Below are 228,926 nucleotides of genomic sequence, written 5' to 3' on the forward strand. Positions count from 1 at the left end.
GACGCTCTGCGTCCGCTGCAGAGGTGACGCAGAGCGTCACAGGATGCATTCCCACGCGGGAGCGTGGGAACGATCAAGTAGCAACGCGCACAAAAAAGCCCGACTCAATGGTCGGGCTTTTTCTTTCCTGCAAAAACTGCGCTTATTTAGCGCGGCCTTTGTAAGAACCGCCTTCGCGGGTATCGATCTCGATTCTGTCACCGATTTCGATGAAGTCAGCAACTTGCAGCTCAGTACCGTTGCTCAGCTTGGCAGGCTTCATGACCTTGCCGGAAGTGTCGCCACGAGCGGAACCTTCGGTGTAGTCGACTACACGCACGATAGTGGTCGGCAGCTCTACGGAAACCAGACGCTCTTCGAAGAAGATCGCTTCACAAACATCGGTCATGCCTTCTTCGACGAATGGCAGAACAGCTTCGATGTCTTCGGCGTTCAGCTCGTACATGGTGTAGTCAGTGGTGTCCATGAACGTGTAGGTGTCGCCGCTGATGAACGACAGAGTCGCTTCTTTGCGGTCGAGGATTACGTCGTCCAGTTTGTCATCGGCGCTGTAAACGATCTCGGTCTTGTAACCGGTCAGCAGGTTTTTCAGCTTGGTCTTCATGATCGCGCTGTTACGACCGGACTTGGTGAATTCAGCTTTCTGAACCAGCCAAGGGTCGTTTTCGAGACGGATCACCGTACCGGGTTTCAGTTCTTTACCAGTTTTCATTACGAATATCCGAATTTGGATGGGATTTACAAAAATCTAGGCCGCGTATCATATCCAATTTAGGTAAAACTGCACCAGCGCCGCAGCAAGATCCGCTTGCAAGGCCTGTTCCAGACACCATTTTTCGGAATGACTGGCCACTTCCGGCCAGTGCTCAAGCAGGTTTTTCCAGCTTTCGGCCATTTCCGCTCCTGCGTTCCAGGCCTGCCACAGATCATTCACGGCGGCCTTGGCGGCCGGCGACAGGCCTAGTGTATACAGCTCGAGGAAGGCGTCGAGCTTGTCCAGATGAATGTCTTCTTCCTGCCGATAAATGTGCCAGAGCATTGGCCGCCCAGCCCACTGGGCGCGCACGAAAGAGTCCTCGCCGCGTACGGCATTGAAATCACAGCACCACAACAGGCGGTCGTATTCTTCCTGCCGGACGAACGGCAGCACCTGCACCGTCAAGCAATCGCGTACTTGTACCGCGCCAGCCGACAACCCCTCGACACCCAGCCACCGCTCAACGTCACCGAGAATCCGCCCCTCGGGCACCAGCAGATGAGTCGGTTGTGAGTCAGCAGCCATGACGTCGAGCCAACTGGCCAGTCCCGCATTTTCATAGGCGAACAACGAGATCAGCCGCGCGCCCGCTACCGGAGCAACGCCGAGCGCCTGCAAGAAATCTCGCTGGGCCTGAGCACTTTTCTGAAACTGGCGACGCTGCTCGAGCAACCCGGCCTCACGCAGCAAGCCGCCCGTACCGGCCTGAAACCCCGGAAAGAAGAAATACTTCTGCACATGCTTGTACTTCACCGATGGCAAGCCATGACAACCGACAATCCAGTCCTCGGCACTCAAGTAGTCAAGGTTGATCCACAGCGGGGTTTTCTCCCGCGCAGTCATTGCGTCCATGTATGCAGTCGGCAATTGACAGGCAAATGCGGCGATCACCACATCGGCGGCGGCCGTCGATTGCCATACGGCGGACCACTGGCACACCTGGACACCCTGCTGCCACTGCTGAGGGGCATTGATGTCGAGTTGCGGACAAATGCGCTCGAAAGCCCGCAGATCATCGACCCACAGCCGCACCGAGCATTGATGCTCAGCCACTAATTGCCGGGCCAGGCGCCACGTCACGCCGATGTCGCCGTAGTTATCGACGACACTGCAGAAAATATCCCAGGTGACTTTCATTCCGGGCTCCGTTTGGCAAAAGCGCCGATTGTCCGCATAAATCGTTCCGCGCAGAAGGGGTGCAGCCGATTAATCTTCCAGGGCCTGTTGACGCTTGATGGCGGCTCGCCACCAACCGTCAACAGGCTCTGGGGGTGTGCGACAATCATCCCCCCTGCCCGATCAACAGCGCCTGCCAGGAAGCCGCCATGCCCTATCGTCCACGTCCGCATCGTCCAATGCACGTCAGCATTAATCCACTGCAGCTGACCGGCAGCATTGCCTTGGGTCTGTGGCTGGGTTTCATGGCTATCGCATTGACCTGCTGGCTGGCTTCACGCTTTGTGTTCAGTCAGCAACTTGCGCCTGTAGCCGAGGCCGTTCAGCACCTCGCCAAACCACCCGTTACCGAACCGGCGGAGCCGAATCGAATGTTCGAGCAATACCAGGACAACCTGAGCAAGAACGAACAACAACAAGGCCTGGACAATGCCCGCAGCAACCTGCGCATTCAGTCCAACCCTAAATGCCAGTTCTGGTTGCAACAAGACCAGACGGCCCCCAGCGACAAGAGCCGGGCGAACGTCCTGCAATTCTGTGATTGACCATGAATAAACACGCCGTCCACAGCCTGATCCTCGAAAAGCTCAAGGTCGATCTCGATATCGCCCAACGCGCCGCGCAAACTGCCTATGAAACCGCGACCCACGAAGAAAACATCGCCGAAAACAAATACGACACGCTAGGCCTGGAAGCCTCCTATCTGGCTGCCGGTCAGGCCAGGCGTGTGGAAGAAATCAGGCAGGCACTGGTGCTTTGCCAAAACCTGATCCTGCGTCCCTATGACGAGCAACACGGCATCCAGATTGGCACGCTGCTGGGTCTTGAAGACGACAACGGTAATCAGCAATGGCTGTTTTTGGGACCAGATGCGGCCGGATTGAAGGTTTATCTGGTGGGGCAACTGATTACCGTCATCACCCCGCGCTCGCCACTGGGCAAAAGCCTACTGGGAAAATTCGAGGGTGACGAGGTCGAAATCAACGTGGCGGGAACCCGGCAACAGTTTGCTGTTACCGAGGTGAAATGAGTCGCCTTAGTGAACCGGTAGCTCGACGCCGTCGAACAGTTCTTCCAGTTCCTGCTTGTTGTGGCACTGGATGGCCTTGGCCATGACTTCGCGCGTCAGGTGCGGGGCGAACTTCTCGATGAAGTCGCACATGAAACCACGCAGAAACGTGCCACGGCGGAAACCGATCTTGGTCACGCTGGACTCGAACAGTTCGCTGGCATCGAGCACGACCAGGTCGTTGTCGAGCTTGGTGTCGACCGCCATTTTGGCGACGATACCCACGCCCAGACCGAGGCGCACATAAGTCTTGATCACGTCGGCATCGGCTGCGGTGAATACCACTTTCGGGGTCAGGCCGCGATGGCTGAAGGCTTCGTCGAGTTTGGAACGACCGGTGAAACCGAACACGTAGGTCACGATCGGGTATTCAGCCAGGGTTTCCAGGGTCAGCTTCGGCAGCTTGGTCAGCGGGTGCCCCTGGGGAACAACCACGCAACGGTTCCAGCGATAGCACGGCATCATCACCAGATCACCGAACAGCTCCAGTGCTTCGGTGGCGATGGCGAAATCCACAGTGCCGTCGGCAGCCATTTCGGCGATCTGCATCGGCGAGCCCTGATGCATGTGCAAGGCGACATCCGGGTATTGCTTGATGAAGCCGCTGATGACCGGCGGCAACGCATAACGTGCCTGGGTGTGAGTGGTAGCAATCGACAGGGTGCCTTTCTTCTCATTGGAGAACTCCTGAGCGATTTGCTTGATGCTCTCGACCTTGCGCAGGATCTCGCCAGCCGTGGTGATGATTCGCTCACCGGCCGGGGTGACTCGCGTCAAGTGCTTGCCACTGCGTGCGAAAACCTCGACGCCCAACTCGTCCTCGAGCAGACGGATCTGCTTGCTGATACCCGGTTGTGAGGTGTAGAGACTTTGGGCTGTAGCGGAAACGTTGAGGTCGTGGTGCGCCACTTCCCAGATGTAGCGCAATTGTTGAAGCTTCATATGTATCCCTCAAAGCAGTTAGACGCCACGGGCATCAGCGACGGTATATAACTATATTAATGGTTTGAAGAATAAATCTAGAACTTTTTATCAAAACTGCTAATCCGGCCTCAGACGTCCCCATGCCGCCGACGCTGTAACAGCGGCACCAGATACACCGGTACCTGAGCCAATTGCAGAACCCGCGCGGCGGTCCTCCCCAAAGACGCTTCCCCTCCGGCGCCATGGCTGTGACTACCTACGATCAGCAAATCCACCGAGAGTTTCGAAGCCTGATCGAGAATGACCTGTGACGGGTCACCCTGAAACACTCTGACCGATTGAATCAGCGCCAGGTCCTGCTGCCCTTCCCCTAACTCTTCGCGAAAGCTATCGAGCACCCGTCGTTCGATGTTGGCCATTACGGTAGTCAAACCCTGACTGTGCAGCTCGTTCAAGGCCTGCTCATCGAGATAACTCTGCAGTACCGATTCGGCGAATAATCCCATGGGTTCAACCGCGTGAACGACATACAAGTCAGCATTGAATGTTCGAGCCAGCTCCAGGGCATGCTGCATCACATAAGGTGCGTACAGACCGAGGTCAGTGGCATACAGCATCGAACGAATCATATGACCTCCTCGATTGCCAACATGGCGGAGATTGATTCAGCTTAGCAGTGCCTTGGCGAGTACGACATCCGGCGCAAAACCCTGAACATTTGGCTTAAACCTTTTGCTCATTGCTGATGCCGTGGGGGACGTGACCGGTGGCGACAACCTCACGGGCCAACTCGCAATGACCGGCCTGATCGTCGAAAAATACGTCAGCGGCGAAAGCTTCAAGAAACGCGGATTTCGCCAGACCGCCAAGGAACAAGGACTCATCCAGACGAATGTCCCACTCGCGCAATGTGCGGATCACCCGCTCATGAGCCGGTGCCGAGCGCGCGGTCACCAATGCCGTGCGAATCGGGCAGGCATCGTCGGGAAACTCTCGCTGCAACAGATTGAGTGCCGCCAGGAAGCCTTTGAACGGCCCCCCGCGCAATGGCTCACGAGCCGACTCACGCTCGCTGGCCTGAAACGCTTCCAGGCCACCCGATTGATATACGCGCTCGGACTCATCGGAAAACAGCACCGCGTCGCCGTCGAAGGCGATACGCAGCTCAGCACTGGCCGCTCGACGAGCGCCGCCGGAGAGAATCGTCGCGGCGGCGAAGCCCGCATCCAGCGCACTGCGAACATCCTCGGCGTGGGTCGACAGAAACAGATCGCAGCCGAACGCCGCCAGATAGGGATACGGACTACGCCCGCCGACGAAAGCCGCACGGGAAATATCCAGACCGTAATGCTGGATCGAGTTGAACACCCGCAAACCGGTGTCGGCACTGTTGCGTGAAACCAGTACCACTTCGACCCGGGCCCGGCCGAGACTGACATTGAGACTCAGGAGTTTTTTCACCAGTGGAAACGCATCCCCCGGCTCGAGGAACTCTTCCTCATGCTCGATCTGATACTGGCGATAAGCTTCGACGCCGTGCGCCAGGTAGACCTTATGACTCTCACTTAAATCGAACAGCGCCCGCGAGGAAATTGCCACCACCAGCTTGTCGCCCATTCCCTTCACCATATTGCGTCTCCTGACTGACAGACTCAGCTGTTACGCCGATCGACAAAACTCAATGCCTGGTACAAGGCTTCGATTTTTGGCAGCTCACAACCTGCGGCCTTGGCGGCAGCCAGAGGTCTGGCATAGATCGCCGACAATTCCAGCGCACGTTTATAAAGATAATCGTGGTACATGCTCGGCCAATAATCCGGCATTTTTTCCGTCACTTTGAACAGTTGCTCGGCATAACCGGGCGGCATCGTATGACCGCAGGCCAGAGCGCCCTGCACCACCTCGGCCATCAACGCCTGAATCAGCTCGCGACTGCTGACATCGGCCATCAGCGGCGTTGTGCTCGCGCCCAGAAGCACTGACAGACCGTTATACGGTACATTCCAGACCAGTTTTTGCCAGCGTGCCTGCTGCAGATTGGCCATGGCCTGAGAGTCCAGACCGGCCTTGCGAAACAACCCGGCGCCCTCTTCGACGATCGCCTGGCGCGCCTGTTCGTCAACCAGTGCCGGCCCGCTGTGATAACCGATGTTCACCCCACCCAGAGCCTGATGCTCAATTACCCCAGGCGCTGCGCGGTGGACGCAGATAAAGCACAAGCCGCCCAGCAAGTGCAGCGAATCAGGCAACAGTTCGCGCAGGCTGTCTTCGACGTCCAGACCATTCTGCAACAGCAGGACTTTGGCACCAGAAGCCGCAGCCTTGATGATCGCTGGCGCGAGCTCGGCGTTGCTGGTGGTCTTCGTGCCCACCAGCAACCAGTCACAGGGCGGCATGTCTGCTGCCGAGGAATAAGCCTGGGCCGGATTCAGCGTCATCGCGCCATGCACAGCGCTGTTGAGTTTCAGACCATTCCCGGCGACCGCGCAAAATTCGCTGCGCAACAGAAAGTGCACATCAAACCCGGCACGCGCCAGCATCACCCCGTAAAAACCGCCAATCGCCCCGGTCCCGATAATGCCGATACGCGGCGTCTGGACAACTGCCCCCATCATGGCAACTCCTCTGGAATTCGACTCAGCGCCTGACGCAGGCCCTCATTGAGTTCATTACACGTCAACCGCGACTGTAAGGTGCCGTAGTACTCGCCGTCACGCACCACAAACAGCGCCGGCAAATGAAATACCTGATAACGCTCGACTACTCCGCCATTGTTTCCGGCATCGATCCAGCACAGGCGATCGACCGCCAGATCCAACCCGGGCAGTTGCTGTCGGGCCCAACGGCAACTGGCGCAACCGACACTGGTGAATATCACCAACGACACACCGTTCATCGCCAATAAGCGTTGATCGGAATCGAAATCGGTCAGGTCCAATTCGACCACTATACTGGGTGAAACAATGTCAAATAACCGAGACTTGGAGTCCGCGTTCATGAGACGTTTTCTACCTCATCCTGATGATGTTCCCGTCGAGTTAACCTTGCGTAAACACGAATGTATTTCTCGCCAAACGCTGCACACTATCAGCCTCGGCGGCGTGGCTTGCAATTACCACCGCGCCTGGCGACACGGGACGGCGCTGGAAGTGCGCATGCCAACCCTCGGCGAAAGTGCCTGCTACCTGGGCTATGTGGCCTGGTGCCTGAGACGCAAGCGAGGATTCCTGGTCGGGATCGCTTTTATCGACGAACAGACGCTGTTCTGCGCACGCATGGGCGAACAGGTATGCCAAATGGAGCGTTACTGCCGCTTGCACGAACCCCAGACCGAGCAGCAGAGCATCGACGCACTGGCCCTTGAATGGGTCCAGCAACATGCCGACGAATTCTCCCATGACACCGTCCGCCAGGCATTTATGCAGCCGACACAGGATTAAACCCGCGCCTGCCCATTGTCGAGCAACCGCGTAACGCGCTAAGGTTCGGCTCCCCGACGCGCTTAAATCTGCTGTGCTCCGCCGCGCGGGGATCGCTGGCGGCCGGCACCCGTGACCTGACGAGTAACACGATGGCTGATTTACCGATCAATGACCTTAACGTCGCCTCCAACGAGACCCTGATCACTCCCGATCAGCTCAAGCGTGATATTCCTTTGAGCGACGTTGCCCTGCGCACCGTGACCAAAGGCCGCGAGGTGATTCGCAATATTCTCGATGGGACAGACCACCGCCTGTTCGTTGTCATCGGGCCTTGCTCGATCCACGACATCAAGGCTGCGCACGAATATGCCGAGCGCCTCAAGGTGCTCGCCGCCGAAGTGTCCGACACCCTTTATCTGGTGATGCGGGTCTATTTCGAGAAGCCGCGTACCACTGTTGGCTGGAAAGGCTTGATCAACGATCCGTACCTGGATGACTCGTTCAAGATTCAGGACGGACTGCACATCGGTCGTCAGTTGTTGCTGGATCTGGCTGAAATGGGCCTGCCTACCGCAACCGAAGCCCTTGACCCGATCTCGCCGCAGTACTTGCAGGATCTGATCAGCTGGTCGGCAATCGGCGCAAGGACCACCGAATCCCAGACTCACCGTGAAATGGCCTCTGGCCTGTCCTCGGCTGTCGGCTTCAAGAACGGCACCGACGGTGGCCTGACCGTCGCGATCAACGCGCTGCAGTCGGTTTCCAGCCCTCACCGGTTCCTGGGTATCAACCAGGAAGGCGGCGTGTCGATCGTCACCACCAAGGGCAACGCCTACGGGCACGTGGTGCTACGCGGTGGCAATGGCAAGCCGAACTATGATTCGGTCAGCGTAGCGCTATGCGAGCAAGCGCTGAACAAGGCGAAAATCAAACCGAACATCATGGTCGATTGCAGCCACGCCAACTCCAACAAGGATCCGGCGCTGCAACCGCTGGTGATGGAGAACGTCGCCAATCAGATCCTCGAAGGCAACCAGTCGATCATCGGTCTGATGGTCGAAAGCCACCTGAACTGGGGCTGCCAGGCGATTCCGAAAGACCTGGCCGAACTGCAATACGGTGTCTCCATTACCGACGCGTGCATCGACTGGGCCAGTACCGAAAAAACCTTGCGCAGCATGCATGCCAAGCTCAAGGACGTACTGCCCAAACGTGATCGCAGCTGATTACCTGGCGGGCAATTGTGGTGAGGGGGCTTGCCCCCGCAGGAACGCGATCGGTAGCGGCAGGCTTCGCCAGCTGCTACGGATCGCATTCGCCACAGGGTGTGATACTCGCCGCACAATTCCCTAATCATAAAATCCGGAATCTGTTAAAGATTCCGGATTTTTTTATGTCTGGTGAACCAAATCATCAGATAGCCGTTGCCCCGCCATCCACCGCCAAGGCGTGACCGGTGGTGAAGGCCGCGCCGTCGCTGCACAGATAGAGCACGGCACTGGCGATCTCTTCGACGGTGCCGATGCGACCGACCGGGTGCATGGCGGCGGCGAATTCGGCTTTCTTTGGATCAGCCTCATAGGCACGACGGAACATGTCGGTGTCGATCACTGCCGGGCAAACGGCATTCACGCGGATTTTCTTCTTCGCATATTCGATGGCCGCCGACTTGGTCAGGCCAATCACCGCGTGTTTCGACGCAGCATAGATGCTCATTTTCGGCGCAGCACCGAGGCCCGCCACCGAAGCGGTATTGACGATGGCGCCGCCGCCCTGGGCCAGCATCAACGGCAATTGGTATTTCATGCACAGCCAGACACCCTTGACGTTGACTCCCATGATGGCGTCGAACTCATCAAGGGTGCCGTCGGCAAGCTTGCCCTTTTCGATCTCGATCCCGGCATTGTTGAAGGCGTAGTCGACACGACCATAGGCACTCACCACTTGCTCCATCAGCTCCTTCACATCGGCTTCCAGCGTGACATTGCAGCGAACGAAAACCGCGTTGCCACCCGCGGCGCGAATGAGTTCCACCGTACCCTCGCCTCCCGCTACATCCAGGTCTGCGACCACCACCTTCAAGCCTTCAGCGGCGAACGCCCGGGCCGTTGCGCGACCAATACCGGCCGCTGCGCCAGTGACCAAAGCTACCTGGCCGGAAAACGTCATGCTCATTGTTATGTCCTCGATGGAATGCGGGTGATCGCGTTCTCGCAATCTAGCCACAGCCCCATTGGACGCGGCAGCACTATCAGAAGGCCGGTTAAGCACTTATGAGTTGCAGTGATGTCCATGCCCTATCAACTATCACCCGATTGGATTGACGCGTATTCGCTGCATCAGCAAACCTTGCGACATCAGCCGCGAGGGTCTATCAATCATGCTCCATTGATCATTGAGTGCCTGCCATGACTGCCCAGACCAATCGCCAATTCCTGCTCGCCAAACGCCCGGTGGGCGCGGCGACTCGTGAAACCTTCAGCTATCAGCAAGTTTCGGTCGGCGAACCGGCGGCAGGTCAGATCCTGGTCAAAAACGAGTATCTGTCACTGGACCCGGCCATGCGTGGCTGGATGAACGAAGGCAAATCCTATATTGCGCCGGTGGGCATTGGCGAAGTGATGCGTGCGCTGGGTGTTGGCAAGGTCGTGGCCTCGAACAACCCGGGCTTTGCCGTTGGCGACTACGTCAACGGTGCCTTGGGTGTGCAGGATTATTTCCTTGGCGAGCCTCGCGGCTTCTACAAAGTCGATCCGAAACTGGCACCGCTGCCACGCTATTTGTCAGCGTTAGGCATGACCGGGATGACCGCGTACTTCGCCCTCCTGGACGTCGGCGCACCCAAGGCCGGCGACACCGTGGTGCTTTCGGGCGCGGCAGGTGCGGTGGGCAGCATTGCCGGGCAAATTGCCAAAATCAAAGGTTGCCGCGTCATCGGCATCGCCGGTGGTCAGGACAAGTGCAAATTCCTTATCGACGAGCTGGGCTTCGATGGCGCCATCGATTACAAAAACGAAGACGTCATCGCCGGCCTAAAGCGCGAATGTCCAAAAGGTGTCGATGTGTATTTCGATAACGTGGGCGGCGATATTCTCGATGCGGTGCTCAGCTGCCTGAACATGAAGGCCCGCGTGGTGATCTGCGGCGCCATCAGCCAGTACAACAACAAAGAAGCGGTGAAGGGCCCGGCCAACTACCTGTCATTACTGGTCAACCGCGCGCGGATGGAAGGCTTTGTGGTGATGGACTATGCCACTCGGTTCGCCGCCGCAGGACAAGAAATGGCCGGCTGGATGGCCAAGGGGCAACTCAAGAGCAAGGAAGATATCGTCGAAGGACTTGAGACGTTCCCGGAAACGCTGATGAAACTGTTCAGCGGCGAGAATTTTGGCAAGTTGGTGTTGAAGGTGTCTTGAGCCTGATGTGATCGTTCCCACGCTCCAGCGTGGGAATGCAGCCCGTGACGCTCCGCGTCACATCAAGAGCGGACGCAGAGCGTCCAGTGAGGTATTCCCACGCAGAGCGTGGGAACGATCACATCAGGCCAGCTCGGCGACTACCGCCGCCAGCGCCTTGGCCGGATCGGCCGCCTGGCTGATCGGACGACCGATCACCAGGTAGTCGGAACCGGCATCCAGCGCCTGACGCGGCGTGAGGATACGACGCTGATCGTCCAGAGCACTGCCCGCCGGGCGAATCCCCGGGGTCACCAATTGCAGGGACGGATGCGCGGTTTTCAAGGCCCGGGCTTCCAGCGCCGAACAGACCAGACCGTCCATCCCGGCTTTTTCCGCCAATGCCGCCAGACGCAGCACTTGCTCCTGAGGCTCGATATCCAGACCGATTCCTGCCAGGTCCTCGCGTTCCATGCTGGTCAGAACGGTCACGCCGATCAACAGCGGCTTGGGCCCGCTGCGCTGGTCGAGCACCTCGCGGCAGGCGGCCATCATGCGCAAACCGCCGGAGCAATGGACGTTGACCATCCACACGCCCATTTCTGCGGCAGCCTTGACCGCCATGGCGGTGGTGTTCGGGATGTCGTGGAACTTCAAATCCAGGAACACTTCGAAGCCCTTGTCACGCAAGGTCCCGACAATCTCCGAGGCACAGCTGGTGAACAGTTCCTTGCCAACTTTGACCCGGCACAGTTTCGGGTCCAACTGATCGGCCAGCTTCAGTGCGGCGTCACGGGTGGGGAAATCCAGGGCGACGATGATAGGAGTCTGGCAGGCGGACATGAGTGTGCTCTCGGGCAAGTCGAAATCGGCGCGCATTGTAGCGGAACCAGCGCCACAGCGGGACCCGATGATCGCTAAATCATCCTCAACGGTGATGCTTGCCTCAGGATAAACTCCATACAATCCGGCGTAAGCGGCAATTATGTCTAAACAGATACATTCCCGACATCCCTGCAACAATCGCCGAGGCTACCCTCCCCAGCCGCAACATCCCCTTACAGCACTTCCAGCCTCACAGCCGGACGCCTATGCTGAAGCCACAACCTCGCGGCCCATCTTTGTGGTTGGCAGCCTACCTGGCAGACGAACGTACGCATGAATAACCCTGCTCCTTTCAACGACGATCAAAAAGCCGCAACGCCTGGTGACGACAAACGCTGGAACATTCGCGCGCTGATCGTCGACGATGATGTACCGATCCGGGAATTGATGATCGACTATCTGGCACGTTTCAATATTCACGCCAGCGGTGTCACCGATGGCGCCGCGATGCGTCTGGCACTCCAGGCAGAGCATTTCGACCTGGTGGTGCTCGATCTGATGTTGCCGGGTGAGGATGGCCTGTCGCTATGCCGCTGGCTACGTGCCGAGTCAGACATTCCGATTCTGATGCTGACCGCCCGCTGCGAACCTACCGACCGCATTATCGGCCTGGAGCTGGGCGCCGATGACTACATGGCCAAACCCTTCGAACCGCGGGAACTGGTGGCGCGGATCCAGACCATCCTGCGCCGGGTGCGCGATGATCGCAGCGAACAACGGGCCAATATCCGTTTTGACAACTGGCGTCTGAACAGCGTGCTGCGCCAGTTGATTGCCGCCGATGGTCTGGTAGTGCCACTGTCCAACGCCGAGTTCCGTTTGCTCTGGGTGTTCATCGAACGTCCTCGGCGCGTGCTCAGCCGCGAGCAGCTTCTGGATGCGGCCCGTGGTCGCTCCATCGAGGCGTTTGATCGCAGCATCGATTTGCTGGTCTCGCGTCTGCGGCAAAAACTCGGCGATGACCCGAAAGCCCCGCAGCTGATCAAGACCGTTCGCGGTGAAGGTTATCTGTTCGACGCGAGAGACATCGGCTGATGCGTTTGCGCGTCGATACGCTATTCGGCCGTCTGTTTGGCGTACTGCTGATCGCGATCGTGCTCGCTCACCTTTTGGCGTTCTTCTGGTTTCACCATTACGGCCCTCCTCCGCCACCACGACCATCAGCGCCAGGTTCCACTTTCGGCGAGCAGCGCCCGCCCATGCCCGAGCGCTTCGAGCCAAGGCCGCCACGGCCCTGGTTCGGTGGCCCGATCGTGCCGCTGACGTTCCAGTTCATCTCCTTGATAATCGCCGCCTGGTACGGCGCCAAGTTGCTGACCCGACCGATCCAGCGACTGAGCGCCGCTGCGGAACAACTGAGCGAAGACCTCAACAGCCCCCCGCTGGATGAGTCCGGACCGAAGGAAGCTCGTCAGGCGGCCTATACCTTCAACCTGATGCAAAAGCGCATTCGTGAACAGGTGCAGCAGCGGGCACGCATGCTCGGCGCGGTATCCCACGACCTGCGCACGCCTCTATCGCGACTCAAGCTGCGTCTGGAACAGATCGACGACAGCAAGTTGCAAGGACAGATGCGCCAGGATCTCGATGACATGATCAGCATGCTCGACGCCACCCTCAGTTACCTGCACGAGCAGCGCACCAGCGAAGCCCCGCAATGGATGGATGTGCAAGCGCTGGTCGAATCCCTCAGCGAAAACGCTCAGGACCAGGGTGCTGACGTCCAGGCCAGCGGCCATTGCGCACCGCTGCAAGTGCAACCCATGGCCCTGCGCTCATGCCTGAACAACCTGCTGGATAACGCCCTGCGCTACGCCGGGCACGCAGCAATCACGTTGCAGGACAGCCGCGAAGAAGTGCTCATCAAGGTCATCGACCATGGGCCGGGCATTGCTGCGGACAAACGGGAAGCGGTGTTCGAGCCGTTCTATCGCCTGGAAGGTTCTCGCAACCGCAACTCCGGCGGCGTCGGCCTGGGCATGACCATCGCTCGGGAGGCGGCGCAGCGACTGGGTGGTCACCTGGGTCTGGAGGAAACCCCGGGCGGCGGTCTGACCGCCGTGGTGCGCTTGCCTCGGGTCTAGGTACTGCCTTGTATACCTGTCGGTACAAAACTCACATACCCACGACAACTTCCCCCTTGAGGCTGCATAAGCCGGTGCACCCACCGGTTTTATCCATACGCAAGGAGTGAGCCCATGATTGGTAGCGTCAGCAACTATTCGAGCTATACCAGCACCAGCAGCACCACTGCGACGAACAGCGCCCGCAGTCAGCAATTCCAGAAAGAGCTGTTCGCCAAACTCGACAGCAACGGTGACGGCTCGGTCGATAAGGACGAACTGAAAAGTGCCCTCTCGCAGAAAAGCGATAACGGCGTTCTGGTCAGCCTGACCAAAAACTTCAGCAAGCTGGACAGTGACAGCAGCTCCAGCACCTCTAGCGCCTCCAGCAGCACCGACAGCAGCGCGGCGCTGCTCAAAGCACTAGACACTGACAACAGCGGCGGTATCAGCAGCGATGAGCTCAAGACAGCGCTGCAAGCAGGTCGCAGCCAGGACAGCAGCTCTCAGAGTGACAAGGCCAATATCGCTGAAGCCTTGAGCAAGATGATCGCCAACCTGAGCAAACAGTATCAGCTGAACAACGTGGCGACCGTCGGTACAAACCTGAACGTCGCGACGTGAGTCAAAAGCCAGGTAGCGTCGAGCGTCGACCGGCTGCTCCTACATCAGCATCAGCGCTTGTCGTCCACTCGCGCCTGACTGACACTCCAATCCGTCAACAGGCTATAGGCCACAGCCAGCAAGGTCGGGCCGATGAACAGGCCGATAAAACCAAACGCAATCAATCCGCCAAACACCCCGAGCAGCACGATCACCAGCGGCAGCGTGCCGCCGCGGCTGATCAGGTACGGCTTGAGCACGTTGTCCACGCCACTGATGATCAGCGTCCCCCAGATCCCGAGGAACACCGCCATGCCGTACTCGCCTTTCCAGGCCAGCCACGCGGTAGCGGGAATCCACACCAGCGGCGGCCCCATGGGTATCAGGCTGAGCAGGAAGGTCGCAATGCCGAGCACCAATGCACCGGGCACACCGGCAATCAGGAAACCGATCAACGCCAGGATCGCCTGTGCAGCGGCAGTACCGATAACGCCGTTGACCACCCGCTGCACCGTGCCAGCCACCAGTTCGATGTAGTAACCGGCACGATCACCAATCAGCCGTTCCAGCAAGCGATGGACAAACATCGCCAGTCGCGGCCCGTCTCGATAGAAGAAAAACACGAAGACGATGCTCAAGGTCAGCTCAAGAATCCCGCCACCGATCTGCGCGCTGCGTGCCAGCAACCAGTTGCCGACCTGCCCCAGATACGGTTTGACCGCGACTATCATGGCCGCGCCCTGTTGGTCGATACTGTTCCAGATTCCTACCAGCCGGCTGCCGACAAGGGGGACAGCCGCCAGCCAGGTGGGCGCCTGAGGAAGACCATCGACCTGCACATCTTTGATAAACGCCACGACGTCGCGCACATGATCTGCCAGATTGAAGCCGAGCCAGACCAGCGGAACCGCCACCAGCAACATCCAGCCCAAGGTCAAAAGAGCAGCGGCCAGGGATTCGCGGCCATTCAACCAACGGGTTAGCAAGCGCATCAGTGGCCAACTGGCAAACGCCAGTACCGCGCCCCAGAACATTGCCGACCAGAACGGCGCCATCACCCAGAAACTGGCACCGAACAGCACCAGGAGCAGGATCTGCACCAGCAGGCGATCGTTATTGACCATGAAAGATCTCGTGAAAGATGAACGAATAAGAGAGTAGGCGAACAGCCTGGGGCCGTCCGCCTTGCGGGAGCTTAACGCAGTAATTCGACGTGCAGACCTGCCGCTCGCGCGCTGCCGGTCTCCATTCGCGCCGCTCGCACGCCCTGCCCGATCAGCGCCTGCCGCCAGGCCTCGGCGTTAGGGCCGGAAACACTGACCCGCATCGTCGTATCGAGGTTCAGCCCGCGCGACAGCAAGGTCAACCAGACAGGTAACGGCTCACCGTTCAGCTTCGGAAAATCGAGCTCGCCGGTATCCTTGAGCTGACGCAACAAAGTTGCTGAAGTCGGCATCAACTCGCCAAGCGGTGCGCTGGCGTCAAACTGCTCGACATGCAGGTAAGCCCGGCGATTGCCGCGGGTGATGCTGTACAACGCCACCAGCGAGTTGTCCTGAGGCGCCGCCAGACGCAACAGCAGATAAGCCTGCTGATCGTCGGTGCCATACAACTTGGCGTTGCGGAAGACTTCGTTGGCCCACAGGTTGCTTTCCCCGCAATCACGGGCCTGGCACCAGAACAACAACTCGGCGCCCTGCTTCTGCAAGGCCTCACGGGCTACGGTGAAGGCTTCGGTTGAAGAATGCTCGGGCGGCAATTCGTAGGTCACCGAGGTGGCTTGCCCGCGAACGCTGACCTGGCCGTCGTAGCGCAGCTGACCACTGATTTTACGGATCGCTCCCAATGGGTAGATCCGCTCCACGTCTGCCGCTGGCCGGTAGTCGACGATCTGCGCATCGGCCAAACGCGGCACCAACGGCAAATCGTGACTCCCGGGCACATCGGCGGCGAACAACAAAGGACTGAAACAGCACAGACCGAAAATACGGATTAAACGCATGGGTACTTTCATCGAATCAACATGGCCTGGGCGCCCTTGACGACACTGGCGTCGTCGATGCGTGGTGGCACCTGCAAGCCGCGCTGCACCGCAGGACGGGCCTCCATGGTTGCCATCCAGCGCTGCAAGGCCGGCAAGCCGTCTACCGAGACACCGGACCACTCATACCCTCGGACCCACGGATACGTCGCGATATCGGCAATGCTGTAATCACCGGCCAGAAATTCGACGGCGTTCAGGCGGGTGTTGAGCACTTCATACAAACGGCGGGTTTCATGTTGATAACGGTCGATGGCGCCTTGAAGTTTTTCCGGGAAATAGCGGAAAAACACATTGGCCTGACCTTGCATCGGGCCGATGCCCCCCATCTGGAACATCAGCCACTGCATGACCACCGAACGCCCCTTGGGGTCTTTGGGCATGAGTTGCCCGCTCAGTTCGGCCAGATAGACAAGAATCGCACCGGATTCAAACACGACGAAATCGCCATTGGCACGGTCGACAATCGCCGGAATCCGGCCATTGGGATTGATTTTGAGAAAGTCTGGAGCCTTTTGCTCCTTTTTGTCGAAACTCAAGGCATGCACCGTGTAGGGCATGCCGAGTTCCTCGAGCACGATAGAGACCTTGTGGCCATTCGGGGTCGCAGCGGTGTAGAGATCTATCATGGTTGTCTCCCATTTCAACCCGCCCAGCCTCGACAGTTGCCCGCTGCAAGTCAAGGAACGGCGAAAAACCGATTGAAACAGTCTGCAACAAGGGCGGCGCCGGGCTCATCATTCAGGTGCAAATGATGGCCGCCGGGCAGCTGTTCACGGCTAAAGGGTAGACGCTCCAGCAATTCTGGATGTTGGGCCAGCATGCCATCCTCGGCGATCACCAGTTGGGTCGGGCAACTGATGCGCTGTACGAAGGCCATTGCCTGTTCTTCTGTCAGACGTAGCGGCGAAGCCAGGGTCAAACGGCTGTCGCTGCGCCAGGTATAGCCCCCAGGCACGGGCATGAGTCCGCGCTGGGCCAGCAACTCCGCAGCTTCGCGGCTGACGGCGACCAGGCCTTTCATTCGCGCTTCGATGGCGCGATCCAGCGTGCTGTAGACCGGTTTGCGTTTGTCTTGCAGATTCAGTTGAGCCTGTAGGGCCATACCCAGGCGTTCGGCGGCGTTTTCGCCTTTGGCGGTCGGAGGAATGACTCCGTCGATCAGCGCCAACTGCGTCACACGCTCAGGCAGAGCGCCAGCCAGCACCAGCGAAACAATCGCCCCCAGTGAGTGCCCGAGCAAGGCAAAGCGTTTCCAGCCAAGTTGCTCGGCGACTTGCAGCACGTCGTAAACGTAGTCCCACAGCGCGTAACCGGCACCCGGCGGTCGATGTCCGGAATGACCGTGCCCGGCCATATCCAGAGCAACGATGCGCAACCCCTTTAGCTTCGGCGCCAGGCGCGCGAAGCTGTTGGCGTTGTCCAGCCAGCCATGCAAGGCAATCACTGGCGCACCGTCCTCGGGGCCAAACAGATGCGCGGCCAGCTCGATATGCGGCAGGCTCAGACGAACTTCTTCAACAGGAGTTTTCATGCGCAACTCCGCTCACTGCGGCCTTCCCAGCGACTGAACAGACTCTTGAGCAGCGTGGCGGTGTCCTGTGGGCGTTCAAGGGGGAACATATGCCCGCCGGGCATGGTCAGCGACTCGCCGTGAGGCAACCGCCCCACCGAGCTTGCGTGATGGCGCATCACCACACGGCTCTGGCTTCCGCGAACCACCGCCAGCGGCACTTTCAACTGCCGTGCGCGGCCGGGACTGGTATGCGGGACGCCACGGTAGATGCTGATTTCCGTCGCCGGATCGAAACTCAAGCGCAGATGATCACCGACCTTGTGCAGACCATGTTGCAGGTAAGCGTCGAAACATTCCGGATCAAAGCCGCGAAACAGGGTTTTACCGGCGAAGTAGTGCCGCGCGGACTCCATATCAGCGAATTCTTCCCGCCGTCCCAGGGTTCGCCCGGCCGGGGTCAGCCGGTCGATAAAACCGAAGCGCTTGGCTGCGCGTATCACCCACTGATCAGCGCGGGTCAGCACTGGAGAATCAAGCATCACTACGCCGCGATAGAGCTGCGGGCAACGCAAAGCCGCATGCAGATGCAGGACGCCACCGAAGGAATGCCCGACACCCCACACAGGCGCAGGCTGCTGCTCAAGGTGATGAATCAGCTCATCCACCAGATTCTGCCAGTTATCGTCCACCGGGAACCGTGGGTCATGGGCATGCTGCGGCAAATGCGCGACGTCATATTCCGGCGCCAGCGCAGCGAACAACTTGCCGTACGTGGCCGAAGGGAAACCATTGGCGTGAGCAAAAAACACCTGCTGCGACATACCCGCGCATCCATAAACGAAATCAGGTATTGATTGTCCGCAAGACACTGCTCAACAGCAATGACCGTAACTGCCAGGAATGGTGACACTCAGGCCAACGCTATGGGCTTTTCAGCGGGCTGGAGGTGTTTCACCCAGCGGCACCACGGCCATGGTCAGCCGGGAGACGCAACTGGCCTTGCCTTCATCGCTGCTCAGGCGGATGTCCCAGACATGAGTGGTGCGGCCGATATGAATCGCTCGCGCTACCGCTGTCACCCGTCCGCTGCGCAACCCGCGCAAGTGATTGGCGTTGATTTCAAGCCCCACGCAATAGAACTTGCTGGCATCGATACACAGGAAACTGGCCATGGAGCCGACCGTTTCGGCCAGCACCACCGAGGCGCCGCCATGCAGCAAGCCATAGGGTTGATGGGTACGATGGTCGATGACCATGCTTGCAGTCAGGGACTCTTCATCAAAGGATTCGAAACGGATATCCAGTACTTCGCCAATGGTGTTTTTCTGGATCGCGTTCAGTTGTTCAATGTTGGGAGTGGTACGCCATAGACTCATTGCTACATCCTTTATGGGTTTTATATCGTGTCAATCCTGCCACAGCACCGCTTCGCAACGCTCGCTCCACTCCTGGAAGCGCGCGCCATAGGCAGTCTCGATCTCGTTGCGCTTGATTTTCAAGGTTGGAGTCAGGAAACCGTTTTCCACCGCCCAACTGTCTTTTACCACCACCAACCGACGCAAGCGTTCGTGTTGATCAAGCACGCCATTGACCTCTTCAAGCAAGGCTTCCAGGCTGGAATGCAAACCACTGCGAGCCGCACTGGCAGCATCTTGAAGGCCTACCGCCGACAGCACACACAGCCCCAGCGGCGCGCTCAAACCGTCACCAACCACACACACCTGCTCGATTCGTGAATGCACCGCCAGACGATTTTCGATCGGTGCCGGCGCAACATATTTGCCTTTGCTGGTCTTGAAGATTTCCTTGATCCGTCCGGTCAGCCGAAGATTGCCTTCGGCGTCCTCCTCGCCTTTGTCGCCGGTGCGCAGGAAACCATCTTCGGTGATGGTTTCAGCGGTTTTCTGCGGATCCTTGAAGTAACCGAGCATGGTCGCCCCGCTACGCACCAGCACTTCGCCCGACGGATCGATATGCACCTCGACTTCCGGACAAGGTCCACCGATCCAGCCTGGTTTGTGCGAGCCTCCACGACCGACGTGGGAATAGCCGCAATTCTCGGTCATGCCATAGACCTCCAGCACATCCAGACCGAGCCGTTGGTACCACTCAAGCAAGGTCTGTGGCACCGGCGCGGCACCGGACAAGGCAATGCGCAAGGCATCGAGCCCCAACCCGACAAGCACTTTGTGTCCTACCCACCGGCCAATGACCGGCAAGCCCAGCAGGAAATCCAGGCGTTTGGCGGGCATTTTGCTGTACACGCCCATCTGGAACCTGGTCCAGATCCGCGGCACACCGAACAGCGCGGTAGGCCGGGCGCGCTTCAGGTCAGTGAGGAAAGTGTCCAGGCTCTCGGCAAAAAATACCGTTTGCCCTGTGTAGATCGACGCCAGTTCGACAAACATTCGTTCGGCCACATGGCACAGCGGCAAGTACGACAGCAGTCGATCCGACGCCCCCAGACCAAACAGTTGCGTGCCGTGGGTGGTGGCGAAACCGAGATTACCGAAGCTATGCATCACACCCTTGGGCAGACCGGTGGTACCAGAGGTGTAAATGATCGTCGCCAATTGCGAGGCCGTGGGCAGCGGGTCGTCCTGAATGGGTGAACTGCGTTGCAAGTCGGCCCAGCTGAAATCGAACGCCCCTGGCGGACATAGCGGCAGACTGACGGTCGGCAATCCGGGCTTGACCCCGGACGCCATGCCCGGCCAGTCATCCAGCTTGCCGATAAACACCAGCGCCGACTCTGAATGTTCGAGCACCTGGGACACCGAGTCGGCTGTCAGGTTGGGATACAGCGGGACGGACACATGTCCGGCCATCCAGATCGCCAGGTCGGCGACGATCCAGTGCGCGCAGTTTTTTGAAATGATTGCGACGTGACTGCCGGGCGGCAGCTCCCGTGCACGGAGCCAGTGAGCTGCACAGCGGGCCTGATGGCCGACGTCGGACCAGCTCAGGGTTTCGACCTGCCCGCCACCCAGTGGCTGAACCAGAAAACGCTGGCGGGGATGACGAGCTTCACGCTCGTAGAACACTTCCAGCGGCAAACGAAAAGTGCGAGACATACGCCCCCTCCCTTTTTTTTATGTGGAGGCAAGCGTAGTCAACCAAGCAGTTGCTTGGTTGACTATTTCACAGAGAAGTCAGGGAGCAGAAGTCATGAACCTGTGGCGAGCGGGTTCGACTTTATGCTTACGGATGTTTGACACTCTTGAGAGTCATCAAACCCGCCAGCGGCCAGTCACCTTCGAGTTCGGCGAGGCCAGCGGTGCCCACCCGCTGCAGTTCGCGCCAGTGACCGTGTTGCAGATAGGCAATCAGGTTGCTGACCAGCGGGTTATGGCTGACCAGCAGCACGTTGTCCAACGAGTCGAGCTCATCCACCACCGCCGGCGGATCGTTGTCGGGAGTCAGCCACTTCACGGTGTGGACCTCAGGCTCGAAGCCCAGGGCTTCGCGCACCAATTGCGCGGTCTGCTGCGCCCGAGTGTAAGGGCTGGCGTAGATGGCGCTGATCGGTTGGCCGATCAGCTGCGCAGCGCTGCTCAGCACTTCCTTGCGGCCATTCTCGGTCAGGTTGCGCTCGGCATCGCTGCCGGCGTTGGGCTCGGCTTCACCGTGACGCAGCACCCAGAGTTTCATAGCTTCGGCTCCTCATCCCGTGCCGGATGCGGTGCAGGCGGTACGGCATGCGGCGCTTCGCCTTCGGGTGCGCGGGGGGTCGGCCAATCGGCGAACGGCCAGGGTTTCTGGTCACTGTGGAAACTGCCGAAGCGACCGATCTGCGCCAGGAACTGGCTCAGGCTGTCGCCGAAATTCATCAGGCTGGCACTCGGCGCACCGTAGATCAGCCGGTAAATGAGTTGCACCAGCACCACAGCGCCGAGGATGAATTGTGCCACTTGCCAGACCAGCACATACACCAGCATCCACATCACACGCAGCAAAATGGACTCGTATTTGGCTTCGTTCTTTGGATCGTTCATGTCTCGCTCCTTGTCGTGCTCAATTGAAACCACTGGTGGAGATAAAGTCGACATCGGTTTTCGGCTCGCCGCGCATCAACAACTCGATAATCTGGTTGAGCGTGCGCCCTTCGAACAAAATCGCATGCAACCCGGCGACCAACGGCATGTAGACCCCCAACTCCTGAGCCTTGACCTTGAGCACCTTGAGGGTGTTGACGCCCTCGGCGACTTCACCCAAACGGGTCACGGCGTCCTCCAGGCTCAAGCCCTGGCCAAGGGCAAAGCCCACTTGATAATTGCGGCTCTTGGGTGACGAGCACGTGACAATCAAGTCGCCAACCCCGGCCAGGCCAAGAAAGGTCATGGGGTTTGCGCCCTGACTGACCGCGAAACGGGTCATCTCCGCCAATGCCCGAGTGATCAGCATACTCTTGGTGTTTTCACCCATGCCCAATGCTACGGCCATGCCGGCAATGATCGCGTAGACGTTTTTCAGTGCCCCGCCCAACTCCACACCAAATCGGTCGGCGCTGGCGTAAACGCGGAAAGTACGGCCATGCAGCGCCGCCTGGACGCGCTGGCAGAGTTCTTCGTCTTCACTGGCGACCACCGTAGCGGTCAATGCGTGCTCGGCCACTTCCCGGGCCAGGTTCGGCCCGGACAACACGCCGATTCGTGCTTGCGGAGCGATTTCTTCAAGAATCTCGCTCATCAACTTGAAGGTCTGTGCCTCAATGCCTTTGGTCAGGCTGACCAGCAGTTTGCCGCTCAGGCGCTCGGCATGGGGAGCCAACACCGAGCGCAACGCGCTGGATGGTAACGCCACGAAACACAAATCGCAGTCGGTCAGCGTCGCCAGCAGGTCAGTGACCGGCTCCACCGCAGGGTGAACCTTGATGCCCTTGAGGTAGCGCGGATTCTCGCGGTGCACCCGAATGGCCTCGGCCTGTTCAGGGTCACGCATCCATTGGCGCACCTGGTGACCGTTCTCGGCCAGCAAATTGGCCACGGCGGTACCAAAACTTCCGCCTCCCAGGACCGCAATAGGGCGCTGTTCAGTCATATGCAATCCGTTAATCCATACCAGTGGCGATGCCCGCATTATACGGGGCAGCCTTCAGGCGGCCAGCCCCACAATCAATTACCGCTAGATGCCGGGATCTGACTGTCTCGACCTATGAATGGCGGGGGTTATCGACTGGAAAACCCGCCCAGCTCGGTTAACATGCCCGCCTATTACCTGCTATCAAGGCTGTGCCGTGTACCTTGGCCCTTCCAATCCACCCTCATCACTGGTCCTGGCGCTGATGTTCAGCAACCCGCTGTTGGCCGACGATCTGCTTCTTGACAACCGGCCACTGCCGCAAGTGTTGACCGCTACACGCCTGAAACAGTCGCCAGCGGCAGTTCCCGACAGTATGACGATAATCGACAGTGAGCTGATCAAGACCAGCGGCGCCCGGGATATCAGCGAACTGTTGCGCCTGGTGCCCGGGATGATGGTCGGCAGTATCAGCGGCAATCAGGCCACGGTGAACTATCACGGTACCAACGCCAGCGAAGCGCGGCGCATGGAGAATTACACCGCTACACAAGCTCCACGCGGGATGCCGACGGAACGGGCTCTGGCCAATCAGGTCCTGGAGCAATGGAAAGGTGGCGCCAGGCAAACCCTGTGCGGCGATATCGACCAAAGCACCCGTGAATCACGCTACGATCTCGAACTGCAGGACACCCTGAGCCTGTCCGATAGCCTGCGGCTGGTCAGCGGGATGAACAATCGTTATGACAAGGCAGACTCCGAGACCTATTTCAATGGCACCCTCGACGACACCATCTGGCGCTTATTCGATCAGCTTGAGTGGAGAGCAAGCGAGCACTGGCTGCTCCAGGGCGGTGCCATGTTCGAAGACACCCGGTTGACTGGCAGTTCGCTGACTCCGCGGGTGGCGGTCAATTATCTGATCAACCCGCGCCACGGCCTGCGCGCCGTGTATTCAGAAGCCATCCGTTCGCCTGACATGTTCGAGAACAACGTCAACTGGAGTTATCAGGTCACCAACCTGAACCCCAAAGCCTACGGACAATCCAGCGCCCAATACTTTGTCAAGACTCGCGGCCCGGGCGATCCCGAAAAAGAACGCATGCGTTCGCGAGAATTGGGTTACAACGGCTTTTTTGCCGATATCGGGCTGACCGTCGACATGAAGCTGTTCTACGACGAAATAACCGGAATGATCAGCGAACCGCTGCGTAACAACCAATACATCGCCAGCAACTCGAACGCCTCACGTTTCTCAGGCACCGAAACCCAGCTCGACTGGCGGATGAGCGCCACGTTCTCTACTTCAGCGCGGAGTTAGAGTTCTAGCATGGATGAACGTCCGTCACAGGAGACACCAGCCCCTGGCCATCTGCTCAGATCAGTGTGCCTGGCCTTTGTCTGCCTATTCGCAAGCGTTACGGTCCGGGCCGCCGACATTTTGCTGACCGGTGCCGAAGATAGCCCCGGCGTGCAGTCCTTCACTCAAGCCTTGAGCCAACTGCGTCCCAAAGACACGGTGCACTTCAGTTCGCTGACTGAACTGCCTGCGCCGAGCAAACTGCCATCAGGCACACGACTGATCCTGCTCGACCTGCCGAGCCTGGACTGGCGCCTGCAAGACGCCCAGGGACCGGCCACATTGGTACTGCGCATCAGTCGGCTGCAAGCACGGCAACGTCTTGGCAACAGCTTGCCTGCCCGACTCAGTCTGCTGTGGAGCGACCCTCCACTGGACCGGCAACTGCGCCTGGCCCAGAGCATCCTGCCGCAAGCCCGGCGAGTTGGCGTGCTCTATCACAGCCACAGCGAATTTCTCTTGAAAGAACTGCGTCAGGCCGCACAACCGCTGGGGCTGGAAATCGTCGCCGAACGATGGGACAACACCAGTGACAGCCGCCCGCTTCAGGCATTGCTGAAAGACAGCGACGTGCTACTGGGCCTCGACGATTACGACCTGTACAGCCCGAAAACCGCGAAAAATCTGCTACTCAGCAGTTATACCCGGCAACGGGCGCTGATCGGCCCCAATGCCGGCTTCGTCAAGGCCGGTAGCCTGGCCAGCACCTACAGCGATCAAAACGACTGGCTGGCCACTCTCGACACCCTGCTCGACCGCCCGACCGCCAGCTGGCCGCGCGCACTGTATCCGCAACGATTCAAAGTATTGAGCAACCCGCAAGTGGCACGCTCACTGGGCATCGAACCGATTGACGAACAGTCTGTCGCGACCCGGTTGGCCGAAGGAGAAAACCGCCCATGACCTTCCGTCGTCGTTGGGACATCAATACCCGCACCCAGATCATCAGCCTTGGCCCGGCCTTGCTGCTGACATTGCTGCTGATCAGCTTCTTTACCTTCGTGCGGATTCAGGATTTGCGCCAGGAGCTGAACCACACCGGACAACTGATCGCCAACCAACTGGCGCCGGCCACCGAATACGGGGTGATTTCCGGCAACAATGAGGTGCTCGAGAGCTTGTTGAAAGCCACCCTGACGATCTCACATGTGCGTTTTCTGGAAGTACAGGACAGCACCAACAACATACTGGTGTACGTCGAACAGCCCTCGGAAACTGTCAATCGATCGCAACAGGTCGAAGTATTCCAGGCGCCAGTACGCTTGCAACGGATCAAGCTCAACAATGATTTCTTTCAGGACGGCAGTTCACCGGCCATAGCACCTGCCGAGGACTATCTGGGTCGGGTGATCGTTGGTATGTCTAACGATGCCTTCAGTCAGCGCCAGCAGGGAATCCTGCTCAAGGCCGCAATCCTTGCGTTGTTTGCCTTGTTGTTCACCTTCCTGCTCGCCCGCCGCCTGGCCGCACGCCTGTCGCAGCCAATCAGCGCCATGGGTAACGCGGTCAAGGCCATTCAACAGGGCGACTACAGCACCCCGCTGCCGATCGTCGACGATGCCGAACTTGGCAGCCTGTCACGGCATATCAACAACCTCGCCGCCGGTCTCGAGCAAGCCAGCCGCGAACAGCATCAGGCGATGGCCCAACTGATCCAGACCCGCGAAGAAGCGGAAAAGGCCAACAACGCCAAATCCGACTTCCTGGCCATGATGAGCCACGAACTGCGCACGCCAATGAATGGCGTGCTGGGCATGCTGCAATTGCTCGAAACCACCGAGATGACAGAGGAACAGGTCGAATACGCGGCACTTGCCTCAGAGTCCACCGAACACCTGCTCAAGGTGATCAACGACATACTCGACTTCTCGCGCATCGAGCGTGCCGCGCTGGAACTGGAACATATCCCGTTCAACCTTGCCGATCTGATCACCAGTTCCGCCCAGGCATTCCAGCACAGTGCGGTGCAGCGCGGCCTGAGCCTCGAGCTGAGGATCCCGGCCGGCATGGAGTCGCTGCAGGTTCAGGGCGATCCGACGCGAATCCGGCAGATCCTGGTCAACCTGATCGGCAATGCGCTGAAATTCACCGAACAAGGCAGCGTGACAATTGAACCGCAATGGCAATCTCTGGACCATCAGGTGCTGTGGTTTACCTGCAGCGTGCGTGACAGCGGCATCGGTATCCCGGAGCAAAGCCTGGAGCTGATGTTCAATGCGTTTCAACAGGCCGACAGCACGATTTCCCGACGCTATGGCGGCACCGGGCTTGGTCTGCCGATCGCCCGTACACTCGCCGAGCGGATGGGCGGCACTCTGCGCGCCCGGAGCGAGGAGGGACGCGGCTCGGTCTTTACTCTGGAGATACCGTTGGCGCTGTATCAACAAAGCTTGCCGGCACTGACAACGCGGGTACCGTCAGGACATACCCATGGCGAGGGTCGCAATGTGTTGCTGGTCGAGGATAATCCGGTCAACCGGACGGTGATCGAGGCAATGCTGCGCAGTCTGGGCTTTACCGTCAGCGTCGCCACCGACGGCGCACAAGCCATTCGCAGCGCTGAGAGCCTGATATTCGAAGCAATTCTGATGGACTGCCGGCTCCCGCTTATCGACGGCTATGAAGCCACCCGCCAGATCCGCCAACTGCCGGGTTGCGCCGAGCTGCCGATCATCGCCCTGACAGCCAATGCCTTGCAGGGAGACCGTGAAGCCTGTCTTGACGCCGGAATGAATGATTATCTGGCCAAGCCGTTCAAACGTGCTGATTTGCAGCAAATTCTGCAACGCTGGGTGCACTAGGGTCTGTTGACGTTTGGTGACAACCGCGACGGCACCAAACGTCAACAGACCCTGGCACAGAGGTTTCGACGATCTGCGACTGGCGTGAAATGCGAAAGTGCGGCAGTCTTAGGCACCCAAACAGGCCCTGAAACGCGCCTGAATAAAATTTTCAGTGCACAAGTGTACATTCATACCCTTTGTGCTGTGACTTTCACTACAACGCAATAGTCTATGAGTAGGCTGTCGATTCGAGGCATGAACGCTTCGATCGGTCGGGAAGATTTGCCCCACCCTGCCGCATGGGACTATTGAGGAGCTCGCATGACCAAACAAAACGCCTTTACCCGGGAAGATCTGCTGCGCTGCAGTCGCGGTGAGCTATTCGGCCCAGGTAACGCGCAACTGCCCGCCCCGAACATGCTGATGGTGGATCGCATCACCCATATCAGCGCAGAGGGTGGCAAGTACGGCAAAGGTGAATTGGTCGCCGAGCTGGATATCAATCCGGACCTGTGGTTCTTCGCGTGCCACTTCGAAGGCGACCCGGTGATGCCTGGCTGCCTGGGCCTGGATGCCATGTGGCAACTGGTCGGTTTCTTCCTGGGCTGGCAAGACCTGCCAGGCCGTGGTCGCGCATTGGGTTCAGGAGAGGTAAAATTCTTTGGCCAGGTCTTGCCGACTGCCAAGAAAGTTACTTACAACATTCAGATCAAACGCGTCATGCGCGGCAAGCTGAACATGGCCATCGCCGATGGTTCTGTCACCGTCGACGGTCGCGAGATCTACACCGCCGAAGGCCTTCGGGTCGGCGTATTTACTTCCACTGACAACTTCTAAGGGTTATCCGCATGCGCCGCGTCGTTATCACTGGTCTGGGCATCGTTTCGTGCCTGGGCAATGACAAAGAGACCGTCTCCGCTAACCTGCGTGCAAGTCGCCCTGGCATCCGTTTCAATCCGGAATATGCCGAAATGGGTCTGCGTAGCCAGGTTTCCGGCTCCATTGACCTTAACCTCGAAGAGCTGATCGATCGCAAGATCTATCGCTTCGTCGGCCACGCAGCGGCTTACGCTTACCTGGCCATGAAAGATGCCATCGTCGACTCCGGCCTGACCGAGGAGCAAGTCTCCAACCCGCGTACCGGCCTGATCGCCGGTTCCGGCGGCGCGTCGACCCTCAACCAGATGGAAGCGCTGGACATCCTGCGCGAGAAAGGCGTCAAGCGTGTCGGCCCATACCGCGTTACGCGGACCATGAGCAGCACGGTTTCCGCTTGCCTAGCCACACCCTTCAAGATCAAGGGCCTGAACTACTCTATCGCTTCTGCCTGTGCCACCAGTGCTCACTGCATCGGTACTGCCATGGAACAGATCCAGATGGGCAAGCAGGACATCGTTTTTGCCGGCGGCGGTGAAGAAGAACATTGGAGCCAATCGTTCCTGTTCGACGCCATGGGCGCACTGTCCAGCCAGTACAACGACACCCCGGAAAAAGCTTCCCGTGCTTACGATGCCAAGCGTGACGGTTTCGTCATCGCTGGCGGTGGCGGCATGGTCGTGGTTGAAGAGCTGGAACATGCTCTGGCTCGCGGCGCGAAGATCTACGCGGAAATCGTCGGCTACGGCGCGACCTCCGACGGCTACGACATGGTCGCTCCAAGCGGCGAAGGCGCCATCCGCTGCATGCAGATGGCCATGTCCACCGTCGACGCACCGATCGACTACCTGAATACCCACGGCACTTCGACTCCGGTCGGCGACGTCGCGGAAATGAAAGGCGTACGTGAAGTCTTCGGCGACAAGGCTCCAGCCATCAGCTCCACCAAGAGCCTGTCCGGTCACTCCCTGGGCGCCGCTGGCGTTCACGAAGCGATCTACTGCATGCTGATGATGGAAGGCAACTTCATGGCGGGCTCCGCCAACATCGACGAACTGGATCCGGAAGTGGCTGACATGCCAATCCTGACCAAGACTCGCGAAGACGCCACCATCAATACCGTGATGAGCAACAGCTTCGGTTTCGGTGGCACCAACGCCACCTTGGTACTGAAGCGCTGGCAGGGTAAGTAAGCCCTCGCCGTCTCGCCACATAAAAACGCCCCGACTGGTTCGGGGCGTTTTTTATTGGGCGGGTTTTAGCTGTTACTTCAGACTTGACTTATTCCGGCTGCGACGGTCAGGTGCTTGCCAAGGTTTGGTGCACAACCTGGTGCGCTGAACGGAGAATGTGGCGGACGAATCTGTGGACAGAGCGAAAAAAGCTGTTGAGTACAGGAAAAATACGTCTGTGATGCGCAAAAGCGCTTTGAAAAAGTGCAATTCAAAGGGCTGCGTGATTTAAGCGAAGCCAAGATTTTATTTACACTCGGACCGCCGAATGTTGCACCCAAAACGGGGAAGGCATCAACTTTCGCCGGCTAATTCAGACCTTAAAGAATTGTCTCATCCTCCAATGCTATCGAAACGATTAAAAAAACCATAAACAACTCTGACGACAAAAAATAACGTGACCGTCACTACAGCAAAAAACACCGAAACGAATAAGGTTATTCCATTGTAAAGCGCGTCTAATGCGACAGAAGCGAATACAATCATTGGCAAGGTTGCCACAAAAAAATACAACAACGTTTTTGAGTAAAAAGTCGCAGGAAGTAACGCAAACGTAAAAAGGGATGAGTGAATATAGTCCACCGGCAAATCACGCTGGGTAATGAAAGAGAAGGAGTTGAGTGCCAAAAGAAAAGTAACACTGGCAACCACCCCAATCACCAGCGCAAATAAATAAAGCCCAGTGTTAAACACGTTAACAAAAAATGGATGAAAATCAATCCTGTTTGAAATGAGACAGATGACAAACAATAAAAGCATGACCAAAAGGTAATAGACTTGACACCACCTTAACAGTATTAATACAAGCAAATTGATAGGCCGCACCAGCAAAGTATCAATTCTTCCTCGAGTTAGTTGCCGAAAGAAGCCTGTAATTGCCGAGCTAAAAAAATTTACAAGTAAGCTCCCCAACGCATATGACATGAAAAAAATCAGCAGCCAATTGGCATTTTTTTCTTCAGTGACAACAAATGAGCTTATGACCTCGAAAAAGACGAACTGCAGGCTGTAAAGCGTGAGGAGCGCCAAAACTCCGCCGAACAAGTTAGTCTTGTATCTCAGCTCTTCTTTTGCCGAGTTTTTAATCAGGTTGAATATGTGCATTTAACCTCCCGCTCCCGAATACTTGTTGCTGGCAAACTTAAACGTCACCTTACAGACCACTAGCATGATTGAAAACCAAAGAATATAAAGGCATAAAAGCTCCAAACCCAACTCACTACTTGGACGCAATAAAAACTCTGCCGGCCCACTGATTATCAGGCGAAAGGGATTATATTGCATTAAAGGCTGGAGGTAGGCAGGCCAATATGCAATGGGTAAAAGGGTTCCACCAATTACGCTCGCCAGAACAACTTGAAAGCTGAGAGTCATATCAGGTCGAGTCAACCAAAATGTAGACAGCGACATCAAAAAGCCCAGCAAAAAACAAAAGAACAAATTTACCAAGCTCAATACAATGAACCCCAAGGGACCAGACCATCCCGAGCCCAAAAATATAACAAATATAGCGATAATCACTATGGGAATATAATAGAGAATACTTTCACCGAGAAAAAGAAAGAGATTGTATTTAAAATAGCTGATAGGCTTTATAAAAATACCTTCTAATTGTCCTTCATGCACATGGCCGGACACTCGAAGAATAAGATCGTAGGAGTTATTTAAGCGATTGAGCGCTAACACAGCAACATAATAGAGGTATGTTTCTTCCAGGCTGTATTGCGGCAGCGAATCAGTGTTCGCTCCCTCATAGACAAAACTCCAAATTGCAAATTGTATGAAAAAAGGTACACCTGTGGCGATTACAAGATCCGTAATCAACATTGACCTATCTCTATACACCGAGAGCAGACCCGTTTGCACAAGTTTAAAATAAGCTGCACTATTCACGAGTCACTCACCAGACCATGTTTTGAAAAGATTCACGACATTGCTCTCAAAGTCCAGAGGTGAGACCTCTAGATCATAAACACCGCCCTGAAACATATCGAAAACTGAACCTAAATACACCTTGGGGATAAGGTAGGTCGTTTGATTTGACCCATCGTTGAGGATACTTATGTTTTGAAATTCTCTGACGGCCTTTTTGAACACTAGAAGGCCGACCTCGCTCTGGGTTGCATCCTGAGTACTGACGGTTAACTTTACGTTGGCTTTAAAATTTGCGCTTAATTCGCTCATCGAACCATCAAAACGTATTTTGCCTTTATCGATGATAATGGCATCATCACAGCAGGACTCAATATCTCCCAAATCATGACTTGTAAGAAATACGGAAAGGTTGTCTATCTTTCTTTTATAATTTAGATACTTCCGTATCTCGTATTTGGATGTAACATCAAGCCCGACAGTGGGCTCATCCAAAAAAATTAGTTTTGGGGAATGTAAAAGATTCAATGTAAGCTCGCACTTCACGCGCTCACCTAAACTAAGATTACGTACCGGTTTATGAAGGACTTTGCTGAGATTCAACGCCTCAGTGAGTTCCGCGAGACGCTCACGGTAATCGCTATCTTTAACATTGTAAATTTTACTATACGTGTCGAAGCTTTTTATGACTGGCAGATCCCACCACAGCGATGTTTTATGACCAAACACAACACCTATTTTATTGAGAAAGCCTTTCTCACGAAGGCTTGGGTCGTAGCCAAGAACCCTCACGGAGCCTGAGGAAGGCTTTTGTATTCCACACAAGATCTTTATTAAACTAGACTTACCTGCCCCATTAGGTCCAATAAACCCGACAGCGGCGCCTTTTTGAACAGCAAAATCTATCGAGTTAAGTGCCTGGAAAGTCTCATATTCTGGTTTTATTAATTGCTTGCACCACCCCCCAATACCTACTGTCTCCCTGGCCAAAAAATAATTTTTGTTGACTGACGTTACGCTAATCAAACTGTCCATAAGGGGCCTATAGTTTCTTAGTCAAGTATGGTGGCATACACTGCAGATACCATTGCGTATCAAGGAGTGGTTGGGGATATATTGTTACTCTGAGGGGTGACATCTTTAAACATTCCGTTTGCAATCTCATAAAAACGAGTTCCAATATTTTCAATAAATCTAATATCATGAGAAACAACTATCGCTGCTGGATTAAGACGCTGTATTTCGCTTTCCAGCATTTCTTGAGAGCTTATATCCAAATGATTGGTCGGCTCATCTAAAATCAAAAAGTTCGGATTACTTAAGCGCAGTGTCAACATGGCAAGGCGTGCGCGCTCACCGTAGCTAAGCTGCCCAATTTTCTTTTGAGACTCCTGGTAAGAAAAGCCTGAAGAGGCGAGCCTATTAATAGCTTTCTGTTGGTCGAGCTCAAAATTCTCAGTAACAAACTCTAAAATTTTAGCCTCCAGCGGTAATGAAGAAAATTCTTGATCAAGAACACCTATTTTTACAGAAGGGCCAAGTTTGATACTGAGGTTTGTGTTGGAAAAAATTGTTTTGAGCAAAGTACTTTTACCACAACCATTCGCTCCAGAAATAACCAATCGATCACCTCTGTTTACTATCAATGAATTGATAGTAAACAATAAGGCACCCTCAGCTGAATGCAACTTCAACCCGTCGATGTGTATAAGTTTTTTAGCGTTGAATTCTTCAACTTCCAAGGTGATTTCTTTTTTAAGTGACATGTGCTTCTCTGGCACCGCAGCCTCGAGACTTTTAATTCGCCTCTCCATTTGCTTAGCCTTTTGCAACGCCCTATCACTATAGTTATTCACCCCTAACTGACGTTGGAACTGCGCGCTTTTTTTCAATCTGTGAATTTCATTCATGGCTTCAATTCGGGAGTTTGAAGCGGCCTGTTTTTGTTCTAGAAGTAACTTTCTAGCCTGTGTAAATGAGACACTAAAATGAGAAAAGCATCTATCATGGAGAAACAACGTACTTTGGGTTACCGAGTCTAAAAAATCCCGATTGTGACTGATCACCGCAAATGCAGGGATGACATGACTGTCTCTAAGTAGACGAATGATGTTTGCGATATGAGTCTGGTCCAAATGATTTGTGGGTTCGTCTAGTAACAGTAAATCAGGCTCTAGAAGAACCGCCCTGGCAATCATCAGCACTTTTTTCCAGCCACCGCTCAGCTGACTGACAAGCAGAGGCCGAAAGGGCATTGGAAAGTTGAACAACTCAAAGATATATTCCGCTTTCCATTTATCAGTAACAGGGTCAGATAAGCAGTTCTCCAAAATTTCAAAGGCCGTTGATTCATTCCACTGATCGGGAAAGCCCTGCTCTACATACTGACAACGCAGACCTCTTGAGTGGGTAATATTGCCTTCATGATCATCCAACTGCTTTGCAATACAGCGAAGCAATGAGCTTTTTCCTGATCCGTTATCGCCAACAATACCTAAGCTATCGCCACTATTGATGGACAAATTAAGATTCGAAAAAAGCGATTTTCCATTAAAGGACAACGATAGGTTTTCTAGCTTAACCAGTGACATAACTAATTTACTTCCCACTCTCGCACGAGGCTTTTACGTTTATACGATTTTTGCTCGGGCATTATTTCAAGCTCCTGATGCAACAGTGTAATAGAGTAACCAAACAAGTGAGATAACCGATCTCTTAAATGTTGCAATATTTCCGCCATACTTTTATAGGGCATACCAACATAGCACGTGATCAACTCAATTGTTTCCGCGTCTTTTTGTATTAAACGGAACTTTTCTAATGTCTTGTCTGGTGTAATTAAGATATCGTCTACAGCAGCAAGAATAGACGCACTTGGGACAAGTTTATGTTCGCGAGTACGGAAAGCATCATCTCGTCTACCGTTAATCTCATCGAGTGATGTACAGGCGCTGCCACATTCGCAACTTCCTTGAAGCACGGTTTTTCTGGCGATATCACCATGATCAAATCTTATCAACGGCATTAACTCATTATTGAGATCCGTACAAATGACAGTACCAAAATCTTGCTCATCGGCATTTACAATCTCGAGGTACACACCATCTTCAATGACATGGTAATGACCATGGGCGCATTGTATTGCAATGAGCCCAATTTCTTCAGAGCTGTATTCGTCGAATATAGGAATGCCTAAAGCCTTCGAATAATACGACCGTTCAAGCTGCGTGCTGGATTCAGAGTTGGTTAAAATCGCCTCAACGCCACTCAGTTTTAATTCTGTCTTATGCTGAAGTATTAGTGGGAGATAACTGGGTAATATTATGAGCAGTCTGGGGCGCAAAAAAAGCAGATGTTCGCCCAGCGGTGTGTCCGGGAGTAAATCGGGTAATTGAAAGGTTCTATAATCTCCTTGAAGTGACGAAAACGCCAACCCTGAGTGATGAAGTACATAAATCCAGTCGTTTTTTTGCAAGGGGGTTTTCAAGCATGAATTATAAAAACGCATCACCTGAACATGGTCCAGAATGATATCGTCGTCATCGCTGTAAACTGTAAACGGCTTTCCGCTTGAACCGGATGTACGTGATGTATGAGCTTGCTCAAGACGCTCCGGAGCGTTCACTCTGTGGTTTGCGTCAAAACTGTTGAGAAGGGTTTTGTTTATTATGGGGAGTTGCTCAAAGTCCGAGAAGCTTGAGATACCTCCAACTTCGTAACCTGCAGCCCCATAAAGCTCACGGTAAAAAGGAACGTTTCTGTACGCATTATCGATTAGTTTTTTTATTTTCAACAACTGGAATTTTTTTATTTCCATTTCTGACTTGCATAAAAACCCGCTCATCAACTCCGATTTTTTTGACCAAAACTCCAAGGCTTTGCCTTGCAATTTATAACTATCTGTTCGAGGCCTTAACGCTTGTGCTGCCAGTTGCTTTATCAGTGCTATGTTGCCGTCTTCTAGTTGTGAACTATAGATTTTTCCCAAGATTTCAAAATTACTCATTGAAAAGCCTATCTGTATTTAGATTGCGATGATCTATTGTTTGCGACAGTTGACCATATTGAACCAATCGACTGTCGAAACACTTAAAAAGCTCTCGCCTCTGTTTTTAGATGTATCGGAGGATCAGCGCCATCATTAGAGTTAACGTATTCTTTGTAGCTAGCGCGATGTTTCTGGCATGGTATTTTTTCTCAACTTTCCATACGAAAAATTCGAGGAGACATAACTGATCGCTGTAAGGACTCAGAGTCAATAAAGACTGGCCGGTAGCGACTGCTCTCCAGATTTTCTTTCATTTCACTTACTGACAATTTATGAGTGTTAGCGTGCCCGACCAACCACACCCAATCTTGTTCATCGACCTCAAAATAGGTAACATGCTCAAAAACCTCGTTCATTCGCTTCCAGGATTTTTTAAGCGTTTCACATCGCCATAAACATGAGTTTCCTGCTTGCGTAATAAAAGCCCCGGTTGGCGTTAACAAATGTCTTATTTGTGTCCAAAATTCAACCTCATATAGCGCTTGTGTATTAATACCTTCATCGGGTATATCCATTACCACCAGATCGTAGGTGTTGCCTGCATTGATTTCTGACTGAATAAAGCGGTATCCGTCATCAATGATGATCCGGATCGATTCCGTACCCGCGAGATAAAGCTCGACATCTTCCGGCGTATACCCGTAAGGAAGATACTTACTGCAGGCTTTCAGGCAGTCCTCATCGATATCAACATGGATGATCTGTTCGACGCCGGCTTGTTGCAGAATATCAATAGCAACCCCTTCAGAGGAACCTATGACCAGCGCTTTTTTCGGCAATGTCGCCATGCTGAGTAATGCGGGCATTACTTGCCCTTCGTGGTAAGCCAGTTGGCTCAACTCCGAGCTTTGTCTCTCGTTATCACAGAACAGAGTAGCGCCATGGGCAGTATTAACAATTTTCAATGTTTGGAATGCTGTTTTCTGTTCGAAAATGGTTTCATAAATTTCCCATACACGAGATACTCCCTTTGAAATCGGCTCGATATGTAACATAGGTTCGATATTGCTGTTCATGTTATATACTCTCCTCATCTGGCGATGACTCCATGGTGTTCGATAATTTATTTCAACCACGAAACTTATTTAGGACGACTGCGCATTCAGGTGTCTTGGAATAACTCTTATATTGAATTCTTTCGCATTCAGGAATTCACAAATGTATCGAAACGCGCGATCAGGATCACATTGCTCACCGCAGGTGAAGATGTCGAGAAATAGAGACCCGCGCTCAGGATAGGAGTGAAATGAGGCATGGGACTCTTCAAGGAGCAATAGAACGGTTACGCCTTGAGGAATAAACTTCTTTCTGATTTGCCCACAAACGGTTGCTCCCGATTGTTTCACAGCAGTATTGAGTATCTCGGTTAGACGCTCTATATCATCCAGTTGGGAGGGTTCTAGATTGTGTAACTCACCGAGTAAATGTTTTCCAATGATAGTGTCAGCTTTTTTCATCTATAACCTCTAGAAAGATTGATGGCGAAAGCAAATTTACGGACAGCAGGTATATAAATAAAGTCAAAAAAAGATAAAAAATATTTCAGCCATATTTTGATACTAAGAACTCCTGCTCTCTGATTAAACTCGGGGTGAATGTACTCAGTGCAGCGACGATAGCGTGCTAGTTATAATGCTGATTAATTGTAGACTCTCAAGTGCCCGCAAAAAACGAGATGCGTTGTTACCGTAAGTGAACGTTATGATAAGCAGCCCAGATATCACTAATAATCGGGAGCAGGTGCATGCACCTTGTCTTTTAGAAATGAGCGCACCTATGTACACGACTCATGGCTTTATCTCCTCAAGCGCAAACTCACGGACCAACGCCGCTGCCCGAGCAAATATTTTATTGACGGCGTTCTGTTCTTGGGCCGCCAAGTGCGAGGTGACAATCAAACTCTGGGGGGGTAGAGAAAGTAGGCCATGTGGATCATCATGTTGCCCTTTATTATCTACCCATTCATTGTAATAGCCATCAATAAAACAGAACGCCGCTTTGTTGCTCTGGAGATAGTCTTTAAGTGCCGCCGGACAAATTATTTTCGAACTGGACATATTGAAAATCGATAGCGTTGGCGACGCGTTCTTTAGCACAGCCCCGTTAATAAGGTGCCTGGTTTCAGGGCATCCAGTCACATGAATGCATAGCACATCAGCCGTTTTAACAATATCCTTCAGAGAACTGTATCGTAAACCCAGTGACGCCTCCAGATCGACTTTCCGGCTTCTAGACCAGTAATGCATGCTTCTACACCCTCGCATGTGAAGATTGCGAGCCATTTCACTACCAATGGCGCCCATTCCAACAAAACCTATATTCAGGTTCGACAATGAAGGCCTAGGTGTTTGAATCCAGCGGGTACCCTCTTTGACACACTCGACACTTTCAAATACTTTTGCTAAACAGCCAGTGATCATGGCCAGCGTAAACTCTGTCACTGCCTGACAATTCATGTTTGGCGTATTGGCTAATCGAATGCCTTTTTTTGTCGCATGCTCTATGTCCACGAAGCTGGCGATACCGGTTCCCATCACTATTAAGTTCTCTAGCCGAGCGGCGGCGTCAATCAGGCCAGCAGATAAAAACTCCGGTCCCCCCAGAATATAGTCTTGCACGCCAGGTAAGATGTCTAGAATTTGCTGCTCATCAACTGGACATCGAATATGAACGAGTTCGAAGCCGCTTGGAAATTCGTTTTCCCCAATATCAAAATCCCCTGTAACCAGAACCTTTCTCATTCTAGAATCTCCGCTAAACACTCTTTTTTTGAAGCCTTGAACGCCTCAAGATCTGTTAACGCTTGTTTTAAACGCGAAATCGAAAAACCGAATTGCGCATCCGGTTTCATGAGAGCAATCCTGATACGGTTATGCCCAGAGACATGATGGCTGTTCCAGTAAAAGTATCTACCTGGCAAGACAGCCACATCATACTTGGCAAGATAATCAGTCAGTTCGAGATCAGAAAGACCCGTTCTCTCGATGTTGAGCCAGATGACCGTCATTGTGGAGTCTGGCGCCACCGTCTCAATTGTGACCAAGGAGTTTGCGAGCTCTGACTGTGCGATCTCAATATTTTTAATGACGATTGAATGCATGTAAGAAAGCCCACCATTTTTCAGGGTCGCATCAATAAATGCGATGATCACTCTCAATGAAAAATTTGAGCAACACAGGTACACTTCCTCATAAATATTCCGGATATCACGAGCCAAATCTGCACTATATGAAAGTAGGCTGGCCTTGGTATCCAACGTCGGCCATTGCTTGCCCGTATCTTCCAGAATGACAAATGACAAGCCTTTATCATTAAGAATTGCGTACTCGTCTATGCTAGTCTGGTGGCAGAACCGGAAAGAGGTGTCGAGTATCAAGACCACATCGCGCCGATAGCACATATCAATAATATTCGACATCACGACAGCATCAATAACAAACCCCGTTGGATTATTGGGATTAACCATGAACAAGGCGTCGAGCTGCTTATCCTGGACAAACTCTTCCAGTAAAACCAGATCGGTAAATACAACTTCAGGAATGGCCTCGAGCGCTACTTCCCTACGCCGCAACAATTGAGCAAGGTTATCAAATGTCGGTTCAACGAGCCCGACCTTGTAGTTCATTGACCGCGCCCACGCACCGACGATATCTATGCTATTGGACGCGGTGGGACAAACCGAAAAATATTCGTGTCTCCTCAAACCGTCCAGGGCAAAGTATTCTGCAAATTTATTTTTGAAAAGCTTCTCCATTTCCGGGATGGGAATTTCGACTGCGGAATCCCACAACTCAGGTAACTCCAACAATACAGAATTAAAATGCGTCTTCGCCGAAATATAACTATGGCCATCCGCAAGATTGTATTGGGCAGACAAGCCAAAGACTTCAAGCTCGGTCAAATTATTATTCTTGTGATCAGGTAGAGTTTTCATTTAAGATTATAGCTCCGCTCGGCGGCTTATATTTGGGATATGCAACGCTCTTCTTATCAAATCATTATTCGACGGATTGAACACAAACATATAAGGATTAGATATACATAAAAAGAGATTACTGAAAAAAATATTTTCAATTGCTGAACGAATTGTTGAACGCATTCACTCCAAACATTACCCATGGGTTTTTTCCATGCCGTTTGAATTGCTTGAAATCATCGAGGGAAAAAATGCCGTTAAAACAGTCGGTGTGACTCAGGGACGTTAAGATTTCATTATAGTTTTTCGTAGGAGCGTCAGGAAACGCCAGTTTACGGCGCTGCGCTATTTCAGGAGGTAGCACGCTGGTAAAGGCTTGTCTCAAAGGCGCTTTTTCAACCCCGTCAATTATTTTTTCTTTTGCCGATAAACTTATGGCAAGACTTGTGACGCTTCTGTCCAAGAAGGGAAGGCGTACTTCGACGGATGAAGCCATGGACAGTCGATCTTCATGGCAGAGCATAGCTCGGAGGTGATTTTTTATTGAAAATTGTGTAAGTACTTCTAATGGATCTTCATCCGTCGTGTCAGGTAGGTGCTCCTCAATGAGCGTTTTTATTTCTGAATGGGTAAGGATCAGACCCAGTCCCGACTTAATGGCTTTCTCGAAATAATATTCCTGCCATTGATGATTAAGTATCGCGTCGCATTGAGTAGGAAAATCGTAGTGCTGGTTGTAGCCACACCAAAACTCATCTGCCGCCTGACCGTTTAGTGCAACACGCAGCCCCTTTTCTGACACCGTTTTGTAGAGTAAATACTGAGAGATATAAACCTGATCTAAAAGGGGCTCTTCCAAAGAGTAGGTAACTTTAGACAGCAGATTTTTCCCATCATCTTGAGAGACGCAAACTGGCTGTAATGTTGTATTTTTTAGGGTGCTTACCAGTTTTTTTGCACTGGAAAAATCCTCGCTCTCAGTTCCTTGATAATAGGCTGTGAACGCTTTGATGTTGACAGTCTGTTTATCAAGCAGGGTTGTGATTATACTGCTGTCCAATCCACCCGATAAAATCACAGCAGACGGAAATCTAACAGGGATCTGGCTTTTAACCGCGCAAGACAATGCGTTTACAAGGCCCTCGTCGGTATAACAGACCTGAGCAGTGGAATTTATTTTTAAATATTCGACTACTTTCCCGTTCGAATCTACGGCATAAATCATACCGGGCTCAGAATGATGGACATTTTCAAAGTAAGTTTCATCGCGAGGAGCATAAAAACCGAAGATAAAATCTTGCCACACGCGTTTGATATTCGTGTTCAAACAGACACCGGGGATGTGCGAGAGTGCTTTGGACTCCGAACTGACGGCTACCATTCCGCTACTCGTCTGCGTCCAGACCAGTTGCTTTTCTCCATACGGGTCGCGCCCAAATAACAGAATATTCTGTTTGCTGTCGAAAATTACGAATGCATAGCAACCTGTTATTTTACTCAGATAGCTCAGACCAAAATGATATATTGCCTTGATTAGCACTTCACTATCAGAAGTGGTCGCCAGGGTCGCACCCCTTAAAATTAAATCCCGCCTTATCTCTGCTATATTATATACTTCCCCATTATAGGTCATCCTCAAATGCTCAAACTTAATAGGTTGTTGGCTTTTTTGAGGCGTATCAGCAATCGCTAACAGTGTGTGCCCAAGGGCGATTTTTTTATCGTCCGAAATGTAGCTACTATTAAAGTCCGGTCCTCGATGATTTAGCTCTGCAATTGCTTTTTCGATGTAATCGAGTTGTATGTCGGCAGCTGGAGAGTACACAGCGAATATTCCACACATTAGTGTTTTCTCTTTTTAGGGTTTCTCTAGGAGTTGTGCGTATGTAGAATCGTGTTGTGCTCGTCTAGAGACAAGAGTGAAACGAAGCGTCGTTATTCTTCGAATAAAATCAAGATCTCACGACATATCCTGCTGCCTTGCAATATTGTGATTACGTCTAAATATATTGACCGGGTCATATTTCTTCTTTGTCGTGAATAACTTACCTTCATCACTTACAAAAACCAACTTACTATTTCTTTCTTCGCCAGATGTATAGTTCGAATATGAAGAATATCCCCTCCCATATATTATGGAGTCTGCTGCTTCTTTAACCCACCCTATGTACATAGAGTCGTCACTTAAAGACGTCCATCGGGCAGAAAATAGAATGCCATACTCTTTATCCACCAGCGGAAATGCCGACTCTCCGGGTCGTTGCTGCCTCCGAGACGGGTTAAAATGCTCGATAGTTATACTGCAACTTGAACCTGGCATCTTCGCCCCCCATGCCAATAGCAAATGCGATATATCTGCCCCCATGACTTCAGGACATACTGACTTCCAGTACCCTCTCATCGGCGGTAAAAATCGTTCGTCAGACCAAGACTGCCATGACACATAATCATCCGTCATAAACGCATGCTTTATATTTGGACCCAAATGCTCCTCTAACTTTTTTATTTCCAGGAGATCGGCTGAACCACTTAGACAAAAATCAATGGAAAGTCTACGCCCTCCCTTGACTCCCGACTGCTGTAGCACGGGAGCAACAACCAAATTTGGCGGACAATGTTTATCTAGATAAACAATTAGCTTATTAAAAACATCTTTGATATTGCTATCAAACACCTCTATTGTTCCGCAATAGACAGAGGGCAGCCTCGATAAGCTATACCGGAATTCAAGCACTACACCAAAATTCCCTCCCCCACCCCGGAGTGCCCACAACAAATCTTCATGGCCCGGATCTTCAGCTCTGACGATAGCCCCCGTAGCCAAAAGTACATCCGCACCCACTAAGCTTTCACAAGTAAATCCGAGCGTGCCCAGAAGCCATCCAATCCCTCCCCCTAAGGTCAATCCAGCAATTCCTGTATCACTCACCGTGCCGGTAGGTATTACAAATCCTCTATTGCAAAGTGCATGATCCACATCACTTAAACGAGCACCTGGAAATACACTTGCAATACCTTTTGCCTCATCAACCACGACATCTCTGTAAGGTGAAAAATCAAGAAGTATTCCTCCTTGTGTAGTACCAAACCCTGCAATATGATGTCCGCCGCCCCTGATCGCGAGTTCAATATTATTGAATCCCACAAAACTAACAAGCTCTCTCAACGCCGAACGGTTCATGGTTCGAACGATCATCAGTGGATAGAGGTCATGCATTCGATTATAGACCTGCCTCACCTCTTCATAGGCACAGTCGCCAGGAAATAGAATACTGACATCCTTGTACTTGCTCAAAAGAGATTTTCCAAAGTCACAGTTATTCATCGATACGAGGCCACGCACTAAACTTCCAAAACCCGCATGAACTACTCATCATGTAACTCCTATGCAACCAAATTATGCCTACCCCTTGAATCCTAGTAATCCGATACATCGATGTAAAGCTCATCGAGCCCTGTACTGTCCATCTAAATATTTCCAGCCATACTGCCACCATCCAATAGTGACGTCATTACTTCCTTGTAGCTGTAGGATTTCCGCCCTAGGCCAATCATCCATACCCCGCATCAAGCTATTTATTATTTCATCACTTTTCGCGCACAAACAATTTTGCCTTTATGCATAACATAGAGCGTTAGATTACTTTCAAACTATTTCTCCACACCCCCACCCCATCAGCATTTCAAAATCGTCACATTGAAACAACTGAACACAGTTATGTAGCCGAGCACGATACCAATGGCACTTTTTGACAGAGCATCTTTAGCGCAAGATAACTACTTTGTTTCAAAAGAGTTTCGTATAGAACATGGCGGGCGCTCCATAGGAACGGACGGGGTCAACGCGAAAAAGTGGAACGCCTCAAGGAGCAGATGCTCTATAACTGAATACAGCTTCCTGTCGTGCGATCCGCTCTTGGTGCGCGACCTTTCTCACTGCCTATGAGGTTTCCCATGACCGTTACCGTCAATACCGAATCCAGCGAAGGCTTTCGTCACAGCATCCAGATCGACGACCATCAACTTTTCACCGACCTGCCCAAGGCCCAGGGCGGCGAGAGTTCCGCGCCAGAGCCCCACGATTACTTCGACGCCGCGCTGGGTGCCTGTAAAGCCCTGACCCTCAAGTTCTACGCGCAAAAGAAAGGCATCCCGCTGACCGGGGTCACCGTCGAAGTCAAACATGACAACAGCCAGGAACAGAAAGGCAAATACGCCCTGCAGGTCAAACTTACCCTCAAGGGAGTGCTCACCGACGCTCAGCGCGAAGAACTGCATCGTGTGGCTGATCGCTGCCCGGTGCACAAGCTGATGACTACCAGCGAAGTCACCATCGAGACCCTGTTATCGGAAGGCGCTTTCAGCCAGTAGCGGCAGGTGCCGTCGCAGCGGGTTATGCTCTGTCGTATAACCCGCTGAGCCTGGAACGCACCATGAACACACTGATCGTGATCCGCCCGCGTACCGAGGATGTCGAAGGACAACCGATCCTGCGCCCGCTGCCTTCGGCCAAGTGCCGCAGCGTCGGCCCTTTCGTGTTTTTCGACCACATGCTCAAAACCCGCTATCCGGCAGGCAAAGGCATGAACATCCGTCAGCATCCGCATATCGGCCTGTCCACGCTGACCTACCTGTTCGAAGGGGAAATCCAGCACAAGGACAGCCTCGGCTCGGATCAGCGGGTGAAACAGGGTGACGTCAGCTGGATGACTGCCGGCAGCGCCATCGCCCATGTCGAACGCACCCCCGAATCACTCAAGGCCAGCGGCTTCAGCATGCACGGCTTGCAAATCTGGCTGGCCTCCCCGAAAGAACACGAACAAGGTCCGGGCCATTATAGCCATTACCCGGCCGACAGCCTGCCGACCAGCGACAACCTCGGAGTGAAGATCCGGATGATTGCCGGTACAGGCTTTTGCCTGGAATCACCGGTACCGGTGCTCTCCCCTACGCTGTACGCCGAACTGCACCTGCAAACGGCGACAACCTTGTTGATCCCCAACGAACATGAAGAGCGCGCGCTGTATGTGCTCGACGGTGACGCACAATTGAACGGCGAGCCTGTTGAAAAACACTCACTGGTGGTTTTACCGGTCGGAGAAGTCATGACCCTGTTCGCGGAAAGCGATTGTCATGCGGTGCTGTTTGGCGGCGCCCCAATGGACGGGCCCCGCCGGATCAACTGGAACTTCGTTGCCAGTGACCCGGCCCTGATCGACCAGGCCCGCGCACGCTGGGCGGCCGGGGATTGGCCGACGGTGCCGGGTGAGAGTGAGCGGATTGAGCTGCCCGTGGGGCGGAGCAAACCGACTCCGCTCTGACGATGATGATGAAGATGAAGATGAAGATCGTTCCCACGCTCTGCGTGGGAATGCCGCCATGGACGCTCCGCGTCCGCTTCTGAAGCTGTGACGCAGAGCGTCACGGGATGCATTCCCACGCGGAGCGTGGGAACGATCAGCGGTTGCCAGGTCAGCCCTTGAACACTTCATCCAGCAAGTTGTGCATCGATACAAATGCCCGCTTCGCGGTCTTGGCGTCGTACATCATCTTGCCCGGCACATTGGCATGAGGATCAGTGAAGGAATGCACTGCGCCACCGTAGCTGAGCAGTTGCCAGTCGACGCCGGCTGCATTCATCTCATCTTCGAAAGCTGGCAGTTGCTCTTTGGCCACCAATGGATCGCAGGCGCCGTGAAGCACCAGCACCGAACCTTTGATGTTCTTGGCATCCGCCGGATTCGGCGTATCCAGCGTGCCGTGGAACGACACCGCCGCTTTCAACGGCGCGCCTGTGCGGGCCAGTTCCAGCGAGCAGCAACCACCGAAACAGAAACCGAACGCCGCCAATTTCGAGGCATCAACTGCTGCTTCGCCCTGATATTGCAGAGCCTCGAACGCCGCCTGCATACGCTTGCGCAGCAAGGCCCGGTCATTCTTCAACGGCATCATCGCCGCGCCCGCCTCGTCTGCATTTTTTGGACGAACTGACTGACCATAAAGGTCAGCAATCAACACCACATAACCTTTGGCGGCCACAGACTCGGCAATCTTTTCGGCCCCCGTGCTGACGCCCATCCAGTTCGGCGCCATCAACAGGCCCGGGCGTACGCCGTCATGGCTGGTATCGAACACCAGACGGCTTTCATAGGTTTGGCCATCGACCTGATAGACCACGGAACGAATAGTGACTTGGCTCATTTCAGACTCCCGACAGGAACACCCCCAGAATAAAAAAACCCGCTGCGAAGCGGGTTTTTTTTACAACTTTGTTAAACCGACAGCTCAACCAGCAGCTTGTTTAACCGGCGCACATAGGCGGCCGGGTCTTTCAAGCTGTCACCGGCTGCCAGGGCGGCCTGATCGAAGAGGATGTGCGACAGATCGCCGAAACGCTCTTCGCTCTGCTCGTTGTCGAGCTTGCCGATCAACGGGTGAGTCGGGTTGAATTCGAAGATTGGCTTGGAGTCCGGGACTTTCTGGCCGCTGGCTTCGAGAATCTGACGCATCTGCATGCCCAGGTCCTGCTCACCAATGGCCAGGATCGCCGGGGAATCGGTCAGACGATGGGAAACCCGTACTTCGCTGACAGCTTCGCCCAAAGCGGTTTTGATGCGATCGACCAGACCTTCTTTGGTCTTGGCGACTTCTTCGGCAGCCTTCTTGTCCTCCTCCGAGTCCAGGTTGCCCAGGTCCAGATCACCGCGCGCCACGTCGACAAAGCTCTTGCCGTCGAAATCGCTGAGGTAGCTCATCAGCCACTCATCGATACGGTCGGTGAGCAGCAACACTTCGATGCCTTTCTTGCGGAAGACCTCCAGGTGCGGGCTGTTCTTGACGGCTTCGTACTTCTCACCCGTCAGGTAGTAAATCTTGTCCTGACCTTCCTTGGCGCGAGCCAGGTATTCGGTCAGGGCAACCACTTGCTCGCCGCCTTCTTCTTGAGTCGACGCGAAACGCAACAGACCGGCGATTTTCTCTTTGTTGGCGAAGTCTTCAGCCGGGCCTTCTTTCATGACCTGACCGAAGTTCTTCCAGAAGCCTTTGTATTGCTCGGGCTCGTTCTTCGCCAGTTTGTCCAGCATGTCGAGAACGCGCTTGGTCAGCGCCGACTTCATGGAGTCGATGATCGGGTCTTTCTGCAGGATTTCCCGCGACACGTTCAGCGACAGATCGTTGGAGTCGACCACGCCTTTGATGAAGCGCAGGTACAGCGGCAGGAACGACTCAGCCTGATCCATGACGAATACGCGCTGCACATACAGCTTCAGGCCACGTGGCGCCTCACGCTGATACAGGTCGAACGGAGCACGGCCCGGCACATAAAGCAGTGAGCTGTATTCCAGCTTGCCTTCAACCTTGTTGTGGCTCCAGCTCAGCGGGTTCTCGAAATCGTGGGCAACGTGCTTGTAAAACTCCTGGTATTCCGCCTCCGTAACTTCAGTGCGAGGGCGAGTCCACAGAGCACTGGCGCGGTTGACGGTTTCCCATTCAAGCGCTGGCCGCTCTGCACCATCTAGAGTTTCGCCTTCAGCAGCAGCCTGCTCTTTAGGCAGCTCGATCGGCAAGGCAATGTGGTCGGAGTACTTCTTGACGATGTTGCGCAGACGCCAGCCATCAGCGAATTCGTTTTCACCGGATTTCAGGTGCAACACGATGCGGGTACCGCGGTCGGCTTTCTCGAGGGTAGCGACTTCGAATTCGCCTTCGCCCCTGGACGACCAATGCACGCCTTCGCTGGCAGCGAGGCCGGCACGACGGCTGAACACATCGACTTTATCGGCAACGATGAAGGCGGAGTAGAAACCGACGCCGAACTGACCGATCAGGTGCGAGTCTTTCTTCTGATCGCCCGAGAGGTGTTTCATGAAATCGGCAGTGCCCGACTTGGCGATGGTCCCCAGGTGGGTGATCACATCTTCGCGGCTCATACCGATACCGTTGTCTTCGAGGGTGACGGTTTTCGCGTCCTTGTCGAAGCTCACACGGATTTTCAGTTCGGCGCCGCCTTCCAGCAAGTCAGGCCTGGACAGCGCTTCGAAACGTAATTTGTCGACCGCGTCAGAGGCGTTCGAGATCAATTCGCGAAGGAAAATTTCCTTGTTGGAATACAACGAATGGATCATGAGGTGCAGCAGTTGCTTCACCTCGGTCTGGAAGCCCAGGGTTTCCTTTTGAGTTTCCACGCTCATGGTCATCAAACTCCAATTGGATGGCATTGGCCGCGCCCCGGAGGGTTGGCGGCGGGATGTCATCAAAGTTGGGGGCTAAGACGGAGATTTCAAGGGCGCGGGCGCGACAGAGGAAACAACCAACGTCGCGCCCTGACTTTCTTCAATCTTGAAATGCGCCCGCGCCGTAGCGATAGGCTCTGCCTCAGCGCTTTGCCAGGCGGTGATCGCCACGTTGGCCACCCGTCGCCCCTGACGGCAGACCTGGCATTTGGCATAGGTATCGCGAAACTGCCCGGCGCGCAGATAGTCGAGGGAGAAGTCGATAATCTTCGGTACTCCGGGAGACCCGGTGAAGACCAGTAAATGCAACGTCGCGGCCAACTCCATGAAACCGGCAATCACCCCTCCATGAATGGCTGGCAATAACGGGTTACCAATATTGTCTTTGTTGGCCGGCAGGCAAAACAGCAACTCATCGCCCAGGCGCGAGCACTCGACACCGATCAACCTGGCGTAGGGGATCAGCTCCAGCAGCGCGGCGTAATCACCTTGCGCATGAGCCTGCTGCAATTGTGCCTTGAAATTGTCCGTCATACCGCACCGCCACTGATTGCACCGCCAAAGCCTTTTGTTCCTTTGATGCCCTTGCCCATGCGCATAAAGGTCCCCACCACATGGGCAATTGGATGTTCAGGGTCATGCTGATAGGCAAAACCTCGAGCGAATATCACGTCGGTCGTCACTCGATAGCACTGGGCAAAACCATAGACATCCTTATGCGGCTCGGCCGGATGCATATAGTCGATGCGCAGGTCCAGGGTCGGACAGACCTCGAACTCCTGCAACACGCATAAGGTAGCCATGCCACAGGCTGTATCCATCAACGACGTCAATGCCCCGCCGTGAATCACGCCGGTTTGCGGGTTTCCGACAATTTGCGGACTGTAGGGCAATATCAACGTAATGCCGTCCGTCGAGGCGCTGTGAATGCTAAGCCCCAGCACCTGGCAATGACGCAGGGCCGACAGAAAGCGCGTCGCGCGCTCAAAAATGGGGTTTTGCGCCATTCGAATAACTCTCTTGTTAGTGTCGAAACGTTGCAATTAATGAACCACGTAAAAGTTCCATAACAAGGGCGCTTAATATATCTGTGCATTTCAAGGAACTTAATCCGTGGAGATGTGCTCGAAAGGCCAGAAGATATCTTCACTAAGGAGAAACACCCCATGCGTAAGACTTTAGCTATTGCCTTGATGTTGACCGCGACCCTCGGTCTCGCTGCCTGCGGTAAAAAAACCGAGGACAAAGCTCAAGCAACCATCCAACCTGCTGAACAAGCCCAGCAGAAAATGAGCGAAGCTCAGGATAAAGTGAACGAGGCGGCGAAAGAAAACGCCGATGCTGCCAAAAATCAGGCTGATTCCAACAAAGCAGCTACCGACGCGGCCGCTCCAGCAGCGACGCCTAAGACCTACTAATCCGGTTTTAGCGCTTCAAACGTAAAGCCCGCCTGGTGCGGGCTTTACTTTGTCCAAAAAAACTCAAACCAATACAGTGCGAAAGGTCGGACTAAGCATCAATAACAACGAACACACTAACCCGACAAACCAGACCAGACTGCGCTGCCAGGCCTGATCCGCCCAATAGCACAATAAGTAAATGACTCGCGCGATCACAAAGATGATCGCCAACCAGTCGATCAGCCATCCCGCCATCTGCGTGACATGCGCCATCAACACCCCCACCGAAAACAATATGAAGGCTTCAAAACTGTTCTGATGTGCCGCCACTGCGCGTGCACCAAAGCCCGTGAGCTGTGCCTGTTGAGTGCGAGGCAAATGGTTGTTGTAACCGCCCTGCTCTTTCATTGCCCTGGCTACTGGCATACGCGCCACGAAAATCAGCAGCGCACTGATAAACACACACCAGAACGGGATACTCATCAGCTCATCTCCTTGCTCACCTCAGGCAATGGCACCTCTGTAGGGGTATAGACCATGACGTCCAATACGTCGGAATGAAATTCCCGGCGATACAACACCAGCACCACACCGGCACTCATCAACATGAACAGCCAGGGACTGACGAACCAGGCCAGCATGGTCATCCCGAAATAATAAGAACGCAGCCCGAAGTTGAACTGGTTGGCCGCCATGGAAATCACCCGCGCCGCACGCATGGCAAAGGCTTTGCGCTCCAGTTCGGACACATGTCGCTCGCCAATCATCGGCGCCGAGCCGATCAGGATCGCCGCGAAGTTGTACTGACGCATGCACCAGCTGAACGTAAAGAAGGCATAGACAAATACCATCGCCAGGCACAACAGCTTGATCTCCGACATCCCCTGAGAAGCCTGCTGCACCATCGGAATATCCGCCAGCAGCGACAGCGCTCGCTCGGAAGCGCCGAGCACGGTGAGAATGCCGGCCAGGATGATCAATGTGCTGGAGGCAAAGAACGAGGCGTTGCGCTCCAGATTGCCGATCACACTGGCGTCGGCGATGCGGTTGTCGCGCAATAGCATGCGGCGCATCCAGTCTTCCCGGTACAGGTGCAGCACGCTGGCCAGACACGCCGTATCACGGCCCTTCCAGGTCGCGTAACGGGTGTAGCCGCCCCAGCAGATGACGAACCAGAGCGCGGCGAGGATGTGAATCAAATTGGCTTGAACGAACGACATGCAGGTCCTTGTGAGGTATCGGTAGAAACGAAAACGGCAGGAGCGAGCTTGCTCCGGGCGGCGATCCGACGATAGCGGACTTGTCATCAATATCACTATTGATATGTTATGCCCTCATCGCGAGCAAGCCCGCTTGCACACTGCTTCGACGTTAGCTCAAGGAAAAAGACACCGCCCCTCGCCCATAAAAAATGCCCCGTATCGATTGATACAGGGCATTTCCATTTTTTTCAGCGCGCTGCTCAAAGCCCGCTTGTGGCGGGCGCTGGAAACTTAAGCCAAAGCTTCGCTGCGTTTACCCAACAGACGGTCGAAGACCACTGCGGCCACCAGGGTGATCACCGAAGGCACCAGCCACGCCAGACCTTGCTCGCTCAATGGCAGGTGCGACAGCTGGGTTGGCATCCAGTCAGCCAGGCCTGCGCCTTTCAAGGCGTCGATCATGCCGAACAGGAACGACACCAGCATCACCGGGCCAACGATGCGCCCCTGCTCTTGCCAGAAGTCCTTGCAGAAGCTCAGAGCGACCAAGGCAATGCACGGCGGGTAGATCGCCGTCAGCACCGGAATGGAGAACTGGATCAGCTTGGTCAGGCCCAGGTTAGACACCAGCAACGAGAACGCCGCCAGGATAATCACCAGGGCCTTGTAGGACAGTGGCAGCACCCGGCTGAAGTATTCGGCGCAGGCGCAGGTCAGACCAACCGCCGTTACCAGGCACGCCAGGGAGATCAACACCGCGAGGAAGCCGCTGCCCAGGGAGCCGAAGGTGTGCTGCACATAAGCATGCAATACCGCCGCGCCATTGGTTGCGCCAGCGGCGACTTCGTGGCTGCCAGAGCCCAGACGGAACAGGCTGATATACACCAGCGCCAGACCCACACCGGCAATCAGGCCGGCAATGATCGCGTAACGGGTGATCAAGCGTGGCGACTCCACGCCACGGGAGCGAATGGCGTTCACGATGACGATACCGAACACCAGAGCGCCCAAGGTGTCCATGGTCAGGTAACCATTGATGAAGCCTTGAGAGAACGGCGCGGCAACATACTCAGGGGTTGCAGTACCGATGTCACCAGCCGGCAAGGCAAAAGCAGCTATGCCCAGCACGGCCAATGCGATGATCTTCAACGGTGCCAGGAAACGCCCCACGGTATCCAGCAGACGGCCTGGATACAGCGAAATGAAGAACACCAACAGGAAATACACCGAGCTGTAGAGGAACAACCCCAGCGGGCTCTCACCAGTCAGCGGCGCCAGACCCACTTCGAAGGACACGGTTGCGGTGCGCGGCGTGGCGAACAATGGACCGACTGCCAGGTAGCACGCGGCGGCCAACAGACCACCGGCGACTTTACCAATCGGGCTGCTCAAAGCATCCATCGCACCACCGACCTTTGCCAGTGCGACGACGGTGATCACCGGCAAACCGACTGCGGTGATCAGAAAACCCAGCGCTGCCATCCAGACATGAGGCCCGGACTGCAAACCGACGATTGGTGGGAAGATGATATTGCCAGCCCCTACGAACAGGGCAAACGTCATAAAACCAAGTGCCAGGATGTCCTGGCCTTTCAACACTTTCATTAAGGAAATACCACACTACTGAATCGGAATTTAGAGAGGGATTTCCCTATGGATGAGGGAAATGCTGTCGGTCCGTATGAGACTGACCCGTTTGGCGTGCAGCTTCCTTGTGGGACGCAGACGCAAAAATGGCTGCTAGCCTAACGAATTTGCACGACAAACGCACTGTTAGGGGGCGAACTATCCGATCTGCGACATTTTCATGTCGCGTTTTTGCATGTGACTGGTTTGTGCCTGCAAGTAGATCGTTCCCAAGCTCTGCGTGGGAATGCATCCCGTGACGCTCTGCGTCACATTCAAAGGCGGAAGGAGCGTCCCCGGCGTCCCCACGCGGGAGCGTGGGAACGATCAGACATGCCTGGCGCACAACGACAAAGGCCACCCGAAGGTGGCCTTTGTCTGGTGGAGCGTCAGCTAAGCGCGAGGCTTACTTGACAGCCCAGCCAGTCAGCTCGGCCAGGGCCTTGCCGATGTCTGCCAGCGAACGCACGGTTTTAACGCCTGCGTCTTGCAGAGCAGCGAATTTCTCGTCTGCAGTGCCTTTGCCGCCAGAGATGATTGCGCCAGCATGGCCCATGCGCTTGCCCGCAGGAGCAGTCACACCAGCGATGTAGGAAACAACCGGCTTGGTCACGTGTGCCTTGATGTAGGCAGCCGCTTCTTCTTCAGCCGAACCGCCGATCTCACCGATCATGACGATCGCTTCGGTCTTCGGGTCTTCCTGGAACAGCTTCAGGATGTCGATGAAGTTGGAGCCCGGGATCGGGTCACCACCGATGCCGACGCAAGTCGACTGACCGAAACCGGCGTCAGTAGTCTGCTTCACAGCTTCGTAAGTCAGGGTGCCGGAACGCGAAACGATACCGACCTTGCCTGGCAAGTGAATGTGACCTGGCATGATGCCGATCTTGCATTCGCCTGGAGTGATCACGCCTGGGCAGTTAGGACCGATCAGGATCACACCCAGTTCGTCGCACTTGACCTTGGCATCAAGCATGTCGAGGGTCGGGATGCCTTCGGTGATGCAAACGATCAGCTTGATGCCGCCGAACGCTGCTTCAAGGATGGAATCCTTGCAGAAAGGAGCTGGAACGTAGATCACGCTGGCGGTGGCGCCAGTGGCTGCTACAGCGTCTTTCACAGTGTTGAAGACAGGCAGGTCCAGGTGAGTGGTGCCGCCTTTGCCTGGAGTTACGCCGCCAACCATCTTGGTGCCGTACTCGATGGCTTGCTGGGTGTGGAAACTACCTTGCGAACCGGTAATACCCTGGCAGATAACTTTGGTGTCTTTATTGATCAGGACGCTCATTACTTGCCCTCCGCAGCTTTAACAACTTGTTGAGCAGCGTCGGTCAGGCTGGTAGCAGCGATGATGTTCAAACCGCTTTCTGCCAATACTTTAGCGCCCAGCTCAGCGTTGTTGCCTTCAAGGCGAACAACAACCGGGATTTTCACGCCGACTTCTTTCACTGCGCCGATGATGCCTTCGGCAATCATGTCGCAACGAACGATGCCGCCGAAGATGTTGACCAATACTGCAGCGACGTTAGTGTCGGACAGGATGATCTTGAACGCTTCGGTAACGCGTTCTTTGGTAGCACCGCCGCCCACGTCGAGGAAGTTGGCTGGTTTGCCGCCATGCAGGTTGACGATGTCCATGGTGCCCATGGCCAGGCCAGCACCGTTGACCATGCAACCGATGTTACCTTCCAGTGCTACGTAGTTCAGTTCGAACTTGGCAGCGTGCGCTTCGCGCGGATCGTCTTGCGACGGATCGTGGAAAGTCTTCAGCTTAGGCTGACGGTACATTGCGTTGGCGTCGATGTTGATCTTGGCATCGAGGCAGTGCAGGTCGCCGTCAGCCTTGATTACCAGCGGGTTCACTTCCAGCAGAGCCAGGTCGTGATCCTTGAACAGCTTGGCCAGACCAACGAAGATCTTGGCGAACTGAGCAACTTGCTTACCTTCCAGACCCAGCTGGAATGCCAGCTCGCGACCCTGGAATGGCTGAGCGCCAACCAGTGGATCGATAGTGGCCTTGAGAATTTTCTCAGGGGTGTCGTGAGCGATTTTCTCGATGTCCACGCCACCTTCGGTGGAAGCCATGAACACGATGCGACGGCTCGAACGGTCAACGACAGCGCCCAGGTACAGCTCTTTAGCGATATCAGTGCACGATTCAACCAGGATCTTGGTGACTGGCTGACCGTTGGCATCAGTCTGGTAAGTCACCAGACGCTTGCCCAACCACTGTTGAGCGAATGCTTTGGCGTCTTCTTTGCTGCGAACCAGCTTGACGCCGCCCGCTTTACCGCGACCACCAGCGTGAACCTGGGCTTTGACAACCCACTCGGTGCCGCCGATTTTGTCGCAAGCTTCTGCTGCCGCTTCCGGAGTGTCTACTGCGAAACCCTGGGATACTGGCAGGCCGTATTCAGCGAACAGCTGCTTACCCTGATACTCATGAAGATTCATGCTTATTACCGTCTTCGTTAGGTACTGCGCATTCGGTGCTGCACTCGTTCAAGTGCCGCACCACCTGTGACTGCTGCTTGCACAGTCTCGACAAACCCCAACCCCGAACGACACTAATGCCGTGCGGGGCCGGTATTGCTGAAACTACGCAAGACTGCGTCCGACCCAAATTCCGCGGTGAGTCTTGCGCACAAGGCTCACGACGGGCATTGCGCCGTGGTTTCTTATTGTCTTAACGCTTTTTGCGGTTGGCGATGTGAATGGCGCCGCCATTCACTGCCAGCGCTGCTTCGTGCAACGCTTCGGACAGGGTCGGATGGGAGAAAACCATCATGCCCAGGTCCTCGGCACTGGTGCCGAATTCCATGCCGATTGCGCCTTGCTGAACCAGCTCTGCAGCGCTCGGGCCAATCACGTGGACGCCCAATACGCGGTCAGTCTTGGCATCAGCGATGACTTTTACAAAACCGCCGGTATCGTTGGCTGCCATGGCACGACCACTGGCGGCGAACGGGAAGGTGCCGACGTTAACTTCAACGCCTTCAGCTTTCAAGGCCTGCTCGGTTTTACCGACCCACGCGATTTCCGGGTGAGTATAGATAACCGAAGGGATCAGGTCATAGTTCATCTGGGCTTTGTGGCCCTTGATGCGCTCGACAACCATGATGCCTTCTTCCGAAGCCTTGTGCGCCAACATCATGCCGCGAACCACGTCACCGATCGCGTAAACGCCCGGAACGCTGGTAGCGCACTGGTCGTCAACGAAGATGAAGCCACGCTCGTCGATGGTCACGCCGCAATCGGCAGCCAGCAGATCGGTGGTCACTGGACGGCGACCAACGGCTACGATCAGCTTGTCGAAAGTGATGGTCTGTTCGCCGTTGGCGTCGGTGTAAGTCACTACGACTTCTTCGCCGTTGACTTTGGAACCGGTGACGCGAGCGCCCAGCTTGATATCCAGACCTTGTTTGGTCAGGGTTTTCAGAGCTTCTTTGGCAACGGCGGTGTCAGCAGCCATCAGGAACGTGTCCAGGGCTTCCAGGACAGTCACTTGAGCGCCCAGACGGGACCATACCGAACCCAGTTCCAGACCGATCACGCCAGCGCCGATCACGCCCAGACGCTTTGGAACCGATTGGAATTCCAGAGCACCAGTCGAATCGACGATGACTTTCTGGTCAACCGGAGCCGGTGGAATGTCGATCGGACGCGAGCCCGACGCGAGGATCACGTTTTCGGCTTCGATGATTTCGACAGTGCCGTCAGGCTTGGTCAGTTCGACTTTCTTGCCGGCCAGCAGTTTGCCGTGGCCTTGCAGGGAAGTCACACCGTTAGCCTTGAACAGGGTGGCAACACCGGAGGTCAGGCCTTTGACGATGTTGGCCTTGCGGCCGACCATTGCTGGCACGTCCATGGTCACGCCAGCGTGATTGATGCCGTGGATAGCAAAACCATCCTGGGCTTCGTGGAATTTCCAGGAGCTGTCGAGCAGCGCCTTGGAAGGGATGCAGCCGACGTTCAGGCAAGTACCGCCAAGGGCCAGTTTGCCCTCCTGGTCGGTATATTTCTCGATGCAGGCAGTCTTGAGGCCAAGTTGCGCAGCTTTAATGGCTGCTACGTAGCCGCCAGGGCCTGCGCCAATCACTACCACGTCGAATTTCTGAGTCATGTGTCATTCCTTCTCGAATCAAACCGGACGGCCCCTTGCAGGAACCGTCGTGGGACGAAGCTAGGCATTTCAGATGGACCCGCCATCACTGGTGGGCCCAAGCAACGAAATCAGATATCCAGCAGCAGACGAGCCGGATCTTCCAGCAGGTTTTTGATGGTAACCAGGAAAGTCACAGCTTCTTTACCATCGATCAAACGGTGATCGTAGGACAGAGCCAGATACATCATAGGACGGATGACGACCTGACCGTTGATTGCCATCGGGCGCTGCAGGATGTTGTGCATGCCCAGGATAGCCGCTTGCGGCGGGTTGACGATCGGAGTCGACATCATGGAGCCGAAAGTACCACCGTTGGTGATCGTGAACGTACCACCGGTCATCTCGTCCATGGACAGCTTGCCGTCGCGGGCTTTCTTGCCGAAGGTGGCGATGCCGCCTTCGATTTCAGCCAGGCTCATCAGTTCGGCGTTACGCAGAACCGGTACCACCAGACCACGGTCGCTGGATACGGCAACACCGACGTCGGCATAGCCGTGGTAAACGATGTCTGCACCGTCGATCGAGGCGTTGACAGCCGGGAAGCGTTTCAGCGCTTCGGTGGCCGCTTTCACGAAGAACGACATGAAGCCCAGGCGTACGCCGTTGTGGGACTTCTCAAACAGGTCCTTGTACTTCGAACGCAGCGCCATGACTTCGGTCATGTCGACTTCGTTGAACGTAGTCAGCATCGCCATGTTCGACTGGGCTTCTACCAGACGCTTGGCCACGGTGGCCCGCACGCGGGTCATCGGTACGCGCTTCTCGATGCGGTCGCCAGCAGCGAACACAGGAGCAGCGGCAGCCGGAGCAGCGGCCTTGGCAGGTGCGACAGCAGGAGCAGCTTTCTTCGCAGCTACAGCAGCGACCACGTCTTCCTTGGTCACGCGACCGCCTTTACCGGTACCGGCAACACTGGCGATGTTGATGGCGTTTTCTTCTGCCAGCTTGCGGGCAGCTGGAGCTGCGACAGGATCATCTTCGCCAAATGCAGCCGGAGCAGCAGCTTGAGCGGCGGCAGGTGCAGCAGCGGCAGCCGGAGCTGCAGCAGCGCCACCTTCACCGATGGAGCCCAGAACTTCGTCGGACAGAACGGTGTCGCCTTCGTTCTTGACGATAGCGCCCAGCACGCCGTCAGCAGTGGCCAGTACTTCCAGTACGACTTTGTCGGTTTCAATGTCGACGATCAGTTCGTCACGTTTGACGGCGTCGCCCGGTTTTTTGTGCCAGGTGGCAACGGTGCCATCGGCAACCGATTCCGGGAAAGTGGGGGCTTTGATCTCGATAGCCATTATCTGTGGTTCCTTAAATTCGGTTTCAGGTGCGCGAAGGCGTTAAACAGTAAAGGCGTCTTGCAGCAGTTTTTCCTGCTGCTCAGCGTGCATCGATGCGTAACCACAAGCAGGTGCAGCAGAAGCATCGCGGCCCGCGTACTCAAGTACGAGAGACTTGTTGTGATTGCCAACGATGCGACGCATGTGGTGTTGACTGCAGTACCAGGCACCCTGGTTCATCGGCTCTTCCTGACACCAAACGATGTGTTTGAGGTTGGTGTAAGGAGCCAGGACTTCGTTCAAGTCGTCCTCAGGGAATGGGTACAGCTGCTCGATACGCACGACGGCGATGTCGTCACGACCTTCGGCACGGCGTTTTTCCAGCAGGTCGTAGTAGACCTTGCCGCTACACAGAACAATGCGCTCGACCTTTTTCGGGTCTTGAACATCGATTTCCGGGATAACGGTCTGGAACGAACCTTCGGCCAGATCCTCCAGAGTCGAGATGGCCAGCTTGTGACGCAGCAGCGACTTCGGAGTCAGGACTACCAGTGGTTTACGCAGCGGGCGAATCACCTGACGGCGCAGCAAGTGGTAGATCTGAGCTGGCGTCGTCGGCAAGCACACCTGAATGTTGTGCTCGGCGCACAGCTGCAGGTAACGCTCCAGACGAGCCGAGGAGTGCTCCGGCCCCTGACCTTCATAACCGTGCGGCAGCAGCATGGTCAGACCGCATAGACGGCCCCACTTGTGCTCGCCACTGGTGATGAACTGGTCGATAACCACTTGGGCACCGTTGGCGAAGTCGCCGAACTGGGCTTCCCAGATAACCAGGGCATTTGGAGTGGTGGTCGAGTAACCGTACTCGAACGCCAGCACCGCTTCTTCGGACAGGAACGAGTCGTACAGGTCAAAACGTGGCTGACCTTCGTACAGGTTCTGCAGTGGAATGTAGCTGCCAGCGTCTTTCTGGTTGTGCAAGACAGCGTGACGGTGCGAGAACGTACCGCGCCCGATGTCCTGACCCGTCATGCGAATCGGGTGACCTTCGAACGCCAGGGTCGCGTACGCCATGGTTTCGGCGTAACCCCAGTTGATCGGCAGGCCGCCGGCTTGCATCTTCTGACGGTCTTCGTAGATCTTGGCAACCTGGCGCTGCACCACAAAGCCTTCCGGAATTTCCAGCAGCTTGGCGGACAGTTCCTGCAAGGTTTTCAGGTCGAAGCGAGTGTCGTGACGCGCGGTCCAGGCGTGGCCCAGGTACGGACGCCAGTCCACGAACAGCTCTTTGTTCGGCTCTTTGACCAGGCTTTTCACTACGTGCAGACCGTTGTCCAGCGCGTTGCGGTATTCGTCGATTTTCGCCTGAACACGCTCTGCGTCCAGCACACCGCTCTGGGTCAGACGATCGGCATACAGCTCACGGGTAGTGCGCTGCTTGGCGATCTGCTGATACATCAGAGGCTGGGTGCCGCTTGGCTCGTCGGCCTCGTTGTGGCCGCGACGACGGTAGCAGAACATGTCGATCACCACGTCGCGCTTGAACTGCATGCGGTAGTCGATGGCCAGCTGGGTCACGAACAATACGGCTTCCGGATCATCACCATTCACATGGAGGATCGGTGCCTGGATCATTTTCGCAACGTCGGTAGCGTACTCGGTGGAGCGGGCATCCAGCGGATTGCTGATGGTGAAACCGACCTGGTTGTTGATCACCAGATGGACCGTGCCGCCAGTCTTGAAGCCGCGGGTCTGCGACATCTGGAAGGTTTCCATGACCACACCCTGACCTGCGATTGCAGCGTCACCGTGGATGGAAATCGGCAGAACCTTTTCACCGGTAGGGTCGTTACGACGATCCTGACGGGCACGAACCGAACCCTCGACCACCGGAGACACGATTTCCAGGTGGGACGGGTTGAACGCCATCGCCAGGTGAACTTCACCGCCGGTGGTCATGACGTTGGACGAGAAGCCCTGGTGATACTTAACGTCACCGGAACCCAGCTCGACCTTCTTCTTGCCTTCGAACTCGTCGAACAGCTCGCGCGGGTTCTTGCCGAAGGTGTTGACCAGCACGTTCAGACGACCACGGTGGGCCATGCCGATAACGATTTCCTTGGTGCCGTAGGAACCGGAACGCTGGATCAGCTCGTCGAGCAGAGGAATCAGGCTCTCGCCACCTTCCAGACCGAAACGCTTGGTGCCCGGGTATTTCGTGCCCAGGTATTTTTCCAGACCTTCGGCTGCAGTGACACGCTCAAGCAAGTGGCTCTTGATGTCGGCGGAATACGTTGGACGGCCACGCACGCTTTCCAGACGCTGCTGGAACCAGTGACGCTGCTCGGTATCGACGATGTGCGTAAACTCGGCGCCAATGGTGCGGCAATATGTCTGCTGCAACGCTTCGTGAATTTCGCGTAGGCTCGCTTCCTCTTTGCCGATGAACAGGTCGCCGGCACGGAAGGTCGTATCAAGATCGGCATTGGTCAAGCCGTAATGATTGATCGACAGGTCTGCAGGTGCAGGACGCTGCCACAGCCCCAGCGGGTCAAGCTGGGCTGCCTGGTGGCCACGCATACGGTAGGCCTGGATCAATCGCAGCACTTCAACTTGCTTCTTCTCGTGCTCACTGCTCACGCTGCCGGCGGAAACCGGTTGAGCGCGGCGCTGGTTCTTTGCCAGCAAGACGAAATGATCGCGGATTGTCGAGTGCGAAACATCGATGGCAGTGCTGCCGTCGGTAGGCAACTTCTGAAAGTAGGTGCGCCACTCTTCTGGCACAGCGTTAGGGTCGTGCAGGTAGAGCTCGTAGAGCTCTTCCACATAGGCAGCGTTACTACCGGATAGGTAGGCGCTGTTCCACATGCGCTGCATCACGCTTTCTTGCATGCTTGGTCACCCTCGGTTAGGGGAACACCACCGGCGAAGACACCGAGCAAACTTGAAAAAGTCCGAGTGCAGCGACCAAAACAAGCCACTTAGGATCACGCTGATAGTCCGGGTACCAGCCCGGATGCCCCTGCTTGTCTCATTTCTTCAAAATAAGAGCCACAGCTTTTTGAGCTGCCGCTCAGGTTAAAACTACGGCGCCGGTTGAAGCCTGCGCCGCAGCATTTACGGGTACAGCGGTCCTACGGTTACAACAACTGAATCAAATGCCGCTTTGCAGCAGCATGTTACGCACGTGTCCGATGGCCTTAGTCGGGTTCAGGCCTTTCGGACAAACGCTGACGCAGTTCATGATCCCGCGGCAGCGGAATACGCTGAACGGGTCATCCAGCGAAGCCAGACGCTCGGAAGTCCGGGTGTCACGGCTGTCTGCCAGGAAGCGATAAGCTTGCAGCAGCGCAGCTGGACCCAGGAACTTGTCCGGGTTCCACCAGAAGGACGGGCAAGAGGTCGAGCAGCAAGCGCACAGAATGCACTCGTACAGACCATCGAGCTTTTCACGCTCTTCTGGAGACTGCAGACGCTCGATGGCCGGAGCCGGCGTGTCGTTCTGCAGGAATGGCTTAACTTTTTCGTACTGCTTGTAGAAGATGCTCATATCGACGACCAGGTCACGGATAACCGGCAAACCTGGCAGCGGACGAACGATCAACTTGTTGCCTTTTACAACAGCAGACAGCGGCGTGACGCAGGCCAGACCGTTTTTGCCGTTGATGTTCATGCCGTCGGAGCCGCAGACACCTTCACGGCAAGAGCGACGATAGGAGAAACCTTCGTCCTGCTCTTTGATCAGGGCCAGCACGTCCAGCACCATCAGGTCTTTACCGTTGGTATTGACCTGGAATTCCTGCATGAACGGCGCGGCGTCCTGATCAGGGTTGTAACGATAAACACTGACATTCAACATATCGGCCACCCTTAATAAGTCCGAATCATTGGTTCAAAGGTCGGGACTGTTTTTGGCGAGAAGTTCACGGCACGCTTGGCAACGCGCTTCTCACCAGGGAAGTACAGGGTGTGGCACAGCCAGTTGACGTCGTCGCGATCTTCGAAGTCTTCACGGGCGTGAGCACCGCGGGACTCTTTACGGGTTTCTGCTGCAATCGCCGTAGCTTCGGCCACTTCAAGCAGGTTTTGCAGCTCGAGCGCTTCGATACGCGCAGTGTTGAACGCCTGGCTCTTGTCGTTGATCTTGACGTTGGCGATACGGCCACGCAGATCAGCCAGCTGAGCAATACCCTTCTGCATGTATTCACCGGTACGGAATACACCGAAGTAGTTCTGCATGCAGCTTTGCAGCTCTTTACGCAGGGTCGCGACATCTTCGCCTTCGGTACGCGAGTTCAGGCCATCGAGACGCGCCAGAGCAGCGTCGATGTCAGACTGGCGGGCGCGAGTGTAGTCAACGCCTTCTTTCAGGGTTTGTTCCAGGAAGAGACCGGCCGCACGACCGAACACCACCAGATCGAGTAGCGAGTTACCGCCCAGACGGTTCGCACCGTGAACCGAAACGCACGCCACTTCACCGACCGCGAACAGGCCAGGGATGATGGTATCGACGCCGCTGGCGTCCTGAGTGATCGCCTGGCCATGAATGTTGGTGGCAACGCCGCCCATCATGTAGTGGCAGGTTGGAACCACTGGAACCGGAGCAACAACCGGATCAACGTGGGCGAAAGTCTTGGACAGTTCGCAGATGCCTGGCAGACGGCTGTGCAGTACTTCTTCACCAAGGTGATCGAGTTTGAGCAGTACGTGGTCGCCGTCCGGACCACAACCGTTGCCGGCGATGATCTCTTTAACCATGGAGCGGGCTACAACGTCACGACCAGCAAGGTCTTTGGCGTTCGGAGCATAACGCTCCATGAAACGCTCACCGTGCTTGTTGATCAGGTAACCGCCTTCACCGCGGCAGCCTTCAGTAACCAGTACACCGGCGCCGGCGATGCCGGTTGGGTGGAACTGCCACATTTCGATGTCTTGTACCGGCACGCCAGCACGCAGAGCCATGCCGACGCCGTCACCGGTGTTGATCAGGGCGTTGGTGGTGGACGAGTAGATACGACCGGCACCGCCAGTCGCCAATACGGTGGCGTTAGCGCGAATGTAGGAGGTTTCACCGGTTTCGATGCAGATCGCGATGATGCCGACGAAGGCGCCATCCTGGTTTTTCACCAGATCCACTGCATAGTATTCGTTGAGGAATACGGTACCCGCTTTCAGGTTTGCCTGATAAAGAGTGTGCAGCAGTGCGTGACCGGTACGGTCGGCAGCAGCACAGGTACGGGCAGCCTGACCGCCCTTGCCGAAGTCTTTCGACTGACCGCCGAACGGACGCTGATAGATGCGGCCCTGCTCGGTACGGGAGAACGGCAAGCCCATGTGCTCGAGCTCGAAGACCGCTTCCGGACCTACGGAACACATGTATTCGATAGCGTCCTGGTCACCGATGTAGTCGGAACCCTTGACGGTATCGTACATGTGCCAGCGCCAGTCATCGTTCGGATCGGCCGAAGCGATGGCGCAGGTAATGCCACCCTGAGCGGATACGGTGTGCGAACGAGTCGGGAAAACCTTGGTGATAACGGCAGTCTTGTGACCACCTTGTGCCAGCTGCAGCGCAGCGCGCATGCCAGCACCGCCGCCGCCAATGATAATGGCGTCGAACGAAAGCGTATTAACTGTGTTAGCCATGAATCAGATACCCCAAAGAATCTGCACGCCCCAGACGAAGTAAGCGAACATCGCAACGCCGCATACTGCCTGGAAGAGGAAACGTATTGCAGTCGCCGACTTGCCGAACGCCATTGGCGTCAGGTAATCGGTAGCGATGGTCCACATGCCAACCCAGGCGTGAGCGCCCAGAGCGACCAGAGCCAACAGACTGAAGATACGCATCCAGTTGTTTGCGAACAGTTCATGCCATTGGGCGTAGCCAAGGCCTGGGTGCGCAATGATGTATCCGATCAGGAAAATGAAGTAAGCCGCGAGAACAACCGCAGACACACGTTGTGCCATCCAGTCATAGAGGCCCGAACGCGAAAGGTTCGTGACATTAGTTACCATATCCAAACTCCTGCCAGAACGATTACCACCACGGAAACGGCGATAACGATTTTCGAGCCTCGTTGGCCGCCTTCCAGCGTCTCACCGATGCCCATATCCATGATCAAGTGGCGCACACCGGCTACCAGGTGATACAGCAAGGCGGACAGGATGCCCCAAATCACTAGCTTGGCTAGCGGACTGGTCAGACACGCTTTCACCTGTCCGAAGCCTTCTTCTGAACTCAGCGACTTGTCCAATGCATAAAGCATGATGGCAAGGCTGACAAAGAGGATGACACCGGATATACGGTGAAGAATGGACGTGTAAGCAGTGACTGGGAGTTTGATGGTCCTTAGGTCTAGGTTTACAGGTCGTTGGCTATTCACGGCTTTTTTTCACACTGAAGAGCCCCTAACAATCAGGGCAAAGTTGTTGGGGAGTGCACTGGTCAGGTACCCACCACCCAGGGAGTGCGACCCCCATTAAAGCAGGCCCAAAAGCCCCTGGAGGTCGGAGGCCGAGTATAGACAGTTAGGTCACTAATGACAACGCAATCACCTTCCCCTAATAGCTCATTGCACAAGTGGAATAAAAGGCGTAAATGGCGGGGAATTTCGAGGAAAAAGTCCGGTTAAAGCCTTCTGGGGCAAGACTTTAGGCAAATTGACATTCAAATTTATCTCACTATAGTGGTGCGGGCCCTGCGTGGGGGGTCTGTCTGATGATTTCAAGCATAAATAGGAGGCCACATGGCTGACAAAAAAGCGCAGTTGATCATCGAGGGCGCAGCCCCCGTCGAGCTGCCCATTTTAACCGGCACCGTTGGTCCCGATGTTATCGATGTTCGGGGCCTGACGGCCACGGGCCGTTTCACCTTTGACCCAGGCTTCATGTCGACTGCCTCTTGCGAGTCGAAGATCACCTATATCGACGGCGACAACGGCATCCTGCTACACCGCGGCTACCCGATCGAACAGCTGGCCGAGAAGTCGGACTACCTGGAGACCTGCTATCTGCTGCTCAACGGCGAACTGCCGACCGCAGAGCAGAAGGCCCAGTTCGTCAGCACCGTGAAAAACCACACCATGGTCCACGAGCAGCTGAAGAGCTTCTTCAACGGCTTCCGTCGTGACGCCCACCCGATGGCCGTCATGTGCGGCGTAGTCGGCGCCCTCTCGGCCTTCTACCACGACTCCCTGGACATCAATAACCCGCAGCATCGCGAAATCTCCGCGATCCGCCTGGTTGCCAAGATGCCAACCATGGCAGCGATGGTTTACAAGTACTCCATGGGCCAGCCCATGATGTACCCGCGCAACGACCTGACGTACGCGGAAAACTTCCTGCACATGATGTTCAACACCCCGTGCGAGATCAAACCGATCAGCCCGGTACTCGCCAAGGCCATGGACCGGATCTTCATCCTCCATGCCGACCACGAGCAGAACGCATCGACTTCTACCGTACGCCTGGCGGGCTCTTCGGGTGCCAACCCGTTTGCCTGTATCGCCGCCGGTATCGCTGCACTCTGGGGCCCGGCTCACGGCGGCGCCAACGAAGCAGTGTTGAGCATGCTCGACGAAATTGGCGATGTATCGAACATCGACAAGTACATCGCCAAGGCCAAAGACAAGAACGATCCGTTCAAGTTGATGGGCTTCGGTCACCGGGTTTACAAAAACCGCGACCCACGCGCAACCGTGATGAAGCAGACCTGCGACGAAGTACTGAAAGAGCTGGGCATCACCAACGATCCACAACTCGAACTGGCCATGCGCCTGGAAGAGATCGCCCTGACCGATCCGTACTTCATCGAGCGCTCGCTGTACCCGAACGTCGACTTCTACTCGGGGATCATCCTCAAGGCGATCGGCATTCCAACCAGCATGTTCACCGTGATCTTCGCCCTGGCGCGGACCGTTGGCTGGATCTCCCATTGGAAAGAAATGCTCTCCAGCCCGTACAAGATCGGTCGCCCGCGCCAGCTGTACACCGGCTACGAGTCGCGTGACATCCCCAATCTGGAAGACCGCAAATAAGACCTGTCTTGCGATAACGTCCTGGATTCATCGAGTACGGCCTCTTTAATAGAGGCCGTATTTGTTTGTGTGATGCCCTGCCCCGCCCTCCTGGCATTGCCGCGACCGCCCTACCGCTATCGCGAGCAACCCCACAGTAAATCGATATCCCCCCAACCAAACCACAGGCCGGCTGTCAGGCCGCCATCGCGAGCAAGCTCGGCTCCTACAGAAGTCTTATGCACAACCAACAAAAAATGCCCCGATCTCTCGACCGGGGCATTTCTATTTAACGCAGCTTATATATAGAAGCTCATACATGTCTGTACGTTAGTGCGACACCGCCCCACTCGCGCCCAAACCGGTCTGCGAGCGTACGAATTGCGGGAAGAACAGCGCCCGCTCATTGTCAGCCGCAGCGGACTTGTCAGTGATGGAGAAGAACCAGATCCCGACAAAGGCAATGGCCATCGAGAACAGCGCCGGGTACTCATACGGGAAGATCGCCTTCTCGTGCCCCATGATCTGCACCCAAATGGTTGGACCAAGGACCATCAGACCAACGGCACTGATCAGCCCCATCCAGCCACCGACCATCGCACCGCGAGTGGTCAGCTTCTTCCAGTACATGGAAAGCAGCAGCACCGGGAAGTTGCAACTGGCAGCGATCGAGAACGCCAGACCCACCATGAACGCGATGTTCTGGCTTTCGAACAGAATACCCAGAACGATCGCCAACACGCCCAAGGCGATGGTGGTGATCTTCGAAACACGGATCTCATCCTTCTCGTTAGCCTTGCCCTTCTTGATCACACTGGCGTACAGGTCGTGAGACACCGCCGTGGCCCCGGCCAGGGTCAGACCGGCAACCACCGCCAGAATGGTGGCAAATGCCACCGCCGAAATGAAGCCGAGGAAGATACTGCCGCCCACCGCATTGGCCAGGTGCACCGCCGCCATGTTGTTACCGCCCAACAGCGCCCCCGCAGCGTCCTTGAAGGCCGGGTTAGTGCTGACCAACAAGATCGCGCCAAAGCCGATAATGAACGTCAGAATGTAGAAATAGCCGATGAAGCCTGTGGCGTACAACACACTTTTACGGGCTTCTTTGGCGTCACTCACGGTGAAGAAGCGCATCAGAATATGCGGCAGACCTGCAGTACCGAACATCAGCGCCAGACCGAGGGAGAATGCCGAAACCGGATCCTTCACCAGCCCGCCGGGACTCATGATCGCCTCACCTTTAGGGTGAACCTTGACCGCTTCGGAGAACAGCGTGTTGAAGTCGAAGTTGACGTGCTTCATCACCATCAGTGCCATGAACGACGCACCGGACAACAACAGCACGGCCTTGATGATCTGCACCCAGGTGGTCGCCAGCATGCCGCCGAACAACACATAGAGGCACATCAGGATCCCCACCATAATCACTGCGACATGGTAATCGAGCCCGAACAGCAGCTGAATCAGCTTGCCGGCGCCGACCATTTGCGCAATCAGGTAGAACGCCACCACCACCAGCGAACCGCAGGCTGACAAGGTGCGAATCTGAGTTTGCCCAAGGCGGTAGGACGCCACGTCGGCAAAGGTGTATTTACCCAGGTTACGCAGACGCTCGGCGATCAGGAACAGAATGATCGGCCAGCCCACCAGGAAGCCGATCGAATAAATCAGACCATCGTAGCCAGAGGCGAACACCAGCGCGGAAATCCCCAGGAAGGACGCCGCCGACATGTAGTCACCGGCAATCGCCAGACCGTTCTGCAAACCGGTGATCTTGCCACCCGCCGCGTAGTAGTCGGCTGCCGACTTGCTGCGCTTGGATGCCCAATAAGTGATGCACAGCGTCGCACCGACGAAGACCACGAACATCAGGATCGCCGAAACGTTGAGCGGTTGTTTGTGTACTTCGCCGGTGAGCGCCTCGGCAGCCCAAACTGCCGGTGCGAAGGCTGCAATGCCTAAAGCTGCCAATAGACGCCGGATCATTGCTGAGCCTCCTTGAGAATCGCATTGTTCAGGTCGTCGAATTCGCCGTTGGCGCGTCGAACGTAGATTGCAGTGAGGACAAAGGCCGAAACAATCAGCCCGACACCAATCGGTATCCCCCAGGTAATCGATGACCCAGGGCTGATTTTCGCCCCCAGTAAATGCGGCCCGTAGGCAATCAAAAGGATGAAGCCCGAGTAAAGCCCAAGCATGATCGCCGAGAGAATCCAGGCGAACCGCTCTCTTTTGCTGACCAGCTCCTTGAAACGCGGGCTGTTTTGAATCGAGAGGTAAATGCTGTCGTTCATTGTTTTTATCCTCGCAGCACAGATTTAGTTAGAACGTATTCCACTCTATGCCGCTGCGGAACGGGTTCCAGACGACCTTAGTATTAGAACGATATTAGCGCTGCCGCCAATGACTCCCCCCCAAAACAAAAACAGGGGCCTCTTGCGAGCCCCTGTCTGACCTGTATCCGTAGCAGTTACCGAAGGCTACGCTCGGCTCGCTCCGCGCCCGGACGCAGGCTATGCCAGCTGCTACGGAGCCCGTCCTTATTTGCCGTTGGTCAAGGTGTTGTAGCTGGTCATCAGGTTGCGGTAGTCAGGGATGTGGTTGGAGAACAAGGTGGCCAGCCCTTCCACATCGTTGCGCCAGTCGCGGTGCAGCTCGCAGGCCAGGCCGAACCAGGTCATCAACTGTGCGCCGGATGCCGACATGCGATCCCAGGCCGACTGGCGGGTGAGTTCATTGAAGGTGCCGGAAGCATCGGTAACCACAAACACCTCGAAGCCTTCAGCCAGTGCCGAAAGCGCCGGGAATGCCACGCAGACTTCGGTGACTACGCCGGCGATGATCAGTTGTTTTTTGCCGGTGGCCTTGATCGCCTTGACGAAGTCTTCATTGTCCCAGGCGTTGATTTGCCCTGGGCGGGCAATGTATGGCGCCTCCGGGAACAGCGCTTTCAATTCCGGCACCAGCGGACCGTTGGGGCCGGTCTCGAAACTGGTGGTGAGGATCGTCGGCAGCTTGAAGTACTTGGCCAGATCGGCCAGGGCCAGCACGTTGTTCTTGAACCGGTCCGGTTCGATATCGCGAACCAGCGACAGCAGGCCAGCCTGATGATCGACCAACAGAACGGCGGCGTTGTTTTTATCCAGACGTTTGTAAGAGGTAGTCATTGCAGTAGTCCTCGCTTCTTATCGATGCCGAATAGAAGTCAGCGTCGGGTACTCGGTTAGCGCTGGGAATCCAGCACTTCGTGTTCGTTTGCCACTTGCTGAGCCTTGAGGTAGCTTTCGATCAGCAATTGATAATGCGGCATGGCCTGGGCGTAGACGGCAGCCCACTGCTCGGCGTCGGGGCGGTTCCACGAACCTTGCAGCTCAGAAAGCGCAGCCATGATGTCGATCGGCACCACTCCAGCCTGAGACAAACGTGCAATTGTCAGATCAGTGGCAAGTCTGGAGTGGTTGCCCGAGGCATCAACCACTGCGAATACCTTGTAGCCTTCATGCACGGCGGCGATTGATGGAAAGGCCAGGCAGACGCTGGTCAGCGTGCCTGCGATCACCAGGGTTTTCTTGCCGGTGGCTTTCACTGCCGCGTGAAATTCCGGGTTGTCCCAGGCGTTGATTTCGCCTTTGCGGGCGACGTATTGAGCGTGCGGTGCCTCTTGGTGAATCTCCGGGATCAACGGCCCGTTCGGCCCTTGGGGCACCGAAGCTGTGGTGATCACCGGCATTTTCAACAAGGTCGCGGCTTTAGCCAGGGCGATGGCGTTGGCGCGCAGTTGCGGGACGTCTATATCCTTGACGATCTGGAACAGCCCGCTCTGGTGGTCGATCAACAGCAGCGCACTGTCGGCGGGGTCGATGGTCGGTTTCAGGCCATTGAAGTTGGCCGCATTGGTCATGTTCATGAGCGTTTCCTCTTTATTTTTGGCGACAGCCATCCCTGGCCAGTGAACCGACCTACGTGTCCTGTGTAGAGCGGAGTTGTGTATCAGCCGTGCATCTGGCCGAATTGGCCGGACTGGAAGTCGGCAAAGGCCTGATGGATTTGTGCCTCGGTGTTCATCACGAACGGTCCGTGGCCGACGATGGGTTCATCGATCGGCTCGCCACTGAGCAGCAGCACCACGGCATCGTGATTAGCCTCCAGGCTGATCTGATCACCGTTGCGTTCGAACAAGACCAACTGCCCTTCCTGAACCCGCTCCTGACCGTTGACCTGAACCGTGCCGCGCAGCACCACCAACGCCGTATTGCGACCTTCGTGCAGGTCCAGCGTCAGCGCTTTACCGGCATTCAAGCGAATGTCCCAGACATCGATCGGGGTGAAGGTCCGTGCCGGCCCTTTGTGACCGTCGAATTCACCGGCGATCAGCCTCAGGCTGCCGGCCTGGTCCTTGAGCGCCAGGTTCGGAATATCGCCATCGAGAATGGTCTGGTAGCCGGCGTCAGCCATCTTGTCCCGGGCAGGCAGGTTGACCCACAACTGGACCATTTCCAGAGTGCCGCCACTGCGGGCGAAATCTTCAGAATGGAATTCTTCATGCAGGATCCCCGAAGCTGCGGTCATCCACTGCACGTCGCCAGGACCGATCTTGCCGCCGCTGCCGGTGGAGTCACGGTGTTCCAGCTCGCCCTTGTAGACGATGGTCACGGTTTCGAAACCGCGATGCGGGTGTTGACCCACGCCACGGCGCTGTGTGGTCGGCGCGAATTCAGCGGGGCCGGCGTGATCGAGCAGCAAGAACGGGCTGACGTGTTTGCCCAGGCTGTCATAGGAAAACAATGTGCGAACCGGGAAACCGTCGCCCACCCAATGCGCTCTTGGGCTGGTGTAGATACCGATGATTTTTTTCATGGTGTGCCTCCGAAAGTGGGTGAGTGAAACCATGGACACACCTTAAATCCGACACCTTTGCTACGCTAGACTGCAAAAATCACCCATAGCGTTCTATTTGGAGAACGATAGTGGAAGACCTGAACACCCTTTACTACTTCACTCAAGTCGTGGAACACGGTGGCTTCGCCGCTGCCGGGCGAGCCTTGTACATGCCCAAGTCAAAACTCAGCCGACGTATTTCGCAGCTGGAAGAACGCCTCGGCGTGCGGCTGATTCACCGCACCAGCCGGCACTGTTCGTTGACCGAGATCGGCCAGGAGTACTACCAGCGTTGCCTGGCCATGCGGGTGGAGGCTGAAAGTGCGGCGGAGGTCATCGAACGCAACCGCTCCGAACCTCAAGGACTGGTGCGTATCAGTTGCCCAACGGCGCTGCTCAATTCATGGGTGGGGCCGATGCTGACCCGTTACATGCTCAAGTACCCGCGGGTGGAACTGTTTATCGAAAGCACCAACCGTCGAGTCGACTTGATCCACGAAGGGTTCGATATCGCCCTGCGGGTGCGATTTCCGCCACTGGAAAGCAGCGATCTGGTGATGAAAGTGTTGGGCAACAGCACTCAATGCCTGGTGGGCAGCCCGAGCTTTCTGACGCACCTGTCGTCCCCCTCCTCCCCCGCCGACCTCAGCGGCCTGCCGAGCCTGCATTGGGGGACGGCGCAGCGCGAATATCACTGGGAACTGTTCGGCCCGAATGCCGCCAGCGCCGTGATCGGCCATCATCCGCGGATGGTCACTGACGACCTCATCGCCCTGCGCCACGCGGTGCTGGCCGGCATCGGCATTGCCCACCTACCCAGCGTGGTGGTGCGCGAAGATCTCGCCGCTGGCAGGCTTATCCAGCTGGTGCCGGGCTGGACGCCAAAATCCGGCATCGTCCACGTCATATTCCCCTCGCGCCGTGGATTGCTGCCATCGGTGCGGACCTTGATCGATTTCCTCGGTGAAGAGTTCAGTCAGAGCGACATTGCCTGATTCCAAAGGCTCGGGGGTAAGGATCGGCTACCCGAACTCATTCGTGACTTGCGGTAAACATTGCTTTGCCATTTCGGCGGTTTTTCCATGCGATGCAGACCGGGATACTCGTGGCCATTCCCACTGCAACCATTGGAGTCATGCATGTCTATTCCCGCGTTCGGTCTCGGTACTTTTCGTCTACAGGGCCAAGTGGTCATCGATTCGGTGAGCAGCGCTCTTGAGTTGGGCTACCGGGTAATCGACACCGCGCAGATCTACGAGAACGAAGCTGAAGTCGGCCAGGCCATCGCCGCCAGCGGTATCCCTCGCGAAGAGCTGTTCATTACCAGCAAGATCTGGGTTGCCAACTTCGCCAAAGACACGCTGATCGAGAGCCTCAAGGAAAGCCTGCGCAAACTGCAGACCGACTACCTGGACCTGACCCTGATTCATTGGCCATCCCCTGAAGACCAGGTGCCGGTCGCCGAATTCATGGGTGCGCTACTGGAGGCCAGACAGCAAGGCCTGACCCGGCAGATCGGCATTTCCAACTTTACCGTCGACCTGATGAAACAGGCCATCGCCGCCGTCGGTGCGGAGAATATAGCCACCAACCAGATCGAACTTCACCCCTACCTGCAAAACCGCACAGTCGTCGGGTTTGCTCAAAGCCAGGGCATCCAGATCACGTCATACATGACCCTGGCCTACGGTGAAGTCCTGAAAGATCCATTGATTCAGCACATTGCCGATCGGCATCAGGCCACCCCAGCGCAAGTCACGCTCGCATGGGCCATGCAGTCCGGATACGCCGTGATTCCGTCCTCCACCAAGCGCGCCAATCTGCAAAGCAACCTGAAGGCCCGTACCTTGACCTTGAGTGCTGCCGACATGGAGCTGATCAGCACCCTTGAACGAGATTACCGCCTGACCAGCCCCAAAGGCATCGCGCCAATTTGGGATTGAGCCACTGACGCGCGTGCTGTGGTCAGTGCTGCGCCAGGAAGTGAGCCAGGCGCTCCATGGCGTGTTGCAAAGCCGCGACCGCGTGCGTCAGCGACGCGGCGTCGCGTTCGCCTATGGCCCTTTCCAGATGTTCGCAACACAGGATCAAGCGGTGCGCATTGACGACCCGAGCGCCGCCCTTGATCCGGTGTGCCAGATCCCTTAGGCCATCACGGTCGCGGTTGGCGTAAAAATCCCGCAGCCGGGCCAGGTCCTTTTCATTGCTGGAGGCCAGTTCACTCAGCAAATCGTTGATCAACATCCGGTCTGCACCGACCCATTGCTCCAGACTGCTCAGGTCAATTTCAGCAGATGTTTGCCCCGTGGCCTGTTCAAGCGGTATCGACGTCGCGCCTGAAGTCCTGGATGCCAGTCGAGCACTCAGGTCTTGCAGGCTGATGGGTTTGAACAGGCAGTCATCCATCCCCGCCTCCATACAACGAACCTTCTCCTCGCGCTGGGCATTAGCGGTAAAACCAAGGATCAAACAGGCTTCAAGACCGTTGGCCTTCTCTTCATCGCGAATGGCGCCGGTCAGTTCGTAGCCGTTCATGGCCGGCATATTGCAATCGGTGATGACCACATCGAATGGATGATTTCGCCACAGTTCAAGGCCCTGCTCACCGTCCTCGGCCTCCTGCGTACAATGACCCAGATAGCTCAACTGCCGGGCCAGCAACAGACGATTGGCCGGATAGTCGTCGACCACCAGAATATTCAGCGGCTCAGTGGGCAACTGCTCGACCGTGGCGGCTGGTGTCGGTTGAGCCAGCGCCTGCAAAGCCAGCACCTCCAGCGTGACCTCAATCTGCGTCCCTTCGCCCAGAACACTGCTCAGCTGCAATTGGCCACCCATCATTTCACATAGCGAACGGCTGATGACCAACCCCAGGCCCGATCCGCTACGCGCTGATTGGGCGGGGTTGTCAGCCTGAGTGAACGGGCTGAACAAGCGTTGCTGATCATGAAGGCTGATACCGATGCCGGTATCCTCGACCCGTATTCGAATGGCCAAATGCTCTTGGTGAGTTCCAGGTTCGACCTGCACGTTCAAGCGCACTTCACCCCGGTGGGTGAACTTGATGGCGTTGCTCAGTACATTGGAAATAATCTGTTTGAAGCGCAACGGGTCGATCAGCACTTCACGGTCACTCTTGAGGTCCAGATCCAGGACCAATCGCAGGTGCTTGTCCCGTGCCAGCCCTTCGAAGACTCTTGCTACAGACACAACCAGTGTGCGCAGATTGACCCGTTCCCGGGTCAACGAAAGATGCCCTGACTCAATCCGCGCGATGTCTAGAATGTCGCCGATCAAGTCCAGCAAATCACGCGCCGCGGCGGAAGCCACCTCAATCGAAGAACGGTCAGTGACGCCCTTCTCGGCACTTTTCATCGCCAATTCGAGCATGCCGATCAGCGCGTTCATCGGCGTACGGATTTCATGACTCATGGTCGCCAGAAACGTGGTCTTGGCCCGATTGGCATCGTCCGCGACGTCCTTGGCTTCCTGCAGCTGAAGCAGCAGTTGCTGACGCTTGCGGATCAGGCTGCGCTGATAGGCAATCCAGCCCAACGCAAGCAACAGCAAGCCTGCAGCGAACGCAAACCCCTGAATGATCGCCGCACGATTGCGCAACCAGTAACTGTCTTGCACTGTTGCCTCATTGCGCCAACGATTGGTCAGCTCATCCATTTCTACCGGCGGGATGCTCAACAAGGCTTTATTCAGAATCGAATACAACTCGAGGGCGTCGTGGCTGGTGGCAAAGGTAACGCGCGCCGGTTCCGTGCCCACAGTACTGGTGATATGCAAACGATCGCGGTATCGCCGGGAAATCATGTAACGCGCACTGATCAGTGAGCTCAGCGCGGCATCGGCCTGTCCATTGGCTACCATTTCCATTGCCTGAGCCTGGTTTTCCACATCAATGAAACGGATGCCGGGAGCCGCCGCACGCACAAATTCTCGCAGCCCGTTGCCTTGAACCAGCGCCAGGCTCTTGTCGACCATGTCGTCCAGCGTGCCGGGACTTGTGGGGTCCGTACTTGTGACTAACACAAACGGGTTGACCAGATACGGTCGTGTGAATAGCAAATCGGCCTCGCGCTCTGTGCTGGGCGTAATAACCGCCAGAAGATCGGCCGTGCCATCTTTGACTTTCTCGATTTGCTTGTTCAACGAGCTGCCTCGCAGCACGTCGAATTTCAGCCCGGTGCGCAGGCTGATCCTGGCCAGAACCTGAGCACTGAGCCCACGGAATTCGCCTTTTTCATCAAAAAATGAAAGAGGTACGAAGTCATCGATGATCGCTACTTTCAGCCGCGGATTTTTTTCCAGCCAGCGTTGTTCGCTGGCGCTGAAGTGCAATCCTTGCTGGCCGGTCAGGCTCGTGCTGTCGGCGCTCCAGCGACGCAGGATGGCCATGCGCTCGTCGGTCGGAATCGCCGCCAGGGCCGCGTCGATAATACGCCGCAAGCGCTGGTTGTCGCGGCCCATGGCGAAGGCAAAAGGACTCATCTCCAGTTGGGAGAAGTCCGCCAGCTGGACATTGTTCAGGTAATTATTGTTGATCAGGTAATTGGCGCTGATGGAGTCACCGAGGTACACATCGGCCTGACCAAACGCCACGGCACCAATGGCACTCAGGGTCGAGGGGTAAAGTTGCAGGCTGGCATCAGGGTAGTAGGTGCGAACCACCCAGGGCGGCAGGTAGTGATTGAGCATGGCCAGGCGCTTGCCTGCCAGGTCGGCGGGCAAGTCACTGCTGTCGCCAGTGCGGGTGACCAGGGTCGGCAAGTCGTCGGCGTAAGCTCGGGACATGCTCAACTGCGGGTCGACTGCTTCAAAGCCGTTGGCCGTACCTAACAAGTCCAGCTCCCCGCGTTTCAGCGCGGCAATGACGGCCTCACGAGATTCATAGCGCTGCACTTCGATCTTGATGTGCAGCAACTGGGCGAGCAGATCCGCGTAGTCCGCGGTAATCCCTTCAAAGTCGTGGTTATTGAGGGTCAGGTCGAATGGCGCATAGTCCGGCGACGAGGCGCCGAGCTGCAATACGCCCTTCTCCTTTAGCCAGCGCCAGTCCGCCTCATCCAGCTCGACGCGGTAATCCTGAACCGTCGAGCGCCCCAGCAGATGCAAGGCTTGCATCTGGGCACTGGCGCCCGACGAAAGAAACAGCACCTCGAAATACACCAAGGCTACCAGCCCTTTGCGCAGGAGCGTCTTCATTCAGATCACATGATTACGCTTGGCCAAATCCCTCAAATGAACTGCCGACGTCACATTGAGTTTTTCGATCAAGCGGGTTTTGTACGTGCTGACGGTTTTGTGGCTCAAGAGCATCGACACGGCGATTTCTTTGTTACTTAAACCACGGGCGAGTGCTTGAAAAATCGTCAACTCACGGTCCGACAATTTTTCGATCAATTGCATTTCCGTGCACTGGAGATGGTCCGGGTTCACCGAGCTGGAAGGTAAACGAGGGAAGTAGGTATAACCGGACATCACTGCACCGATCGCTTTGCTCAACTCCTCCAGATCATTGGTTTTTGATATGTAGCCCAACGCGCCGCTTCTCATACAGCGGGCGGAATAGAAAACCGGCTCATGGGAGGTGTACACCAACATCCGGCATGGCGACTCCAGGTCCTTGAGCCGGTTCAAGACTTCCAGACCATCGAGTCCGGGCATGGCGATATCCAGCACGACGAGGTCCGGTTTATGTTCGCGGGCCATTTGCACGGCCTCAACGCCATTGCAGGCCTCCAGAATCGCCTGGAACTTTTCCTTCTGAAGCACCATCTTGACCGCGGCTCGAATGACCGGATGATCATCCACAACCAGTGCTTTACTCATGAAAACTCCTATAAAGCATCCCACCGTCAGGCTTCTGCGGTTCAACCGCGAGGGACTGACAGGCTGCGCAGCGCCGCTGCGCCTGCGCTAATACTCTTGCACGCCGGGGTGAGCTCAACTACCTGTAAGAAATGACAGTTCAGACGAACGGTAACGTTCAAACCTGCACGTTCAAGTGCGAAATGACGGACGCCAGGTGGCTTGTTGCTAAAGATTGTAGGCGTCAACCTTGCCATTCGCCGATTCAAAACGAGCGATAACAAATCAGGGACTGACGTCCAAAACCATCGGGGAGCAACGTGAGAAGTGAAGGCTTGAACAGGCTCGCGCCCCTGAGCCTTTAACCCGCTTTGTTCTGATAAACATCGTGCAGCCATGGCAGCACAGGTACCTTGGCTTCATGGGGGTGGAGATCGACTATTTCCATCAATTGCCTGACCCACTCAAAGTCCGGCATTCGCGCCTGGATTACCTGCACCCTCCGAGGTTGGCCAACCTTGCTCGCAGTGATGTGTAGCTGCTGGCCATCGTAGACAATCCCACGATGTATCTGCTGATTGTCCCCACAGAACGTCAGCAAATCGAGGTCGACTCCGGCCGTCAATGATGCGCTGATCATCACCAGATCGAACGGCTCGCCAGCGTACTCCACCAGGGTTAACAGCTCTTCTACGCAATGCACCGGAGCGATGCGGAAATACCCCAGCTGATTCAAAATCCGCTCGATTTTCATTCGATGGAAATGCTGCTCATCGGCGATCAGGATTCGTAACGTTTTATTCAACATTTTGGCAACCATGACAAATACGTTCCAGCCGACTTGCGTCAGCCAACTTCCGTGAGGGCAGCAGGCTATGCGAGACACGGCCAGTTTTATGTAGGACTTATCTCAAAGAAACCTGCCATTTCCCTACGGATACGCCTTTGTCCCAAGGTGTTGCTGCGAGGCGGATGAAACTGAATGATGGCAGACGTAACTACTCCGTCGTACTCGGACTCCAGAACGCTTGCACCACCAATGTCGAAGTGGAAATACGCGCCACCAATTCATCCAGCTCATCACCATCGACCGAGGTGGTGGCCAGCGTGGCCTCGATCTCCACCTCGTGGGCGCCGAACGCGTGCACATCGACATCGCTCGCCGGGTAATTGCAGCGTTCCAGCTCGGTTTCGAGCAACGACAGCACGGCCTTTTGCTGCGATCGGCGAGCGATAACGTAGACGATATTGGTGACCTCGGCCGAGACCACGTCCAGTGGCTGGCGGTTGATGTTGTTGACTATCGGCCGCAGCAAGGTGTTCGCCGCGAGGACGAACAGCGTGCCGAGCAGCGCTTCAAGGAGCAGATCGGCACCGGCGCAAGCACCGACTGCGGCCGAGGCCCAGAGGGTCGCTGCGGTGTTCAGGCCACGGACGTTGCCCTCCTCTCGCATGATCACCCCGGCACCGAGAAAGCCGATGCCGGAAACCACATACGCGACCACCCGCACGGCCCCTTCGGCGCCACCGAGACGGTTGGCCATGTCGACGAAAATCGCCGCACCCACCGCCACCAGTACGTTGGTCCGCAGCCCTGCTGTGCGCTGGCGGTACTGGCGTTCAAAACCTATCAGTCCACCGAGGATGAACGCCGCACTGAGGCTGACCAGGGTGTCGACCAGAGAGTCCAGGTTGATATTGTTGATCGCTTGCATGAATGCCTTCCTTGATTCTCGTGGCGAGAGGCTTTCGATCGTTCCCACGCGCAGCAAAGGAATGCAGCCCGTGACGCTGCGCGTCACAATTCAGAGCAGACGCAGAGCGTCCAGTGAGGCATTCCCACGCGGGAGCGTGGGAACGATCATCGGTTTATTGCCAGCCGAACCGGCGGATGTAGAAGCCTTTCACCGCCTGGGTCAGTGCCATGTACGCCAGCAGAATCACCGGCAGGAACACGAAGTACAGCGACGGCAACGCCTGCAGTTTGAAGTAGTGCGCCAACGGCCCCATCGGCAGGAAGATCCCAACCGTCATGATGATCCCGGTCATCACCAGCAACGGCGTGGCTGCGCGGCTTTGCAGGAATGGAATCTTCGGTGTACGGATCATGTGCACGATCAGTGTCTGGGTCAGCAATCCGACCACGAACCAGCCCGACTGGAACAAGGTTTGGTGATCCGGCGTATTGGCATCAAAGACATACCACATCAAGGCGAAGGTCAGCAGATCAAAGATCGAACTGATGGGCCCGAAGAACAGCATGAAACGCCCGACATCGCCCGGCTGCCAGCGTTGTGGTTTTTTCAGCATTTGCTCATCGACGTTATCGAACGGGATGGCGATCTGCGAGATGTCATACAGCAGGTTCTGCACCAGCAGGTGCATCGGCAACATCGGCAGGAACGGAATGAACGCGCTGGCCACCAGCACCGAGAACACGTTGCCGAAATTCGAGCTGGCAGTCATTTTGATGTACTTGAGCATATTGGCGAAGGTCCGACGGCCTTCCAGCACGCCCTCCTCCAGTACCATCAGGCTCTTTTCCAGAAGGATGATGTCGGCCGCTTCCTTGGCGATGTCCACCGCGCTGTCCACCGAAATACCAATGTCGGCGGTGCGTAGCGCCGGCGCATCGTTGATCCCGTCGCCCATGAAACCGACCACATGCCCGTTACCTTTGAGCAGTCGAACGATGCGCTCCTTGTGGGAAGGTGTCAGCTTGGCGAAGACGTTGGTGGTCTCCACCGCGACGGCCAATTGGGCATCGCTCATGCGTTCGATGTCATTGCCCATCAACAGGCCTTGTTGCTCCAGCCCGACTTCACGGCAGATCTTCGCGGTCACCCGTTCGTTGTCGCCGGTCAGCACTTTCACTGCCACGCCGTGGGCTGCCAACGCTTTGAGCGCGGGCGCGGTGCTTTCCTTCGGTGGATCGAGAAACGCTACGTAGCCGATCAGCGTCAGTTCCTGCTCATCCGCCAGGCTATAGATATCGCGCCCGGTTTGCATGGCTCGCGCGGCAACTGCCACCACCCGCAGGCCTTCTTCATTGAGCTCGGCGGTGACCTGACGAATCCGCGCCAGCAACTCATCGGTCAAGGCTTCCTCGGCCTCGCCATGGCGCACACGTTTGCACACCGCCAGCACCTCCTCCACCGCGCCTTTGCAGATCAGCAAATGCGCTTGATCCTGCTCCGCCACCACCACCGACATGCGCCGCCGGGTGAAGTCGAAAGGAATCTCGTCGACCTTCCGGAACGCGGTGCCGACTTTCAGCTCACGGTAGACTTCAACGTGCTCAAGCACCGCCACATCCAGCAGGTTTTTCAGGCCGGTCTGGTAGTAGCTGTTGAGGTAAGCCATTTCCAGCACGTCCTCGGACTCTTTGCCCCAGACGTCGACATGTCGCGCCAAAAAGATCTTGTCCTGGGTCAGGGTGCCGGTCTTGTCGGTGCACAGCACGTCCATGGCGCCGAAGTTCTGGATCGCATCAAGGTGTTTGACGATGACTTTTTTGCGCGACAGAAACACCGCCCCTTTGGCCAGGGTTGAGGTGACGATCATCGGCAGCATTTCCGGGGTCAGGCCCACGGCGATAGACAGCGCGAACAGCAGCGCTTCCATCCAGTCACCTTTAGTGAAACCGTTGATGAACAGCACCAGCGGCGCCATCACGAACATGAAGCGAATCAGCAGCCAGCTGACCTTGTTGACCCCCGTCTGAAACGACGTCGGCGCACGATCAGTGGCACCGACCCGCTGGGCCAGGGCTCCGAAATAAGTGCTGTTGCCGGTGGTCAAAATCACCGCCGTTGCCGCGCCGGAGACCACGTTGGTGCCCATGAACAGGATGTTCGTAAGTTCCAGCGGGTTGCGGGTCTCGCCGTCTTGCTGACGGGGGAACTTCTCTACCGGCATCGATTCGCCGGTCATCGCTGCCTGGCTGACGAACAGGTCCTTGGCGCCGAGCACACGGCAATCAGCGGGGATCATGTCGCCGGCCGAGAGCACGATCAGATCGCCAGGCACCAGTTGTTTGATCGGCAACTCGATGCGCTGCGCGCCTTTGACCGCCACCGAAGCGCCATGGAACCTGCCGAACAACGGCGCAGCTTCAGCGCTGAAATCGCGACGCATCACCGTCGCGGTGTTGCTCACCATCGCCTTGAGGGCATCGGCGGCCTTGTTGGACTTGGCTTCCTGCCAGAAGCGCAGCAGTGTGGAGAGCACGACCATAGAGAAAATGACCGTGGCGGCTTTCATGTCATCGGTCAGCCAGGAGATGACCGCAAGCAACGTCAGCAGCAGGTTGAAGGGGTTTTTGTAGCAGTGCCACAGGTGGGTCCACCATGGCAGGGGTTGCTCGTGCTCGACCTCGTTGAGGCCATATTGCTCACGCAGCGCATTGGCCTCGATATCGCTCAAGCCATCGCTGTGGCTGCCAAGTTTTTCCAGCAATACAGGCGCTTCACTGTTGGCCGCAGCGACCAGGGTTTGCGCCAGAGTCGGCGGTACCTCACGGTTGACGGTGACGTCAGTGAAACTTTCCAACAGCGCCAGTCGGCGGAAGTGCCGGGCAAAGTGCCGGGTCCGCAGGAAGCCGGCAAAGATTTCTTTCAACAGGGTGAGCTTCATGGTGTTACTCCCGCACCGCCTGCGCCTCACCCTCTTTCAGGTGACTACGCAGGCAGCCTTAAATCGGAACAATCAGTCATAATTTTTGTGGTCTCGAGGAAGGGCTTTACGCCCGCAATAATCGCAGTCGTACCGGCAGCGCAGGTCGATGTTGCCGGCGATGAGTCAGAATATTGATGATGCCCATGGCTGTTCCCCCCTAACGGTCAGAGCCAGGAAACTACGAGCAGGTATGGCCGACCCGAGGCCTTGCCCGAGTAACAGGCAAAGCGGGTTTGGCCCGCCGGTCAAAAATGACAGGCGCGTCCGTAGCACAGCGATGCGGCTCAAGGCCGGGCATCACGCACTGTTCAGTGTCGATGAGAGAGACGTCGAGATGCAGGCCAGGACTGGCCGCGATCGGAATGCCGTTTCTCGCTTTTCGGCGAGACAACGGCACAGGAGACTGCGCGTTATCTTGCCGAGAATATGCCGGTTACCGAAACCGGCCGACTACTGTCACTCGAACAAGTACCCACTGTGGGTCTCCGCTATTGATGAAAACGCGCGAAGCTTACGCGCCGTTTTCCGGTGAGTAAACCTTCTATACATTTGCGCCTGGTGAATCAGAAAATTCTTCAGGAAGGGTTCAGGTTGGGGGCGAATACGGGTAACCGACTGGCATCAAGGCATGCCGCCGGTGATGAACCTGCAGGTGACTCTTGATCACCCGCAGCACTTTGGCCTCATGCTCATGGATGAAGAAGTGCCCACCCGCCAGCATGTCTATCGAAAAGCTGCCGTGGGTCTCCTTGCTCCAGCCAATCAACTGCTCGGTGCTGGCCCTGTCGGAGGTGCCGCCGAGGACATGCACCGGGCATTTGAGCAGAGGCCGGGCCAGCGGATGGAAACTGCCGCATAACAGAAAGTCCGCGCGCAGGACCGGTAACGCCAGGCTCATCAGTTCTTCATTGGCCAGCACTTCTTCACGGGTCCCTTCAAGGGTGCGCAACTGCTCGATCAGCTGCGCGTCCGTTCTGGGCACGGCCAGTTCCCGATCGTACTCCGCGCGCAGGGTCGGCGCCGCGGTGCCAGAGGCAAACAACGCCACCGGTTCCGAACACCCCAGCGAGCGAAACGCATGGGCCATCTCGTACGCCAGCAAGGCGCCCAGGCTATGGCCGAACAACGCATAGGGCGCCGTCAGGGACGGCTTGCACTCGCTGGCCAGTTGCAGCACCAGCGCACGCATATCGGTCTGTAATGCTTCGTCAAAACGTGCGCCACGGCCCGGCAATTCCACCGGTTGCAAATGCAGCCACTCAGGCAGTTTGCGCCGCCAGCGGCTGTAGACCATGGCACTGGCCCCGGAATACGGCAGGCACAACAGTGTCAGTTTGGTCACCGCGCTTACCTCAATGGGTTGTCTGTAAAGAGAACGGACGAAGGCACGCGTAAATTAGCGATCCTGAATGACTCAACTGCTCAAACATCGGTAACTCTCTACCGCCACACCCAATACCACCACACCCGCTACCTGCGACTCACCGGAAGTCGATACCTGAAAATCGAAAAAACCCGGCACTGGGCCGGGCTTGAACACGCCAACCAATCAAAACTCAGTCGTGTTTGAAGTTGTGCTTGTGTTTGTGCCTCTTGCCACCGGAATGACTCTTGCCACCGTCGTTGGACAAGTTGCTACCCACTGCGCCACCCGCTGCGCCACCGAGGCCGGCACCGATGGTGGATCCGGTCGACCCGCCCACCTTGTTACCTATGATCGAACCACCCGCCGAGCCGAGACCGCCACCAATGGCGGCGTTAGTCTTGCTGCCCTTGCGAGCGCCTACCGCACTCCCCGCTGCGCCGCCAACACCCGCACCAATCGCCGCACCGGTGCTGCCCCCCATTTGCCGGCCAACCATATTCCCTAACGCACCACCAAGACCACCACCAACGGCGGCCGTACCATCGCCCGCCGCCATCGCACCTTGGGCGAGCAAAAGCCCAATAACCAGAGTAGGCAGTGTTAAACGCATGATGTGAACCTCAAGAATGCTGACTATTGGGAAAATGAATATTTTGGATAATGACATGTCCAGCCTCTGGGTCTACCAGACCTGACTAGTTGTGAAGGTTGGACATTTCGTTTAAGGAAAGAGTTTTCACACAGGCAAAAAAAACCTGTTCGCACCCCGCTTGATCACTCGCTCGCAGGTCCCGCTGACGGGTACCAAACGTTGACCACTACTGAGGTTTTTCGCCATTGCCAATGCGCTTGGCAACATCTATCGCCAGGTCCATCGCGCCCTCCATGTCCAGATTATGGATCTCAGGCCTGTAGCCCTCCACGATTGGTTTCCCGTCCGGCGTGTAAGCGGCAACGAGCAACTGCAGGGAGCCGTCCTTCAGGATCTGCGCCTTCACCTCAATCTTGCATCCATTCGAAAGCGTTTCCACGTAATCCACATGGCGCTCAGTCATAACCGCATCCTTCTGAAGTTTAAATCTCAGTAAGGCATACGCCATCCAGTCACGCCACTCCTGACGACGTATCCCCATGCTTACCGGAACAAAGGGGTAGATCTACTTAATCTACCTCCTTTTCCCAGTCCTGAATCACAGACACACCCCCACTACCTCAGACCTTCTTGGCATAGTTACTTGCACCAAACCAATCCACCACCACCACAGTCTCGTCCCCGACCACCCAAGCGTCGTGACCTCTAGGCAGTGACGTGATGTCTCCCGGCCCTGCAATGATCTCAGTACCGTCATCCATGCGAATGGCAAGCTTACCGGCGACGTGATACTGGAAGTGCGGGGCCTGGCAACTAGGTGTCTGTGCCAAAGGTTGAATGTCATTCGACCAGCGCCACCCAGGTTTGAATGTGAAGCGTCCAACCTCTGAATTGCCAATCTTGAGGATTTCCGCTTTTCCGTGTGGAAACTCGCGGGTTTCATCGGGTTCCGAGAAGGATTTGTGCTCGGTTATTTGCTCATGAGCGAACATGATATGGGCCCTCAATTGAGTGGCTGGAAAGCCTGCAGGCAGCGCAAAAGCGTCTAACCGCCAACAAGCCATCGGCATCGCCCCCCATTGATGCGCCTGATAATTCTAGTCCTTAAATCGTGGGAAGCTGACGATCGAAATCATTGAAATCCCGTTGATCGGGCCCTCGATACTTTTCCAGACATGCCGGGAAAAATGGCGTTGCATTTCATCGCCACAATATTGACGTCGGCACGCGATAAGCGCGCAATACTTCTTCACCGATTGCCGCCAGGGAAAATCAAAATGGCAAACATCACAGTGTTAGCGGGGGATTTCCTGCAGGGTGATGGAGAATATCGAAATGGCACTTTCACCCTCAGAACCCCCCTCAATCGATGGCCTGGAATCACCCTCCCCCTTTCGGCGCTGAAAACGCTGGAGGTTGCCAATGAGGAATCTATAAAGAAAGTCAAAGACGCCATAGGTCTCGGTATAGCAGGCGCAATGTTGCTCGGTCCCATAGGGGCTATCGCCGGTTTTATGTTGGCGGGCAAAGAGACCGAGGTGACTTTTATAGCGACACTCAAGGACGGTCGAAAGCTGCTGGCTGCTGTTGACAGTACGACCTATCAAGAGATTTCACGGCGAGTTCATGCATAGCGTCTTCCTTTGAAAGCACACCGCACCACTGAGGTGGTGCGGCGTACCTCGCGCCCATTTGAACTTCTGCATTGCGCCAAGGGGTTACTGGCTTGGCAGGGGAACTTCTCGCGGCGCTGGTACCAGTTCGGGTATGGCTGGCAGCGTCACGGGTTTGGCGAGACTTCCTTCAATTTGTCCAGACAGGTAAAAGACCCCCGCCATCACCCCGGAGGTAGGGTTCTCAACAAGCTTAAGCCACGCCTGGTCAAAGGCGACGCTCAGGCTTTTGCGAACCTGCGCTTCAAGGTCCGGCCGTTCGCTCTCCTGGGTGATGGCGTGGACACCTGCCACTCCCATGGAAATCAGCGAGCCTACTACCCGGCCGGCTACCACAGCAATAGCGCCTGCAGCACCCCTGCCGGCGAGCTCAGCCTCCAGTTTTGCGCTGGTCTGTTTCGCCACTGACGTAATACCTGCGTCCGATGCCCCCGCTGCCACCCCTCCGGGGGCATTATGGATCCGATTGATCAGGGCTGCATAAGCCGGCTGCCTGGCGAGCGGATTGGCGTGGACAATCTGATAGAGCGAAGCGCTGTGGTCGGGTGGGGGCGCCAGCACGATCGCTGGAATGTCTTTGAGCCGCCGGTCGAATTGATCCGCAGAAACACCATAGCGCTGCGCTATTTCCTGAAGTGCTTTGCCCAGGACCTGGACGTAGAGTTGCGTTGCCTGCATCAGAATCGTATCGGGATCGATCTCCACGGCGGCAGGGGCCAGCACGCGATCGTGGTACTGCTCCTGCAAATAGGCAGTCAATCGTTTTGCCGAAGGATCCGTCTCGCCCTTTGCGTTCAGCGTGTACCAGGTCACCTTCATGGATAGCCATTCCTGGGTCCAGTAGCTGGTATACCACGGAATGAAGTCCGACTCGGTGCGCTGGTAGACGAGGTCCCTCCAGTGCTCCATGGAGCCGCGAGCGTAAGTTTTGGCTTGCTCTGTCGCGGCTTGCGATGCGGCGACGATGTCCCGATCGACTTGCTGCCAGATACTCTCCGTGATCGGAACCGGCGCAGTCACTTCAGGGACGCGATAGGGTGTGGCGCAACTCACCAACGCAACCATCAAGACGACGATCAGGGATCGCAAATTCAAGATCGCAGCCCCCCAAAACAGACTCGACAACGGTAGCCCATCCGCCATCGCAGATGTTTCAACCAAGCCCTTCACGCTGCTCATACCGGTTTATTTGCTCTGCAATCCTCAACGGGCGCTCTCTTCCCTCCCAACAAGCTGCAGATGGTGCCTTTGCAGCCTTTCCAGCCCCCCCATCCGAACGGAACATTCAGCGCGTCCGCCTACGGTGCATTAAGTATAGGTGGCGAAAAAGGGATCAAAAAAATCCGGCGAGAAGGTACGGTTTCGGCTCACACCCAGGCCAGTCATCCGCTGACGAATGAGGACGGTCCGGACGTCATTGGCATCCTTGAACATGCCCTGAATCCCTGGCGCTGGTCCCAAACCGCCTTTTTTCAGACGACAGAAACCACGAAGCCCCTGACTTTCTCCAGGAAAGTCAGGGGCTTCGCGTGTTTCTAATATGGCGGTGAAGGAGTCCGCCACTTTAGTGTTTCTAGAAGTCCATAGTCGGTTAATTACCTCAATAAAAATTCTATAAAAACATACAGTTGACGAAGATATTTTCTTTTGTGATCCAAGCGTAACTACGGGAAGCCAGGGTCCAAGGTATGGGCTGGAGTATGGGCTGGCATTCATTTAGATTGAGTCGTCAGCCTTTCATAGGAGGTGATCGATGGCATCTCTAACGACAAAAGCGGTAGAAAAAATAGTCAGATCGGGGTTACCCGGAATGACCAACGATGGTGACGGCCTCTACTTAAAGCTCGGCCGTACCGGTGGCGCCAGTTGGATCTTTCGCTACAAGCTCGCTGGCAAGAGCCGAGACATGGGACTGGGTAGGCACCCCGAAGTAAGTCTTGCGGTAGCCCGCGAAAAAGCAGCAGAAGCCAGAAAGCTGAGTAAGTCCGGCGTTGATCCGCTTACCTGTCGGGATGAGGAGTTGGAGCGGCAATGGCTGGAAAAAGAAGCTGAACGTTTAGCTCAGGATGCAGCCAGGGCCAGCAAACCCAGAGCATCAACGCCAAAACCGATCGTGCCATCAGTGTATCCCGACTTATAATCCAACATGAAACCTTGCGCCCACTCTTCGGTTTTCGAAGGGGCAGCGGTGCCATCACGGTTGTCGTTATTGAAGTAGTAGTTTTTCACTCCCAAGGTAGCTTTACTATCACGTAGGAAGTCAGCATACGCTTGGGTACTCAGAGCAATACTGCTCAGCGCAAAAATTATAGAAACTTTTTTTCTTATTCACCTATAGCGCTCCGGTTTTTTTATTTTAATCAACACAATCAATACAAAAGACAGCCAATCCGCAACAATACAAACAGATAACTGTCAGACAGCTTTTATCTATATAAAAACATGCAGCACGAAAATTCAAACACTTAAATCTCTACTACCACTTTTCCAGCCATTATTTAACCGATTCCAAAGCATCGCCTATCAACGCTGATAACGCCAATCACATTAAACATACAGCCCCTGACTAAACGGATCACTCAGCAATAATCATTACTACTTCTACGAGCATGCTTTAGACAGGGGAAATGTTGTTCGGTCAATATGTTTTGCTAGTCGGCGGTTTGAGCCAAATCAGCCACTGACCTATTACGTTGTCGATACAAGACCATCGTTGCCGAGAACCCGCACAACGCTGCGAACATCAACCAATATGCTGGAGACGCCTTGTCACCGGTTGCCTGCACCAGAAAGGTCGACATCGCCGGGGTAAACCCACCAAAAATTGCGGTCGCCAGGCTGAAGGCCAAAGAAAAACCCACCACCCGCACATTCTGTGGCATGACTTCAGTCAACGCCGCGACCATTGCACCGTTGTACACGCCGAAGAAGAATGAGAAGTACAGCAAGACCACCAACAACCGCTCAAAACTGGCGGCCTCAGCAAGCCAATGCATGGCCGGATACGCTGTAAAAATGCACAGCAGCGAGATCGCCAACAGCAGTGGACGACGGCCGATTCGATCTGAAATCGCACCGCCGATGGGCAACCAAATGAAATTGGTGAGGCCCACAAACAACGTCACCACCAGGCTATCAGTGGTGCTCAAGTGCAGCACCGTTCTTCCGAACGTCGGGGTGTATACGGTGATCAGGTAGAAGGTAGTCGTGGTCATCGATGCCAACAGTCCACCCGCCAGCACTGTGCGCCAGTTTTCCCTCATGGAGCGGAACACTTCAGCAGTACTTGGATGATGCGCACGAGCCTTGAACGCTTCGGTTTCCTGCAACGAACGACGAATGATGAAAATGAACGGGATGATCACGCAGCCGATGAAGAACGGAATGCGCCAGCCCCACGCAGCTATCTCGGTTGCATTCAGATAGGCGTTGATCCCATAGCCCAACGCCGCCGCAAGGATGATCGCGATCTGTTGGCTGGCCGACTGCCAACTGGTGTAGAAACCAGTACGGCCCGGCGTTGCGATCTCGGCCAGATAAACCGACACACCGCCCAGTTCTGCGCCAGCCGAGAAGCCCTGAAGCAATCGACCCAACAACACCAGAATCGGTGCCGCGACTCCAATGCTGGCATACCCCGGTACCAATGCGATCAGAACCGTGCCGCATGCCATGATCGACAGAGTCACAATCAAACCCTTGCGACGACCCACCTTGTCGATGTAAGCGCCAAGCACGATGGCGCCCAATGGACGCATCAGAAAACCCGAACCGAATACGGCGAAGGTCATCATCAGCGAGGCGAACTCACTGCTTGCAGGGAAGAACGTCTGGGATATGTAGGTTGCGTAGAACCCGAACAGAAAGAAGTCGAACTGTTCGAGAAAGTTGCCGCTGGTAACCCTTATGATGGCGCCGAATTTTGACGTCCGGGATCGGGTGTTTTCCGTTTTTATTTTGGTCATGGTTACAGTGATACTCGATATTGTTATTGGAATAGAGGTTGTGACGGTCAGTCACTGCCGGCGTTGATCGGGCTGGGTAGACGTTTTTCGATGGAGTACTTGAGTAGCGCGGCGCTACGGAAGATACCGTGGGCGAATTTGCTGTAGGGCATGGTTAGAAAGAACGCCATAACCAGTCCCAGGTGGATTGCCAGCAGCAGGCCCAAGGCGCTGGTCTCGCGCAAAGCGAGCAATGCCAGGCCGCTGGAACTGACCAGCAACAGCAGCGCGATGAATCCGCGATCCATGGGTTTCTGGTTCTCATCTCCCTGTTCCGGGTTGCGACGCAGATTCATCCATAGCAATCCGGCCGGGCCCACCAACAGGCCGGTACCGCCGAGGATTCCGAGCATCACCGGCAGACTGAAAATTGGGTATGGGGCAGACCAGTCAAGCAGGAGGTGATAGAGCGTGGCCACAGCCGTGGCGGCGAAGCACAGCATGAAGCCGTAGAAGGTGAAGTGGTGGAAGCGACGGCGCCATAAAGTGAATTTGTCATCGTCGTTGTTGCAGCCTTCTGCGTGGCCGCCGTCCAGATACTTGAGCTGTGCGACGTTGGCTGTGGCTTCCAGGGCGGCAGAGGTTTTCAGTGGTAGCGGCGCGTCGGCAGGTGAGACGTTACGCCAGAAGCTTCGTACTCCGATTGTCAGGGCCAGTGCCGCAAAGCCGAACACTGCGCCAAACATTAGGGCCAGTGTGTTGTGCGGGAAAATACCGTAGAAATTGCCACCCGGTATGGCCGTGAACAGATTACCCATCACCACCAGGGTCAAGCACAGAAACAACGCCAACCCGCCACCTGAAGCCAGAGCCAGGGTTAGGCCGTTACGTTGGTAAAGCTTGCCCAACGGCTGCGGCCAAACGTACTCGGCATAAGTGTTCAGACGCACCTTGGCCATTGCTTTAGGCACATTGACTGCAAACTCATGGGGCGCTGCGTACTGGCACGCCGAAAGGCAAGCGCCGCAGTTGTGGCATAGGTTCGCCAGGTAATGGATGTCCGCCTGCGTGAACTCCAGACGCCGGGTCATGGCCGGAAACACCGCACAGAAACCTTCGCAATAGCGACAGGCATTGCAGATGGTCATCTGCCGCTCAACTTCACTTTCCTCCAGATTAAGGACTGGGATCAGTTGGCTGGACGCTTGGGGATCAAACAGTTGCATGACGAGATTCCGATATCACAGTAGAAGGGCCGAAACCCACCGAGGCCGCCGCCTTAACGCCAGCGATACGCCCGAAAGCGGTGCCTATGGCCATGCCGATGCCGGCGGTGTATCCCTTGCCCAGCACGTTGCCCGCCATCATTTCTCCGGCGACAAACAGATTCGGACTGGCTTTACCTTTGAAGTACACAGCAGCAGTTTCGTCGGTGGCCAAGCCCAGGTAGGTGAAGGTCACACCAGGTTTAAGCGGATAGCCATAAAACGGCGGTTTGACCAAAGGCCGTGCCCAGTGTGTCTTGGCAGGTGTCAGGTCATTCGTGTGGCAGTCGTCCAGGGCGGTGTGGTCGAAAGTTCCGACCTGACAGGCACGGTTGTAGTTTTCGATGGTTTGCATGAACTGCGCTTCTGGCAATTCCAGAAGACGCGCGAGCTCTTGCAGTGAGTTGGCCTTGGTACCGGGAAAAACCGGCGGCATGAAGCGGCCGATCGCCTGCTGGTCGATGATCGAATACGCCTGCTGGTTGGGTTGACCAGCCACCAGCCGACCCCAGATTGCATAGCGCTTGGGCCAGAAATCTTCGCCTTCGTCGTAGAAGCGCTCGCCGTCGCGGTTGACCACCACGCCCAACGACACGCAGTCGATGCGGGTGCAGATCCCACCGTCGTAAAGCGGCGCCCGGGCGTCGATGGCGACCATGTGCGCCTGTGTCGGATCGCCTATGATGTCAGCGCCGAGATCCTGCATGCGGCGCAGCAACACCCCGGTATTGAAACGCGTGCCACGGATCAGAAAGTTATCCGACGGCCATTCGCCACGTTCGTTTTGGCCCCAGGCCTCGCGCAGCCATTCGCGGTTGGATTCGAAGCCACCTGCTGCCAGCACGCAGGAGCGGGCTTCAACACGTTCGGCAGGCAAATGCTGTCCATCGACCTCGCGCTCGCCTATGTGTGCGGCGACGAATTTTCCATCTTTCAGCTCGATATCGGTTACTTGAGCGTTGTAGCGAATCTTGACGCCTAGGCGTTCAGCGCTACGAAAGTACGCATTGACCAGTGCCTTGCCTCCGCCCATAAAGAACGCATTGGTGCGCGCTACATGCAACGCGCCGGACAGCGGCGGTTGGAAATGCACGCCGTGGGATCGCATCCAGTCGCGACACGAGGAAGAGGCGCGAATGGCAATGCGTGCCAATTTTTCATTGGTGATGCCGCCGGTAACTTTGAGCAAGTCCTGCCAATATTCTTCTTCCGGATACGCGTCGACCAGCACATCCTGCGGCGCATCATGCATACAGCGCAGGTTGCGCGTGTGTTGTGAATTACCACCGCGCCAGACCTTTGGCGAGCCTTCCAGCAACATCACGCTGGCACCGGCTTCCCGCGCCATCAGCGCCGCGCACAAGGCCGCGTTACCGCCACCTATAACCAAAACATCGACCATCGTTTCTCCTCAATTCGCAAGCAGACGGGAACGAGTTGCTGCTGGCAAGTGGGCGAACAGTAGTGCGACGTCCAAGGGGGCGAAAGGCGGGTTTTTACATGGGGGCTTTAGTTTTGCTAAAGAGGGGAGAAGTGAATCCTCTTCGGGCAGCGGCCCCTTTGATCGCAACGGTATGCGAGGCGAACAACTATTGAGTGGGCGGCATTGCCTGTAAGGCATACGTTCGGTGATATTGTTCTAAGTCTCAAATTTCCTCAATCAAACGCGCTCCGGGCCACTGCCGATCATTGACCAAGTGCCGCACTACATCGGTTATCACGACCCGCGTCGCCAGAGCAGCGGGGGATAGTTCGTCGTCAGCAAGAGTCGCCAGCAAATTCCTACGCCCAACGTGCGCATCAGCGATCTGTACCAGCGACAGTCCCGATGCCCCTTCTAATGCTGCGGCGGCACCTGGTTGAATCGTAGCGGCGTGTCCGGCCCGTACCGCGTTCATCAGCACGACTAGTCCGTCTACCTCCATGATGATGTTAGGCGTCACGCCCGAGCGTTCAAATGCGGTCATCAGAGTCGCACGCAGCCCATGTTGGGAGCTGGGCATCACCAGAGGCAGTTGACCAATATCTGCCAGTTGCACGCTGTCGCCGCGCGGTGCGCCTGGCAGTTCTCGGGAGGTAATCACGAATAGTTTTTCGTCCAGCAACGGCGTCACGCTCCAGCGCTTGCCTCCTTCGAGTTGAAACAGGATTGCCAGATCGATCTGCCGCGCATTGAGCTGCGCCGCGAGGTGCCCGGACAGCATCTCCACCAGGTGCAGCTGGATGTCCGGGTAACGCTCGCGCATTGCATTGATCAACGGCAGCGCTAGAACCGTGGCAGTGGTGGGTGGCAGACCGACACTGACGTATCCACTCATGCGCCCGCGATGTGCTGCCAGGATCGCGTTCTCCGCCTGGCGTAAGGTCAACTGGGCGTGGTGCAGGAAGGCGAACCCGGCGCTGGTCGGAGTCACGCCAGTGCTGGTACGGTTTAGCAGGCGAGTCGACAGTTCACTCTCAAGCTTGCCGATCTGTTGGCTTAGCGCTGAGACGCCGACGTCCAGCTCCAATGCAGCACGGCCAAGGCTGCCATGCTCGACGATCTTCACGAAATAGCGCAGTTGCTTGAGTTCCAAGGGGAAGCGACTCCGGACGAAGGATAAACAAGTAGTCTACCTTTTGCCTGAACTTCGTGTCGGCCATTGGCTGGGTGATTACCAATAGGTCGGCTTTTTCCTTTGTCTTTTATTCGTTTAAGGCTGGGAGGTGTTTAGTATCCTGAGCCGCCTGTGCTGGGTATCTACCTATTTATGTTAGGGCAGTCTTGCCCCAGCAGATGGGCGATTCCGCATCAGCGCCTACACTCTGACTCATTATCTCCCTTCGCATCCCCCCAATCCGGGTGACTCAGCACACTGGCCGCCCGCAATGTCCCCCTGCCCCACCGCCCGTTGATCTTGTCCAGCACCGCCCTAATCCTGCTCGCTTCGTTCGGCTGGGACATTGCGAACAGATCATCGGTGTACTCACCCGGTTGGCAAAGATTGAGTAGCAGAACCTTGGTGTTGGCACCGACTCCGAATTGACCTACGTGCCGACGCAAGACTGACCCAACTCCAATCGGCAGAAATCCAGCACAGGAAATGGTTCACGAGGAATCAGACTGGGTCAGTGGCATCTCGGTAACTGGGTCAATTCGGCGTCGGCGCCAACAGACAATCGCTGGCAAGCGTTCGTGCGTTGATGTCGGTCAAATGATGATCCCGATTACAACGAGGCGAGTCAGATCGATCGATGGACCGCTGCTGGGCTGCACCGCTTAGAAACTGTCGAAAAATCAGCCTTTGGTCGTAAAGCACTGAGCCGTCCAGGGTATGGGCCAAAGTATGGGCTGGATTTTTTTTCAGAAACGCAGAAACGAAAAAGCCCCGAATAATCAGGGCTTTAACGTTTAAATGTGGCGGTGAAGGAGAGATTCGAACTCTCGATACAATTTCTTGTATACACACTTTCCAGGCGTGCTCCTTAAGCCACTCGGACACTTCACCGTATCTCTTCAAACATGTTCTGTCTGTCGAGGCGCGCTAATGTAGTCGAAAGCTTTTCCGATGGCAAATATTTTTTTCAGAATTTTCATGCGCTTAGGCATTTATGTCGCTCGGCGCGATTGGACCTTGTGTTCGGCCATGGCAAACCGGCCAATCTCTGGCCTGGCCTTCACCTCTATATAGAGAGCAATACGCCGCCGGCGTGGCCGGCTACGCTTGCCGGGCGGACAAAGGCTGACTCATCAGTCAGTCACGGCGCTTTACCTGACCTACCGCGGTGGGTAACGTCTGCCCCACTTCATTACAAGGAATAGCGTCATGAGTGAGTTGATTTCTTACCACCTCGAAGACGGTATCGCGACCCTGACCTTGAGCAATGGCAAGGTCAATGCCATTTCCCCGGACGTGATAGCTGCTTTCAATGCTGCGCTGGACCAGGCAGAGAAGGATCGTGCGGTAGTGATCATTACCGGTCAGCCAGGGATTCTGTCGGGCGGTTATGACTTGAAGGTGATGACAGCCGGCCCTAAGGAAGCGGTCAGCCTGGTGACGTCGGGGTCGACCCTGGCTCGTCGCCTGTTGTCTCACCCCTTCCCGGTCATTGTCGCCTGCCCCGGGCACGCGGTGGCCAAGGGTGCCTTTATCCTGTTGTCGGCCGATTACCGGATCGGTGTCGAGGGTCCGTTCAGCATTGGCCTGAACGAAGTTCAGATCGGCATGACCATGCACCACGCCGGTATCGAGCTGGCCCGTGATCGCTTGCGCAAGTCGGCATTCCATCGTTCGGTGATCAACGGCGAGATGTTTGACCCGCAAGGCGCGGTGGATGCGGGCTTCCTCGACAAGGTCGTGGCACCGCAAGAGTTGCAAGCCGCTGCGCTGGCAGCCGCGCGTCAATTGAAGAAGATCAACATGACCGCCCACAAGAACACCAAGCTGAAAGTGCGCAAGGCACTGCTGGAGACGCTGGATAACGCGATCATCCAGGACCAGGAACATTTGGGCTAACGCTCGAGCGCATCAATGAGAAAGCCCGGCCTCTATAGCCGGGCTTTTTCTTGTACCCGCCGTTTAAAGTCCCTCGGCCGCTCTAAACCGCATCTGACGCTATAAGTCGGAAACATGCGCTTAAACATCGGCCATCTCCCACGTCTATACAGGCAATTGCCGAAAACAGTGCACATCCGTACACTGCGCCACCTTTTGTCCCGGCGGGCCTGTAAATGCTGTATTTGTTTCGTATGTTATTGATGAGCCTGCACTTTATCAGCGCTGGCGTGCTCGGGGTATTGCTCGGGCTGTGCCGACCGTTCAATCCGGATAACAGTCGTTTGTGCGCCCGTCTCTACGCCTGGCCGGCCATGTGTATTTTGCGCCTGCGGGTAAAGGCCGAGGTCGGTCCACTGATGGACAACCCCCCAGGTTGCGTGATCATCGCCAATCACCAGTCCAACTATGATTTGTTCGTGCTCGGCAACATAGTGCCGCGGCGCACAGTGTGCATCGGCAAGAAGAGCCTGAAATGGGTACCGTTATTCGGGCAGTTGTTCTGGCTCGCGGGGAATGTGCTGATCGACCGTGGCAACGCCCACAAGGCCCGTCAATCAATGCTGACCACCACCCACACGTTGCGGCACAAGGACACCTCGATCTGGGTGTTTCCGGAAGGCACGCGCAACCTCGGCGAAGAGTTGCTGCCATTCAAGAAAGGCGCATTTCAAATGGCCATTGCCGCCGGGGTGCCGATCGTCCCGGTGTGTGTCAGCAGCTATATCAAGCAAATGCGCCTGAACCGTTGGCGCAGCGGCAAAATCCTGATTCGCTCGCTGCCGGCGATTCCCACCGCCGGGTTGAGCCTGGACGATATGCCGATGTTGATCGCCCAGTGCCGCGAGCAGATGCGCGCGTGCATCGAGTCGATGGATCAGCAGCTACAACCGGCCTGATGCCAAGCTCGCCTCGTGCGGGCTTTTTTTTGCTTGCGAACTACCGCGTTGTTGCTGACTCTGATCAGGTAGAGCACGCTAAGTTGCACCATGCCTGCCACTGCCATTTGATAATAAAAAGCGGACAACCATTATGGGTAGAGTCGTTGCTGCTGCCGTTTACAGCGCTGGTAAGAGAATCACCAACATCACCCTCGATGAAGGCAGTGTCTGGGCCGCAAAACCTGACCATTTCGTCTGGATCGGCCTGGAAGAGCCCACCCCTCAAGAGCTGGCCAGCCTGCAAAAACAGTTCAACCTGCACGAACTGGCCATTGAAGACGCCCTGGAAAAACACAGCCGACCGAAGCTGGAAACCTTCGGTGACGCGCTGTTTATCGTGATTTACTCGCCAATTCGCCACGAGGGCAAACTGGAGTTTATCGAGACTCTCATTTTCGCCGGCAAGGGTTACATTATCACCGCCCGCTACGGCCATTCGGCGTCCTACGCCCATGTGCGTCAACGTTGCGAGGCGCGACCGCTGTTGCTCGGTCATGGCGAAGACTTTGTGCTCTACGCCCTGCTCGATTTCGTCATCGAAAACTATCAGCCGGTCAGCGAGGCGATTCATGCCGAAATCAATGAGCTGGAACGCAACGTGCTGAGCAGTTCACTGAATGAACGCGATATCCAGAATCTGCATGGCTTGCGCCAGGATTTGCTGCGCTTGCGCCGATACGCGGCGCCGATGGTAGAGATCAGCGAAGAACTGCAGAAGCTGACGTTTCCGTTTATCGACAAAAGTATGCGCCCGTACTTCCGCGACGTGCAGATTCATGTGACACGGCAGATGGAAGACCTGGCAACGTTGCGCGATATCGCCAGCCAGACCATCGAGATCGGTGTGTTGCTGGAGGCGTCGCGGCAAAGCGTGGTGCAACGCAAGTTCGCAGCCTGGGCGGCGATTCTGGCGCTCCCGACGGCTATAGCCGGGATTTATGGGATGAACTTCCAGAACATGCCTGAGCTGAGCTGGCACTACGGTTATTTTTCGGTGATGGGGTTTATTGCGGTGGGTTGTGTCGCGTTGTGGGCGAGCTTCAAGCGGTCGGGGTGGCTGTAAGCGCTCTTTTGTAGCCGCTGCCGCACGCTGCGATCGACCGAGGATCGGGCGTGCTTTTCGAACCGCAAAAGCCCCTACGGGACTTATCGCAGCCTGCGGCAGCGGCTACAGGGGCTTAAGCGGATTCAGCCTTCGGCTTATGGGCAACGAATCGCATCATCCACTCCGCCACAGTGGCGCCGTGGTGTTCATGGGCCAGGCTGGCTACGCCTTTCTGGTAGACCTGCTCGCCAAGGTGCTGCTGACGGATCTCCAGCAACGCGCGCGAATAGTCGTGGATGAACTCAGGGTGGCCCTGGAAACACAGAACCTGATCGTTGATGTGATAGGCGGCGAACGGGCAAAAATCGCTGGAGGCGATCACCGTGGCGTTTTCCGGCAGCGCGGTGACCTGATCCTGATGACTGATCAACAAGGTCAGCTCTTCGACCACCGGACTCATCCACGGCGCTTTGGCGGCCAATGTGTAGCTGTGGGTACCGACACCCCAGCCCTGGGTCGCGCGCTCGCTCTTGCCGCCCAGCAGCAACGCCAGCAGCTGATGGCCGAAGCAGATGCCCAGCAGCTTGTCGCCACGCTCGTAGCGCGCCAACAGGTAAGTCTTGAGGGTTTGAATCCACGGATCAGTGCCAAAGGAATCGGCCTTGCTGCCAGTGACCAGATAGGCATCGAAACTCAAATCATCGCTGGGGTAGTCGCCTTGCATCACGTTGTAGACGGTGAACTCGGCAGCGATCGGTTGCTGTGAGAACAGGCGCTGGAACATCTGCCCATAACCCTGATATTGATCGACCAGTTCTGGACGCAAGATGTCGGTTTCCAGAATGCAGATGCGTAACGACATAAAAAGTACCTGACACGATTAGGCGATAGTGCGCACGTTTGAGCCTGCCTTGAAATGCCGTTGCAAGGCAAGCCCGGAACGTACCGCCGGGCAGTCGGGAACCTTCGGTCAGAACAGCTTCCCTTGAGCCGCTTTCTCCAACAGCAATGCCGGCGGTGCGAAACGTTTGCCATATTGCTCGGCCAGGTACCGGGCGCGGGCAATGAAGTCCTTCAGGCCGTATTGGTTGATGAACTGCAACGCGCCACCGGTCCAGGCCGCGAAGCCTATGCCGAAGATCGAACCGATGTTGGCGTCGGCCGTCGAGTGCAGCACGCCCTCCTCCACACAGCGCACGGTTTCGATTGCCTGCACGAACAGCAAGCGATCTCGTACGTCTTGTGCTGATATCTGAGCGTCGGCTTTTTCGAAGCGCTTTTTCAACTCCGGCCACAGGTGCTTTGGCCCCCCGGCCGGATAGTCGTAGAACCCCCCACCCGCCGCTTTGCCCGGGCGTTTGTAGTCATCGAGCAGTAGATCGATCACGGCAAAGGCCGGATGCTGCGTCAGCGGTTTCCCTTCGGCTTGCAGATCCTTGGCGGTTTGCTGACGGATATGGCTCATCAGGCTCAGGGATACTTCGTCGGAAATCGCCAACGGACCAATAGGCATCCCGGCCTTGCGCGCTTCGGTTTCGATCATCGGTGCCGAAATGCCTTCGCCAAGCATGGCGATGCCTTCGTTGGTGAAGGTGCCGAACACCCGCGAAGTAAAGAACCCACGGCTGTCGTTCACCACAATCGGGGTTTTCTTGATTTGCAGTACGAAATCAAAACCACGAGCCAGGGTTTCATCACTGGTGTTGCCCCCTTTGATGATTTCCACCAGCGGCATTTTTTCTACCGGGCTGAAGAAGTGCAGACCAATAAACTTTTCCTGCTGCGGCACGGCAGCGGCGAGGCCGCTGATGGGTAAGGTAGACGTGTTGGACGCAATGACCGCATCGGCACCGACCACGCGCTGCGCAGCGGACGTAACCCTGGCTTTCAACTCACGATCTTCGAACACCGCTTCGATGATCAGGTCGCAACCGGCCAGGTCAGCATCCTGCTCGGTGGTTTTGATTCGCGCCAGGGTGATTTCCCGCTGCTCGGCAGTCAGTTGCCCGCGAGCGAGTTTTTTGTCGAGCAACGCCGCCGAGTGCGCTTTGCCCTTTTCGGCGGCAGCGAGGTTGATGTCCTTGAGTACCACCTCGATACCGGCCACGGCGCTGACGTAGGCAATCCCGGCGCCCATCATGCCCGCGCCGAGGACACCGACCTTGTGTGTCACATAGGGTGCGAATCCTTGTGGCCGGGAGCTACCGGCATTGATCTGGTTGAGTTGGAACCAGAAAGTACCAATCATGTTTTTCGCCACCTGGCCGGTGGTCAGCTCGGTGAAGTAGCGGGTTTCGATCAATTGCGCAGTGTCGAAATCGACCTGGGCGCCCTCCACCGCCGCACAGAGGATTTTCTCTGGAGCCGGCAGGCAGCCATAGGTTTTGCTGCGCAGGATCGACGGCGCAATGGCCAGCATCTGCGCCACTTCTGGATGGGACGGTGTACCACCGGGAATCTGGTAACCACTCATGTCCCAGCGCTGCTTGACCGCCGGGTTGGCGACGATCCACGCCCGGGCCTTGGCCAACAGCTCATTGCGGTCAGCTGCCAGCTGATCAATCAATCCGGCCTGCAGTGCTTGTTGCGGTGTGACTTTTTTGCCTTCAAGCAGGTACGGCAAGGCTTTTTCCAGCCCCAGCATGCGCACCATGCGCACCACACCGCCGCCGCCCGGTAGCAGGCCGAGAGTCACTTCCGGCAAACCGATCTGCAGCGACTTGCTGTCCAGCGCCACCCGATGATGGCACGCCAGGCAAATCTCCCAACCACCGCCCAGTGCCGCGCCGTTGATCGCGGCAACCACCGGTTTACCCAAGGTCTCCAGCGTGCGCAGTTGACCTTTGAGCGACAGCACCATGTCGTAGAAGGCTTTGGCTTCGGGCTTGCCCACCTTGATCAGTTCATTGAGGTCGCCACCGGCAAAGAAGGTTTTCTTCGCGGAGGTGATGATCACCCCGGCGATCGACTCTCCGTCGGCTACCAGCTGTGCAACGCTGGCGGCCATGGCATCTCGGTAGACTGCGTTCATGGTGTTGGCTGTCTGGCCCGGCAGGTCGATAGTCAGGACGACGATCTGGTCCTGACCTTTTTCGTAACGGATAGCATCAGTCATGAAAGTGCTTCCTTGATGTCAGGGCTCAGAGGCGTTCGATGATGGTGGCAATACCCATGCCGCCGCCGACACAGAGGGTCGCCAGGCCGTAGCGCAGGCGCCGCACTTCCAGTTCATCGAGCAAGGTGCCGAGGATCGCGCAACCGGTCGCGCCAAGCGGGTGGCCCATGGCGATGGAGCCGCCATTGACATTGACCTTGTCCGGGTCGATGGCCATGTCCTTGATGAATTTCAGCACGACCGAAGCAAAGGCCTCGTTGACCTCGAACAGGTCGATGTCTTCGACCCGCAACCCGGCCCTGGCCAGCGCTTTGCGGGTGGCCGGGGCGGGACCGGTAAGCATGATGGTCGGATCGGTACTGATGACCGCCGTGGCGACCACACGCGCGCGCGGCTGCAAACCCAGCTCGCGACCTTTGGATTCAGAGCCAATCAGCATCAGTGCGGCACCGTCGACAATCCCCGAGCTGTTGCCTGGGGTGTGGACATGGTTGATGCGCTCCACATGGCTGTAGACCCGCAACGCCGTAGCGTCGAAGCCCATTTGCCCGATCATTTCAAAACTGGGTTTGAGATTGCCCAGGCCTTCCAGCGTGGAGCCGGCGCGGATGAACTCATCGTGATCGAGCAGGATAATGCCGTTTTGATCCTGCACCGGTATCAACGACTTCTTGAAGGAACCGTCCGCCCTCGCCCGTGCGGCTTTTTGCTGGGAGTGCAGCGCGAAGGTGTCGACATCCTGGCGGCTGAAGCCTTCAAGCGTGGCGATCAGGTCCGCGCCGATGCCCTGGGGCGCGAAATGGCTGTGCATGTTGGTTTGCGGGTCAAGTGCCCAGGCACCGCCGTCGCTGCCCATCGGTACACGCGACATGGACTCGACGCCACCCACCACCACGAGATCCTCGAACCCGGAGCGCACTTTCATGGCGCCGAGATTGACCGCTTCCAGCCCCGAAGCGCAGAAACGGTTGATTTGCAGGCCGGCCACGCTCACCTCCCAATCGGCAACGAAGGCGGCAGTCTTGGCAATATCGGCGCCCTGATCACCGACCGGCGTCACGCAGCCGAGCACAATGTCATCCACCTGGCTGGTATCGAGTTCCGTGCGCTGTTGCAGAGCACTCAGCAACCCGGCCAGCAGGTTCACTGGCTTGACGCTGTGCAAGGCGCCATCGGCCTTGCCTTTGCCACGGGGCGTGCGTAACGCATCGAAAATCAAAGCTTCAGTCATGACGTCCTCGAACCGCAGTACAGGTGAGTAATTGCTGAGTTCTCACATTAGGGTCTGTTGATGTTTGGTGGCGAATCGTCACCAAACATCAACAGACCCTACGCGCAGCAGCGATGGATTCAATGACCGAAGCGCTCACTGACCTTGACGGTCACGCTCAGACGAACGGTAGCGAGCTAATTGAAAACGAGGATTGAGCAACGGAACTGTCTAGCCAAAGGGCGGCCAAGCAACTGGCAATAAACCTCATGCCTTTTTTAAAGCGTTTAGCCAATGGTTGATACGAAATGGATCTAAACCAAGTGCAATGCGGCCCCTAAGGTAAACCGTAGGAGGTGGTCGTCGGGCTTTGCCGAGACCCTCCTCAGAAAGGAAGTACAACGCTTTGCCGTCATGGAGATATGCAGGCAAGCATTTGACGCTCAGGACATAACAAAAAAGGCAGTCAGCCATGTTCAAACAATCGAAAGTACGTCAGGCCGGGCTCATTCTATTCGCCACCACACTGATCCTCATCTTGCCGAACCTCACCAGAGTGATCGGCTAAAGGTGTGGCCGTTTTACAGCGCCGCATTACAATTGTGCCCCGGTTCACTACCGGGGCAGGCGCTTGTGTGCCAACCTTTGGGCAAGATCCGGAAGCTCAAGTGCGCCGTGGTCGATCACGTCTCCCCACCCCAGGACATCCTGCCGGGCGACGAAATTTCTGACGACATTACGGCGATCAATTGAAACCTTTCATTTTGCTTTGGGCCTTGCTGCTCAGCACGCCCCTGTACGCCGCACAACTGGTCCTGGACCTGGGTGCGGGTAGTCGAACCTGGCAAACCGAGGAATTGCTCAAGCACCCTCAAACCCGGACGATCAGAGTTTCTGACGATGTTTCCTACAAGCGAGAGATGAGCTATCGCGCCGTGCCTCTGTCGGCATTGCTGACTGGCATTAACGCTGACGACCATCTGCAAGCAGTAGCGCTTGACGGTTTTGCCGCCGAGCTGGCCGCCGCGCCGTTGCTCAATCGCGACGGTGCTCAGGCCTGGCTCGCGGTGGAAGACCCACAGAAACCCTGGCCGCCATTGGCCGAGGGCAAGCCAAGTGCCGGGCCGTTCTATCTGGTCTGGCTCAACCCGCAAGCCGGCCAGATCAGCCCTGAACAATGGCCCTTCCAGGTTGCCAGTATCAAAAAACTGGCCGCCGTTTCCGAGCGTTTCCCGGCCCTGCGCCCTGATCCGAAGCTGGTGCCCGGTGATCCGGTGAATCAGGGTTTTGCGTTGTTCCAGAAGAACTGTCTGGCCTGCCATCGTCTGAACGGCGCGGGTGACGCGCAGTTTGGTCCTGACCTGAATATCCCGTTCAACCCTACCGAATACTTCGGTGCCGACTTTCTCAAACGCTATATCCGCGATCCGCAAAGCCTGCGCCATTGGCCACAGGCGAAAATGCCCGGCTTCTCCGCAACCGTGCTACCGGATACGGAGCTGGACTTGTTGGTGGGGTATTTGAAGCATATGGCCGGACGTAAGCAGCAGCCATAATGGTTTGAGTCTTGTGTTGCCTGTTCCGGCCTCATCGCGAGCAAGCTCGCTCCTACAAGATAACGCGATGTAGGAGCGAGCTTGCTCGCGATGCGGTATCCCCTTTTATTGCTGCTGAACCGAAATAGTCGGCGTCGGTGAGACGAAGACTTTGGCGTGCATCTGCTCGCAACCACCGCCGCGGCGCATGCCACGTACCGGGCAGGCGTCCAGGTAGTCGAGGCCGACCGCCAGTTTCAAATGACGCTCGGGCCTGGCCAGTTGATTGGTCACATCAAAACTGTACCAGGCATCGTCGAGCCAGGCTTCGGCCCAGGCGTGGCTGGCCAGGTGTTCACTGTTCTCGCTGTACAGATAGCCCGACACATAGCGCGCAGGAATGCCCAGGCTACGCGTGCAGGCGAGAAACGCATGGGTATGGTCCTGACAGACCCCGGCACGTCCGGCGAAGGCCTCCGCGGCGCTGGTTTCGATTTCAGTGGAGCCTGGTGTATAGGTCATGTGCTGGTTAAGGCCGTGCATCAAGTCGATCAACCCGCTGCGATCACGGCGTGTGCGGCATTGCTTTTGGGCAAAGGCACGCAAGGCCTCATCCGCCTCGGTCAAGCGCGTGAAACGCAGGAATGGCAGCGCCGACTGGCTCTCATGTTCGGCTTCACGCTTTTCATCGATGTCCACTTGCCCACGGGCGCCGATGATGATCGCTTCATGCGGCTCGTCCATGGTCAACACATGCAGGATATTGCCGAACGGGTCCAATTGGGCACGCACCGGCCGCGGCAGCTCGAGCTGCCAACTGAGGACGTGCTGACGCTCGCTGTCGTGGGGGGTCAGACGTAAATACTGGATGCTCGCCCGCACCTGATCTTCGTAGTGATAGGTGGTCTCGTGGCTAATGGAAAGTCTCATGCAGCCTCCAGGTAGGAACTGTGAATAGCGTTGCCCAACTGGCGCACCAGCGGGATGAATTCGGTAAGCCAGGTGTGCAGGCCTTCGTCGAGGATTTCGTTGATGCCGGTGTAACGCAGACTCGCGTCTATCTCCGCCGCCAGGCGTTGCGCCGGTCGACCGTTGGTGCCCGGCAGGCTGGCGAGTATCTGGTCGATCTCCTCGGTACAGGCACGCAGGGAACGCGGTACATCGGCCCGCAACAGCAACAGCTCGGCAACGTGACGCGCACCGGGCGCGTCGCGGTAGATCTCGGTATAGGCCTCGAACGAGGACAGCGCGCGCAGCAAAGCGCTCCACTGGTAGTAAGCGTGGGCGGTGCCGTCGCTGACCGCTTCGGCCTGATCGCCGGCCATTTCGTAACGAGCATCCAGCAAGCGCAGGGTGTTATCGGCCCGTTCGATAAACGTACCGAGGCGGATAAAACGAAATGCATCGTTACGCATGATGGTGCCGTAGGAAGCACCGCGAAACAGATGGGAACGCTCCTTGATCCACTCGCAAAAACGGCTCATGCCGTAGCGGCTAAGGCCTTGTTCGGCGATACCGCGAATCTCAAGCCAAGTGGCATTGATGTTTTCCCACATGTCGGCGGTGATTCGCCCACGCACCGCATGAGCACTGGCCCGTGCGGCACCCAGGCAGCTGTAGATGCTCGCAGGGTTGGCCGCGTCCAGCGCGAAAAAGTGCAGCAGCCGTTCAGCATGCAACGCACCGTGACGCTCCAGATAGTCATCCAGCGTACCGGTGATCATCAGCGGCATCGCCAGCTCATGCAAACCGTCACCACGGCCGTCCTGCGGCATCAACGACAGCGAATAACTGACATCGAGCATCCGTGCAAGGTTTTCCGCCCGCTCCAGGTAACGCGACATCCAATACAAATCCGAGGCAGTTCTACTTAACATGGCAGGCTTCCTTCAATCCTCGACCACCCAGGTGTCCTTGGTACCGCCACCCTGGGACGAATTCACCACCAGGGATCCTTCGCGCAGTGCGACGCGGGTCAGGCCGCCGGGCACTACCCGGGTTTCCCGACCAGACAGGACAAACGGGCGCAGGTCGATATGGCGCGGGGCGATGCCGTTTTCGACAAACGTCGGGCAGGTCGACAGGCACAGGGTCGGTTGGGCGATGTAGGCGTGAGGCTTGGCTTTGATCCGCGCGCGGAACGACTCGATTTCCGCCGCCGTCGCCGCGGGCCCCACCAGCATTCCATAACCGCCGGAACCTTGAGTTTCCTTGACTACCAGTTCGGGAAGGTTCGCCAGCACGTGGGACAGCTCCTCGGGTTTGCGGCATTGCCAGGTGGGCACGTTCTTGAGGATCGGCTCCTCGTCCAGATAGAAACGGATCATGTCGGTGACAAACGGATAGACCGATTTATCGTCCGCCACACCGGTGCCAATGGCATTCGCCAGCACTACATTGCCAGAGCGATAAGAGGACAACAGACCGGGCACGCCGAGCATCGAGTCGGGATTGAACGCCAAGGGGTCGAGGAATGCGTCATCGAGACGACGATAGATCACATCAACGGCCTTCGGCCCGTCGGTAGTGCGCATGAACACACGGTCATCACGCACGAACAGATCAGCCCCCTCGACCAGTTCGACGCCCATCTCCCGAGCCAGAAACGCGTGTTCGAAGAACGCGCTGTTAAAGCGTCCGGGAGTCAATACCACGACGCTGGGGTTCTCCAGCGGGCTGGAGCTTTTCAGGGTGTCGAGCAACAGGTTGGGGTAATGATCGATCGGCGCAATGCGCTGGGCAGCGAACAACTCGGGGAACAACCGCATCATCATCTTGCGGTCTTCGAGCATGTAGCTGACACCGCTGGGCGTGCGCAGGTTGTCTTCGAGCACGTAATAGGTGCCGTCGCCGTCACGCACCAGGTCGACGCCAGAAATATGCGAATAGATATCGCGGTGCAGATACAGCCCTTGCATGGCCAACTGATACTGCTCGTTGGCCAGCACTTGCTCGGCCGGGATGATGCCGGCCTTGATGATGCGCTGCTCGTGATAGAGGTCGGCGAGGAACATGTTCAACGCCTTGACCCGCTGGATGCAGCCACGTTCGACGATCCGCCATTCACTGGCGGGAATACTTCGGGGAATAGTGTCAAAGGGAATCAGGCGCTCTGTCCCCTGCTCATCACCATAGAGTGTGAAAGTAATACCGGCGCGATGAAATAGCAGATCGGCCTCGCGTCGCCGTTGTGCCAAAAGCTCGTCAGGCGTTTCGGCTAACCAACGGGCGAACTCCCGATAATGCGGACGGACCTGGCCGCCGGCATCATACATCTCATCAAAATAGGTGCGGATCATGCCGTACTCCTTGTCACCCGGACACCAAGGCTTCGCAAGGCCCGTGCCAGCGGCATAAACGCTTTAATATCAATCAGTTGGATAATAGCCCGGCAGGTGTCGCACCATTCCCGTGCAGCAAACGCCCCAACTCGATCGCCCCCGCTTCATTGCGAAGCAATGCCTATAGCTATCACCAGCATAGTCAGACTTGATTTCGCTGCACGCCTGAACCTCTGGATAATCCGCGATCTTTTGATCTTCCAACAGCCACAAACGAAATCGGCCGACCCTGAGGTCAGCCGATGCTGAGTGTTGATGCTGTTCATAGGTGTTATGCGAGTAACCCTCGTACCTCCTGCTTCACGCCCCAACCTTCGATAATCCCGCCCAGAGGCTCGACCACCGCCTCGAAATCCTGCTCGAAGTCACCGATGCCGCCGTAGGTGGCATACATCACCTTGCTTAGCTCCAGATGCCAGGCCCCGTCATCACGCACGCTGATCTGAGCATTCAATGACTCACCGCGAAAATGTTCTGCCGCCCTGCGCGCCCGCTCCTCATCCGGGAAAATGGCGTAGAACTCGATGGGATGGAATCGTGAAAAATCAAAACCGCCCTCTTTCATGCGGCGCAGCACGCTGCTGCTGATGTCTTCTTGATAGGCTGTGCTCATGAAACGTCCTCCTCAAACTGATGGATAGACTTTCCGTACTCCCTGCGCTCGCAACCACAATGGTGAAAGCGATACGACAATAAGATTGCCGCCGGGAAACAAGCATGTAGCTGACAAGAGACCAGACCTTAGCGATTCATTCGCTGATCTCGATTGCAGAGTAGCGCGAAGCCAGCCCCTGTGCCAGAGCCTCAAGAAGCCGGGGTGATATCGAGGATTTGAATGCTGTACTGATCTTTCAGGCTTTTGACCGTGGGGTCATCGATACGGCCTTCCAGATCATTGAGATCGAGCTCGGCCGGGACTGGCAGCAACTTTGCAAGTATCAAGTGCGCAGCCTGCTCCATGGTGGGTTCTTGCTCGCAGTCAAACTGCTCGACGGTTTGAACACCATGATCATCAACGAAAGTGACTTCCCACTTTTGCATTGGTGCCTCCTCGATAAAACCCATGGATGGGCTTACATCATCTCGACCTTGAGCAGTGAGCATCGTTCCACCCACAGCACTCAGAGACTTTGCATAAAGAAGGCCGCCAACAGGCGTAATGCTGGTCAGTTAAGGCAGTTGTAGGAGCGAGCTTGCTCCGGGCGGCGTTCCGACGATGGACTTAAGTGCGCCGCGTTTAGCCAGTAAACACGCGTTATCGTTAACGACCATCGCGAGCAAGCTCGCTCCTACAGTGGACCACATTCGCTTAACTGAACGGCATTACGCCAACAGGCGACCTTCTTTCAAAGAGCAACCGGTTCAATACCTTATGGTTTTTCAGCGCGCTGTTTCAGCGCCTTCAAAGTGTTGAACGGGGCGTCAACGACGAACTTGTTGGCCAGCCACGACGGCACACTGCCGCCCGGTTCGGTGTGAACCTGGTAGGTCACTTCGATCTGATCTGCGCCTTTGGGTACGAACTTCCAGAAGCCTTGGACCTGAGCGACCCGCACGAAACCCTTTTCTTCAGGAATATACGTTGGCACACCTTCCAGTTTGCGGGTCAGGCTGCCATCGGCGCCTTCGACTGTGGTGACGTGCAGTACCGAATCGCGTGGGGTAACCGGCCAGGGCGGACTGAACTGAGTGTAGGTCCAGCTCTGATCGCCTTCGTGCTTGAGCAGTTTCTGCGATTTGCACTCATGAATCCAGGCGCACGCCCCTGAGACATCCTCTTGCAAGGCACGCAGTTTGGCGATGGAGGTCTTCATGATCGTCACGCCGCGATAGGCCTTGTATTGGGAGCCGGCGACTTCACTCAGGGAAATCTTGATCCCGTTTTCATCCTTGGCAGTCTGCCAATCTTCGGCCTGAGCCGTTGCGGCCAGCAGAACAGTCAAACCACACAGCACAGCCATTCGATGCAGCGAACCCATTGTCTTATTCCTTATTGTTGAAGTTCCGTACATTGAAAACACTAAGCCGCCGTCATTTGCTCCCACCAACCCAACAATTTGATAGCTTCTTCACGGCTGCTGCCGCACACCTCGACATCCGCCTGAAAAGCCGCGCAGACCGTCGGCCGCTCGGGCATCCCGAAGATGGCGCACAGGTGCTCGGCAGTAAGGTGCACGCAACGTTCTCCCGCGGCTTTGCCATTGGGCATGCCGGGGATCGGTGAACTGATGGAAGGGGCAATGCAACAGGCGCCACAGCCTTCACGGCAATTCATGACGAACAAACTCCTCGTGACGGCCAAAGTGTTTAATGACGAGCAATAGAGTACCCGCTAAAACAGCCGTTTGAAATTAGCCAGACCGTGGTTTTTTCACTCAAACAGCCGTGACTGACCAGTCTCCGACAAAGCGTCAAGACCGTGGGTCACAGCAAGGTGTTTGTACTTACTGTTTGAACTGGAAATCCAGCGCGGCACCTTCGACCTCGCGACGCTCTTCATTACGTAGCTGCAACCCCATTTCATTGTTGAGCAAGCGACCGTTGAGCTGAAACGGACTGTCCGACTTTGGTTTTGCGCCAAACAACTTTGGCAGTAATGGCTGGCGCTTGGTCTGCAGCAGTGCACCCGGGGGCTGCAAATCCCTGACCATATCCTGCGGCAGGCTCAAGTCCAGATTGACCGCAGGCAACGGGGTTTGCACTACTTCACTTGCCGGCTTTGACCTGGAAGCGATGGGCGCACGCTTTTTGACAGGCGCGTGTTTTTTTACCGATGCAGGCTTCTGCGATTTCGCCGTGGAAGCAGCCACAACCGGCTTGTCCTGGCTGGAAGCCGCCATCACCGTCACGTTATTGAAGACACTCAATAAGCAGACTAACAACCAACCAACAGGAAAAATCGCTTTCATAGGCACTACAGCACTAACGGCAGAGGTGGCATATGCTCGCTTGTTGAACGGTCCATGACAAGCTCCCGATAAGCCGACCACTCGACGGGACCTGGCCCCTGTCAGAAACCGCCCGCCGCCTCCTGACAAAGCTGACTTGCGAGCATGCCCAAGGTCATCAGCGTTCGCTCGGCCTCGCGGTTCCACGGAATGCCGCAGTTCAATCGAATGCAGTGATTGAACTGCTCGGTGTTACTGAAAATCAGCCCCGGCGCGATGCTGATGCCCTGTTGCAAGGCGCGCACATGCAGTTCTTGGGTATTGACCCGGCCAGGCAGGCTGACCCAGAGGATGAAGCCGCCGGTGGGTCGGGTCATCTGCGTGCCTTCCGGGAAATACTGCTGCACCGCCAGCTGGAAAGCACTGAGGTTCTTGCGGTACTCCTGACGGATATAGCGCAGATGGCGATCATAACCGCCGTTCTCCAGATAAGACGCGATCCCCATTTGCGTGACGCTGCACGCAGAATGGGTGCTGAAAGTCTGCAAACGCTGGATTTCCTGTTGGTACTTACCGGCGATCATCCAGCCGATCCGTACACCGGGTGACAAGGTCTTGGAAAAGCTCGAGCAGTAGATCACCCGATCCAGCCGGTCGTAGGCCTTCAGTGCCTTGGTACGGCCCTGCTCGAACATCAGTTCGCCGTAAATATCATCCTCGACAACCTGGATATCGAAATCCGATGCCAGACGCAGCAACTGCTTCTGCCGCTCCTCAGGCATGGTGCCGCCCAACGGGTTGCTCAGGCGCGTGGTCAGGACCAGGGCCTTGATCGACCACTGGTTCGCCGCCAATTGCAGCGCTTCAAGGCTCATGCCAATGGCAGGGTCGCTCGGGATCTCGATGACTTTCAGGCCCAGCAGATCGGCCAGTTGCAGCAGTCCGTAATAGGTCGGCGACTCAGCCGCGATCAGATCGCCTGGTCGGGTCAACACCCGCAACGACATCTGCAAGGCGTCGACGCAACCGTGGGTGATCACCACTTCCGATGGATCGACCACCACACCGGCATCACGCATACGAATCGCCACTTGTCGGCGTAACGGTTCAAAACCCGGACTAAACATGTAACTGAAGGCCCGCGGGCTATGAAAGCGCGTGACCTTGGCCAATTGCTGATGCAGAGCACGCACCGGCAGATAGTCGACACTCGGAACGGCGGCCCCCAGCGGAAACACGCCTTCGCGCCGCGACTCGACCAACACCTGCTGAATGATGCTGCTGCGAGTGACCAGACCTGGCCGCTCAACCCGGGCGATATCCGGGGTTGGCGCTGTCAGGGCCGGCGTCTGGTGCACGTAATAACCGGACTGCGGCCTGGCACGAATCAGCCCCTGGTCTTCGAGATTGGCGTAAGCCTGAAGCACCGTCGCATGGCTGACGTTGAGCTGCGAGCTCATCTTGCGTACCGAGGGCACGCGCTCGCCCGGCTGATAGACACCACGACGGATATCCTCAGCCAATTGCTGAGCGATACGTTGATAGAGCAAGAGATTGGTCATGACGCAGCACTCGATTTCACGGGCATTTTATTTTTGTGCAGAACAATACCGGAACAGTTTAGAAGTGTACGGGGACAGTTGCCACAATAGTTGACCGTACAGTGCAGTGTCAGCAAAAACTGTACTGTATTACCAGCCAATTCGCAGGTACAAAAAAGCCCGGCACCTCAGGTTACCGGGCTTTCGGTGGCGAGGGCCTTAGCGGGAAGCGCCGAGCTGGCCTTTCTCGTCGGAGAACACAATTTCCACGCGGCGATTCTGCGCACGTCCGCGCTCGGAGGCGTTGGCCTCCACCGGATACTCATCGCCGTAGCCTTCGACCTGGATACGCTTGTCCTCGATACCCAGATCAATCAACACGTCGGCAACTGCTTGAGCACGATCACGAGACAAACTGAGATTGTCCTGCTTGCCGCCGGTGCTGTCGGTATAGCCTTCAATCCGCACTACGCGCTTGGGATTGAGCTGGAGGAACTGAACGATTTTCAGCACCGTGCGATTGGCCGAGTTTTTCAAGTCCGCTTCGCCGGTATCGAACAACACATCCCCCAAGGTCATGACCAGACCGCGGTCGGTCTGAGTCGTCGCCAGGCTGATGATCTGCTCTTCCAGCCATTTGCCCTGCTGCTGCACGCTGAGCAGCTTGGCCTCACGCAAGGCCAATTGCAGGCGCTGACGCTCCAGCTCAAGTTTCGCCGTGCGCTCCTGGTTCAGTATCTGTTCACTGTGTTCTCGGGCAATTTCACTGTAGCGCTGGCTCAGGTAGGCGTAATGCGCTACATCCTTACCGCTGCCCCAGTAGCTCGACAGACGATCGGCGCGAGCCAGAGACTCACCGGCGCGAATCACGTCCTTGGGCGCGACGCGCAGCACATTCGAGTCTTCCTTGACCTTCTGGAAGTCGGCGCTGGCCTGGCGCAAAGCGGCGTCACTGTGCTGGCCGGCACAACCGTACAGGCTCGCGCAACCGGCCAATAGCAGACCACCGAATACTCTGGTCTTCAGGCTCATTGGGCATCTCCCAGTTGCTTGCGCAGGCGAGTGATACGGGTGTTGAGCACTTTCAGTTGTTCCTGGCTTTTCTGGGTCAGGACCCGTGCTTCAGCCAGACGGGCGTCCAGCTCAGCCTGTTCAGCTTGCATGCGCGCGTCCTTGAACGATTGGTGAACCATGTCAGCCTGAGCCTGGGTGAACTTGCCTTCAGCGAGTTTCAGCTCAGCGACGTCTTCAGTTGTCGCGCCCACGGCTTTGGCTTGTTCCAGGGCTTGCCCGGTCAAGCGCATCTGTTCATTCGGCGCCGGATCGGCTGCGCAACCGGCCAGAGCCAGAACGGCCAGGACAGCGAAAAGAGGTCGAATAGTCACTAGAAAATCCCAGGGTGCGTTCTTAATAAAGGGCGGATCGCGTTGATGCTGTGGTCGTGCCAGGCAAGGCGCGGGACGCAGGAGATGCTTTTCGCCTCTTCAAGTCCTGCAACGCAACATGGCTCGACCACAGCTTCAACCCGAAGGGCCTGGCCCCAATGCTCATTGTTCCTGTCTCACCCCGATTTTGGCGGGGCGATGGCGCGACCGTCATTTATTGAGGACGCACCCTAAAGTTTTGGGCTGACGGGTTGCTGTAACTGTGCCTTCCAGCGCTCTAGATTGCGCTGCAGCACGGCTTCCGTCAGGCCGGACGCGGGCAATTCTGTCATCTTTTTGGCCAACTGTCCGCGTAACCATGGGTCGTTGCAGGCAGAGTTATGGGAAACCGCGAGGAACAGGCCCGGTTTATCAATCGGTTGTGGATGGGCCGCCAGATCATTGGCCATCCCCAGAGTCTGGGCCGTCGCCATTCCTGCATAGCGTCCGGCAAGTACGTATTGCACCTCGCCTAAAAGCAGCTTCTGAAAGGCCTCGGTCAGGTTGGGCAGGCGCACAAGGCTCAACTGCACCTTGGCGAACGCTTCAAACGGCTGGGTCAAACGGGCCTTTTCCGACACAGCGCCAGGATGACCGTGCAAGTCTTTCGCCTCGTTGTAGACCAGCACCGAATCCTTGCGAGTCCAGACCAGATAGTCGTTCTCCACCAACGGTGGATGAATGTAATCCAGCGTTTCCAGTTCATTCACCGTCAACGGTGCATCGGCGAGGATGTCCATACGTCCGCTGCGTACTTCATCCAGGGCTTGCGAGCGCAGGCCTGCGTACAGCAACTCGACCTTGAGCCCCAGCTCTCCCGCGATCTGTTGTAACAGATCGGCGCTGGCACCGATCAAGTGTGTCGGGTCTTGCGGGTCGCGCCACAGATACGGCGGTGCATCCGGGCTGCCGGTCACCACCAGGCGTTCGCATTTGCCTGCTGCGACCGACAGCACAGGCAAAACCGAAAGGCCCACCAGCAATGACAGGCCACTCCAGCGACGCAGATCCATGGCGAATTTCTCCCACTCAAATCAAAGACAATAAAAAGCCCGGCCAAAAGACCGGGCTCCTTATAAGTCAAGCCGCTGGATTAGACCAGCTTCTCAAACTCGGGTATGGCTTCGAACAAGTCCGCGACCAGGCCGTAATCGGCCACCTGGAAGATCGGCGCTTCTTCGTCCTTGTTGATCGCAACGATCACCTTGGAGTCTTTCATGCCGGCCAGGTGCTGGATCGCGCCGGAGATACCGACGGCGATGTACAGCTGTGGTGCAACGATCTTGCCGGTCTGACCGACCTGCATGTCGTTCGGTACGAAACCTGCGTCGACCGCAGCGCGGGAAGCGCCAACAGCAGCGCCCAGCTTGTCGGCCAGGGCGTACAGGTGCTTGAAGTTGTCGCCGTTCTGCATGCCGCGACCGCCGGAAACGACGATCTTGGCAGCGGTCAGTTCCGGACGATCGGACTTGGCCAGTTCTTCGCCAACGAAGCTGGAAGTGCCAGCGTCGTGAGCAGCCGCAACCGCTTCAACGGCAGCCGAACCACCTTCAGCGGCAACCGGGTCGAAACCGGTAGCACGCACGGTGATGACTTTTACCGACGCGTTGGACTGAACGGTAGCGATGGCGTTGCCGGCATAGATTGGGCGCTTGAAGGTGTCAGCGCTTTCAACCGAGATGATCTCGGAGATCTGGTCAACGTCCAGCTGAGCGGCAACGCGCGGCAGGATGTTTTTGCCGTTGGAGGTGGCGGCAGCCAGGATGTGGCTGTAGCCCTTGCCCAACTCCGCTACCAGCGGTGCAACGTTTTCTGGCAGTTGGTGTGCGTAGGCAGCGTTGTCGGCGACCAGCACTTTGGCCACGCCAGCGATTTTGGCGGCAGCTTCAGCTACAGCGCCAACGCCCTGACCGGCAACCAGAACGTGGATGTCACCACCGATTTTGGCGGCAGCCGCCACGGTGTTCAGCGTGGCCGGGGCCACTACTTTGTTGTCGTGTTCGGCGATTACCAAGATAGTCATGATTAGATTACCTTCGCTTCGTTTTTCAGTTTCTCGACCAGTTCAGCCACCGACTTGACCTTGATGCCTGCGCTGCGTGCAGCCGGCGCTTCGACTTTCAGGGTTTTGTTGGTGGAGGCGGTGGAAACGCCCAAAGCGTCAGGAGTCAGCACTTCAAGTGGCTTCTTCTTGGCTTTCATGATGTTTGGCAGGGACGCATAGCGCGGCTCGTTCAAACGCAGGTCGGTGGTGACAATGGCCGGCAGTTTCAGCGAAACGGTCTGTGCACCGCCGTCGATTTCACGGGTCACGGCAACGTTGTCGCCAGTGACTTCGACTTTCGAGGCGAAGGTGCCCTGACCGTAACCGCTCAGTGCAGCGAGCATCTGGCCAGTCTGGTTGTTGTCGCTGTCGATGGCTTGTTTGCCAAGGATCACCAGCTGAGGCTGTTCCTTGTCGACAACAGCCTTGAGCAGCTTGGCAACGGCCAGGGAAGTCAGGTCTTCGGCGGATTCGACGAGGATGGCGCGGTCGGCACCCAGAGCCAGCGCGGTGCGCAGTTGCTCTTGAGCGGTGGACGGGCCGATGGAGACGACGACGATTTCAGTCGCAACACCTTTCTCTTTCAGGCGTACGGCTTCTTCCACTGCGATTTCGCAGAAAGGGTTCATCGACATCTTGACGTTAGCGAGATCGACGCCGGAGTTGTCCGCTTTGACGCGAACCTTGACGTTATAGTCGACCACTCGTTTGACAGCTACAAGAACCTTCATGGATTCCTCGTTACTCTCCGGTGAAAAGAAAGTCGCCTAGGCGAACCTGGCGGTTGATGCTCATCGGGCACAAGGGCACCTCTAAAAACGCCGGCATTTGTAATGGTGACCCAGCTCACGAAGCGTGATGACCGTTCGTCAGTGGTGACTAACGAGTCATTCTGTGTCGCGACGTGTAAACTTCGCGCCAAACCTGCGCTGCGCGTCACCTTGTACTGCCTTCGCCCTGTCTTTAGAGGTGCTCTTGAAACCAACAGTCAGCCTACGGCGAGCGCAAAACCGCCCGTATCTTGACCGGAACACCTATTCCGGTCAATACGCCAAAATGGCCAGTCATAAGCCGCGCTTCTTTGATTTCTCTGGGCTGGAGCAAATTCAAACAAACGTTTGTATTGGACGCTAAGAGTGGTGTAGATATAATGCGCCGCCTAGAGAGAAGGGTGGCTCATCGATTGTCCTCTCCCAGCGTTGTGCAGGGATTCATGGATGCGACACCAAACCTCCAATTAGAAAAAAAACTGTTGAGCCTTGAGTAGGAGATAACCTGTGGAACGCGAATACATGGAATTCGACGTGGTCATCGTCGGTGCCGGCCCCGCTGGTCTTTCCGCCGCCTGCCGATTGAAGCAGAAGGCCACCGAAGCCGGTAAGGAAATTAGCGTCTGCGTGGTCGAAAAAGGCTCCGAAGTCGGCGCTCACATTCTGTCTGGCGCGGTGTTCGAACCTCGGGCGCTGAACGAACTGTTCCCGGACTGGAAAGAACTCGGCGCACCGCTGAACACTCCGGTCACTCGCGATGACATCTTCGTTCTGAAGAACGCCGATGGCGCGATCAAGATTCCAGACCTCTTTGTGCCCAAGACCATGCACAACGAAGGCAACTACATCATCTCCCTGGGCAACCTGTGCCGCTGGTTGGCCCAGCAGGCCGAGAACCTGGGCGTAGAGATCTACCCAGGCTTCGCCGCTCAGGAAGCACTGTTCGACGAAAACGGCGTGGTTCGCGGGATCATCACCGGCGACCTCGGCGTTGACCGTGAAGGCAATCCGAAAGAAGGCCTGTACACCCCCGGCATGGAACTGCGTGGCAAGTACACGCTGTTCGCCGAAGGCTGCCGTGGCCATATCGGCAAGCAACTGATCAAGCGCTTCAACCTCGACACCGATGCCGACGCCCAGCACTACGGCATCGGCCTGAAAGAAATCTGGGAAATCGATCCGGCCAAGCATCAGCCAGGCCTGGTGGTGCACACTGCCGGTTGGCCGCTGGACATCATGGGCACCGAAAACACCGGTGGCTCGTTCCTCTATCACCTGGAAAACAACCAGGTTGTAGTCGGCCTGATCGTCGACCTGTCCTACAGCAACACTTACCTGTCGCCGTTCGACGAGTTCCAGCGCCTCAAGCATCACCCGGTGCTCAAGCAGTACCTGGAAGGTGGCAAGCGCATCAGCTACGGCGCCCGCGCCATCTGCAAAGGCGGCCTGAACTCGCTGCCGAAGATGGTCTTCAAGGGCGGCGCACTGATCGGTTGCGACCTCGGCACCCTGAACTTCGCCAAGATCAAAGGCAGTCACACCGCGATGAAGTCCGGCATGCTCGCCGCTGACGCCGTGGCCGACGCCCTGTTCGCAGGTTCCGAAGGCGCTGATGAACTGAACAGCTACGTTGAATCGTTCAAAGCCAGCTGGCTCTACGAAGAACTGTTCGCCAGCCGCAACTTCGGCCCGGCGATCCACAAGTACGGCGCTATCGTCGGCGGTGGTTTCAACTGGCTCGACCAGAACATCTTCGGCGGCAAACTGCCGTTCACCTTGCACGACACCAAGCCGGACTACGCTTGCCTCAAGCTCGCGGCCGACAGCAAGAAGATCGACTACCCGAAACCGGATGGCAAAATCAGCTTCGACAAACTCAGCTCGGTGTTCATCTCTGGTACTAACCATGAAGAAGAGCAGCCGTGCCATCTGAAGCTGGCCGACCTGAGCATTCCGATCAACAAAAACCTGCCGCTGTACGACGAACCGGCGCAGCGCTACTGCCCGGCCGGCGTCTATGAAGTGATCACCAAGGAAGACGGTGAGAAGCGCTTCCAGATCAACGCCCAGAACTGCGTGCACTGCAAGACCTGTGACATCAAGGACCCTGCGCAGAACATCACCTGGGTTGCGCCGGAAGGCGCGGGTGGGCCGACTTACCCGAATATGTAAGTCAAATGGCCAAACATCAAGGCTCCCGAAATGGGGGCCTTTTTGTTGCCTGGAGAAAACACACCGCCCCTTGTAGCAGCTGGCGAAGCCTGCGTTCGGCCGCGAAGCGGTCGTGAAACTTCAAAACGCGATTACCCTGATAAATTGAGCCGTCTGGCTTGCAACCGCTTCGTCCGAACGCAGCCCGCACCGAACGCAGGCTTCGCCAGCTGCTACGGAGACCTCGCGGCGCCTGAAATCTAAGCCACCCGCTCATCCCCCGGATTACGCTCAAAGTAGCGCTTGTACTCGCGACTGAATTGCGACGTGCTCTGATAACCCACCCGATGCGCAACCTGCGCCACTCCCAGCCCTTCCGACAGCAACAACTGCTGCGCCTTGAGCAAACGCAAGCGCTTCAAATACTGCACCGGCGACAACAAGGTGCTGCGCTTGAAATGCTCATGAAAGGTCGACGTACTCATGTTCGCGCAACTGGCCAGCGTCTCGACGTTCAGCGGCTCGGTGAAGTGCGCATGCAAATGACTCAAGGACGCCGCAATCCGGGCAAATTGTCCCTGTTGCTCGACCAACGCCCGCAGCACATCAGCCTGCGGACCGCGTAACGCCACGAACAACAACTCACGCAACCGCGCCTGCCCCATGACCTGACACTCCAGCGGATCGTGCAGGCAGTGCAACAAGCGCTCGACACAGCCACGCATGCCGTCATCGAGTACCGCCGAGGTCATGGATTCGGGGGTTTGCGCAGGCGTATTGCGCCCATGCACCAACCCCATAGCCAACCCCATAGCCAACACCAGTTCGCCCAAAAGCGCGCGGTCGATGGCAATCGAAACCCCGAGCAATGGCGCATCAGCCATGGCAAACGTTTCGCATTCGAAAGGCACCGGCAGTGCCTGAATCAGGTAATGCCCGGCACCGTATTCCAGCGTACGCGCGCCCAGATAGGCGACTTTGCTGCCTTGGGCAATGATCATCAGGCTCGGCTCATAGATCTGCGGGCCACGCGCCACATCGCAACTGGCTCTGAGTACATGCACGCCGGGCAAGCGTGTCGGCACGAAACCATCACGGGTCGCCAACGGCTGAATCAGCGCAACCAACGCGGCATTGGCATCGAGATGACGGGTCAACAACATGGCAAAAACTTCACGAAAAAAGGGATGAAAGCATCATCGCAGGTCTGAGCGCCAATGCGACCTATCCACCGAGGATGCCGGAGGAATAGGCATAAGACGCGGAGGAATCGTCATGGCCGGTGAGGCGGACGGCGCGGAAAATCCCCCACCTCCCCCGTCACTGCTTTTGCGAGGTTCACCATGTATACCGCCATCGGTTACGCCGCCCAGTCAGCCACCACTCCCCTAGCCCCGATGACCTTCGAACGTCGCAGCCCGCGTGCCGACGACGTAGCGATCGAGATTCTCTACTGCGGCGTCTGCCACTCCGACATCCACCAGGCCCGCAACGAATGGGGCATCGCCGTTTACCCACTGATGCCCGGCCACGAAATTGTCGGCAAAGTCACCGCCATCGGCGCCAATGTCACCGCCCACAAGGTGGGTGATCTGGTCGGTGTCGGCTGCATGGTCGACTCGTGCCGCCACTGCGAAGCCTGCCATGCCGACCTCGAGCAATATTGCCTCGAAGGTCCGACCCTGACCTACGCGACCCCGGACCGGGTCGACGGCAGCAACACCATGGGCGGTTACTCCGACAGCATCGTAGTCAGCGAGCACTTCGTCGTACGTATCCCCGAGACACTCGACCCGGCCAGCGCTGCGCCGATTCTCTGCGCGGGCATCACCACCTACTCACCGCTCAAACACTACGGCGTGAAAGCCGGCGACAAAGTGGGGATTCTCGGCATGGGCGGCCTCGGTCACATGGGCATCAAGTTTGCCAAAGCCATGGGCGCTGAAGTGACGTTGTTCACCCGCTCAGCGAGCAAGGCCGAAGAAGGTCGTCGCCAGGGTGCGGACCACGTAATCGTCTCCACCGACGCCGAACAGATGAAGGCCGCAGCCGGACAGTTCAACTTTTTGCTCGACACCATTCCGGTGCAGCACGATCTCAACCCCTACCTCGATACGCTGCGCTTCGACGGCGTGCACATCCTCGTCGGCCTGATCGAGCCGATCGATCCGCCCATCCACGCCGCCAAACTGGTACTGGGTCGTCGAGTGCTGGCCGGCTCGTTGATTGGTGGTATCGCAGAAACCCAGGAAGTGCTGGATTTCTGCGCCGAGCACAACATCACCTGCGACATCGAAATGCTCGACATCCGCCAGATCAACGAGGCTTACAGCCGCATGATCGCCGGTGACGTGAAGTACCGCTTCGTCATCGACATGGCGACCTTGAAGGTCTGATCAGACGTTAGCGGCTTATACCTTACCCCCTAACTCTACCGATAGCCGAGCCGCGCCCCCTTTGATCAGGGGAATCAGCTCGGCCATTTTTTTTCCAGCGGCATGTATGGCACCGTGCTGGCGGTGCTTTGGCTGGGCACGAAGACCTCATCGGCGAAACGGCCCGCTCAAACAACCCACAGGGACGCTGGTCGAGCCGGCCTTCTACGCCGAGCGCAGAGGGGACTATCGTTCACTGCCTTTGATACAGCCGTTTTTTTGAGGGTGCACCAAACGCCTAGACCCAACCACCATCGACGATGAAGTTTTGCGCCGAACACATGGAAGACGCCTCGGAGGCCAGGAAAAGCGCCATGTTTGCTATATGGAAAGGTTCCACGTTACCCGGCAGGCATTGGCTGCGGCTAATCAACTCCCTGGCGGCATCGTCAACCCAGAACGCGAGCTGCTTTTCTGTCATCACCCATCCTGGAACCAGGGTGTTGACCCTGATACGCCATGGCCCCAACTCCCGTGCCAACGCCCTGGTCATGCCGTGGGTTGCCGCTTTACTGGCCGCGTAGACCGGGTATCCACTGGAGGCCATCATCCAGCCAATGGAGCCCAGATTGATGATCGCGCCCTCCCCGGCGGCCTTCATCATGGGGACCACCGCCCGGGCGGCAAAAAAAGCATGCTTCAAATTGACGGAAATCAGTTTGTCGAAAGTCTCCGAGTCAACTTCATCCAAGGTGTGCCTGACATCATTGGCGGCATTGTTCACCAGGACATTCACAGGCCCCAGGGTCTGCGCAAAGCGTCCAATCGCCTCCTTATAAGCGCTCTCGTCAGTGATATCACAGTGAGCGAACTCGACCCTATGGCCCTCAGCCAACAATTGGGCCGCCAACTGCTCACCTTGGCTTTTGGCCATGTCCACGAACGCAACCTTTGCTCCCTGCCGGGCAAAAGCGCAAACCATGGCCTCACCGATCCCCGAGGCACCGCCGGAAATCAATACGGTTTTATCTTTGAGGTCGGTGTACACGGCCGGCACGCCGGCGCCCGTTTCATTAGTCATATGACGGTTACTCCACAGTAGGCACTTCGATTCAAGCAGCGGGACTCATGGTGCGCTCGGGCACTCATGGATCATTTTCGCCAGCCACCAAATTAGTCTTACTTTATATTGCAAAATCAGTCTTTAAGACTATAAATTTACTGCATTTTCGACAAAATATCGCTAATTAGTAGAACTATTAAACTCAAAACAACAAAAGGACGTTCAACCATGCCGCAATCCCGACACCTGCTTTCCGGCCTCGGCCTTTCCCTGATGATGGCCAGCCTCGGCGTCCAGGCCGGTGGCCTGTCCAGCGAACACAAGGCTTTTGGCAAGACCCATGATGGAACCGCCATCGAGCAATATGTGTTGCGCAACAGCCATGGCATGCAAGCCACGGTCATTACCTACGGCGGCGTCTTGCAATCGTTGAAAGTGCCGGACAAGAACGGCAAGTTCGAAGACGTGGTACTGGGCTTTGACGATGTCCAGGGTTATCAGAGCGGCAAGGCATTCTTCGGCGCGACCATCGGACGCTACGGCAATCGCCTGGCCCAGGGTGCCTTCGAACTGGACGGCAAGCGTTACCAGATGCCGCTCAACGATGGCCCCAACTCGCTGCACGGTGGTGCGCTGGGTTTCGACAAGCGCGTCTGGAAAGCACAACCGGTCAACAGCAAGGATTCGGTCGGTGTGACCTTGAGCTACCTGTCGCCAGACGGTGAGATGGGCTTTCCCGGCAACCTGAAGGTCGAGATCACCTACAGCCTCAACGACCATAACGAGCTGCGCATCGAGTACAAGGCCTCCACCGACAAACCCACGGTGCTGAACCTCACCAACCACAGTTACTTCAATCTCGCCGGGGCCGGTAACGGTGACGTGCTCAAACAGCTCGCCACCTTGCACGCCAGCCATTACACACCGGTCAACGGCACCTTGATTCCAACCGGTGAACTGGCCCCGGTAGCCGGCACACCGATGGACTTTCGGCAACCGACCGCCATCGGCCAGCGCATCAAGGATGATCATCCGCAACTCAAATTCGCCGAGCCGAAACAAGGTGGTTTTGACTTCAACTGGGTCCTGGATGCCAAGGGTGATGTCAGCCAACTCGCCGCCGATGTGCGCGACCCGCAATCCGGCCGTCGCTTACAGCTCTACACCAGCGAACCCGGGGTGCAGTTCTACACCAGCAACTTCCTCGACGGTTCGGTCAAGGGCAAGGCTGGCAAGGCCTACGGACACTGGAGCGCATTCACCCTGGAAACCCAGCACTACCCCGACTCGCCGAACCAGCCGGGCTTCCCTAGCACACGGCTGGATCCAGGCCAGACGTATGCCCAGAACACCGTCCTGAAGTTCTCGGCCGACTGAACCTGAACCTGAACGCCCCTGAACCTGTAGGAGATGTCGAGCCTTGGCGAGGCTGCGATAGCGGCAGTACAGTCAACGTTGATGTTGCCTGACCCACCGCTATCGCAGCCTCGCCAAGGCTCGACAGCTCCTACATACCCCCCCTAGTCCCCAGTGAACACATGGAACGCATAGAACATCCCACATTGAACAACCGCGATCAGCGTTGTTTCATGCGGTCGATCACCACGGCCAACAGCAGAATGGAACCCCGAATCACGTACTGGTAAAACGTGTCGATGTTTTTCAGGTTCATGGCATTCTCGATGATCGCCAGAATCAACACCCCGGCAATCACGTGCCGAATCATGCCGATCCCGCCGCTCAACGACACCCCACCCAGCACGCAGGCGGAAATCACCGTCAATTCGAAACCCTGGCCGATCATCGGCTGGCCGGAGGTCATGCGCGAAGCCAGGATCACCCCGGCCAAGGCACCGATGACCCCGTGCACGGCGAAGATGATGATCTTGGTCCGGTCGACGTTGACCCCGGCCAGCAGCGCCGCTTCCTGGTTGCCGCCAATGGCCATGGTGTTGCGCCCATAGGTGGTGTAATTGAGCAGCCAACCAAAAAACAGGAAACAGCCGATGGTGATCAGGATTGGCACTGGCACGCCGAACAACTGGCCATTGCCATAGATGAAGAACTGATCCTGGGACACGCCGACTGCCTTGCCGTTGGCAAAGATATAGGCCAGGCCACGCACGATTTGCATGGTCGCCAACGTTGTGATCAGCGCGTTGATCCGCAGCTTGGCAATCACGATCCCGTTGATCAGCCCGACAAGCAGCCCCAGCAGCAGCGCCGCGCCGATACCGAGCAACACGCTGTCGGTGTCGCGCATCACCACCGCGGCAACGACCCCGGCACAGGCAATCACCGAGCCCACCGACAAGTCGAAATGTCCGGACGCCAGGCAATACAACATGGTGCACGCGGCGATGCCCGTGGTGGAAATCGCCAACCCCAGGCCGCGCATGTTCAGGGGCGAGAGGAAGTTGTCGATGAGCAGGGTGCAGAGCACAAAGATCCCCAGTGCCGCCAACAGCATCGCCCAATTATCGAGCAGGGCGCGCACATCCAGGGGTTTGTGCGTCGTCGGCAACGCGTTGTTTTGGGTTGTCATAGTCACCTCTCAGTTCACCTGGCCGTCAGCGCGTTGGCGCGGCAAGGCCAGTTGCAGCAAGTTGGATTCATTGGCCTGTTCGCGGTTTTTCTCGCCGCGCATCACGCCTTCGCAAAGCACCAGGACGCGGTCGGAGACGCCCATCACTTCCATCAGGTCGCTGGACACTACGATCACCGCAATCCCGCTGGCGGCCAGGTTATGGATAATCTGGTAAATCTCGGCTTTCGCGCCGATATCGATACCGCGCGTCGGCTCGTCGAGCAGCAGCACCTTCATCGGCATCGACAGCCAGCGACCCAGAATGGCCTTCTGCTGATTGCCCCCCGACAGGTACATGATTTTCTGCGCCGCATGGGGCGTTTTCACTTTCAACGCCTTGATCTGCTTGTCGGCGTTGCTCTTCTCCCAACTGTCGCGCAACAGCCAGCCAAACCGGGAATGAGCGCCGCGTGCGCTGATGTTGATGTTCTCGGCAACGCTCGCAAGCGGCACGATGCCCTCTTTCTTGCGGTCCTCGGGACACAGCAGGACACCGGCGGCAATGGCATCGCGCGGCGAGCGCAGCTTCAGTTCCTCACCGCACAGCCGCAGGCTTCCAGCCGTACTGCGCTCAAGACCGCCAAGCAGGCGCAGCAGCTCGGTGCGCCCGGCACCGACCAGCCCGAACAGGCCGAGAATCTCGCCTTTATACGCCTCGAAACTCACCGCGGAGCGCAAGCCAGGCCCCAACAGGCCATCGACCTTGAGCGCCACCTCGCCCCGTTGACGAGGTCGGTAGTCGTAGATGTCCTGAATGTCGCGACCGACCATGCAGGTGACCAACTGATCGTGGGTCAGCTCGCTCATGTCCTCGAACGTGCGCACGTAACGACCGTCCTTGAACACGGTCACCGCATCGCAGATACGGAACACTTCCTCCATGCGATGGGAAACGTACAGCACCACTTTGCCCTCTGCCCGCAGGCGCCCGATGATCGCCATCAAGCGCTCGATTTCCCGGGTCGACAGGCTGCTGGTGGGTTCGTCGAAGGCAATCACATGGGCGCCACGGGACAACGCCTTGGCGATCTCCACCAACTGCCGTTGCCCCAGGGACAGACGGCCGAGCTTTTCCAGCGGATCGATTTCATCGGCCAGGCCCTTGAGACAGGCCAGTGCCTGCTCGCGCAAAGCACGGCGGTTGATCACACCGAAACGGGTCGGCAAATGCCCGAGAAACAGATTTTCCGCCACGGTCATTTCCGGCACCAGGTGCAACTCCTGGTGGATGACAGCCACTCCGCAGGCAATGCTGTCGGCGGCGCACTTGAAGACCATCGTCTGCTCGCCGATCTGCAGGCTTCCGCTGCTGGGGCTGTAGGCACCGCCGAGGACTTTGAGCAAGGTCGACTTGCCTGCACCGTTTTCGCCCATCAGGGCATGCACCCGCCCCGGGTGGGCAGTAAAGCTGATAGAGTCCAGCGCCTTGACCCCGGGAAAGGTTTTGCCAATACCGTTGAAGCACAGACTGCCGCCGGCACTGTGCTGTTGTTTGTTCAATTGCGCATGCATAACCACCTCATCACACCGATCAGGCAGCCTTGTCACCAAGGCCGCCGAGGAAAACAACCGACCTCAGTTCCACAGACCGATCTTTTCCAGTTCCTGCTTGAAGTTGTCACGCGTGATCAGTGTCACCTTGTCCATCGCGGTGTATTTCGCGGGTTCCTTGCCGGTGGTGACCCACTCGAACATCATGCTCGCGGTGTTGTAACCCTCAAGGTGCGGACTGGGCAGCATCGAGCCGAAGAAGCCACTGTTGGGCTTCTTCAATTCGCCGATGGCGTCGGTGCCATTGATACCGATACCAATGACATTGGCTGCGGCAAAACCGGCGCTTTCGGTGGCGCGCACGGCGCCCAGTACGCTGTTGTCGTTCATGCCGCCGACGATCAGTTTTTTCGCCGTACCCGGCAGCTTCACCAGTGCCGAGTTGGTGGCGTCCATGCTGCCCGGCACGTCGAGGGTCTTGAGCGGTGCAAACAGGATGTGGTCTTTCGGCAGGCCGGCGTCTTCAAGGGATTTGACTGACCCATCGATACGTTTCTTGCCGGTATCGAGTTCGTTGTAGGTAGTGATCACCGCGTAGGTGTCTTTCCAGTCCCAACCGCGCTTCTTCGCTTCGCCAGCCATGGCGGCGCCCTGCTGCTGGCCCACTTCGAAGGCGGCCATGCCGAGGTAGGGCACGTCCTCCATGAACTTGCCGCCGGCATCGACGAAGCGGTCATCCACCGCAATCACTTTCAAATCATTGGCCTTGGCCCTGGCCACGATCGCAGGGCCCAGGGACACATCCGGCGCGCAAATCACGAAGCCCTTGGCGCCGTTGGCGGCGAGGCTGTCGATGGCCGAGAGGGTTTTCTCGCCATCCGGCACGGCGATCTTGATCACGGTAAAGCCCTTGTCCTTACCGGCCTTTTCAGCGAAAGCCCATTCGGTCTGGAACCAGGGCTCCTCCGCTTGCTTGACCAGAAACCCGATCTTCGCGGGCTCGGCGGCGGCCAGCAACAGGCTGCTCATGCTGACGGCCGATGCCGCCAGGGCGATACTGCACAGGGAACGGATTACACGATGACGACGATTCATAAGGTGACTCCTTGTTGTTGTTGTGAGTGCGAGCTGTGAACCAGTGCAGCCTGATGTTTGAAATTTATCCTGCAAATCGGTGACAGATTTTCCCGGCGATATCGACCTCAATGGCCAGCACCGCCCCGTCCAGCGGATGATTGAGCGGGCTTGCGGCGCTGGTGATGTACAAGGTTCGCAGATCCTTGCCACCGAACACGCAACTGGTGGGTCGGCTGACGGGGAGCTCGATCACGCGGTCGACCTCGCCGTCGGGCGCCAACCTGAGCAGGCAACCGCCGTCCCAGCGGGCATTCCAGAGATAGCCTTCGGCGTCCATGGCCGAACCGTCCGGGACACCGCGCGGGTGCGGCCCGAACCACTTCCGGGGCGGATCGAGTTGGCCGTCGATACCGATCGAATACCGATACAGCGTGCCGTCCAGGCTGTCGCCAAAATACACCTGCGTGGCGTCCTCGCTCCAAAGCAAGGTATTGGGAATACCCAGGCCACGCAGTAGCGGCGTGACTCGCGCATCGGCGTCGATACGGAACAAGCCACCGGAACGCCGCAGGACCGGCAGGTCTTCGCCCTGCTCCCCGATGTTGTTCTGCATGGTGCCCAGCCAGAGCCTGCCCCCGGCATCGCAACGGGCCTCGTTGGGACGATTGCCCGGTTGCGAATCGGCGACGCAGAGCAAGGACAGGCGCGGCGCCGCTTGTGTGGAGCTCAGGTCAAGGCGATACACGCCGCTGCTCAGGGTCACCAACGCATCGCCGCTTTCGCAGGGAATGAACGCCGACACAGGCTCCGGCAGTTGCCAGACCTGCAGATTTTCGCCACTCAGGCGTAATGCCTGTTGGCCGGCAATATCGACCCAATACAGGGCCCGGCCGGGCGCGTCCCAGAACGGACCCTCGCCCAGTTGCGCACGGTGTTCGGTCACTGCGGTCCACACCATGAAGCCTCCTGGATAGTTACTGTTTTTCGGGCGCTGACGAGCTTGCGCGCGTTACAGCCGGTCACGCGATGGCTGTCCATCCACCAGACGTTGAATGCGCAACGGGTTGGCATTTTTCAATGCGTCCGGGAGCAAACTGTCGGGGTAGTTTTGAAAGCACACCGGGCGCAGGAAACGGTCGATGGCCAGGGTCCCCACTGACGTGCCACGGGCATCCGAGGTCGCCGGAAAAGGCCCGCCGTGCACCATCGAGTCACAGACCTCGACACCGGTCGGATAACCGTTGAGCAAGATGCGACCGACCTTCTGCTCCAGTAACGGCGTCAGCTCGCTGAACTGCGCGAAGTCCGCGGTTTCGCCAATGATCGTCGCCGTCAGTTGGCCGTGCAGCCCGTGCAATGCGGCGCTGAGTTGCGCCTGATCGGCCACTTCAACGAACACGGTGGTCGGACCGAACACTTCTTCCTGCAGCACTTCATCACCATTGACCAGCAAACTCGCATCAGCCTTGAACAACTGTGGCTGCGCCTGATTACCCGCTTGTGGATGGCCGGCCAGGTGCTCGATGCCAGGGTGCGCAAGGAGCCTTTGCAAGCCTTTGCCATAACTGCTCAACGTGCCGGTGTTGAGCATGGTCTGGGCGGGCTGGTCGCCGATAAGTTGCGCGACCTGCCGAGTGAACGCAGTGAACTGCGGTGAACCGATGCCGATCACCAGGCCCGGGTTGGTACAGAACTGACCGCAGCCTTGCACCACCGAGGCGGTCAGGTCACGGGCGATGGTATCTGCCCGCGCTTGCAGCGCCTGGGGTAACACGATCACCGGGTTGATGCTCGACATCTCGGCGAACACCGGGATCGGTTGCGGGCGTGCCGCCGCCATGTCGCACAGCGCTCGACCGCCCTTGAGCGAGCCGGTGAAACCGACCGCCTGGATTGCCGGATGCTTGACCAACGCCTCACCGACCCCGGCGCCATAGATCATGTTGAATACGCCGGCGGGCATTCCGTTTGCCTCGGCCGCCCGGATGATCGCATCGGCGACCCGTTCGGCGGTCGCCATGTGCCCGCTGTGCGCCTTGAAGACCACGGGACAACCGGCCGCCAGCGCCGCAGCCGTGTCGCCGCCGGCAGTGGAAAACGCCAGCGGAAAATTGCTCGCGCCAAACACCGCCACCGGCCCCAGGCCAATGCGGTACTGACGCAGATCCGGGCGCGGTAACGGTTGGCGATCAGGCAACGCCCGATCGATGCGCGCCCCGTAGAAATCGCCACGATGCAGCACGTCGGCGAACAGCCGCATCTGGCCACTGGTACGCTTGCGCTCGCCCTGGATGCGTGCAACGGGCAACGCGGTTTCACGGCAAACCAGGGCGATGAACTCATCGTCCAGCGCATCCAGTTCATCGGCCACTGACGCCAGGAAATACGCGCGACGCTGCGCACTCAAGGCTCGATAGGCCGGGTAGGCCGTCGCGGCAGCATTGGCGGCGGCATCGACCTCCTGCGCCGTCGCCTGGTGGAAAGCATGGGGCAATGCTTCGCCAGTCTGCGCGTCGAAGCTCTGCAGGGTCACGGTGCCGGTCGCACTGCGCCGGCCGCCGATGTAGTTGTGACCAAGAATCTGAGTCATGCCTGTCTCCTTAAAGTGTGCCTACTTGACCGGGGGCCAGCTCCGCGTCGCCGCTGGCGATACCGTTGATCAAGGGCGCGCCGAACTCCGCCTGACTGATTTCGAACACATCGCCCGGCTGCGTACGGATACCGTCTGCGAAAGACAGGGTCGCGGTGCCGAAGAAGTGAATGTGTACATCCCCCGGCCGCAGGAACTGACGGTATTTAAAGTGGTGGTATTCAAGGTTTTCCAGGCTGTGGCACATATTGGCTTCGCCACTGAGGAACTCGTTCTGCCATACGACCTTGCCATTACGCAAAATGCGACTGCTGCCAGCCAGGTGCTGGGGCAGTTCACCGACCCGCAGTTCAGGACCATAACTGCAATTGCGTAATTTGGAGTGGGCCAGGTACAGGTAATTCCTGCGCTCCATCACGTGATCGGAGAACTCGTTGCCCACGGCAAACCCCAGGCGATAAGGCTTGCCGTCGTGGCCGATGACATACAGGCCGCCGATTTCCGGCTCTTCGCCGGCGTCTTCGGCGAATGGCGGCAGCGCGAATGCCTGACCCGGACGCACGACAGTGCTGCCGTCGCCCTTGTAGAACCATTCCGGTTGCACACCGACCTGACCGGCAGCGGGTTTACCGCCTTCCACGCCCCACTTGAAGATCCGCATGGTGTCGGTCATCGCGCTGTCGTCACCGGCCTGCTGATGCATCTTGTCCCGTGCCGCCGCGCTGCCCAGATGGGTCAGGCCGGTGCCGCTGACCAGCATATGCGCCGGGTCCGGGTGATCCAGTGGCACCAGTATCCTGAGCTCGGCCAGCAATTGCGCATAATCGTGACTCCCCCCCAGGCCGAGGCGCTGGACCTGCTGCCGCAGATCGACGCCCGTCTCGATGGCGGCCAGCGCCAGCTCGCGCACCGTGCGCGCGGATTGCACTTCACGGACCAGACCGTCCTCGACCACGCCGACCCGGCGCTCGCCGTTACTCAATTCGAACTGAACTAAACGCATGAACCTTCTCCTGATCGCGGGCTCAGGAAAAGCTTTGGTTTCAGCGTGATGCGACGAATCGGTCGCAGCTCCTGACCCATGGGATCGATCTCCAATTGTTGTTTTTATGGAAGCTCGGGGACGCCTCTCGCGGAAAACCGCCAGGGTCATACCTCAGTTGCAAACGACTATATAGTATTACTATTTACTCAGCAAGACTTCCAAACATGGGAATTTACGCTTATGTTAGCGCCAGAAAAGAACAATATAGTCTTACTATAAGAGATCTAGCCATGTCTGATAAAAAACCCGACCTGCGCTCCGCCCAGTGGTTTGGTACCGCCGACAAGAACGGCTTCATGTACCGCAGCTGGATGAAGAACCAGGGCATTGCCGACCATCAGTTCCATGGCAAGCCCATCATCGGGATCTGCAACACCTGGTCGGAGCTGACCCCGTGCAACGCGCACTTCCGCCAGATTGCCGAGCATGTCAAACGCGGGGTGATCGAGGCCGGCGGCTTTCCCGTGGAGTTCCCGGTGTTCTCCAACGGTGAGTCGAACCTGCGCCCCACCGCCATGCTCACCCGCAACCTGGCGAGCATGGACGTCGAGGAAGCCATTCGCGGCAACCCGATCGACGGTGTGGTGCTGCTGACCGGCTGCGACAAGACCACGCCGGCGCTGTTGATGGGCGCCGCCAGTTGCGACGTCCCCGCCATCGTCGTCACCGGCGGGCCGATGCTCAACGGTAAGCACAAGGGCCAGGACATCGGCTCGGGTACCGTGGTGTGGCAACTCAGCGAACAGGTCAAGGCCGGCACCATCAGCATCGACGACTTCCTGGCGGCCGAGGGCGGCATGTCTCGCTCGGCGGGGACCTGCAACACCATGGGCACCGCCTCCACGATGGCCTGCATGGCCGAGGCACTGGGCACCTCCCTGCCCCACAACGCGGCGATTCCGGCGGTGGATGCGCGCCGTTATGTCCTGGCGCACATGTCCGGGATGCGCGCGGTGGAGATGGTTCGCGAAGACCTGAAACTGTCGAAGATCCTCACCAAGGAAGCCTTCGAAAATGCCATTCGCGTCAACGCTGCCATCGGCGGCTCGACCAACGCGGTGATTCACTTGAAAGCCATCGCCGGACGCATCGGCGTCGAGCTTGAACTGGATGACTGGACCCGCATCGGTCGCGGCATGCCGACCATTGTCGACCTGCAACCGTCCGGGCGTTTCCTGATGGAAGAGTTCTACTATGCCGGCGGCCTGCCGGCCGTGCTGCGCCGCCTTGGCGAAGCCAACCTGATTCCTCATCCCGACGCCTTGACCGTCAATGGCAAGTCGATCGGCGACAACACCAGAGAGGCACCGATCTACGGCCAGGACGAAGTGATCCGCCCCCTCTCCAACCCAATCCGTGCGGACGGCGGCATCTGCGTGCTGCGTGGCAACCTGGCCCCTCTCGGCGCCGTGCTCAAGCCTTCCGCCGCCAGCGCCGAACTGATGCAGCATCGCGGCCGTGCGGTGGTGTTCGAGAACTTCGACATGTACAAGGCGCGGATCAACGACCCGGAGCTGGACGTCGATGCCGACTCGATCCTGGTGATGAAAAACTGCGGTCCCAAGGGTTATCCCGGCATGGCGGAAGTAGGCAACATGGGCTTGCCGGCCAAATTGCTGGCCCAAGGCGTCACCGACATGGTGCGGATTTCCGACGCACGCATGAGCGGCACGGCGTACGGCACCGTAGTCTTGCACGTCGCCCCGGAAGCAGCTGCCGGCGGACCTTTGGCCGCCGTGAAAGAAGGCGACTGGATCGAACTCGATTGTGCCAATGGGCGTCTGCACCTGGACATCCCGGACGCCGAGCTGGCGGCGCGCATGGCCGACCTGCACGCGCCACAGAAACTGATCGCGGGCGGCTATCGCCAGCTGTACATCGACCACGTGCTACAGGCGGACCAGGGCTGCGACTTCGACTTTCTGGTGGGTTGCCGCGGCGCGGAGGTGCCGCGTCATTCACACTGATAGTGAATCGGTTCAGGCGTACAGGAGCGCCTGATAGAGATGGCAGCGATGTTATGATGCCGTGTATTTCGTCAGAGCAGCGCCCCTGTCATGGATCAGCAGTCCCCCAAGCCACGCAAGAGCATGCATGCCCAGATCGTCCAGGAACTGGGCATGCACATTGTCTCCGGACGCCTCAAGCCGGAAGAACGATTGCCCCAGGAGGCAACGCTGTGCGAGACCTATCAGGTCAGTCGGTCGGTGCTGCGCGAAGCCACCCGGGTGCTGAGCGCCAAGGGGCTGGTGTACTCCAAGCCACGGGTCGGCGCACTAGTGCGCCCACGCTCGAAATGGCACTTGCTGGATCCCGACGTGCTGTCCTGGCTGATGCAGTCCACACCTCACAGCGAGTTCTTCAACACCTTGTCGGGCGTACGCCGAATCCTTGAGCCGGAAATCGCCGCAATGGCCGCCACTACGGCGACCGATGCCGACATCGCGATCATCGAAAAAGCCTACCAGGCCATGGAAACGGCAAAGACCCACGAGAACCTCTTGCAGGCGGACCTGGATTTTCACCATGCGATCGCCGACGCGACCCGCAACGACTTGCTCGCCTACATGTGCAACATGCTTTCGCTGCCGCTGCGCGAGTCAATCAGTATCACCAACCGGCGCCCCGACATTCAAAGGCTCAGCCTGCCCCGGCACAAGGCGATACTGACTGCCATCAAGAATCGTGACGCCCTCGGTGCCCGGCATGCCTCGCTGGTGCAACTTGACGACACCCGCGTCGCTCTGGATACCGTGATGAATGTCCTTACCCCGCTGTAACGCAGGCCCGGCTCAGGCCTTGGCCCCCAACTCGGCGGAAAGCCGGGCGGCGACCTGCTTGATCAACGGAATCAGCTCGGCCATTTTCTCCAGCGGCATATAGGGTACGGTACTGGCAATACTGATCCCGGCGACGATTCGCCGGCTGGCATCGCGTACCGGCGCCGCGACACAGCGGATCGACGGTTCATTGTCTTCCAGGTCAAAGGCGTAGCCGCCCGCCACATACTCCAGCATGCGCTGCTGGAATTGCTCCCAGGATGGCTCCGGGCGCTGCGGCCATAACTGGTTTTGCCCGCCCGCCGGCAAGCTGGTCCGATACAGGCGCTGCCACTCCTGCGGCGAGTCATCAAGCATGAGCGCCTTGCCGATCCCGGTGCGCGCCAAGGGCATGCGATGACCGACCCGCGAACGCATTTCCGGACCATTGCGCCCGGGATTCTTGTGCAGGTACAGCACGTCGTCGTCTTCACGAATCGCCAGGTGAATGGTATCGCCGGTCAACGCCGACAACTCGTCCAGATACGGCCCGGCCAGGGTCACCAGCGGCAGCGCTTCGCGCGCCTGGAAACCCAGCTCGATCAGCTTGGGCCCCAGCAGGTAACCGATTTGCGGCACGACCCGCAGATAGCGCTCCTCCACCAGGCAACTGGCCAGACGATGGGTGGTGCTGCGGGTGGTCCCGATCAGCCGGGCAATTTCCTTGAGGTCGCGAGCACCACTGGCCACGGCCTGAACCACCCCCAGGCCGCGTAGCAGCGTCTGGGTACCTGTCGGCGCGGCGTCCTTGGCGTTTTTTGCGACGTCTTCCTGCATATCTGGCCTTCAACAATCAGCGAGGGAACCGGCGGCATTATGGTCGCCCGGTCTTGCGCTTGCCAGGGTCTGTACGAGAACTCGCCGAGCGGCGATCAGGCAAGGCAAAAACAGGCGAGGAAGCGGAGTTTACGGGTTGTAAATGAGCATTACTCGCTTCGCTCGCCCTTCGGGCCGTCCTTCGGACGTTCTCACTTCGTTCGTCCGAGCCTGTTTTAACGCAGCATGATCGTCGCGCAGGCAGTTATCGTACAGAGCCTAGAGCTCGATTCGCGCAACCTTGCCTACCAGCAACACATAGGACAGGGCGCCGATCAACGCCAGCGCGGCGATGTAGGTGATCGCCGGGGCGAAGGAGTCGCCGCTGGCGAGAAAGCCGATCACGATCGGCGTGGCGATCGCCGCCAGATTGCCGATGCAGTTGAACACCCCGCCCGTCAGCCCCAACAAGCGTGCCGGTGCCAAGGTCGAGACCAGCGACCAGCTGATCGAAGCCAGCCCGTTGCCGAAAAACGCCAGCGCCAGGAAGGCGATCACCCACGGCGTCGATTCGACAAAGTTGGCACCGATGATCGAGGTGGAAATCAGCAACCCGCCAATGATCGGCAACTTGCGGGCGAAACCGATCGTCGCGCCGCGGCGGATCAGCCAGTCGGAGAAGAACCCCGAGCAGAGCACGCCAATGAACGCCGCGAGAAACGGCAGCGACGCCAGCAGGCCGGACTTGATGAAGTCCATGCCGCGATATTTCACCAGATAGGTCGGAAACCAGGTCAGGAAAAACCACAACGTCGAATTGAGACAGAACTGTCCGAGGTAGATGCCCCACAACTTGCGTTGGCTCAACACAGTGCCCAGGTCCGTCCAGTTGAACGGTGCCTTGCGCCGGGCCGTCTCGGCCTGGATATCGACCAGCCCGCCGCCCTCACGGATGAGCTCGACTTCCGCCAGATTGGCCCCCTTGAAATCCCGTGGCTCGCGATACACCGCGTACCACACGGCCGCCCAGAGAATCCCCACCGCACCAGTGCTGACGAATACCATGTGCCAGCCGTATTGATGTTGCAGCCAGGCCAATACGGGCGTCAGAAAGGCCAGCCCGACGAACTGCCCGGAGGTGTAGAAGCCGATAGCGGTCGCGCGCTCACGCTCGGGAAACCAGGTGGTCACCACCCGGCTGTTGATCGGATAGGCAGGTGCTTCCAGCGCGCCCACGGCCATGCGCAAAACGAACAGCGCGATGAAGCTGGCGGCGAAACCGAGCATCACCGTGGCCACCGACCACAGTAGCAGCGCAACGCTGTAGAGGATGCGCGGCGGCACCCGGTCCACCAGCCAGCCACCGGGGATCTGCATGGCGGCGTAGGTCCAGCCGAACGCGGAGAAGATCAGCCCGACATGGATCGGATCGATACCCAGTTCGCTGGTCAGCGCCGGAGCTGCAATCGACAGGTTACTGCGGTCCAGGTAGTTGATCACCACGGTGATGAACAGCAGGACCATGATGAAAAGACGCTTGCGGCTCGGCGTCACCAACGACGCCTGCCCGGTGAAAATCTCAGGATGCATGGGGTGCCTCTTCTTATGATTATTGAGGGCGATACAAAGACTTGTGCTGATACCTTGTGGGAGCGAGCTTGCTCGCGATTGGGCCGACGCGGTATGCCTGAACATCCTCGCTGCACATGCCGCCGTCTTCGCGAGCAAGCTCGCTCCCACAGGGGAACTGTGTTGGGTCAGACCACTATTACCACTCGGCAAAACTGCCATCGGCATGGCGCCAGATCGGGTTGCGCCAGCGGTGGCCAATGGCGGCGCGTTCGATGACGTACTCCTCGTTGATCTCGATGCCCAGGCCTGGACCGTTCGGGATTTTCACGAAACCTTTGTCGTAGTCGAACACCCGCGCATCCTTGACGTAATCCAGCAGGTCGTTGCTTTCGTTGTAATGAATACCCAGGCTCTGCTCCTGGATAAACGCGTTGTAGCAAACCGCGTCCAGTTGCAGGCACGCCGCTAGCGCAATCGGACCCAGCGGGCAATGCAGCGCCAACGCCACGTCATAGGCTTCGGCCATGTTGGCGATTTTGCGGGTTTCGGTGATGCCGCCGGCATGGGAAGCATCCGGCTGGATGATGTCGACATAGCCCTCGCTGAGCACCCGTTTGAAATCCCAACGGGAAAACAAACGCTCGCCCAGCGCAATTGGCGTGCTGGTCAGCGGCGCCAACTCTTTCAATGCTTCATAGTTTTCACTGAGTACTGGCTCTTCGATGAACATCAGCTTGTAGGCGTCGAGTTCCTTCATCAGCACCTTGGCCATCGGTTTGTGGACCCGGCCATGGAAGTCCACGCCAATCCCCACATTCGGTCCCACCGCATCACGCACGGCGGCGACGTTGGCCAGCGCCAGGTCGACTTTCTCGAAGGTATCGACGAATTGCAGCTCTTCGGTGCCGTTCATTTTCACCGCGGTGAAACCACGCTCGACGGCGTCCCTGGCAGCCCTCGCAGTGTCGGCCGGGCGGTCGCCGCCGATCCATGAATAGACGCGAATCTTGTCACGAACCTGTCCCCCCAGCAGATCACTGACCGAGACCCCAAGCGCCTTGCCTTTGATGTCCCACAGCGCCTGATCGATCCCGGCCAGGGCGCTCATGTGCACCGCGCCGCCACGGTAAAAACCGCCGCGATAGAGCACGGTCCAGATGTCTTCGATGTTGCGCGGGTCCTTGCCGATCAGATAGTCCGACAGCTCATCAACGGCCGCCGCGACGGTATGGGCCCGGCCTTCGACCACGGGTTCGCCCCAGCCGGTCACGCCTTCGTCGGTTTCGATTTTGAGGAACAACCAGCGCGGTGGAACGATAAAGGTCGTCAGTTTGGTGATTTTCATCGTCAGCTCTCTTGTTATCAGCTCTATGTAGGAGCAGCCGGTCGACGCTCGATTGCTCGCGATGCAGACGGCGCGGTCTGCCTGTTTCACCGCAGTGATGCCATCGCGAGCAAGCTCGGCTCCTACAGGGATTGTCTTAACGCAACGCGTTCCATGCCTGCACATAAGCCTTGGCGCGGACCGCTACTTCGTCAGGTGTCAGCCCCGGTTTGAACAGCCCGGAACCCAGGCCGAAACCGCTGACGCCCGCCTCGACAAACACCTGCATGTTGTCCGGCGTAATCCCGCCTACCGGAATCAGCAACGTCCCTGCCGGCAGCACCGCCAACCACGCCTTGACCACCGCCGGGCCCATTTGCTCTGCCGGGAACATCTTCAAGACATCGGCGCCTTCGGCCAGTGCGGCGAAGGCTTCGGTTGGCGTGGCGACACCGGGCGACAAGTACAGCCCCGCTGCCTTGGCCGCACGCAAAACCTTAGGATCGCTGTGAGGCATGACGATCACCTGCCCGCCCGCAGCCTTCACTTGCTCGACCTGTTCGGGGGTCAACACCGTACCGGCACCGATCAGGCAATCGGCGGGCAAGATGCTGCGCAGAATGCGGATACTTTCGTACGGCTCAGGGGAGTTGAGTGGCACTTCAATGACGCGAAAACCTGCCTGATACAACACCTCGCCGATGGCCGCCGCCTCTTGCGGGCGCAGGCCGCGAAGGATCGCGATCAGACCGTTTTTCGCCAGTGCTTGCTTGAGCATGTCAGACCTCTTGGTAGTTGAACGCAGACGGTTCAGCCGAGCAGCCCGGCCGCTTCGGCCAAGTGCCATAAACCGCGTTCGGTGGCGTGTTCGGCCAGGCTCACCTGAGCAAAACCGCAGGTATCGAGCGCCCGGCTGTAACGGGCACAGAGCTGGGAGTTGCCGATAAGGATGATTGAGGGCTGTTCATCGCTGTGACGTCGACGACGCTGTACGCCGACAAGGGCCGAGAGCTCATGGCCGATCAACAGACCCGACAGATAGTCGGCTTGCTCGGTGGAACTGAGCTCGCCCGTCAGGCCAAGACAACGCGCACTGAACAAGGTCGAAAGAGGTCCGATCTCGCCGTCAGCGGACAGCGCCACCTGCACACCACGATCAAATGCCTCGCCATCAAAGGGCGCACCGCGCTGTTGGGTACGCCCCAGAATGCTGTGTTCACTGAGCACAGCGAACAGCTCGCCGGTCATGAACGTGTCGAAGTGCACGATGCAGCTGCCGGCCACTTCCACCCACTTTGAATGGCTACCCGGCAAGCCGATCAACAAATTGCCTCCCGCGCCGACAGGCAGACTCTGCAGCACGCCGAGGACCTGGGTCTCTTCGCCGCGCATCACATTCGGCAACCGCGAACGCTCGATCACCCCGGGCACGATATGCACATCGACGCCGCGCAGGCTGTGCAGGGTTTTCAAGGAGGTGCCGAGATTGGCGACATTCGCCGGAGTGTCGCAGTAAGCGGCCTCACCCCAACCCTGGGCACTGCCGACCATGCCACAGGCGATCACTGGAAGATCGGGCTGTGCATCGAGCCAGTCACCGCAGGCGTCATCGAAGGCCAGTTCGAAACCATCGGCGCACATCTGGCCAGCAATCATCCGCGGCGCACCGGGCAACTGCATGATCCCCGACGACAGCGAACGCTGTTCGAGCACCTGGCCGCCGGCAGCGAGTTTGTAAGCCCGAAGTGAGGTTGTCCCCCAATCGAGCGCGATCAATTGCGCCTGCATCGCTTCACCTGAAATTTGTTATTGAGCAGTGAGTGCGTAGAGCTGATGCAGGCGACTATAAACCTGAGAAGACTAATATCTCAATATATAAATTTGCATCCCACATATAGGGAATATTACAGGGTTTGAGGATTGCGCCCATTCACCCCTGGGCAAACTCTCTCAACGCTTCCCCTTCCATGCGATAACGCACCCACTCATCCTGCGGCTGGGCACCGATCGATTTGTAAAATTGAATCGCCGGCTCGTTCCAGTCCAGTACGCTCCATTCGAACCGTCCGCAGTCGTTGGCGCAGGCGATTTGTGCGAGGTGACGCAGGAGTTTTTTTCCCGCTCCGCCGCCACGCTGTTCAGGGTTGATGTAAAGGTCTTCGAGGTAGAGGCAATTGCTCCCCAGCCAGGTCGAGTAGCTGAAGAAGAACACCGCGAAGCCAATCGGCAGCCCGTCCCGCAGACAGATCAGGCCATGGGCGGTGGCGCCTTCGTTGAACAGGCTGCGTTCGATGTCGGCGACGCTGGCGATGACTTCGTGCCTGGCGCGCTCGTAATCCGCCAGTTCGGTGATGAACGCGAGGATTTGCGGGGCATCGCTCGGCACGGCTGGGCGGATTTCGATGGTCATGGACTTTCCTTGTACGGATGTGAAAAAGCCATACTAAGTCGGCGCTGAGCGCTCGTCACATTTCAAATGAAAACCTGGTTTATGGTCATCGGATCAACTGTGGCGAGGGAGCAAGCCACTCCCTCGCCACAGGTCCTGCGCCCGACGTTTAATCGTCTTACTCCTAACGAGATTTTCGAATGATCGCTGCTTTCGCTCCACTGCAAAGTCTTGCTGCAACACTCCTGCCCCACGCGCTTGAGCCGTCCGAGGATGGCGCCCACGATCTGTCGCACCTGCATCGGGTCTGGAACAACGCTCGTGTCATCCATAAAGAGGAAAGTGGCGATCTCGAAGTGCTGCTGGCAGCGGTGCTTTTGCATGATTGTGTCGCAGTGGAGAAGGATTCGCCGTTGAGATCACAGGCCTCGCGTCTGGCGGCACAGAAAGCCTCGCAGGTGTTGGCTGACTTGAGTTGGCCGGAAGATAAAGTCGCCGCGGTCGCCCACGCCATCGAGACCCACAGTTTCTCGGCGGGCATTACGCCAACGACGCTGGAAGCAAGAATCCTGCAGGACGCCGACCGTCTCGATTCCCTTGGAATGCTCGGCGTGGCGCGGACGTTTTATGTCTCCGGGCGAATGGGCAGCGCGTTTTACCACCCATTGGACCCCAAAGCAGAGTCCCGCGATTACGACGACAAGCGCTTCACGCTCGATCACTTCCAGACCAAGCTGCTGCACCTGGCTGCGGGCTTCCAGACCCGGACTGGCAGCCGGCTGGCGCAGATTCGTCATGAACGATTGAAGCGATTCATGGAGGAGTTTATGGAGGAGATCGGTTTGTGCTGACGGCATCAATCAGTCCTTTACTCCGTTATTGACTAACCCTGAAGTCTGCAAGAACGCAACTAACGTCTGCGCCTCGCATGTTAGAAATGCGATTCATGATTCCAGCTGGCAAGAGACGCCTTCATGCAGACCGGTACTCATCAGGACACCATCGTTTCAGGGAAGCTATTCGGCCTGTTTTGCGTTGCCAGTTATCTGCTTTCACTGTCCTATGGTTCGACCTTCCTACTGTCACTGCTGATCAGTTCACGCGGCGGCAACGAGCATGACGCTGGCAGCGTGATCTCGATCGCGATGCTCAGCACCTTTGTGGCAGTGATCCTCTCCGGGCATTTGTCAGACCTGTTGGGCGCTGCACGCTCAATTGCGCTGTTCGGCTGCTTGCTGGTAGTGGCCAGCCTGGGTTTCGCGCTGACGCCTGGGTTCGGGAATGCCTTATTGTTTTTTGGGCTGATGCTTGGCCTCGGCTGGGGCGTGTTTTACACCCTGGGGCCAATCATCGTGGCGATGCTGGTCGAGCCCACTCAGCGCGCCAGGTACTTCGCGCTGCTGTCAGGCAGCATGATGACCGGCATTGGTTCCGGTCCGTTGTTGGGCCGTGCGGCCAGCGTGCTGGGCTATCCCGTCACCACCGCTTTTTACATCGCCGCGCTGGCAAGCCTGATGGGGGTGGTGATGTTCTGGCGATTGGGAGTAGCGCTTAAGCACCGCCCCAATCTGCTGGGAACCGCTGCCGTGTCGAAGATTTCCTGGTCGGCGGCAGCCCAAGTGCTTTCTTCCAAAGCGGTATTTTCGATCATCATGGTCGGCCTGGGCGGATGCGTGTTTGGTGGCCTGTCGAGCTTCCAGACCAGCTATGCCGCCTCCCGTTCACTGGATTATTCACTGTTCTTTTTAGGCTTCATGAGTGCGGCGATCAGCAGCCGCCTGCTGATCGCCAGCATCGTGGTCAAACGCGACGCCTATGAGGCGTCCTGCCTGCTCTGCGGGCTGACAGTGGTGTCGATCGTGATGTTCCGGTTCCTGGTCGACGACGGCTTCAGCTATGTACTGGCGGCGGTCATTCTCGGTGTCGGTTACGGGCTAACCTATTCGGTGATCAACGGCCTCGCCGCCAATGAAGCCCCCGCCGGTACGACCTCGCAATCCCTGTTGCTGTTCAGCCTTGCCTACTTCATAGGTGTGTTCGGCTTTCCACTGTTGGCCGGCAAGATCATAGTCGAACAAGGCATGTCCGCCCTGTTGCTCATGATATTGGCAGTTGCGGTGATGAGTTGGCTGATTACCGTGGGGCGGCTGATCTGGCGCTGGATGAACGTCGAAAAGGCACTGCAGAACGCCTAGACCACTCGTCTAAATTCAGCCACCCATCGAAATCGGGAGCAGACTGGTACGGGTAACGACTCTAGAAGTGGAGGCGACGCCATGAACATGTCAAAACTGCCTGCCGTTGTCCTTGCCGGGTTGCTGTCTTCAGCAGCCTTCGCCGGTTCAACCGCCCCGACCAACCCAGTCTACCGGGCGACATCCCCCGCCACCGCGACCGACCCACGAATTGATCGCAACGATACCCATAGCCCGGACATCATGAACTCCAGCGTCCCGGACAACGCCAGATTGGGTACCAGCTCTAAAACCACCACCGGTGGCTCGGGCTCTGACCGTGACGGCAGCGCCCGCAAGTAAATCGAAGGCTGCGAAACCTTTCCAGACTGACCCTGTGCACCAGGGTCAGAAGGAGCTGCCGGAGGTTCGGGCCGCGCTCGGACGATCCTGCCCCTACGATCTGGCGATAAACGCATCGACCTCGGCAGTGCCCGGCGAGGTGGCTGGCCCCCAACGCGTGACCGCCAGCGCTGCAGCGGCATTGGCGCGACGGGCCGCTTGAGCCGGTGGCAAACCGACGGCCAGCGCAGCGACAAACACCCCGGCATGAGCATCACCGGCACCGTTGCTGTCCACGGCCACGACCCTCCCGACTACCGATATCAATACCCGCACAATGGGGGTGAATCACTTCAAATCGCTTCTGCGGGTTCTGCGCGCCATGACAATTCCTCGCAGGATTGAGGGGCGCGCGGGGAGCACGGTGGCGAACGGATTCACTCTCTAATACGTGGTCACAGCTTGCTGTGCCTGTAACGACTCCAACTCGGCCAATGCTTCACGCAACGTCCCCCCGGCTCACGCCAAACTCTTCAGCCAACTGATGCTCCCCCGGCAGCAGTAAGCCGTCCTCCATGAGGCCGCTTTCGATACGCCGAATCAGCTCGTCAACCACTCGTTTTTTCTTGTCAAATCGAACATGTCTAATCATGTACAAATCAATAAACGAAACGAGTCGGCAGTGGCAGCGGATTATTTCAGAGGGATATCCACGGCCGTGCAATCCTGTAGGAGCCGAGCTTGCTCGCGATGGACTCAAGGGCGGCGCGTTTATTCAGAAAACACGCGTTATCGTTAACGTTCATCGCGAGCAAGCTCGGCTCCTACCCCGCGAGACGACCTTACAGTCGATTCAAGGCTCAAGTCCGATAGTAAAGAACTCACCGCCACTCCAGACCCCCAACCAGCGCTGCCCGTCGATTTCCCGTGTCACCGCCAGTTCCACCAGTTGGTAAAACACATTGCGATGGATCAAGGCTTCGAAATTGCTCCGCACATGCACATAGGGTGCAGGCTCTTGAGTGTCGGGATCGATCACCACTCGCAACGCATGCTCAGGACCGGCTTCGGCCTGCTCTTCGACATTCGTGGTGAAACGCAGCAGCTGAGCTTCGCCCTCGCCTTCAACCTCAAGGCTGACGGCGACAAAAGGCGCATCGTCGACCTTGATGCCAACCTTTTCCACCGGGGTAATCAGGAAGTAATCGTCACCATCGCGACGCATGATGGTGGAGAACAGTTTAACCATCGGTTTACGCCCGATGGGCGTGCCAAGGTAATACCAGGTTCCGTCGCGGGCGATCCGCATGTCGATATCGCCGCAAAAGTCGGGGTTCCACAAGTGGACCGGTGGCAAGCCTTTGGATTTGGGAATTTGTCCCAACAGATCATTAGCTTTTTGCGGACCACTCATGTTGTTTTCCTCGTGTATTGCTTAGTCGCTCAAGCCCAACAGGCTACGAGCGTATTGCTCGAGCGGCGGACCCAGCAAATCTTCTGGCTTGTTGTCGTGGAACGTCAGTAAACCACCACGACTGTGAATACGTGCAGTATCGATCAAATACCGGGTGTTGGTCTCGATCAACATGAGCTGAATCACGCCACTGTCGATCCCCATTCGATCCACGGCTTGCTGATCGATCCATTCATCCGAGTTGCCGATCCGGTCGTCAGCCTTGGCGAAACGGGTGTAGAGCAGATAATGCGCACCGGCCGCGCGGGCTTCGGTCATCGCTTCCTCCAGCCCCTCAGGGGATTGCGCGCGACGGACCATGGGGAAGTATTCGACAAACCCGTTGAAGGCTTCTTCGGCGACCACATTTGGCCGCGGATAGGGACTGCCGGGCGGTGCAAAGGCGCCTTGGGCGATATAAATAAAGGAGTCTGGCTGTATGCGGAACGAGTTCGAGCGATGGGTATCACTGTGATCGAGCAAGCCCGCATCGCTCATGTGATAGCGAGCGCCCTCACCCAGATCGCTGACATTCATGCAGCCACCAAGCGCCAAAAAGGCCAGCAGCAAAACCAGGCTACGCATCCTACCCTCCAGATGCCGGTGACGGAAAACCGGCGAATCCTGGCAGGATGCAGCTTCCGCGCCAGCTCAAAGGGGATTGGGAATGGTGGAGGGATTTGAGAGTGTCAGAAATTTCTTCATCGCTTGCCACTCCGTCATCGCGAGCAAGCCCGCTCCCACATTAGATCTCCATCGGTCACACTTTTGTAGTCTGACGCAGATCAAGTGTGGGAGCGGGCTTGCTCGCGATGAGGCCATGGTAAACACCGAAGATTCCACAGCAAACCCAAATTTCGGCGAACTCTTTTATCCGCCGATGATTTTCATGATGGTCGCGCCACCGGAAAAGGCCACTTCCTGCTTGTCGCCCAAGGCTTTCACCAATAGGCGTTGCAAGGCTGGCAAAGCCTCGTGGCGAGGCTTGTCCAGCAGGTCGCCGACATAATGGCGATTGCTCGACGAGAGGCAGCCATGCAGCCAGCCGGTGGACGACAAGCGCAGACGTGAACAGGTCCGACAGAACGGCACACTTTCATTGGCAATCACGCCAAAGAAACCCTGGCCCGGAATTTCATAGCGCACCGCCGTGGCATCCACTGGCGCATCAGCCTGGAGGTATTCGTAGCGCTCGCCGATCAGGCTCAACAGCTGTTGCAGGCTGACGAATTGCTGCAAAAAGGCATTCGAATCACTGGCCAAATGACCCATGCGCATCAGTTCGATAAAACGCAGTTCATAACCGCGTTCAAGGCAATAATCGAGCAGCGGCATCACCTGATCCAGGTTCTGCCCGAGCAACGGTACCATGTTGACCTTGATCTTGATGCCTGCGGCTTTCGCCTGATCCATACCGTTAAGCACGGTCGCCAGATCGCCGCCGCGTGCAATGCTGCGAAAGGCACCAGGGTCAAGGGTATCCAGGGAAACGTTGATTCGGCGAATTCCGGCATCCACCAGCGACGGCAGTTTGCGCGCCAAGAGCTGGCCGTTGGTAGTCAGGCTGATATCCGCCAGCCCCATCTGCCCCACCGCGCCCATGAAGGTTTCCAGCTTGGGGCTGACCAAGGGTTCGCCGCCGGTAATACGCAGGCGCTCGATGCCGGCCGCTTCAATAAGATAAGCAACGCCACGGGCCATGGCTTCGGCCGACAATTCATCCTGCGCAGCGACCAGTCGCTTGCCGTTCGGCACGCAGTAGGTACACGCATAGTTGCAGGCTGAAGTCAGGCTGATCCGCAAATTGCGAAAATGCCTGCCTTGACGGTCAACGATCATGGATCACTCCGGCGGTAGAAGATTCGGACTTGCTGAAACTTGACTCACAAATCAAGTTTTAGCAAGTCCCTAGCCTGAGTATATTCCTGAGGTACTGCACCCTGTAGCGAAACATGGTGCAATAAAGCAACTGAATGGCTCAGCTGCCAGGAGTGTCGGTATCGCGCTTGCGCTTGTTGCCCATACGCACGCCGATATCCATCAGGAACTGGAAGAAACCTTCCTGATCTTCCAGCACATTGCTCCAGAACGGCGAGTGATACAGCGCCACAGCGCCGTGCACCAGCGCCCAGGATGCGCAATAGTGGAAGTAAGGCGGTACGTCTTCGAGCTTGCCTTCACTGATCCGGCCCTTGATCAACAAGGTCAGTCGTTCGAAGTTGGACGCGCGAATCTTGTGCAGCTCCTCGACCATCTCCGGCACCTGATTGCCCTTGACCACCTTTTCTTCCAGGCGGTCGAACAGCCGGTAACGCTGCGGATCGCGCATGCGGAATTCGAAGTAGGCCCGGGACAGGGCTTCCTTATCCTTGTCGACATCGGCAGAGTGCAGCAGCTCGTTCAGGTCACGCTCGTAGTCGAGCATCAGGCGCAGATAGATCTCTGCCTTGGACTTGAAGTGCTTGTAGATGGTCCCTTTGCCGATACCCACGGCATCAGCGATCATCTCGACGGTGACGCTGTCTTCACCTTGTTCGAGGAACAGCTTTAGCGCGGTATCGAGAATTTCTTGCTCGCGGCGACGAAACTCACGGACCTTACGAGGTTCTTTCTGCATAAGAAAAGGTCTGTAGGGGTCAAAATCGAAGCCGCGTATTATGCCTAACTTGCGCCAAATTGCACGGATCATCCGACCATGTCTACGTTTCTTGATGAATTTGTACAGGCTCCGGGCCTGCGTTATTTGAATCATGCTGCCGTCGCCCCCTGGCCAAATCGAGCTGCCGTGGCAGTCGCGCGTTTCGCTCAGGAGAACGTTTTACTGGGCGCACGGGACTATTCGGACTGGATGACCCTCGAACAACGCTTGCGCGAACGCTTGATGCGCCTGCTTAACGCACCGTCAACGGATGACGTAGCGCTGGTCAAAAATACTTCAGAAGCACTGTCTTTTGTCGCCTTCGGCCTGCAATGGCAAAGTGGCGATCAGATTGTCATTAGTGACGAAGAATTCCCTTCCAACCGTATCGTCTGGGAAGCCCTGGCACCGCAAGGTGTGGAAGTGCTGCAGGTCAGCCTCAAGGGCGCTGACCCCGAAGGTGCCCTGCTGGCCGCCTGCGGCCCGCGCACCCGCCTGATGTCAGTGAGTGCCGTGCAGTTCGCCAGTGGCCTGCGCCTGGACCTGCAGCGCCTTGGCACCGGCTGCAAACAACAGAACGTGCTGTTCTGCATTGATGCCATCCAGCAACTGGGTGCCCTGCCCTTTGATGTCCAGGCGTACCAATGCGACTTCGCCATGGCAGACGGTCATAAATGGCTCCTGGGGCCTGAAGGCCTGGGCGTGTTCTATTGCCGCAGCGAACTGCGCGAGCAGCTTGAACTCCATGAGTTCGGCTGGCACATGCTCGAACACATGGGTGACTACAACCGTAGCGACTGGGAGCCTGCGAAAAGCGCGCGTCGCTTCGAGTGCGGCAGCCCGAACATGCTCGGTGCCATGGCGCTGGAAGCCAGTTTGTCGCTGCTCGAAGAAGTCGGTATGGAAGAGGTCGCTGCGCTTATTGCCGAACGCATGCAATGGCTACAGGACGGCTTGAGCACAATGGCTGGCGTGCAACTGCATAGCCCGCCGAATCCCGTCCGGCGTGGAGGGATTTTCTCGTTCAGTATCGATGGCATCGATAATCAGCGGGTCTACGAGCAACTCAAGCAGCAACAGGTTGTGTGCATCCCTCGCGGCCCTGGCATTCGCTTTTCCCCACATTTCTACACAGAAAAACGCGTGATCGACGAAACTTTGGCGATTTTGGCAACAATTGCCAAGTAATGAGAACTCAACTGAAGCGCGCGTATTCCAAATCTGTTTAAAAAATAGAGGGGTCAGACTGGACTCAACGCAATAGTGATCAATACTTCAACTGTCGGCGCGACATCTCCCCCAAGTGGCACGCCGATGAAGGTACCAACGGACTGCGTACCTTTGTTTTACTCCTAATGGTCTTAACCCGGATTCCCCCCCCAGAACCCGGGTTTTTTTTGCCTGCGATTTGTGTAGGAGCAGCCGGTCGACGCTCGATTGCTCGCGATGGACGTTAACAATAACGCGTGTTTTCTGAATAAACGCGTCGCTCTTGAGTCCATCGCGAGCAAGCTCGCTCCTACAGGGGGGCTCACGCAGGACCGATGACATGCGCCAACGGAAATAACCGCTTGAAGTTCTCGGTGGTCTGCTCGGCAAAACGCTCGTACGGCTCACCACGCAACATCGCCAGATACTGCGCAACATCTCGTACGTATTGCGGCAGATTCGGCTTGCCCCGATGCGGAATCGGCGCCAGATACGGTGAGTCGGTTTCCACCAGCAAACGGTCGGCCGGCACCTGCCTGGCGACATCACGCAACGCATCGGCATTGCGGAAAGTGACGATGCCGGACAGGGAAATATAGAACCCCAGATCCAGTGCCGCCTTGGCCATTTCCCAATCTTCGGTAAAGCAGTGCAGCACGCCAGCCTGGGGCAGCGCCGCCTCACGCAATAGCTCCAGGGTGTCGGCTCGTGCGCCACGGGTGTGGACGATCACGGGCTTGCCGGTCTGCTGAGCGGCTTGCAGATGCAAGCGAAAGGACGCTTGCTGCAACTCGGCCGCTTCCGGCTCGTAGTGATAATCCAGACCGGTTTCACCAATGGCCACAACCCGCGGGTGGTTGAGCTCGCGTAACAGCCAATCCAATGCAGGTGCCGCGCCCGGCTGCACGTCGAGCGGATGGACGCCGACCGAGCAGTCGACATCGGCATAGCGCTCGGCGAGCGCTTTGACGTCAGCTGCGTTTTCGACGCTCACGCCAATACAGAGAAAGTGACCGACGCCGCATTGACGAGCCGCTTCGAGGGCCGCGTCAAGAGAGCCGGCATGTTCGGCAAGGTCGAGGCGATCAAGGTGGCAATGGGAATCTACGAGCATAAGGCTGCAACTACATCGTATGAGTGGGACGGTCGGACTTCAGGGCTCCGGCCGGACGGGTTTCGATTCTGTTTCGAGCGGTGTTGTCACTATCACTGAACTGCATGCCGACACCCGCCGCCGACTACTTGACTCCAGGCCCGTGCGATCAATTCCGGGCAGGCAAATCTGCCCACTGCACCAGTAACGCCTCAAGCAGCAATACGCGATTGAGGTTGGCCTTGCTCAGCACCTTCTGGCGCTGGGCCAGAATCCAGTCCTGAATATTCAGGACCTTTTCCTGAGAAGACTTTTGCGCCAGATATTGCACTACTTTGCGCATATCGGGCAAACCCAGTCCCTCCTCGTCCTGAGTGAGCTGGTAACGCAGGATCAGGCTAGACCAGTCGCAGAACCAGTCGAACAGCAACAGTAGCGAAATGGCGTTCCAGCCCTCAGCCAACTGAGTTGGTGATTGCTGTTGCTTGAGCAGTTTTTTCACGCCCTCTACCACCAGAGCGCGCTGCTCACGTACACCCTGCGCCTGCAAGGTGACGGCGGCCAATGGCGAACCAGCGGCCAGTGTCAGCAGCTCAATGCGTTCCTCTTCAGTGCAGTCAGGCAAAGCCTTGGCCAGCCACTCCAGACTCATCGCCTGGCTCGGCAACGGACAGGCCTGCTGCACACAGCGACTCTTGACGGTCGGCAACAAACGGCTTGGCTGGTGACTGACCAACAACAACACGGTATCGCCGGAAGGCTCTTCGAGGCTTTTCAGCAAGGCGTTGGCGGCGTTGTTGTTCATCGACTCGACCGGCTCGATCAGTACCACTTTGCGCCCGCCCAACTGCGCGGTCTGCACCACGAAGCTGACCAGTTCACGAACCTGGTCGACCTTGATCGCCTTGTCCGCCTCTTCTGGCTCCAGCACGTAGTTATCCGGATGGCTGCCAGCCTTGAGCAGCATGCAGGATTTGCATTCCCCGCAAGCGTCCAGCCCTTGCGGCTTCTGACAGAGCAAACGAGCCATCAAGCGTTCAGCCAGCGCTCGCTTGCCGATACCCGCCGGGCCGTGCAGCAAGTAGGCATGGGCATGCTGTGCACGGCCCGCCAGTTGCTGCCAGAGGCTGTCCTGCCACGCGAAGGCCTCAGCCACGGTAAAGCCCCAGCAATTGCGGCAACAGGGCGTCCAGTGACCGCTGAACCTGCGCCAGCGGCTGGGCGGCATCCACCAGGTGATAACGCGCCGGATCAGCCTCGGCACGTTTCAGATAAGCACTGCGGACCGCGTCGAAGAACACCCGACCTTCAAGCTCGAAACGGTCCAGCCGCCCCCGAGCACTGGCGCGAGCCAGACCGACCTCGACCGGCAAATCGAACACCAGCGTCAGGTCCGGACGCAGATCACCCTGAACGAAAGTTTCCAGGGTTGCGATGCGCTCCACAGACAAACCGCGGCCACCGCCCTGGTAGGCGTAAGTAGAGTCGGTAAAGCGATCACACAACACCACCACACCCCTGGCCAGCGCCGGGCGAATCACCTCGGCCAGATGCTGGGCACGCGCGGCGAAAACCAGCAGCAGCTCGGTGTCGGCGTTCATCACTTCATCGCCGGGTGTGAGCAATACTTCACGAATCCGCTCGGCCAATGGTGTACCGCCCGGTTCGCGGGTCAGCAACACCTCGATACCTTCGGCGCGCAGACGCTCAGCCAGGTACTCGCGATTAGTGCTTTTGCCGGCGCCTTCCGGGCCTTCCAGGGTAATAAACAGGCCAGTCACAGGCAGTCCTTAATCAGAGTCATTGCGGGCTTTGCGGCTCGGTCACGCCGGGTGCGGGGACCGGGGTCGGTTGTTCGGGAGTCAACACGGGAGCAGCCTGCGGAGTGCTGCTATCAGCAGGCACCACAGGCGCCGGGCTCGAAGCCTCTGGCACCTCCTGATTCGTTATCGGCGCAGGACTGGATCGATAATCAGCGCGCCGCTTGAGCTGGAACTCGCGCACTGCATTATTGTGCGCATCCAGGTCGTCGGAGAACACATGACTGCCATCACCACGAGCCACAAAATACAAACTGTTACCCGGCACCGGATTCAACGCTGCATGGATCGCTTCGCGCCCAACCATCGCAATCGGAGTCGGTGGCAACCCCGGGATCATGTAAGTGTTGTAAGGCGTCGCCTCACGCAAATGCGCACGGGTCAATTTACCGTTGTAGCGCTCGCCCAAACCGTAGATCACCGTAGGATCGGTTTGCAGCAACATGCCAATCTGCATGCGCCGCACGAAGACACCGGCAATCTGCCCACGCTCCTGCGGTACACCGGTTTCCTTCTCCACCAGCGAAGCCATGATCAGCGCTTGATAGGGCTCAGTGTACGGTGCGTCAGCCGCGCGCTTGCTCCATTCTTTGGCGAGAACATCATCCAGACGCTCGTAGGCTTTTTCCATCAGTTCCGCATCGGTCATGCCACGGACAAAACGGTAGGTATCCGGAAAGAACCGTCCTTCGGGAAACACGCCTGCATGACCGAGCTTGTTCATCACTTCGCTATCGCTCAAGCCGGTGAAGGTCTGTTCAAGTTTTTCCTGCTTGGCCAAGGCTGCGCGTACCTGACGAAAATTCCAGCCTTCGACCAGGGTCAGGCTGTACTGCACCACTTCGCCACGCTGCCACAGGCCGATCAGACCCTGGGCGCTCATGCCCGGCGTCATGCGGTACTCGCCACCATGCAGCGGTTGTCCGTCGAGATTCAGCCGCCAGTACAGCCGCAGCCAAAAGGAGTCCTGCAGGACGCCGTCGGCCTGCAGGCGATTGAAGGTTCCGCTCGGTGTCGAACCGGGCGGTACATCAAGCAATTGTTCGTGTGCCAGGTTGAGCGGCTGCTCCAGCGCCGAGTTCAGCTTCCAGGCCGAAGCACCCAGCACCAGTCCCGCCAGAACCAGTCCGGCTTCCAGCAGCAGCAAGAATTTACGTCTCACAAATCAAGCATCCAGTAGCGCGCGGGCAATGCCTTGCAGTTTACGGGTGAGTGGCCCAACCGGCCAGCTCAACGCTGCATAAGCGCGTACCGGCCAAACGCCGTACACGCTATTGCAGACGAAGACTTCGTCGGCCTGTTGCAGCTGGTCGAGACTGATCTCGGTAATCTCTGTGGGAATACCCAGCGACCTGGCTTGAAACAATAATTCAGCTCGCATCACGCCAGCGACGCCGCAGCGACTCAAGTCAGCCGTCAGCAGTCTGTTATCGCGCACCAGAAACAGGTTGCTGAACACCCCTTCGATCACGCGTCCGGAAACGTCCAGCATCAAACCTTCGGCATGCTCGGCATCATGCCACTCGGAGCGGGCGATGACCTGCTCCAGACGATTCAGGTGCTTGAGCCCGGCGAGCAAGGGCTGCTCGCCAAGTCGCGTAGCGCAGGGAAAAAGGCGAATACCCTGCTGACCATAGGCAGGCGGGTATGCCGCAGGCGGATTGCCTTGCAGAATCCGTCGAGCTTGAGCAGCCGGATCGGCAGCGTAGCCGCGCAGACTGTCGCCACGGGTGAGGATCAACTTGAGCACACCCTCGCCCAAGGCTGCGGCATAAGCCAACAGCTCGCTGCGGATCAATGAGTGATCCGCAGCGATGGCCAGACGCGAACAGCCCTCGGCCAGACGCTGCAAATGCCGATCCAGCAGCAATGGCTGGCCGGCCTTGACGGCGATCGTCTCGAACAGACCATCACCGTAGGCCAGGCCACGATCTTTGAGCGACAGAGCGTCAGCCGGCTGACCGTCGACCCAGCCCTGCATCAACCGGCGAACCGGCGGAACACCAGGGAACCGTTGGTACCGCCAAACCCGAACGAGTTGGACAGCACGACATCGATATCCATGTCACGTGCGGTATGCGGCACGAAATCAAGGTCGCAGCCTTCATCCGGCTCATCCAGGTTGATGGTCGGCGGCGCGACCTGCCCGTTGATCGCCAGCACACTGAAGATCGCCTCGACAGCACCAGCAGCACCCAGCAGGTGCCCGGTCATGGACTTGGTCGAACTGACGGCCAGCTTGTAGGCGTGCTCACCGAAGACAGTCTTGATCGCCTGGACTTCCGCCAGGTCACCGGCTGAAGTCGATGTGCCATGGGCATTGATGTACTGCACTTGATCAATGTTCAGCCTGGCATCACGCATAGCGTTTGTAATGCAGCGCGCCGCGCCCGCGCCATCGGCTGGCGGCGACGTCATGTGATAAGCGTCGCCGCTCATGCCAAAGCCGATCAACTCGGCATAAATGGTCGCACCACGAGCCTTGGCGTGTTCCAGCTCCTCGAGCACCAGGGCACCGGCACCGTCGGAAAGCACGAAGCCGTCACGGCCCTTGTCCCATGGACGGCTGGCGCGGGTCGGCTCGTCGTTGCGAGTCGACAACGCACGGGCAGCACCGAAGCCGCCCATACCGAGACCGCAGGCGGCCATCTCGGCACCGCCGGCAATCATCACATCGGCTTCGCCGTAAGCAATGTTGCGCGCCGCCATGCCGATGCAGTGCGTACCGGTGGTACAGGCTGTCGAAATGGCGTAATTAGGCCCTTGGGTACCCAGATGGATAGACAGGAAACCGGAAATCATATTGATGATCGAGCCAGGCACGAAGAACGGAGAAATCCGTCGCGGGCCTTGCTCATGCAACGTGCGGCTGGTTTCTTCGATATTGGTCAGACCGCCAATACCCGAACCGATGGCCACACCGATACGCTCACGGTTGGCGTCGGTCACTTCCAGACCGGAGTTACGTACCGCCTGAAACCCGGCAGCCAGACCGTACTGAATGAACAGGTCAAGTTTGCGAGCTTCTTTTACCGACAGGTATTCCTCGACATTGAAGCCCTTTACCGAGCCGCCAAAACGGGTGGAATAGGCAGAAAGGTCGGTGTGTTCGATCAGACCAATGCCACTACGGCCAGCCAGAATGCCCTGCCAGCTGCTCGGTACATCCGTGCCCAGTGGCGACAACATACCCATACCGGTGACTACGACGCGTCTACGCGACACAGCACTCTCCTTCTTCTAATGACGACACTTTGTATCAGGTCTAAAGAAAAAACCGCACGCCATGATGGCAGTGCGGTTTTTCCATGACAGCAAGCGACGACTACAAACTATTAAGCCTGATGGCTGGTAACGTAGTCGATAGCAGCTTGAACGGTAGTGATCTTCTCGGCTTCTTCGTCAGGAATTTCGGTCTCGAATTCCTCTTCCAGAGCCATCACCAGCTCAACGGTGTCAAGGGAGTCGGCACCCAGGTCTTCTACGAAGGAAGCAGTGTTCACAACTTCTTCTTCTTTAACGCCCAGTTGCTCAGCAACGATTTTCTTGACGCGCTCTTCGATGGTGCTCATACCTTGTTTTCACTCCTAATGGACAAATTCAGGCAGCTGGCCAGTGGGTAAGTGTATAGAAAGGCTTTTCAGCTTTTCAACTGAAAGCTTCACTCCTCAAACCCAGCCAGCCATCTGCCTATAAATAGATTGCAGCTTTATAACGGATTTTAGACAGCTCGTATGACATTTTTTTGAAGCAAACCGTCACATTTAACTCATGTACATCCCGCCGTTCACCGGGATTGTAGCCCCAGTAACGTAAGCCGCACCGTCCGAAGCCAGAAAAGCGACCACTTGCGCAATCTCTTGAGCTTGCCCCAGACGGCCCAGCGGAATTTGCGTCAGCAAAGCTTCACGCTGTGCCTCAGGCAATTCGCGGGTCATATCGGTATCGATGAACCCGGGAGCCACCGAGTTTACCGTAATCGACCGCGAGCCGACTTCACGCGCCAGAGCACGACTGAAGCCTTCCAGTCCTGCCTTGGCCGCTGCGTAGTTTACTTGGCCTGCGTTGCCCATGGCACCCACAACCGAGCCGATACTGATAATTCGCCCCCAACGCGCCTTGGTCATGCCGCGCAGAACACCCTTGGACAGGCGGAACAGACTGTTCAGGTTGGTATCGACGACATCATGCCATTCGTCATCTTTCATGCGCATCATCAGATTATCGCGGGTAATACCGGCGTTATTGACCAGAATCGCCGGCGCACCGAACTGCTCCTGAATGCTCGCCAGTACTGCAGCCACGGACTCGTCGCTGGTGACATTGAGTTCCAGACCTGTGCCTTGAATACCGTTTTCTTTCAGGGTCGCAGCAATACGCTCGGCGCCCGAAGCGGAAGTTGCAGTGCCGATGACTACGGCACCCAGACGACCCAATTCAAGAGCAATAGCTTGACCAATACCGCGGCTGGCACCGGTAACCAGTGCAACTTTACCTTGCAGACTCATGCAGGCTTCTCCTAATTCAAGCCAGCGCTGCACGAGCGGCAGCGAAAGCATCTGGGGTATTCAGATTAGAGGTCGATACGCCTTCGGCGCAGCGCTTGTTCAGGCCGGCCAACACTTTGCCAGGACCGCATTCGACCAGCTGGGTGGCGCCATTGGCAGCCAGGCACTGGACAGACTCGACCCAACGTACCGGCTTGTAGAGCTGCTCAAGCAGATCACGCTTGAGTGTCTCAAGATCCGCCGCAATACTGGCGCTGACGTTCTGCACCAACGGGATTTGCGGAGCCTGCCAGTTGATCGCAGCGATCGACTCAGCGAAACGCTCGGCAGCCGGACGCATCAATTCGCAGTGGGATGGCACGCTGACCGGCAACGGCATCGCTCGCTTGGCACCACGCGCCTTGCAACCCTCGATGGCGCGCTCGACAGCTGCCCTGGCACCTGCGATCACAACCTGACCCGGCGAGTTGAAGTTGACCGCGCTGACCACTTCACCCTGCGCCGCTTGCGCACAGGCCGCCAGCACATCGGCATCGTCCAGACCGAGAATCGCGGCCATGCCGCCCTGCCCGGCCGGTACGGCCTCTTGCATCAACTGACCGCGACGCTCCACCAGCTTCACAGCATCGCCCAGGCTCAGGCTGCCAGCCGCGACCAGCGCGCTGTATTCGCCCAGGCTATGACCTGCGACATAGGCCGGGCGCGCACCACCTTCAGCCAGCCACAGGCGCCACAACGCGACGGACGCAGTGAGAATGGCCGGTTGGGTTTTATCGGTTTGATTGAGCTGTTCTTCCGGCCCTTGCTGGGTCAGTGCCCACAGGTCATAGCCCAGAGCATCGGAAGCTTCTTTGAATGTTTCAAGGACCAACGGGTATTGCGCGCCCAACTCGGCCAGCATGCCGAGGGACTGCGAACCCTGTCCTGGAAAGACGAATGCGAGGGATGCAGACATGTAACAAGCCCCTAATGATCTTGTCGTCGGAGAATTGACGTCCCCTATAAAGGACACAAAAAACTGACAGTTGGATGACTGATTGAACTAAGCGGTCACATTTAAGCATTCTCGAGCGAAAACGCCTAAAGCAACAGATCCTCGAGACGACCGTGCAAGCGCTCCGGCAGGTTTTCCTGGATCTCGATCACGGCCCGCTGAATCGCACTTTGGAACCCCTGCACCCCCGCCGAGCCATGGCTTTTCACAACGATGCCCTGCAAACCGAGAAAGCTCGCACCATTGTGCCGCGCAGGCGCCAGATCAGCCTGCAAGCGTCGCATCAACGGTAGCGCCAACGCACCGACCATTCGCGATACCACGCTCTGCCTGAACAACGCTTCAATTCGCGCCGCAATCATGGTCGCCAGGCCTTCGCTGGACTTGAGCAGGATATTGCCGACGAAACCGTCGCAGACCACGACATCCGCCTCACCACGGTACAACCCATCCCCCTCTACGAAGCCGATGTAGTTCATGCCGCGGGCATTTTGAAGCAGACTCGCCGCCAGCTTGACCTGCTGATTACCCTTGATGTCTTCGGTACCGATATTCAGCAATGCCACCCGCGGACGGACAATACCCAGCGTTTCAGCCGCAACCGACCCCATCACCGCAAATTGCAGAAGATGCTCGGCACTGCAATCGACGTTAGCCCCCAGATCGAGCAACTGGCAATAACCGCGCTGGGTCGGAATGGCTGCAACCATCGCCGGACGATCAATACCCGGCAGGGTTTTCAGCACATAGCGCGATAACGCCATAAGCGCACCCGTATTGCCAGCACTGACGCACGCCTGAACCTTGCCATCTCGCAACAACTCAAGCGCCACACGCATCGAGGAGTCCGGCTTGCCGCGCAGGGCTTGCGATGGCTTTTCATCCATGGCGATCACTTGCGTGGCCGACACGATATTCAAGCGCGCGCGATCCACAGCCGACTGGCTGGCAATCAGTTCTTCTAAAAGGGGGAGTTGACCGACAAGGGTCAGGTGCAGCGAGGGCGTAGCAGACAGACAAGCAAGGCTGGCCTGAACAATGCTGCGGGGACCGAAGTCCCCGCCCATTGCGTCAATCGCGATGACTTGAGCGGACAAGGATTACTCGTCAGCGCCCTTGTCGATCACTTTACGACCACGGTATACGCCTTCTGGCGATACGTGGTGACGCAGGTGAACTTCACCGGTGGTTTTTTCTACAGACAGGGTGCTAGCCTCGAGAGCATCGTGGGAACGACGCATGTCACGGGCAGAGCGGGATTTTTTGTTCTGCTGAACAGCCATAATTGATTAACTCCTAAACGTTTGGGTCACGCTTTAACTGCGCCAATACACTGAACGGGTTGGACCGCGTTACCTCGTCCTCGCTCGGTTCGGGCTCATCGAGACCCGCCGGCTGCTGGCATTCTTCCGGATGATGAGCAGGCACAATGGGCAAGGCGAGCAAAAGCTCCTCCTCGATCAGTGACTGCAGATCCAAAGGATCTTCGCCCAGTTCCAGCACGTCATAACCTTTCGGCAACGACTGGGTATTCGCACCCTCTTTCACCACAGCATAACTGCATTCGCTGTGGATCGGCAGGGTGACCAGCTCAAGACAACGCTGGCAAACCATTTTGACTTCGACATCGATAAAACTGTGGATAACCACAGATTTACGCTCATCTCGCTCAAAAACGAATTTAGCCTGCACCGTACCGACAGTATCGGAAAGCGGGTCGCAGAGTCTCTCCAAATCGGCCAGCAGCAGTTCACCTTGAAGGGTGGTGCCACGATCAGCCAATTTGCGCGGGTCAACGTGAGGTGGAATCGGGTCATTCAACATAGGCGCAGCATTATAGGGATGCCCCCGGCCATGTCAAAGGAAATTCAACCCTGTCCGCCACTTGGAAGCCTCGCTAGAATCCACGACTATCATCAGGAGAACCGCATGCTGCCTTTATTACTTGCTTCAAGCTCGGCCTATCGTCGTGAATTGCTGGCCCGCTTGCAACTGGCATTTACCTGCAGCTCACCGAATATCGACGAAAGCCACCGCCCGGGCGAGCCCGCCATCGACCTGGTCAAACGTCTGGCCAAAGAGAAAGCCCAGGCTCTGAGCAGCAGCCATCCCGCCCACCTGATCATCGGCTCCGACCAGGTCGCCGTGCTGGACGGCCAGATCATCGGCAAGCCACACACCTTCGAAAAAGCCCGGGAACAACTATTGGCCGCCAGCGGTGCCAGCGTGACCTTTCTGACCGGCCTGGCACTGCTCAACAGCCAGACTGGCCACTGCCAGGTCGACTGCATACCCCTCACCGTTCACATGCGCACACTCGATCAAGCACGTATCGAGCGCTACCTGCTCGCCGAACGGCCCTACGACTGCGCAGGCAGCTTCAAAGCCGAAGGATTGGGCGTGAGCCTGTTTCGGAGCACCGAAGGCAGTGACGCCACCAGCCTGATCGGCCTGCCGCTGATCCGCCTGGTCGATATGCTGCTGGCCGAGGGCGTGCAAATCCCTTGAATTGGCGCCCTACCCCACAGCCACTGGCGAAGCCTGCGTTCGACCGCGAAGCACTCACCAATCCAGATAACACGAAGCTAACCACCTGCGCTCAACTATAAAAAAACCGGCCACGTGAGCCGGTTTTTATGCTGCGCGTTAATCAGCGCAATGTCGGCCCCTGAAAACCCATCCACATTGCCAAGTGCTCGGCAACGCTGGCTCCGAGCTTTTTCGAGAAGCGATCGAATGTCGACTCCTGAATCGTGAAGTCAACCAGCTCTTTCTCACCAATCACATCCCGCGCCACTGAGCTCGCACTCCCCAGCCCATCGATCAAGCCCAACTCCAGCGCCTGCTCACCCGACCACACCAGGCCAGAGAACAGCTCAGGATGCTCCTTGTCCTTGAGCCGGTCGCCACGCCCCTGCTTGACGCTGGCGATGAACTGGCGATGGGTCGTGTCCAGCACACCCTGCCAGAATTGGGTTTCCTCAGGCTTTTGCGGCTGGAACGGATCGAGGAACGACTTGTGCTCGCCAGAGGTATACGTCCGACGCTCGACACCAAGCTTCTCCATCGCCCCTACAAAACCATAACCCGCCGCCGTCACACCGATGGAGCCAACCAGACTGGCCTTGTCGGCGTAGATCTGATCCGCAGCACTGGCGATGTAATACGCGCCAGAAGCCCCCAGGTCCGAGATCACCGCATAGACCTTGATCTCAGGATGCAGGCCGCGCAAACGACGAATCTCGTCATAGACATAACCCGACTGCACTGGACTGCCACCCGGACTATTGATCCGCAGCACCACGCCCTTGACCTTCGAATCGTCAAAAGCAGCCCGCAAGCCACCGACAATATTGTCAGCACTGGCGGGCTCCTTGTCGGCAATCATGCCGCTCACATCAATCAGAGCCGTGTAGCCAGAGCCACGCGTTGCGCTTTTTTCCACGTCCATCAGCGGTGTAAACAACGCCATCGCCGCAAACAGATAAACGAAGGTCAGCAGCTTGAAGAAAATCCCCCAGCGCCGCGAGCGCCGTTGCTCTTGCACGCCGGCCAAAAGGGTCTTTTCAAGCAGCTTCCAGCTTTTCTCGTCACTGCCTTCGGCACTCGCCTCGCTTGGCGCCTTCCACTCATCCTTCATACCATTTACCCCAGCAAAAACTTAATTGGCCCGCCGGCTCAGCCAGGCGTGCAGCTCAGAAAAATGATCAATGGCCAGACGTGGCTCGAACACACGCAGGGCATCCATCGATTGAGCACCATAGCTGACCGCAACCGAATCCATACCGGCATTGCGCGCCATCAACAGATCGAACGAAGAGTCGCCCACCATCAACGCCTGCTCGGGACCGACTTCGCAATGGGCGAGAATCTGCTCCAGCATCAACGGATGTGGCTTGCTCGCAGTTTCGTCGGCAGCACGAGTGATATCGAAATAATCCTCCCACCCATGAGACTTCAGCACTCGATCCAAACCTCGACGGGCTTTGCCAGTGGCCACAGCCAGGCGATATCCCTCGCAACGAAAAGCTTCGAGAGACTCGACCACACCGGCAAAGAGTGGCGAAGGCTCGGCCTCGAGCGCAATGTAGTGATCCGCGTAGCGCTGACGGAACGCAACCAGGTCAGCGTCGCCGATTTCCGGGTACAAGGTGCGGATCGCCTCCGGCAAACCCAGACCGATGATGCCTTTGACGGCAAAATCGTCTCGCGGCGGCAAATCCGCTCGCGCAGCCGCTACCTGCATTGCCTCGACAATTCGACCAATGGAGTCGGCCAAGGTGCCATCCCAATCAAAGATCAGTAGCTTGTAATCAGCTAGCACTCAGACGCTCCACGGTCCTGGCCCACATTTCGTCCACCGGCGCCTGCAGTTTGAGTTCGCCGCCATCAGGCAACGGCACGGTCAGCATGTAGGCGTGGAGGAAAAGGCGCTTGCCGCCCATCTCGCGAATCTCTTTACTGAAGTCCTCATCGCCGTATTTGCTGTCACCGGCAATGCAGTGCCCGGCATGCAAGGTGTGCACGCGAATCTGGTGGGTCCTGCCAGTGACAGGCTTGGCTTCGATCATCGTGGCGAATTCACCGAAACGGCGCAGCACCTTGAAGACCGTGAGAGCCTCCTTGCCCTCCTCATTGACTTCAACCATGCGCTCGCCGGAGCGCAGGTTGCTCTTGAGCAACGGCGCACGAACCTGCTTGATCGATGTCGCCCAGTTACCGCGGACCAGCGCCATGTAGCGCTTATCGACGCCATCACCACGCAAAGCGGTGTGCAGGTGGCGCAACATGCTGCGTTTTTTCGCGATCATCAGCAGGCCGGAAGTGTCCCGATCCAGGCGATGGACCAACTCCAGCTCTTTAGCATCGGGCCGCAACTGACGGAAGGCTTCGATAACCCCGAAGTTCAGACCGCTACCGCCGTGGACCGCAATGCCGGCCGGCTTGTTGATCACAATCAGCGCCTTGTCTTCAAAGACAATCGACGCTTCAAGGCGCTGCAACAAACCCTGAGCCACAGGTACCGGCTCGTCGCGCTCAGGCACACGTACAGGTGGCACACGGACAATATCGCCCGCCTGCAGCTTGTATTCGGGCTTGATCCGCCCCTTGTTCACGCGCACTTCGCCTTTACGCAAAATGCGGTAAATCAAGGTTTTAGGCACGCCTTTAAGCCGAGCGAGCAGGAAATTATCGATTCGTTGGCCGGCATATTCCGGCGAGACCTCAAGCAGCTGGACGCTGGGGGTCAGGGGGGCAGTAGTCGTCATGCCGGGAATGATAACAATTTTTATGGATTTGAAGCACTTAATGATTGCTGCTATAGTCGCGAACGCCGCCAAAAGCGGCCTGGGCAGCGGACCAACGGTCGAAGACCGACCCTGACCAACGCAATTCATCAGGACGCAAGGCCGTCCTACGGGGCTTTCGCTACAATTATGGAAGGTTCGCGATTGTAACAAGCGCAGGTGACATGAGGCCTGAAGCGAGCGCAAGAAGCAGAGTGATTACTCGTCTTTTGCGCCGATATTCACGGCCAGTTCACAAAGTGCAGTCGATCTCGAATGAGCCTGAGCGAAGGCTTCGGAAACACCGCCTAAATTAGCCATGATGCGTGACCTCCCCTTTCGGAGCTCACGGTAAATGCCAACCCGCTGCGGATTCTGCGCGCGGCAGCACCCGAATTATCAGGGATACGTGTAGGGTGGAGATGCACAACCGTCGGACTGTGTAGCACTAGGCTTATATTTAGACGCTTCATCTCGTCCACCGTCGCCGGTTGATTCCTCCTCCTGACTGAGTGCTTAAGTAGCCACAGCAAGCAGGACGCGTACGTCGCGACTCCGGCCCAATTGGTCGAACCTCGCTAGACACTGGAGTGTCCAACCACTCCTGACGCACCTGACACCGACCGTGAGAAGTCGTGTGTGCCGAACGCCGTTTCCGGCAGCCCGGAAACCGACGGTACTACATGAAAAGAATGCTGATTAACGCAACTCAACCCGAAGAGTTGCGTGTTGCACTGGTAGATGGCCAGCGCCTCTACGACCTGGATATCGAATCCGGTGCACGCGAGCAGAAAAAGGCCAACATCTATAAAGGCCGGATTACTCGCATCGAACCAAGCCTTGAGGCTGCCTTTGTCGATTTCGGCTCTGAGCGCCACGGCTTCCTGCCACTCAAAGAAATCTCCCGCGAATACTTCAAGAAAGCCCCCGAAGGCCGCGTCAACATCAAGGACGTCCTGAGCGAAGGCCAGGAAGTCATCGTCCAGGTCGAAAAAGAAGAACGTGGCAACAAGGGCGCAGCCCTGACCACCTTCATCAGCCTGGCCGGTCGTTATCTGGTTCTGATGCCGAACAACCCGCGTGCCGGCGGTATCTCCCGTCGTATCGAAGGTGAAGAGCGCAACGAACTGCGTGAAGCCCTGAACGGTCTGGTTGCTCCAGCCGATATGGGTCTGATCGTGCGCACTGCCGGCCTTGGCCGCAGCAGCGAAGAAATGCAGTGGGACCTCGATTACCTGCTGCAACTCTGGACCGCCATCAAAGAAGCCTCGCTGGATCGCTCCGCACCATTCCTGATCTATCAGGAAAGCAACGTGATCATCCGCGCCATCCGCGACTACCTGCGCCAGGACATCGGCGAAGTGCTGATCGACAGCATCGAAGCCCAGGACGAAGCCCTGACCTTCATCCGTCAGGTGATGCCGCAGTACGCCAGCAAGATCAAGCTGTACGAAGACAGCGTACCGCTGTTTAACCGTTTCCAGATCGAAAGCCAGATCGAGACCGCCTTCCAGCGCGTCGTTGAACTGCCTTCCGGCGGCTCCATCGTTATCGATCCGACCGAAGCCCTGGTGTCCATCGACATCAACTCGGCGCGCGCCACCAAAGGCAGCGACATCGAAGAAACCGCTCTGCAGACCAACCTTGAAGCTGCCGAAGAGATCGCCCGTCAGTTGCGCCTGCGTGACATCGGCGGCCTGATTGTCATCGACTTCATCGACATGACCCCAGCCAAGAACCAGCGCGCCGTGGAAGAAAAAGTCCGCGAATGCCTGGAAGCCGACCGCGCTCGCGTACAGGTCGGTCGTATCTCGCGCTTCGGCCTGCTGGAAATGTCCCGTCAGCGCCTGCGTCCATCCCTGGGTGAAAGCAGCGGTATCGTCTGCCCACGCTGCAGCGGCACCGGCATCATCCGTGATGTTGAATCGCTGTCGCTGGCGATCCTGCGCCTGATCGAAGAAGAAGCCCTGAAAGACCGCACCGCCGAAGTTCGTGCCCAAGTGCCGATCCCGGTCGCTGCGTTCCTGCTCAACGAAAAACGCAACTCGATCACCAAGATCGAACTGCGCACCCGTGCACGCATCGTCATTCTGCCGAACGATCACCTCGAAACGCCTCACTTCGAAGTTCAGCGTCTGCGCGATGACAGCCCGGAAGCTCACGTCGGTCAGTCCAGCTACGAAATCGCCGCTGCCGCTGCCGAAGTAGAAGAAGTTCAGCCGGTCGCCGCTACCCGCACCCTGGTTCGCCAGGAAGCCGCGGTGAAAACCGCTCCGGCACGCGCCAATGCTCCAGTTCCGGTTGAAGCCCCCGCCGCACCTGTTGCTGCGCCAGTCCACGTCGCCGAACCAAGCCTGTTCAAAGGTCTGGTGAAGTCGCTGGTCAGTCTCTTCGCTACCAAAGAAGAACCTGCCGCTCCGGTCGTGGTTGAAAAGCCAGTCACCGAACGCCAGCCGCGCAACGAAGAGCGCCGCACCGGTCGTCAGCAGAGCCGCAGCCGTAACGGTCGTCGCGACGAAGAGCGCAAGCCGCGCGAAGAACGTGCACCTCGTGAAGAACGTGCACCTCGTGAAGAGCGCGCGCCTCGTGAAGAACGTGCACCCCGCGAAGTCCGTGAAGAAGTAGCGGCCGTAGCAGCTCGTGAAGAACGTGCACCACGCGCTCCGCGTGAAGATCGTGCCCCACGTGCTCCGCGTGAAGATCGCAAACCGCGCGAAGCTCGTGAAGATCGCCCGGTTCGTGAGCTGCGCGAGCCGCTGGATGCAGCTCCAGCCGCAGTTGCCGAAGAGCGCCCTGCCCGCGCCCCACGCGAAGAGCGTCAACCGCGCCCACCGCGTGAAGAACGTCAACCACGTGTCGAGCAGGCTGCTGTCGCCGTTAGCGAAGAAGAACTGCTGCCGAACGAAGAACAACTGCAGGATGACGGTCAGGAGAGCGCCGAAGGCGATCGTCCACGCCGCCGCTCCCGTGGCCAGCGTCGTCGCAGCAACCGTCGTGAGCGTCAACGTGATGCCAACGGCAATGTGATCGAAGGCTCGGAAGAGACCGAAGAAAGCAGCGAAGAACCAAGCGGCGCCGCTCTGGCTGCCGGTCTGGCCGTTACCGCGGCTGTTGCCAGCACTGTGATCAGCGCCCCAGCTGAAGCTCAGGCTCATCAGCAAGCAGAACGTGCTACTGCCGTCACGCTGGAAACTGCTTCGGTTGAAGCGCCAGTGGTTGAAGCGACCACTGCTATTGAAACGCCTGCCGCTCCTGCCGTTGAAGTTGCTCCGGTTCGTGAAGCACTCGTTGCCGAGCAAGCCGTTGTAGCTGAACAGCCAGTCGTCGCCGCAGAACCTGCGTTCGAAGCTCCGGTTGCTGAAAAAGCCTTTGAGCCGACTTATGACGCTCCAACCCCGTTCGACCGCATCGCTGAATCGGTTGTCGTTGAAGCTCCAGCTCCAACTCCAGCTCCAGTCGCTGAAGTGGTAAGCGCCGAGCCAGTGGTTGCGGCTCCGGTTGAAGCGCCAGTGGTTGCCGCAGTGGCGGAGCCGGTGGTCGAAGCCGCACCGGCAAGCGCCCTGACCGCAAGTGGTCGTGCGCCGAACGATCCACGTGAAGTGCGTCGTCGCAAGCGTGAAGCCGAGAGTCTGCAGAAAGAAGCCGAACTGGCTGCAGCTGCTGCACCTGTAGAAGCTGTGATTGCTGCCGAGCCTGCTCCGGTTGTCGCTGAAGTGGCCAAGCAAGCAGCTGTTGAACCTGCCCCGACCATCGACGAAAACCTGCATTCCGTCGAAGAAGTGGTAGAGCAAAAACCCAAAGCCCTGGAAGAAGAGCACGAGCCTAAACCCCTCGCCTGATTCCAACGGCTGTTAAAAAGCCCCGCCTGCTAACGCAGGCGGGGCTTTTTTATGTTTCAGTGATGCGGTGTTTCAGGCATTCCGTGTATTCGTTCATCGCGGGCAAGCCCGGCTCCTGCAGGAGACCGCGCGCCCCTGTAGGAGCCGGGCTTGCCCGCGAAGGCAGTTTAATCACCAACGGAGATTCGGAGTTTAAGTAAAAACCAACGCCGCCGGCACATCCACATCCCACAACACACCAGGATCGTCCACCGGCACTTCCAGCACCCTGGCCGAGGCAAACAAGGGTTTCGCCCCACGATCACCGGACAGACTCATCAAGGCGGCGCCAAACGAGCGCCCAAACCCCACCGGATGACCATATTCAGCGCCATGCACCGGAACACTGATGGCTTCGTCCTGAACCCCCTCCACCACTCGCTGGATACTCGACGACAAGATAAATGGCATATCCCCCAACACCACCAGCCAGCCACCCGAATCGGGACTGGCCGCAACGCCTGCCGCGATGCTGTCACCCATGCCAGCAGCGTCCAGCAGCAACACCTGGCAGCCATAAGCCTGCGCCAGCCGATTCACTTCAGGTCGATTAGCTGTCGTCACCAGCAGCCGCTCACCCAGGCCAGGAGGCAGGCTCAACAACACCTGCTCAATGACCGGTCGAACGACACCGTCACGACCTTCGCACAATGCCAGCAACTTATCCTGTTCAGCACCGGCAACTTGCCGGTAGCGATTGCCCGGCCCTGCGGCAAGCACGATGGCGCATATCGGGGCCTTCAAACCACAGCCTCGCCCAAGGACTTCTTCTGCGGCAGATCAACGCCGTTTTTGATCGCAACAATCTCCGACATCAGCGACAAAGCAATCTCCGCAGGTGTGTGACTGCCAATATGCAAACCAATCGGACCATGCAAGCGGTCTATAGCGTGTTCGGTCAGCCCAAGCACAGCGAGGTTTTCCCGACGCTTCTGGCTATTGACCCGCGACCCCAGCGCACCGACATAAAACGCTTGAGAATTGAGTGCCGTGAGCAGTGCCATATCGTCCAGACGCGGATCATGGGTCAAGGCGACAATCGCCGTGCGCTCGTCGGTTTCGATGCTCAGCACAGCGTCATCCGGCATGCCCGGCACGAAGCGGCCGTGCTGCTCTTCCCAGCCATAGACAAACTCTTTGCGTGGATCACAGATCAGCACCTCGAAATCCAGCAGCCGCGCCATCTCCGCGACATAACGGGACAGCTGACCAGCGCCGATCAACAGCAGCCGCCAACGCGGACCGTAGATTGCGCGCAACGTCTTGCCGTCAAAGCTCAACACATCGCTCTTGCCTGCCGCGTGGAGAACGACCTCGCCGGTGAGCAGATTCAACTCCCGCGCGACAATCTCATGAGCCTCGCAACGCGCCAACAACTCAGCCACCCAGGCCGGATCACCGACTCGCTCTTCGGTCAGCCGCAAAGTGCCACCGCACGGCAAACCAAAACGCGCGGCCTCCTCGCGGCTGACGCCGTAGGTCACCAACTGGACTGACGGCCCATCCGCTGGCAAACGGCCATCGTGCAAGCGGGCAATCAGGTCGTCCTCGATACAGCCACCGGAGACAGAACCGATTACCACGCCGTCTTCACGCAAGGCCAGCATCGCGCCGGGGGGCCGGGGCGCACTGCCCCAGGTCTGGACCACACTGTAGAGCACCACTCTCTGCCCGGCGCGACGCCATAGCAGCACGCTGCGTAAAACATTCAGGTCGACACTGTCCATCAGGCTTTGGCCTGCTGCCAGCCTTGCAACTGGTAGCGAACCGGCAGACTGCGAATACGCTTTCCTGTCGCGGCAAAGATCGCATTGCACAGTGCCGGAGCGATTGGCGGCACGCCCGGCTCACCGACGCCGCCCAATGGCACGTTACCCACAGGCGTAACCAGATGCACGGCGACTTCCTTCGGTGCAAGGTCCATGCGCGCCACCTCGTACATGTGGAAATTGTCCTGCTGGACCTTGCCGTCCTTGAAACTGATCTCCCCCAGCACGGCGTTGCCCAGGCCCATCACACAAGCGCCTTCAAACTGTGAGCGAATCCGCTCAGGGTTGATCTGCGGACCACAATCCACCGCGATATCAGCCTTGTGCACGATCAGCGAGCCGTCGTTTTTGACTTCGACCTCAATCACCGCCGCCACGTAGGTAACAAAACTGTAATGCACCGCCAGACCCAAACCACGTCCTTTGGGCAATTGACGGCCCCAACCGGCAGCCTTGGCCGCGGTTTCCAGGACGCCGCGCAAACGCGCGGTATCGATCGGATAATGCTCGGGGGATTCGCCATAATTCCACTCTTCGCTCAAGGTGCGCGGATCAATCTGGCGATCCGGGCCAAGCAGCTTGAGTTGGTATTTCAGCGGATCCTGCCCGGCCAGATGCGCCAGTTCGTCGACAAAGCTCTGAATGGCAAAGCCATGGGGAATGTTCGACACCGAACGATACCAGCCAACCCGGGTATGGGCGGCCGCTTCAGGGTTTTCCAGGCGCACATTGGGAATGGCATAGGCCATGTTGGTAAAGCCCATGCCCAGTTCGAACGCGCCTTCGTGGTTCATGCCCGGAGCGAACAGCGCGGTGATGCTCGGTGCCACAGTGCGGTGTAGCCAGCCGGACGGCATGCCGTCCTTGTTCAGGCCGGCCTTGAGGTACTCGGCCGATGCGGTGTGGAAGTAGGAACAGTGAATGTCGTCCTCCCGGGTCCATTGCACCCGCACCGCTTTGCCCGGAAAAGCCTTGGCCAGGATCGCCGCTTCGAGGATGAAGTCGGGTTTGGATTTGCGACCGAAGCCGCCGCCAAGCAGCGTGACGTTGACCGTGACTTTTTCGAAGGGAATGCCCAGGCGCTCAGCGATGCGCTCGCGCGTCACTTGCGGTGCCTGACTCGGCGCCCAGGCCTCGCAGCGGCCGGCGTTGAAGCGAGCGATGGCGACCATCGGTTCCATCGGTGATTGCGCCAGATGCGGCAAGTAGTAAGCCGCTTCCAGGCTGCTGTCAGCGCTATCCATAGCCTCGTCGATGTTGCCGATGTTCCTCACCACTTTGCCCGGTTTCAAGGCTGCGGCTTCCAACTCCTTACGATAGGCAATCGAGTCGTAACCGGCATTGACGCCATCATCCCACTCGATCTTCAGCGCCTCGCGGCCCTTTATTGCAGCCCACGTGTTGCTGGCTATCACCGCAACACCGCCCAACGGCTGAAACTCCGATGGCAGCGGACGGCTTTCGATTTGCATGACCTTGATCACGCCCGGGACTTTCATCGCCGCACTGCCATCGAAGGATTTGACCTTGCCGCCATAGACAGCTGGCCGTGCCACGGTGGCAAACAACATGCCTTCGAAATGCACGTCGGCGCCATAAACGGCACGACCGTTGACAATGTCCACACCGTCTATGGCGCGCGTGGCCTCTTTACCGATGTAGCGAAATTCCGAAGGCTGCTTGAGGCGCAGACTGTCACGCGTCGGCACCGCCAGCGCACTGGCAGCAGCCGCCAGTGCGCCGTAACTCAGTTCTCGACCACTGGGTTGGTGAATCACTTTATGCAATTGCGCACGGCACTCGGCCACCGGTACTTTCCATTGATCGGCCGCTGCTTGTTCAAGCATGGTCCGGGCGGCGGCACCGCAGCGGCGCATCGGCTCGTACCAATGACGCATGCTGCGTGACCCGTCGGTGTCCTGGTTGCCGAAGCGCACTTCATCACCCGGCGCCTGATGGACCTTCACCAACGTCCAATCAGCGTCCAGTTCGTCAGCGACCACCATGCTGAGGCTGGTGCGCACGCCCTGGCCCATTTCCGAGCGGTTGCAAACCACCGTCACACTGCCATCGGCGGCAATGCTGACGTAGACCTTGGGATCATCGATCCAGCCATTGGGCATGCCGTCGGCGCCGAACTTCTTCTCTTCGGCAAACGCGTCCTGCCAACCCCAACTGGCTGCCAGCACCAGCGCGCTCGCGGCACCGACACCTTTGAGAAAGCCACGACGGCTGAGGTTGCTCAGGGCAAAGTCATTCGGCAACTGGCTCATGCCTTGGCCTCCCGCAAATGAGTGGCTGCCTGACGGATGGCGGTTTTGATCCGGTTATACGTGCCACAGCGGCAAATATTACCGACCATCGCCTCCTCGATCTGTTCGTCGCTGGGATTGGGATTGACCTTGAGCAAGGCCGTGGCAGACATGATTTGCCCACCCTGGCAGAACCCGCATTGCGCGACCGCCGTCTCCAGCCAGGCTTGCTGAACCACTTGCCCGACCGGGTCGCTGTGGAGGTTGTCGATGGTGCTGATGTGCTGGCCGGTCACCGAGCCGATTGGCGTAATGCAACTGCGTGCCGGTGAGCCATCGATATGGATGGTGCAGGCACCGCACAGGCCCATGCCGCAGCCGAACTTAGTGCCGCTGTAACCCGCCACATCGCGAATAGCCCAGAGCAGCGGCATATCCTCAGTGACATCCAACTGGTGATCCTTACCATTGAGTTTCAGGGTAATCATGGGCGCGCCCGCATATATTCTTGGTTATGGGGTCGAGCAATCTGCCGCGTGATGCAGCGTACTGGTGCATGCAGATCAACTCAGGCTAATCGGCTCTCTGATGAAAACAGCCGGGTTTTCATCGGGTCTTACCTGGAAGCAAAGAGATGGAACAAAGAGATACATCGTTAGGAGGCTAAGTTAAACCAGCATTAACAAAAAAGCCCTGCATACACGAAAGGTATGCAGGGCTCTGGATTCAGATTTCAAGCGAATCTCAATACTGATTGGGCTCCATTTCCAGATGAACCTTGAAGCGTTCGGCAATGTCTTTCTGGATTCGTTGCGCAAGGTGCAAAAGCTCCAGCCCGGTCGCCGCGCCGTAATTGACCAGCACCAGGGCCTGAAGCCGATGAACACCGGCATCAGCCTCTCGAAAACCCTTCCAGCCAGCTCGCTCGATCAACCAGCCAGCCGCCAGTTTCATTTGCCCGTCAGCTTGTGGATAAGCCACCAGATCGGGGTATTCGCTTTTAAGCTCAGCGACCAAAGCCGCTGCCACCAACGGGTTCTTGAAAAAGCTGCCGGCATTACCGAGCACCGCCGGATCAGGAAGCTTCTCGCCGCGAATACTGCAAATGGCCTGACTGACATCGCTGGCAGTCGGATGGCTGATGCCCTGTTCAGTCAAGCGCTGGCGAACCGGGCCGTATTCGAGGTGCAGATGCTCGACGCGACTCAAGGCGAAGCGCACCCGCAGAATCAACCAACGCCCGGCCTCCTGCTTGAACAGGCTGTCGCGGTAGGCGAATTTGCACTCCTGCCGGCTGAAATCCCGCAGCTCGCCAGTCTGACGGTCCAGCGCGGTCAACCCGGCAAACACGTCCTTGATCTCGACACCGTAGGCACCGATGTTCTGCATCGGCGCGGCACCGACCGTACCGGGGATGAGACTGAGGTTCTCCAGACCGGAGAAACCCTGCTCCAGGGTCCATTGCACGAACGGGTGCCAGGTTTCACCCGCCTCAGCCTCAACGACAACCGTGCTGCCGTCGTCGCTCAACAGGCGAATACCTCGCGTGGCCATGCGCAGCACCAGCGCCTGAATATCTGCGGTGAGCAACAGATTGCTGCCGCCGCCGATCACCAGCAGAGGCAATGCGTGTTTAGCCGCATAAGCCAACCCTTGGCGGACATCGGCGTCGCTATGAGCCTCGGCGAACACCTGCGCACGGACATCGACACCAAAGGTGTTGAACGGTTTGAGAGAAACCTGCGTTTGCAGTTGCAAGGTCATAACCGCCCCTTCAATTCGATCACCAGCAAATCACTGGCACGCTCGATCAAGTCCAGCACCTGCTCGAAACCCTGATCACTGTCGTAATAGGGATCCGGCACTTCATCCACCGGGGATTCATAGCGACGCAGGAACAGGTCCAGCTCAGCCCTGCTGCTGGCCGGCTGCATGGCTTTGAGGTTGCGCAGATTGCTCTGGTCCATCGCCAGAATCAGGTCATAGGTGGCGAAGTCGGCACGGCTCACTTGTTGGGCACGCTGGGCGGACAAATCGTAGCCACGCAACTTCGCGGCCGCTTGGCTGCGTTTGTCCGGCGCCTTGCCGACATGCCAGTCGGCGGTGCCGGCGGAGGCAACTTCCACCTGATCCGCCAGCCCGGCCTCACGCAACTTGCGGCGCAGCACGCCTTCGGCCGTGGGCGAGCGACAAATATTGCCCAGGCAGACAAACAGAACCCGCATCAAGCCTCCAGCAGGCGCCGAACGCGCTCAAGGTCTTGCGCGGTATCGACACCCGCCGGCGGTGCTTCCAGAGCATCGTCAACGTGAATCCGCACGCCATGCCAGAGTGCGCGCAACTGCTCCAGGCACTCAGTGTTTTCCAGCCAGCACGGGCCCCAACTGACGAAGTCATGGAGGAAACCGGCACGGTAGGCGTAGATCCCGATATGTCGACGGTAAGGCACGCCGGCCGGCAATTGCTCCTGGCTCCTGGCGAAGTCATCCCGTGCCCAAGGCAAAGTGGCGCGGCTGAAGGTCAGCGCCAGGCCATTGAGGTCGCTGACGACTTTGACCACATTGGTATTGAACAGGGTTTCAACGTCTTCTATCGGTTCGGCCAGCGTCGACATACGCGCTTCGGGATGGGCTGCCAGATTGGCTGCAACCTGATCGATCACCGTTGGCGGAATCATGGGTTCATCACCCTGCACGTTGACCACGATGGCGTCCGCGGCCAGACCCAGCTTCGTGGCCACCTCAGCCAGACGATCGGTACCGGAGTTATGATCCTCGCGGGTCAACACCACTTCGGCACCGAATGCCTTGCAGGCTTCGACGATGCGCGCATCATCGGTGGCCACCACCACCCGCTGGGCGCTGCTCTTGCAGGCCTGTTCCCAGACGTGCTGGATCATCGGCTTGCCGGCGATCATTTGCAGCGGCTTACCGGGCAGACGTGTGGAGGCGTAACGGGACGGAATGACGACGGTGAAGACTGTGGTCATTTATCCAGTCGCTCGTCAGCGCTGAGGGTACGGGCTTCACTTTCGAGCATTACTGGAATGCCATCACGAATCGGATAGGCCAGACCGGCGCCTTTGCTGATCAGCTCGGTTTTATCGGCACTGAGCTTTAGCGGACCTTTGCAGACCGGGCAGGCAAGGATGTCGAGCAATTTGGTGTCCATGAGAATTCCCTGGATAAAAGCGTTTAAGGCAAAAGACGAGCAGGCAACAAGCGCATCAACTGCGTATCGAACCAGACCACGAAGGCCGGTGACGGCACCGCATCGACCGCCAGGTACCACCAGTCATCTGCCGCGAAAGCGCGGCACTTCACCGCATCCTTCTCGGTCATGACCAGCGGCAATGACGGCATAAAATTCAAAGCCTGCGCGCTGTACTCTGCGTGGTCAGCAAAAGCATGCGGGACTGGCCGCCAGTGTAGCGTTTCAAGAGTGCTGAAGAAACGTTGTGGATTGCCGATACCGGCTACTGCGTGCACGGCCTGCCCTGCCGGGAAGTGGTCGAGCGGGCGTCGCTCGCCGCTCGACAGATTGACCAGTGTGGTGGGTTCAAGTCTGAATCCGAAGCCATCGTCGCGATCCGCCGTAGCACCGTTGTAGAGCAGCGCATCGACGCTCTGCAGGCGCTCGATCGGCTCGCGCAACGGCCCGGCGGGCAGGCAACGACCGTTACCCAAACCGCGGGCCGCATCAATCAGCACCAGTTCAAGGTCCCGGGCCATGCGGTAGTGCTGCATGCCGTCGTCAGAGAGAATCAGATCCAGAGGCTCAGCGGCCAGTAACGCCTGCACCGCGCGGCTGCGATCGGGGTCGATCATCAGCGGCACACCGCTGCGCTGAACGATCAATAGCGGCTCGTCTCCGGCGACATCAGCACTTTGTCCGGCCTCGACTCGCCACGGCAGCTGCGGTGGTTTGGCGCCATAACCGCGGCTGACCACGCCCACCCGCAGACCGCTGCGCTGGCAATGCTTGATCAACCAAAGAATCAGCGGCGTCTTGCCGGTGCCGCCCACCGTGATATTGCCGACCACGACCAACGGCACCGGGGGTTGGTAGATCTCACCCTCTCCGGCCAGAAAGCGTTCACGCTTGCGCAGCACCACACGTCGATACAGCCACTCCAACGGCTGCAGCACCTTCAGCGCGGGATGGCCGTTATACCAGGCGGCAAGCAAACGATCGGAAAGTGCCATCAGTGAGCCGGTGCCGCCTCGACGGTGGTCATGCGCAGATGGCTGAAACCGAGCTTGCCGGCAGCATCCATGGCGGTGATCACGGCTTGGTGTTGGGTTTTGCCATCAGCGCTGATCGACAAAGGCAGGTGGGTATCGCCTGCGGACTCTTTCTGCAGCGCCTCCATCAGGCTGGCCAGATCGTTCTTGGGCAGCAATTGGTTATTCACCGTGAACACACCGTCGGCGCTGATGGCGATATCCAGCTGCTTGGCTTGCTGGTCCTCGGCCGGCGAACCGCTGACAGCTTCCGGCAGCTCAACGCGCAATTGGGTTTCACGGGTAAAAGTGGTGGTCACAACGAAAAACAGCAACAGGATAAACACCACGTCGATCAGCGACGCGAGGTTGATATCGATTGTTTCCCGCTGTTTGCGGCGGAATTTCACGCTCTGCCCTCGACCAGATCAATATCACGGTCGCCCTGCACGACCTCGACCAGTTTGATCGCTTCCTGCTCCATGCCCACCACCAGCTCATCGACCCGGCGTTGCAGGAATCGGTGGAAGAACACCGATGGAATACCGACCATCAGGCCTGCTGCCGTGGTGATCAATGCTTTGGAGATACCACCGGCCAATACCGCGGCGTTGGTGGTCATGCCCGAGCCCATGAATGCGCTGAAAATATCGATCATGCCCAATACCGTACCCAGCAGCCCCAACAATGGCGCCATAGCGGCGATGGTGCCCAGTGCGTTGAGGTAGCGTTCAAGTTCATGAATCACCCGCGCGGCGGCTTCTTCGATGCACTCTTTCATGATCTCGCGGCCATGTTTTGAATTGGCCAGGCCCGCAGCCATGATCTCGCCCAATGGGGAGTTGGCGCGCAGTTCCTTGAGCTTTTCTTTATTGAGTTGCTTGTCCTTGATCCAGACCCAGACCTGCCCGAGCAAATTATCCGGGGTGACGCGGCTGGCTCGCAGGGTCCACAAACGCTCGGCAATGATGGCCAGCGCAGCGATGGAACTCAGAATGATCGGCAACATCATCCAGCCGCCGGATTTGACCAATTCCCACACAGTGACAGTCCCCTCGAAAAAGTGCGCCACTCTAACATAGGGCCTCGACGCACCGAAGACCGTGATGTTGCCTGTCGTCCGGCTTTAATAACTCGCGGTTATTTACTCCCGTCCGGATCACGCCAGAAGCGTCGTTGCTGGCCTATTGCCTCAGGCGGCTTGAAGCTTCCCAACTGAACGCGCAAGGCTCCTTGTTCGGCACTGTCATAAGCAATCATGCCCAGTTTGCGGTAACGCGCCATTACTTGCGGGTGAGGATGACCGAACGAGTTTCCGCGCCCGCGCGAGATCAGCACCGCCGAGGGCGAAAGAGCATTGAGAAATGCCACGGAGGACGAACTGCGACTGCCATGGTGCGGCGCCTGTAGCCAGTCAGTAACAACGGCCAAAGGACTGTCCAGCAGTGCGCGCTCGGCCTGGGCGTCGATATCGCCGGTCAGTAGCAGGCGTTCGCCGTTGGCTTCGACCTGCACTACGCAGGATTTCTGATTACTGTCGGTCGCGGATGACCATTGCCAGAGTTCGAAACTCACCCCGTCCCATTCCCACCTCTTGCCACTCTCACACGACTGCGCTTGCAGCTCGGCAGGCAACGCATCAGGGTCGCCACTCACCACGCGCGCCACCGGCAGCCCTCGCAGAACCGAACGAGCGCCACCGGCATGATCGGCATCGGCGTGACTGAGCAGCATCAGGTCCAGTCCTCGCACGCCCAGCTTGCGCAATGAAGGCAGCACCACCCGTTCTCCGAGATCGAAATCACCGAAACGAGGCCCGGCGTCATACAACAGAGTGTGATGACGAGTGCGCACGATAATTGCCAACCCCTGCCCGACATCCAGTTGCCAGATTTCGGCCTCGCCTTGGGGGACCGTTCTGAGCGGCGCAAAAACCACCAACAACAGCATCGGCCAACCCAACAGCCGCAACGGCAGTCCTTTGGGCAATAACAGTAGAAAAGCACCGATAACGCTTATCCCCCAGACCCAGAGAGGAATCGCTGCGGGCACCCATGCAGGCGCATACCCCGCCACCAGCGCCAGCCCCTGAAACAGCCAGTCGATCAAGCCGCCCGCCAGCCACAGCAACCCTTCACCGAGATACGGCAGCGGCAAGAGCAAGGTACCCAACAAGGCCGCAGGCAAAACCACCAGGCTGACCCAAGGCACGGCGAACAAATTGGCCAGTGGCCCACTGATGCTGATGGGCAAACCAAGAATCAGCAACACCGGACACAAACCAATAGCAATCAGCCACTGGGCACGGGTCCAGGTTTGCCACCCACTCCAGGCGCCCAAGCGCCCGCTGAACGTAAAAATCAACACCGCCACTGCCGCAAACGACAGCCAGAATCCCGGCTGCAAACTCGCCAGCGGCTCAAGCAACAGGACCACATTCAGCGCCAGCAACAACGGCCACCAGGCCCCCAGATGTCGAAAGCGCAGCCGCCAGAGCAGGACCAGCCCGATCATCACGCACGCTCTGCGTACCGGCACTTCGAACCCCGCCAGCAAGCCGTAACCCAGCGCCGCGCCGAAGGCCATCGCGCAGGCCCACGGTAGCCAAGGCAAACGTGTTGGCCACAATCCATACCGCGCCAGCCCGGCGATCAGCATATAAATCGACCCGGCCAGCAGACCAATGTGCTGCCCGGAAATCACCAGCAAATGCACCGTGCCGGTGTCTTGCAAGATCCGCCAATCGGTGGATGTCAGCCCGGCGCCATCACCCAGCACCAAGGCTGCCAACGCACCGGCCCGGCCTTGGGCATCGACGCTCAAGAGTCGCTGCCGGATGTCGTCGCGCCACGCCCACTGGGCACTTGCGAGCAACTGCCCGTCCTTGACCGTGCCTGTGGCGCCGATTCGTTGCGCCAGCAACCAGGCGTCGTAATCGAAAGCATGGGGATTGAGCAAACCGCCCGGGCGTTTGAGCTTGACCGCCAGTCGCCAGCGTTCGCCGCTGTGGACCGGCGGCCCGCCGTACCAGGCCAGCCGCATCAACTTCGGCAATGGGGTCCGCCGCGATTGCCCACCCTCAAGCTCGAAGCGCACCACACCATCGGCGTTTTGCGGCAAGCCCACCACGCGCCCTTCGAGCCAGCGAGTTTGCCCGTCGAGACTGAGCGCCAGGCGATCATTCAAAGCCCAGTGCGCGCCCGCACACGCCCAACTGAAGCCGAACAGAAAAAATGCCAGTGGATAAGTCCGAAACGGCAAAAGCATCAATCCTGGCACGGGCAATAGCAGCAATAGCCAGATCGGCGGCAGCGCCGGCAAGAAACGCAGGGTCAACAGACCCAACGCGAGCGCAAACATCCCTGTGCGCATAAGTCCGTCCATGAGAATCCTTTCTCTCGGAATAGCCGAGCCGCACGGGCGCAGCTTTATTAATTGTCACAAAGTCTGAATTTTCCATCCGTAGAATCCGGGCATACTTGCCGCTTGAACCGACCGAGATGCCCTATGCCCCGGCGCCTATTCAAACGTTACATGCCAGACCCGACCAGCATCCGGGAACACAAATCCTTACGCTTTCTTGGCACGCTGCTGCACGACCCGAATCTTTGGCACCTCAATCGCCACTCGGTAGCACGCGCGATGGCGGTGGGATTTTTCGCCGCGTTTCTGCCCATTCCATTGCAGATGCTGGTGGCGGCGATTCTGGCGATAACCGTGCGCGGCAATATGCCGATTGCCGTCAGCCTGGTCTGGTTGACCAACCCGATTACCATGCCCGCGGTATTTTTCTGCACCTACCAGACCGGCGCCTGGCTAATGAACGTGCCGGCCCGAAGCCTGCCGGACGAGCTGTCCTGGGAGTGGATCAGCGGCGAGTTGTCGACGCTATGGCAGCCTTTCCTGCTGGGCTCAGTGGTCACTGGGCTGGTCTTCGGCGCCCTCGCCTATTGCCTGACCATGCTCTACTGGCGCTGGTGGGTCAGCCGGCAATGGACGCGGCGCAAGAAAAGCCGACTGTAAAAATGCAAAAACGGCACCCTTGGGTGCCGTTTCTGTTGTGGAAGGTTGATCAGGGTATGCTGCCTGGCAACAATCGTGGCGAGGCTTTCGCAGGTTACTGGCGCATACCGCGACCGCTGACCAGCAGCCGTGCGCAACCGATATACAACACCACCGTCGCGACCAGCATAAAGGCGATGGCCACGCTGATCTTGATATCCGACACTCCAAGGATGCCATAGCGGAAGGCGTTGACCATATGCAGCACCGGGTTGACCAGCGACACGGTCTGCCAGAACGGCGGCAACAATGTGATCGAGTAGAACACCCCGCCCAGATAGGTCAGCGGCGTCAACACGAACGTCGGGATAATCGAGATATCATCGAAGTTGCGTGCAAACACAGCGTTTATGAAGCCCAATAGCGAGAAAATCGTCGCCGTCAGCACCACCACCAGAATGGTCACGCCCAAGTGATGCACCTGCAGATCGGTGAAGAACAACGACAGCAGCGTCACGATCACCCCGACCATCAGCCCGCGCAACACACCACCCAAGGTGTAGCCAATCAGAATGGTGTGCGGCGAAACCGGCGAAACCATCAGTTCTTCGATGGAGCGCTGGAACTTGCTGCCAAAGAAACTCGATACCACGTTACCGTAGGAGTTGGTAATCACCGACATCATGATCAGCCCGGGCACGATGTATTCCATATAGGTGAAACCACCCATATCACCAATCTGCCGACCAATCAGGTTGCCAAAGATCACGAAGTACAAAACCATAGTGATCGCTGGCGGCAGCAGGGTTTGCGGCCAGATCCGGGTAAAGCGCCGGACTTCACGATAGACGATGGTATTGAGCGCAACGAGGTTGGGCTGCAGCTCTGAACTCATACCGCCACCTTCGCCAGATTTTTCTCCACCAGGGACACGAACAACTCCTCAAGGCGATTGGTTTTATTGCGCAGGCTCAGCACTTCGATGTTTTGCGCGGCCAGTTGACCGAACAGCGCAGTGATGCCAACTGATTTATCAACCTGGACTTCCAGGGTGTGACTGTCGACCAGGCGGTTCGGATAGCCGATCAGCTGCGGCGCGACCTTCATGTCGCTTTTCAGATCGAGCAGGAAGGTCTCGACATGCAATTGGCTGAGCAACTGCCGCATGCTGGTGTTCTCGACAATGGTGCCATGGTCGATGATGCCGATATTGCGGCACAGCTGCTCAGCCTCTTCCAGGTAATGAGTGGTGAGGATGATGGTGATGCCTTTCTGATTCAGCTCGGTGAGGAAGGTCCACATCGAGCGACGCAGCTCGATATCCACCCCGGCAGTTGGTTCGTCGAGGATCAGCAGGCGAGGTTCATGCACCAGCGCGCGGGCGATCATCAATCGACGCTTCATGCCGCCGGACAAGGAGCGCGACGGTACATCACGCTTGTCCCACAGGCCTAGCTGGGTCAGGTATTGCTCGGCCCGCTCCTTGGCAATTTTCGGCGGGATGCCGTAGTAGCCAGCCTGAGTCACCACAATGTCGAAGGTCTTTTCGAACTGGTTGAAGTTGAACTCTTGCGGCACCACGCCAATGCAACGCTTGAGCGTGGCGGGCTCACGATCGAGATCATGCCCAAAGATATTCACCGTGCCGCTAGTCTTGTTCACCAGGGTGGAGAGAATGCCGATGGTGGTGGATTTGCCAGCGCCGTTGGGGCCGAGCAAGGCGAAAAAATCACCTTCGGCGACATCCAGATCGATACCACTCAGGGCCTGGAAACCGTTGCCGTAGGTTTTGGTTAGCTGCCGGATGGACAGAGCGGAACTCATATCGGATTTACGCACCAAGAAGGGAAGAAAGTTACAAATAAGGGCGGACCGCACAGAATGCAACGGCGGCGAACCAGGCCAATGGTGCTTGTCGACGCCGCACAAGTACAGTCATGTGTATTGATAATCGGTATTAAGTCAACGCAGTCATGACGGCTTTCTGATAAGCCGGGCGCTGCTTCAGGCGTTCATACCAGGCCTCCAGGTGGCGCATCTGCGGGCGCTCGATGGGCATTTCAAACCAGGCGTAAATAAAGCTGCCCAGCGGAATATCGCCCATGCCGATTTCATCACCGGACAAATATGGATGCTCGGCCAGCGCCTGATCGACCATCGAAAGCAACTCGGCACAGGTCTTCTGTGCCGCGTTGATCTTGACCCAATCCTGTTGATCCGCCGGGGTGCGCAATACGCCCCAGAACAGATGACGGAACGGTTCGGCCAAGGTCGAGGTGGTCCAGTCCATCCATTTTTCAGCAGCGGCCCGCGCCCGCACATCCACCGGATACCAGGCCGAATCGGCGGCATGCCTGGCGCACAGATAACGCACGATGGTGTTGGACTCCCAGAGCACGAAGCCGTCGTCTTCGATTACCGGAATTCGGCCATTGGGGTTCATGGCCCGGTATCCAGGTGTATCGACCACACCAAAGGCACCGCCCGCGTCCAGCGCTTCGTAGGTCAGACCGAGCTCTTCGGCGCACCAGAGTGCCTTTCTGACATTCGACGAATTTTTCCGACCCCAGATCTTCAGCATGACTGCCCCTTGATGGATGAATGCCGGGGCAGTCTACGCCGGATCAGGCGCGACTCAAATCGGTCTGCATATCACCCGGCCGGGCTGGCAACTGATCGCAGAACAAATGCGGATAACATTTTTCCAGATGCTCGAAGAAGAAAACTTCAGGCACATCCGTGAACTGCCCATGGTCCACCAGGTACTCCATCGACTGTTGCCCCTGACGATTGAACGGGTGGAACACGCTGTCATTGACTCCGTCGAACTCAAGCGGTGCCACATCGAACAACTCACAGAGTTGCTGATTGAACGCCGGGGTGGCCTTGACCCAACGGCCCTGCAAATACAGCTCGGTGTAACCGTGCATGGCAAACACATCGCTTCTGAGCAGCGCAAGCAAGCGTGGCGTCGACAGATGATTACGCACATCGGCCAGACCGATCCGTGCAGCAATTGCGCAATGCCGGGCGCATCCGGCGAGCAAGGTCGCCTTGGGCACGCAGTAGCTTTCACCGGTCGCCAGCGCATAACTGCCGCGCAAGGTCTGCGGGTCACGGCTGAAGGTATAAGGGTTGTAGCGCACGGCATCGCGCACGGCGTAATAGAGATTGATCGCCTGTTCGAGCGGGTCACGACTCTCGCCGCGATGCGTTTCGGCGAACTCCACCACCGATGGATGGTCACTATCGATGAAGCGGCCGGGACTCAGATACTCGTGCATGAGAACAATCTCCTGGGGAAGCCACGAGTCTAGCGATAGCCCTGGTACAGAGATAACGACGTTTCGGCCAAATATCAGAGCTTGCCGCTCTGTTAACGCAGGAACTCAACAGTCCGCTATCGAGACAACTTACGAAGTTCACCCGATGTTTCCTACAGATTCAAACACATCGCTCTTAGCACCCTGTTTCGTGGATGCCGTCTAAGCTCTCAGGATGGTTTTGCCCCTGTTTCACGGAGGATTGAATATGCTGCTGTTGTGGATACTGGTTCTGGTGGTCGGGATCGCCTATCTGGCACATCTCCGCACCACGCCCTTGCCCGCCTTGGGCATGATCGCTGTCTACCTGCTGGCGATGGGCGCCTTCAGCCGTGCACCAGGCTGGCTGTTACTGATTTTCTGGGTGATATTTGCGGCGGTGGCCGCGCCCTTGTTGTTGCCGGACCTGCGACGTAAATACTTCACGGCGCCGCTATTGAGCTGGTTTCAAAAAACCTTGCCGCCAATGTCGCAAACCGAACGCGACGCCATTGATGCCGGCACAGTCTGGTGGGACGGCGAGCTGTTCAGTGGTCGCCCGGACTGGAACAAACTGCTGGCCTACCCAAAGGCGCAACTGAGTGAAGAGGAACAGGCATTCATCGATGGCCCGACCGAAGAGCTCTGCGCCATGGTCAGCGACTGGCAGATCAGCCAGTCCATGGACCTGCCGCCAGAAGCCTGGGATCACATCAAGCAACACGGTTTTTTTGCCCTGATCATTCCCAAGGAGTTCGGCGGTAAAGGCTTCTCAGCCTATGCCCACTCCCAGGTTGCGATGAAACTGGCAACCCGCAGCGGCGACCTGGCCTCCACCGTGATGGTGCCTAACTCCCTCGGCCCGGCCGAACTGCTGCTGCATTACGGCACCGACGAACAGCGCAACCATTATCTGCCCCGCCTCGCCCGTGGCGACGATATCCCCTGCTTTGCCCTGACTGGCCCGCTGGCAGGTTCCGACGCAGGAGCAATGCCCGACACCGGGGTCATTTGCAAAGGTGAATGGGAGGGTAAAGAAACCCTCGGCCTGCGCCTGAACTGGGAAAAGCGTTACATCACCCTCGGCCCGGTTGCCACCTTGCTCGGCCTGGCCTTCAAGGCTTATGACCCGGACCACCTGCTGAGCGAAAATGAAGACCTGGGGATCAGCCTCGCGTTGATTCCGACCGACACTGCTGGCGTAGAAATCGGCCGTCGCCACCTGCCGCTGGGTGCCTCGTTCATGAACGGCCCGAACTCCGGCAAGGACGTCTTCGTGCCGCTGGAGTTCCTCATTGGCGGCCAGGAAATGCTCGGCAAAGGCTGGATGATGCTGATGAACTGCCTGTCGGTCGGGCGCTCGATTTCGCTACCGGCCGTCGGCACCGGTGCGGCCAAGTTCACCAGCCTGGTGACCGGCCAGTATGCGCAGGTTCGCGAGCAGTTCAACGTACCACTGGCGGCCTTCGAAGGGATTCAGGAAGCAATGGCCCGGATCGGCGGCAATGCCTGGCTGATGGACGCCGCACGGATGCTCACCGCCAACGCGGTAGACCTCGGCGAGAAACCCTCGGTACTCTCGGCCATTCTCAAATACCACCTCACCGAACGCGGTCGCGAATGCATTAGCCACGCCATGGACGTCCACGGCGGCAAGGCCATCATCATGGGCCCGAACAACTACCTCGGCCGTAGCTGGCAAGGTGCACCGATCTTCATCACCGTGGAAGGCGCGAACATCCTCTCCCGGAATCTGATGATCTTTGGCCAGGGTGCGATTCGCTGCCATCCATTCGTGCTCAAAGAAATGGCCCTCGCCGGCCGCGAAGACAAACAACAGGCCCTGATCGAATTCGACGGCCTGCTGCTCAAGCACATCGGTTTTGCCGTGAGCAACGCCGCCAGTACCTTGGTGTTGAACCTTGGCCTTGGGCGTTTCGAACACATGCCAGGGGACAAGCTCAGCCAGCGCTACTTCCGCGCCCTCAACCGACAGGCCGCAGCTTTCGCCATGCTCGCCGACTTCAGCATGATGCTGCTGGGCGGCGAACTGAAACGCCGCGAGCGCCTGTCCGCGCGCCTCGGTGATGTGCTCAGCAACCTGTATCTGGCCTCTGCCGCACTCAAGCGTTATCACGACCTCGACTCACCGGAACATCTGCATCCGCTGTTCGTCTGGGCCATGGAAGAAAGCCTCGGCCAGTCCGAACGCGCATTGGACGAACTGCTCACCAACTTCCCGAGCAAGGTACTCGGCTGCCTGCTGCGGGTGCTGGTATTCCCGCTCGGTCGTTGGCACAAAGGGCCGTCAGACAAGATGGGAGCTGAAGTCGCGGCGGTCATCTGTCGCGCCAAAGGCGATCCAACCCTTGAAGAGTTACTGGGGGGCTGCTATCGCCCGCAATCGACAGAGGACCCGGTCGGCGCCCTGCAGCATGCCTGCGACTTGCTGAGCGCTGCCCAGCCGCTGCAGAAAAAACTCCAGACGGCGCTCAAAAGTGGTCAGCTCAAACCTGCCGCCGGGGAGCATGCCATCGACGCCGCGCTGGAGGCTGGCGTCTTGCAACCGGTTGAAGTCCAGACCTTGCGTGAAGCAGAAGCGGCACGACGCAAGGTCATCGATGTCGATGACTTTGCCAAAGATGAACTGACGCTCAGCGCGGGTAAAACCCGTTAGACCAGTCCGTATAGCTGTTCAATTATGAAAAGCGGGTGTCGGAGTTATATACTTGCGCGCCCGTTTTGCTTTAGCTCTAGAGGACTCCCGTTATGCTCGACCACACTCTCGCCCTGCTCGCACACTTGCGCAGCATCCTGGTCGCCTTGGGTGAAGCCGAACAGGTTCCGGAAGAAAGCCACGAACTTTTCCTCGAGCGCTTCGACGAACTGATGCTGCAACTGCCGGTCGACCCGATCGAAAGCCAGTACCTGGGGCAAGACATTCTCTGCCAGGTCATCGCGCGTTATCCGCAGATTGCCCATCTGGTGCCACGCGATCTGCTGTGGTACTTCGCCGGCGACTGCCTGCACTTCATGCCCGACGACGAGATCGACCTGTACCAGGCCCTCGAAGATCGTCGTTATGAAGCAGAACAGAACGACGAGCCGTTCGACTGGAACCAGGAAAAACAGCTGCTTTCGATGTCGAACCAGGACGTCAAGCACTGATTCAACGCACAAACGCAAAAGGCCCGCTCGGTTAAACCGGCGGGCCTTTTTATTTGCTGATGAACTGCAGCGTAAGCAAGATCAAAGCAACCCATCGCTTTGCGCAAGCTCATCTGCCAGTGCAGTTTTGCTGGGAACACTCGACTTCCCCGGCTTGCTCAGCGTCGGCTCCTTCTCCAGGCACTCCACCAGATAGTCGATGAACACCCGCAGCTTCGGCGGCAAATAGCGCGTCGGCGAATGAAGAAGCCATGCTCCGCCGTGATACGAGGCGAGAAAGGTCCAGTCCGGCAGCACCTGCACGATCAGCCCCTGCTCCAGCGCATAACGCGCGGTGAAGTACGGCAAGCTGCCAATCCCGATATGCTGGAGCACCGCCTCCAGCCGCACACCGGTATGGTTAGCCGCATAGCGTCCACGCACCCCCACGGTTACCGCTTTGGTTCCCTGCCTGAACTTCCAGCGCGCATCACTCGGCGTCTCACCCAGATAAATACAACTGTGGCTGAGCAGGTCATGGGGATGGGTAGGTGTCCCGTGCTCGGCCAGATACTGCGGCGTCGCACACAACAAGTGCTCGATACTCAGCAACTGACGCCCCACCAGACCGGCCGGCGGTCGATCCGTGATGCGAATAGCGAGGTCTACGTTATCGTCGATCAGGTCCACGTTGCGGTCTTCGAGTAACAACTCCACATCGACCTTCGGATAGCGACGCAAAAACTCCGGCATGTGCGGATGAATAACAAATCGCCCTACCGCCTTGGGCACACTCACTCGCACCAGCCCCTCGGCCTCATGGGTGTACTGGCCGCTGATTTCCATCACCGACCTGGCCGCGCTGACCATCTCCTGGCAGCGCTTGAAGACCTCTTCGCCACCGTCGCTAAGCCGCAATTTTCGCGTGGTGCGCTGCAGCAGCCGGATGGCCAGCACCTTCTCCAGTCGCGAGATGCTGCGACTTACCGCTGAAGGCGACGAACCCAGTTGCCGGGCGGCTTCCGAGAAACTGCCGGTCTCGACAACTTTGACGAAAATCGCCATTTCACCCAGCAAAGGCAGTGGAAGATTTATGCTCACAACGCAAAAGTCCATTGATGTTTGAATGGATTATCACGCAATTCCGGCATCCATATAATAAAAATAGAAATTTCAACAAGAGCACGAGATATGACACCTCGCCTGTTTTTCCATAGCGATGACCTCGAAGCCAATGTGGAAGTCCTGGATTGCACGCCCCACGAGAACGAATTTTCCGTCACCTTGCGCGCAACGCCCTTCCACCCCCAAGGCGGTGGCCAGCCCTTCGATACAGGCTGGATCGGCGAAAGCCAGGTACTGCGCGTCACCCAGGAATCGCACCGGATCGTGCATTACGTCACCCATCCGGTAACGCCGGGAATAACGCAAGTACGGGTGGATGAGCAGCGTCGTCAGATCAACACCCGGATGCATTCGGCCGGCCATTTGATCGGCCACTTTGCCGAATCACTCGGCTGGATTCCGATCAAAGCCCACCACTGGCCCGGCGAGGGACGAATTACCTTCAAGCCGGGAGAAAGGCCACAGGACTTTGATGTCGACCCCCTGCAGACTGCATTGAATCAATGGATTGCAGATGACCTGCCGCGGCTGATTTCCCAGCGCGAGGGCACCCGCGAAATCGGTTTCGGCGAGCTGCCGGCATATGGCTGCGGCGGCACCCATGTACGTCGTCTACAGGAATTAGGCTCAGTCAAGATCGCTACCCTTTCGCAAAAGAAGGGAACGCTTTCAGTTCACTACAGCGTGGACTGATCCATTGGCGATATCGCTCCAGACGTAATGCTTGACGTCAAGCGTCTCGATACGACGCGCATAAAAAACTCGCCAATGAAGAAACACTCGCCATTCGCGTAAAGAGTCGAGCCTGTTTTTTTGTCGGCTATCGGGGCAATGCCTCACCCATTACTGACTGGAGTTGAAATGCTTTCGAACTACCTGGGCGAGTTTCTCGCACTGGCTACGATCCACTTTCTGGCAGTGGTCGCCCCTGGGCCGGACTTCGCAGTCACCATCCGTCAGAGCGTGCGCTACGGTCGGGTGGTCGGGTTGTACACAGCCATCGGGATCGGCGCAGGCATTTCGGTGCATGTGCTTTACACCTTGCTCGGGGTTGGCGCGCTGATGCACACCACACCGTGGTTGCTGAGCGTCGCCAGGGTCGTCGGCGGCGCCTACATCCTGTATCTGGGGGTGAGCCTGATGCGCAGTAAACCGAAAACCGCTGTTGACGGCAGCAATGCTGCGCCGGAGCAAATGGAACGTCAGACTTTACCCAAAGCCTTCATCACCGGATTCCTGACCAATGCCACCAACCCCAAGGCTACGCTGTTCTTCCTGGCGATCTTCACGACGGTCATCAGCGCTTCGACACCACTGACGATTCAGGCGCTTTACGGAGTCTGGATGTGTTTTGTAAATGCGCTGTGGTTCATCATTGTTGCGCTGTTCTTTTCCAGCGCCCGCGTGCGGTTGCTGTTCATGCGCATGGGTCACTGGTTTGAACGGACCATGGGTGTGATCCTGATTTTGTTCGCTGGGCGACTGATCCTGTCGATGTGATTGGACTCTCAATGCAAAAGGCCCGCTCAGCATGACTGGCGGGCCTTTTTGACATTGTCGCGTTCAGGCTGGATACAAAAGACGCACAAACAAAAACGCCGCTCAGAGAGCGGCGTTTTTGTATAAATGGAGCGGGAAACGAGACTCGAACTCGCGACCCCGACCTTGGCAAGGTCGTGCTCTACCAACTGAGCTATTCCCGCAAATGGCGTCCCCTAGGGGACTCGAACCCCTGTTACCGCCGTGAAAGGGCGGTGTCCTAGGCCACTAGACGAAGGGGACGCTGCCCGGAACATATGGTGTATGTTCCAGTGTCCAAAACCTTATCCGAAGACTTGGTTCTGGTTTCACCAGCCCTGCCCTAGAGCAAAGCTGCTTAAAAATGGAGCGGGAAACGAGACTCGAACTCGCGACCCCGACCTTGGCAAGGTCGTGCTCTACCAACTGAGCTATTCCCGCATTGGCGTCCCCTAGGGGACTCGAACCCCTGTTACCGCCGTGAAAGGGCGGTGTCCTAGGCCACTAGACGAAGGGGACACACCTACAACATTCACTACTTACTGCGTTTCGCTGTGTGCTTTACGCTGTAAGTGGCGCGCATTCTATGGATGGATTGGGAGGTCGTCAACCCCCAGATATAAATTTATTTAAATCAATGACTTCGCCATGGTTTTGGGGGCTGTTTCAGCCTTTTCCCCGCCCAGGCTTTGGCGCCTATATTCTGGCACCCGACAAGACGTTATAGTCCAACGCAGCAAATGATGGCAATGTGCATTCATCCAGCAACTACCGTTAATAGCGGCGCGACAGCGCGTTTCAACTCGTCGCACTGCCCTATGCGCTCAAATGCTAAGCCACTACACTCGCACGCAAACCCTATAAAGAGGTCTTAACGGTGACACCACTCATGATCACCCTGCTAGTAGTAGCCGGGATCGTAATACTGATCGCCATTGGCTACATGAACCATGTGGTGGAAAACAATAAGCTGAAAAAGGCGCGCACCAAGGTCGAACTCAACGACCGCCTGCGCCGTTGCGGCGAAATCACCGAGACCTTCCCCGGCCAGTTGATGACACCGGCACTCAAGCTGCTGCTGACCCGACTGGAGCTCAATGTCACTCAGCGCCTGTTGAACCTGAACAAATCCGACGCATCTACCAAGGCGCGGGTAACCGAACTCAACGCCATGGTCGCCCAGGGCGAATCGATTCCGGTCAACAATCCGCCGGCACCGATCCAGACCGAAGCCAAAGCCAAGGATGTGCGCTTTCTACTAGAAGCGCTGCACGGCCAGGTTACTCGGGCAGCACAGGACGGTTTCCTGCCAGCCAATGAGGCCAAGCACTGGATCAGAGAAGTTCGTCATATCCTGGTGTTGCTGCATATCGAGTTCTTCAACAACCTGGGGCAGCATGCCCTACAACAGGATCAACCTGGTCAGGCGCGCCTGGCGTTCGAACGCGGCGTGCAGTACCTGCGCAAGCAGCCGGATCCGGTGGTCTATAACGAGCAGCTCAAGTACCTGGAAAAACTCCTGGCGCGCGCCAACTCGATGGTACTGACCAACATTGAGCCGGTAGAAGGTGACGTCAACGAGTTGACCGAAGGCCTGAAGACAGTGGAAGCCGACGCTGACTGGAAGAAGAAAGCGATTTACGACTAAGAGATGTTTCCATTGTAGAAGCAGCCGGTCGACGCTCGATTGGTCCGGGCGGCGTTCCGACGATGGACTCAAGGGCAACGCGTTTATTCAGAAAACACGCGTTATCGTTAACGTCCATCGCGAGCAATCGAGCGTCGACCGGCTGCTCCTGCTACAACCGGAAATGCCCAACCATCCCCTTCAGCTCTGCCCCCAGCTGCGCCAGTTCGATGCTGGAGGCGGCGTTACCCTGCATTGCCAAAGACGATTGATCGGCACTGGCGCGGATGCTGGTGACACTGCGGTTGATCTCTTCGGCCACCGAACTTTGCTGTTCGGCCGCAGCGGCGATTTGCTGGTTCATCTGCTGAATCAATGACACCGCAACAGCAATGCTGCCCAGAGCGCTTTCGGTCTGCAACGCATCGCTGACGGCCAGTTTGACCAGCTCGCCACTGCTCTGAATTTGCTGCACCGACGAATGCGCGGCTGAACGCAAAGCGCTCACCAGTCGTTCGATTTCCTCCGTGGATTGCTGGGTTCGTTTGGCCAAAGCCCGCACCTCGTCGGCAACCACCGCAAAGCCTCTACCCTGTTCTCCCGCGCGTGCCGCTTCGATAGCTGCGTTGAGCGCCAACAGGTTGGTTTGCTCGGCCACACTTTTGATGACGCCAAGCACCGTACCGATGTTTTGTATTTGCGCACTGAGACTTTCAATGCTGGTGCTGGCCGAGGTGGCGGAGTCCGCGAGCTGCTCTATACGCTGCATGCTCTGACGGACAACCTGCTGACCGCTTTCAACTTTGTCGTCGGCCTTCTGTGCAGCCTGAGCTGCTTCTTCGGCGTTGCGCGCCACGTCATGCACAGTGGCAGTCATCTGGTTCATCGCCGTAGCGACCTGCTCGGTCTCTTCTTTTTGGCTGCTGACTTCGAGATTGGTCTGTTCGGTCACCGCCGACAGCGAATGAGCCGAACTCGCCAACTGCTCGATACCCGCCTGCAATCCACTGACGATATTGCTTAGCCCGGCACCCATCTGCTGCATCGCGAGCATCAACTGGCCAATTTCGTCACGACGCGTGACCTCCACCGTCGCACTGAGATCCCCCGCCGCTATTTGTTGAGCGACATGAATCACGCTACGCAGCGGCGCAACGATCAGACGGGTAATCACCCACGCGGCAATCAACCCGACCAGCAGCGCCAATGCCGAGGAGCCGATGATCAGCACCGAGTTCTTTTTAAGCTCCACCTGCATCGACTGATCTTCGGCTGCATAGGCCTGATCGACCCGCTCGACCACTTGCGCGGCACGCTCATGCAGTTGCTGGTAGACCTTTTTCTCCTGCACCAGCAAACCGGTGTATTCGGTAAGCTTTTCGCTGAAGCTGGCAATATGCCCGGCCACTTCGTTGAGGACTGTCTGATACCCCGCATCCTTGACCGTTGCCTTGAGCTGCTCGGCCTGGGTCAACGCCTGATCAGCCTGCTCGATCTTGCCTTGCTCCCCACTCTCATCTTCGCCCTTGCGGCTCTGATCCAGACGCATGCGAGCTTCGTTCATCGCCTGCAGCATCAGTCTGGATACCTGACTGACCTGATTGGCTTGCGCGATAAACTCTGCACCCTCCTTGCCCTGGGATTGCTTCAGTGTGTAGGCACCATCATCGGCAAGACCGGCCTGAAGTACATCGAGGTTATTGGCGACACTGGAAACCGACCAACTGGCCATTTCCAGCGCGAGATCCTTGGCCTGGGTCAGCTCGACGAACTCATCGAAGGCTTTGCGATAAGCCCCAAGCGCCTGTTCGACATCGTTCATCACCGGGACGTTGGCCGCCGACTGCGCCTTGAGTTGCGTCGCCAGCGCGATCAGACCGTCAACGCCCTCATGCAAGGCATCGGCGGTTTTCGAGTCGCCATGCAGCGCATAGTTCTGCTCCAGCAAGCGCACTTTAAGCAGGCCACTGTTGAGCGATGACATTTGTTTGAGACCATCGAAGCGATGACTGATCACCTGTAGGGACCACACGCCTATGGCTGCCACCAAAGCCGTCAGAAGCAATACCAGAAAAAACCCGATACCCAGTTTTTTCGCCATACCAAGGTTGGCAAAACGTCCTTGAGCGGCCGTAATCATTGCGCGTAGTCCCCTTCCAACACCGAATGGCATAAAGGCCATTTTCTGTTTGTGCAGATTCGCAATGGGCTGCCCTTGAGCACAAGTCTCCGGCGTCTGAATAATGGCAAAAAGCTACGCCAAGGTCGTTTTCAGGATGGTAGAGGTCGATCCGACAGAGTCGTGGCGCGGAAAAATGCCAAGGCCCGCGGGTCGTTGGCGTAGGCCACATTGATACGCAGCCAATTGCCTGGAGCACCGTCTGGATTGAACCCACCGCCAGGACAAAGCACTACACCAAGTTTGCCAGCCTGTTCGCGCACCCGAGCATAGTCGGACAACCCGGGCCGAGCCCAAATGAACATGCCACTGGCAGGTCTGCTGAACACTTCCCATTCGGCATCCTCCAGCGCTTGCAGAGTGACAAGCCTGTCTTTGTTCAAACGCTGACGCAGGCGTTGCGCCATCTTGCGATAGGCACCGGTGGCCAACAGGCTGGCCACCACCGCCTCACAAAATCGCGAAGCTCCGAGGCTGGTAATCATCTTCACCTCGGCCAGCCTGGCGATGATGGTAACGCTGGCGCTGATATAGCCGAGCCGTAGCGAGCTGCTGAGGGTTTTCGAGAAACTGGCGATGTAAATGACCCGCTCATTTGCATCCAGAGCCGCCAGGCGCGTGCAAGCGCCATTCTGGAAATCGGCATAGACGTCGTCTTCGACAATGAAGAAGTCATGGTGGGTCGCCAATTGCAGCAATCGCTGCGCCACCAATGAAGTCAGGCTGCTGCCGGTCGGGTTGTGGTACAGACTATTGATAAACAAAGCGCGAGGTTTATGTTTCTCCAGCACGCTGTCGAGCTCATCGAGGTCCGGCCCGCTACGCGCTCTGGGAACCTCAAGCAGCGTAATCCCATGAAGCCTCAGCAAACGATGGAGATTGGAGAAGCCCGGGGGTTCGATCACCACACAATCGCCCGGTTTGAGCAGTGTGCGCACCACCAGATCGAGGGCATGACTGGCGCCATGGGTGGTCAGGATTTGCTCCTCATCCACACAGATGTTGATCCGCTTCAGATGCTTTTGCAGTTGCTGGCGCAAGAGAGGCAAACCCAACGGCGTGCTGTAGTTGAATAACGCGCTCATGTCGGTGCGAATGAGCTGGCGAATCGCGTAACTGAGGTCATCGCTTTCTCGCCAGCTTTCAGGCAACCACCCGCACCCCAACCTCAACTCACCCGAAGGGCTGCCGGTGAAGCGACTCCACCCCGCCTCGACATTTTCATACCACTGAGCTTTATTCCGGGGCTGGAGCGCAGACACCTGTTCGCCGACGAAGAACCCGGAACCCTGCCGTGATACCAGCAACCCCTGAGCAACCATCCGCTCATAGGCTTCGATGACGCTGGACTGGCTGAGCAGATTGTCCCGGGCCAATTGCCTGACAGGAGGCAGACGCGTACCGGATTGCACGTTGCCCTGATAGATCCACGCAGCCAATGCGTTGACGATTTGCTGCACAACCGGCACGAGCGCCTGCCGATCAATTTTCAAATCCATGAATAGACGATCCCTGACTGTTTTTTCTGAAAACAGTTAAGCACAGGCACGCTGCTGGCAAGGGACGATAAGGCCTTGAAATCGCCCGCCCTAACCATTTGAAACACAACACCCGCCCCTTGGCTGACATGGCCAGTGCATCGTCACCGACATCCAGACAGATGGGATAGTCACGCGCCAGCGAAGAAGGTTTTCCACAGCAAAACGCCCCGGACCAGTAAGGTCCGGGGCGTTTAAGAGGTCAAAGACCCGGCATCCAGTGGATCGCAAGCTGCACCGCTTGAACAAGCAGCATTGCAGGGCAATAACCGGGTTTTATCGCTGTACCTGATCAGAGTTTCGCGGCGTGCCGTTGGTGACGCTCCATGTAGCGCTCCACATAGGAGCACGACGGAATGACCGTGTAGCCCATGCGGTCAGCGTACTCGAGCGCCTGCTCGGTCAGCGCGGCAGCTATACCGCGGCCACGCAATGCGTTGGGCACGAACGTCCGATAGATGTCCAGGGTTTGCTTACCCAGGTCCATATAGGTCAGGTAGGCACGATGACCGTCCACATTGGTCTCGAACTGATGACCAGCCTGGTCATGGTGGATGGACAACGCCTCGCTCATCACTACTCCTCGCGGGTCTTGGATTCTGACCACTACCTTACCGATGTTTTTCCGGCGAAGAAACATCTACTACGCCACCCCGTGCCTGTCTGGACACCGAGAAGAGCTTACCGATCCCGCACAGCCGAGCACGTTTCAAATAGTAGGCGCCATTATCGTAAATGCTCAAGGCGCGCTCGTCATCGTGTAGCTCCCGCTGGCGCAGCTCTGTATCACGTAGAGGTGGCCCGACCGAACACCCCCTGGTCGATAGCCTGTGCATTGCCGGATATTGAGACTTTATGACGAGCGCCCTGTCTTAAAGTCACCTCAACATGGACAAAGATACGTGAGCCGCTCCGCAATTTCTGAACACAAGTGTAGACCGATCAATATAGACCGACTTTCACCCACACTCCAAAACAGCCCCAGGCGGTAGCGAGCACTCATGATCCACTATGAAGCAGCTCGCCCAGCACGGGCCTCACAGCTGCATACTTTTTATACAGACTGATGAATAGTTGCTCGAAAAATATTCAAGGCCTAGAATATTTTTTGCTTCTTGCGCTACGTCAGTTTACTTACTACAAGTAATGGGTAGTATGTACGCCGGCTATTTCCTCACTCTGAAGAGATGGCTATTTAATAGAAAGTCCTTGAAGGGGAACCCGATGAACAACGTTCTGAAATTCTCTGCTCTGGCTCTGGCCGCAGTTCTGGCTACCGGTTGCAGCAGCGTATCCAAAGAAACCGAAGCACGTCTGACCGCTACTGAAGACGCAGCTGCTCGCTCCCAAGCTCGTGCAGACGAAGCGTATCGTAAAGCTGATGAAGCTCTGGCTGCTGCTCAAAAAGCACAACAGACTGCTGACGAAGCTAACGAGCGTGCTCTGCGCATGCTGGACAAAGCTAGCCGCAAGTAATAATCCCTCGGGATTGTTATCAAGCCGATCCATTCTTGGATCGGCTTTTTTATTGCCCGGATTTTCTGACGGCAATAAAAAACCGCCGAAGCTGTGAAGCCTCGGCGGTTTTTTTAGAGCGATTACTGTTGCAGATCAATCGGTATACTGGACACCAGCGGCGCATTGTTCGGTACTGCGATTTCTACCGGCATGCCATCTTCAGCGGCTACCACGTCGCGCACCACATCCCAGTTCATGCGCAGGTTATTGGCCAGGTCCTGACGCTTGAGCAAGGCGTTGATCACCGCGGTGTGCTTGTCGACTACTGACGGATTGCCTTTGTCATCCAGTGGCGTATGCGCTTCAAGATAGACCTTGCCGCCACTGATACCGAACTTGTACGGATCGTTGAGTATGCGTACCGACGTACCCACCGGCACCATGCCGGCCATTTCCAGGACGTTGTTGTTGTACATCCGGAAGCAGCCATGGCTGGTACGCATGCCAATGCCGAATTTCTTGTTCGAACCGTGGATCAGGTAACCCGGAGTCCCCAGAGTGAACTTGAACGGCCCCAGCGGGTTATCCGGGCCTGCTGGCACCACATTCGGCAACGGGTCGCCATCAGCAGCGTGCTCGGCCTTGATCGAAGCGGGAGGAGTCCAGGTCGGATTCGGAGTCTTCGCGATAATACTGGTGTGGGCGATCGGCGAGCCCCAGCCTTCACGACCGATACCCAGCGGGAAGGTGTAAACCACATTCCGGCCTTTGGGGTAGTAGTACATGCGATATTCTGCCAGGTTGATCACGATGCCTTCACGCGGGCCCGGCGGCAAAATGAAGCGCGTGGGCAGCACGACCTCAGTGCCCGCACCCGGCAACCATGGATCGACACCCGGGTTGGCCGCAACCATCTCCAGATAGCCCAGGTCGTAGGTCGTGCCCAGATCGGCAAAGGTATCTTCATACTTGGCCTTGACCACTTGCACCTGACCGACGACATCTTCGCCCGGCGGTGGTAAAGGCAGCTCCAATGCTGCAACGGGCCCCGCCACACACAGGGCGGCAAGAGACAGGTAACGGGTGACGGCAGGAAAACGCGGCAACATCCGGAAAATCCTTCGCATGATCAACGGGTAAGGGAGGGATTGTACACCGCCGCCCCCACCTTCGGGAGGCGGGGCGACGAGCTCCAGGTTGCACACAATTGGTGCAGGAGCTACCGCAGGTTCGGGCCGCCGATCTTTTCGCCTCTTACAGCTCGAAGCGCAACTCCGGCCAGATCGGCGACGTACCGCGTTTCTGTGATTCGAGGATTGCCCGACATAGCGAACACAGGCGCTGGTCCTGGAAGATCGTCCGGTCGACGCTCGACCAGCGCGGCTGCGCCGGCAACAAGGTGCCGCACAGTGTACGGTCGGCCGAGCCGCCCAACTCCAATTGACGCGTCACCAGATGCACCCGGACTTCCTGGCAGGCGAACAGATCCAGCTGTTCATCAGGCTCGATCAGTTGATAGGCAAACAGGGACCAGGCGGGACGCGGCATCGGGGGCTCCAAATCGGGGCGCCACATTAGCCGAAAGACTGCCAGTAGAAAAGTGTCAAAGCAGCGGTTTTAGCGTCGGCCAGACATTTTCCAGCAACTTGCCCTGGGCCACTGCCGCGGGATGTATGCCATCCGCCTGCATCAGCTCGGGAATCCCGCCCACCCCTTCGAGAAAAAACGGTACCAGCGGGATCTTTTTCTCCTCGGCGAGGTTGCTGTAAACCTCGGCAAAGGCCTTGGTGTAACGCGCACCGTAGTTGGGTGGCAACTGCATGCCCAGCAAGAGCACCTTGGCACCGCTGGCACGGGAGCTGTCGATCATCGATGCAAGATTTTGTTGCAATTGAGCGGGCGGCTGACCGCGCAGGCCGTCATTGCCGCCCAATTCAAGGATTACCAACTCAGGCTTATGCTCTACAAGCAGCGCTGGCAGGCGCGCCTGGCCGCCGGCACTGGTATCGCCACTGATGGATGCATTGACTACCTTATCGGTGAAGCCTTCGCTCTTGAGCCGTTGCTCGAGCAGGGACACCCACCCCTGGCGGGTATCCAGGCCGAAAGCCGCGCTGATACTATCGCCAACGATCAGGACAGTACCCGCCGCTGCGCTCTGGGCCATGCACATCAAGGCCAGGCCAGCACTTAAAAACCACACACGCATCGGACTCTCCATGGGCGCAAGCATTCTCACAGCGCGCAACCTTAGCAAAGTGGTTCCCAGCTCGGAAGGTGAACTGACCATCCTGCACGAACTCAGCCTGGAACTGAACACGGGCGATAGCCTGGCGATTGTCGGTGCCTCCGGTTCCGGTAAATCTACCCTGCTCGGCCTGCTGGCCGGTCTCGACCTGCCCAGCAGCGGTGAAGTCGTGCTCGCCGGTCGAGCCCTGAGCACCCTCGACGAAGATCAACGCGCACGGATCAGGGCCGAGCATGTCGGTTTCGTCTTTCAATCATTCCAGTTGCTCGACAGCCTCAACGCTCTGGAAAACGTCATGCTGCCGCTGGAGCTGGACGGCCGCAAGGACGCCCGCGAGCGCGCCAGAGAACTGCTTGAGCGGGTTGGCCTGGGTCAGCGACTCAGTCACTCACCACGCCAGCTCTCCGGCGGCGAACAGCAACGGGTCGCGATTGCCCGCGCGTTTGCTGCGCAGCCCACTGTACTGTTCGCCGATGAACCTACCGGCAACCTCGACAGCCACACCGGCGAGCGCATCAGCGACCTGCTCTTCGAACTCAATAAAGAAAGTGGCACGACCCTCGTACTAGTGACTCACGATGAACGCCTGGCACATCGCTGCCGGCGCCTGATCCGCCTTGAAGCCGGCCTGCTGGTCGCCCCACTGGAGCCTTGATGGCACACTTGCCGCTGTTGCGCCTGTTCAGCCTTGCCATCCGCCAATTGCTGCGCGATGCCCGTGCAGGTGAACTGCGGGTGCTGTTCTTCGCCATTCTGGTCGCCGTGGCGGCGAGTACCGCCATCGGCTATTTCGGCGCTCGTCTGAATGGCGCCATGCTGTTGCGCGCGACCGAGTTTCTGGGGGCCGACTTGCTGCTCGAGGGGAGCTCGCCAGCGCGCCCCGAACAGATTCAAAGCGGCATCGAACTGGGCCTCGAACATGCCCGGGTGGTTGAATTTTCCAGCGTCATCGCCACGGATAACGGCATTCAGCTTTCCAGTATCAAAGCCGTCGACAACACCTATCCGTTGCGCGGCGAGCTTAAAAGCGCCGTCGCCCCTTACGCCCCGGAAGAACCCGGGGGCGGCCCGAAACCCGGTGAAGCCTGGGTCGAGGCCCGCCTGTTGCCGGCGCTGAATCTGAAGATCGGCGACAGCATCGATGTCGGCATGAAAAACCTGCGCCTGACCCGGGTGCTGACCTACGAGCCGGATCGCGCCGGCAACTTCTACAGCCTGACGCCCAGGGTACTGATCAATCTGGCAGACCTTGAGGCCACTGGCGTGGTGCAACCCGGAAGCCGGGTCAGCTACCGTGAACTCTGGCGCGGCACAGCGCCCGCCCTGGAAAGCTATCGACAGTTGATCAAGCCCGGCCTGGCCGCCAATCAGCGATTACAGGATGCCCGCGACGGCAACCGGCAGATCGGTGGCGCCTTGGGCAAGGCCGAACGCTACTTGAACATGGCCAGCCTGGTGGCAGTGTTACTTTCCGGGGTGGCGGTCGCGCTTAGCGCCACTCGCTTCGCCACACGCCGATTCGATGCCAGCGCATTGCTGCGCTGCCTGGGTTTGTCTCGCCGGGAAACCATGCAGTTGTTCAGCGTGCAGTTGGCCGTACTCGGCCTGCTGGCCAGCCTCAGTGGTGCCCTGCTCGGCTGGCTCGCACAGCTGGGCTTGTTCTATCTGTTGCATGACCTGCTACCGTCCGATGTACCGCCCGGTGGCCTGCTGCCGGCGATCGCCGGGATCGGCACCGGGCTGGTGGCCTTGGCCGGGTTCGCTCTGCCGCCATTGGCCGCTCTGGGGCGTGTTCCACCGCTGCGCGTGTTGCGCCGGGACCTGCTGCCAATCCCCTCGAGCACCTGGATGGTCTATGGCACGGCATTGGCGGCCCTTGCGCTGATCATGTGGCGTTTGAGCCTGGACCTGGTGCTGACCTTCGCCCTGCTCGGTGGCGGGGTAATTGCCGCACTGGTGCTCGGTGGCCTGTTGCTGGTGGTGCTGCAAAGCCTGCGTCGATTGCTGGCTCGTGCTTCCCTGCCGTGGCGCCTGGGATTGGGTCAGTTGCTGCGCCATCCGCTGGCGGCAGCAGGGCAATCGCTGGCATTCGGTTTGATTCTGCTGTCGATGGCGCTGATCGCACTGCTGCGCGGTGAGTTGCTGGACACCTGGCAGAATCAGCTGCCCAAAGACGCCCCCAACTATTTCGCGCTGAATATCCTGCCTGCCGATAAAGACGCCTTCACCAATCGGTTGATTGAGCTATCTGCACAATCGGCACCGTTGTATCCGGTAGTACCCGGTCGGCTGATCAGCATCAATGGCGAACCGGCGCGGGAAATCGTCAGCAAGGATACCGAAGGTGATCGGGCCATCCAGCGCGATCTGAGCCTGACCTGGGCTGCCAATTTGCCAACGGGCAACATCCTCACGCAGGGCTCGTGGTGGTCGCAACAGCCTTCCGGTGATGTGCCGGGTGTTTCGGTCGAGGCCAAAGTGGCCGAAAGCCTGAAACTCAAGCTCGGCGATCATCTGATCTTCACCGTGGGTGGGGTCAATCGCGAAGCTCAGGTCACCAGCCTGCGTACGATCAACTGGGATAACTTTCAGCCAAATTTCTTCATGATCTTCCAGCCGGGAACCTTGAAGGATCTGCCTGCTACCTACCTGACCAGCTTTTATCTGGCTGCCGGTCATGATCAGCAGATCATCGATCTCGCGCGCGCCTTCCCGGCGGTGACCATTCTTCAGGTCGAAGCCTTGCTCGCGCAGCTGCGCAGCATCCTCGCCCAGGTCACGCTGGCGGTGGAGTATGTGCTGTTGTTTGTTCTCGCCGCGGGGATGGCGGTGCTGTTTTCCGGTTTGCAGGCGACCCTCGATGAACGCATTCGTCAAGGCGCACTGCTGCGGGCCCTCGGCGCGGAGCGACAACTGCTGGTCAAGGCGCGGCGTATCGAGTTCGGTCTGCTGGGTGCGGTCAGCGGCATGCTGGCAGCATTGGGGTCGGAGTTGGTGAGCCTGGTGCTGTACCGCTACACCTTCGATCTGGCCTGGCACCCGCATCCGTGGCTGCTGCTGTTGCCGGTAATCGGCGCGCTACTGGTGGGTGGTGCCGGGGTGTTCGGTACCCGACGGGCCCTGAACACCAGCCCCCTGACGGTCCTGCGCGAGGGTTGACTGGCTCGGGCCGCGCTCCTGAGCTGCGGCCCGTGCGACAACCTATTTCACGTATTCGATTTTGTTCACCCACCACTCCATGTCTCCATGGGGCGTAGGAACGACAACGTCGTCTCCGACTTCCTTCTTCAGCAACGCACGGGCCATGGGCGAATCGATGGAGATGTAATCCATGCGTTCATAAATCTCGTCGTAGCCGACTATTCGAAAACGCTTGGTTTCACCCTTTTCATTTTCAATCTCGACCCAGGCGCCGAAGAAAACGCGCCCCTCCTGTTCAGGTGAATACTCCACCACCCGCATATCTTCCAGGCGCTTGCGGATGTAACGGACGCGGCGGTCTATCTCCCTCAGCAGCTTCTTGTTGTATTGGTAGTCTGCGTTCTCGCTTCTATCGCCCAAGGAAGCCGCCCACGTGACTTTCCGGGTGGTGTCGGGACGCTTCTCTCGCCAAAGGTAATCCAGCTCCTTTTTAAGGGCCTCATGTCCTTCCTTCGTGATGATTTTCGTGCTCAATGGGTTGCTCGCTTTTCCTGGCGCGGATGCCAGCTTACCACTCAGAAGTTCGCTGAAAACCCGGGGGTCGCAGCAATTTCTTCGTCCTGATTACCCGCTCAAGCTTTCTCGACCAACGGATAAAGCGCCTCATCGAACTGCGACAAGCGCGGGAACTCGATAGGTTGGTCCTGGGCGATGTTTTCCAGGCGCTGCTGATAGCTATGCAGGAACTCCTTGCGCGCGTCGTCGCTGATGTACGGCACATGCCAGGCTACGAACGGCTCCAGCACATCGAACCCGACGTAGGCCAACGTGCCACGCAGGATCGGTCGCAACATGTCTTGCAGCGGGCCATGAATCGCACCGTCGCCGAACATGTGCTCACGGCCGCCCAGCGTCACCGTCACCAGTGCCTTCTTGCCACTGAGCCCGCCCTGATCGTAGAAACGTTTGCCGCCATAGCAGACGCCGGAAACCAATACCCGGTCGATCCAGCCTTTAAGCATCGCTGGCGCCGAGAACCAGAAAATCGGGAAGTTCAGAATCAGCAGATCGGCCCAAAGCAGCTTGTCCAGTTCCTGCTGGATATCCGCCGCCAGTGACTGGCTTTTGACCCCCAGACGCTGCTCCAGCGCATAGACCAGATAGTCCGGATTCTCCCGCGAGGAGAAGTCATCAGCGCTGGCCACCGGGTTCCAGTTCATGGCATACAAATCACTGACCTGCACCTGATGCCCCTGGGCTTTCAGGGTTTCTACCGCCTGTTCGCGCAAGGCGGCAGTAAAGGAGTTGGGCTCCGGATGGGCGTGGACGATCAATACATTCATAGGAGTTCCTTGGACGTTTTCAAACCTGGAAGGCGAAGGCTGGGCAACGGTCATGGCGAAATCACACCTGCATCGCCTTCACTTCAACAAACTCGGCCAACCCTTCTTCACCCCATTCGCGACCGTTGCCCGACTGTTTGTAGCCACCAAACGGCGCCTGATAGTTGAACGCCCCGCCGTTGATAAAGCACTGCCCGGCGCGCATTTGCCGCCCCAACCCGAGTGCACGCTCAGTGCTGCCAGCCCATACACCGCTGGACAGACCGAACGGCGAGTCGTTGGCCATTTGTATCGCGTGTGCTTCGTCCGTATAGGGAATCAGGCACAGCACCGGGCCGAAGATTTCTTCCTGAGCGATGCGCATCCGGTTGTCGACATCAGCAAACAGCGTTGGCTTGACGTAAAAACCGCGCTCGAACTCGTCAGCCGTTTCGCCGCCACACAGCAGGCGCGCGCCCTCTTGCTGACCGATTCGAATGTAGTCACGCACGGTGCGTCGCTGCGCCGCCGAGCACATCGGCCCCAGGAAACTCTGCGGGTCAAGCGGATCGCCCATACGCAGGCTTTGTGTCTCCGCCAGGGCCAGTTCCAACGCCTCGACGTAGCGGCTGGCGGGCAGCAGCATGCGAGTCAAGGCGGTGCAGGTCTGCCCGGAGTTGATCATCACGTCCTGCACGCCGTAGCGCACCGCGGCTGCCAGATCGGCATCTTCGCCGATCAGCAACGGTGACTTGCCGCCCAGTTCCAGGCATACCCGCTTGACCGAAGGCGCCGCCGCCTGCGCCACGCGTACGCCGGCGCCGGTAGAGCCAGTGAACGAGACCATGTCCACGTCCGGATGCCTGGCCAAGGCCTCACCGACCTTCGAACCCGGCCCGCTGACCAGGTTGAACACTCCGGCCGGCAGGCCGATGGCCTCGATCATTTCGGCCAGCAAGAAGGCGTGCAGCGGGGTTTCCTGACTCGGCTTGACCACCACCGTGCAACCGGCCGCCAGCGCCGGCGCGAGTTTGCCGATCAACTGATGCAGCGGGTAATTCCACGGATTGATGAAGGCGCAGACGCCGACCGGCTCGCGGATCACCAATGAGTTACCGACCTCGCGCACCTCATCCATCAACCCGGCGATTTCGATGTACTGCTCAAGTCCGGCAATCGGCCCGTCGACTTGCACCGAGCGGCACCACTGCACCGGCATGCCCAGTTCGGCGGTAATCACATCCGCCATCTCGTCTGCCCGCGCTCGCAGCTGATCGGCCAATCCGCGGATATAGGCTGCACGCACGCTGGACGAGGTCCGCGACCACGGACCGAAGGCCTTCCGTGCCGCAGCCACGGCGCGTTCGACATCACGCTCGTCACCCAATGGCACCACACCTGCGACCTGTTCGGTGGCCGGGTTGATCACCTCGGCCATGCCCTGACCAGAAGGCGTCTGCCAGGCGCCGTCAATAAAAAGAGCCGTGTATTCACGCATCAACCAGTATCTCCATCAATTCATTGGCACAGCGAGCGATCCGCCTGCAAGCATCACGCAATGGCCCGGTGTCCAGCACCAGCCCCAGGCGAATATGCCCGGCGGCGCTGGGCCCGAACGCTTCACCGGCCAGTACCGAGACACCGTGCCGATCCAGCAGGCGGTCGGCGAACGCCTGAGCGCTGAGCCCGGTTTCGCGGATATCGACCATCACAAACATGCCGCCATCGGGTTTCAATGCGCGAACGCCGGGGCAGTCCGCCAGGCATTCGCAGACCAGATCCCGGCGCTGGCGATAAGCCAGGCGCATGGCTTCCAGCTCCGGCAGTTGGGTTTCCAGCGCAACCACCGCGGCGTCCTGAATAAAATCCGGGGAGCCGTAGAGCATGCACAACGCGAGGTTTTCCAGATGCCCGGCGAGTGACGGCGGCGCGACCACCCAACCGACGCGCCAACCGGTCATGGCGTGGGATTTCGACAGGCTGTTGAGGGTTGCGGTGCGCTCGGCCATGCCCGGCAAACTGGCCGGGCTGATGTGTTCGCCCTCGAACAGCAACTCGCTATAGACCTCATCGGAAATCAGCCACAGATCATGAGCGATGCACAGCTCGGCCAGCGCCTGCCAGGTTTTGCGCGGCAAACTGGCGCCAGACGGGTTGTGTGGACTGTTGAGCGCCAACGCCCGAGTACGCGGCGTAATGCGCGCGGCGACGTCTTCGGGCAACACGCGAAAGCCGTTCTCGGAGCGCACCGGCACCGGAATCACCACCGCGCCGCAGGCACCGAAGACCGCTTCATAGGTGACGTACATCGGCTCGGCGACGATCACTTCATCGCCGGGATTGAGCACGCATTGCGCGACGCTGAACAACGCACACTGCGCACCGGCCAGCACAACGACCTGATCGGCATCGACCTGTTGGCCGCTGCGTTGCCGATGGCGTTTGGCGATGCTTTCTCGCAAGGCACGCTTGCCGCGCACCTCGGCGTAATGGGTATTGCCCGCCAGCAGGCTGTCGATGGCCGCTTGTACGACCGGCACCGGCGTATCGAAATCCGGGTCGCCCACCGATAGCAGCAAAATGTCTTTGCCCTGTTCCTGAAGCGCCAGGGCACGGTAATGAATTTCCCAGGCAGCCGCGCCGTCACCGGCGATACGTTGGGTCAGATCGGAAAAGCGCATGGTGATGTATTCCCTGTGTATGTTTTTAACCGACCAGAGCACAGGCGTGCTTGAGTTCGATGAGCGTCACACCGTTTCGGTTGAAACCGGCACGCAGTTCGGCTTGCAATTGATCCAGGTTCTGCGGTTGCGTCACGGTGCATCCGAAGGCACGGCCCAGCGCGGCGAAATCCGGGTTACGCGGCAGCACGCCAACAGGCTCGATATCCAGCCCGATCATGTCGTCGCGGATCTGCCCCAAGGCATCGTTGTTCCACAGCAGCACCACCAGCGGGCTGTCCAGCTCTTCCACGGCGGTTGCCAGCTCTTGCGCGGTGTAGAGAAAACCGCCGTCGCCGACCAACACCAGGCCAGGTCGGTTCGGCGCACCGAACTTGGCCCCGATACCCGCCGGCAAGCCGTAACCCAAAGTGCCGTAGCCGGTTGGGTGCAGCCAGCTGCGCGGCGCATTGCTACTGAACGCGTAATTGCCGGTGTAGGCCAGCTGGGTCATGTCGCTGCTGATAAACGCGTTGTCCGGCAATTCGGCCGAGACCCGGTCGAGGATCGCCTGATGGATCGACTGCAAGGCTCCGTGCCCGGCCTTGACCGCCTTACGCAACATGTCGACCGCTTGGATGGCGGCGCTGGCGTCGCGTGCGGGCTCGGACAGACGCGCCAGCAAGGCGGCCACGGTTTCTTGAGCATCGCCCTGCAAGGCCACCGCGCACGGGTAAAAATCGTTGAACTTGCGCGAGTCGATATCCACCCGTAACAGCTCGGCATTCAGCGGCAAACGCTCGCGCCAATAATCGGTGTCGGCCATTTCGGTACCGACCGCGAGCACCACATCAGCTTCGGCGATCAGCTTCCAGCCAGGTTCCACGCACAAGGTGGAGCCGGCATTCAGTGGCGCATTCGGCGCTAACAAACCTTTCCCTGCGACGCTGCTGAAAAACGGCGCAGCCAGCCGCGTACTCAACGCCTCAAGCGTTTGTGCTGCATTCAGCGCACCGCCACCGGCGATGATCATCGGGCGGCGCGCCGCTTGCAGTTTCGCCACCGCCTGATCCAGCACCTCGGCAGCCGGTACGCCGCGCCCTGGACGGCGCACCACTTCATGGCTCCAGTCACGCGTCACCGGCGCGGCCAGCACATCCAGTGGCACCGAAATATGCACCGGGCGCGGCCGCTCGCTGTCGAATACCGCATAAGCGCGGGCGATCAGTTCGGGCAAATCCTCGGCACTCAAGGCGACCGCCGAAAACGCCGTGATCGGCGCCGTCATGGCGCGCTGATCCTGGGTTTCGTGCAGGCAGCCCCAACCTTTGCCAAGACTGGCCGTATGGTTGACGCTGGAAATCACCAGCATCGGGATCGAGTCGGCGTAAGCCTGACCGATAGCGGTCGCGGCATTGGTCACGCCGGGACCGGTAATGATGAAGCACACGCCCGGTTTGCCGCTGACACGCGCATAGCCGTCGGCCATGAAACCGGCCCCTTGCTCATGACGGGTCAGCACATGACGAATGCCGCTGCCGGGCAAGCCGCGATACAGCTCCAGCGTATGCACGCCGGGAATGCCGAACACCGTGTCGACGCCGTAGTTGGCCAGCAGGCGCACCAGAGTCTGGCCGCCGGTCAAGGTTTTGCTTTGCATGTTCATATCCTCACGCTTGACCGAAGCGAATCAACGCATCGACCGCAGTCGTGCCTTGGGCACCGACCAATAATGGGTTCACATCGAGTTCGAGCAACTGCCCCGCGTTTTCACAGGCGTAGTCCGCCACAGCACGGATCGCTGCGACCAACGCATCCAGATCCGCCGCTTCACGACCGCGAAAACCTTGCAGCAATGGTGCGCTGCGCAGGCTCGACAACGCAGCGCGAATGGCGCCGTCGGTGGTCGGCAACAGCAGGCTGCGGCTGTCCTTGAGCAGTTCCACCAGAATCCCGCCAGTACCGATGACCAGCGCCAGCCCGAAGTGGGTTTCACGCTTGATACCGACGATCAATTCGGCCAACGGCGGCGTTGCCATGCGCTCCAGCAGTACTTGATCGAACGGCACCCCCGGTGCGTAGTCGGCAATCCGTGCGCGCATCTGTTCCAGCGCGTCGCTCAATGCCTGCGCATCGCGCAGGTTCAGCGCCACCGCACCGGCTTCAGTCTTGTGCGGCAATTGGGCACTGACAGCCTTGAGCACCAGTGGATAACCCAGCGAATTCGCCGCTGTCAGCGCGTCGCTTGGGGTACTCAGCAGGCCTTGCGGCGTCGGCAGGCCAAAGGCTCGCAAGGCTTGTTTGGACTGCCATTCATCCAGCAACTGCCCCTCACCTTCCAGCGCCTGTGGACAAATCGGCACCAACGCCGACTCTCCGCGTGCAAGCAATACCTGACGATTGTGCTGATAACCGGCAATCCGCCCCCACGCCGCCAAAGCATCTTCCACGCCTTGCAACGCCGCCACGCCATGGGCATGCAAACGCTCGCGGGCGCTGGCCGCAAGCAGCTCGGGAAAGGCTGAAGTGACGAAACCGGTCTTGCCGTGACGGGTCAACGCCGCGCAATACAGTTCCAGCAGCAGATCACATTCCTTGCGCTCGCCGGTCGCCTCAGAAGGGTAATCGAGCACCAACATCGCGGCGTCGGCTTCGGTGCGCAGGGCGCTATCAAGCATCTTGTCCAGCGCTTCGCGGTTGCCCCATATCGCCGTGGTGAAATCCAGCGGATTGACCAGGTTGGCGTAGCTGGGCAGCACTTGATCCAGCTCGAGCCGCTGGCTTTCGTCGAGTGTGGGCAGGCTCAAATCGTTGCGTTCGGCATAGTCGGCGATCAGCCCGGCATCACCACCGGAACAGGCCAGCGCGATCAGACTCTTGCCAGCCGGTAAATTGCCACAGGCCGCGGCTTTTAGGGTCTCGACAAAACTCACCGGACCACTGACGCGAATCACCCCCAGGCGATCGAACAGGCTGTCGTACAGCGCATCGGAACCGGCCAGCGAACTGGTATGGCTGAGGGCCAATTCAGCACCGAGCTGCGACACACCGGTTTTCAGCGCGATGATCGGAATGCCCTTCTCCAGCGCCTTGTGCGCCGCGCGGGCAAAGCCTGGAACGTTTTTCAATCCTTCCAGATGCAAGCCGATTGCCGTGACGCGCGGCTCGTCGAGCAACACATCCATCAGCTCGGCGATGCCCAATTGCGCCTGGTTGCCGACTGAAGCCATGTAGGCCACCGGCAACGAGCGATCACTCATGGACAGGTTGTAGGCAAAATTGCCGCTCTGGGTCAGTACCGCCACGCCTTTCTCGACCGTCTTGCCGCCATGGGCAACCGGCCACAGCGCGCAACTGTGCAGGTAATCGAGCAAGCCATAGCAGTTGGGGCCGAGCAAGGCCATGTCGCCGGCGGCCTTGAGCAGCTGATCTTGCAAGGCCTGGCCTTCAGCGCCGGTCTCGGCAAAACCCGATGCGTAGCAAATCGCTCCGCCTGCACCTTTGACCGCCAACTCGGCGACGCAGGTCAAGGTCAGTTCGCGGTTGGTGGCAATGAACACCGCGTCCGGGCCGCACGGCAGTTCTGCCACGCTGCGCACACACGGCACGCCTTCAAGGCTGTCGTGTTGCGGGTTGACCAGCCACATCTGGCCCTGGTAGCCGCCTTCAGCACAGCGCTTGAGCGAACGGGCCATGCTTCGGCCGCCGACAAACGCCAGGTGGCGCGGCGCGAGCAGGCGTTTGAGGTTGTCGCGAATGTGTTGGGACATAACCGTTCTCCGACCCGATCAGCGCAGCAGCGGCCGCAGTAGCTCGCGGGAAATGATGTGGCGCTGAATCTCCGAGGTGCCTTCCCAGATCCGTTCGATCCGGGCGTTACGCCAGATGCGCTCCACCGGACCTTCGTCCATCAAGCCCATCCCCCCGAATATCTGAACCGCCTCGTCAGCCACGCGACCGAGCACTTCACTGGCGAACAGTTTGGCCATCCCGGCTTCGCCGTCAGTCATGGAGCCCTGATCCATTTTCCAGGCGGTGTGCAGGGTCAACAGCTCGGCCGCGCGGATTTGCGTGGCCATGTCGGCCAGCTTGAACGACACCCCCTGATAGGTACCGATGGGTTGACCGAACTGCTTGCGATCCGCCGCCCATTGCAGCGACACGTCCAGCGCACGCTGGGCCTGACCGACGCAGTTGGCGGCAACCATCACCCGCCCGGCGGTCAGCCAGGCGTTGGCCACGTCCCAGCCCTTGCCGACTTCGCCCAGCACTTTGGAGGCGGGTACGCGGCAATCGTCGAAGAACATTTCATAGGTGTGATAACCGCGGTTGCTGACGCACTTGGGCCCACGGCGAATGGTCATGCCCGGCGTGTCGCGGTCGACCAGGAACGAGGTTACGGCATTGCGCTTGCGACCGTTGTGTTCGTAGGTATCGGTCACGGCGAAGACAATGGCGAAATCGGCGTGCCCGGCATGGCTGATGAAGTGTTTGCTGCCGTTCAACACAAAGTCGTCGCCCTCACGCACCGCGCGGGTCTTGATGGCATTGGCGTCAGAGCCGGCGCCCGGTTCGGTCAGGGCGAAGCAGTCAATCTTTTCACCCTGGATGCACGGCAACAGATAGTCCTGAATCTGCTGGCCGGTGCAAGCCATGAGGATTTTCGACGGACGTGCGACAAACACATGCAGCGCCCACGACACCTTGGACAGCTCGCGTTCGATCAGCGCCTGGGACAGGTAGTCGAGCCCGCCGCCGCCGACCTCTTCCGGCATGTTGAAGGCATAGAAACCCGCCGCCACAGCTTTGCCGCGAATCTGTGCGGCCAGCTCCGGAGAGACTTCATCGGCGCGATCGACCGCTTCTTCATGGGGCAGCAGTTCCTTGGCGACAAAACTGCGAACCGCATCCACCAACATTTCTTGTTCTTGGGTCAGCTGGAAATTCATTGCGCTACCTGCTCTTCGATAACCGAGTATTCGATGACGTTCTATTCGTTGGCTGGAGAGCCCGCCTGGTCGTCGACCCTGTTTGGCCGACCTATTTACCGACAAAGGCCGGCGCGCGTTTTTCCATCGCCGCACGCAACGCTTCGGCGCCGTCTTCACTGCGACCGCAGAGCAAACCGGCGGCGAGTTCCGCGCTCAGTTGTTCAGGCAAGCTGCGCTGGGCGCCTTCACGCATCAGTTTCTTGGTCTGGGCGAAGGCGAAGGTCGGGCCGCTGGCCAGACGCGCGGCCAGTTCGCCGGCCACGCTCAGCAGTTGCTCATCGGCACACACTTCACTGACCAGGCCTGCCGCCAAGGCGCGATCGGCGCCCCAGAGTTCATCGAGGAACAACAGACGCTTGGCCTGCTCGACACCGATCAGACGCGGCAGATGCCAGCTGGCACCGGCATCCGGCGAATACGCCATGCTGGTGTAACCGGCCTTGAACCGGGCGGACTGCGCGGCGAGACGCACATCGCAGCACAGCGTCAAATCCATCCCGGCGCCGACGGCGGTGCCATTGATCGCGGCGATGGTGGGTTTATCGAGGCTGTGCAGACGGCTCATCATGGCGTGGGCGGTTTCTGTCCAGCCGTAGCTTTCCAGTGCGCCACGTGCCTCGGCTTCAGCCCATTCAGCGAGATCGGCGCCGGCGCAAAAACTGCGGCCAGTGCCGGTCAAAACGACGACCCGCACAGCAGGATCCGCGTTGAATTGATCGAGCAAGGCGTGAAGGCTTTTCAGCGTCGGGATATCCAGCGCATTGCGTTGTGGTGCGCGGTTGAGGGTGATCCAGGCAACGCCCGCTTCGACCTGACTGAGCAGAGAAGATTGAGTAGTCATACGAGTCCTCGAATTATTGTGATTGACGACATGGCACTCATACTAAACGACTGTTCAGTAAGGCGGCAATCCTGCGGCCAAGGGGTCTGTAACAGCCCTTAAAATTAAATAACTTATTGTTTTAAAAGAAAAAAATTATAGATTTCGAATATCCGCCGAAAAAGCTGTTACATCTTTGAACAACTGACCACGGCGGCTGCTTGCGATTGAGGAATCTGGGGGATGATGAAATGCAGGAGCGAGCTTGCTCCGGGCGGCGTTCCGACGATGACGACATCACATTCAACGGGGATGTTGACTGTCAGTCCGCTATCGCGAGCAAGCTCGCTCCTACAGGTTTTTTGTTTGTTGGCTCAAACCGTTGGCAGGGCCTGCGCCAGAGCCGCTTGACGTTTACGGTTGGTCATGAAGTAAGCGCCGTAGCAGATGGCGATAAAACCAAAGCCCCAATACAGCGACGGACGTTGGGTCTCGTCGAGGGCCAGGAAGACGAACAGCGAGCAGCACAAAGCGATGCACAGCAGCGGCAGGAACGGGAACCACGGCGCACGGTATTTCAAATCGCTGAGTTTGCCGCCGCCCTTGATGTACGCACGGCGGAATTTGTATTGCGCCAGGGCGATCACGATCCAGGTCACAGTGCCGGACATGCCGCTCACGGCCATCAGCACCATGAACAGGGTGTCGGCAGCGACGAAGCTGGTCATCAGCGACACCAGCGCAAAGCACAGGGTGATGCTCAGAGCACGCAACGGCACGCCGCGAGAGCTCAATGGCGACAGGCTTTTGGGTGCCATACCGGTTTTCGACATGGCCCAAAGGATCCGCGTCGAAGCGTACAGCCCCGAGTTACCGACCGACAGAATCGCCGTCAGGATCACGAAGTTCATCAGGTCCGCGGCGTAAGGAATGCCGACCATGTCGAACACCTGCACGAACGGGCTTTCCATCAAGCCGGCCTGGTGCCATGGCACGATGGCCGACAGCACCACAATCGCCAGCACATAGAAGATCAGCACGCGGAACACCACGTTGCGCACAGCCCTGGGAATACTTTTCTCCGGCTGATCGGTTTCGCCAGCGGCAACCCCCATGATTTCGCAGCCCTGGAAGGCGTACACCACGGTCATCATCACCGCGAACACCGCAGAGAGCCCGTTGGGGAACAGCGAGTCACCGATCAGATTGGTCATCATCGGCGCCGGGGCACCACTGGTCAGCGGTATCGCGCCGAAAATCACCAGCACGCCAACGATGATAAAGCCGAGGATTGCCGCCACCTTGATGCCGGAGAACCAGTATTCCGCTTCACCGAAAGCACGGGTCGCCAAGGCGTTCAGCCCAAACAACACCACCACGAACAGCGCCGACCAGTACCAGATGGGGATGGTCGGGAACCAGCGCACCATCAACATGCCCGCCGCGGTGAATTCCAGACCGACTGTGGTTGCCCAGCTCATCCAGTAAACCCAGCCAATCATAAAGCCGGTGGCAGGCCCGATGTACTTGGTGGCGTGGGTCTGGAAGGATCCGGAAACCGGCATTTCCACCGACAGCTCGCCGAGGCAGACCATCACCAGATACATCAGAAAGCCGGCCACCAGGTAAGCCAGAATGGCGCCCACTGGCCCGCCCTGGTTGATGGTGACACCCGAGCCCATGAACAGCCCCGTGCCGATGACCCCGCCCAGCGACAGCATGAAAATGTGCCGGCTTTTCAAGGCTCGGGTCAGGTGTACGCCTTTTCGTTCGATAGATTCGCTCATGACGGCACCTCTTAAAACTGGGCGAGGTGCGCGGTGGATGACAGGAGGTCATCGCGCGGGGAAAGATCAGCTTTACGGCAGTTCATTATTATTATCTCCAATAAGCTTCGAAGACCGCGTCCGGCGCGGTTGTCCCGATTATTGGAAAGCCATGTAAGTTCGCGTTGTACGCAAAGATCAAAGATGTAATAAGTCGTAACGAATTTGTGCGTCAGGCATTCAACACGTCTGCCAGCACCCCTTGCGAACGCTGCAACACCCCATGGAACTGCGGCACCAGCGCGTGTATCGCCACGGTGTCGTTGATCAGTGCGGCCTCCTCGAAGGCTCGCAGGACATCGGCCAAGGCGCGGAACCCCAGCGAATCGCTGCTCCCGGCCAAACGATGGGCCAGATGCGCCACTTCCGTGCAGTCACCCGCCTCGATGGCTTCCGTAAGCGCCGTGCGATGCTGGGCAATCGAGTCGCGCAACACCTTCAGCAGGCCGTGAAGTTTTTGTTCGCCGAGCAAGGTGCGATGGGTGTGCAGCAACTGCCAGTCCATCAACTCGTGTTCCAGCGCAGGCTCGGGCATGGGCGATTCACCGGCCAATGCCTGGCGCAGACTTTCGAGTTTCAACGGTTTGCCGAGAATGCCCTGCATACCGGCATCCAGATAACCGCGTACCAAGGTCGGCTGCACGCTGGCGGTCAGAGCGAAAATACGGCTGTGTTGATTGGGCCCAGACGTGCTGCGGATCAGTCTGCACAGCTCGACGCCGCTCATTCCCGGCAGATGCACATCCAGCAGAATCAACTCGAAGGATTGCTTGCGGCAGCACTCCAAAGCCTGCTCGGCATCTTCGGCGAGACTGACCCGATGCCCATCCCGCTCCAGCAAGCCGCTGACCACATCGCGGTTCAGCGCCACGTCTTCGACCACCAGAATGCTCAGGGCCTGGCCCGGCGCACTGGTGGCGGTGGCGTTCGCAACCCCCACGACCGGTTGCAGGGTCAGCTCGAACCAGAAACAGCTGCCCTGCCCCTCCTGGCTGTCGACACCGATGCGCCCGCCAAGAACTTCCACCAGATGTTTACTGATCGCCAATCCCAATCCGGTGCCGCCATAACGCTGCGCCACGTCTTCGCTGGCTTGAGTGAAACGCTCGAAAATCTTTTCCTGCACCGCTGCCGCGATGCCGATGCCGTTGTCGGTCACGCTGAAACGCAGGCGCTGTCCGGTTATCAGATCACCAGCAGCCAGCAGCGCGACGTCAACGGTGATCTGCCCTGCCTCGGTGAACTTGACGGCATTGGCCAGGAGATTGCTCAACACCTGACGCAAAAACTGCTCGGCACCGTGGCAACAATCTGCGACCTGCGGATCAAACCGGCAATGCAATTGAGTGCCATTGCTCAACGCCCTCGGCTCAAGCAGCGTCAGCACTTCATCGATCAGTTGCCTGACGGAGAAATCGACGAGCTCCGGATGGCTTTCACCTTCTTCCAGCCGGGCGAAATACAGCACTTCGTTGAGAATCGTCAGCAAACCTTCGCCGGCCTTATACAAAGCTTCCAGACGTTTACCATCGCGCTCCTCGAGGCGGGCGCCGCGCAGCAGTTCAGCCATGCCAAGAATGCCATTGAGCGGCGTGCGCAGTTCATGGCTCATGGTGGCGAGGAAGCGCGACTTGGCGAGGTTGGCCGCTTCGGCATCGTCCTTGGCGCGCAGCAGACTCGCGGTGCGTCGCTCGACCATTTTCTGCAGTTCGTCACGCTTGTCTTGCAGTGCCAGACGGTCGACTTCGCGCCGGTCGATATCGCTAAGGATTGCCCGGCGCATGTCATCGAGCGCGTGAGCCACGGTATCGATTTCGTCCTCGGTACCGGTGCTGCTTTTATCCAGCCGCAAAGGCTCGTGCCAGTCTCCGGCGGCAATTCGCCGGGCAAAATCGGCCATGACCTGCAGATGTCGGGTCACCAAACGGTAGAACAACCCCGAAAGCGCAACCGCCAGACCGCAGAGGAACACGCTCATCCATAACAGGCTGGTCAGCCCGGTGGCGTACAAACGGCGATACACCGCCCCCAGATCGGTACTGACTTCCAGCTCGCCCAGATGCCGCGATGGGCCGGCCGGCGGCTGATAGTTCAGCTCGAAACGCTCGATGCGCAACGCCCCCGGTGCAGATGAACTGCCTTGCAGCAGGTCAAAGTCAGGGCTGCTCAAACGCACGCGGGCCACATCGGAAAAATCCACCAACCCGCGTAATTGCACATTCAACTGCTCCTGGTTGAGATCCCAGAGGCTGCGCTCCAGACTTGCCAGGTAGCCGGCCCGGATCAGTTCCATGCGCGAATCGATATCACGCATTTCACGGCGGTACTCGAAGTACAACTGCACGGTGCTGGCGAGGAGGGTGAAACAGAGGCTGAACAGCAGGATGAACAGCAGCAAACGCCGCAACAGGCCGCTGGGATTGGTGCGTTTCATTGCGCATCCGCCGGCAGGTTGATCATGTCTCGGTAGGTGGCTTCACTTTCGTTCAGCCAACGTTCGATCTCGCCGGAGTCGACCATCCGCTGCAGTTGGGCGTCGATATCGGGCATGCGTTCGGCCAGTGCGGAACGGCGTGACACCGCGACCCGCAAATAGTCCACGCTCAACGAATTGGGCAATGCCTCGATGTCTGCGGCGCCCGGCAAGTGTTCAACGAACAGCTGCCCGGTGCGTCGCTCCTGAGTGATGAAGTCGATCCTGCCGCGAATCAGTTTGCCGAAGTTCTGTCGACTGTCGGACACCCATTCGATATTGCCGTGCTGAGCGACGAAACGATCGAAGTCCAGCCCATAGCTTTCACCGAACAGTAAACCGCCACGGTAGTTGCCCAGGTCTTCAAGCCGTTCGAACTTCACCGGATGTTGGCGATTGACGAACACCGCGACTTCTTCGCGCAACACCGGCACCGTCGAGAAGCGCATGCTCTGCTCGCGTTGCGCCGTGCTGTAGGCCAGGACCACGTCGACGCGGCCTTCGGCGGCGTCCAGCAAGCAGCGCTTCCAGTTGCCCAGCACGACGATGTCGACCTCATAACCCAGCTGACCAAACAAGCTTTTGACCACGCTGGGCGCAAGGCCGCGCACCTGTTTGCCGTCGCTCCAGGAAATCGGCGGGTAGACCGGATAATCGCAATAACGAATTCGCTCGGCCGCCGCAGCGCTTGTACCCGCCAGCGCCAACAGCAGCCAGAGCAGCCGCAACATGCCGTTCAGGCAGCCTCACTGGCGGTGAACAAATAACCTGCGCCATGGATGGTAATGATCAATTGCGGTTCGGCGGGATCGTCATGCAGTTTGCGCCGCAAGCGCCCCACCAGGACGTCGATGGAGCGGTCATTGGGCACCCATTCACGGTTGCGGATCTGATCCATCAACTGGTCGCGACTCAAGGTATGGCCACTGTTGCGCAAAAACACACTGAGCAACTGGTATTCACCATGGGTCAGCAGGGTTTCGCCACCGGCTTGATCGATCAAGCGTCGGCGATCGGTATCCAGCGCCCAGGCAGCGAACTGTTTGACTTGCTGACGAGGCAGCACCGTCGCCGGCTTGTGCACCTGGGCATGGCGAACCCGGCGCACCAGGTTTTTCGCCCGAGACACCAGTTCACGCGGGTTGAGGGGTTTGATCACATAATCATCGGCGCCGCATTCGAGGCCGACGATGCGGTCGATTTCGTCGTTGCGCCCGGTAATCAGGATGATCCCGACCTCCGAGCGTACGCGCAGCTCGCGGGTAAGGGTCAGGCCATCCTTGCCCGGTAGCCGGATGTCCAGCATCACCAGATCGACAGGGGTGGTTGCCAGAAAGGTTTCGGCCAGTTCCGCGGTTGCGGCGCAGTGCACTTCGTAGCCTTCCTGCGAGAGGTAAGCATGAAGGAGTTCGCGAATCAGCGGATCGTCGTCGACGATCAGTACCCGAGGAGTCATCGCTTGTTGTCCTGCCTGTGCCCGAAGGCGCGTTTCTTATTAGAGTTTTTCCTGCATCAGCGGCAGAGAGTATCCATTGCTGAACGGTCGATCAACAGCCCTCCGTCTGCAGCCGGAAACGCTGGCGACCGCCCGCTTGCAAACCGTCGACCCAGGCTTCGCAAATCTGGATGCCCTGATTCGGGGTGAACGTGCCGGGGTTGAGTCCCGACTCCAGCCACAAGCCGTCGAGCAGCGCGCTCAAACCAATAGCGGCAAGGTCGGCATCGAAGTCTTCCCAGCCCTCTTCCTGCGCCAGATCGTTCAACACCTTGCGCAGCTCGGCGCGGTATTCACCGTAGGAATGCTCGTGGGCGAGGTTGATCGCCTCGGCGGTCTTTACCGCGCCCCAAAACGCCAGCCAGGCATCCAGCAATTGCGGATCAAGCATTTCGGCCGAGAACGATGCGCGAAAGAACGCCGACAAACGCTCGCGCGCATTGGGTGCGGCTTGTTCCATGGCTTCGCGTAGCAGGCTCATGACTCGACCGGTGACCGCCATGTAGGCTTCGGCCACCAGTTCATCCTTGCCTGAATAGTGATGACTGATCAGCCCGACCGAAACCCCCGCCTGCGCGGATATCTTGCGGATCGAAGCGCCCTGGAAGCCGTGGCGTTTGAGACACACCAGCGTCGCCTCGATCAGGTTGGCCTTGCGCAACTCCGGCTCCATTCGGGAAAAGCGGGCTTCCTGAGTCATTGTGGTCAATCTCCTGGGATCAGTCGTTGGGCTGGTTGTTTGCAGCCACTAAGCTGAACGACTGTACAACAGGAACTCGAACTGTGGCGAGGGGGCTTGCCACGCGAACCGTAGCAGCTGCTACGGGCATTAAGGTCTGCGCCTATTTGCTCGCCCAGGCATTGAAGCGCTCTTCGAGTTCTTCACCGTGATCGACCCAGAACGGCACATTCATCGACAGTGCACCGATCAGGTTCTGCGGTGCGGTCGGCACCCATTGGGCCAGCTTGGGATCCAGGCGCGCCGCCGCTTGCGTGTTGGTTGGCCCGTAAGGAATCTGCTCGACATACTTGATCTGCGCGTCGGACTGGTTGGCGAAAGCAATGAACCTTTTGGCCTGGTCCACATGTGTTGAGCCTTTGATGATTGCCCAGTAGTCCATGCCGTACAGGCTCCCAGGCCAGACCAGCCCCAGATGACTGCCGCCCTGCGCGGCGGCGGCGATGCGCCCGCTGTAGGTTGAGGTCATCACCACGTCTCCGGAGATCAGCCATTGCGCCGGTTGCGCGCCGGCTTCCCACCACTGGATATAGGGTTTGAGTTCAGTCAGTTTGGCGAACGCACGATCTACGCCCGCGGGTGTGCTCAATACCGAATACACGTCCTCGACTTTCACCCCGTCCGCCAACAAGGCGAACTCAAGGTTATATACCGCGCGTTTACGCAACCCGCGCTTGCCGGGGATTTTCTGTACATCCCAGAAGTCCGCCCATGAAGCCGGTGCCTGCGCCAGTTTGTCGGTGTCGTAAGCAATCGCCACGCTCCATACCAACGCGGCAGAACCGCACGCTTGTGCCGCATCGGGAATCAACTGGTCCTCTCGTCCAAGTTTCTTCCAGTCGAGTCGCTCGTACATGCCCTCATCGCAGCCGCGCATCAGATCCGGGCCTTCGATCTGCACCACGTCCCAATCGACGTTGCCGGTGTCGACCATCACCTTGATCCTGGCCATCTCGCCGTTGTATTCGCTTTGGATCAGCTTGCTGCCGTCCGCTGCGCTGAAGGGTTGAAAGAAAGCCACATCCTGGGCTTTTTGACCGACACCGCCATAACCGACCACCACCATGTCCTGTTCTGCTTGAGCACTACCCAGGCCCATGGCGAGGGTGAGAATCAAAGGATAAAAACCGTGCTTGAGCGTATTCGACTTCATCAGTGGTTCCTCGTGCTGGTATCACTCAGCGAGCGCTGCCGTGACCCGTTTTTATTTTGGTGAGGTTCACCCCAGGAGTGGGTGCGGATTGAAGCTACTCATCCACAATTAAAAAAACAAGTTGATTTTTTACTGAGGGTAAATTTCTATAGCGGAATAATAACAACGCCGAAAATCCTGTTTACCGGCCTCGGCTAGCTTGGAGTACCACACCATGCCGACTTCAAACCAAGCGTTTGCGCACCTCTTCGAACCGCTGCAGATCCGTAGCAAGCGCCTCAAAAACCGCATCATGTCCAGCGGTCACGACACGTCGATGCCGACCGACAATCTGGTCAACGAGCAATTGATCGCCTATCACCGGGCGCGTGCCGAGGGCGGCGTGGGCCTGATCGTGCTGCAAGTTGCCGGGGTGCATGACAGCGCGCGCTACACCTCCCATGTGCTGATGGCCACCGACGACGCCTGCATCGAGGGCTACCGAAAACTGGCCGAAACCTGTCATGCCCATGGCACCGTGGTGCTCTCGCAGATCTTCCATCCGGGGCGGGAAATCATGGAGTCCAGCGATGGCCTGCTGGCCGTCGCCTACTCGCCTTCGGCGGTGCCCAACGAACGCTTTCGGGTCATGCCGCGCGCGCTTGATCAGGCGATGATCGACGACATCGTCGCCGGCTATGGCGCAGCGGCCCGGCGTTTGTATCAAGCCGGGCTGGACGGTGTGGAAGTGGTCGCCAGCCATGGTTACCTGCCCGCGCAATTCATCAACCCACGCGTCAACCAACGCACCGACGGTTACAACGGCGACCTGCAACAGCGCCTGCGGTTTCTGCGCGAAGTCATTGCGGTGGTGCGCGCGAACACTGACGAGCAGTTCATCATCGGCTTGCGCATCTCCGCCGACGAACGCGACCCCGAGGGCCTGACCGAAGACGAGTCGCTGGCGGCGGTCAAGTCACTGCAGCAGTACCTGGATTACGTGCACATCGTCGCGGGGACCTCGGCGTCTTTGGGCGGTGCGGTGCATATCGTGCCGCCGATGGCCATCGAACCGGCCTATCTGGCCAAGGAGGCCGGGACGTTCAAGGCCAGCCTGTCGATTCCGCTGTTCGTCACTGGACGCATCAACCAGCCGCAGGAGGCCGAACTGATCATTGCTCGCGGTCAGGCCGATGTGTGCGGCATGACCCGCGCACTGATCTGCGACCCGCAAATGCCGAACAAGACCGACGCCGGGCGCAGCGAAGATGTTCGAGCCTGCATCGCCTGCAATCAGGCGTGCATCGGGCACTTCCACAAAGGCTTGCCGATTTCCTGCATTCAGCACCCGGAAACCGGTCGTGAACTGGTTTTCGGCTCCCTGCAGCCGACCACCAAACGCAAGCGCATCATGATCGCCGGCGGCGGTCCGGCCGGGATGAAGGCGGCCGCCGTGGCCGCCGAGCGCGGGCATGAGGTCACGCTCTATGAAGCCAGTTCGCAGCTCGGCGGGCAGGTCCTGCTGGCGCAACTGCTGCCTCGGCGCAGCGAATTCGGCGGCGCCAGCACCAACTTGCAGCGGGAAATGGAACTGGCCGGCGTACGGGTGGTGCGCAACACCCGCGTCGACCGGGCACTGGTCGAGCGCGAACAGCCGGATCTGGTGATCGTTGCAACCGGTGCCGAACCCTACTGGCCGGCTTTCGAACGCGGCGGCGAACTGCAAGTGGTGGATGCCTGGCAGGTGCTGCGCGACGAGGTCAGGCTCGGGCGTTCGGTGCTCGTCGTCGACTGGCGTTGCGACTGGATCGGCCCCGGCGTCGCCGAACGTCTGGTGCGCGCAGGGCATCAGGTGCAACTGGCGGTCAACGGCACCCATTGCGGGGAAAACCTGCCGCTGTACGTGCGCGATCAACTGGTCGGTGAGCTGCATCGGCTGGGCATTCCGATCACGCCCTATGCCCGTCTGTACGGCTGCGATGACAGCACCGTCTACATGCAACACACCGCCAGTGCAGAGCCGATCATGTTCGAAGACATCGACACCCTGGTGCTGTGCCAGGGCCATCAGCCGGTGGATACGCTGGGCGCGCAACTGCAGGGGTTGGTGGAATTTCGCCGGATCGGCGACTGCCTGGCACCGCGCACGGCCGAAGAAGCGATTTATGAAGGGTTGAAGGTTGCCTGGGACCTCTGAGGCTGCTTTATACTCCGGGCCCTTGTCAGCGCCCTCGCTGACGTGCCATCGGCAGGCTCGAGCGTTTCAGACGCTCAGCCAACACTCGGTTCGGAGCACGCAATGAGCAACAGCAGCAACCTGCCGCCTGCCAGCGCCGCGTCCGCCAAACAGAGCGGCGCAACAGAGCCGCACTTTCTGGGCACGCGGATTCGCGGGCTGCGCAAACGCCGGGGCATGACCCTGACCGCCCTGGCTGAGATGAGCGAGCTGACGGCAGGCTATATCAGCCAGCTCGAACGCAATCTGGCTTACCCCTCGATTCCGGCGTTGTTCAACATCGCCCGCAGCCTGGGCGTCACCATCCAGTGGTTCTTCGCCAGCGAAGCCAGCACGGCCCCCGAGGACAGTGGTTACGTGGTCCGCAAGAACAGCCGAATGAGCGTGCATTACGAAGACGGCATCGTTGACCAGTTGCTGACCCCGCAACCCAATCGTCAATTGGAGATCCTGCATTCGCGCTTTCCGCCAGGCACTTACAGCCAGCAGAGCTATTGCCATGAAGGCGAGGAAGCCGGATACCTGCTCTCCGGCAACTTTGAGCTGTGGGTCGGCGAGCGCTATTTTCAGCTCAATGAAGGCGACAGTTTCAGTTTTTCCAGCCAGGAACCTCACCGTTATGGCAATCCCGGTGAGGTCGATGCGGTGGTGATCTGGGTAATCACCCCGCCGACCTTTTGAAGCGCCAAAAACAACAAGAAACTGCCGGAACCCGTGGTGTTCCGGACAGTGAAATCCAGCAAAGGCGACCCCATGAACGACCTGATCAAGTGCAACCAAAGCGGCGGACTGTTGACCCTGACCATCAACCGTCCGGACAAGCTCAATGCCCTGAGCAACAGCATGTACACCCGTCTGGCCGACCTGCTGTTTGCTGCCGCCGAAGACCCCGAGACTGCCGTGGTCATCATCACCGGGGGCGAACAGTGCTTTACCAGTGGCAACGACCTGCAGGACTTTCTCCAGGATCCACCGACCCATCTGAATAGCCCGGCGTTCCGTCTCATGGACGCGGTCATCCATCTGGACAAGCCGTTGATCGCCGCGGTCTGCGGCGCTGCCATCGGTATCGGCACCACCCTCCTGCTGCATTGCGATCAGGTGCTGGTCACCCGTAATACCAAACTGCGCATGCCCTTCGTGAACCTTGGCTTGTGCCCTGAATTCGGTGCAAGCCTGCTGTTACCGCGCATGCTCGGCCATGCCAGAGCCGCCCGACTGCTGCTCTGGGGGGACGGCCTGGACGGCACTCAGGCGGTGGCTTGGGGGCTGGCCAATGAAGTGCTGGACGACGGCGAACAATGTCTGGCCGCAGCACAACGGATGGCCGATCGACTGTTGGCCCTGCCTCGCGAGTCCCTGTTGCACAGCAAACGGCTGCTTAAGCAGCCAGTGCTGAAGGAACTGGAGGAAACCCTGCGCAGGGAAAACCTGCTGTTTATCGAACGTCTGAACAGCACCGAAGCCAAGGACGCGTTGAACGCCATGCTGCAACGCAGTAGCGCCAATGCCTGAACCCACTGGCCTCAGCGGCGGGTAATCAACCCTTGCCGGGCGATTCGCGTCAGTTGCTTGATGACTTCTGCCGCGTGCTCGGCGCTGGGTGCCTGAATCACCGCCAGATCGAAACTGTTGCTGGCAAAGCGCGCCAGCGACTCCCCGTCTTCGACAAACTGAATCAGAAAAGCCGAAGGACCACCGGTGCGTCGCGGCCAGCCATCGAGATAGCGCAGCAAAGTGGGTTGATGTTTACCGCCAAGAAGGATTTTTGGATTGCGCTGGGTGAGGTCCGCCGTGATCGGCGCCAGACGTATAAGGGGGCGAAGTGCATTCATCGTGTCGAGTCTCTGCCTCAAAAGTCTGCATGGCAGGTGAGAGGCAACACCGAACCAGCGCTTTAGCGGTATTTCGAAGCCTGTTTCAAGCTTCTGTCGGTAACCCTTTGAGTCACCTGGCGCCCCGCAAGTAGCTGTTTAAATCGGCGCATGAGCAGCATCCTAGAGAAGCCGATGGTGCAGTGTCAAGAATCTCGATGATCACTCTGCTGCCCGACGTCCTCCGTTGAAAACCGCTCTCGATAAGCCTGAGGTGTCACACCCATGGCCCTGAAGAAACTGCGCCGCAGCGTCTCTTCACTGCCAAACCCGCACTGCGCCGCCACCCGCTTGATCGGCACGCCGGTATCACACAACAAGCGCCGCGCGGTCTCCACCCGAATCAACTCAATCGCGCGAGCCGGAGTCTGACCCGTCTCGGCCCGGTAATGCCGCACAAAGCTGCGGTCACTCATCCCGGCTTGTAGCGCCAGGGTCGGGATGTTGAGTTCCATGGCCAGGTTTTCGGCGATCCAGGCGTGGAGCTCGTCGAAGCGATTGCCGTCTTTTTGCAGGGACAAGGTCACGCTGAATTGCGACTGCCCACCTGGGCGTTTGAGAAACACCACCAGTTGCCGTGCAACCTCCAGGGCCATGGCTCGGCCGAGGTCTTCTTCGACCAGGGCGAGTGCCAGGTCGATACCGGCGGTCACCCCGGCCGAGGTCCAGACCGGGCCGTCATTGATGAAGATCGGGTTGGGCTCGACCCGCAGTTGCGGATGTTTCTGTGCAAGCTGTTCACAGCGGGTCCAGTGGGTGACCACGCGCCGACCGTCGAGCCAACCGCTGGCAGCCAGTAGAAAAGCGCCGGTGCAGACCGAAGCAACCCGTCGCGATACTGATGCCTGCTGGCGTACCCACTCAACCAGGCTGGCGTCTTCGGCCGCCGCGTAGACGCCCCAGCCTCCAGCGATAATCAGTGTGTCGCACGGCCGGTCCTTCGCCGGCAGCGGATCGGCCACCAGCGCCAGCCCGGCTGAAGACATCACCGGTCCCGTCTGCGCGGCAATCACCGTCGGCGCATAGGGCTGCGGCAAACCTTGCTGACGGGCCAGATCATTGGCCGAAGCGAAGACCTGCAACGGCCCGGTCACATCGAGCACTTGCACGTTGGCAAAGGCCAGCACATAAACAGTTTTCGGTTGGGTCGTCATGACTGGCGTAAATCGTGGGCTTATTGGCGTATACGCCAAATCCTACGTCGATAGAGTGAAGTCGTCCACCCATGCCGGGTGAGTGCATTGGATCGACCACGAGGATTGTGCAATGACGCTGCAGATCGGTTTTCTGTTGTTTCCACAGGTTCAGCAACTCGACCTGACCGGGCCTTATGATGTGCTGGCCTCGCTGCCGGACGTCACCGTGCATTTGATCTGGAAGGACCTCGAACCGGTGAGTTCGAGCACCGGCCTGATGTTGATCCCGACCACCCGCTTCGACGACTGCCCGCCCCTGGACGTGATCTGCATTCCCGGCGGTTCCGGTGTCGAACCGCTGATGGAAGACACCGAGACCCTGGACTTCATCAAACGTCAGGCCAGCCATGCGCGCTATATCACCTCGGTCTGCACCGGCGCCCTGGTGCTGGGCGCCGCAGGACTGCTACGCGGCAAACGTGCAACCACTCATTGGGCTTACCACGAGTTGCTTGGCCCGTTGGGCGCCATTCCAATACGCGAGCGTGTGGTGCGCGACGGCAACTTGCTGACCGGCGGAGGCATTACCGCCGGAATCGATTTCGCGCTGAGCCTGGCCAGTGAATTGTTCGGCGAAGACACGGCGCAACTGGTGCAGCTGCAGCTCGAATACGCTCCTGCTCCACCGTTCGACTCCGGCAGCCCGCAGACTGCACCGCGCGCGGTGCTGGAGGAAGCCAATCGGCGCTCGGCGCAATCGCGCAAGCTACGTGGTGAGGTTGTCGATCGGGTTGCGCAGCAGCTGAGTCACAACTGGTAAAGCTGCGCCGAACACACAATCTGTGGCGAGGGAGGCCTGCGCGCGGAAAGTGTCGTCGCCGAGCTAAAGCGTAAGGGCGTGATGGTGACAACGGCAGAACCGTTTGCGGCGACCGCCCATGTGCCCCACGCACTGCGGGGGGCGATCGGGCTGCCAATGTTGAAACGGGCGCTGGAAACCCTGCGCGAGGTGGTCGAGGTCTGAAGCTGCGGACTTTTCAGCAGATAACAAAAAACCCGCCGAAGCGGGTTTTTCAAGACCATTACGACATCCTGTCGGCTGCATTCCATGCAAATGGTCGGTCATCCATGACCCTGAGCGCGTCCTTCGCTTCAGTTGATGGATGTAGATTAGGCTCAATGCCCAAGCGTCAACAGACGACATTCCATCGACCGCGTGTAAGCCTTTCGCCATAACCGCGCCGTCGTGCAGTAAATGACGATCGGCGCACCGTTTTGGATAACCTCAATGCGCAGCGAGATACGTCTCAATGTTGCTCATCTGCTCGTCCCAGCCCCTGCTGTTCATGCGGAAGGCTTTCAGACGACGCTCCGCCGGGATGTCGTCGAAACCGGACTCCACTACCCGCAGCAAGGTGCCGGCGTCCGGGTCCTCCGGATCCTCCGAGTCCCCCAGGTCTTCCAGCTCAAACCGCACCAGCGTGGTGGGCTCCGCCGAATAGTCGACACCGGGATCCACGGCATAAGGATGCCAACGGAAGGAAAAAACCAGCTCCGGCTCGAGACGCTCGACCAGTACATCCCACACAAGATGTTCGTACCCCGGATAGGTGATTTTCCCTTGGGTACGCTGGCCCGCGACGAAGCGTTGCCCTTTGAGCGCCACGCCGAACCAGTCACCGAAGGCTTCAGCATCCGCTAGCGCACGCCAGACCAATGAGCGCGGCACGTTGAGCAAGACCTTTCTTTCAATGTGATCTGATGATGTGTTCATAGCAATCCTCCTGAATGAACAGTAGGCCTGCCCGTCCCGGGGAGCAACCCTCACGTTACATCAGGTATTCTCAACTATCGGCAAACGTCGGGAAGTTTGGCCATTAATCCCCCCATATGGCCGGTAATCGTCATTAAAAGTAGATACAAGGATGAATCCGTGAATACCCTCAAAGGCAGTTGCCTGTGCAAAACCATCGAATACCAGCTCGATAGCCTCGACATGCCGATCAGCCACTGCCATTGCCACACCTGTCGCAAAGCTCACGCCGCCGCTTTTGCTTCCACGGCAGGCGTCATGCGAGAACACTTTCGCTGGGTCAAAGGTCAGGACAAGCTTTCATCCTTCGAATCTTCACCGGGAAAACTGCGACACTTCTGCTCTGTCTGCGGTTCCCATTTAGTGGCACAGCGTTTGGGTCAGCCTCATGTGATTGTTCGCGTCGCGACGCTCGATGACGATCCGGGAATCAAGCCACAGGCGCACATATGGACGTCCCATGATGTGCCGTGGCTTGAGTATGAAGCGGTAGTGTCCTGGCCAGAATGGCAAGAGTGAAACCCGTGGCCGGCTACCCTCTCATCCGAGAGCAGCCGGTTTGACCATCAGCGCACAAACACCTGTGCCGTGGTAATCGCCATATCCCCACCCGGCATTTTGATACTGCCCACCTGCTTCAGGCTGTCGGCATCAAAAATCGCCACGTCATTGAAGGTCCCGGCCAGGTAGATCTTGCTGCCTTCCTTATTGAACGAGATGCAGTAGTAGGAGTGATCCAGGGTTGTCGACTGGAGCAGTTTCTTCTGCTTGATATCGTACTTGGCCAACCGGTTGAGGACGCCGAACATCAGGTTCGGGTCTTTGGGTGAGCGCATGCCGCTGAAATAGATTTCGGTCAACGGTCCGAAGTCGGTGGTTTCGGTTTTGCCGGTTTTCAAGTCGATGCTGAACAGGCCGTAAAGGAGCTCGGCGGTCGCCGGGTCTTCCTTTTTGTCTTTGAATTTCGCTGCGGTGTAGAGCAGCGAGAAGTCATGCCGATAGGTTTGCTGGTTCCACACGTAGAGCACGTCCGGCGGGCTGTACAACGGACGTTTCCAGTGGCGGCTGGGGATCAGCACGTCGAATTTTCCGGTTTTCACGTCGACCTTGTAGACGTCCGCGCCTGCCACATAGAGCGTGCCGTCATCGCCGCTTTGCATGATGGTGAGCTGCCGTGGCGCCGGGAAGCTGCGGACCGGTTTGGCGCTCATGCCGGCGTCGGTGGCGTAGACATCCAGCCTTGGCGCCTGCACTTCGTAATGGTCACTGCGCATCAATGTCGGATTGGCGACGGTGTAGAGCTCCTTGCCGTCGTGGCTGACGGTGAAGGCGAACATCGAGCGCGCTTTCTCACCCGGTTGTTGGGTGATGCTGGCGTGGAATACCTGCTTGCAGCTATCCAGCTCGACGCCGTAAACATCCGCGTAATGGTTGTTCAGCACGTAGGCAATCCTGCGATCCGGGGACAGCTGGATAGTGCCCGGGCCGAAGGCGTCCGGCAGTTTGCAGGTCTTGTACAGACTGTCGGTCTTAAGGTCGATGACGTGCAGGTTGTTCGGGTAATTGGTGGTCAACATGTACTCGTGACCGGTTTCGAGAATCGGGTTTTCATCGGCCAGTGCCGTGAACGAACACACGCCCAGAATGGCGGAAGCGGCAAGGCCGCAGACATTGGTGCGAAGCATGCTGGAATCCTTCTGTGGGATTATTTGTCTTTCGGGAACTATTTGTCTTTCGGAAAAACAGTCCCCAGATTGCGCCAGCTCTCGTTGGAGGCTTGCGCATCTTTGTTCCAGTCCGGGTAGGTGCTCATCATGTCCGGCACCTGGGCCGGCCACCAGCAGGGGTCGGAGCAACCGTAAAGGTCAGCCTCCATCGGCTGGCACAGCGACGACACGCCGCCAAAGGCGTCGATCTCCCAACCGGGGTCGGTGGTCGAGGCGCAGCCGGCGACGGAGTTCATCGCCACCACTTCTTCGATACGGTTTTCGGCCGCGGCCTGATCGAGCTTCTGGGCTTTGTTGTTGATTGCCTTGAGATGTTTCATATCAGTGAGCCTTGCGCGGAGTGATGTAGCTGCTGATGAACGCAGGGTTGTGGGCCATGATCCGGGTGTAGACCTGGATGCCGAAGTCGACCCAGTCACGCATCAACTCGCAGTAGTGATAGGTCGGGTGCGTCGGGTCGCCATAGCGGGCGTAGCTTTCGTGGTAGCAGCCGCCGGAGCACAGGTTGCGGATGTGGCAGTCTTCACAACCGGTGTTGGTGCGGTCCAGACGCTGGGACAGGAAGTCGTTCAACTCGACCTGCTTCACCCCGCTGTGGACGTTGCCGAACGTCGGTAACGACGAACCGGTAAAACGGTGGCACAGGTTGAGCTCGCCTTTGTGATCCACCGCCAGCATCTTCAGACCCGCACCGCACGGCAGGGCTTTTTTGTGGCCTTCGTGGATGTCGGTGATTAACTGGTGCAGGTTGGAGAAACCAATATTGCGGTGCTCCAGTGCCGCTTCCAGATAACGCCGACCGAGTTTTTTCATGTTGGCGAAGACTTCAATCAGCTCCTCGCTGGACAGGTTGAAGCTGCTGATGTCGCCGGAGGTCACCGGGGCGAATCCGACTTCGGCAAAGCCCAGCTCATTGAACAGGTGATCCCAGATGGTTTCGACGTCGGTGACGCCTGTGGTCAGGGTCACTCGCGCGCCCACCGGGCGGCTGTTGTAGCGCGACAAGAGCATCTCGGCCTTGCGCCGGACCACGTCGTACGTACCCTGCCCGCCCACGGTGATACGGTTGCGGTCGTGCACGGTTTTCGGGCCATCGATGCTCACTGACAAACCGAAGCGGTGAGCATTCAGGTAGTCGACGGTCTCTTCGGTGAGCAACGTCGCGTTGGTGGTCATGACGAACTCAACGAATTTTCCGGCCTCGGAAAAACGCTTCTCGCAGTAGTCGACCATGTATTCGATCAGCTTGCGATTGCTCAGCGGCTCGCCGCCAAAGAACACCACAGTGAATCGCTCTTCATCCGGGGATTCGCGCAGCAGCATTTCCACTGAAGCGATCGCCGTTTCGACGTCCATTTTCTTACCGGCCGACGGCTTGTCGAGGTCTTCCTTGTAGCAGTAGGTGCAGCTCAGATTACAGCCAGTGTTGACGTTCAGCACCACGGTATTGATCGCCGTGCGCTCGACCCGTTTGACGCCGATGTCCGGGGTCAGCGGCGAACCGTCGCTGACCAGTTCCAGGGCGATCAGCTCGCGCAGGGTCTCGGTGATTTCCTCGCCGCCGTAGCGCGCGGCCAGGCGCTCGATCAGGTCGTCGGACGAGCAACCGGGACCGCGCAAGGTATCGATAATCGTGCCCGTCAGTTCATCGCTGGCAAACAGCGAACTGCTCGGAATGTGGAACAACATGCGGTCGGCATCGACATGCACTTCGTGCAGATTCCGCTCGATCAGATTCAAAACAGCGCCCATCGCAACCTCCTGTGCAAACCCGGTTATTCAGGGTCTGCGGTCATTCCTGAAAATGCCTGAACTGCTGGTTTAGCCAGACCATCAGGGAATGGGTGGATTGTTCCAGCGTTGCACGGTGACAATCATGTGGCCTTCACCGGTCAGTGATTTGCCGGCGTCATCCACGGCGGCGATTACCTTGAGGTTGCCCGCGTTGTTAGTGGACATTTTGCGTTGTGGATTGGGCCCGGCATCGCCCGGAGTGAACACCCCGTTGTCGGCCTGCATTTGGCCTGCGAACTTGACGTCTTCGTCCTCCTTGGCGCGCTCGTCGAAGGCTTCGACCTTCCACTGCGCCGGGAACACGCCGATCCGATATGGCTTGCCGTCAGCACCTTTGCCCCAGGCTTCGGCATCGAAACGGCCCTGGACCTTCGGTGTGGAACCGCCGCCCTCGCCGATCCGTGCCACCGAAAACCCGGGCACAACCTTGACCTCGGCTATGTTGCTATAGACCGCCAGCGAGGCACCTTTGAGGCTACCTAGCGTGACCTCGCGCAAGCCTGGCTTCGCATCCGCAGCCGCCTTGAGTTTGACCCGCAAGCGCTCAGGGCTTTGCTCCAGCACTTCGACCACGTCCACGCCTTTGCCGAAGTTTGGTTTGCCAGTGAGACCGCTGCCGATCAGCGTGACTTCAGTTTCGCTGCCGGCTTTCAGGTAACCCGGCTGCACCGCCAGCAAACGACTGGAACCGTGCCTTGCCGCAATAAAGTCCAGCCCGCGCTCATCGTGCTCGGCCTCGAACATGCGGCCTTGCAGTTCGCTGCCCTTGGCGGCGAACACCTGACGCATGACCACGCCATCGATCGTCACGTTGCCGCGCCATTCGTAGCCGCTGTAGAGGATTGCGCTGCCTTCGCCATTGAACGGGCTGCCGTCGGCGTATTGGCCTTTGACGCTGACCTTGAACTGATCGGTGCCAGCGGTGCTGACGGTCATCACGCCGGCCAGTTCACCCTTGCCCGGCAACTGGCCGCTGAAGCTCCAGTCGCCTGCCAGTGAGTCGGCTTTCGGAGCTGTTTTAAGCCAGTTGTTCCAAGCCTGGTTTTCCAGCGGATAACGCTTGGCCAGCAGCGGCACCATGTCCTTGCGAGCGATATCGAACCAGTCACGGTCGCGGGCCAGTGCCTGATACTCCAACGACGGCCATTGCCCCAGGTGGAAGTTCACCAGGCGTTCCCACTCCTGAGCCGGCCGCCGTTGCAAGGCAACCCGCGCACCGGAGTGGCAGCGGCCACACATCTGGCTGGTCTGGTCATCGAAATGCTCGACGGTATTGAGTCGACGCTCCAGCGCATAACGCACACCGTCAGTCTCGCTCGGCGCCAGGCCTTGGGTGTCGGCCAGGTATTTGACCAGCGTACGACGGTCCTCATCGCTGATCTGCAGACCATGCATGGTCTGCATACGGGCGATGCTCATCAGCCAGCCTTCCGGGGTCTTGCGCTGGTGGCTGATGCGGCTCAGAGCGTTGCCAGCCTCGGGGGTGTGACAGCCCTGACAGGTTTCCTTGAGGATGGTCTGCGCATCACGCGCCGCCATGCTTGGGGGAGAATGCAGGGCCACACAAGCGGCTATCGCCAGCAGGCTGCCGCTCATACCTGATCGGAGTTTTCTCTTCATCAACGTCGAACCTCGCACGGTGCTTTCTTATTTTTTATGGATCGTTTTTATGGTCTCTACCGTCAACCGGCACGCTGTTGACGCAGGCCTGAGAAACGTCTGACATGAGCAATACACGGAGCGTGCCAGCTTATAAATAGTGTTTTTAATCAAGGTATTAACCGAAATCCGCGGCCGCAGACCGATTGGATCGATGGTTGCCAACGTCTAATTTCGCGACAACTGTTCCACTCTGAGACGAGCATAGGCGATAGATCCCATAGCAGCCGAACGCAGGCTTCGCCAGCTGCTACGATGACGGCTTAACCGCTTCAGCACCCGGCCCGGACGCGGCCTGACAGGAATCCAGCCATGCTCAACGCCCTGCTTTTCGACCTCGACGGTACCCTGACCGACACCGACAGACTCCACCTGCTGGCCCTGCAACAGCTGCTGCAGGAGGAGGATGGCCGGGCGTTCACGAAGGAAGAATTCGAAGCCCACGTCAGCGGTCAGGCCAACGCCAACATGTGCCGCTATCTGTTCCCCCAGCGCTCGGTGGCCGAACACCAAGCCTTTGCTGATCGCAAGGAAGCGCGGTTCCGTGAACTGTCACCGCAACTCACGCCCATGGCCGGGCTGGTGCGGCTGTTGGACTTTGCCAGGGAACAAGGCATCGGCGTCGCCGTGGTGACCAATGCCCCACGAGCCAATGCCGATCACATGCTTGAAGCCTTGGGTTTGCGAGAACGCTTTGAGACGGTGGTGGTCGCGGAAGAACTACCTCGGGCCAAACCTGACCCGCTGCCCTATCTCACCGGCCTTGAATGCCTGAACGCCAAAGCCCACGTCGCCATCGCCTTCGAGGACTCGATCCCCGGGCTGACGGCAGCGGTGAAGGCCGGCATTTTTACGGTCGGCCTGGTCACCAGTCAGAGCCGTGAAGCATTGCTGGCTGCCGGGGCGCATCTGGTGATTGATGACTTTACCGATGCGGCGCTGTGGGAAGTGATTGATCGGATGCTGAGTCGCCAGGCTTAGAGCGACGCGTGCCTCCAAGGGCTGTTAATGCCCTTGGGAGCGAAAAATCGGCGAAAAAACAATCGGAGACGTCTCAGTGCTGTCGCAAATTGCGACGAAGCACCTGCCCCAGCACGCTCGCCAAAATCCATAACTTGCTGAAAATCAGCCAGTTATTCGAACTTATCCACTTGGCACAGCCATTGCGAAAGACCTCGCCTCACTTCGAACCTTTATTTTCGAACAACAAGAGGTCACGCCATGCAGCTCCCTTCCCTGCTCCCTGCCACCACTGCTTTTATTCAACGCGCGCCACGCATGCTGATCGGCGCCGAATGGGTCGAGGCCGCTGACGGTCAGACCATGCCGTTGCACAACCCGGCCAGCGGCGAAATACTTTGCGTGGTGCCCCGTGCCACAGTGGACGATGTGGATCGCGCGGTGCTCGCGGCACGCCAGGCATTCGATGATTCTGCGTGGACTCGCACCCGGCCTCGGGAGCGGCAGAACCTGCTGTGGAAACTCGCCGATCTGATGCAGCGCGACGCCGAAGTACTCGCGCAGCTGGAATGCCTGAACAACGGCAAAAGTGCGGCGGTGGCACAGGTCATGGATGTACAGCTGTCCATCGACTTCCTGCGTTACATGGCCGGTTGGGCGACCAAGATCGAAGGTTCGAGCGTCGAAGTTTCATTGCCACTGATGCCGGATGATCAGTTTCACAGTTTCATCCGCCGTGAAGCAGTGGGTGTGGTCGGGGCCATCGTCGCCTGGAATTTCCCGCTGCTGCTGGCCTGCTGGAAACTCGGCCCGGCACTGGCGACCGGTTGCACCGTAGTGCTCAAACCGGCTGACGAAACACCGCTGACCGCGCTGAAACTGGCGGAGTTGGTGCTCGAAGCCGGCTACCCGACTGGCGTGTTCAACGTGGTGACCGGCACCGGCATTACCGCTGGCTCAGCCCTGACCCACAACCCGCTGGTGGACAAACTGACCTTCACCGGCTCCACCGCTGTAGGCAAAGAAATCGGCAAGATCGCCATGGATTCCATGACCCGCGTCACGCTGGAGTTAGGCGGTAAATCACCGACCATCGTCATGGCCGACGCCGATTTGAACAGCGCCGCAGCAGGCGCCGCCAGCGCAATATTCTTCAACCAGGGTCAGGTTTGCTGCGCCGGTTCGCGGCTGTATGTGCAGCGCAAACACTTTGACAATGTAGTGGCCGACATCGCCGATATAGCCAACGCCATGAAGCTCGGCAATGGGTTGGACCCTAGCGTGCAGATGGGTCCATTGATCTCGGCCCGCCAGCAGGAACGGGTTTATCGCTATATCGAAATGGGCCGTGAAAGTGGCGCGACCATCGCCTGTGGTGGCGAGCAGTTTGGACCGGGCTTTTTCGTCAAGCCGACAGTGATCGTCGACGTCGATCAGAAGCACTCGCTGGTGCAGGAGGAAATCTTCGGCCCGGTGCTGGTGGCGATTCCTTTCGACGACGAAGCCGATGCCCTGCGCATGGCCAACGACAGCCCCTACGGTTTGGGCGCGAGTATCTGGTCCAACGACCTGGCGGCGGTGCACCGGATGATTCCGCGGGTCAAGTCCGGTTCGGTGTGGGTCAATTGCCACAGCGCCCTGGACCCGGCGCTGCCGTTTGGTGGCTACAAAATGTCCGGTGTCGGGCGGGAAATGGGTTATGCGGCGATTGAACATTACACCGAGTTGAAGTCGGTGCTGATCAAGCTGTGACACCCTCACCTGATCGTTCCCATGCTCTGCGTGGGAATGCCGCCAGGGACGCTCCGCGTTCCGTTTTAGGATGTGACGCAGAGCGTCATGGGATGCATTCCCACGCAGAGCGTGGGAACGATCAAACAGCTTTTGTAGGAGCGGCCGGCCGATACCCCTGCCCCAACAACCACCCACGAACCATCCTCCCCTGCTCCACCGTCAAATCCGCCAGCGCCTGTTCCGCTGGCCGGGTTTGCAGACGTCGCAGTAAAGGCGCCAGCTCAACGCCCTGCAGATGCCAGATCCCCAGCGGCTGATCCGCCGTCACCACCACCTCGGCCTCATCCACCAAACCCTCGCGCAACACCGGTGCACGCTGTATCCGTAGCGAGGCGAAGTCCGCCGGTTTGTGCGCCGGTTCGCTGTCCGGCCACTGGCGACGTGCCTGCCAGAACGGCTGCTCCTGCCAGCGCTGTTCATCGGCATAGAAGTCACGACCGATACGGGCAAAACGTAGAAACAGTTGCTCGACTCGTTGCTGATGAAACTGCTTTGCCAGGGCCGCGCGTTCAGGTGCACGGAGTAACGTGTTGATCACCACCGGCGCCTGCAACGCCGAAGACAAGGACTGAAAGATGCCGTTACCCGACAGCGGATCAACCGCCATCGCTGCATCACCGACCCGAATCCAGTTATCCCCGCAGACCTGCGGACAAAGGATCGCCGTGCTGCTGCGGGCATGCAGTTGCAGCTCGATTTCAGGTGCAGCGCCAAAAAAGTCGATCGCCAACGCCGATGCCTGGCGCCTGCCCCGACAGTAATCGAGCAACTGCGCCTTACCCGGCAACCCGGCGCTGGCCACGTCCACCGTCAGTTGCCAATAACATTGA

General features: G+C 57.8%; 212 protein-coding genes, 5 tRNA genes and 9 pseudogenes (1 of these 226 running past the window's edge). 53 read left to right on the plus strand and 173 right to left on the minus strand.

Going from position 1 to position 228,926, the window contains the following annotated elements; translation table 11 throughout:
* Positions 1-142: 142 nt before the first annotated feature.
* Complete coding sequence (locus AC07UI_RS18485; protein WP_032626910.1) at positions 143-712, minus strand: elongation factor P; 570 nt, start codon at positions 710-712, stop codon at positions 143-145.
* A 48-nt stretch (positions 713-760) separates the two neighbouring features.
* Complete coding sequence (earP, locus tag AC07UI_RS18490) at positions 761-1,894, minus strand: elongation factor P maturation arginine rhamnosyltransferase EarP (protein WP_494993866.1); 1,134 nt, start codon at positions 1,892-1,894, stop codon at positions 761-763.
* Between the two features lie 188 nt (positions 1,895-2,082).
* On the opposite strand from earP, the gene AC07UI_RS18495 reads away from it, so the two are divergent.
* Positions 2,083-2,478, plus strand: a complete 396-nt coding sequence (locus tag AC07UI_RS18495; RefSeq protein WP_494993867.1) for a hypothetical protein — start codon at positions 2,083-2,085, stop codon at positions 2,476-2,478.
* 2 nt (positions 2,479-2,480) lie between these two features.
* Complete coding sequence (locus tag AC07UI_RS18500) at positions 2,481-2,963, plus strand: GreA/GreB family elongation factor (RefSeq protein WP_494993868.1); 483 nt, start codon at positions 2,481-2,483, stop codon at positions 2,961-2,963.
* A gap of 6 nt (positions 2,964-2,969) precedes the next feature.
* On the opposite strand, the gene cysB is transcribed toward AC07UI_RS18500, so the two are convergent.
* From cysB to AC07UI_RS18525, 5 genes are all read right to left on the minus strand, one after another.
* Positions 2,970-3,944, minus strand: a complete 975-nt coding sequence (gene cysB / locus AC07UI_RS18505) for an HTH-type transcriptional regulator CysB (RefSeq protein WP_494993869.1) — start codon at positions 3,942-3,944, stop codon at positions 2,970-2,972.
* Between the two features lie 110 nt (positions 3,945-4,054).
* Positions 4,055-4,555 (minus strand): universal stress protein, encoded by a 501-nt coding sequence (locus AC07UI_RS18510; RefSeq protein ID WP_494993870.1) that lies wholly within the window; start codon positions 4,553-4,555, stop codon positions 4,055-4,057.
* A gap of 94 nt (positions 4,556-4,649) precedes the next feature.
* A complete protein-coding gene (locus tag AC07UI_RS18515; RefSeq protein ID WP_494993871.1) occupies positions 4,650-5,555 on the minus strand; it encodes a 5'-nucleotidase in 906 nt (301 codons plus the stop codon).
* 23 nt (positions 5,556-5,578) lie between these two features.
* Complete coding sequence (locus tag AC07UI_RS18520) at positions 5,579-6,541, minus strand: putative 2-dehydropantoate 2-reductase (protein WP_494993872.1); 963 nt, start codon at positions 6,539-6,541, stop codon at positions 5,579-5,581.
* Positions 6,538-6,924 (minus strand): thioredoxin family protein, encoded by a 387-nt coding sequence (locus AC07UI_RS18525; protein ID WP_494993873.1) that lies wholly within the window; start codon positions 6,922-6,924, stop codon positions 6,538-6,540. The genes AC07UI_RS18520 and AC07UI_RS18525 overlap by 4 nt, the downstream gene beginning before the upstream one ends.
* Here AC07UI_RS18525 and AC07UI_RS18530 point away from each other — a divergent pair.
* Both AC07UI_RS18530 and AC07UI_RS18535 read left to right on the plus strand, forming a co-directional pair.
* On the plus strand, positions 6,923-7,366 hold the full coding sequence (locus tag AC07UI_RS18530; RefSeq protein WP_494993874.1) for a PilZ domain-containing protein: 444 nt from the start codon (positions 6,923-6,925) through the stop codon (positions 7,364-7,366). The two genes, AC07UI_RS18525 and AC07UI_RS18530, sit on opposite strands and share 2 nt — an antisense overlap.
* A 131-nt stretch (positions 7,367-7,497) precedes the next feature.
* The gene (locus tag AC07UI_RS18535) at positions 7,498-8,574 is read left to right on the plus strand and encodes a 3-deoxy-7-phosphoheptulonate synthase (RefSeq protein ID WP_494993875.1); all 1,077 of its coding nucleotides are present in this window, start codon (positions 7,498-7,500) and stop codon (positions 8,572-8,574) included.
* 187 nt (positions 8,575-8,761) lie between these two features.
* Here AC07UI_RS18535 and AC07UI_RS18540 read toward each other — a convergent pair whose 3' ends face one another.
* Positions 8,762-9,523, minus strand: coding sequence for an SDR family oxidoreductase (locus AC07UI_RS18540; protein ID WP_494993876.1), 762 nt, complete (start codon positions 9,521-9,523; stop codon positions 8,762-8,764).
* 233 nt (positions 9,524-9,756) lie between these two features.
* On the opposite strand from AC07UI_RS18540, the gene AC07UI_RS18545 reads away from it, so the two are divergent.
* Positions 9,757-10,764: an NADP-dependent oxidoreductase gene (locus AC07UI_RS18545; protein ID WP_494993877.1), complete on the plus strand. Its 1,008-nt coding sequence runs from the start codon at positions 9,757-9,759 to the stop codon at positions 10,762-10,764.
* Between the two features lie 123 nt (positions 10,765-10,887).
* Here AC07UI_RS18545 and pyrF read toward each other — a convergent pair whose 3' ends face one another.
* Positions 10,888-11,586: an orotidine-5'-phosphate decarboxylase gene (gene pyrF / locus AC07UI_RS18550; protein ID WP_494993878.1), complete on the minus strand. Its 699-nt coding sequence runs from the start codon at positions 11,584-11,586 to the stop codon at positions 10,888-10,890.
* A gap of 315 nt (positions 11,587-11,901) precedes the next feature.
* On the opposite strand from pyrF, the gene AC07UI_RS18555 reads away from it, so the two are divergent.
* From AC07UI_RS18555 to AC07UI_RS18565, 3 genes are all read left to right on the plus strand, one after another.
* Positions 11,902-12,663, plus strand: a complete 762-nt coding sequence (locus tag AC07UI_RS18555; protein ID WP_494993879.1) for a response regulator — start codon at positions 11,902-11,904, stop codon at positions 12,661-12,663.
* The gene (locus AC07UI_RS18560) at positions 12,663-13,712 is read left to right on the plus strand and encodes a sensor histidine kinase (RefSeq protein WP_494993880.1); all 1,050 of its coding nucleotides are present in this window, start codon (positions 12,663-12,665) and stop codon (positions 13,710-13,712) included. The genes AC07UI_RS18555 and AC07UI_RS18560 overlap by 1 nt, the downstream gene beginning before the upstream one ends.
* A 114-nt stretch (positions 13,713-13,826) precedes the next feature.
* Positions 13,827-14,315 (plus strand): calcium-binding protein, encoded by a 489-nt coding sequence (locus tag AC07UI_RS18565; protein ID WP_494993881.1) that lies wholly within the window; start codon positions 13,827-13,829, stop codon positions 14,313-14,315.
* A 50-nt stretch (positions 14,316-14,365) separates the two neighbouring features.
* Here the strand turns inward: AC07UI_RS18565 and AC07UI_RS18570 are convergent, their stop codons facing one another.
* From AC07UI_RS18570 to AC07UI_RS18615, 10 genes are all read right to left on the minus strand, one after another.
* A complete protein-coding gene (locus tag AC07UI_RS18570; RefSeq protein WP_494993882.1) occupies positions 14,366-15,418 on the minus strand; it encodes an AI-2E family transporter in 1,053 nt (350 codons plus the stop codon).
* A 71-nt stretch (positions 15,419-15,489) separates the two neighbouring features.
* A complete protein-coding gene (locus AC07UI_RS18575; RefSeq protein WP_494993883.1) occupies positions 15,490-16,308 on the minus strand; it encodes a DUF4892 domain-containing protein in 819 nt (272 codons plus the stop codon).
* Entirely contained in the window at positions 16,305-16,964 is a 660-nt protein-coding gene (locus tag AC07UI_RS18580; RefSeq protein WP_494993884.1) for a glutathione S-transferase family protein, read from the minus strand. The genes AC07UI_RS18575 and AC07UI_RS18580 overlap by 4 nt, the downstream gene beginning before the upstream one ends.
* A 50-nt stretch (positions 16,965-17,014) precedes the next feature.
* Positions 17,015-17,869: an alpha/beta hydrolase gene (locus AC07UI_RS18585; protein ID WP_494993885.1), complete on the minus strand. Its 855-nt coding sequence runs from the start codon at positions 17,867-17,869 to the stop codon at positions 17,015-17,017.
* Positions 17,866-18,672: an alpha/beta fold hydrolase gene (locus tag AC07UI_RS18590; protein ID WP_494993886.1), complete on the minus strand. Its 807-nt coding sequence runs from the start codon at positions 18,670-18,672 to the stop codon at positions 17,866-17,868. The genes AC07UI_RS18585 and AC07UI_RS18590 overlap by 4 nt, the downstream gene beginning before the upstream one ends.
* A gap of 111 nt (positions 18,673-18,783) precedes the next feature.
* Positions 18,784-19,227 (minus strand): hotdog fold thioesterase, encoded by a 444-nt coding sequence (locus AC07UI_RS18595; protein ID WP_494993887.1) that lies wholly within the window; start codon positions 19,225-19,227, stop codon positions 18,784-18,786.
* Positions 19,228-19,257: 30 nt separating this feature from the next.
* On the minus strand, positions 19,258-20,925 hold the full coding sequence (locus tag AC07UI_RS18600) for an AMP-binding protein (protein ID WP_494993888.1): 1,668 nt from the start codon (positions 20,923-20,925) through the stop codon (positions 19,258-19,260).
* A gap of 127 nt (positions 20,926-21,052) precedes the next feature.
* Positions 21,053-21,502, minus strand: a complete 450-nt coding sequence (sixA, locus tag AC07UI_RS18605) for a phosphohistidine phosphatase SixA (protein ID WP_494993889.1) — start codon at positions 21,500-21,502, stop codon at positions 21,053-21,055.
* The gene (locus AC07UI_RS18610) at positions 21,499-21,846 is read right to left on the minus strand and encodes a DUF4389 domain-containing protein (protein WP_494993890.1); all 348 of its coding nucleotides are present in this window, start codon (positions 21,844-21,846) and stop codon (positions 21,499-21,501) included. The genes sixA and AC07UI_RS18610 overlap by 4 nt, the downstream gene beginning before the upstream one ends.
* A gap of 19 nt (positions 21,847-21,865) precedes the next feature.
* On the minus strand, positions 21,866-22,891 hold the full coding sequence (locus AC07UI_RS18615; RefSeq protein WP_494993891.1) for an NAD(P)H-dependent glycerol-3-phosphate dehydrogenase: 1,026 nt from the start codon (positions 22,889-22,891) through the stop codon (positions 21,866-21,868).
* A gap of 196 nt (positions 22,892-23,087) precedes the next feature.
* On the opposite strand from AC07UI_RS18615, the pseudogene AC07UI_RS18620 reads away from it, so the two are divergent.
* The 5 genes and pseudogenes from AC07UI_RS18620 to fabB form a co-directional block, all read left to right on the plus strand.
* Positions 23,088-24,164 (plus strand): annotated as a pseudogene (locus AC07UI_RS18620) (TonB-dependent receptor domain-containing protein); the annotation flags it as partial.
* Between the two features lie 36 nt (positions 24,165-24,200).
* Positions 24,201-25,133, plus strand: coding sequence for an ABC transporter substrate-binding protein (locus AC07UI_RS18625; protein ID WP_494993892.1), 933 nt, complete (start codon positions 24,201-24,203; stop codon positions 25,131-25,133).
* The gene (locus AC07UI_RS18630) at positions 25,130-27,031 is read left to right on the plus strand and encodes an ATP-binding protein (RefSeq protein WP_494993893.1); all 1,902 of its coding nucleotides are present in this window, start codon (positions 25,130-25,132) and stop codon (positions 27,029-27,031) included. The genes AC07UI_RS18625 and AC07UI_RS18630 overlap by 4 nt, the downstream gene beginning before the upstream one ends.
* A 303-nt stretch (positions 27,032-27,334) precedes the next feature.
* A complete protein-coding gene (fabA, locus tag AC07UI_RS18635; protein ID WP_494993894.1) occupies positions 27,335-27,850 on the plus strand; it encodes a 3-hydroxyacyl-[acyl-carrier-protein] dehydratase FabA in 516 nt (171 codons plus the stop codon).
* 11 nt (positions 27,851-27,861) lie between these two features.
* Positions 27,862-29,082 (plus strand): beta-ketoacyl-ACP synthase I, encoded by a 1,221-nt coding sequence (gene fabB, locus AC07UI_RS18640; protein WP_494993895.1) that lies wholly within the window; start codon positions 27,862-27,864, stop codon positions 29,080-29,082.
* A 372-nt stretch (positions 29,083-29,454) separates the two neighbouring features.
* On the opposite strand, the gene AC07UI_RS18645 is transcribed toward fabB, so the two are convergent.
* From AC07UI_RS18645 to AC07UI_RS18695, 11 genes are all read right to left on the minus strand, one after another.
* Positions 29,455-30,225 (minus strand): ABC-2 family transporter protein, encoded by a 771-nt coding sequence (locus AC07UI_RS18645; RefSeq protein WP_494993896.1) that lies wholly within the window; start codon positions 30,223-30,225, stop codon positions 29,455-29,457.
* Complete coding sequence (locus AC07UI_RS18650; protein WP_494993897.1) at positions 30,226-30,948, minus strand: ABC-2 family transporter protein; 723 nt, start codon at positions 30,946-30,948, stop codon at positions 30,226-30,228.
* 69 nt (positions 30,949-31,017) lie between these two features.
* Positions 31,018-32,028, minus strand: a complete 1,011-nt coding sequence (locus AC07UI_RS18655; protein WP_494993898.1) for an ABC transporter ATP-binding protein — start codon at positions 32,026-32,028, stop codon at positions 31,018-31,020.
* 59 nt (positions 32,029-32,087) lie between these two features.
* Complete coding sequence (locus AC07UI_RS18660; protein ID WP_494993899.1) at positions 32,088-33,584, minus strand: ATP-binding cassette domain-containing protein; 1,497 nt, start codon at positions 33,582-33,584, stop codon at positions 32,088-32,090.
* Positions 33,585-33,586: 2 nt separating this feature from the next.
* Positions 33,587-34,999, minus strand: coding sequence for a phenylacetate--CoA ligase family protein (locus AC07UI_RS18665; RefSeq protein ID WP_494993900.1), 1,413 nt, complete (start codon positions 34,997-34,999; stop codon positions 33,587-33,589).
* Between the two features lie 191 nt (positions 35,000-35,190).
* The gene (locus AC07UI_RS18670) at positions 35,191-36,057 is read right to left on the minus strand and encodes a spermidine synthase (RefSeq protein WP_494993901.1); all 867 of its coding nucleotides are present in this window, start codon (positions 36,055-36,057) and stop codon (positions 35,191-35,193) included.
* A gap of 69 nt (positions 36,058-36,126) precedes the next feature.
* Positions 36,127-36,498 carry an adenosylmethionine decarboxylase gene (speD, locus tag AC07UI_RS18675; protein WP_494993902.1) on the minus strand — a complete coding sequence of 124 codons (372 nt, stop codon included), beginning with the start codon at positions 36,496-36,498 and terminating at the stop codon, positions 36,127-36,129.
* A gap of 330 nt (positions 36,499-36,828) precedes the next feature.
* The gene (locus tag AC07UI_RS18680) at positions 36,829-37,782 is read right to left on the minus strand and encodes a 2-hydroxyacid dehydrogenase (protein ID WP_494993903.1); all 954 of its coding nucleotides are present in this window, start codon (positions 37,780-37,782) and stop codon (positions 36,829-36,831) included.
* Positions 37,779-38,975 (minus strand): aminotransferase class I/II-fold pyridoxal phosphate-dependent enzyme, encoded by a 1,197-nt coding sequence (locus tag AC07UI_RS18685; RefSeq protein WP_494993904.1) that lies wholly within the window; start codon positions 38,973-38,975, stop codon positions 37,779-37,781. The genes AC07UI_RS18680 and AC07UI_RS18685 overlap by 4 nt, the downstream gene beginning before the upstream one ends.
* A gap of 136 nt (positions 38,976-39,111) precedes the next feature.
* Complete coding sequence (asnB, locus tag AC07UI_RS18690) at positions 39,112-40,800, minus strand: asparagine synthase (glutamine-hydrolyzing) (RefSeq protein ID WP_494993905.1); 1,689 nt, start codon at positions 40,798-40,800, stop codon at positions 39,112-39,114.
* 117 nt (positions 40,801-40,917) lie between these two features.
* On the minus strand, positions 40,918-42,252 hold the full coding sequence (locus tag AC07UI_RS18695) for an FAD-binding oxidoreductase (protein WP_494993906.1): 1,335 nt from the start codon (positions 42,250-42,252) through the stop codon (positions 40,918-40,920).
* A 659-nt stretch (positions 42,253-42,911) separates the two neighbouring features.
* Between AC07UI_RS18695 and AC07UI_RS18700 the strand changes: the two genes are divergently transcribed.
* Together AC07UI_RS18700 and AC07UI_RS18705 are read left to right on the plus strand one after the other, a co-directional pair.
* Positions 42,912-43,328: an OsmC family protein gene (locus AC07UI_RS18700; RefSeq protein WP_494993907.1), complete on the plus strand. Its 417-nt coding sequence runs from the start codon at positions 42,912-42,914 to the stop codon at positions 43,326-43,328.
* Positions 43,329-43,390: 62 nt separating this feature from the next.
* A complete protein-coding gene (locus tag AC07UI_RS18705) occupies positions 43,391-44,278 on the plus strand; it encodes a pirin family protein (protein WP_494993908.1) in 888 nt (295 codons plus the stop codon).
* A 151-nt stretch (positions 44,279-44,429) separates the two neighbouring features.
* On the opposite strand, the gene AC07UI_RS18710 is transcribed toward AC07UI_RS18705, so the two are convergent.
* The 4 genes from AC07UI_RS18710 to AC07UI_RS18725 form a co-directional block, all read right to left on the minus strand.
* Positions 44,430-45,158, minus strand: coding sequence for a dienelactone hydrolase family protein (locus tag AC07UI_RS18710; RefSeq protein ID WP_494993909.1), 729 nt, complete (start codon positions 45,156-45,158; stop codon positions 44,430-44,432).
* Positions 45,159-45,229: 71 nt separating this feature from the next.
* Entirely contained in the window at positions 45,230-47,149 is a 1,920-nt protein-coding gene (htpG, locus tag AC07UI_RS18715) for a molecular chaperone HtpG (protein WP_494993910.1), read from the minus strand.
* 75 nt (positions 47,150-47,224) lie between these two features.
* Entirely contained in the window at positions 47,225-47,725 is a 501-nt protein-coding gene (locus tag AC07UI_RS18720; protein ID WP_494993911.1) for a PaaI family thioesterase, read from the minus strand.
* Complete coding sequence (locus AC07UI_RS18725; RefSeq protein ID WP_494994078.1) at positions 47,722-48,198, minus strand: PaaI family thioesterase; 477 nt, start codon at positions 48,196-48,198, stop codon at positions 47,722-47,724. The genes AC07UI_RS18720 and AC07UI_RS18725 overlap by 4 nt, the downstream gene beginning before the upstream one ends.
* A 159-nt stretch (positions 48,199-48,357) precedes the next feature.
* Here AC07UI_RS18725 and AC07UI_RS18730 point away from each other — a divergent pair, with 159 nt between their 5' ends.
* Positions 48,358-48,609: a hypothetical protein gene (locus tag AC07UI_RS18730; protein WP_494993912.1), complete on the plus strand. Its 252-nt coding sequence runs from the start codon at positions 48,358-48,360 to the stop codon at positions 48,607-48,609.
* A gap of 63 nt (positions 48,610-48,672) precedes the next feature.
* Here the strand turns inward: AC07UI_RS18730 and AC07UI_RS18735 are convergent, their stop codons facing one another.
* The 12 genes from AC07UI_RS18735 to sdhC form a co-directional block, all read right to left on the minus strand.
* Positions 48,673-49,074: an MAPEG family protein gene (locus AC07UI_RS18735; RefSeq protein ID WP_494993913.1), complete on the minus strand. Its 402-nt coding sequence runs from the start codon at positions 49,072-49,074 to the stop codon at positions 48,673-48,675.
* Complete coding sequence (locus AC07UI_RS18740) at positions 49,074-49,811, minus strand: DUF599 domain-containing protein (protein WP_494993914.1); 738 nt, start codon at positions 49,809-49,811, stop codon at positions 49,074-49,076. The genes AC07UI_RS18735 and AC07UI_RS18740 overlap by 1 nt, the downstream gene beginning before the upstream one ends.
* A 273-nt stretch (positions 49,812-50,084) precedes the next feature.
* Positions 50,085-51,398 (minus strand): branched-chain amino acid transport system II carrier protein, encoded by a 1,314-nt coding sequence (gene brnQ, locus AC07UI_RS18745; RefSeq protein WP_494993915.1) that lies wholly within the window; start codon positions 51,396-51,398, stop codon positions 50,085-50,087.
* A 427-nt stretch (positions 51,399-51,825) separates the two neighbouring features.
* The gene (sucD, locus tag AC07UI_RS18750) at positions 51,826-52,707 is read right to left on the minus strand and encodes a succinate--CoA ligase subunit alpha (RefSeq protein WP_494993916.1); all 882 of its coding nucleotides are present in this window, start codon (positions 52,705-52,707) and stop codon (positions 51,826-51,828) included.
* On the minus strand, positions 52,707-53,873 hold the full coding sequence (gene sucC / locus AC07UI_RS18755; RefSeq protein WP_008148602.1) for an ADP-forming succinate--CoA ligase subunit beta: 1,167 nt from the start codon (positions 53,871-53,873) through the stop codon (positions 52,707-52,709). The genes sucD and sucC overlap by 1 nt, the downstream gene beginning before the upstream one ends.
* Positions 53,874-54,105: 232 nt before the next feature.
* Complete coding sequence (gene lpdA / locus AC07UI_RS18760; RefSeq protein WP_494993917.1) at positions 54,106-55,542, minus strand: dihydrolipoyl dehydrogenase; 1,437 nt, start codon at positions 55,540-55,542, stop codon at positions 54,106-54,108.
* A gap of 110 nt (positions 55,543-55,652) precedes the next feature.
* Positions 55,653-56,873: a 2-oxoglutarate dehydrogenase complex dihydrolipoyllysine-residue succinyltransferase gene (odhB, locus tag AC07UI_RS18765; protein ID WP_494993918.1), complete on the minus strand. Its 1,221-nt coding sequence runs from the start codon at positions 56,871-56,873 to the stop codon at positions 55,653-55,655.
* A 42-nt stretch (positions 56,874-56,915) separates the two neighbouring features.
* Positions 56,916-59,747, minus strand: coding sequence for a 2-oxoglutarate dehydrogenase E1 component (locus tag AC07UI_RS18770; protein ID WP_494993919.1), 2,832 nt, complete (start codon positions 59,745-59,747; stop codon positions 56,916-56,918).
* Positions 59,748-60,009: 262 nt separating this feature from the next.
* Positions 60,010-60,714, minus strand: a complete 705-nt coding sequence (locus AC07UI_RS18775) for a succinate dehydrogenase iron-sulfur subunit (RefSeq protein WP_494993920.1) — start codon at positions 60,712-60,714, stop codon at positions 60,010-60,012.
* An 11-nt stretch (positions 60,715-60,725) separates the two neighbouring features.
* The gene (gene sdhA, locus AC07UI_RS18780) at positions 60,726-62,501 is read right to left on the minus strand and encodes a succinate dehydrogenase flavoprotein subunit (RefSeq protein ID WP_494993921.1); all 1,776 of its coding nucleotides are present in this window, start codon (positions 62,499-62,501) and stop codon (positions 60,726-60,728) included.
* A 3-nt stretch (positions 62,502-62,504) separates the two neighbouring features.
* Positions 62,505-62,873 (minus strand): succinate dehydrogenase, hydrophobic membrane anchor protein, encoded by a 369-nt coding sequence (sdhD, locus tag AC07UI_RS18785; RefSeq protein ID WP_494993922.1) that lies wholly within the window; start codon positions 62,871-62,873, stop codon positions 62,505-62,507.
* Positions 62,867-63,241 carry a succinate dehydrogenase, cytochrome b556 subunit gene (gene sdhC, locus AC07UI_RS18790; RefSeq protein ID WP_494993923.1) on the minus strand — a complete coding sequence of 125 codons (375 nt, stop codon included), beginning with the start codon at positions 63,239-63,241 and terminating at the stop codon, positions 62,867-62,869. Before sdhC ends, sdhD begins: the two co-directional genes overlap by 7 nt.
* Before the next feature lie 363 nt (positions 63,242-63,604).
* Between sdhC and gltA the strand changes: the two genes are divergently transcribed.
* On the plus strand, positions 63,605-64,894 hold the full coding sequence (gltA, locus tag AC07UI_RS18795; protein ID WP_494993924.1) for a citrate synthase: 1,290 nt from the start codon (positions 63,605-63,607) through the stop codon (positions 64,892-64,894).
* Positions 64,895-65,203: 309 nt separating this feature from the next.
* On the opposite strand, the gene AC07UI_RS18800 is transcribed toward gltA, so the two are convergent.
* From AC07UI_RS18800 to AC07UI_RS18820, 5 genes are all read right to left on the minus strand, one after another.
* Positions 65,204-66,862 (minus strand): cation acetate symporter, encoded by a 1,659-nt coding sequence (locus AC07UI_RS18800; protein ID WP_494993925.1) that lies wholly within the window; start codon positions 66,860-66,862, stop codon positions 65,204-65,206.
* Positions 66,859-67,170, minus strand: coding sequence for a DUF485 domain-containing protein (locus AC07UI_RS18805; RefSeq protein WP_494993926.1), 312 nt, complete (start codon positions 67,168-67,170; stop codon positions 66,859-66,861). The genes AC07UI_RS18800 and AC07UI_RS18805 overlap by 4 nt, the downstream gene beginning before the upstream one ends.
* Positions 67,171-67,416: 246 nt before the next feature.
* Positions 67,417-68,043, minus strand: a complete 627-nt coding sequence (ycaC, locus tag AC07UI_RS18810) for an isochorismate family cysteine hydrolase YcaC (protein ID WP_494993927.1) — start codon at positions 68,041-68,043, stop codon at positions 67,417-67,419.
* Positions 68,044-68,099: 56 nt separating this feature from the next.
* Positions 68,100-68,783, minus strand: coding sequence for an isochorismatase family protein (locus AC07UI_RS18815; protein ID WP_494993928.1), 684 nt, complete (start codon positions 68,781-68,783; stop codon positions 68,100-68,102).
* A gap of 83 nt (positions 68,784-68,866) precedes the next feature.
* Positions 68,867-69,733, minus strand: coding sequence for a pirin family protein (locus AC07UI_RS18820; RefSeq protein WP_494993929.1), 867 nt, complete (start codon positions 69,731-69,733; stop codon positions 68,867-68,869).
* A gap of 107 nt (positions 69,734-69,840) precedes the next feature.
* Here AC07UI_RS18820 and AC07UI_RS18825 point away from each other — a divergent pair, with 107 nt between their 5' ends.
* Both AC07UI_RS18825 and dkgB read left to right on the plus strand, forming a co-directional pair.
* Positions 69,841-70,749 (plus strand): LysR substrate-binding domain-containing protein, encoded by a 909-nt coding sequence (locus AC07UI_RS18825; RefSeq protein WP_494994079.1) that lies wholly within the window; start codon positions 69,841-69,843, stop codon positions 70,747-70,749.
* Between the two features lie 144 nt (positions 70,750-70,893).
* Positions 70,894-71,697, plus strand: a complete 804-nt coding sequence (dkgB, locus tag AC07UI_RS18830) for a 2,5-didehydrogluconate reductase DkgB (protein WP_494993930.1) — start codon at positions 70,894-70,896, stop codon at positions 71,695-71,697.
* Between the two features lie 22 nt (positions 71,698-71,719).
* On the opposite strand, the gene AC07UI_RS18835 is transcribed toward dkgB, so the two are convergent.
* The 9 genes from AC07UI_RS18835 to AC07UI_RS18875 all read right to left on the minus strand — a co-directional run bounded on the left by AC07UI_RS18835 (position 71,720) and on the right by AC07UI_RS18875 (position 83,201).
* Positions 71,720-74,968, minus strand: coding sequence for a transporter substrate-binding domain-containing protein (locus tag AC07UI_RS18835; RefSeq protein ID WP_494993931.1), 3,249 nt, complete (start codon positions 74,966-74,968; stop codon positions 71,720-71,722).
* Positions 74,969-75,595, minus strand: a complete 627-nt coding sequence (locus AC07UI_RS18840) for a response regulator (protein ID WP_494993932.1) — start codon at positions 75,593-75,595, stop codon at positions 74,969-74,971.
* A 340-nt stretch (positions 75,596-75,935) separates the two neighbouring features.
* Positions 75,936-76,382, minus strand: a complete 447-nt coding sequence (locus AC07UI_RS18845; protein ID WP_494993933.1) for a response regulator — start codon at positions 76,380-76,382, stop codon at positions 75,936-75,938.
* A gap of 190 nt (positions 76,383-76,572) precedes the next feature.
* Entirely contained in the window at positions 76,573-77,289 is a 717-nt protein-coding gene (locus tag AC07UI_RS18850; protein WP_494993934.1) for an MgtC/SapB family protein, read from the minus strand.
* Between the two features lie 154 nt (positions 77,290-77,443).
* On the minus strand, positions 77,444-80,209 hold the full coding sequence (gene mgtA / locus AC07UI_RS18855) for a magnesium-translocating P-type ATPase (RefSeq protein ID WP_494993935.1): 2,766 nt from the start codon (positions 80,207-80,209) through the stop codon (positions 77,444-77,446).
* Between the two features lie 628 nt (positions 80,210-80,837).
* Positions 80,838-81,593, minus strand: a complete 756-nt coding sequence (locus AC07UI_RS18860) for a thioesterase II family protein (RefSeq protein WP_494993936.1) — start codon at positions 81,591-81,593, stop codon at positions 80,838-80,840.
* Positions 81,594-81,807: 214 nt separating this feature from the next.
* Positions 81,808-82,227 carry a glycine zipper domain-containing protein gene (locus AC07UI_RS18865; protein WP_494993937.1) on the minus strand — a complete coding sequence of 140 codons (420 nt, stop codon included), beginning with the start codon at positions 82,225-82,227 and terminating at the stop codon, positions 81,808-81,810.
* A gap of 208 nt (positions 82,228-82,435) precedes the next feature.
* Entirely contained in the window at positions 82,436-82,672 is a 237-nt protein-coding gene (locus tag AC07UI_RS18870; RefSeq protein ID WP_494993938.1) for a hypothetical protein, read from the minus strand.
* A gap of 157 nt (positions 82,673-82,829) precedes the next feature.
* Positions 82,830-83,201, minus strand: a complete 372-nt coding sequence (locus AC07UI_RS18875; RefSeq protein WP_494993939.1) for a cupin domain-containing protein — start codon at positions 83,199-83,201, stop codon at positions 82,830-82,832.
* A 285-nt stretch (positions 83,202-83,486) separates the two neighbouring features.
* Here AC07UI_RS18875 and AC07UI_RS18880 point away from each other — a divergent pair, with 285 nt between their 5' ends.
* Positions 83,487-83,843 carry a hypothetical protein gene (locus tag AC07UI_RS18880; protein WP_494993940.1) on the plus strand — a complete coding sequence of 119 codons (357 nt, stop codon included), beginning with the start codon at positions 83,487-83,489 and terminating at the stop codon, positions 83,841-83,843.
* Between the two features lie 84 nt (positions 83,844-83,927).
* On the opposite strand, the gene AC07UI_RS18885 is transcribed toward AC07UI_RS18880, so the two are convergent.
* Positions 83,928-85,061 carry a hypothetical protein gene (locus tag AC07UI_RS18885; protein WP_494993941.1) on the minus strand — a complete coding sequence of 378 codons (1,134 nt, stop codon included), beginning with the start codon at positions 85,059-85,061 and terminating at the stop codon, positions 83,928-83,930.
* A gap of 129 nt (positions 85,062-85,190) precedes the next feature.
* The gene (locus tag AC07UI_RS18890) at positions 85,191-85,445 is read right to left on the minus strand and encodes a hypothetical protein (RefSeq protein ID WP_494993942.1); all 255 of its coding nucleotides are present in this window, start codon (positions 85,443-85,445) and stop codon (positions 85,191-85,193) included.
* A 190-nt stretch (positions 85,446-85,635) separates the two neighbouring features.
* Here AC07UI_RS18890 and AC07UI_RS18895 point away from each other — a divergent pair, with 190 nt between their 5' ends.
* Positions 85,636-86,022, plus strand: coding sequence for an Arm DNA-binding domain-containing protein (locus tag AC07UI_RS18895; RefSeq protein WP_494993943.1), 387 nt, complete (start codon positions 85,636-85,638; stop codon positions 86,020-86,022).
* Here the strand turns inward: AC07UI_RS18895 and AC07UI_RS18900 are convergent.
* From AC07UI_RS18900 to AC07UI_RS18930, 7 genes and pseudogenes are all read right to left on the minus strand, one after another.
* Positions 85,956-86,210 (minus strand): annotated as a pseudogene (locus AC07UI_RS18900) (OprD family outer membrane porin); the annotation flags it as partial. The gene AC07UI_RS18895 and the pseudogene AC07UI_RS18900 overlap by 67 nt on opposite strands.
* Before the next feature lie 323 nt (positions 86,211-86,533).
* A complete protein-coding gene (locus AC07UI_RS18905; RefSeq protein WP_494993944.1) occupies positions 86,534-87,847 on the minus strand; it encodes an MFS transporter in 1,314 nt (437 codons plus the stop codon).
* Between the two features lie 47 nt (positions 87,848-87,894).
* Positions 87,895-89,052, minus strand: a complete 1,158-nt coding sequence (gene tcuB / locus AC07UI_RS18910) for a tricarballylate utilization 4Fe-4S protein TcuB (protein ID WP_494993945.1) — start codon at positions 89,050-89,052, stop codon at positions 87,895-87,897.
* On the minus strand, positions 89,039-90,493 hold the full coding sequence (gene tcuA / locus AC07UI_RS18915; RefSeq protein ID WP_494993946.1) for an FAD-dependent tricarballylate dehydrogenase TcuA: 1,455 nt from the start codon (positions 90,491-90,493) through the stop codon (positions 89,039-89,041). The genes tcuB and tcuA overlap by 14 nt, the downstream gene beginning before the upstream one ends.
* A 244-nt stretch (positions 90,494-90,737) precedes the next feature.
* Entirely contained in the window at positions 90,738-91,667 is a 930-nt protein-coding gene (locus tag AC07UI_RS18920; protein WP_494993947.1) for a LysR family transcriptional regulator, read from the minus strand.
* Between the two features lie 172 nt (positions 91,668-91,839).
* A pseudogene (locus tag AC07UI_RS18925) lies at positions 91,840-92,101 on the minus strand (DUF4113 domain-containing protein); the annotation flags it as partial.
* A gap of 388 nt (positions 92,102-92,489) precedes the next feature.
* Positions 92,490-92,579: transfer RNA gene (locus AC07UI_RS18930), tRNA-Ser, on the minus strand.
* Between the two features lie 318 nt (positions 92,580-92,897).
* Between AC07UI_RS18930 and AC07UI_RS18935 the strand changes: the two genes are divergently transcribed.
* From AC07UI_RS18935 to AC07UI_RS18945, 3 genes are all read left to right on the plus strand, one after another.
* On the plus strand, positions 92,898-93,587 hold the full coding sequence (locus AC07UI_RS18935) for a crotonase/enoyl-CoA hydratase family protein (RefSeq protein ID WP_494993948.1): 690 nt from the start codon (positions 92,898-92,900) through the stop codon (positions 93,585-93,587).
* A gap of 215 nt (positions 93,588-93,802) precedes the next feature.
* Complete coding sequence (locus AC07UI_RS18940) at positions 93,803-94,525, plus strand: lysophospholipid acyltransferase family protein (protein WP_494993949.1); 723 nt, start codon at positions 93,803-93,805, stop codon at positions 94,523-94,525.
* A 133-nt stretch (positions 94,526-94,658) separates the two neighbouring features.
* Positions 94,659-95,630: a magnesium and cobalt transport protein CorA gene (locus AC07UI_RS18945; RefSeq protein ID WP_494993950.1), complete on the plus strand. Its 972-nt coding sequence runs from the start codon at positions 94,659-94,661 to the stop codon at positions 95,628-95,630.
* 115 nt (positions 95,631-95,745) lie between these two features.
* Here AC07UI_RS18945 and AC07UI_RS18950 read toward each other — a convergent pair whose 3' ends face one another.
* The 3 genes from AC07UI_RS18950 to AC07UI_RS18960 form a co-directional block, all read right to left on the minus strand.
* Entirely contained in the window at positions 95,746-96,474 is a 729-nt protein-coding gene (locus tag AC07UI_RS18950) for an amidotransferase (protein ID WP_494993951.1), read from the minus strand.
* A 108-nt stretch (positions 96,475-96,582) separates the two neighbouring features.
* On the minus strand, positions 96,583-98,727 hold the full coding sequence (locus AC07UI_RS18955) for a 3-hydroxyacyl-CoA dehydrogenase NAD-binding domain-containing protein (protein WP_494993952.1): 2,145 nt from the start codon (positions 98,725-98,727) through the stop codon (positions 96,583-96,585).
* Between the two features lie 25 nt (positions 98,728-98,752).
* Positions 98,753-99,958, minus strand: coding sequence for an acetyl-CoA C-acetyltransferase (locus AC07UI_RS18960; RefSeq protein ID WP_494993953.1), 1,206 nt, complete (start codon positions 99,956-99,958; stop codon positions 98,753-98,755).
* Positions 99,959-100,686: 728 nt separating this feature from the next.
* On the opposite strand from AC07UI_RS18960, the gene AC07UI_RS18965 reads away from it, so the two are divergent.
* Complete coding sequence (locus AC07UI_RS18965; RefSeq protein WP_494993954.1) at positions 100,687-101,493, plus strand: c-type cytochrome; 807 nt, start codon at positions 100,687-100,689, stop codon at positions 101,491-101,493.
* 105 nt (positions 101,494-101,598) lie between these two features.
* Here the strand turns inward: AC07UI_RS18965 and AC07UI_RS18970 are convergent, their stop codons facing one another.
* The 14 genes from AC07UI_RS18970 to AC07UI_RS19035 form a co-directional block, all read right to left on the minus strand.
* Positions 101,599-102,402 (minus strand): transglutaminase family protein, encoded by an 804-nt coding sequence (locus AC07UI_RS18970; RefSeq protein WP_494993955.1) that lies wholly within the window; start codon positions 102,400-102,402, stop codon positions 101,599-101,601.
* Positions 102,399-103,349: an alpha-E domain-containing protein gene (locus AC07UI_RS18975; RefSeq protein ID WP_494993956.1), complete on the minus strand. Its 951-nt coding sequence runs from the start codon at positions 103,347-103,349 to the stop codon at positions 102,399-102,401. Before AC07UI_RS18975 ends, AC07UI_RS18970 begins: the two co-directional genes overlap by 4 nt.
* A 12-nt stretch (positions 103,350-103,361) precedes the next feature.
* The gene (locus AC07UI_RS18980) at positions 103,362-104,771 is read right to left on the minus strand and encodes a circularly permuted type 2 ATP-grasp protein (RefSeq protein WP_494993957.1); all 1,410 of its coding nucleotides are present in this window, start codon (positions 104,769-104,771) and stop codon (positions 103,362-103,364) included.
* A gap of 313 nt (positions 104,772-105,084) precedes the next feature.
* Entirely contained in the window at positions 105,085-105,426 is a 342-nt protein-coding gene (locus AC07UI_RS18985; RefSeq protein ID WP_494993958.1) for a ribonuclease E inhibitor RraB, read from the minus strand.
* Between the two features lie 191 nt (positions 105,427-105,617).
* Entirely contained in the window at positions 105,618-105,878 is a 261-nt protein-coding gene (locus AC07UI_RS18990; RefSeq protein ID WP_494994080.1) for a hypothetical protein, read from the minus strand.
* A gap of 305 nt (positions 105,879-106,183) precedes the next feature.
* On the minus strand, positions 106,184-106,792 hold the full coding sequence (locus AC07UI_RS18995) for an START domain-containing protein (RefSeq protein WP_494993959.1): 609 nt from the start codon (positions 106,790-106,792) through the stop codon (positions 106,184-106,186).
* A gap of 41 nt (positions 106,793-106,833) precedes the next feature.
* A complete protein-coding gene (locus tag AC07UI_RS19000; RefSeq protein ID WP_494993960.1) occupies positions 106,834-107,088 on the minus strand; it encodes a YkgJ family cysteine cluster protein in 255 nt (84 codons plus the stop codon).
* Positions 107,089-107,257: 169 nt separating this feature from the next.
* Positions 107,258-107,722, minus strand: a complete 465-nt coding sequence (locus AC07UI_RS19005; RefSeq protein WP_494993961.1) for a translation initiation factor 2 — start codon at positions 107,720-107,722, stop codon at positions 107,258-107,260.
* A 101-nt stretch (positions 107,723-107,823) separates the two neighbouring features.
* Positions 107,824-109,263: an aminotransferase-like domain-containing protein gene (locus AC07UI_RS19010; RefSeq protein ID WP_494993962.1), complete on the minus strand. Its 1,440-nt coding sequence runs from the start codon at positions 109,261-109,263 to the stop codon at positions 107,824-107,826.
* Positions 109,264-109,461: 198 nt separating this feature from the next.
* Positions 109,462-110,274 carry an OmpA family protein gene (locus tag AC07UI_RS19015; protein WP_494993963.1) on the minus strand — a complete coding sequence of 271 codons (813 nt, stop codon included), beginning with the start codon at positions 110,272-110,274 and terminating at the stop codon, positions 109,462-109,464.
* Entirely contained in the window at positions 110,271-110,627 is a 357-nt protein-coding gene (locus AC07UI_RS19020) for a DUF4398 domain-containing protein (RefSeq protein ID WP_494993964.1), read from the minus strand. Before AC07UI_RS19020 ends, AC07UI_RS19015 begins: the two co-directional genes overlap by 4 nt.
* A 230-nt stretch (positions 110,628-110,857) precedes the next feature.
* On the minus strand, positions 110,858-111,679 hold the full coding sequence (locus AC07UI_RS19025) for a substrate-binding periplasmic protein (protein ID WP_494993965.1): 822 nt from the start codon (positions 111,677-111,679) through the stop codon (positions 110,858-110,860).
* Between the two features lie 80 nt (positions 111,680-111,759).
* The gene (locus AC07UI_RS19030; RefSeq protein ID WP_477768316.1) at positions 111,760-112,689 is read right to left on the minus strand and encodes an electron transfer flavoprotein subunit alpha/FixB family protein; all 930 of its coding nucleotides are present in this window, start codon (positions 112,687-112,689) and stop codon (positions 111,760-111,762) included.
* A 2-nt stretch (positions 112,690-112,691) separates the two neighbouring features.
* Positions 112,692-113,441 (minus strand): electron transfer flavoprotein subunit beta/FixA family protein, encoded by a 750-nt coding sequence (locus AC07UI_RS19035; RefSeq protein ID WP_477768317.1) that lies wholly within the window; start codon positions 113,439-113,441, stop codon positions 112,692-112,694.
* A gap of 546 nt (positions 113,442-113,987) precedes the next feature.
* On the opposite strand from AC07UI_RS19035, the gene AC07UI_RS19040 reads away from it, so the two are divergent.
* Positions 113,988-115,652 (plus strand): electron transfer flavoprotein-ubiquinone oxidoreductase, encoded by a 1,665-nt coding sequence (locus AC07UI_RS19040; protein WP_494993966.1) that lies wholly within the window; start codon positions 113,988-113,990, stop codon positions 115,650-115,652.
* Positions 115,653-115,891: 239 nt separating this feature from the next.
* Here AC07UI_RS19040 and AC07UI_RS19045 read toward each other — a convergent pair whose 3' ends face one another.
* Positions 115,892-116,794, minus strand: a complete 903-nt coding sequence (locus tag AC07UI_RS19045) for an AraC family transcriptional regulator (RefSeq protein ID WP_494993967.1) — start codon at positions 116,792-116,794, stop codon at positions 115,892-115,894.
* Between the two features lie 180 nt (positions 116,795-116,974).
* Here AC07UI_RS19045 and AC07UI_RS19050 point away from each other — a divergent pair, with 180 nt between their 5' ends.
* On the plus strand, positions 116,975-118,027 hold the full coding sequence (locus tag AC07UI_RS19050; RefSeq protein ID WP_494993968.1) for an NAD(P)-dependent alcohol dehydrogenase: 1,053 nt from the start codon (positions 116,975-116,977) through the stop codon (positions 118,025-118,027).
* 15 nt (positions 118,028-118,042) lie between these two features.
* Here the strand turns inward: AC07UI_RS19050 and AC07UI_RS19055 are convergent.
* Together AC07UI_RS19055 and AC07UI_RS19060 are read right to left on the minus strand one after the other, a co-directional pair.
* Positions 118,043-118,158 (minus strand): annotated as a pseudogene (locus AC07UI_RS19055) (IclR family transcriptional regulator); the annotation flags it as partial.
* 146 nt (positions 118,159-118,304) lie between these two features.
* Positions 118,305-119,087, minus strand: a complete 783-nt coding sequence (locus AC07UI_RS19060; protein ID WP_494993969.1) for an SDR family NAD(P)-dependent oxidoreductase — start codon at positions 119,085-119,087, stop codon at positions 118,305-118,307.
* Between the two features lie 210 nt (positions 119,088-119,297).
* On the opposite strand from AC07UI_RS19060, the gene AC07UI_RS19065 reads away from it, so the two are divergent.
* Positions 119,298-120,446: an aldose epimerase family protein gene (locus tag AC07UI_RS19065; RefSeq protein WP_494993970.1), complete on the plus strand. Its 1,149-nt coding sequence runs from the start codon at positions 119,298-119,300 to the stop codon at positions 120,444-120,446.
* A gap of 199 nt (positions 120,447-120,645) precedes the next feature.
* On the opposite strand, the gene araH is transcribed toward AC07UI_RS19065, so the two are convergent.
* From araH to araD1, 6 genes are all read right to left on the minus strand, one after another.
* The gene (araH, locus tag AC07UI_RS19070) at positions 120,646-121,614 is read right to left on the minus strand and encodes an L-arabinose ABC transporter permease AraH (protein ID WP_123583067.1); all 969 of its coding nucleotides are present in this window, start codon (positions 121,612-121,614) and stop codon (positions 120,646-120,648) included.
* Between the two features lie 9 nt (positions 121,615-121,623).
* Positions 121,624-123,168: an L-arabinose ABC transporter ATP-binding protein AraG gene (gene araG / locus AC07UI_RS19075; RefSeq protein ID WP_494993971.1), complete on the minus strand. Its 1,545-nt coding sequence runs from the start codon at positions 123,166-123,168 to the stop codon at positions 121,624-121,626.
* A 63-nt stretch (positions 123,169-123,231) separates the two neighbouring features.
* On the minus strand, positions 123,232-124,242 hold the full coding sequence (locus tag AC07UI_RS19080) for a substrate-binding domain-containing protein (protein WP_494993972.1): 1,011 nt from the start codon (positions 124,240-124,242) through the stop codon (positions 123,232-123,234).
* 64 nt (positions 124,243-124,306) lie between these two features.
* Positions 124,307-125,182, minus strand: a complete 876-nt coding sequence (locus AC07UI_RS19085) for an SMP-30/gluconolactonase/LRE family protein (protein ID WP_494993973.1) — start codon at positions 125,180-125,182, stop codon at positions 124,307-124,309.
* A 51-nt stretch (positions 125,183-125,233) separates the two neighbouring features.
* Positions 125,234-126,814 (minus strand): aldehyde dehydrogenase (NADP(+)), encoded by a 1,581-nt coding sequence (locus AC07UI_RS19090; protein ID WP_494993974.1) that lies wholly within the window; start codon positions 126,812-126,814, stop codon positions 125,234-125,236.
* Positions 126,815-126,824: 10 nt separating this feature from the next.
* Entirely contained in the window at positions 126,825-127,817 is a 993-nt protein-coding gene (gene araD1 / locus AC07UI_RS19095; RefSeq protein ID WP_494993975.1) for an AraD1 family protein, read from the minus strand.
* Between the two features lie 272 nt (positions 127,818-128,089).
* Between araD1 and AC07UI_RS19100 the strand changes: the two genes are divergently transcribed.
* Positions 128,090-129,826: an IlvD/Edd family dehydratase gene (locus AC07UI_RS19100; protein WP_494993976.1), complete on the plus strand. Its 1,737-nt coding sequence runs from the start codon at positions 128,090-128,092 to the stop codon at positions 129,824-129,826.
* Positions 129,827-129,916: 90 nt separating this feature from the next.
* Complete coding sequence (locus tag AC07UI_RS19105; protein ID WP_494993977.1) at positions 129,917-130,639, plus strand: FadR/GntR family transcriptional regulator; 723 nt, start codon at positions 129,917-129,919, stop codon at positions 130,637-130,639.
* Between the two features lie 12 nt (positions 130,640-130,651).
* Here AC07UI_RS19105 and AC07UI_RS19110 read toward each other — a convergent pair whose 3' ends face one another.
* The 6 genes from AC07UI_RS19110 to AC07UI_RS19135 all read right to left on the minus strand — a co-directional run bounded on the left by AC07UI_RS19110 (position 130,652) and on the right by AC07UI_RS19135 (position 136,740).
* Positions 130,652-131,455: an IclR family transcriptional regulator gene (locus AC07UI_RS19110; RefSeq protein WP_494993978.1), complete on the minus strand. Its 804-nt coding sequence runs from the start codon at positions 131,453-131,455 to the stop codon at positions 130,652-130,654.
* A gap of 258 nt (positions 131,456-131,713) precedes the next feature.
* On the minus strand, positions 131,714-133,024 hold the full coding sequence (locus AC07UI_RS19115) for an MFS transporter (protein ID WP_494993979.1): 1,311 nt from the start codon (positions 133,022-133,024) through the stop codon (positions 131,714-131,716).
* A gap of 178 nt (positions 133,025-133,202) precedes the next feature.
* Complete coding sequence (gene dgoD, locus AC07UI_RS19120) at positions 133,203-134,351, minus strand: galactonate dehydratase (RefSeq protein ID WP_494993980.1); 1,149 nt, start codon at positions 134,349-134,351, stop codon at positions 133,203-133,205.
* A 136-nt stretch (positions 134,352-134,487) separates the two neighbouring features.
* Positions 134,488-135,108, minus strand: a complete 621-nt coding sequence (locus AC07UI_RS19125) for a 2-dehydro-3-deoxy-6-phosphogalactonate aldolase (protein ID WP_494993981.1) — start codon at positions 135,106-135,108, stop codon at positions 134,488-134,490.
* A gap of 32 nt (positions 135,109-135,140) precedes the next feature.
* Positions 135,141-136,118 (minus strand): 2-dehydro-3-deoxygalactonokinase, encoded by a 978-nt coding sequence (locus tag AC07UI_RS19130; protein WP_494993982.1) that lies wholly within the window; start codon positions 136,116-136,118, stop codon positions 135,141-135,143.
* A gap of 142 nt (positions 136,119-136,260) precedes the next feature.
* Positions 136,261-136,740: a GNAT family N-acetyltransferase gene (locus AC07UI_RS19135; protein ID WP_494993983.1), complete on the minus strand. Its 480-nt coding sequence runs from the start codon at positions 136,738-136,740 to the stop codon at positions 136,261-136,263.
* Positions 136,741-136,919: 179 nt separating this feature from the next.
* Between AC07UI_RS19135 and AC07UI_RS19140 the strand changes: the two genes are divergently transcribed.
* The 3 genes from AC07UI_RS19140 to AC07UI_RS19150 all read left to right on the plus strand — a co-directional run bounded on the left by AC07UI_RS19140 (position 136,920) and on the right by AC07UI_RS19150 (position 139,256).
* Positions 136,920-137,570: an HD domain-containing protein gene (locus AC07UI_RS19140; RefSeq protein WP_494993984.1), complete on the plus strand. Its 651-nt coding sequence runs from the start codon at positions 136,920-136,922 to the stop codon at positions 137,568-137,570.
* A gap of 123 nt (positions 137,571-137,693) precedes the next feature.
* Positions 137,694-138,914: an MFS transporter gene (locus tag AC07UI_RS19145; protein WP_494993985.1), complete on the plus strand. Its 1,221-nt coding sequence runs from the start codon at positions 137,694-137,696 to the stop codon at positions 138,912-138,914.
* 81 nt (positions 138,915-138,995) lie between these two features.
* Positions 138,996-139,256 carry a hypothetical protein gene (locus AC07UI_RS19150; RefSeq protein ID WP_494993986.1) on the plus strand — a complete coding sequence of 87 codons (261 nt, stop codon included), beginning with the start codon at positions 138,996-138,998 and terminating at the stop codon, positions 139,254-139,256.
* A 93-nt stretch (positions 139,257-139,349) separates the two neighbouring features.
* Here AC07UI_RS19150 and AC07UI_RS19155 read toward each other — a convergent pair.
* The 6 genes and pseudogenes from AC07UI_RS19155 to AC07UI_RS19180 form a co-directional block, all read right to left on the minus strand.
* Positions 139,350-139,544, minus strand: a pseudogene (locus AC07UI_RS19155) (PfkB family carbohydrate kinase); the annotation flags it as partial.
* 171 nt (positions 139,545-139,715) lie between these two features.
* A pseudogene (locus AC07UI_RS19160) lies at positions 139,716-139,887 on the minus strand (GntR family transcriptional regulator); the annotation flags it as partial.
* A gap of 201 nt (positions 139,888-140,088) precedes the next feature.
* Positions 140,089-140,649 (minus strand): DUF1285 domain-containing protein, encoded by a 561-nt coding sequence (locus AC07UI_RS19165; RefSeq protein WP_494993987.1) that lies wholly within the window; start codon positions 140,647-140,649, stop codon positions 140,089-140,091.
* 21 nt (positions 140,650-140,670) lie between these two features.
* On the minus strand, positions 140,671-141,273 hold the full coding sequence (locus AC07UI_RS19170; protein ID WP_494993988.1) for a DUF4823 domain-containing protein: 603 nt from the start codon (positions 141,271-141,273) through the stop codon (positions 140,671-140,673).
* A gap of 285 nt (positions 141,274-141,558) precedes the next feature.
* On the minus strand, positions 141,559-142,527 hold the full coding sequence (locus tag AC07UI_RS19175) for a GTP 3',8-cyclase MoaA (protein ID WP_494993989.1): 969 nt from the start codon (positions 142,525-142,527) through the stop codon (positions 141,559-141,561).
* A 139-nt stretch (positions 142,528-142,666) separates the two neighbouring features.
* The gene (locus tag AC07UI_RS19180) at positions 142,667-143,305 is read right to left on the minus strand and encodes a TetR/AcrR family transcriptional regulator (RefSeq protein ID WP_494993990.1); all 639 of its coding nucleotides are present in this window, start codon (positions 143,303-143,305) and stop codon (positions 142,667-142,669) included.
* A gap of 78 nt (positions 143,306-143,383) precedes the next feature.
* Between AC07UI_RS19180 and AC07UI_RS19185 the strand changes: the two genes are divergently transcribed.
* Positions 143,384-144,514, plus strand: a complete 1,131-nt coding sequence (locus AC07UI_RS19185) for an aminotransferase class V-fold PLP-dependent enzyme (protein WP_494993991.1) — start codon at positions 143,384-143,386, stop codon at positions 144,512-144,514.
* Between the two features lie 343 nt (positions 144,515-144,857).
* On the opposite strand, the gene AC07UI_RS19190 is transcribed toward AC07UI_RS19185, so the two are convergent.
* The 13 genes and pseudogenes from AC07UI_RS19190 to AC07UI_RS19250 form a co-directional block, all read right to left on the minus strand.
* Positions 144,858-145,649: a TatD family hydrolase gene (locus tag AC07UI_RS19190; RefSeq protein ID WP_494993992.1), complete on the minus strand. Its 792-nt coding sequence runs from the start codon at positions 145,647-145,649 to the stop codon at positions 144,858-144,860.
* 10 nt (positions 145,650-145,659) lie between these two features.
* Positions 145,660-145,770, minus strand: a pseudogene (locus AC07UI_RS19195) (PilZ domain-containing protein); the annotation flags it as partial.
* Between the two features lie 27 nt (positions 145,771-145,797).
* Entirely contained in the window at positions 145,798-146,784 is a 987-nt protein-coding gene (locus AC07UI_RS19200; protein WP_494993993.1) for a DNA polymerase III subunit delta', read from the minus strand.
* Positions 146,777-147,409, minus strand: a complete 633-nt coding sequence (gene tmk, locus AC07UI_RS19205) for a dTMP kinase (RefSeq protein ID WP_494993994.1) — start codon at positions 147,407-147,409, stop codon at positions 146,777-146,779. The genes AC07UI_RS19200 and tmk overlap by 8 nt, the downstream gene beginning before the upstream one ends.
* A 19-nt stretch (positions 147,410-147,428) precedes the next feature.
* A complete protein-coding gene (mltG, locus tag AC07UI_RS19210; RefSeq protein WP_494993995.1) occupies positions 147,429-148,610 on the minus strand; it encodes an endolytic transglycosylase MltG in 1,182 nt (393 codons plus the stop codon).
* Positions 148,611-148,613: 3 nt separating this feature from the next.
* The gene (pabC, locus tag AC07UI_RS19215) at positions 148,614-149,429 is read right to left on the minus strand and encodes an aminodeoxychorismate lyase (protein WP_494993996.1); all 816 of its coding nucleotides are present in this window, start codon (positions 149,427-149,429) and stop codon (positions 148,614-148,616) included.
* Positions 149,429-150,673 carry a beta-ketoacyl-ACP synthase II gene (gene fabF / locus AC07UI_RS19220; protein WP_494993997.1) on the minus strand — a complete coding sequence of 415 codons (1,245 nt, stop codon included), beginning with the start codon at positions 150,671-150,673 and terminating at the stop codon, positions 149,429-149,431. Before fabF ends, pabC begins: the two co-directional genes overlap by 1 nt.
* A gap of 110 nt (positions 150,674-150,783) precedes the next feature.
* A complete protein-coding gene (gene acpP / locus AC07UI_RS19225) occupies positions 150,784-151,020 on the minus strand; it encodes an acyl carrier protein (RefSeq protein ID WP_003175607.1) in 237 nt (78 codons plus the stop codon).
* A 192-nt stretch (positions 151,021-151,212) separates the two neighbouring features.
* Positions 151,213-151,956, minus strand: coding sequence for a 3-oxoacyl-ACP reductase FabG (fabG, locus tag AC07UI_RS19230; RefSeq protein ID WP_494993998.1), 744 nt, complete (start codon positions 151,954-151,956; stop codon positions 151,213-151,215).
* A 16-nt stretch (positions 151,957-151,972) separates the two neighbouring features.
* Complete coding sequence (gene fabD, locus AC07UI_RS19235) at positions 151,973-152,911, minus strand: ACP S-malonyltransferase (RefSeq protein WP_494993999.1); 939 nt, start codon at positions 152,909-152,911, stop codon at positions 151,973-151,975.
* A gap of 125 nt (positions 152,912-153,036) precedes the next feature.
* Positions 153,037-154,047 (minus strand): phosphate acyltransferase PlsX, encoded by a 1,011-nt coding sequence (plsX, locus tag AC07UI_RS19240; protein WP_494994000.1) that lies wholly within the window; start codon positions 154,045-154,047, stop codon positions 153,037-153,039.
* A 3-nt stretch (positions 154,048-154,050) separates the two neighbouring features.
* Complete coding sequence (gene rpmF, locus AC07UI_RS19245; RefSeq protein ID WP_003179396.1) at positions 154,051-154,233, minus strand: 50S ribosomal protein L32; 183 nt, start codon at positions 154,231-154,233, stop codon at positions 154,051-154,053.
* A 13-nt stretch (positions 154,234-154,246) separates the two neighbouring features.
* Entirely contained in the window at positions 154,247-154,774 is a 528-nt protein-coding gene (locus AC07UI_RS19250; RefSeq protein WP_494994001.1) for a YceD family protein, read from the minus strand.
* Between the two features lie 105 nt (positions 154,775-154,879).
* On the opposite strand from AC07UI_RS19250, the gene AC07UI_RS19255 reads away from it, so the two are divergent.
* The gene (locus tag AC07UI_RS19255) at positions 154,880-155,458 is read left to right on the plus strand and encodes a Maf family protein (protein ID WP_494994002.1); all 579 of its coding nucleotides are present in this window, start codon (positions 154,880-154,882) and stop codon (positions 155,456-155,458) included.
* 142 nt (positions 155,459-155,600) lie between these two features.
* On the opposite strand, the gene sppA is transcribed toward AC07UI_RS19255, so the two are convergent.
* The 3 genes from sppA to rluC are packed head-to-tail and all read right to left on the minus strand — an operon-like array spanning position 155,601 to position 158,220.
* Positions 155,601-156,590 (minus strand): signal peptide peptidase SppA, encoded by a 990-nt coding sequence (gene sppA, locus AC07UI_RS19260; protein ID WP_494994003.1) that lies wholly within the window; start codon positions 156,588-156,590, stop codon positions 155,601-155,603.
* 21 nt (positions 156,591-156,611) lie between these two features.
* Positions 156,612-157,274 (minus strand): HAD-IA family hydrolase, encoded by a 663-nt coding sequence (locus AC07UI_RS19265; RefSeq protein ID WP_494994004.1) that lies wholly within the window; start codon positions 157,272-157,274, stop codon positions 156,612-156,614.
* Complete coding sequence (rluC, locus tag AC07UI_RS19270) at positions 157,264-158,220, minus strand: 23S rRNA pseudouridine(955/2504/2580) synthase RluC (RefSeq protein WP_494994005.1); 957 nt, start codon at positions 158,218-158,220, stop codon at positions 157,264-157,266. Before rluC ends, AC07UI_RS19265 begins: the two co-directional genes overlap by 11 nt.
* 701 nt (positions 158,221-158,921) lie before the next feature.
* On the opposite strand from rluC, the gene rne reads away from it, so the two are divergent.
* Positions 158,922-162,077: a ribonuclease E gene (rne, locus tag AC07UI_RS19275; protein WP_494994006.1), complete on the plus strand. Its 3,156-nt coding sequence runs from the start codon at positions 158,922-158,924 to the stop codon at positions 162,075-162,077.
* A 192-nt stretch (positions 162,078-162,269) separates the two neighbouring features.
* Here rne and AC07UI_RS19280 read toward each other — a convergent pair whose 3' ends face one another.
* From AC07UI_RS19280 to AC07UI_RS19335, 12 genes are all read right to left on the minus strand, one after another.
* A complete protein-coding gene (locus tag AC07UI_RS19280) occupies positions 162,270-162,860 on the minus strand; it encodes a nucleotidyltransferase family protein (protein WP_494994007.1) in 591 nt (196 codons plus the stop codon).
* Positions 162,857-163,843: an XdhC family protein gene (locus tag AC07UI_RS19285; RefSeq protein WP_494994008.1), complete on the minus strand. Its 987-nt coding sequence runs from the start codon at positions 163,841-163,843 to the stop codon at positions 162,857-162,859. The genes AC07UI_RS19280 and AC07UI_RS19285 overlap by 4 nt, the downstream gene beginning before the upstream one ends.
* Positions 163,843-166,158 (minus strand): xanthine dehydrogenase family protein molybdopterin-binding subunit, encoded by a 2,316-nt coding sequence (locus AC07UI_RS19290; RefSeq protein ID WP_494994009.1) that lies wholly within the window; start codon positions 166,156-166,158, stop codon positions 163,843-163,845. The genes AC07UI_RS19285 and AC07UI_RS19290 overlap by 1 nt, the downstream gene beginning before the upstream one ends.
* Positions 166,155-166,625, minus strand: coding sequence for a (2Fe-2S)-binding protein (locus AC07UI_RS19295; RefSeq protein ID WP_494994010.1), 471 nt, complete (start codon positions 166,623-166,625; stop codon positions 166,155-166,157). The genes AC07UI_RS19290 and AC07UI_RS19295 overlap by 4 nt, the downstream gene beginning before the upstream one ends.
* 256 nt (positions 166,626-166,881) lie before the next feature.
* On the minus strand, positions 166,882-167,901 hold the full coding sequence (murB, locus tag AC07UI_RS19300) for a UDP-N-acetylmuramate dehydrogenase (RefSeq protein WP_494994011.1): 1,020 nt from the start codon (positions 167,899-167,901) through the stop codon (positions 166,882-166,884).
* A complete protein-coding gene (locus AC07UI_RS19305) occupies positions 167,898-168,362 on the minus strand; it encodes a low molecular weight protein-tyrosine-phosphatase (RefSeq protein WP_494994012.1) in 465 nt (154 codons plus the stop codon). Before AC07UI_RS19305 ends, murB begins: the two co-directional genes overlap by 4 nt.
* Positions 168,362-169,126, minus strand: a complete 765-nt coding sequence (gene kdsB, locus AC07UI_RS19310) for a 3-deoxy-manno-octulosonate cytidylyltransferase (RefSeq protein ID WP_494994013.1) — start codon at positions 169,124-169,126, stop codon at positions 168,362-168,364. The genes AC07UI_RS19305 and kdsB overlap by 1 nt, the downstream gene beginning before the upstream one ends.
* Entirely contained in the window at positions 169,123-169,308 is a 186-nt protein-coding gene (locus AC07UI_RS19315; protein WP_494994014.1) for a Trm112 family protein, read from the minus strand. The genes kdsB and AC07UI_RS19315 overlap by 4 nt, the downstream gene beginning before the upstream one ends.
* Before the next feature lie 23 nt (positions 169,309-169,331).
* Positions 169,332-170,342, minus strand: a complete 1,011-nt coding sequence (gene lpxK, locus AC07UI_RS19320) for a tetraacyldisaccharide 4'-kinase (RefSeq protein WP_494994015.1) — start codon at positions 170,340-170,342, stop codon at positions 169,332-169,334.
* Positions 170,342-170,770, minus strand: coding sequence for an ExbD/TolR family protein (locus AC07UI_RS19325; RefSeq protein ID WP_494994016.1), 429 nt, complete (start codon positions 170,768-170,770; stop codon positions 170,342-170,344). Before AC07UI_RS19325 ends, lpxK begins: the two co-directional genes overlap by 1 nt.
* Positions 170,767-171,402 carry a MotA/TolQ/ExbB proton channel family protein gene (locus AC07UI_RS19330; RefSeq protein WP_494994017.1) on the minus strand — a complete coding sequence of 212 codons (636 nt, stop codon included), beginning with the start codon at positions 171,400-171,402 and terminating at the stop codon, positions 170,767-170,769. The genes AC07UI_RS19325 and AC07UI_RS19330 overlap by 4 nt, the downstream gene beginning before the upstream one ends.
* A gap of 98 nt (positions 171,403-171,500) precedes the next feature.
* Entirely contained in the window at positions 171,501-173,732 is a 2,232-nt protein-coding gene (locus AC07UI_RS19335) for a DNA internalization-related competence protein ComEC/Rec2 (protein ID WP_494994081.1), read from the minus strand.
* A 135-nt stretch (positions 173,733-173,867) separates the two neighbouring features.
* On the opposite strand from AC07UI_RS19335, the gene AC07UI_RS19340 reads away from it, so the two are divergent.
* Entirely contained in the window at positions 173,868-174,383 is a 516-nt protein-coding gene (locus AC07UI_RS19340; RefSeq protein WP_494994018.1) for a DUF2062 domain-containing protein, read from the plus strand.
* 94 nt (positions 174,384-174,477) lie between these two features.
* On the opposite strand, the gene AC07UI_RS19345 is transcribed toward AC07UI_RS19340, so the two are convergent.
* The 4 genes from AC07UI_RS19345 to AC07UI_RS19360 form a co-directional block, all read right to left on the minus strand.
* Positions 174,478-175,257 (minus strand): ABC transporter permease, encoded by a 780-nt coding sequence (locus tag AC07UI_RS19345; RefSeq protein WP_494994019.1) that lies wholly within the window; start codon positions 175,255-175,257, stop codon positions 174,478-174,480.
* Positions 175,254-176,186 (minus strand): ABC transporter ATP-binding protein, encoded by a 933-nt coding sequence (locus AC07UI_RS19350; protein WP_494994020.1) that lies wholly within the window; start codon positions 176,184-176,186, stop codon positions 175,254-175,256. The genes AC07UI_RS19345 and AC07UI_RS19350 overlap by 4 nt, the downstream gene beginning before the upstream one ends.
* 133 nt (positions 176,187-176,319) lie before the next feature.
* Positions 176,320-176,943: a glutathione S-transferase family protein gene (locus AC07UI_RS19355; RefSeq protein WP_494994021.1), complete on the minus strand. Its 624-nt coding sequence runs from the start codon at positions 176,941-176,943 to the stop codon at positions 176,320-176,322.
* 43 nt (positions 176,944-176,986) lie between these two features.
* Positions 176,987-177,646: a transglutaminase-like domain-containing protein gene (locus AC07UI_RS19360; protein WP_494994022.1), complete on the minus strand. Its 660-nt coding sequence runs from the start codon at positions 177,644-177,646 to the stop codon at positions 176,987-176,989.
* A 247-nt stretch (positions 177,647-177,893) separates the two neighbouring features.
* On the opposite strand from AC07UI_RS19360, the gene AC07UI_RS19365 reads away from it, so the two are divergent.
* Entirely contained in the window at positions 177,894-180,341 is a 2,448-nt protein-coding gene (locus AC07UI_RS19365) for an acyl-CoA dehydrogenase (protein WP_494994023.1), read from the plus strand.
* Between the two features lie 92 nt (positions 180,342-180,433).
* A complete protein-coding gene (locus AC07UI_RS19370) occupies positions 180,434-180,832 on the plus strand; it encodes a PA2817 family protein (RefSeq protein WP_494994024.1) in 399 nt (132 codons plus the stop codon).
* A gap of 81 nt (positions 180,833-180,913) precedes the next feature.
* On the opposite strand, the gene AC07UI_RS19375 is transcribed toward AC07UI_RS19370, so the two are convergent.
* Positions 180,914-181,912: a LysR family transcriptional regulator gene (locus tag AC07UI_RS19375; RefSeq protein WP_494994025.1), complete on the minus strand. Its 999-nt coding sequence runs from the start codon at positions 181,910-181,912 to the stop codon at positions 180,914-180,916.
* A gap of 90 nt (positions 181,913-182,002) precedes the next feature.
* Between AC07UI_RS19375 and AC07UI_RS19380 the strand changes: the two genes are divergently transcribed.
* Together AC07UI_RS19380 and AC07UI_RS19385 are read left to right on the plus strand one after the other, a co-directional pair.
* Positions 182,003-182,629, plus strand: a complete 627-nt coding sequence (locus AC07UI_RS19380) for an alanyl-tRNA editing protein (protein WP_494994026.1) — start codon at positions 182,003-182,005, stop codon at positions 182,627-182,629.
* Positions 182,630-182,797: 168 nt separating this feature from the next.
* Entirely contained in the window at positions 182,798-183,436 is a 639-nt protein-coding gene (locus AC07UI_RS19385; RefSeq protein ID WP_494994027.1) for a LysE family translocator, read from the plus strand.
* 127 nt (positions 183,437-183,563) lie between these two features.
* On the opposite strand, the gene AC07UI_RS19390 is transcribed toward AC07UI_RS19385, so the two are convergent.
* The 4 genes from AC07UI_RS19390 to AC07UI_RS19405 all read right to left on the minus strand — a co-directional run bounded on the left by AC07UI_RS19390 (position 183,564) and on the right by AC07UI_RS19405 (position 183,973).
* A tRNA-Gly gene (locus tag AC07UI_RS19390) sits at positions 183,564-183,639 on the minus strand.
* Between the two features lie 3 nt (positions 183,640-183,642).
* Positions 183,643-183,718 (minus strand) — tRNA-Glu (locus AC07UI_RS19395).
* Between the two features lie 101 nt (positions 183,719-183,819).
* Positions 183,820-183,895: transfer RNA gene (locus AC07UI_RS19400), tRNA-Gly, on the minus strand.
* Between the two features lie 2 nt (positions 183,896-183,897).
* Positions 183,898-183,973 (minus strand) — tRNA-Glu (locus tag AC07UI_RS19405).
* A gap of 358 nt (positions 183,974-184,331) precedes the next feature.
* Here AC07UI_RS19405 and AC07UI_RS19410 point away from each other — a divergent pair.
* Positions 184,332-185,102, plus strand: coding sequence for a hypothetical protein (locus tag AC07UI_RS19410; protein WP_494994028.1), 771 nt, complete (start codon positions 184,332-184,334; stop codon positions 185,100-185,102).
* A gap of 151 nt (positions 185,103-185,253) precedes the next feature.
* Here the strand turns inward: AC07UI_RS19410 and AC07UI_RS19415 are convergent, their stop codons facing one another.
* The 4 genes and pseudogenes from AC07UI_RS19415 to AC07UI_RS19430 all read right to left on the minus strand — a co-directional run bounded on the left by AC07UI_RS19415 (position 185,254) and on the right by AC07UI_RS19430 (position 189,372).
* On the minus strand, positions 185,254-186,135 hold the full coding sequence (locus AC07UI_RS19415) for a methyl-accepting chemotaxis protein (protein ID WP_494994082.1): 882 nt from the start codon (positions 186,133-186,135) through the stop codon (positions 185,254-185,256).
* Positions 186,115-187,263, minus strand: a pseudogene (locus tag AC07UI_RS19420) (HAMP domain-containing protein); the annotation flags it as partial. The gene AC07UI_RS19415 and the pseudogene AC07UI_RS19420, both read right to left, overlap by 21 nt.
* 72 nt (positions 187,264-187,335) lie before the next feature.
* Positions 187,336-188,759: pseudogene (locus tag AC07UI_RS19425) on the minus strand (aminotransferase-like domain-containing protein).
* Positions 188,760-189,090: 331 nt separating this feature from the next.
* Positions 189,091-189,372, minus strand: coding sequence for a GNAT family N-acetyltransferase (locus AC07UI_RS19430; RefSeq protein ID WP_007931380.1), 282 nt, complete (start codon positions 189,370-189,372; stop codon positions 189,091-189,093).
* Positions 189,373-190,022: 650 nt separating this feature from the next.
* Here AC07UI_RS19430 and oprI point away from each other — a divergent pair.
* On the plus strand, positions 190,023-190,274 hold the full coding sequence (gene oprI / locus AC07UI_RS19435) for an outer membrane lipoprotei OprI (RefSeq protein ID WP_002553018.1): 252 nt from the start codon (positions 190,023-190,025) through the stop codon (positions 190,272-190,274).
* A 122-nt stretch (positions 190,275-190,396) separates the two neighbouring features.
* Here the strand turns inward: oprI and AC07UI_RS19440 are convergent, their stop codons facing one another.
* The 3 genes from AC07UI_RS19440 to AC07UI_RS19450 form a co-directional block, all read right to left on the minus strand.
* Positions 190,397-191,365, minus strand: a complete 969-nt coding sequence (locus AC07UI_RS19440; RefSeq protein WP_494994029.1) for a L,D-transpeptidase family protein — start codon at positions 191,363-191,365, stop codon at positions 190,397-190,399.
* A gap of 145 nt (positions 191,366-191,510) precedes the next feature.
* A complete protein-coding gene (locus AC07UI_RS19445) occupies positions 191,511-191,804 on the minus strand; it encodes a hypothetical protein (RefSeq protein WP_494994030.1) in 294 nt (97 codons plus the stop codon).
* Between the two features lie 55 nt (positions 191,805-191,859).
* Positions 191,860-192,465, minus strand: a complete 606-nt coding sequence (locus AC07UI_RS19450; RefSeq protein WP_494994031.1) for an arylesterase — start codon at positions 192,463-192,465, stop codon at positions 191,860-191,862.
* Positions 192,466-192,475: 10 nt separating this feature from the next.
* On the opposite strand from AC07UI_RS19450, the gene AC07UI_RS19455 reads away from it, so the two are divergent.
* Both AC07UI_RS19455 and AC07UI_RS19460 read left to right on the plus strand, forming a co-directional pair.
* Positions 192,476-193,159, plus strand: coding sequence for an ABC transporter ATP-binding protein (locus AC07UI_RS19455; RefSeq protein WP_494994032.1), 684 nt, complete (start codon positions 192,476-192,478; stop codon positions 193,157-193,159).
* Entirely contained in the window at positions 193,159-195,663 is a 2,505-nt protein-coding gene (locus AC07UI_RS19460; RefSeq protein ID WP_494994033.1) for an ABC transporter permease, read from the plus strand. Before AC07UI_RS19455 ends, AC07UI_RS19460 begins: the two co-directional genes overlap by 1 nt.
* 42 nt (positions 195,664-195,705) lie before the next feature.
* On the opposite strand, the gene greB is transcribed toward AC07UI_RS19460, so the two are convergent.
* The 14 genes from greB to AC07UI_RS19530 form a co-directional block, all read right to left on the minus strand.
* Positions 195,706-196,179, minus strand: coding sequence for a transcription elongation factor GreB (gene greB, locus AC07UI_RS19465; protein ID WP_494994034.1), 474 nt, complete (start codon positions 196,177-196,179; stop codon positions 195,706-195,708).
* A gap of 98 nt (positions 196,180-196,277) precedes the next feature.
* On the minus strand, positions 196,278-196,988 hold the full coding sequence (locus tag AC07UI_RS19470) for an NAD(P)H-dependent oxidoreductase (protein ID WP_494994035.1): 711 nt from the start codon (positions 196,986-196,988) through the stop codon (positions 196,278-196,280).
* Between the two features lie 61 nt (positions 196,989-197,049).
* Positions 197,050-198,465, minus strand: coding sequence for an aldehyde dehydrogenase family protein (locus AC07UI_RS19475; protein ID WP_494994036.1), 1,416 nt, complete (start codon positions 198,463-198,465; stop codon positions 197,050-197,052).
* Positions 198,458-199,648, minus strand: a complete 1,191-nt coding sequence (locus tag AC07UI_RS19480) for a pyridoxal phosphate-dependent aminotransferase (protein ID WP_494994037.1) — start codon at positions 199,646-199,648, stop codon at positions 198,458-198,460. The genes AC07UI_RS19475 and AC07UI_RS19480 overlap by 8 nt, the downstream gene beginning before the upstream one ends.
* Before the next feature lie 25 nt (positions 199,649-199,673).
* Positions 199,674-201,287: a 5-guanidino-2-oxopentanoate decarboxylase gene (locus AC07UI_RS19485; protein WP_494994038.1), complete on the minus strand. Its 1,614-nt coding sequence runs from the start codon at positions 201,285-201,287 to the stop codon at positions 199,674-199,676.
* Positions 201,288-201,297: 10 nt separating this feature from the next.
* A complete protein-coding gene (locus AC07UI_RS19490) occupies positions 201,298-203,397 on the minus strand; it encodes an acetate--CoA ligase family protein (RefSeq protein WP_494994039.1) in 2,100 nt (699 codons plus the stop codon).
* 18 nt (positions 203,398-203,415) lie between these two features.
* On the minus strand, positions 203,416-204,576 hold the full coding sequence (locus AC07UI_RS19495) for an acyl-CoA dehydrogenase family protein (RefSeq protein ID WP_494994040.1): 1,161 nt from the start codon (positions 204,574-204,576) through the stop codon (positions 203,416-203,418).
* A gap of 91 nt (positions 204,577-204,667) precedes the next feature.
* Positions 204,668-205,459, minus strand: a complete 792-nt coding sequence (locus AC07UI_RS19500; RefSeq protein WP_494994041.1) for an enoyl-CoA hydratase/isomerase family protein — start codon at positions 205,457-205,459, stop codon at positions 204,668-204,670.
* Between the two features lie 353 nt (positions 205,460-205,812).
* Positions 205,813-207,225, minus strand: coding sequence for an amino acid permease (locus AC07UI_RS19505; protein ID WP_494994042.1), 1,413 nt, complete (start codon positions 207,223-207,225; stop codon positions 205,813-205,815).
* 211 nt (positions 207,226-207,436) lie between these two features.
* Positions 207,437-209,698: an ATP-binding protein gene (locus AC07UI_RS19510; RefSeq protein WP_494994043.1), complete on the minus strand. Its 2,262-nt coding sequence runs from the start codon at positions 209,696-209,698 to the stop codon at positions 207,437-207,439.
* Complete coding sequence (locus AC07UI_RS19515; RefSeq protein WP_494994044.1) at positions 209,695-210,468, minus strand: substrate-binding periplasmic protein; 774 nt, start codon at positions 210,466-210,468, stop codon at positions 209,695-209,697. Before AC07UI_RS19515 ends, AC07UI_RS19510 begins: the two co-directional genes overlap by 4 nt.
* Before the next feature lie 5 nt (positions 210,469-210,473).
* On the minus strand, positions 210,474-211,193 hold the full coding sequence (locus AC07UI_RS19520; protein ID WP_494994045.1) for a response regulator: 720 nt from the start codon (positions 211,191-211,193) through the stop codon (positions 210,474-210,476).
* Between the two features lie 91 nt (positions 211,194-211,284).
* A complete protein-coding gene (locus tag AC07UI_RS19525; protein ID WP_494994046.1) occupies positions 211,285-211,932 on the minus strand; it encodes a TetR family transcriptional regulator C-terminal domain-containing protein in 648 nt (215 codons plus the stop codon).
* A 142-nt stretch (positions 211,933-212,074) separates the two neighbouring features.
* Positions 212,075-213,124 (minus strand): ABC transporter substrate-binding protein, encoded by a 1,050-nt coding sequence (locus tag AC07UI_RS19530; RefSeq protein ID WP_494994047.1) that lies wholly within the window; start codon positions 213,122-213,124, stop codon positions 212,075-212,077.
* 214 nt (positions 213,125-213,338) lie between these two features.
* Here AC07UI_RS19530 and AC07UI_RS19535 point away from each other — a divergent pair, with 214 nt between their 5' ends.
* The 3 genes from AC07UI_RS19535 (at position 213,339) to AC07UI_RS19545 (ending at position 216,854) form a co-directional block, all read left to right on the plus strand.
* Complete coding sequence (locus tag AC07UI_RS19535; protein WP_494994048.1) at positions 213,339-215,300, plus strand: oxidoreductase; 1,962 nt, start codon at positions 213,339-213,341, stop codon at positions 215,298-215,300.
* Positions 215,301-215,402: 102 nt separating this feature from the next.
* Positions 215,403-216,020 (plus strand): helix-turn-helix domain-containing protein, encoded by a 618-nt coding sequence (locus AC07UI_RS19540; protein WP_494994049.1) that lies wholly within the window; start codon positions 215,403-215,405, stop codon positions 216,018-216,020.
* 72 nt (positions 216,021-216,092) lie between these two features.
* Entirely contained in the window at positions 216,093-216,854 is a 762-nt protein-coding gene (locus AC07UI_RS19545) for an enoyl-CoA hydratase (protein ID WP_494994050.1), read from the plus strand.
* Positions 216,855-216,865: 11 nt separating this feature from the next.
* On the opposite strand, the gene AC07UI_RS19550 is transcribed toward AC07UI_RS19545, so the two are convergent.
* Both AC07UI_RS19550 and AC07UI_RS19555 read right to left on the minus strand, forming a co-directional pair.
* Entirely contained in the window at positions 216,866-217,174 is a 309-nt protein-coding gene (locus AC07UI_RS19550) for a class I SAM-dependent methyltransferase (protein ID WP_494994051.1), read from the minus strand.
* A gap of 185 nt (positions 217,175-217,359) precedes the next feature.
* The gene (locus AC07UI_RS19555; protein WP_494994052.1) at positions 217,360-218,367 is read right to left on the minus strand and encodes a GlxA family transcriptional regulator; all 1,008 of its coding nucleotides are present in this window, start codon (positions 218,365-218,367) and stop codon (positions 217,360-217,362) included.
* A gap of 112 nt (positions 218,368-218,479) precedes the next feature.
* Between AC07UI_RS19555 and inhA the strand changes: the two genes are divergently transcribed.
* Together inhA and AC07UI_RS19565 are read left to right on the plus strand one after the other, a co-directional pair.
* Positions 218,480-219,169 carry an isonitrile hydratase gene (gene inhA, locus AC07UI_RS19560; protein WP_494994053.1) on the plus strand — a complete coding sequence of 230 codons (690 nt, stop codon included), beginning with the start codon at positions 218,480-218,482 and terminating at the stop codon, positions 219,167-219,169.
* Between the two features lie 78 nt (positions 219,170-219,247).
* Positions 219,248-219,373: a hypothetical protein gene (locus AC07UI_RS19565; RefSeq protein ID WP_494994054.1), complete on the plus strand. Its 126-nt coding sequence runs from the start codon at positions 219,248-219,250 to the stop codon at positions 219,371-219,373.
* Between the two features lie 261 nt (positions 219,374-219,634).
* On the opposite strand, the gene AC07UI_RS19570 is transcribed toward AC07UI_RS19565, so the two are convergent.
* A complete protein-coding gene (locus tag AC07UI_RS19570) occupies positions 219,635-220,123 on the minus strand; it encodes an SRPBCC family protein (RefSeq protein ID WP_494994055.1) in 489 nt (162 codons plus the stop codon).
* A 159-nt stretch (positions 220,124-220,282) separates the two neighbouring features.
* Between AC07UI_RS19570 and AC07UI_RS19575 the strand changes: the two genes are divergently transcribed.
* Complete coding sequence (locus AC07UI_RS19575) at positions 220,283-220,681, plus strand: GFA family protein (RefSeq protein ID WP_494994056.1); 399 nt, start codon at positions 220,283-220,285, stop codon at positions 220,679-220,681.
* Between the two features lie 47 nt (positions 220,682-220,728).
* On the opposite strand, the gene peaD is transcribed toward AC07UI_RS19575, so the two are convergent.
* From peaD to peaA, 4 genes are all read right to left on the minus strand, one after another.
* A complete protein-coding gene (gene peaD, locus AC07UI_RS19580; RefSeq protein WP_494994057.1) occupies positions 220,729-221,847 on the minus strand; it encodes a quinohemoprotein amine dehydrogenase subunit beta in 1,119 nt (372 codons plus the stop codon).
* A gap of 38 nt (positions 221,848-221,885) precedes the next feature.
* Complete coding sequence (qhpC, locus tag AC07UI_RS19585; protein ID WP_489071896.1) at positions 221,886-222,209, minus strand: quinohemoprotein amine dehydrogenase subunit gamma; 324 nt, start codon at positions 222,207-222,209, stop codon at positions 221,886-221,888.
* Between the two features lies 1 nt (position 222,210).
* Positions 222,211-223,641 carry a quinohemoprotein amine dehydrogenase maturation protein gene (gene peaB, locus AC07UI_RS19590; protein WP_494994058.1) on the minus strand — a complete coding sequence of 477 codons (1,431 nt, stop codon included), beginning with the start codon at positions 223,639-223,641 and terminating at the stop codon, positions 222,211-222,213.
* An 81-nt stretch (positions 223,642-223,722) separates the two neighbouring features.
* Complete coding sequence (gene peaA / locus AC07UI_RS19595) at positions 223,723-225,303, minus strand: quinohemoprotein amine dehydrogenase subunit alpha (RefSeq protein WP_494994059.1); 1,581 nt, start codon at positions 225,301-225,303, stop codon at positions 223,723-223,725.
* Between the two features lie 351 nt (positions 225,304-225,654).
* Between peaA and AC07UI_RS19600 the strand changes: the two genes are divergently transcribed.
* Both AC07UI_RS19600 and AC07UI_RS19605 read left to right on the plus strand, forming a co-directional pair.
* Positions 225,655-226,323, plus strand: a complete 669-nt coding sequence (locus AC07UI_RS19600; RefSeq protein WP_494994060.1) for an HAD family hydrolase — start codon at positions 225,655-225,657, stop codon at positions 226,321-226,323.
* A gap of 240 nt (positions 226,324-226,563) precedes the next feature.
* Entirely contained in the window at positions 226,564-228,054 is a 1,491-nt protein-coding gene (locus tag AC07UI_RS19605; RefSeq protein WP_494994061.1) for an aldehyde dehydrogenase family protein, read from the plus strand.
* Positions 228,055-228,175: 121 nt separating this feature from the next.
* Here the strand turns inward: AC07UI_RS19605 and qhpG are convergent, their stop codons facing one another.
* Positions 228,176-228,926, minus strand: the 3' portion of a protein-coding gene (gene qhpG, locus AC07UI_RS19610) for a flavin-dependent monooxygenase QhpG (RefSeq protein WP_494994062.1). Its footprint extends 566 nt past the window's final position; 751 of the gene's 1,317 nt are visible here — the last part of the coding sequence; its start codon lies off the right edge, out of view — the gene reads right to left on this strand; it ends in the stop codon at positions 228,176-228,178.

The organism is Pseudomonas sp. GW821-FHT04C07 (assembly GCF_059420325.1).

Excerpts from the sequence above, each read along its gene's own strand:
- AC07UI_RS18485 (WP_032626910.1), bottom strand. The coding sequence starts at position 712 with ATGAAAACTGGTAAAGAACTGAAACCCGGTACGGTGATCCGTCTCGAA.
- earP (WP_494993866.1), bottom strand. The coding sequence starts at position 1,894 with ATGAAAGTCACCTGGGATATTTTCTGCAGTGTCGTCGATAACTACGGC.
- AC07UI_RS18495 (WP_494993867.1), top strand. The coding sequence starts at position 2,083 with ATGCCCTATCGTCCACGTCCGCATCGTCCAATGCACGTCAGCATTAAT.
- AC07UI_RS18500 (WP_494993868.1), top strand. The coding sequence starts at position 2,481 with ATGAATAAACACGCCGTCCACAGCCTGATCCTCGAAAAGCTCAAGGTC.
- cysB (WP_494993869.1), bottom strand. The coding sequence starts at position 3,944 with ATGAAGCTTCAACAATTGCGCTACATCTGGGAAGTGGCGCACCACGAC.
- AC07UI_RS18510 (WP_494993870.1), bottom strand. The coding sequence starts at position 4,555 with ATGATTCGTTCGATGCTGTATGCCACTGACCTCGGTCTGTACGCACCT.
- AC07UI_RS18515 (WP_494993871.1), bottom strand. The coding sequence starts at position 5,555 with ATGGTGAAGGGAATGGGCGACAAGCTGGTGGTGGCAATTTCCTCGCGG.
- AC07UI_RS18520 (WP_494993872.1), bottom strand. The coding sequence starts at position 6,541 with ATGATGGGGGCAGTTGTCCAGACGCCGCGTATCGGCATTATCGGGACC.
- AC07UI_RS18530 (WP_494993874.1), top strand. The coding sequence starts at position 6,923 with ATGAGACGTTTTCTACCTCATCCTGATGATGTTCCCGTCGAGTTAACC.
- AC07UI_RS18525 (WP_494993873.1), bottom strand. The coding sequence starts at position 6,924 with ATGAACGCGGACTCCAAGTCTCGGTTATTTGACATTGTTTCACCCAGT.
- AC07UI_RS18535 (WP_494993875.1), top strand. The coding sequence starts at position 7,498 with ATGGCTGATTTACCGATCAATGACCTTAACGTCGCCTCCAACGAGACC.
- AC07UI_RS18540 (WP_494993876.1), bottom strand. The coding sequence starts at position 9,523 with ATGAGCATGACGTTTTCCGGCCAGGTAGCTTTGGTCACTGGCGCAGCG.
- AC07UI_RS18545 (WP_494993877.1), top strand. The coding sequence starts at position 9,757 with ATGACTGCCCAGACCAATCGCCAATTCCTGCTCGCCAAACGCCCGGTG.
- pyrF (WP_494993878.1), bottom strand. The coding sequence starts at position 11,586 with ATGTCCGCCTGCCAGACTCCTATCATCGTCGCCCTGGATTTCCCCACC.
- AC07UI_RS18555 (WP_494993879.1), top strand. The coding sequence starts at position 11,902 with ATGAATAACCCTGCTCCTTTCAACGACGATCAAAAAGCCGCAACGCCT.
- AC07UI_RS18560 (WP_494993880.1), top strand. The coding sequence starts at position 12,663 with ATGCGTTTGCGCGTCGATACGCTATTCGGCCGTCTGTTTGGCGTACTG.
- AC07UI_RS18565 (WP_494993881.1), top strand. The coding sequence starts at position 13,827 with ATGATTGGTAGCGTCAGCAACTATTCGAGCTATACCAGCACCAGCAGC.
- AC07UI_RS18570 (WP_494993882.1), bottom strand. The coding sequence starts at position 15,418 with ATGGTCAATAACGATCGCCTGCTGGTGCAGATCCTGCTCCTGGTGCTG.
- AC07UI_RS18575 (WP_494993883.1), bottom strand. The coding sequence starts at position 16,308 with ATGAAAGTACCCATGCGTTTAATCCGTATTTTCGGTCTGTGCTGTTTC.
- AC07UI_RS18580 (WP_494993884.1), bottom strand. The coding sequence starts at position 16,964 with ATGATAGATCTCTACACCGCTGCGACCCCGAATGGCCACAAGGTCTCT.
- AC07UI_RS18585 (WP_494993885.1), bottom strand. The coding sequence starts at position 17,869 with ATGAAAACTCCTGTTGAAGAAGTTCGTCTGAGCCTGCCGCATATCGAG.
- AC07UI_RS18590 (WP_494993886.1), bottom strand. The coding sequence starts at position 18,672 with ATGTCGCAGCAGGTGTTTTTTGCTCACGCCAATGGTTTCCCTTCGGCC.
- AC07UI_RS18595 (WP_494993887.1), bottom strand. The coding sequence starts at position 19,227 with ATGAGTCTATGGCGTACCACTCCCAACATTGAACAACTGAACGCGATC.
- AC07UI_RS18600 (WP_494993888.1), bottom strand. The coding sequence starts at position 20,925 with ATGTCTCGCACTTTTCGTTTGCCGCTGGAAGTGTTCTACGAGCGTGAA.
- sixA (WP_494993889.1), bottom strand. The coding sequence starts at position 21,502 with ATGAAACTCTGGGTGCTGCGTCACGGTGAAGCCGAGCCCAACGCCGGC.
- AC07UI_RS18610 (WP_494993890.1), bottom strand. The coding sequence starts at position 21,846 with ATGAACGATCCAAAGAACGAAGCCAAATACGAGTCCATTTTGCTGCGT.
- AC07UI_RS18615 (WP_494993891.1), bottom strand. The coding sequence starts at position 22,891 with ATGACTGAACAGCGCCCTATTGCGGTCCTGGGAGGCGGAAGTTTTGGT.
- AC07UI_RS18625 (WP_494993892.1), top strand. The coding sequence starts at position 24,201 with ATGGATGAACGTCCGTCACAGGAGACACCAGCCCCTGGCCATCTGCTC.
- AC07UI_RS18630 (WP_494993893.1), top strand. The coding sequence starts at position 25,130 with ATGACCTTCCGTCGTCGTTGGGACATCAATACCCGCACCCAGATCATC.
- fabA (WP_494993894.1), top strand. The coding sequence starts at position 27,335 with ATGACCAAACAAAACGCCTTTACCCGGGAAGATCTGCTGCGCTGCAGT.
- fabB (WP_494993895.1), top strand. The coding sequence starts at position 27,862 with ATGCGCCGCGTCGTTATCACTGGTCTGGGCATCGTTTCGTGCCTGGGC.
- AC07UI_RS18645 (WP_494993896.1), bottom strand. The coding sequence starts at position 30,225 with ATGCACATATTCAACCTGATTAAAAACTCGGCAAAAGAAGAGCTGAGA.
- AC07UI_RS18650 (WP_494993897.1), bottom strand. The coding sequence starts at position 30,948 with ATGTTGATTACGGATCTTGTAATCGCCACAGGTGTACCTTTTTTCATA.
- AC07UI_RS18655 (WP_494993898.1), bottom strand. The coding sequence starts at position 32,028 with ATGGACAGTTTGATTAGCGTAACGTCAGTCAACAAAAATTATTTTTTG.
- AC07UI_RS18660 (WP_494993899.1), bottom strand. The coding sequence starts at position 33,584 with ATGTCACTGGTTAAGCTAGAAAACCTATCGTTGTCCTTTAATGGAAAA.
- AC07UI_RS18665 (WP_494993900.1), bottom strand. The coding sequence starts at position 34,999 with ATGAGTAATTTTGAAATCTTGGGAAAAATCTATAGTTCACAACTAGAA.
- AC07UI_RS18670 (WP_494993901.1), bottom strand. The coding sequence starts at position 36,057 with ATGAACAGCAATATCGAACCTATGTTACATATCGAGCCGATTTCAAAG.
- speD (WP_494993902.1), bottom strand. The coding sequence starts at position 36,498 with ATGAAAAAAGCTGACACTATCATTGGAAAACATTTACTCGGTGAGTTA.
- AC07UI_RS18680 (WP_494993903.1), bottom strand. The coding sequence starts at position 37,782 with ATGAGAAAGGTTCTGGTTACAGGGGATTTTGATATTGGGGAAAACGAA.
- AC07UI_RS18685 (WP_494993904.1), bottom strand. The coding sequence starts at position 38,975 with ATGAAAACTCTACCTGATCACAAGAATAATAATTTGACCGAGCTTGAA.
- asnB (WP_494993905.1), bottom strand. The coding sequence starts at position 40,800 with ATGTGTGGAATATTCGCTGTGTACTCTCCAGCTGCCGACATACAACTC.
- AC07UI_RS18700 (WP_494993907.1), top strand. The coding sequence starts at position 42,912 with ATGACCGTTACCGTCAATACCGAATCCAGCGAAGGCTTTCGTCACAGC.
- AC07UI_RS18705 (WP_494993908.1), top strand. The coding sequence starts at position 43,391 with ATGAACACACTGATCGTGATCCGCCCGCGTACCGAGGATGTCGAAGGA.
- AC07UI_RS18710 (WP_494993909.1), bottom strand. The coding sequence starts at position 45,158 with ATGAGCCAAGTCACTATTCGTTCCGTGGTCTATCAGGTCGATGGCCAA.
- htpG (WP_494993910.1), bottom strand. The coding sequence starts at position 47,149 with ATGAGCGTGGAAACTCAAAAGGAAACCCTGGGCTTCCAGACCGAGGTG.
- AC07UI_RS18720 (WP_494993911.1), bottom strand. The coding sequence starts at position 47,725 with ATGACGGACAATTTCAAGGCACAATTGCAGCAGGCTCATGCGCAAGGT.
- AC07UI_RS18725 (WP_494994078.1), bottom strand. The coding sequence starts at position 48,198 with ATGGCGCAAAACCCCATTTTTGAGCGCGCGACGCGCTTTCTGTCGGCC.
- AC07UI_RS18730 (WP_494993912.1), top strand. The coding sequence starts at position 48,358 with ATGCGTAAGACTTTAGCTATTGCCTTGATGTTGACCGCGACCCTCGGT.
- AC07UI_RS18735 (WP_494993913.1), bottom strand. The coding sequence starts at position 49,074 with ATGAGTATCCCGTTCTGGTGTGTGTTTATCAGTGCGCTGCTGATTTTC.
- AC07UI_RS18740 (WP_494993914.1), bottom strand. The coding sequence starts at position 49,811 with ATGTCGTTCGTTCAAGCCAATTTGATTCACATCCTCGCCGCGCTCTGG.
- brnQ (WP_494993915.1), bottom strand. The coding sequence starts at position 51,398 with ATGAAAGTGTTGAAAGGCCAGGACATCCTGGCACTTGGTTTTATGACG.
- sucD (WP_494993916.1), bottom strand. The coding sequence starts at position 52,707 with ATGAGCGTCCTGATCAATAAAGACACCAAAGTTATCTGCCAGGGTATT.
- sucC (WP_008148602.1), bottom strand. The coding sequence starts at position 53,873 with ATGAATCTTCATGAGTATCAGGGTAAGCAGCTGTTCGCTGAATACGGC.
- lpdA (WP_494993917.1), bottom strand. The coding sequence starts at position 55,542 with ATGACTCAGAAATTCGACGTGGTAGTGATTGGCGCAGGCCCTGGCGGC.
- odhB (WP_494993918.1), bottom strand. The coding sequence starts at position 56,873 with ATGGCTATCGAGATCAAAGCCCCCACTTTCCCGGAATCGGTTGCCGAT.
- AC07UI_RS18770 (WP_494993919.1), bottom strand. The coding sequence starts at position 59,747 with ATGCAAGAAAGCGTGATGCAGCGCATGTGGAACAGCGCCTACCTATCC.
- AC07UI_RS18775 (WP_494993920.1), bottom strand. The coding sequence starts at position 60,714 with ATGTTGAATGTCAGTGTTTATCGTTACAACCCTGATCAGGACGCCGCG.
- sdhA (WP_494993921.1), bottom strand. The coding sequence starts at position 62,501 with ATGGCTAACACAGTTAATACGCTTTCGTTCGACGCCATTATCATTGGC.
- sdhD (WP_494993922.1), bottom strand. The coding sequence starts at position 62,873 with ATGGTAACTAATGTCACGAACCTTTCGCGTTCGGGCCTCTATGACTGG.
- gltA (WP_494993924.1), top strand. The coding sequence starts at position 63,605 with ATGGCTGACAAAAAAGCGCAGTTGATCATCGAGGGCGCAGCCCCCGTC.
- AC07UI_RS18800 (WP_494993925.1), bottom strand. The coding sequence starts at position 66,862 with ATGATCCGGCGTCTATTGGCAGCTTTAGGCATTGCAGCCTTCGCACCG.
- AC07UI_RS18805 (WP_494993926.1), bottom strand. The coding sequence starts at position 67,170 with ATGAACGACAGCATTTACCTCTCGATTCAAAACAGCCCGCGTTTCAAG.
- ycaC (WP_494993927.1), bottom strand. The coding sequence starts at position 68,043 with ATGACTACCTCTTACAAACGTCTGGATAAAAACAACGCCGCCGTTCTG.
- AC07UI_RS18815 (WP_494993928.1), bottom strand. The coding sequence starts at position 68,783 with ATGAACATGACCAATGCGGCCAACTTCAATGGCCTGAAACCGACCATC.
- AC07UI_RS18820 (WP_494993929.1), bottom strand. The coding sequence starts at position 69,733 with ATGAAAAAAATCATCGGTATCTACACCAGCCCAAGAGCGCATTGGGTG.
- dkgB (WP_494993930.1), top strand. The coding sequence starts at position 70,894 with ATGTCTATTCCCGCGTTCGGTCTCGGTACTTTTCGTCTACAGGGCCAA.
- AC07UI_RS18835 (WP_494993931.1), bottom strand. The coding sequence starts at position 74,968 with ATGAAGACGCTCCTGCGCAAAGGGCTGGTAGCCTTGGTGTATTTCGAG.
- AC07UI_RS18840 (WP_494993932.1), bottom strand. The coding sequence starts at position 75,595 with ATGAGTAAAGCACTGGTTGTGGATGATCATCCGGTCATTCGAGCCGCG.
- AC07UI_RS18845 (WP_494993933.1), bottom strand. The coding sequence starts at position 76,382 with ATGTTGAATAAAACGTTACGAATCCTGATCGCCGATGAGCAGCATTTC.
- AC07UI_RS18850 (WP_494993934.1), bottom strand. The coding sequence starts at position 77,289 with ATGCAAGCGATCAACAATATCAACCTGGACTCTCTGGTCGACACCCTG.
- mgtA (WP_494993935.1), bottom strand. The coding sequence starts at position 80,209 with ATGAAGCTCACCCTGTTGAAAGAAATCTTTGCCGGCTTCCTGCGGACC.
- AC07UI_RS18865 (WP_494993937.1), bottom strand. The coding sequence starts at position 82,227 with ATGCGTTTAACACTGCCTACTCTGGTTATTGGGCTTTTGCTCGCCCAA.
- AC07UI_RS18870 (WP_494993938.1), bottom strand. The coding sequence starts at position 82,672 with ATGACTGAGCGCCATGTGGATTACGTGGAAACGCTTTCGAATGGATGC.
- AC07UI_RS18875 (WP_494993939.1), bottom strand. The coding sequence starts at position 83,201 with ATGTTCGCTCATGAGCAAATAACCGAGCACAAATCCTTCTCGGAACCC.
- AC07UI_RS18880 (WP_494993940.1), top strand. The coding sequence starts at position 83,487 with ATGGCAAACATCACAGTGTTAGCGGGGGATTTCCTGCAGGGTGATGGA.
- AC07UI_RS18885 (WP_494993941.1), bottom strand. The coding sequence starts at position 85,061 with ATGAGCAGCGTGAAGGGCTTGGTTGAAACATCTGCGATGGCGGATGGG.
- AC07UI_RS18895 (WP_494993943.1), top strand. The coding sequence starts at position 85,636 with ATGGCATCTCTAACGACAAAAGCGGTAGAAAAAATAGTCAGATCGGGG.
- AC07UI_RS18905 (WP_494993944.1), bottom strand. The coding sequence starts at position 87,847 with ATGACCAAAATAAAAACGGAAAACACCCGATCCCGGACGTCAAAATTC.
- tcuB (WP_494993945.1), bottom strand. The coding sequence starts at position 89,052 with ATGCAACTGTTTGATCCCCAAGCGTCCAGCCAACTGATCCCAGTCCTT.
- tcuA (WP_494993946.1), bottom strand. The coding sequence starts at position 90,493 with ATGGTCGATGTTTTGGTTATAGGTGGCGGTAACGCGGCCTTGTGCGCG.
- AC07UI_RS18935 (WP_494993948.1), top strand. The coding sequence starts at position 92,898 with ATGAGTGAGTTGATTTCTTACCACCTCGAAGACGGTATCGCGACCCTG.
- AC07UI_RS18940 (WP_494993949.1), top strand. The coding sequence starts at position 93,803 with ATGCTGTATTTGTTTCGTATGTTATTGATGAGCCTGCACTTTATCAGC.
- AC07UI_RS18945 (WP_494993950.1), top strand. The coding sequence starts at position 94,659 with ATGGGTAGAGTCGTTGCTGCTGCCGTTTACAGCGCTGGTAAGAGAATC.
- AC07UI_RS18950 (WP_494993951.1), bottom strand. The coding sequence starts at position 96,474 with ATGTCGTTACGCATCTGCATTCTGGAAACCGACATCTTGCGTCCAGAA.
- AC07UI_RS18955 (WP_494993952.1), bottom strand. The coding sequence starts at position 98,727 with ATGACTGATGCTATCCGTTACGAAAAAGGTCAGGACCAGATCGTCGTC.
- AC07UI_RS18960 (WP_494993953.1), bottom strand. The coding sequence starts at position 99,958 with ATGACTGAAGCTTTGATTTTCGATGCGTTACGCACGCCCCGTGGCAAA.
- AC07UI_RS18970 (WP_494993955.1), bottom strand. The coding sequence starts at position 102,402 with ATGAGACTTTCCATTAGCCACGAGACCACCTATCACTACGAAGATCAG.
- AC07UI_RS18975 (WP_494993956.1), bottom strand. The coding sequence starts at position 103,349 with ATGTTAAGTAGAACTGCCTCGGATTTGTATTGGATGTCGCGTTACCTG.
- AC07UI_RS18980 (WP_494993957.1), bottom strand. The coding sequence starts at position 104,771 with ATGATCCGCACCTATTTTGATGAGATGTATGATGCCGGCGGCCAGGTC.
- AC07UI_RS18985 (WP_494993958.1), bottom strand. The coding sequence starts at position 105,426 with ATGAGCACAGCCTATCAAGAAGACATCAGCAGCAGCGTGCTGCGCCGC.
- AC07UI_RS18990 (WP_494994080.1), bottom strand. The coding sequence starts at position 105,878 with ATGGGTTTTATCGAGGAGGCACCAATGCAAAAGTGGGAAGTCACTTTC.
- AC07UI_RS18995 (WP_494993959.1), bottom strand. The coding sequence starts at position 106,792 with ATGGGTTCGCTGCATCGAATGGCTGTGCTGTGTGGTTTGACTGTTCTG.
- AC07UI_RS19000 (WP_494993960.1), bottom strand. The coding sequence starts at position 107,088 with ATGAATTGCCGTGAAGGCTGTGGCGCCTGTTGCATTGCCCCTTCCATC.
- AC07UI_RS19005 (WP_494993961.1), bottom strand. The coding sequence starts at position 107,722 with ATGAAAGCGATTTTTCCTGTTGGTTGGTTGTTAGTCTGCTTATTGAGT.
- AC07UI_RS19010 (WP_494993962.1), bottom strand. The coding sequence starts at position 109,263 with ATGACCAATCTCTTGCTCTATCAACGTATCGCTCAGCAATTGGCTGAG.
- AC07UI_RS19015 (WP_494993963.1), bottom strand. The coding sequence starts at position 110,274 with ATGAGCCTGAAGACCAGAGTATTCGGTGGTCTGCTATTGGCCGGTTGC.
- AC07UI_RS19025 (WP_494993965.1), bottom strand. The coding sequence starts at position 111,679 with ATGGATCTGCGTCGCTGGAGTGGCCTGTCATTGCTGGTGGGCCTTTCG.
- AC07UI_RS19030 (WP_477768316.1), bottom strand. The coding sequence starts at position 112,689 with ATGACTATCTTGGTAATCGCCGAACACGACAACAAAGTAGTGGCCCCG.
- AC07UI_RS19035 (WP_477768317.1), bottom strand. The coding sequence starts at position 113,441 with ATGAAGGTTCTTGTAGCTGTCAAACGAGTGGTCGACTATAACGTCAAG.
- AC07UI_RS19045 (WP_494993967.1), bottom strand. The coding sequence starts at position 116,794 with ATGTTGTTGACCCGTCATCTCGATGCCAATGCCGCGTTGGTTGCGCTG.
- AC07UI_RS19050 (WP_494993968.1), top strand. The coding sequence starts at position 116,975 with ATGTATACCGCCATCGGTTACGCCGCCCAGTCAGCCACCACTCCCCTA.
- AC07UI_RS19060 (WP_494993969.1), bottom strand. The coding sequence starts at position 119,087 with ATGACTAATGAAACGGGCGCCGGCGTGCCGGCCGTGTACACCGACCTC.
- AC07UI_RS19065 (WP_494993970.1), top strand. The coding sequence starts at position 119,298 with ATGCCGCAATCCCGACACCTGCTTTCCGGCCTCGGCCTTTCCCTGATG.
- araH (WP_123583067.1), bottom strand. The coding sequence starts at position 121,614 with ATGACAACCCAAAACAACGCGTTGCCGACGACGCACAAACCCCTGGAT.
- araG (WP_494993971.1), bottom strand. The coding sequence starts at position 123,168 with ATGCATGCGCAATTGAACAAACAACAGCACAGTGCCGGCGGCAGTCTG.
- AC07UI_RS19080 (WP_494993972.1), bottom strand. The coding sequence starts at position 124,242 with ATGAATCGTCGTCATCGTGTAATCCGTTCCCTGTGCAGTATCGCCCTG.
- AC07UI_RS19085 (WP_494993973.1), bottom strand. The coding sequence starts at position 125,182 with ATGGTGTGGACCGCAGTGACCGAACACCGTGCGCAACTGGGCGAGGGT.
- AC07UI_RS19090 (WP_494993974.1), bottom strand. The coding sequence starts at position 126,814 with ATGACTCAGATTCTTGGTCACAACTACATCGGCGGCCGGCGCAGTGCG.
- araD1 (WP_494993975.1), bottom strand. The coding sequence starts at position 127,817 with ATGCGTTTAGTTCAGTTCGAATTGAGTAACGGCGAGCGCCGGGTCGGC.
- AC07UI_RS19100 (WP_494993976.1), top strand. The coding sequence starts at position 128,090 with ATGTCTGATAAAAAACCCGACCTGCGCTCCGCCCAGTGGTTTGGTACC.
- AC07UI_RS19105 (WP_494993977.1), top strand. The coding sequence starts at position 129,917 with ATGGATCAGCAGTCCCCCAAGCCACGCAAGAGCATGCATGCCCAGATC.
- AC07UI_RS19110 (WP_494993978.1), bottom strand. The coding sequence starts at position 131,455 with ATGCAGGAAGACGTCGCAAAAAACGCCAAGGACGCCGCGCCGACAGGT.
- AC07UI_RS19115 (WP_494993979.1), bottom strand. The coding sequence starts at position 133,024 with ATGCATCCTGAGATTTTCACCGGGCAGGCGTCGTTGGTGACGCCGAGC.
- dgoD (WP_494993980.1), bottom strand. The coding sequence starts at position 134,351 with ATGAAAATCACCAAACTGACGACCTTTATCGTTCCACCGCGCTGGTTG.
- AC07UI_RS19125 (WP_494993981.1), bottom strand. The coding sequence starts at position 135,108 with ATGCTCAAGCAAGCACTGGCGAAAAACGGTCTGATCGCGATCCTTCGC.
- AC07UI_RS19130 (WP_494993982.1), bottom strand. The coding sequence starts at position 136,118 with ATGCAGGCGCAATTGATCGCGCTCGATTGGGGGACAACCTCACTTCGG.
- AC07UI_RS19135 (WP_494993983.1), bottom strand. The coding sequence starts at position 136,740 with ATGACCATCGAAATCCGCCCAGCCGTGCCGAGCGATGCCCCGCAAATC.
- AC07UI_RS19140 (WP_494993984.1), top strand. The coding sequence starts at position 136,920 with ATGATCGCTGCTTTCGCTCCACTGCAAAGTCTTGCTGCAACACTCCTG.
- AC07UI_RS19145 (WP_494993985.1), top strand. The coding sequence starts at position 137,694 with ATGCAGACCGGTACTCATCAGGACACCATCGTTTCAGGGAAGCTATTC.
- AC07UI_RS19150 (WP_494993986.1), top strand. The coding sequence starts at position 138,996 with ATGAACATGTCAAAACTGCCTGCCGTTGTCCTTGCCGGGTTGCTGTCT.
- AC07UI_RS19165 (WP_494993987.1), bottom strand. The coding sequence starts at position 140,649 with ATGAGTGGTCCGCAAAAAGCTAATGATCTGTTGGGACAAATTCCCAAA.
- AC07UI_RS19170 (WP_494993988.1), bottom strand. The coding sequence starts at position 141,273 with ATGCGTAGCCTGGTTTTGCTGCTGGCCTTTTTGGCGCTTGGTGGCTGC.
- AC07UI_RS19175 (WP_494993989.1), bottom strand. The coding sequence starts at position 142,527 with ATGATCGTTGACCGTCAAGGCAGGCATTTTCGCAATTTGCGGATCAGC.
- AC07UI_RS19180 (WP_494993990.1), bottom strand. The coding sequence starts at position 143,305 with ATGCAGAAAGAACCTCGTAAGGTCCGTGAGTTTCGTCGCCGCGAGCAA.
- AC07UI_RS19185 (WP_494993991.1), top strand. The coding sequence starts at position 143,384 with ATGTCTACGTTTCTTGATGAATTTGTACAGGCTCCGGGCCTGCGTTAT.
- AC07UI_RS19190 (WP_494993992.1), bottom strand. The coding sequence starts at position 145,649 with ATGCTCGTAGATTCCCATTGCCACCTTGATCGCCTCGACCTTGCCGAA.
- pabC (WP_494993996.1), bottom strand. The coding sequence starts at position 149,429 with ATGCAGGGCTGGGTCGACGGTCAGCCGGCTGACGCTCTGTCGCTCAAA.
- acpP (WP_003175607.1), bottom strand. The coding sequence starts at position 151,020 with ATGAGCACCATCGAAGAGCGCGTCAAGAAAATCGTTGCTGAGCAACTG.
- fabG (WP_494993998.1), bottom strand. The coding sequence starts at position 151,956 with ATGAGTCTGCAAGGTAAAGTTGCACTGGTTACCGGTGCCAGCCGCGGT.
- fabD (WP_494993999.1), bottom strand. The coding sequence starts at position 152,911 with ATGTCTGCATCCCTCGCATTCGTCTTTCCAGGACAGGGTTCGCAGTCC.
- rpmF (WP_003179396.1), bottom strand. The coding sequence starts at position 154,233 with ATGGCTGTTCAGCAGAACAAAAAATCCCGCTCTGCCCGTGACATGCGT.
- AC07UI_RS19250 (WP_494994001.1), bottom strand. The coding sequence starts at position 154,774 with ATGTTGAATGACCCGATTCCACCTCACGTTGACCCGCGCAAATTGGCT.
- AC07UI_RS19255 (WP_494994002.1), top strand. The coding sequence starts at position 154,880 with ATGCTGCCTTTATTACTTGCTTCAAGCTCGGCCTATCGTCGTGAATTG.
- sppA (WP_494994003.1), bottom strand. The coding sequence starts at position 156,590 with ATGAAGGATGAGTGGAAGGCGCCAAGCGAGGCGAGTGCCGAAGGCAGT.
- rluC (WP_494994005.1), bottom strand. The coding sequence starts at position 158,220 with ATGACGACTACTGCCCCCCTGACCCCCAGCGTCCAGCTGCTTGAGGTC.
- rne (WP_494994006.1), top strand. The coding sequence starts at position 158,922 with ATGAAAAGAATGCTGATTAACGCAACTCAACCCGAAGAGTTGCGTGTT.
- AC07UI_RS19285 (WP_494994008.1), bottom strand. The coding sequence starts at position 163,843 with ATGGACAGTGTCGACCTGAATGTTTTACGCAGCGTGCTGCTATGGCGT.
- AC07UI_RS19290 (WP_494994009.1), bottom strand. The coding sequence starts at position 166,158 with ATGAGCCAGTTGCCGAATGACTTTGCCCTGAGCAACCTCAGCCGTCGT.
- AC07UI_RS19295 (WP_494994010.1), bottom strand. The coding sequence starts at position 166,625 with ATGATTACCCTGAAACTCAATGGTAAGGATCACCAGTTGGATGTCACT.
- murB (WP_494994011.1), bottom strand. The coding sequence starts at position 167,901 with ATGACCTTGCAACTGCAAACGCAGGTTTCTCTCAAACCGTTCAACACC.
- AC07UI_RS19305 (WP_494994012.1), bottom strand. The coding sequence starts at position 168,362 with ATGCGGGTTCTGTTTGTCTGCCTGGGCAATATTTGTCGCTCGCCCACG.
- kdsB (WP_494994013.1), bottom strand. The coding sequence starts at position 169,126 with ATGACCACAGTCTTCACCGTCGTCATTCCGTCCCGTTACGCCTCCACA.
- AC07UI_RS19315 (WP_494994014.1), bottom strand. The coding sequence starts at position 169,308 with ATGGACACCAAATTGCTCGACATCCTTGCCTGCCCGGTCTGCAAAGGT.
- lpxK (WP_494994015.1), bottom strand. The coding sequence starts at position 170,342 with ATGGCACTTTCCGATCGTTTGCTTGCCGCCTGGTATAACGGCCATCCC.
- AC07UI_RS19335 (WP_494994081.1), bottom strand. The coding sequence starts at position 173,732 with ATGCGCACAGGGATGTTTGCGCTCGCGTTGGGTCTGTTGACCCTGCGT.
- AC07UI_RS19340 (WP_494994018.1), top strand. The coding sequence starts at position 173,868 with ATGCCCCGGCGCCTATTCAAACGTTACATGCCAGACCCGACCAGCATC.
- AC07UI_RS19345 (WP_494994019.1), bottom strand. The coding sequence starts at position 175,257 with ATGAGTTCAGAGCTGCAGCCCAACCTCGTTGCGCTCAATACCATCGTC.
- AC07UI_RS19350 (WP_494994020.1), bottom strand. The coding sequence starts at position 176,186 with ATGAGTTCCGCTCTGTCCATCCGGCAGCTAACCAAAACCTACGGCAAC.
- AC07UI_RS19355 (WP_494994021.1), bottom strand. The coding sequence starts at position 176,943 with ATGCTGAAGATCTGGGGTCGGAAAAATTCGTCGAATGTCAGAAAGGCA.
- AC07UI_RS19360 (WP_494994022.1), bottom strand. The coding sequence starts at position 177,646 with ATGCACGAGTATCTGAGTCCCGGCCGCTTCATCGATAGTGACCATCCA.
- AC07UI_RS19365 (WP_494994023.1), top strand. The coding sequence starts at position 177,894 with ATGCTGCTGTTGTGGATACTGGTTCTGGTGGTCGGGATCGCCTATCTG.
- AC07UI_RS19370 (WP_494994024.1), top strand. The coding sequence starts at position 180,434 with ATGCTCGACCACACTCTCGCCCTGCTCGCACACTTGCGCAGCATCCTG.
- AC07UI_RS19380 (WP_494994026.1), top strand. The coding sequence starts at position 182,003 with ATGACACCTCGCCTGTTTTTCCATAGCGATGACCTCGAAGCCAATGTG.
- AC07UI_RS19385 (WP_494994027.1), top strand. The coding sequence starts at position 182,798 with ATGCTTTCGAACTACCTGGGCGAGTTTCTCGCACTGGCTACGATCCAC.
- AC07UI_RS19415 (WP_494994082.1), bottom strand. The coding sequence starts at position 186,135 with ATGCTCGCGATGCAGCAGATGGGTGCCGGGCTAAGCAATATCGTCAGT.
- AC07UI_RS19430 (WP_007931380.1), bottom strand. The coding sequence starts at position 189,372 with ATGAGCGAGGCGTTGTCCATCCACCATGACCAGGCTGGTCATCAGTTC.
- oprI (WP_002553018.1), top strand. The coding sequence starts at position 190,023 with ATGAACAACGTTCTGAAATTCTCTGCTCTGGCTCTGGCCGCAGTTCTG.
- AC07UI_RS19440 (WP_494994029.1), bottom strand. The coding sequence starts at position 191,365 with ATGTTGCCGCGTTTTCCTGCCGTCACCCGTTACCTGTCTCTTGCCGCC.
- AC07UI_RS19445 (WP_494994030.1), bottom strand. The coding sequence starts at position 191,804 with ATGCCGCGTCCCGCCTGGTCCCTGTTTGCCTATCAACTGATCGAGCCT.
- AC07UI_RS19450 (WP_494994031.1), bottom strand. The coding sequence starts at position 192,465 with ATGCGTGTGTGGTTTTTAAGTGCTGGCCTGGCCTTGATGTGCATGGCC.
- AC07UI_RS19455 (WP_494994032.1), top strand. The coding sequence starts at position 192,476 with ATGGGCGCAAGCATTCTCACAGCGCGCAACCTTAGCAAAGTGGTTCCC.
- AC07UI_RS19460 (WP_494994033.1), top strand. The coding sequence starts at position 193,159 with ATGGCACACTTGCCGCTGTTGCGCCTGTTCAGCCTTGCCATCCGCCAA.
- AC07UI_RS19470 (WP_494994035.1), bottom strand. The coding sequence starts at position 196,988 with ATGAATGTATTGATCGTCCACGCCCATCCGGAGCCCAACTCCTTTACT.
- AC07UI_RS19475 (WP_494994036.1), bottom strand. The coding sequence starts at position 198,465 with ATGCGTGAATACACGGCTCTTTTTATTGACGGCGCCTGGCAGACGCCT.
- AC07UI_RS19480 (WP_494994037.1), bottom strand. The coding sequence starts at position 199,648 with ATGCGCTTTTCCGATCTGACCCAACGTATCGCCGGTGACGGCGCGGCT.
- AC07UI_RS19485 (WP_494994038.1), bottom strand. The coding sequence starts at position 201,287 with ATGCAAAGCAAAACCTTGACCGGCGGCCAGACTCTGGTGCGCCTGCTG.
- AC07UI_RS19490 (WP_494994039.1), bottom strand. The coding sequence starts at position 203,397 with ATGTCCCAACACATTCGCGACAACCTCAAACGCCTGCTCGCGCCGCGC.
- AC07UI_RS19495 (WP_494994040.1), bottom strand. The coding sequence starts at position 204,576 with ATGAATTTCCAGCTGACCCAAGAACAAGAAATGTTGGTGGATGCGGTT.
- AC07UI_RS19500 (WP_494994041.1), bottom strand. The coding sequence starts at position 205,459 with ATGACTACTCAATCTTCTCTGCTCAGTCAGGTCGAAGCGGGCGTTGCC.
- AC07UI_RS19505 (WP_494994042.1), bottom strand. The coding sequence starts at position 207,225 with ATGAGCGAATCTATCGAACGAAAAGGCGTACACCTGACCCGAGCCTTG.
- AC07UI_RS19510 (WP_494994043.1), bottom strand. The coding sequence starts at position 209,698 with ATGAAACGCACCAATCCCAGCGGCCTGTTGCGGCGTTTGCTGCTGTTC.
- AC07UI_RS19515 (WP_494994044.1), bottom strand. The coding sequence starts at position 210,468 with ATGTTGCGGCTGCTCTGGCTGCTGTTGGCGCTGGCGGGTACAAGCGCT.
- AC07UI_RS19520 (WP_494994045.1), bottom strand. The coding sequence starts at position 211,193 with ATGACTCCTCGGGTACTGATCGTCGACGACGATCCGCTGATTCGCGAA.
- AC07UI_RS19525 (WP_494994046.1), bottom strand. The coding sequence starts at position 211,932 with ATGACTCAGGAAGCCCGCTTTTCCCGAATGGAGCCGGAGTTGCGCAAG.
- AC07UI_RS19530 (WP_494994047.1), bottom strand. The coding sequence starts at position 213,124 with ATGAAGTCGAATACGCTCAAGCACGGTTTTTATCCTTTGATTCTCACC.
- AC07UI_RS19535 (WP_494994048.1), top strand. The coding sequence starts at position 213,339 with ATGCCGACTTCAAACCAAGCGTTTGCGCACCTCTTCGAACCGCTGCAG.
- AC07UI_RS19540 (WP_494994049.1), top strand. The coding sequence starts at position 215,403 with ATGAGCAACAGCAGCAACCTGCCGCCTGCCAGCGCCGCGTCCGCCAAA.
- AC07UI_RS19545 (WP_494994050.1), top strand. The coding sequence starts at position 216,093 with ATGAACGACCTGATCAAGTGCAACCAAAGCGGCGGACTGTTGACCCTG.
- AC07UI_RS19550 (WP_494994051.1), bottom strand. The coding sequence starts at position 217,174 with ATGAATGCACTTCGCCCCCTTATACGTCTGGCGCCGATCACGGCGGAC.
- AC07UI_RS19555 (WP_494994052.1), bottom strand. The coding sequence starts at position 218,367 with ATGACGACCCAACCGAAAACTGTTTATGTGCTGGCCTTTGCCAACGTG.
- inhA (WP_494994053.1), top strand. The coding sequence starts at position 218,480 with ATGACGCTGCAGATCGGTTTTCTGTTGTTTCCACAGGTTCAGCAACTC.
- AC07UI_RS19570 (WP_494994055.1), bottom strand. The coding sequence starts at position 220,123 with ATGAACACATCATCAGATCACATTGAAAGAAAGGTCTTGCTCAACGTG.
- peaD (WP_494994057.1), bottom strand. The coding sequence starts at position 221,847 with ATGCTTCGCACCAATGTCTGCGGCCTTGCCGCTTCCGCCATTCTGGGC.
- qhpC (WP_489071896.1), bottom strand. The coding sequence starts at position 222,209 with ATGAAACATCTCAAGGCAATCAACAACAAAGCCCAGAAGCTCGATCAG.
- peaB (WP_494994058.1), bottom strand. The coding sequence starts at position 223,641 with ATGGGCGCTGTTTTGAATCTGATCGAGCGGAATCTGCACGAAGTGCAT.
- peaA (WP_494994059.1), bottom strand. The coding sequence starts at position 225,303 with ATGAAGAGAAAACTCCGATCAGGTATGAGCGGCAGCCTGCTGGCGATA.
- AC07UI_RS19600 (WP_494994060.1), top strand. The coding sequence starts at position 225,655 with ATGCTCAACGCCCTGCTTTTCGACCTCGACGGTACCCTGACCGACACC.
- AC07UI_RS19605 (WP_494994061.1), top strand. The coding sequence starts at position 226,564 with ATGCAGCTCCCTTCCCTGCTCCCTGCCACCACTGCTTTTATTCAACGC.